Here is a 225597-nt window from a genome sequence, read left to right as displayed (position 1 = left end):
CGACATGCCCCGCGACCGGTTCCTGACCGGGGCGAGCGCCTGGCGGCTGTGCCGCGATGGCCGCGCGGACCCGGAACGCTTCGTCGTGGCGCCCGGCGCCGAGCGTCCGTCACTGAGGTCGTGGCCGTACCTGGTGCACAATGTCGTGTTCGACCTCACCGCCATGAACAAGCAGGAGATGATCAGCTGGGACCTGTGGGGCATGCTCGACTCCCCGCAGCCCCCGGGTGAGGCGACGTTCCCCCTCGCCGACGAGCTGGCGGCCCTGCTGGAGGATCCGGCGCTGACGACGGAACGGCTGCGGGCCGCCTACGACGATCCCGCGCTGCGCGTCCCCCCGGTGATCGCCACGTACTCACCGCCCGACCACCACCGCGAGCAGGTCACGCTACGCGTCGGCACGCAGGCCAGCCGGCTGCTGGACCGCCTGACCGGATGATGCCGGTCGCGTCAGGCCGGCGTTCACATGGACCAGGACCGCTGAAGAAGTTCTGGAATCCCTCGCTGAACATCACCGACGAAATCTCAGGGGGATGACACTAGATGCCGATGGAGGCCTCGGGCTGCATGAGGCGGCGGGCCGCCTCCGTGATCGAGCCCGACAGCGACGGGTAGACCGCGAACGTGTGCGCGAGCTGGTCCACGGTCAGCCGCTGCTGGACCGCCACCGACACGGCGAGGATCAGCTCCGACGCGCGCGGCGCCACCACCACGCCGCCCAGCACGATGCCGGTGTGGGGCCGGCAGAACAGCTTGACGAAGCCGTCGTTGAAGCCCTGCATCTTGGCCCGCGCGTTGGTCGCGAGCGGCAGCTTGACGACGTTGGCCTCGATCTCGCCGGCCTCGATGGCCCGCTGCGCCACGCCGACGGCCGCGATCTCGGGATCGGTGAAGATGTTGGAGGCCACGGTGGCCAGCCGCAGCGGCTGGACGGCCTCGCCGAGCGCGTGCCAGACGGCGATGCGGCCCTGCATGGCCGCCACCGAGGCGAGCATGAGCACGCCGGTGCAGTCGCCCGCCGCGTAGACGCCGGGCGCGGAGGTGCGCGAGACCTTGTCGACCTTGACGAAGCCGCCCCGGTCGAGCTGCACCCCGGCCTCCTCCAGGCCCATGCCGCCGGTGTTGGGCACCATGCCGACCGTCATCAGCGCGTGGGAGCCCTCGGCGGTGCGGCCGTCCTCCAGCGTCACCACGACGCCGTCGGCGGTGCGCTTGACGCAGGCGGCGCGCGAGCGGCCCATGACGTTCATGCCGCGGCGGCGGTAGACCTCTTCGAGCACCTCGGCGCCGTCGGCGTCCTCGTTGGGCATCATGCGGTCGCGGCTGGAGACGAGCGTGACCTCGGCGCCGAGCGAGCGGTAGGCACCCGCGAACTCCGCGCCGGTGACGCCGGAGCCGACCACGATGAGGTGCTCGGGCAGCTCCTCCAGGTCGTAGAGCTGGCGCCAGGTGAGGATGCGCTCGCCGTCGGGCTCGGCGCCCGGCAGGACGCGCGGGGTGGCGCCGGTGGCGACGAGCACCACGTCGGCCCGGATCGTGCGGTCGCCGGCCTTGACCACCTGCGGGTCGACGAGCCTGCCGCGCGCCTTGACGATCTCGACGCCCTCGGCGGCGACGCGCGCCGCGATGTCGGCCGACTGGGCCTGGGCCAGCTCCTTGACCCGCTTGTTGACCAGCGGCAGGTCCACGGTCGCCGCGCCGATGTCTCCGTCGTCGCCGCCGGAGAAGCCGACGCCCAGCGACGGGGCGTCGAGCAGGGCCTGCTTGCGGACGGAGGTCGCGATCAGCGTCTTGGACGGCACGCAGTCGGTCAGCACGCAGGCGCCGCCCGGGCCGTCCTGCTCGACCATCGTGACCTGCGCGCCTAGTTGCGCGGCCACCAGGGCCGACTCGTATCCGCCTGGTCCGCCGCCGATGATCACGATCTTCGTCACGTGTACCATTCTCCCGCATCGTCCGGCCCGCCGACGAACGGGGCGGTCCTCACCGCGCTACCCTTGTCTGCTGTGCCTGTCTACGCCGCCTACGGCAGCAACATGGACCCCGAGCAGATGGCCATGCGCGCCCCGCACTCTCCGATCCGGGGCGTCGGCTGGCTGCAGGGCTGGCGACTGACGTTCGGCGGTGAGGACATCGGCTGGGAAGGCGCGCTGTCCACCATCGTCGAGGACCCCGACGAGCACGTCTTCGTCGTCCTGTACGACGTGCCCGAGGTGGACGAGACCTCGCTCGACCAGTGGGAGGGCGCGGTCCGTGGCCTGTACCACAAGGTGCGGCTGCGGGTGCAGACCCTGGACGGCGAGCTGGTGCCCTGGTTCTACGTCCTCAACGGCTACGAGGGGGGCCTGCCCTCCGCCCGCTACCTCGGCATCCTGGCCGACGCGGCGGAGCGGGCGGGCGCCCCCGACGACTACGTCAAGGGGCTGCGCGGCCGCCCCTGCAAGTCCCTCGGCACCTGAGCTAGCCGAGCGGCTGGTCCTTCGTCTCCTTCAGCGCGAACACGTACACGCAGGTGGAGACCAGCGCCAGCGCCGAGACGTACCACGGGAAGAGGTACATCGCCTTGGCGTCCTGCAGCGCCGTGCCGATCAGCGGCGCCGTGCCACCGAAGATCGCGACGGTCAGCGAGTACGGGAAGCCGGCGCCGGCCGCGCGCACCCGGGTCGGGAAGAGCTCGGAGTTGACCGCCGCTGAGATCGACGTGAAGCAGCCGAGGAAGACCATCCCGGCGCACTGGATGAGCAGCAGGCTGGCGAACGAGTTCGACAGCAGGCCGAGCAGCGGCACCGGCAGGATGAGGAAGCCCAGGCCGAAGGTGATGAGCATCGGCCGGCGGCCGACCTTGTCCGACAGCATGCCGAGCAGCGGCTGCAGGATCATGAAGAACACCAGGGAGATCGTGCCGACCGTCAGCGATTCGGCCTTGTCGAACTTCACGCTGAGCTGGGCGTAGGTCGGCAGGAACGTCGTCCAGGTGTAGTAGGAGACGGTGCCCGCGACCGTGATGCCGACGATCAGCGCGGCCTTGGTCGGGTAGCGGACCAGGAACTCGAACATCTTCGGCCGCTCGGCCCTGCCCTGGCGGATGTCCTCGGCGACCGTGCTCGTCTCCTCGGCGCCCTTGCGGATCCACAGCCCCACGAGGCTGATGACGGCGCCGATCACGAACGGGATGCGCCAGCCGTAGGAGCTCATGTCGGTGTCGCTGAGCGAGGCGGCGAGCACGGCGGCCAGACCGGAGGCCAGGAGCTGGCCGATCGTGGTGCTGACGTACTGGAAGCTGGAGAACAGGCCGCGGCGGCCGGGAGGCGCCGACTCCACGAGGAACGTGGTGGCGGCGGCGAACTCGCCGCCGACCGACAGGCCCTGGATGAGCCGCGCGAGCACCAGGATGATCGGCGCGAGCAGCCCGGCCGCGGCGTACGTCGGCGTGACCGCCAGCAGCAGCGAGCCGCCGCCCATCAGGATGATCGTGAACGTCATGGCCGCCTTGCGGCCGAACCGGTCGGCGAAGGCGCCCACGACCAGCCCGCCCAGCGGGCGCATGAAGAAGCCGACGGCGAAGACGGCGAAGCTGCTGAGCAGGGGGACGAGCGAGTCGCCCGTGTCGGGGAAGATCTGCTTGGAGAAGTAGATCGCCAGGAAGCTGTAGGTGTACCAGTCGAACCACTCGACGACGTTCCCGACGCTGGCCGCCATGAGCTGACGGACGCGGCTTCGGGGGATGCCGACAGGGGACGGCGCAACGGGGGAGGTCGCCACAGGGGCTCCTTTGCTGAAAGGTGCGGTATGGCTTACTGTGCAATTGGACGACCGAAACAGTCAAATAGCAAGGCATATATTTACAAACCCGACACAGAAACGGCTCTGAGTGGACGTTCTCGACCGAAGGCTGGTCGCCGCCCTCCAGGTCAGCCCGCGCGCCACGTGGGGGGAGATCGGCAGGGCGGTCGGTGAGCACGAGCGCACGGTCGCGCGCCGGCTGCAACGCCTGATCTCCGACGGCGCGATACGCGTCACCGCCATCTACGACGACCTCCGCTCCGGCCACGGGCGCCCCGTCCACCTGCACGTCCAGGTCCGTCCCGGCACGGCCGCGTCCGTCGCCAAGTCCCTGGCCGACCGGCCCGACACCCGCTCGGTCTACTCGCTCACCGGCGTCGCCGACATCGGCTGCGAGCTCGTGTCGCCGTCGCGCGAGGCGCTGCACGACATCATCTCCGCGCAGGTGCCCGAGATCGACGGCGTCCTCCAGACGCAGACCCAGGTCGTGCTGCACACGTTCCGGACCGTGGCCGAGTGGCACGCGCCGTACCTCACCGAGCAGGAGGTGGCCGAGCTGCGCCCGGCCGCCGCGAGCGGCCCCCTGCCCGACGAGGACGGCATGTCGCCGCTGGAGCAGGAGATCGCCGCACTGCTCGTCGCCGACGGCCGCATCGCCTTCACCGCCATCGCCGAACGGCTCGACGTCTCCGTCCCCACCGCCCGGCGGCGCGTCGCCTCGCTCCTCGAACGCCGGCTCCTGCTGCTGCGCGCCGAGGCCGAGCCGGCCCTGCTCGACCTGGAGGTGGAGGCCCAGCTCTGGCTCAAGGTCCGCCCCGGCGGGCTCGACGCCGTCGGCCGCACCCTGGCCGCCCACCCCCACGTGCGTTACTGCGCCGCGACGGCGGGCACCCACTCCCTCATCGTGCAGGTGGCGGTGGCCCACGAGGCCGCCCTCTACCGTCTGCTCACGGGTGTCGTCGGCGGCCTCGACGAGGTCACCGGCACCGACGTCACCCTCATCACCCGCGCCTACAAGCGCGGCCACCTCCGCAAGTCCGGCCTTCTCACCCTGGAAAGGACACCATGACTCCCGCCGCCACTCCTGCCGCCACTCCCGCCGAGAACGAGGTCGCCGAGCTCTGCTCCGAGCTGATCCGGATCGACAGCAGCAACTACGGCGACGGCAGCGGTCCCGGGGAGCGCGCGGCCGCCGAGGCGGTCATGGCCCGGCTCGCCGAGGTCGGCATCGAGGCCGCCTACATCGAGAGCGAGCCCGGCCGCGGCAACGTGATCACCCGCGTGGAGGGCACCGACCCGTCGCTGCCCGCGCTGCTCGTGCACGGCCACCTCGACGTGGTGCCCGCCAACGCGGCCGACTGGTCCGTGGACCCCTTCGGCGGCGAGGTCCGCGACGGCTACATCTGGGGCCGCGGCGCCGTCGACATGAAGGACATGGACGCGATGATGCTCGCCGTCCTGCGCCAGCTCACCCGCGACGGCCGCCGCCCGCGCCGCGACCTCGTCTTCGCCTGGGTCGCCGACGAGGAGGCCGGCGGCGTGTACGGCGCCAAGCACCTCACCAAGCACCACCCCGAGCTGTTCGAGGGCGTCACCGAGGCCATCAGCGAGGTCGGCGGCTACTCCCTGGAGGTGGACCCGTCGCTGCGGCTCTACCTCATCGAGACGGCGCAGAAGGGCCTCGGCTGGATGCGGCTGATCGCCGACGGCACCGCCGGGCACGGCTCCATGCTCAACTCCGACAACGCCGTCACCGAGATCGCCAAGGCCGTCGCCCGGGTCGGCGCCCACGAGTGGCCCATCACGCTCACCCCGACCGTCCGCACGTTCCTCACCGAGGTCGCCGCCGCCTTCGGCATCCCCTTCGACGAGAACGACCCCGCGCCCGTCCTCGACAAGATCGGGCCACTGGTCCGCTTCGTCGGCGCCACCCTCAACCACACCGCCAACCCCACCCAGCTCGACGCCGGCTACAAGTCCAACGTGATCCCCGGCCAGGCGAGCGCCGTCATCGACGGCCGCTTCCTGCCCGGCCACGAGGACGAGTTCTTCAAGACCATCGACGAGCTGATCGGCCCGAAGGTGCGCCGGGAGTTCGTCCACCACGACATCGCGCTGGAGACGTCGTTCGACGGCGCCCTGGTCGAGTCGATGATCGCGGCCCTGAAGGCCGAGGACCCGACGGCGCGGGCGGTGCCGTACTGCATGTCGGGCGGCACCGACAACAAGACCTTCTTCGCCGACCTGGGAGTGCGCGGCTTCGGCTTCGTGCCGCTGCGGCTGCCCGGCGACATGGACTTCGCGTCGATGTTCCACGGCGTGGACGAGCGGGTGCCGGTGGACGCGCTCCAGTTCGGCGTGCGGGTGCTCGACAGGCTGCTCCTAAACTACTGAGGTGACCAACGACCCGTACAAACTGGCCGGTGAGGCCGCCGCGGCACTGAAGGCGGCGAGCGGCCTCGACAGCTTCGACGTGGCCCTCGTGATGGGCTCCGGCTGGGTCCCGGCCGCCGACGCGCTCGGGGAGGTCGTGGCGGAGGTCCCGCTCACCGACCTGCCCGGCTTCGCGGCCCCGGCCGTGGCCGGACACGGCGGCAGGATCCGCGTCGTCCGCACCGGCGCCGGCCGGCACGCGCTCGTCCTCCTCGGCCGCACCCACCTCTACGAGGGGCGGCCGGTCGACGCGGTGGTCCACGGCGTGCGCACCGCCGCCGCGGCGGGCGTCCGGACGGTCGTCCTCACCAACGCCGCCGGCGGCCTGCGCCCCGAGACGCAGCAGGTCGGCGACCCGGTGCTGATCAGCGACCACATCAACCTGACGGGCGCCAACCCGATCACCGGCACCACCTTCATCGACCTGTCCGAGGTCTACTCCAGACGGCTGCGGGCGCTCGTCCACGAGGTGGACCCGTCCATCGCGGAGGGCGTCTACGTCGCCTTCCGTGGCCCCACCTACGAGACGCCGGCCGAGATCCGCATGCTGCGCACGCTCGGGGGCGACCTCATCGGCATGTCCACGGTGCTGGAGGCCATCGCCGCCCGGGAGGCCGGGCTGGAGGTGCTCGGCGTCTCCCTGGTCACCAACCCGGCCGCGGGCCTGTCGGACCAGGTGCTCGACCACAAGGAGGTCCTGGAGGTCGGCCGCGCCACGGCCGCCCGCATGGGCGTCCTGCTCGCCAAGGTCGTCGACCGGATATGACACCGGACCCGCACATGACGCCCGACCCCCGTACGACACCGGACCCGCGCACGACGCCCGACCCCCGTACGACCCCGGACCCGCGCACGACCCCGGACCCGCGCACGACCTCGGGTCCCGCCGCCGGCCCGGTCGCCGGCCAGGACCTCGTCGCGGCCGCCCGCGCGTGGCTGCTCCAGGACCCCGACCCCGAGACCCGGGCCGAGCTGTCGGCCCTCCTCGACTCGGGCGACTCCGCGGCGCTGCTCGACCGGTTCGGGCGCAAGCTGGAGTTCGGCACGGCGGGGCTGCGGGGCGAGCTCGGCGCGGGCCCCAACCGCATGAACCGGGTCACCGTCATGCGCGCCGCCGCCGGCCTGGCCGCCGTGCTCGGCCCCGGAAGGCATGTGGTCATCGGCTACGACGCCCGGCACAACTCCGACGTGTTCGCCCGCGACACGGCGGCCGTGCTGACCGGCGCGGGCCTGCACGCCTCGATCCTGCCGTGCCCGCTGCCCACCCCGGTGCTCGCCTTCTCCGTGCTCCACCTGGAGGCCGACGCCGGCGTCATGGTCACGGCCAGCCACAACCCGCCCCGCGACAACGGCTACAAGGTCTACTGGGGCGACGGCTCGCAGATCACCCCGCCGATCGACAGCGAGATCTCGGCCGCGATCGACGCCGTGGGCCGCGTCGACGAGCTGCCGCTCGGCTCACCGGGCACGCTGACGGAGCTGGGCGAGGACATCGTCGACGACTACATCGACGCGATCACCGCCCTGCCCCTCGGCGACGCCCGTGCGCTGCGGGTGGCGTACACGCCGCTGCACGGGGTCGGCGGCGGCACGCTGACCGACGCGTTCCTGCGGGCGGGGTTCGAGAGCCCGATGGCGGTCGAGGAGCAGCGCAACCCCGACCCCGGCTTCCCCACGGTCGCCTTCCCCAACCCGGAGGAGCCCGGCGCGATGGACCTCGCGTCCGCGCTGGCGGCGCGCACGGGGGCCGACCTGGTGCTGGCCAACGACCCCGACGCCGACCGGTGCGCGGTGGGCGTCCCGCTGCCCGGCGGCTCGGTGCGCATGCTGACGGGCGACGAGGTGGGCGGGCTGCTGGCCGAGCACGTGATCACCCACACCACGGGCGACCGCATGGTGGCCACCACGATCGTCTCCTCCACCCTGCTGGGCAAGATCGCCCGCGCCCACGGCGTCCGCTACGGCGAGACCCTGACCGGCTTCAAGTGGATCATCAAGGCGGGGCCGGGACTGGTCTTCGGCTACGAGGAGGCCATCGGCTACAGCGTCGGGTCCGGGGCCGGGCTGCCGGTGCGCGACAAGGACGGCATCGGCGCCGCGCTCACGGTCGCGGCCATCGCCGCGGCCGCCCGGCGCGACGGCCGCACGCTCCTCGACCTCCTGGACGACCAGGCCCGCCGCTACGGCCTGCACGCCACGGCCCAGCTCTCGGCCCGGGTCGATGACCTGTCGCTGATCGCCGGCGCCATGGCCCGCCTCCGGGCCGACCCTCCGGCCACGCTGGGCGGGCGCACGGTCGAGCGGGCCGACGACCTGAGCCGCGGCGACGGCGGCCTGCCGCCGACCGACGGCCTGCGCTACACGCTGTCGGGCGGCGCCCGCGTCGTCGTGCGCCCCTCGGGCACGGAGCCCAAGCTCAAGTGCTACCTGGAGGTGGTGGTCCCGGTCACGGACGACGTACCGGCGGCCCGCACCGAGGCGTCCCACGCCCTCGAAGCCCTCAAGTCCGACCTCACCAAGGCACTGGACCTCGCCCGACACGCGTGAACTCCGGCTCCGCCCGCCGCCGGACCGGCAGCGGTGGGCCCAGATCTGGTCGGCCCAGAGTCGACAGGACCAGATCTGGACCCATGGGAGCCGGCCTCGTGGCGCGTCAGGCGAGGCTTCGTGGCACGTCCGGCGAGGCTTCGTGACACGTCAGGCGAGGCGGAATTCCAGGTCGATGTCCCAGTTGTTCGGGTCGGGCTCGATCCGGGGGTCGGTCGGGTAGTGCTCCAGGCGGCAGCCCCAGAGCTCGGCGCCGTCCCGCTCCGCGAGGTCCCACGTCAGGCTCTCCTCGGCCGCCCAGGCCAGCAGGTCGTCGACGACGCCGGCCAGGCGGTCGGGGTGGCCGTGGTGGGAGACGGTGGCGTAACGGCCGGCGGGGAGCACGGCGGCGAAGATCTCCCCCTCCGTCCCGTCGGCCGCCGGCGGCCGGGCCACCGGGACACCGGCCTCGACCTCCAGGCGGTCCGCGGCCATGTCGATGGCGCGGTACCTGAGGAACGGGCCCCCGGCCGGCGCGACGCCGCGACGCTCCAGCCAGGCGAACAGCCCGGGGATGCGGTCGGCCACCTCGCCGAAGGTCGTCATGGTGATGGTCCTGCGCACGCCGACGTAGGGACGGTCCGGGTGTTCCACGACACGGGGCATGGTCGCTCCTCGCTTGCTGTCAGTCGCTGTCCGCTGTTCGTCACTCTCACCCTCTGGTACGGAGCGGAGGCGCCGAACTCATCGGCAGAGCGAAAAGCGGGAACAGCCTGTCCCCGAGGTAGGTGGTCGTGCCCGTGACCAGGCCGCCCGACGTCTCGACCAGAAGGAGCGCGAACGGCCGCCCCTCCTGGTACTGGCCGAAGGCCGCCGCCCCGTTCGCCCGTCCCGCCGGGACCAGCCGGGAGCCGCCGCAGGGCGCGCCCGCGGCGAGCATGACCGTCCGGACGCTCTCCCGGCCGCGCAGCCACCACGTGAACGGCGGCATCGACATCGTGGCGTCCTCGTGCAGCAGCGCGACGAGGGTCTCGACGTCGTACCGCTCGAACGCGTCCACGTACCGGCCGAGCAGCTCCTCGTCCACCTCCCCGTACGGGCCGTCCGGCGCGGCGGGCAGGACGGCCCTGGCGCGTTGCAGCGCGCTGTTGACCGCGGCGACGCTCACGCCGAGCAGCACGGACACCTCCGCGGCGCGCCAGCGCAGCACGTCGCGCAGGATCAGCACGGCCCGCTGACGCGGCGGCAGGCGCTGCAACGCGGCCACGAACGCCAGCCGTACCGTCTCCCTGGCGACGGCCTGCTCGGCCGGGTCGGCGGGCAGCACGCGGCCGTCGGGGACGGGCAGGATCCACCGCTCCTCGGGCAGCGGCGCGCCCAGGCCCGTGCCGGGCGCGGCCGCCGGGGCGAGGTCCATGGCGCGCGCCCGGCGCTGGGGGCCGCGGAGCATGTCGAGGCAGACGTTCGTGGCGATGCCGAACAGCCAGGACCGGAGGGTGGCGCGGCCCGGGTCGTAGCGGTCGAGGCTGCGCCACGCCTTGACCAGGGTCTCCTGCACCGCGTCCTCGGCCTCGAACCCGGAGCCGAGCATGCGGTAGCAGTGGCCGGTCAGCTCGGCGCGGTGGCGTTCGAGGTCCGCGGGAGCGTGTCCGCCGCCGTCACCTCGATCTGGAGCTCCGTCACCCACGCGTCCTCCTCCTCCGGGCAGTTCAGGTACACCTCCCTGCCGAGCGACAGGGCCTGGTAGCCGTTCTCCTCGATCCAGTGCGCCAGCGCCTGGAACGTCGCACCCACCCCGTCCATGGACCCGTGGTGGATGGCCGTGGCCGCCGTCCCGACGCCCGGCAGGGTGACGACCCGCAGATCATGACCGACGGGAGTCCCGGCCGCGACGGGGAACGTGGCGTGGACCCGCACCGTGCCGTCCTCCTCCGGAAGGTAGTACGCGATGCCCGGACCGGCCTTGGGCACACCCGCCGCCTCCAGCCGCGCGCCCAGCTCGCGGTAGAGCGGCGTGATGACCGGCCCGATGTGCTCCGGCTCGTAGCTCGCGGCGATCGCGCTCAGCTCCGCGACCCTGGTCGCGGGCACCTTCTTGACCACTACGTCGACGGCTCCCATGCCGCCCTCCTTCTCGATCGCGCGGAGCCTCGCCTCGACGCCGCGCAGCCGGGCCCGGTCGGCGCTGATGCGCGCCTCCAGCTCGGCGCGGCGCAGCCGCACCATGCCGTGCAGCTCCTCCGTGCTCACCTCGTCGTCGAGGATCGCCCTGACCTGCTCCAGCGTGAAGCCGAGGTCCTTGAGCGCGACGACGCGGTTGAGGCGGGAGAGCTGGACCGCCTCGTAGGAGCGGTAGCCCGTGACCGGGTCCACGTGCGCGGGCCGCAGCAGGCCGAGGGCGTCGTAGTGGCGCAGCATGCGCACCGACACGAGCCCGAGCCTGGCGAAGTCTCCGATACCGAACATGACCTCCCCAGGTGTAGGGCCTCACACGATGTCAGAGTCAACGCCGCGGGCGGCCGTGGGGCGCTCCGTCAGCCCGCGACCACGGCGACGACCACCATGACCAGGGCGACGGCCAGGGCCGCGAACGAGTCGAACGCCCACGACACGCGCACCGGCCCCGCGTCCTGCGCGCGCCGCCTGGCGGACTCGGCGCGCTCGGCGATCTGCTCCCCCACCCAGTCGGCGTGGGTCTTGCCGGCCAGTGCCTGCGCCGCGGCCTGCTCGGCCGGGCTCAGCACCGGCTCGGTGGTGAAGCGGCCCCGCCGCGGCGGTGCCGCGCCCCGGCGCTGCGCCTTGGCCCGCTCGCGGGCGCCGCTGATCGGCGTCCACAGCCGCAGCAGCCCGCCGTCGTAGCGGACGTTGATGGAGTGGGAGACGGTGGCCTCCTCGATCGACGCCCACGGCAGGGTGGTCGTGCGCAGCGGGTTGCGGCCGACGAGCGCGGTCTCGGTGAAGAGGGTGACCGGCCTGAGCGCGGCCAGGTACACGAACGACGTCAGCACGGCGAGCACGGCCAGCGCCACCAGCGACGCCTTGCCGTTGTAGCGGACGATCAGGTCGAAGACGTTGAGCGCGGCGAAAGCCACCCACACCCACCCGAGGATGAACGCGAACCTCGACCGGTACGCCTGCCTCACGGCTGCCACTTCAGCCGCGCGAACCCGGGCTTGATGACGCCGTTGATCAGCGCCAGCCGCTCGTCGAACGGCAGGAACGCCGACTTCATGGCGTTGACCGTGAACCACTGGAGGTCGTCCCAGCCGTAGCCGAACGCCTCGGCCAGCTTGGCGAACTCCTGGGACAGGCTGGTGGAGCTCATCAGCCGGTTGTCGGTGTTGACGGTGACCCGGAAGTAGAGGCGGCGCAGCAGCCCGATGGGGTGCTCGGCGATCGAGCGGGCGGCGCCGGTCTGCAGGTTGGAGGTGGGGCACATCTCCAGCGGGATGCGCTTGTCGCGCACGTAGGCGGCGAGGCGGCCCAGCTTGGCGGTGCCGTCCTCGGCCACGGAGATGTCGTCGATGATCCGCACGCCGTGCCCCAGCCGGTCGGCGCCGCACCACTGGATGGCCTGCCAGATCGACGGCAGCCCGAAGGCCTCGCCGGCGTGGATGGTGAAGTGGGCGTTCTCCCGCTGGAGGTACTCGAAGGCGTCGAGGTGGCGGGTGGGCGGGTAGCCGGCCTCGGCGCCGGCGATGTCGAAGCCGACCACGCCGACGTCGCGGTAGCGGACGGCCAGCTCGGCGATCTCCATCGACCGGGCGGCGTGGCGCATCGCGGTCAGCAGCGTGCCGACGCGGATGCCGCGCCCCTCCGACCCCTGGCGGAAGCCCTCCAGCACCGCCTCCACCACCTGGTCGAGGCTGAGCCCGGCGGTGGTGTGCTGCTCGGGCGCGAAGCGCACCTCGGCGTAGACGACGCCGTCGGCGGCCAGGTCCTCGGCGCACTCGGCGGCCACCCGGACCAGCGCCTCGCGGGTCTGCATGACGCCCACCGTGTGGTCGAACGTCGTGAGGTAGCGCTCCAGCGAACCGGAGTCGGACGCCTCCTCGAACCACTGCCGCAGCTCGCCGGGGTCGGTCGTGGGCAGCCCGCCGTAACCGGCCTCGCGCGCCAGCTCCACGATCGTCTCGGCCCGCAGGCCGCCGTCGAGGTGGTCGTGGAGCAGCACCTTGGGCGCCCGGCGGATCTCGTCAATCGTGGGGCTCATCAGGCCATGATATGTGGCCTCTCCCCCGCCTCAGGGAGCACGTACGGCATGCCCCGCCACGCGGGCGGGACACGGCCCTCAGTCGCGGCCGGCCGTCTCGGGGCTGAAGGCCGGCAGGCAGACCGCGATGTACTCCGCGCCGTCGGGTCCGGCGCTGTAGCGGATCTTCTCGCCCGGCTCCGACACCACGCTCTGCCCGGCCGCCACCTCGATGACACCCTCGGCGTGCTCGACGAGGACGGCGCCGCGCAGCACGACGGTGTACTCGGTGAACGACGGGGTCTGCGCGGGCTCCTCCCAGCCGGGCGGGGCGACCATGTGGGCGATGGAGACCGCCTCGTCGCCGCTGTTGACCCGGCCGACGTGCTCGTCGATGAGCTTGCCGCCGGGCACCGGGATCCGCGTGGGTCCTTCGATCCTTCTCACCACGATGTCAGTGTGCCACGTCGATGACCAGTCGGTCGGGACGGGTGTACTCGCGTACCCGGAAGGGGGTCTTCGACGCGGCGACGATCCCGATGCTCACCCGGCCCTCGAAGTCGCCCGCCTTGAGGATGCCGGTGACGTTGCCGAGCGGCTGGCCGATCGGGGTGCCGGTCCAGGTGGGGGCGCCGTCCTCGGTGTGCGCCTCGGCGGGGGTGAGCAGGACGTACAGGCAGGGGCGGCCGCGCAGGTCGAGCGGCTTGCCGGAGCCGTCCTGCTGCAGCTCGTCCACCCAGCGGACGGTGTAGCCGGGCAGGCCGCCCTTGACGTCCACCACGACGCGGTCGAACCCGTCGTGGCGCCCGGTGCGGACGCCGGTCACCAGCGTGGGCTCACCCCGGTCGCGCTCGACCTCCACGGGGGCGGTGCCGGTCGGGCGGGCCGTGGCGGCGAGCTCGTCGGGGCGCGCGGAGGCGGCGGACGCGCCGGGTGTGGCGGTGGCCGGACCGCCGGTGGTGGCCGGGCCCGGGGTGGTGGTGTCCTCGCCGGGCCGTACGGGGGCGCCGGGCTCGGGCGAGACGGTGGCGGTCGCGACACCGTCGGGACCGGCCCCACAGGCGGTCAGGGACGCCACGGCGGCCAGCACCGCGAGCCCGGCGAGGACCCGCAGGAGGGGCCGCGGGGAGGACCGCGGGAGGAACCGCAGGACGGGGTGCGGGAGGAGCCGCCCGGTGACACCCGGCAGGCGGCGGACTCCCACCAGGCGCGGCCGCGCCGGGGATGACGTGCTCATACCGTGGGGATGCCCGGCCCGCACCCCCGCGAAGCCCACCCGACCGCCCCAGCCGTCGCCCGGTTTTCCGCCACGAGGCCCGCGTACGTCGAAGGGCCCCGCCGTCCGCGGGACCCTTCGACGCCGGTGCGGGCCGTGAGCGGCCGTCAGACCGTCTCGTACGCCTTGACCTCGGGCTCCTCCACCAGGGCCGGCCTGGCGGGGCGCAGTCCGAAGGCGGAGATCCCGAGCCCGATCACCGCCAGGACCAGCGACACCACGATCGCGGACCGCAGCGCCCCGATCGACAGGCCGCCGGCCGGGCCGGAGGTGAGGACCGCGGTGACCACGGCCAGCACGATCGCGCCGCCGACCTGGCCGGAGGTGTTGAGCAGGCCGGAGGCCAGGCCCTGCTCGTCGTCGTCCACGCCGTTGGTGGCCTGGATGTTCAGCGACGGGAACGACAGCGCGAACGCCACGCCCAGCAGCACCATGCCCGGGATGACCAGGCCGCCCAGGCTGGGGCGCTCGTCGATGCCGAGGAACATCGCGTAGCCGCCGGCCAGCGCCGCGGCGCCGATGACGATGAGCTTGCCGGTGCCGAACCGGTCGGCGAAGTCGCCCATCTTGGTGGAGGTCACCGCGACGAGCAGCCCGGCGGGCAGGAAGGCGAGGGCCGTGCCGAGGGCGGACCAGCCGAGCAGGTTCTGGAAGTACTGCATGGCGACGAACTGGAAGGCCACGTACGAGCCCATGAGGATGAGCAGGCCGAGGTTGGCGCGGACGAGCGAGCCGGAGCGCAGGATGCCGAGACGCACCAGCGGGTGGCGCATCCGCAGCTCGGCGAGGACGAACAGGCCGAGCAGCGCGGCGCTGGCCACGAGCGAGCCGATGGTGCGGACGGAGGCCCAGCCGGCCTCGGGCGCCTGCACGACGGTGAAGACGAGCAGCAGCATCGAGGCGGTGATCAGCACGGCGCCGACCAGGTCGTGGCCGCCCTCGGCGCGGTCCTCGGCGACGCGGGGCAGCACCTTCAACGCCGCGACGAGCGCGATGATCGCGATCGGCACGGGCATCAGCAGGGTCCAGCGCCAGCCGATCTCGGTGAGCAGGCCGGAGATCACCAGTCCGAGGGAGTAGCCGCTGGCGCCGCAGGCGGTGAAGATGCTCAACGCCTTGTTGCGCTCCGGCCCTTCGGGGAACGTCGTCGTGATGATCGACAAAGCGGCCGGAGCGGTGAAGGCGGCGGCCACGCCCTTCACGAACCGGGCCGCGATCAGCAATGTCCCGTCGTCCACGAGTCCGCCGAGCAGCGAGGCGATGGCGAAGACGCCCAAGGCGACCAGGAACACCCTGCGCCGCCCGAGCAGGTCGGCGGTCCTGCCGCCGAGCAGCAGCAGACCGCCGTAGCCGAGCACGTAGCCGCTGACCACCCACTGCAGCGAGGAGGTGGACAGGTCCAGATCGTGCTGGATGGAGGGCAACGCCACGCCGACCATCGACACGTCAAGGGCGTCAAGGAAGATCACAGCACAGAGCACGGCGAGCGCGCCCCAACGAGATGAGGAAGACGACATGGGTCAGAACATTACATGCATCCGCATCTAATGCAAGGGAATTTAATTCCGTTGCATACGATTTAGCGAGGTGGTAACCTCCGCGTCATGGACGAGGCGTTCGTCGTGGTGTGGCACGACGTCCTGGCCAAGCACGCCAGGACCATGTGCATGCTGGAGCGCGAGCTGGGCGACAAGCACGGGCTCGGCGCCAGCGAGTTCGAGGTGCTCGACCGGCTCGCCGGCCACGAGCGCAAGCTGCGGCTCCAGGAGCTGTGCGACGAGGTCCACCTCAGCCAGAGCGCGCTGTCACGCGTGGTCGCCCGGCTGGAGAAGGCCGGGCTCGTCCTGCGCGGAGCGTGCGACGTCGACCGGCGCGGCGTGTTCGTGTGCCTGACCGACGAGGGGCGCGCCCGGCACGCGGCTGCGCTGCCGACCCACCGCGCGGTCCTCGCCGAGGTCTTCGCCGACGCGGCCGTCCCCGTCTCCTGACCCGCCGGGCCGCCTTCCCGGTGGGGCCCGCCGCGAGCCGACGGACCCGGCCGGGAGCCTGTCAGCCGCTAAGCCGTGATGCGGTCGATGACCAGCGGCAGGTGCTCCCTCGCCGCCGGGCCGACCTCGTAGCCGCCCTCCAGGGCCTCCAGGGCCCGCTCGAAACGGGCGCTCTCGTCCGCGTGCAGCGTCATGAGCGGCTGCCCCTCACGGACCACGTCGCCCGGCTTGGCGTGCAGGGTGACGCCGGCTCCGGCCGACACCGGGTCCTCCTTGCGGGCCCGGCCCGCCCCGAGCCGCCAGGCGGCCAGGCCGACCGCGTAGGCGTCGAGGCCGGCCAGCACGCCTGACGCGGGGGCCGCGACGGTCATGGTCTCGGCCGCCCGGGGCAGCGGCGCGTCGGGGTCGCCGCCCTGAGCGACGATCATGCGGCGCCAGTGGTCCATCGCCGAGCCGTCCTTGAGCGCCTGCTCGGGGTCCTTGCCGGCGATCCCGGCGGCCTCCAGCATCTCCCGCGCCAGCCGTACGGTGAGCTCCACCACGTCGGCCGGCCCGCCCCCGGCGAGCACCTCCACCGACTCCTCGACCTCCAGCGCGTTGCCCACGGCCAGGCCGAGCGGCCGGTCCATGGCGGTCAGCAGCGCCACCGTGCGCACGCCCGCGTCGGTGCCGAGCGCGACCATCGTCTCGGCCAGCTCACGGGCCCGCTCCGTGGTCTTCATGAACGCCCCGGAGCCGACCTTGACGTCGAGCACCAGCGAGCCCGTGCCCTCGGCGATCTTTTTCGACATGATGGACGAGGCGATGAGCGGGATCGACTCGACGGTGCCGGTGACGTCGCGCAGCGCGTACAGCTTCTTGTCGGCGGGCGCCAGGCCGGAGCCCGCCGCGCACACCACCGCGCCGGCGGAGCGCAGGACCGCCAGCATCTCGTCGTTGGACAGCGAGGCCCGCCAGCCGGGGATCGACTCCAGCTTGTCGAGCGTGCCGCCGGTGTGGCCCAGGCCGCGGCCCGAGAGCTGCGGCACGTACGCGCCGCACGCGGCCACGAGCGGCGCCAGCGGCAGCGTGATCTTGTCGCCGACGCCGCCGGTCGAGTGCTTGTCGGCCGTCGGCCGGTCGAGCCCCGACCAGTCCATGCGCTCGCCCGAGCGGATCATGGCCTGGGTCCAGGCCGCGATCTCCCCGCGGTTCATGCCGTTGAGCAGGATCGCCATGGCCAGCGCCGACATCTGCTCGTCGGCCACCTCGCCCCGGGTGTAGGCGTCGATCACCCAGTCGATCCGGTCGGTCGTCAGCTCGCGGCCGTCGCGCTTGGCGACGATGACCTCGATGGCGTCCATCAGGCGCTCCGCGACAGGTCGTCGGGGCCGAAGGCGTACGGCAGGATCTCGGCCATCGGCTTCGGCCCGTCCACGGTCTCCACCAGCAGGTCCTCGCCGCCGAACTCGAACAGCAGCTGCCGGCAGCGCCCGCACGGCATCAGCAGCTCGCCGTGGCCGTCCACGCAGGTGAAGGCCACCAGCCGGCCGCCGCCCGTGGCGTGCAGCGCCGACACCAGGCCGCACTCGGCGCACAGGCCGAGCCCGTAGGAGGCGTTCTCCACGTTGCAGCCGGTCACGACGCGGCCGTCGTCGACCAGCGCGGCGGCCCCGACCGGGAACTTCGAGTACGGCGCGTACGCCCGGTGCATGGCCTCCGTGGCGGCGGCCCGCAGCCCGTCCCAGTCGACGCTCGTGTCGGTGCCCATCAGTGTTGCTCCCCCCGGCGGTAGCGCACGCCGTCGGCCTTGGGCATCCGCAGCCGCTGCGAGGCGACCAGGAGCACGAGCAGCGTGAGCACGTGTGGCGTGATGAAGACGAACTCGTTCGGCAGCTTGTCGACCACGATCCAGAGCCACAGGAGCACGACCGCGCCGACTGCGGCGCCGGCCAGCACCGTGTAGTCCTTGGGGGTCCGGGTGACGGCCACCTCGGCCTGGACCGGCGCGAGCATGGCCCGGATCCGCATGCCGATGTAGATCAGCAGCAGGATGGCGCCGAACAGCAGGATCGACGTGACGGCATCCGAGCTGCGCAGCTTCAGGCCCTCGGCGTAGCCGAACAGCGCGGCGCCGGCCGCGAGCCCGCCGGGCCGCCAGTTGCCGAAGATCATGGCGGCCAGGCCGATGAAGCCGCGGCCCTGGGTCTGCCCTTCGACGTACTTGGTGCTGATGAAGACCAGGAACACGCCGCCGAGCCCGGCGAAGGCGCCAGAGATGACGACCGCGACGTACTTGATGCGGTAGACGTTGACGCCCAGCGACTCGGCGGCCCACGGGTTCTCGCCCGCCGAGCGCAGGCGCAGGCCGAACGCCGTGTGCCAGAGCACGAAGAACGTCAGCGGCAGCAGCAGCACGGCCAGGATGACCAGCATGTTCACATTGTGCGTCAGCCCGCGCAGGATCCCCGCCACGTCCGACACGAGGAACCAGTGGGTGCGCTCCAGACCGCCCAGCCAGTCGGGGCCGGAGGAGAACAGCGGCAGGCTGGGGGTGGGCGCCTGCGAACTCAGCGGCGGCGAGGTGGTGATGCCGGCGCCCGCCGCGGCGGCCGGGGTGCCCTCCTTGTAGAGGACCTCCGACAGGAAGCGGGTGATGCCGGGGCCGAGCAGGTTGATGGCGACGCCGCTGATGATGTGGTCGACGCCGAAAGTCACGGTCGCGACCGCGTGGATGAGCCCGCCGAGCGCGCCCGCGAGCAGGCCGGCGACCAGCGCGGCCCACGGTCCCCACTGGTAGCCGGCCCAGCCGGCGAACCAGGTGCCGAGCACCATCATGCCTTCGAGGCCGATGTTGACCACGCCGGCCCGCTCGGCCCACAGCCCGCCGAGACCGGCCAGCCCGATCGGCACCGACAGCATCAGCGCGGCGGCGAACGTGCCGGAGGAGGTGAGGTCGTCCTGCCCGGAGATCACCCGCACGAGCGACATGAGCAGGACGAGGACGGCGACGCCGATGAGCGCCAGGTGGTACTTGCGGATCCGGGTCGAGCCCGCGACGGTCGTCATGCTGCCACCTCAACCGGAGTGTCCCTGCCGAGCTGCCGCGCGGCCCGCCGTTCCTCGCGCCGCAGCGCCATCCTGCTGGTGATCTCGTTGGCCACGACCACCAGGAGCACGATCGCGCCCTGCATGATCGCGATGACCGAGGGTGGCACGTCGGCGAACTGCAGCGGACCCTGCGCCCGGTCGAGGAAGCCGAACAGCAGCGCGGCGACCGCGATGCCCGCGGGCCGGTTGCGGCCGAGCAGGGCGACGGCGATGCCGAGGAAGCCGAGGCCGGGGGTGAAGTTCGAGCCGAAGTTGTGCTTGTCGCCGAGGATCTCCGGCAGCCCGATCAGGCCCGCGATCGCGCCGGACAGCACCATCGCGGCGATGACCATCTTCTTCGGGTTGACGCCCGAGGCCAGCGCGGCCGACGGGTTGAGGCCACTCGCCTTGACGTCGAAGCCGAACCCGGTCCGCTCCAGCAGCACCCAGACGGCCACGCCGAGCAGGACCGCCACGATCAGGAAGCCCCACAGGCCGCCGCCGCGCGGCGCGGGCAGCCCGAACAGCTCGAAGATCCCGTTGAGGTTGGGGAACCAGGCCGACTCGGGCAGCGTGGGGGTGCTCGTCGTGAGCTGCCCCTTGGCGCGCTCGCCGGTGAACGGGCCACGGACGAGGAACGCCGCCAGATTGATGGCGATGTAGTTGAGCATGATGGTCGAGATGACCTCGTTCACGCCCCGGGTGACCTTCATCACGGCCGCGATCAGCGCGTACAGGCCGCCGACGGCCGCCGCGACCACGATGATCACGAGGATCTGGATCGGGGCTGGCAGCGCGAACTGGGCGCCGACGAACGCGGCGCAGATGGCCGCGATCCGGTACTGGCCCTCGACGCCGATGTTGAAGAGGTTCATCCGGAAGCCGACCGCAACGGCCAGGCCGGCGATGAACAGCGGCACCGAGCGGTTGATCATCGTGGTGATGCCGTTCACCACCGCGCGCTCGGTCTCGCCGAAGTTGAAGAACGCCGCGAACGCCGCCTCCGGGCTGGCGCCCGCCGCGATGATCGCGACGCTGGAGATGGCCACCGCCAGCACGATCGCGGCGGCGGCGCCTGCGACGGTGAGCAGCGCCCGGTAGAGCCCCGCGGGCATCACGCCTCCTCAGCGCCGGTGAGGGTGCCGGCGTCAGTACGCGCGTCGGTGCGCGTCTCGGTGTCGTTCACGGCCCCGGCGGTCCGTGCTCCGTCGCTGATCGCGCCGGTCATGTAGCCGCCCAGCCGCTCGGGGGTGACGTCGGACGGGTCGAGCCGGGCGACGAGCCGCCCGCGGTAGATCACGTGCAGCGTGTCGGACAGGCCGATCAGCTCGTCCAGGTCGGCCGAGATCAGCAGCACGGCCAGCCCGGCGGCGCGGGCGGCGCGCAGGTGGTCCCAGATGGCGGCCTGGGCGCCCACGTCCACGCCCCGCGTGGGGTGCGCGGCGATGAGGAACACCGGCTCGCCGCTCATCTCGCGGCCCACGATGAGCTTCTGCTGGTTGCCGCCCGACAGGGCCAGGGCGAGGGTGTCGACGCCGGGGGTGCGGACGTCGTAGTCGTCGATGATGCGCCGGGTGTCGGCCTTGGCGGCGCGCCGGTCGATCCAGACGCCGCTACGGGCGGGCTTGCGCGTCTGGTGGCCCAGCACCCGGTTCTCCCACAGCGACGCCTCCAGCAGCAGACCCTGCCGGTGGCGGTCCTCGGGGATGTAGCCGATGCCGGCCTCGCGCCGCTTCAGCGTGCTCCAGGAGCTGATGTCGCGGCCGGTCAGCTCCACCGTGCCGTGCACGGGCCGCATGCCCATGACGGCCTCGATCAGCTCCGTCTGGCCGTTGCCCTCCACGCCCGCGATGCCGAGGATCTCGCCCCGGTGGATGTCGAACGACACGTCGTCGAGGAGCAGCCGGCGGCCCTCGGCGCGCAGCAGCGCGGCGTAGTCGGCGACCGAGGCGCCCTTCGGCAGGGGCCGGAACCCGTCGGCCTCCATGGTCAGCTCCGACACGCTCAGGGCGACGGTGTCGGTCACCGTGGACTCGCGCGTCTCGGGCGTGGGCAGCTCGCTGCCGACCATCAGCTCGGCCAGTTGCCGGGCGGTGACCTCGCGCGGGTCGGCGCTGGCGACCGTGGTGCCGCGCCGGATCACGGTGATCGCGTCGGCGATGCTGAGCACCTCGTCGAGCTTGTGCGAGATGAACAGGACGGTCAGGCCGCCGGCCTTGAGCTCGCGCAGGTTCTCGAAGAGCTCGTCCACCTCCTGCGGCACGAGAACCGCGGTGGGCTCGTCGAGGATGAGGATGCGGGCGCCCCGGTAGAGCACCTTGAGGATCTCCACGCGCTGCCGGTCGCCGACGCCCAGGTCCTCGACCAGGCGGTCGGGGTCCACATGGAGGCCGTGCGTGGAGGACAGCTCCTCGATGCGGGCGCGCGCCCGTGCGGTGTCGAGGGCGCCGGCCCTCTTCGGCTCGGCGCCGAGGACGACGTTCTCCAGCACGGTGAAGTTGTCGGCCAGCATGAAGTGCTGGTGCACCATGCCGATGCCCGCGTCGATCGCGTCGCTGGGCGTGCGGAACGACACCTCCGTGCCGTTGATCTTGATCGTGCCCTCGTCCGGCTTCTGCATGCCGTAGAGGATCTTCATCAGGGTCGACTTGCCCGCGCCGTTCTCCCCGACGATCGCGTGCACCGTGCCGGGTTCGACGGTGATGCGGATGTCGTGGTTGGCGACGACGCCGGGAAAGCGCTTGGTGATGCCCTCCAGCTCGACGGCGGGTTGCGCCGTGTCGAGGGCGTCGGCGTTCATTGGTCGCTCACCGTTCCTCATTCGCTCCGCTCCGGGATGGCTGGTTCGCTCCCGCGCCTCCGGGCCGGGTGGAGCGGGCGGAATAGACCGAAGGCCCGGGTACGGGTTCCGGGCCTTCGGTCGTCGTCCCTGTCATGCGTTACGGCTTGGCCGAAACCGTGATCTTGCCGTCGACGATGTCCTTCTTGGCAGCGTCCAGCTTGTCCTTGATGTCGTCGATCTCGCCGCCGGTGGTGGCCAGGCCCACGCCGTCGACCTTGAGGTCGTACACGGTGTTGCTGCCGCCCTTGGCGCCGCCCTGGAACGCCTTGATGAACTCGAACACGCCGACGTCCACGCGCTTGAGCATCGAGGTCATGATGACCGACTGCAGGTCGGTCTCCTTGATGGTCTGGCGCTGGTCGGAGTCGACGCCGATGGCCTTCTTCTTGGCCGCGGCGGCCGCCTGGAACACGCCGAGGCCGGAGTCGCCGGCGGCGTGGTAGACGATGTCGGCGCCGTCCTGGTACATCTTCTCGGCCGCGACCTTGCCCTTGTCGGGGGCCTTGAAGCCGCTGAAGTCGCCGTCGGGCGTCAGGTACTTGATGTCGATCTTGGCGTCCTTCTTGACCGACTTCACGCCGGCCACGAAGCCCGCCTCGAACTTCTTGATCAGGTCGTTCTCGACGCCGCCGACGAAGCCGACGTGGCCGCTCTCGGCCTTCAGGGCCGCGGCGACGCCCGCCAGGTAGGAGCCCTGCTCCTCGGCGAACTGCAGGCCGGTCACGTTCGGGGCGTTGGAGGCCGAGTCGACGACCGCGAACTGGATGTCGGGGTACTCCTCGGCGGTCTTCTTGATGTCCTCGCCGTAGGCGAAGCCGACGCCGATGATCGGGTTGTAGCCGGCGTCCGCGAGCTGACGGAGCAGCTCACCGCGGTTGGAGCCGTCGGAGGCCGGGCTCAGGTCCTTGATCTCCGCGCCGAGCTCGGACTTGGCCTTCTCCAGGCCCGCGTAGGCGGCGTCGTTGAAGGACTTGTCACCGCGCCCGCCGACGTCGAAGGCGAGGCCCACCTTGAGCGCGCCCGCCTTGGGCGCGTCGCTGCTGGCGCCCGCGCTGGGCTGGGCGCTCGACGTGGCGTCCCCACCGGTGTTGCCGCCGCAGGCCGCGGCTGCCATGAGCATGGCGCCGGCCATCGTGCCGATCGCCATCCTGCCGAATCGCTTGCCGAGCAAGTCGACTCCCTTCCAATTCCCCGCCGTCAGACTTCATCGCAGGCGCGAAGAAAAGTACGGCAACCCTGCACGGAAGATAGTTGCTTGACCTGGGCGGTCCAAACCGGCACACAGGGTCGCAACCGCTCCGTTATCGACATCTCTCGCGTCCGTGACCTGATCTGGGCAGACAGGGGCGCGGAGGACGCTTGGCAAGCTTTGCCGGACCTTGACCGAGGAGGTGCCCTTGCCGCCGCTCCGATCATGGCAGAGATTCGATCAAAGGTGGAATGGTCCTCTGGAGATCTCATGCGCTTTCGCAAGGTCCTCGCCGCGTCCCTGACCACGCTGCTCACCCTGCCGCTGTGCGGACCCGCCCGGGGCTCCACGCCGGCCGTGGCCGACGGCCACTCGATCGTGGTCGAGGACGGCGCCACGCAGCCGGTCTTCTCCCGCGCCGACGCCATCGCGCAGACGGTGTACGTGGAGGTGGCGGGCACCGACAGCGACGGCGACGGGGCGTCCGACCGCGTCGCCGTGGACATCCTGCGCCCCAGGGAGACCGACCACGGGCTCAAGGTCCCCGTGATCATGGAAGCGAGCCCGTACTACGCGGGCGGCAACGACGTGGCCAACCACGTCGTGGACGTCGACGCGGACGGCAACCCCCTGCCCGCCCTCCGCGCCCGCGCGGACAAGCTGACCGCCGAGCCGTTCGACGGCTACTACGACAACTACTTCCTGCCGCGCGGCTACGCGGTCGCGCTGGTGGAGAACCTCGGCAGCGGGCGCGCCACCGGCTGCCCGACCACCGGCGACCGCAACGAGACCGCCGGGCCGAAGGCCGCGATCGACTGGCTGAACGGCCGCGCCAGGGGCTTCACCCCCGAGGGCGAGCCCGTCACCGCCTCCTGGGCCACCGGCAAGGTGGGCATGATCGGCATCTCCTACAACGGCACGCTGGCCAACGCGGTCGCCTCCACCGGCGTAGAGGGGCTGGAGACGATCGTGCCGATCGCCGCGATCTCCTCCTGGTACGACTACTACCGCTCGGGCGGCGGCGTGGTCGCGCCGGGCGGCTTCCAGGGCGAGGACGCGGACGTGCTCGCCAGGTACGTGCTCACCAGGGCCGACGGGCAGCGCGTCTGCGGCCCGGTCGTCGACCACCTGACGGCCGCGCAGGACCGGATCACCGGCGACTACAGCCGCTTCTGGGACGACCGGAACTACCTCGGCGACGTGGACAAGGTGCGGGCCGGCGTCTTCCTGGTCCACGGGCTCAACGACTGGAACGTCAAGACCGGGCAGTTCGCCCAGTGGTGGCGTGCCCTGGCCAGGCGGGACGTGCCGCGCAAGATCTGGCTGCACCAGGGCACGCACATGAACCCCTTCAGCCTGCGCACCGCGGAGTGGCTGCGGCAGCTGCACGGCTGGTTCGACCAGTGGCTGTACGGCATCGACAGCGGGATCATGCGGGAGCCCCAGGCCGACGTCGAGACCGCGCCGGGCACCTGGCAGCGGCACCGGGCCTGGCCCGTGCCCGGCGCCGTGCCGGTCCGGCTGCACCTCGGCGCGGGCGCCAGGCTCGGCGTGATCCCGAGCCCGAAGGCGCCCCGCGAGAGCTTCACGGACCAGAAGTCCCGCACCGCCGAGCAGCTCGCCGAGACGGCGCCCGCGCCCGACCCGAACCGGCTGGCCTACCTCACCGCGGCCCTGCCCGCGGACGTGCGGGTCTCGGGCACGCCGTCCGTGACGGTCACGGCCTCGCTGTCGGACGGCACGTCGCCGTACCTGACGGCGTTGCTCGTGGACCACGGCACGGACGTGCGGCCCACCGGCACGCTGGTGCCGACCGGCGAGACGCTCTGCTACGGGCAGGGGGTGCCCGGCGACACGGGCTGCACGGCCCTGCGCACGCTCGGCACCGCGACGACGCCGTACACGATCGTCACCCGCGGCTGGCTGGACACCCGCAACCGGCACCGTCCGGACGTGACGGAGCCGCTGCGGCCGGGGCGGGAGTACACCTTCCGGTGGGATCTCCAGGCCACCGACCACGTCTTCAGGAAGGGGCACCGGCTGGGGCTGGTGATCCTGTCGACGGACCGTGACTTCACGCTCCGCTACCCGGAGGGGACCCGGATCACGCTCGCCCCGTCGCGCTCGGTCCTCACCCTCCCGGCATCGGTCCGCCCCCTGCTGTGACGCGCGCCGGGAGGGAGGTCAGGCCAGGGAGGTGATGGGGTCGGTGACGGTGACCGGGCGGGACTCCCACAGGGCCGTCAGCGCCGTGGCGGCCATGAGCCGGACGCCCATGCCGATCGCCGACTCGTCCACGTCGAAGGTGCCCTGGTGGATGTCGTACGTCTCGCCGCCGACGGAGCGGGTGCCGAGGCGGGCGAACGCGCCGGGGACCGACTCCAGGTACCAGGCGAAGTCCTCGCCGCCGAGCGACTGCTGGGTGGGGGCGACGGAGTGCGGGCCGAGGGCCCGCTGGGCGGCCTCGGCGAGCATCTCGACGCTCATCTCGTCGTTGACCACCGGCGGGACCCCGCGCACGTACTCCATCTGCGCCTCGATCCCGTACGCGCCGGCGACCGAGTCGAGCAGGGACTTGATGAGGTCGGGGGCGGCGTGCCAGGCGTTCTCGTCGAGGCAGCGCACGGTGCCCTCGGCGACGCCGTCGTCGGGGATGGCGTTGGCGGCCGAGCCGGCCTCGACCCGGCCCCAGACGAGGCTGAGGGAGCTGCGCGGGTCGACGCGGCGCGACAGGGCGGCGGGCAACTCGGTGAGCACCTTGGCCAGTGCGAAGACGAGGTCGGCGGTCAGGTGGGGGCGGGCCGTGTGGCCGCCGGGCCCGGAGACGCGCACGACGAGCCTGTCGCAGGCGGAGGTGATGGGGCCGGGCTTGAGCCCGACGTGGCCGACGTCGAGGCGGGGGTCGCAGTGCAGGCCGAAGATCCGGTCGACACCGGTGATGCCGCCGTGAGCCATGACCTCCAGGGCGCCGCCGGGAAGCTCCTCGGCGGGCTGGAAGATGAGGCGCACGCGGCCGGGCAGCAGCCCCGCCGCGGCCTGCTGGGCGAGGAACAGGGAGGTGCCGAGCAGGATGGTGGTGTGCACGTCGTGGCCGCACGCGTGGCAGGCGCCCGGGACGGTCGAGCGGTAGGGCACGTCCTTCTCGTCCTGGAGGCCGAGCGCGTCGATGTCGGCGCGGAGCGCGACGGTGGGGCCGTCGCCGCTGCCGACGTCGCAGATCAGGCCGGTGCCGCGCGGGAGCACGGACGGGACGAGGCCCGCAGCGCTCAGCCGGTCGGCGATGCGCTGCGTCGTGCGGTACTCGGCGAAGGCCAGCTCGGGGTGCCGGTGGAGGTCACGACGGAAGCCCACCAGGTCCTGCTCGTGCTCGGCCAGGAACGCGTCGAGTTCTCCCCGAAGCTCACGTCCCCGCATCAGTCACCGTCCCGTCCATGCCGTGGGACGTCTTCTGCCCCATGCCCACGGCGCATATCGTCAAATATCGTTACTATCCCGTCTTGGTCTCACAAAGGCAGCTGTCCGGTCAGGGCAGCGACCCGGCGGATCGAAAGCCCGACCCACCAGGCTGGTGCCAGGGGTCGTCGGCAAACGGGCGCGGCCGGAGGACTCCATATGGAGGACAACCGCGGCAGCCCGGGGAGCACGGTGGGTGACCGTGAGCCCGAGGGCGATGCTTCGACTTTATCGCTCCCGCGTGCCTTCCCGCGGACAACTACCCCAAAAATTAGCCGACGGCCTGTCCGTAACCCGGTCCTGTCACGGGTCGTGAGGGGCAAGTGACCTTGAAATAGTCACAACGGATCATTAGATGGTGACCCGTGGGCACCCCGTCCAAACGTGCTGGGCGATTCCGAATCCTGTCACCTTCCGTCATGGTCATGACACTGCCACGACGGCTGCTTTCGCGAATAATGCGTGCTTCACTCGCATTATGATCACTAAAATCCCGTTCGGGGAGAAGTATGCACGGTTGAGCATCTTCGAGCCGAGCGAGGGGACCCTGGTGGTCGTGCCCTCGCTCTCCCTACCGCAGGACGAGCTGCGCCGCATCACGGCCGCGAGGTGCTACGAGGAGCGGCTGCTCTTCCTCCTCCTCAGCCTCCGCGAGCCCGGGGTCAAGGTGGTCTACCTCTCCTCCGTGCCCATCGACCAGGAGATCGTCGACTACTACTTCGGCTTCCTGCCGGACCCGGAGGACGCGGCCAAGCGGCTCACGCTCATCAGCCTCGACGACCCCCGCACCCAGCCGCTCACCCGGAGCCTGCTCGCCCGTCCCGAGATGGTCGAGCAGGTCCGCGCGGCCATCGACGGCGAGGACGCCTGGATGGTGCCGTTCGTGCTGAGCGAGCTGGAGGAGGAGCTCGCCTCGTCACTCGGCGTGCCCCTCTACGGACCGGCCACCGCGCTGGCCTACTACGGCTCCAAGAGCGGCTCGCGCGAGGTCGGCCAGGAGGCCGGCGTGCCGATGGCGCGCGGCTTCGGCGACCTGCGCACCCAGGCGGAGATCCAGGACGCCATCGACGCGCTGCCCGGCGAGCGCGTCATCGTCAAGCTCAACGACGGCTACTCCGGGCTCGGCAACGCCATCGTGCGCAAGCCCGGCGAGGACGTGCCCGACGCCTCCCGGTTCAGCTTCTCGGCGGACGGCGAGACCTGGGACACCTTCTCGGCGAAGATCTACGACCGCGGCGCGGTGGTCGAGGAGTTCATCGAGCACCGGCCGCTGTACTACCCGAGCGCGCTGGCCCGGATCACCCCGGGCGGCCACCACGACGTCGTCGCCACCCACGACCAGGTGCTCGGCGGCGCCAACAACGACGTCTACCAGGGCTGCACGTTCCCCGCCGCCCCGGAGTACCGGGCGGAGGTCGGGGCGTCGGCGGCGAAGATCGCCGCCATCCTGGCCGAACGGGGCGTGGTCGGGCTGTTCGGCATGGACTTCTTCGCGCTCAAGGCCGACGCGGGCTACGCCGCGCTGCTGTGCGAGATCAACCTGCGCATCGGCGGCACGACGCACCCGTTCGGCGCCGCGATCCTGACGACCGGGGCCACGTACGACCCGGCGACCGGACTGCTCATGGCCGACGGCCGGCCCAAGTACTACACCGCCACCGACAACTGCTCGTCGTCCTGCCTGCGGGGACGCTCCCCCGGCGAGGTGATGCGGATGGTGGACCGGCTCGGCCTCGGCTTCGACCACGCGGCCCGCAAGGGGAACGTCTTCCACCTGCTGGGCGCGATCCCCGAGCACGGGAAGCTGGGATTCACCTCGATCGGCGACTCGCGCGAGGAGGCTGACGAGTTGCATCGGCTGACCCGGCTCGCGCTCTGCGGAGCGACGTCCAGCCGATGACGCCGACGACGACCCCGAGCACGAGGTTGACGGCGATCAGAATGCCGTGCACCACGTAGAACGCGGTCGGATGGCCGTCGGCCAGGTTAAACCCAAGATTCACCCACTCGAAGATCATGAAAATCCCGAGAAGAATGAGGAATCCGGCGATCTTTCGCGACATACCCACCCCTCTAGTATCGAGGTAGGACCTTCGGGGGAATGTGTCGCCACATGCGCAAGAACTCGAAGCTACGCTGAGATCGCCATGTGGACGAAACTGGTGCCTGCCACGGCACTCCTCGCCGCGGTCACGCTCACCGGGACCGCCCACGCCACGCCGGCCGAACCGCCGACGAGCCCTGTCGGCGGTGACCGGCTGGGTCACCGCGGTCTGGTGGCCCCCGACGGCGTCAAGGAGCCGCCCAAGACCAAGGCCACCGCGTACGTCATCGCCGACGCCGACACCGGCGAGGTGCTCGCGGCGAAGAACCCGCATGTCCGCTACCTGCCGGCCAGCACGCTCAAGATCCTGACGGCCGTGACGCTGATCCCGCTGCTCGACAAGGACAAGACGGTCAAGCCCAGCGCCAACGCCGTCAACCAGGAGGGCAGCGCCGTCGGCCTGACCACCAAGCCGATCTACAAGGTCGACGACCTGTTCAAGGCGCTGCTGATGTCGTCCGGCAACGACGCCGCCATGGCGCTGGCCGAGGCCAACGGCGGCCTGGCCAAGACGCTGCGGGACATGAACGCCGAGGCGCACCAGCTCCAGGCCAACGACACCGTGGCCAAGACCCCGAGCGGACTCGACCAGCCGGGGCAGAGCAGCTCCGCCTACGACCTCACGCTGATCGCCCGCGCCGGCCTCGCCAACCCCGCGTTCAGGCGGTACGTGAGCACCAAGGTCGCCAAGTTCCCGGCGCCGAAGAACTACTACGAGATCAGCAACCACAACAAGCTGCTGTGGCGCTACCAGGGCATGATCGGCGTCAAGAACGGCTGGACGTCCAAGGCGCTCGGAAGCTTCGTCGGCGCCGCCACGCGGAACGGCCACACGATCATCGTCGCGATCATGCGCCACGACGGCTACTTCTGGGAAGAGGTGGCGGGGCTGCTCGACTGGGGCTTCGCCGAGCGGGGCAAGGTGACGCCGGTCGGGCGGCTGGTGGACCCGCTGCCGGCGGCGGTGCCGGTGCGCGAGCAGCAGGCCGCGCCCGCCCCGGCCGCCTCCGCGAGCGCCCGGCCGACCTCGGTGCTCGGCTCGGCCGCCGCCGCGCAGACCGACTCCAGCCGCCGCACCGGCCTGCTCGTGGTCGGCGGCGCGCTGCTGTTCGGGCTGGCCTGGCTCGGCTTCGGCCTGTACCGCCGGCGGTCACGCCTCTGAGGGCAGCCCCGCGGGTGAGCCGCTCGACGGCACCGGCGAAGGCGTGGGCGGCGGGCTGAGCCCGGCCGTGGCCGTCCACGCGGCGACGTACAGGACGAGCCGGGCCGAGAAGTTGATCCACAGCAGCAGTCCCACGATGACCGCGAACGCCCCGTACAGCGGGTTGTTGAGCGTGTGGCTCAGCAGCAGCCCGGCGAGCTGCTTGAGCAGCCCGAAGCCGATCGCCCCGAGCAACGCCCCCTTGGCGATCATCCGGAACGGCTGGGCGGGCGGGGACACCCAGCCGAGCACGACGACGAACAGCACCCAGTCGGCGACCAGCCCGGCGAACAGGCCCGCCACGAACAGCCCGGCCTTGTTCACCGGCGTGTCGTCCAGGCCGAACAGGTGCACCACCCAGGTCGTCGCCTGGGTGGCGAACCCGCTGCCGGCGACGGAGGCGAGCATCGTCACCCCCAGCAGGACGAGCGAGGCGAGGTCGCGCAGCTTGCCGCGGAAGTAGTCCAGCGGTGGAGCCGTGGTCATCGACATCTCCCGCAGCGCCCCGCGCAGCGCGTCCATCGCGCCGAGCCCCGCGTAGAGCAGGCCCAGCAGGCCGATGATCCCGGCGGTCCCCTTGGCCGCGGCGATGCTGGAGACGTCGAGCCGGTCGGAGATGCCCGGAAGCTGCTCCTCGGCGGCCTTGCGCATCGCCTCCATGGCGGCCTGGTCGTTGGCCAGGGCGTAGCCGAGCACGGCGAAGCCGAGCGCCAGCAGCGGGAAGAACGACAGGAACGCGAAGTAGGTGACCGCGCCGGCCAGCCGGTCGCCCGACTGGAGCTGGTAGCGCTGCACGGTCCGGATCAGGTGGTCGACGGACGGCCTGCGGACCCGCCAGTGCTCTCTCAGGCGGCGTCCGCGCGCCTTCACCGCCTCGATCCGCTCGGACAGGCCCATCGTCCTCGTGCCACCTTTCGCCCCGGCCAGTGGCTCCTGCCCGGCACCGGCCGGTCAAGTCTGCCATCGGGCGGCTGTTTTCGCCGTTCAAGGCGGTTCAAGGCGGTGTCGTGCGAGACGAGGGGCGCGGCGCGGGTCTCAGGCGAGCACGGCGGTGACGTGGCGCGCCGAGGCGGCCAGCGCGTCGAGCGCCGCGGGGACGTCGTGGCCCACGAGCCGCCCGTCGCGCTTGACCACGCGCCCGCCGACCATGACGGTGTCCACGGCGCTGGTGTCGGCGTTGAGGACGATCGCGCCGATCGGGTCGTACGAGGCGGCCATGCCGAGCGTGGCCGTGCTGAGCAGGACGAGGTCGGCCTGCTTGCCCGGCCGCAGCGACCCGGTCACGTCGCCGAGCCCGGCCACCCGGGCGCCGTCGATCGTGGCCATGCGCAGCACGTCCCTGGTGGTGAAGCCGAGCCCGGCGCCGCCCGGCCGGCCGCGCTCCAGCGTGTACGCGGTCCGCATGAGGCTGAACATGTCGCCCGGCGCGCACGTCACGGTGTCGGCGCTGAACGAGACGGGCGCGCCGGCGGCCTGTGCCCGCCCGGTCACCGGGTAGCCGATGCCGAGCGTCATCTCGTCGATCGGGGAGACCGACACGCCGCCCCCGGCGCCGGCGATGACCTTGAGCTGCTCGTCGTCGTAGTGGTTGGCGTGGACGAACGTCGTGCCGGGCGTGAGGAACCCGTGGGACTCCAGGAAGGCGAGCCCCTTGGCGGCGCTCTCCGGCCCGTTGCCGCCGAGGTGGGCGGTGACGGGCAGGCCCAGCTCGCGGGCCGTCTCCAGCTCCTCCAGCGCGTGGTCCTCGGGCAGGATCTCCGGCCCGAGCGCGGCCATGACCATGCTGACCAGGCCGGGGGCGGCGAAGTGGACGTCGCGCACGCGGCGGGTCTCCGCGGCCAGCTCGGAGCGCGGCCCGCCGTGGCAGTAGCCGAGGACGGCGCGGACGCCCGAGGCCCGCAGCGCCTCCACGGCGGCGTCGGTGTGCTCGGGCGTGAACTGGATGTGCGACCAGTCGAGCAGCGTGGTGACGCCCGCGTCGAGGCACTCCAGGGCGCCCGCGAGGTTGCCGGCGTGGACGTCCTCCGGCCGGAAGGCCGGGGACAGCTCGCCGAGGACACGCCCGAGGTAGTCGCCGAACGTGGCGTCGGGCATCGTCGCCCGGATGGCTGCCTGCCAGGTGTGCCGGTGGGTGTCGACGAAGCCGGGCAGCACGATCCGCCCCGTCGCGTCGATGATGTCGGCCCCGTCGGCGGCGGCGAGCCCGCGGCCGACCTCCGCGATCCTGCCGTCCCGGATGCGGACGTCGGCCGGCCCGATGACGACCGGCTCCGGCTCGGTGTCGACGACGATCCCGTTCCTGATCACTGTTTCCATGTTGAAAAGCTTAGTGAATAGCTTTTAGAAAAGCAATCTGCCCGCAAGTATCCTCGTCTCATGAAGCATGACGAGGTGGACGGGCTCGTCCCGCGCTGGCGCGACGCCGGCATGCCGTCGGCCCTGATCGCCGCGCTGGAGCTCGGCAAGCGGGCGTCCCGCCTCGACATGCTCTTCCAGGAGGCCATCAGGGCGGAGCTGAGCGACCTCGGGCTCACCTACGCCGAGTTCGACATCCTGGCCGCGCTGACCCGCACACCGCCACCGCACCGCATGAAGCCGAGCGAGCTGGCCAAGGCCCTCTTCCTGACCTCCGGCGGCACGAGCAACGTGCTCCAGCGCCTGACGGCCGCCGGCTACGTCGAGCGCGCCGCGGACCCCGGCGACGCGCGCAGCCGGTGGGTGCGGCTGACGCCCGAGGGACGCCGCGTGGCCGACGCGGCGCTGGCGGCCTCGGGCAAGGCGTACACCGAGGTGATGGCGGGCGTTCCCGAGGAGACCGTGCGGCAGGCCGCGGACGCCCTGCGCGAGGTCCTGCTCGCGGTGGGCCGGCGCAGGGTCCGCTGAGGACGCGAAGAGCGCCCGGCCCCTCGGGGACCGGACGCTCGATCCGGGCGGTGCCCGGCCGGGCCGGCGACCGGTCCGTCAGGCCCCGGGCAGGAAGCCGATCCTGTCGCGGACCTGCTCCATCGTCTCCTCGGCCACCTCGCCGGCGCGCCGGGCGCCGATCGCCAGCAGGCGATCGAGCTCCGCCTCGTCGGCGAGCAGCTTCTCGGTACGCTCGCGGATCGGCGTGAACGTGTCGACCACGGCCTCCGCCACGTCCTTCTTGAACGTGCCATAGCCCTGGCCCTCGTAGCGGGCGACCAGCTCGGGGATGGGCGTGCCGGTCAGCGCCGACTGGATGCGCAGCAGGTTGGACACGCCCGGCTTGTTCTCCTCGTCCAACAGCACCTCCGAGCCCGTGTCGGTGACCGCGCGCATGACCTTCTTGCGCAGCGGGCCGGGCTGGTCGAGCACGTCGAGGATGCCCGCGGGGCTGGAGGACGACTTGGACATCTTGGCCGACGGCTCCTGGAGGTCGGTGATCTTCTCGACCTCCTTGAGGATGTGCGGCTCGGGCAGGGTGAACGTGTCGCCGAAGCGGTGGTTGAAGCGCTGCGCCAGGTCGCGGGTGAGCTCCAGGTGCTGCTTCTGGTCCGCGCCGACCGGGACCCGCTCGGCGTGGTAGAGCAGGATGTCGGCGGCCTGCAGGATCGGGTAGGTGAACAGCCCGACGCTCGCGGCGCTCTCGCCGAACTTGGCGGCCTTGTCCTTGAACTGCGTCATCCGGGCCGCCTCGCCCATGCCGGTCAGGCAGTTGAGCACCCAGGCCAGCTCGCTGTGCTGGCGTACGTGCGACTGCACGAAGACGGTCGAGCGCTCCGGGTCTAGCCCGGCCGCGAAGAGCTGGGCGGCGGCCACGCGGGTGCGGCGGCGCAGGTCGGCCGGGTCGGTCGGCACGGTGATCGCGTGCAGATCGACCACGCAGTAGAAGGCGTCGTGGGTCTCCTGCATCGGGACCCACTGACGGACCGCACCCAGGTAGTTGCCCAGGTGGAAGGAGTCCGCGGTGGGCTGGATGCCGGAAAGAACACGAGGTTGGGCCATGGCACCCAATTGTGTCAGGAATCCTGGTCGGGAGGCGACTCAACCGCCAGGCCGCGTTTCACCCTCACCCTGGCGATACGGCGTCCGTCCAGCTCCGTGACGGTCAGCTCGAAGCCGGGGATCTCCACGGTCTCGCCCACCTCGGGGACGTGGCCGAGCATCGCCATGACGAAGCCGCCGAGCGTCTCGTACGGCCCGCTGGGCAGCTTGATGCCGGTCTCGGTGGCGAAGTCGTTGAGATTGGTCAGTCCGTCGATCTCGATCTCGCCGGCCGGGAGGATCACGGTGTCGTCCTCGATGTCGTACTCATCCCTGATGTCGCCGATGAGCTCTTCGACCAGGTCCTCCAGGGTGACGATGCCGGCGGTGCCGCCGTACTCGTCGACCACGATGGCCAGGTGGTGGCCCTCGCCGCGCATCTCGGACAGCGTGGTGAGGATGCGCTTGGAGGCGGGCACGTACTTGACCGGCCTGATCGGCACGAGCTCGCTGATCGGCTCGATGCGGCCGGTCAGCACGGGGTCGAGCAGGTCGCGGACATGGACGAAGCCGATGACCTCGTCGTACGACTCCCGGTAGACGGGGAAGCGCGAGTGGGGCATCCCGGCGGCGAGCACGGCGGCCTCGGCCAGGGGCGTGTCGGCCTCCATGAACTCCACCTCGGTCCGGGGCAGCATCACCTCGCGCACCTGGCGCTTGCCCGCGGCGAACACCTCGGCGATGAGGTTGCGCTCGTCGGTGGTCAGGTCGGTGTGGCCGACCACCATGTCGCGCAGCTCCTCGGTGGTCACCTCCTCCCTGTCGGCCTGCGGGTTGCCGCCGAGCAGCTTGACCACGCCGTCGGTGGACTTCGACAGGGCCCAGATCACGGGCCGCGACAGGGCGGCGATCCGGTCGAGGAACGGCGCCACGAACAGCGACAGCCCCTCGGCCCGCTGCCGGGCCAGCCGCTTGGGGGCCAGCTCGCCCAGCACCAGCGACACGTACGAGATGGCCAGGGTGACCAGCACCAGCGCGAGCACGGGCGCGACGGCGACCGGCACGCCCCAGCCCTCCAGCACGGGGACGAGCTGGAGGCCGAGCCGGTCGGCGCCGAACGCGGCCGAGAGCATGGTGGCGACGGTCACGCCGATCTGCACGGCCGACAGGAAGCGGTTGGGGTCGAGGGCCAGCTTGGCCACCCGCTCGCCGCGGCGGCCCCGCTCGGCGAGCTTGCGCACCTGGCTCTCGCGCAGGCTGACCATCGCCATCTCCGCGGCCGCGAAGAAGCCGCCCACGAGGATGAAGACCAGGACGAGGGCGATGTTGGCCACGACAGCGTCAAACATGGTGGTTGGCAGCGTACTCAACGCCTTTCGGGCGTATGCTGAACGGCAAGTCGTACATAATCAAACATATTCGCACAGGAGTAGACATCATGAGGCTTCTGGTCACAGGCGGCGCCGGGTACGTGGGAAGCGTCGTGGCCGCCCAGCTCGTCGAGGCGGGGCACGAGGTGACGGTGCTGGACGACCTGTCGACCGGCCACGCGGACGCGGTGCCGGACGGCGCGCGGTTCGTCGAGGGCTCGATCACCGAGGCGCACGACGCGCTCGCCGGCGCGGAGGCGGTGCTGCACTTCGCGGCCAAGTCGCTGGTGGGCGAGTCGGTGGAGAAGCCGGGCCTGTACTGGTCGCACAACCTCGGCGGCACGCTGGCGCTGCTGGAGGCCATGCACGAGCAGGGCGTGCGCCGCATCGTGTTCTCCTCGACCGCCGCCACGTACGGCGAGCCGGAGCGCTCCCCCATCCAGGAGAGCGACCCCACGCGACCGACCAACCCCTACGGCGCCTCGAAGCTGGCCGTCGACACCGCGCTCACCGCCTACGCCGGCCTGCGCGGCCTCGGCGCGGTGAGCCTGCGCTACTTCAACGTGGCCGGCGCCTACGGCCGCTTCCGCGAGCGGCACGCGATCGAGACCCACCTCATCCCGAACGTGCTCAAGGTCGCCACCGGCGAGCGCGAGTCGGTCAGCGTGTTCGGCACCGACTACCCGACGCCCGACGGCACCTGCGTGCGCGACTACGTCCACGTGAGCGACCTGGCCCGCGCCCACCTGCTGGCGCTCGACGCGGTCCGCGAGGGGCGGCACCAGATCTACAACCTGGGCAGCGGCACCGGCTTCTCCGTGCAGGAGGTCGTCTCGGTCTGCCGCGAGGTCACCGGCCACGACATCCCCGCCGTCGTCGGGCCCCGCCGCGCCGGCGACCCGGCCGTGCTGGTGGCCTCCTCGGAGAAGATCCAGCGCGAGCTGGGCTGGAAGGCCGAGCGGGCGTCGATCCGGGACATCGTCTCCGACGCCTGGACGGCGCTTTCCGGCAAATGAGGCATGCGGCGGCGCGATATGTGCTGTGATACCGAAATGTGAGGACCTTTTCACCTAGGGTCACGTCTTCGCCCAGGGTCATGAAGCTGCTCTTCGGCTTCGCCGTCGTGCTGGGCAGCCTCTCGGCCGCCGCCGGAGTCGTGTTCGCCACGGCCTCATCAGCTCCTCATGCCCCCTCGGGGATCTCCTGCCCCGGCACGGGCGAGCGGAACACGCCGTCACCCTCCGCCTCCGCCGCCCTGCCCTGAGCGTCCCGCCCCCTGGCCCGGCCCACCGGACCTGTGAAAAGCGAAGCGCGCGCCCCGCGAACAGGACGCGCGCCGACACGGACGGCCCGATGGGATCAGGGGCCGCCGGAGAGGGTCAGATGAGGCCGAGGGACCTGACCGCGTCGCGCTCCTCGACGAGCTCCTGCACGCTGGCGTCGATGCGCTCGCGCGAGAACGCGTCGATCTCCAGACCCTGGATGATCTCGTACCGGCCGCCGGCCGAGCGGACCGGGAAGGACGAGATGAGCCCCTCCGGCACCCCGTAGGAGCCGTCGGAGACGACCGCCGCCGAGGTCCACTCGGCGCCGTTGACCCAGTCGAAGACGTGGTCGATCGCGGCGTTGGCGGCCGACGCGGCGCTCGACGCGCCCCGCGCCTCGATGATCGCCGCGCCGCGCTTGGCCACGGTCGGGATGAACGTCTCGCGCAGCCACTCGGCGTCGACCTGCTCGGCCGCGACCTTGCCGCCCACCTCGGTGTGGAACAGGTCGGGGTACTGGGTGGCCGAGTGGTTGCCCCAGATCGTCATGTTCCTGATGTCGGTGACCGGCACCTGGAGCTTGGCGGCGAGCTGGGACAGCGCGCGGTTGTGGTCGAGGCGGGTCATCGCGGTGAACCGCTCGGCCGGCACGTCCGGGGCGTGCTGCTGGGCGATGAGCGCGTTGGTGTTGGCCGGGTTGCCGACGACGAGGACCCGGATGTCGTCGGCGGCGTGGTCGTTGATCGCCTTGCCCTGCGGCCCGAAGATGCCGCCGTTGGCGCCGAGCAGGTCGCCCCGCTCCATGCCGGCCTTGCGCGGCATGGCGCCGACCAGCAGGGCCACGTTGGCGCCGTCGAACGCCACATTGGGGTCGTCGGTGATCTCGATGCCGGACAGCAGCGGGAACGCGCAGTCGTCGAGCTCCATCGCGGTGCCCTCGGCCGCCTTCACGGCCTGCGGGACCTCCAGCAGGCTCAGCTTGACCGGCACGTCCGCGCCCAGCAGCTGGCCCGACGCGATGCGGAACAGCAGCGCGTAGCCGATCTGACCGGCGGCTCCGGTGACGGTGACCTTGACGGGCGTGGCCATGGCCTTCCCCTAACTCACAGGACGAATCATTGACTTTGGGATGCTACCCGTTCGTCATCCGCAGGGTTCCATCGCGGGCGGCTTCAGCTCCAAGGTGAAGTCCACCTTTGCGAAATACCGGGTCAGCAGTTCCTTCATGACGCCCGTCCGGTAGAAGTCGGCGATCACGCTCCTGACCGTCTTGCAGGCCCGCACGTCGCCGCCCCGGATGCCGACCGCGTAACGCTCGTTGCTCAGCTTCGCGCCGAGAATCTTGAAGCGGAGGCTCTCGCGGCCGGCGAACCCGGCCAGGATCAGGTCGTCACCGGGCACGGCGTCGACGCGGCCGCTGCGCAGCAGGTCCATGCACTCGGCGTAGTTGCCGGCCACGACGGGCTCCACGTCCACCAGGGCCTGCACCTTGCCGACCGAGGGGCTGTTGACCGCGCACACCTTGCGGCCCTTCAGGTCCTCGACCTTCTCGATGCCGGCGCCGTCGTGCACCAGCACGTCCTGGTGGGCCAGGTAGTACGGGCCGGCGAACCCGACGCCGCTGTCGTCGATGGAGTACGTGGCGAGCACCAGGTCGACGGAGCCGTCGGCCAGCATGTCGTCGCGGTTGCCGACGGACACCCGGACGAACGTCGGGTTCGCCGCGCCCAGCTCGGCGGCGATCCGCCTGCCCAGCTCCACGTCGAACCCCTCGAACTCGCCGTCGCGCGCCAGGCCGATGCCCGGCAGGTCGCCCTTGACACCGATCACGAGCCGGCCGGTGGCGGCGACCTTGTCGATGACGCTGGCGAAGGTCCGCGGCGTGGGCGTCTCGTCGCCGGACGGCCCCAGGCCGAAGGCGCGCTGCGGCCACCCGTTGGCCAGGGCGACGACGCTTCCGGCCACGACGAGGGCGAGCACGGTGGCCAGGGCCATCCACCACGCCCTGCGGCGGCGGGTCCTCGCCAGTCCGCCGAGCTGGGTGGGCGGCGCGGGCGGCACCCCGGTGCGGCCGACGAGCGCCTGCAGACCCGCGTGCTGATCGCCGGAATGCTGGTCGCCGACGTGCTGGACGATGGATCGGTGACCGCCGGAGTGCTGGTCGCCGGGATGCTGGTCGCCGGAGTGCTGGTCGCCGGGGTGCGCCTGCTCGCCGGCGGTCGTGGCCGGAGCCGCGACCGGCAGGGCGGAGGCGTGGATGAACGAGGTCGCGGCGTCGGCGTCGGCGTCCGCGCCGGGGTCCGCCCCGCCGCCCGTGTGCCCGGACGTCCCTCCCGTTCGCACCTCGGAGGTCCCTCCGGTGTGCGCGGGGGACGCGGCGGGCGGGCCGGCCGTACCGGCGTCACCCGAGGAGCCGCCCGTAGCCGTGCGGGGGTGCCCCGGAGGCGCCACGGTGGTCGAGACGCGCAGGAACGGCGTGGTGTCGTCGGTGGCCACCTGCACGCCACGGGTGAGGACCGCCGTGGACGCCCCGGACGTCTCCGGCTGGCCGAGCAGCCGGAGCAGGATCTGGTCGGCCGAGGGCCGCTCCTCGGGCGACTTGGACAGCGCCGAGCGCACCACGCTCCGCAGCGGCTCCGGCATCATGCTCACGTCGACCTCGTGGTTGAGGATGCGGTTGAGCACGACCGCGATCGAGTTGCCCTCGAAGGCGGCCTGGCCGGAGGCCGCGAAGGCGATCGTCGCGCCCCACGCGAACACGTCGGTGTAGGGGCCCACGTCGTCACCGGCGATCTGCTCCGGCGCCATGTAGGCGGGGGTGCCGATGGCCCGGCTGGTGATGGTCCCGGTCGAGTCGATGATGCGGGCGATCCCGAAGTCGACCACCCGCGGCCCGTCGGCGGCGATGAGCACGTTGTCGGGCTTGAAGTCGCGGTGGATGATCGAGGCGTGGTGGATGGCGGTCAGCGCGGTCGCGGTGCCGATCGCCAGCCGGTCGAGCACCGTGCCCCGCAGCGGCCCGTCCGTGTCGACGATGTCCCGCAGGGCGCGCCCGTCGATGTACTCGCTGGCGATGTACGGCGCGTCGCCTTCGAGGTCGGCCTCGATGACCCGGGCGGTGCAGAACGACGCCACCCGCTTGGCGGCCTTGAGCTCCCTGGCGAAGCGCGAGCGCGCGATCGTGTCACCGCTGAACTTGACGTGCAGCAGCTTGATCGCCGCCCGCTCGCCCTGCTCGTCGACGCCCAGGTAGACGATGCCCTGGCCGCCCTCCCCGATCCGTCCGGTCAGCCGGAACGACCCCAGCTCGCCGGGGTCGCCGGTCACCAGCGGCGAGATCTGCGGCATTCGTCTTCCCCACACTGTGCTTACGGCCCGACGAGGCAAACTTTACGACGTGCAGGAAGTTCTCAGGGAGGCGTTAACCGTTCGTGATCCACGCTGGGTCTTCCTGTCCGCAACGGTGACACGCGGCCGCGGCGGCGTCACGCCCAGGGGCCGCACACGTCGTCCAGCACGGACGGGCTGTCCGGGTCCTGCTCGACGGTCCCGGTGGAAGTCCCCCACCAGCGGCTGACCTCGAAGACCAGCTCGACCGGTCCCGTCCGCACGGCCCCGCAGTCCTGGACCTCCCACGTGAGGTCCAGCCGCACCTCCTCACCGGCCGCGAGGACATGCGGGAAGCGGCCGCCGCCGGTCATCGCCGCCGAGCGCAGGAGGAGCCCCTCGGCGCGGACGCCCACCCCGGTCAGCGTGACCGGCGTCCACCCTTCGTTGACGAACCGCCGCGTCTCGTGAGTGGTGGCACTCTCCTCGTACGAGTCCACACGGAACGTGAGGCCGCCCCCGCCCCCTCCGTCCGCGAGGCGCGGCACCACGGCGCCGCTCGCCCACAGCAGCGCCAGGAGGGCAGGCACCAGCGCCACCGCGACGGGCGCCCCCGCCCTGAGCCCCCGCGCCCTGGCTCTGCGCGCCGTGGCGGCTTCGGCCACGAGCCGATCCGTTATTTCATCAGAAAGCACCAAAAACATCCCCCAGGCGTGAGATTCCGGATTCTGCTACTTTCTGCGCCGTGACGAAAGCCGATTCTTGTTAGCGGCGGCGTTCCTTGTCGTGCTGGCGGTGACGATTCGGGTCGCCGTTCCCCTCGCCGGCGAGCCGGTGCTCGTCGCCGAATCGGTGAGGTTCGCCCGGCGGCAGCGCCTGACGCTCACCCCGTTCAACGCGGCCGGCGTCGCCCGCAGGCTGCGCGCGGATCAGCGATTCCGCTATGCCGGAGCGGGCGCGGGAGCCGCGCTCGGCCTGGCCGGGATGGTCCAGGAATACTTCCCGGCTTCGCCTTACTATCCCGTTATTGGATGGTTTGCCGGCGTAATAGCAGCCGAAATAGCGGGCAGCCGTTCCGTGCCGCGCCGCGTCCGGCCCGCGGGCATGCGGCCGGCCCCGCGCGCACTCGTCGGCATCTGGCGCGCCGCCGCCGTCCTCTCCTGCGGGATCGCCCTGAGCACCGTCGCCCGCTCGTTCCGCATGGAGGTCGGTGTCGCCGAGCGCCTCGGCGCGACGCTGGCGCTCGCCTCGGTGCTCGCCGTCCACCTGCTGGTCAGGGACCTGCGCCGGCGCGTCCTGCCCGCCGGACCGGTGGACCTGGTCGCCGCCGAGCTGGCGCTGCGGGCGCGCTCGGCGCGCGTCGTGAGCCGTGCCGAGCTGCCCGGCGTCCTGGCCACGACGGCCGTCCCCTCACCCGCCGGGGACACGCTGGCGACGGTCGCCACCGAGTCCTCTCCCGGCGGACCCGTGCCGCGCGGCGTCGTCCTGACCGACGCGCGCGGGGAAGGGCCGACCCGCACGGTCGTGCCGCGGCTGCCCGCCGGGTGGCGTGCTCGCGCGATCCTGCGCTGGGAGAGCGGGAACACGCTCGTCACCGAGACCCGCGGCCCCCATGGCGAGGTCGGCCGCCACCTGCTGAACCCGGCCGACGGGACCACGACCCCGCTCCGGCTGGACGACCCGTCGCCGATCGTGGTGGGCACGCTGCAACAGCAGCGGAGCTAGTACGGCAGGGCGCGGGTCTTGTACGTGGTGCGCAGGAACGGGTCCTTGAACTTGGGGAACGCCACCGTCGTCACGTCGCCGTCCGAGGTGTAACGCATGTCCGGGTTGTTCTTCAGCCATTCGAGCCACGCCGTCGAGCAGAACTGCGCGCAGTCGCCCTTCTTGTCCATGGCCCTGATGCGCGGGATGCCGAGCGGGTCGAAGGAGCGGCTGAACGGCGACGGCGCCGGGGTGTAGCCGGCCAGGAAGACGCCGCTGTGCTCGTACGACACGTCACCCAGCTTGCCCCGGGCCGCCCATTCCTTGCGGCTCGGCTGGTTGCCGTACGGCAGGGCCAGCGTGACGGGCTTGACGTTGGTGAGGGCGCCGATCTGCTGGGCGATCGAGCCGATCTGCTCCTCGACCTCCTTCTTCGACTTGCCGCGCAGGTTGACGTGGTCGCGCGTGTGGTTGCCGATGTCGAAGCCGTTCTGCTTGAGCCAGAGCAGCGTCTCCGCCTGCTCCTCGCGCACGGTCTTGCCGAACATGTCGCGCGTCACGTAGAACGTCGCCACCGGCCGGAACCCGGGATGTCCGGCCGCCACCTCCCGCAGGATCGCGACCGCGGTGTCCGGCTTGGGATTGCCGACCTCGTCCAGGGAGAGCTGCGACGGCGAGGAGTCGTCGAAGGTCAGCACGGCCGGGTGCGTCCCGGCGGGGATGTCCATCTTGCCGGTGACGAACTCGGCCGCGGTGACCGGCACGTAGCCGTCGGCGGCGAGCCGTTCGAGGTCGGAGCGGAACTGCTCCGGAGTCCTGTCGTCCGTCGTCGTCGGGTTGCTGATGACCCGGTGGAACATCAGCACCGGCACCTGGCCGAGCTCGTTCGCCTTGACCTTGGCCGCGGCGGCGACCTTGGCCGCCCGGGTCTGTTTGCTCTGGGCCGCCGTGTCGGCCTTGCCGCTGCTGGACGTGGGAGCGGGCTCACTGCCGCAGCCGCCCGCGATCACGACCACCGCCGCCAGGCCCACACCGCTCAAGACACGCAGTCGCATCCGAACCCCCCGAGACGCGTACGACTCCTTGGGGAGGCTCCTACCCTGGTGATCAACTACGCCACGCCCGCCGGAACCCCAAGAGATGGCCCTGAACAGCGAAAAGGGCCGCCCGGAGGCGGCCCTTCCCCAACGGGACGATCAAGCCATCTTCTTCTTGAGGTTCTCGTCCAGCGCGGCCAGGAAGTCCTGGGTGGTGAGCCACTCGGCGTCGCCGCCGACCAGCAGCGCCAGGTCCTTGGTCATCTGACCGCCTTCGACGGTCTCGATGCAGACGCGCTCCAGCGTGTCGGCGAACTCGGTCACCGCGGGGGTGTTGTCGAGCTTGCCCCGGTGGGCGAGGCCGCGGGTCCACGCGAAGATCGACGCGATCGGGTTCGTGGAGGTCGGCTTGCCCTGCTGGTGCTGGCGGTAGTGCCGGGTCACCGTGCCGTGGGCGGCCTCGGCCTCGACGGTGCGCCCGTCGGGCGTCATCAGGACCGAGGTCATCAGGCCGAGCGAGCCGAAGCCCTGCGCGACCGTGTCGGACTGGACGTCGCCGTCGTAGTTCTTGCACGCCCAGACGTAGCCGCCCTCCCACTTCAGGGCAGCGGCGACCATGTCGTCGATCAGGCGGTGCTCGTACGTCAGGCCGGCCTTCTCGAAGTCGGCCTTGAACTCGCTCTCGTACACCTCGGCGAAGATGTCCTTGAAGCGGCCGTCGTACGCCTTGAGGATGGTGTTCTTCGTCGACAGGTAGACCGGGAAGTTGCGGGACAGGCCGTACCGCATGGACGCCCGCGCGAAGTCACGGATCGACTCGTCCAGGTTGTACATCGCCAGCGCGACGCCCGGGCCGGGGAAGTCGTAGACGTCCAGCTCGATCGGCTCGGAGCCGTCCTTCGGGGTGAACGTCAGGGTCAGCGTGCCCTCGCCGGGGACCTTGAGGTCGGTGGCGCGGTACTGGTCGCCGAACGCGTGACGGCCGACGACGATCGGCTTGGTCCAGCCGGGCACCAGCCGCGGCACGTTCGACATGATGATCGGCTCGCGGAAGATGACGCCGCCGAGGATGTTGCGGATGGTGCCGTTCGGCGACCGCCACATCTTCTTCAGGCCGAACTCCTCCACCCGCGCCTCGTCCGGAGTGATCGTGGCGCACTTCACACCCACGCCGTACTGCTTGATGGCGTTGGCGGCGTCGATCGTGACCTGGTCGTCCGTGGCGTCACGGTGCTCGACGCCGAGGTCGTAGTACTTCAGGTCGACGTCGAGGTAGGGCAGGACCAGCTGTTCCTTGATGAACTGCCAGATGATCCTGGTCATCTCGTCGCCGTCAAGCTCGACGACCGGACCCTCCACCTTGATCTTGGGCATGCGAATGGTTCCCCTTCAATGAATTGATGCGTCGAGGCTATCGGACGGCCAAGTCAGCGCGCGAAAAGGGACATGATGAGGGCCTTGAGCTCGTTGTTCCCCAGCAACAGGGAGGTCAGCACGAGCACGAAACCGAACACGCCCAGCGTGACGGCGTCCGTCCTTCTGCTGCGCACGGCCAGCACGCCGCCGTACCCCGCGAAGCGCAGGGCGGCGGCCACCATCACCGCGCCGCCCAGCGCGAACCCGCCCCACCGCGGGTCCACGAGCAGGGTCACGGCGACGGCCACGACCGCACCCGCCAGGATCAGCGGGTACGGCCCCCAGCTCTCGTCCGACGGAGTCACCTCTCCTCGATCGGCTTCCACTTCTGGTCCCGCTCTCCGATGTACTCGCTGTCGGGACGGATCAGGCGGTTGTCGGCGTGCTGCTCGATCACGTGGGCCGTCCAGCCCGCCATGCGGCTGATCGAGAAGACCGGCGTGAACAGGTCGGTCGGGATGCCGAGGTAGTGGTAGACCGTCGCGGCGTAGAAGTCGACGTTCGGGTAGAGGCCCTTCGTGTCGAAGACGACCTCCTCCATCTCCTTCGACATCCGGTAGTACGTGTCGTCGCCGGACGCCTCCGCCAGCTCCTGCGACATCCGGCGCAGATGCGTGGCCCGCGGGTCCTCCGTCTTGTAGACGCGGTGGCCGAAGCCCATGATCTTCTCGCCCGCGGCCAGCTTCTCGCGGACCGAGCTCGCCACGTCGCCGGGCGAGATCGACTCCAGGGTCTTCATGACCTGCTCATTCGCGCCGCCGTGCAGCGGGCCCTTGAGCGTGCCGATGGCGGCGACGATCGCGGAGTGCATGTCGGACAGCGTGGCGGCGCAGACCCGGGCGGCGAACGTCGAGGCGTTCATCGTGTGGTCGGCGTGCAGCACCAGGCAGGCGTCGAAGATCTCCACCTCCCGGGCGCCGGGCTCGCGGCCGGTGACCTGGAGAAGGAAGTTCGCCGCGATGCTGAGCCCCGGGTCCGGGTCCGGCGCGCTGCCGCCGGTGCGGGCCGCGTGGTAGCGGGCCACGAGCAGCGGCTGCTGGGCGGTCAGACGGGCGGCCTTGCGCAGGTTCGCGTCGGGGGCGATCGAGTCGCGGTCAGGATCGTCCGCGGCGGTCAGCGAGACGAGGCTGCGCAGCGCCTCCATGGGTTTCTGCTTCTCGGCGATCTCGGCGATGTTCGCCGCGGCGAGCGCGCCGAGCTCACGGCCTCGCGCCAGCTCGGCCCCGAAGGCGTCGAGGTCCCGCCGGGTGGGCAGCTTGCCCCGCTGGAGCAGATGGGCGGTCTCTTCGAACGTCGCTCTGCCTGCCAGGTCGTGGATGTCGTATCCCCGGTAGAACAGGCGACCGGCCTTACCGTCGATGTCGCTCAACGCTGTGGACGCGGCTACGACGTCGGCCAGGCCTTTCGTGGGCTTGTCCGCCATGAGTCTTTCCTCCGGTTATCTTCGGTGGAAGTCTACCCGTGAGCAGGCAAAACCGTCTGCGAAGGTCCAGACCAATTTCACGCGTCATTCTCCTTATGGCAAAGGCGATTCCCCATCCCCTCGTTTGGGTAAGCCGGAGCTGTAGTAACAGTTACGGCGGGCTACCTGGGGAGGAACTGCCGTGGAGGGGCCGTTCATACGCGTCGAGGACACCGGTGAGGTCGTCCCGTTGCGCCCCGAGATCACGACGGTGGGGAGGGGCCGCGGTGTCGACATCCGGCTGACCGATCCCAGCGTGTCTCGACTCCATGCCGAGTTCGTCAGGCGAGGACCCTACCTGTACGTCGTTGACCTGGGCCTGTCCCGCAACGGCACGCGGGTGAATGGCAGGCCGATCGCCCGGAGGGTCCTGGACGACGGCGACGTCGTCTCCTTCGGAGCGGCGCGCGGTCGCATCGGCGGGGTACCCCGCGAGGACTTCGCCCCCGAGGTCGAGCTCCGCAGGGCGGCGGCCCCCGAGCTGACCAGACGCGAGGTCGACGTGCTGACCTCGCTCTGCCGGCCGGCGCTGTCCGACGAGGCGTTCGTGGCACCGGCGACCGCGCGGGAGATCGCCGACGACCTGGTCGTGACGGAGGCCGCGGTCAAGCAGCACCTGCTGCGGCTGTACCAGAAGTTCCGCATCCCGGAGGGCACCAACCGGCGCACCCGGCTGGCCAACGAGGTCGTCGCGCTGGGCCTGGTCCGGCCGACCCCCGTGGTGCCGCCGCAGCGCACGGGCACCCCGGCCGACCAGCCGTCCGCGGCGGGCCGCCGGGCCTCGTAAGGTTCTCTAGGCGAAGCGGATCGCGATCGGCGCCTCGGTGAGGGGCGCCGGCAGCGTCAGCGGATCGGAGCCGGGCGTCAGCGTGCCCAGCACCCGTCCCCCGGTGGCGCCCGTGCAGCTCGGCACCGTGGCGGGCAGGCCGTGCGCGGTCAGCCAGCCGAACAGCGAGAAGGCGATCGCCTCCTTGGCCCCGGCGGGCACGCCGAGCTCGTCGCTGGTCACCAGCCGGGCGTCCGGCACGCGGGCGCGCAGCATGCTCATGAGCGTGGGGTTGCGGACGCCGCCGCCCGACACGACCACCGTGTCGAGCCGGTGCCGGCGGATCTCCGCCGCCACGGTCTCGGCGGTCAGCGCCGTCAGCGTGGCCACCAGATCCGGGAGGGGCAGGTCCGCCTTGACGTAGCCCGGTGCGAACAACTCTTTACCGGTCGATTTCGGCGGCTCCTTGGCGTAGTACGGCTCGGCCAGCAGCTCCGCGAGCAGGCGCTCGTCCACGGTCCCGGCCGCGCCGAGCGCGCCGTCCTCGTCGTACGGCGGGGCGGCCGCGTCGATGAGCGCGCACGCGGGGCCGGTGTCGTAGGCGATGGCGGGCTCGCGCACGGTCAGGTTGGCGATGCCGCCCAGGTTGAGCGCGCCGGAGCGGCCCGGCAGCCCGGCCATGAGCAGCAGGTCGAGGTACGAGACGAGCGGCGCGCCCTGCCCGCCGGCCGCGACGTCGCGCGCCCGCACGTCCGACACCACCGGCAGGCCGGTGCGCTCGGCGATCCAGGCGGGCTGGCCGAGCTGGAGCGTGCCCCTGACCCGGCCGTCCTCGACCCAGTGGAAGAGAGTCTGGCCGTGTGAGCAGATCAGGTCGGCTCGCGGCGCGTGCCCGGCGGCCTCCGCGAACGCCTGGCCGATGAGGGTGTCGAGCGCGCACACCTCGCCCATGTCCACCCGGTTCGGCGGCAGGGCGGCCACGATGCGGGCCCTCAGGCCGGGCTCGTACGGCTCCTCGCCGGTGTGCTCGACCACACCGGTGAGGGTTCCGCCGGACAGCGACCAGTCGACGACGGCGCTGTCGATGCCGTCGTGCGACGTGCCGGAGATGAGGCCGAGAACCCGCATCGCGCTCCTTCAGAATCGGTCAGAGCACCACGAAGCCGTTGCTGGGCTTGCTGGTCCGGTTGACCCGGTCCACGGCGACCACGTGGTAGTGGTCTCCCCGCTTGCCCTCCGGGTCGAGCCAGCGCACCTGCCGGTCGCCGGGGACGACGGCGACGAGGTTGCGCGCGTCGTCGAACGCGCCCGCGCCGGGCCGCCGGGAGAAGCGGAAGATGGCGAACTGGAACGGCTCGTCCCGGCCGGTCGCGACCGCGCGCACCTCGACCCCGCCGGGGCGGCGCAGCGCGTAGGCGAGCACGGGGCGGCGCGGCGGCTCGCCATCGGCCAGGCGCGGCAGCACGGGGGCCAGGGCGGGACGCGTGTAGTGGTTGGTGACCGCCGTGCTGATCGAGCCGATGCGGTCCGCGCGCACGTCGTTGGCGTTGTACCAGATGTCGCCGGACACCTGCGGGTGGGCGCGGTTGAGCGTGAGGTGGTCGGACAGCTCCGCCGGGTCCTGCCAGTCGACGGCCTGCGCCGGGTCGCCGGCCTTGTAGGCGGCCTGGCCGATCCACAGCAGCGTGTTCGTGCCGTCGGCCACGCTCGCCCACCAAGGGACGAGCTTGGAGTAGTCGGCGGGCGGCTGGCCCATGTACCAGTAGAGCTGGGGCGCGATGTAGTCGAGCCAGCCCTTCTTCACCCAGCCACGGGTGTCGGCGTGCAGGCCGTCGTAGGACTGGCCGCCGCTCGTGTCGGAGCCGAGCGGGTCGCTGGCCTTGTTGCGCCAGATGCCGGACGGGCTGATGCCCCAGGCGACCTCCGGCTTGACCTCGCGTACGCGCTGCTGCATCTCCGAGACCATGAGGTCGACGTTGTGCCGCCGCCAGGTGGCCAGGTCGGGGAAGCCGGCGCCGTACTGGGCGAAGGCGGCGCTGTCGTCGAAGGCCGTGGTGTTGGTCGGGTAGAAGTAGTCGTCGAAGTGCAGGCCGTCGATGTCGTAGCGGGTGAGCGCGTCGAGCATGGCGTCCTGGCAGAACTTGCGGACCTCCGGCAGGCCGGGGTTGTAGTACAGCTTGCCGCCGAACGGCAGGATCCACTCGGGGTGCTTGCGGCCCGGGTGGTCGGGGTGCAGCTTGGCGGGGTCGGTCTGCATCGACACGCGGTACGGGTTGAACCAGGCGTGGAAGCCCAGGCCGCGCTTGTGCGTCTCGGCCACGGCGAAGCCGAGCGGGTCGTAGCCGGGGTCCTGCCCCTGGACGCCGGTGAGCCAGTGCGACCACGGCTCGAACGACGACGGCCAGAACGCGTCGGCGGTCGGCCGGATCTGCACGAACACCGAGTTGAGCCGGCGCTGCACGGCCAGGTCGAGCCAGGCGATGAGCTCCGCCTTCTGCTCGTCGGCGGACAGTCCCTGCTTCGAGGGCCAGTTGATGTTGGCCACCGACGCGATCCACATGCCGCGCATCTGGTGCAGCGGCGGGACGTACGCGGCCTCCGAGGCGGTCGTGGTGGCGGTGGGGGTCGTGGCGGGATCGGCGTAGGCGGGCAGCGGCACCGCGGACGCGGCGGCGGCGAGGGCGAGACCCTTGAGAAGTGTCCTTCTGCTCGGCATGGGGGGTGGCCTCTCGGAAGCGGTTGTGTCGAGGGCGACGATGACAGAAAATTACCTTCAGTTCAATAATCGTGAAGGAAAATGCCGCGCACGCCGCCCCCGGCGTCACGGGAGATCATCGTCAGCCACAGCCGCCTGGTCCCGGGACCGGCGTAGGAGGCCCCATGACCACTGACCTGTACGGGCTCGCGTCCGCCGTGCTGCAACCCGGCTACGACGGCGTCGATGTCCCCGACTGGATGCGCCGGGCACTCGGGGAGGGTCTCGGCGGGGTCGTGCTGTTCGCCCGCAACCGCCCGGACGCCGAGGTGGTGCGCCGCCTGCGCGCCGAGAGCCCTGATGTGGTGGTGGCCGTCGACGAGGAGGGCGGCGCGGTGACCCGGCTGGAGGTCGAGCACGGCAGCTCGTTCCCCGGCAACCGCGCCCTCGGCGTCGTGGACGACGTGGGCCTGACCGAGCGGGTCGCCCGCCAGATCGGCCGGATGCTCGCCGAGGCCGACATCACGCTCGACTACGCGCCGTCGGCCGACGTCAACGCCAACCCCGACAACCCCGTCATCGGCGTCCGCTCGTTCGGCCCCGACCCGGACCTCGTGGCCCGTCACACGGCCGCCTACGTGCGGGGCGTGCAGGGCGCCGGGGTCGCGGCCTGCGCCAAGCACTTTCCCGGCCACGGCGACACCACCACCGACTCGCACCTGGCGCTGCCCACCGTGCACGTCTCGCGGGAGGTGCTCGCGGAGCGCGACCTGCCGCCGTTCCGCGCCGCCGTCGAGGCCGGCGTCCAGTCGATCATGTGCGGTCACCTGCTCGTCCCCGCCCTCGACCCCGAGACGCCCGCGACGCTCAGCCGTACCGTCCTGACCGAGCTCCTCAGGGGCGAGCTCGGCTACGACGGGATGCTCGTCACGGACGCCATCGAGATGCGGGCGGTCGCCGCGATGCACTCCCCCGGCGAGATCGCGGTGCGCGCGCTCGCGGCCGGCGCCGACGCCGTCTGCGCCGGCCTGGTCACCGAGCGGGGCCTCGCGGAGCTGCGCGACGCCATCGTGGCCGCCGTCCGCGAGGGCGTCCTGCCGGAGGAGCGCCTGGCGGAGGCGGCGGCCCGGGTGCGCGCGGTCTCCCGCTGGTACGGCGCTCAGGCGGCGGCCCGCGAGAAGGCCGTCGCCGACGCCGACCCCGGCGCGGGGCCGGAGGCGGCCCGGGCGGCGCTCACCACGACCGGCACGGCCCGGCTCACCCGGCCGCCGCTCGTCGTGGAGGTCAACACCCGGCTCAGCCAGGCCGTGGACCCGGCCATGCCGACGGGGCTCACGGCGGCGCTGGCCGAGCTGCTGCCCGGGACCGAGCGGGTGCGGATGACGGACGAGGGCACGCTGCCGCCGCTCGGTGATCGTCCTGTCGTGCTGGCCGTCCATGACGCGGCGCGGCACGCCTGGGTGCGGGAGCGGGTGGAGCAGGCCGTACGGGTGCGGCCGGACACGATCGTGGTGGACACCGGTATCCCGGGCCCGCCCCTGGGGGCGGCACACGTCGCCACGCACGGCATCTCACGTGTGTCGGCGCGCGCGGTGGCAGAATGGCTGACCCGATGACCGACCGCCCCACCACCCCCGGCGCCGCCGCGACGCCCCCTGAGACCCGTTCCTCCACCGGCCCACCGGCCGGCACGGCCACCACCACACCCACGACGTCGCCGGCGGGCACCGCCACCGCGCGCAAGGCCGCGGGCGCCTCACCTCCGGAGCCCGCCAACCCGGCCGCCGCTGTCCGGGCCGTGCTGCCGTCGCTCACCCCGGCGGCCCGGGCCATCGCGCGCATCATCCTCGACGACCCCGAGCTGGTGGTACGGAGCACGATCACCGAGTTCAGCGTGGTGTCCGGCACCAGCGAGGCGACGATCGTCCGCACCGCCCGGGTGCTCGGCTACACCGGCTACTCCCAGCTCAGGTTCGCGCTCGCGGCGGCCGTGGCGGTCGCCAAGGAGCCCGAGCGCCTCGTACCCGGCGACCTCGGCCCGGAGGACCCGCTCACCGACGTGATCGCCAAGGTGGCGCGGGCCGAGTCGGAGGCCCTGGCGGACACGGCCGCGCAGCTCGACCCCGGCCAGCTCGGCGAGGTGGTGACCGCCATCGCCGCCGCCCGCCGCGTGGACGTCTACGGAGTCGGCGCGTCGGGCCTGGTGGCCGCGGACATGTCGCAGAAGCTGCTGCGGATCGGCCTGTCGAGCCACCCGTTCGCGGACGCCCACCTGGCACTGACCAGCGCCGCCCTGCTCAGGGAGGGTGACGTGGCGGTGGCCATCAGCTGCAGCGGCGAGACGCCGGACGTGCTCGTACCGGCCCGCACGGCCGCCGAGGCCGGGGCCCTGGTCGTCGGCATCACCAACAACCCGCGCTCGACGCTGGCGGGACTGGCCCACCACACCATGGTGTCGGCGGGCCGCGAGACCGCCTTCCGCCCGGGGGCGCTGGCCAGCCGCATCAGCCAGCTCCTCATCGTGGACTGCGTCTTCGTCGGCCTGGCCCAGCGCACCTACGACACGGCTGACGCCGCCATCCGCGCCACCCGCGAAGCCACAGACCGCTACCGCCTGCGCTGACCCCAAGCCCGAGGCCCCAGAAGCCCCCTAACCCCCGAACCCCGAAACCCAAAGGCATGGCCCTCGCTCCGCTCGGACGCCCCGAGCGGGGCTCCGCCCCGCACCCCCAGCCGGGGCCCCGCCCCCGGACCCCCGAGCCCAGGCCCGAGGCGTTCTCATGTTGTAAGACCCGAGCAGCTGAAGACCGTCAGCGAGCCCACTCGCCATGCCGATGACCCGCCAGGACCGGGGACGAAAGCTGACGGCTAGCCGGGCAGGACGCTGACGTCACCGGAACCGGCGCGGGCCACCACCTTGTGCGGCGAGTTCAGGTCGGTCTTCACCGAGACCGTCGCATCGCCCGACCTCGCCTTGGCGTCCACGTTGTACGGCCCACCGGGAAGCTCGATCTTCGTGTTCCCCGAACCGACCACCAGATCGACGCTGTCGGGAGTGGTGGCGTACTTCAGCGTGGTGTCGCCCGAACCGGCCTCGACCTTGATCTCAGTGCCCGTCAGCCCGGTGCCCTCCAGGTCGCCGGAGCCCACCTTGGCCTTCACAGGGCCACCCAGCGCTTGCAGCCGGATGTCCCCCGAACCGGTCGCCACGTCCACCGCCATGCCCTTGGGCACCTCGATCGTGTAGTCGACCGAGCAGTTGTCCATGGCCTTGGGGCAGTCGTACCTCATCGCCAGGGCGTCGCCCTCCACCTTGTGCTCGGTGGTGGGCTTGGCCGAGGTCCAGCGGAGAGTCTCGGCCACCTTGACGACGCCGCCGTCCGCCGCGCTGATCACGACCTCACCCGCGCCGCCGACCAGGACGAGCCTGGCCACCTTCTCCTTCACCTCGTAGCTGAGGATCGCCTGGTCGGTCGCCTTGGTGATGTTCTGCAGTCCGCATCCCGTCAACACCATCGCGGTGGTCACCAGGCCGCCCGCCAGCACAATCGCCTTCATAAGAGAGGATCATGCAGCATCTCGGCGGCGCGCCGCATTGAGGTATACCCCCCACTGTTCGCTGCGGAATCCCTGACCCCCGCCCGCCCGGGACAGCAAAGACGACTCGCAGAAGCGTGGCGCAAAACCAGACAGCGCCCGACGCACGTCTCCCCCAGGTGGGGCCCGTCGGACGGGACCCACCTCGGTCCATGATCGCAACACCGCCAGGGGTTACGTGGGGCGGCCGCTGTTCACGGGCGCAGCGGCAGGGCGAACTCGCTGTCCGGCCCGGTCCCCCCGCTCGCGGGGTTGGGGACGAGGAGGAGCCGGATGCCTCCGGACGTCCGGCGCTGCCGCTGGGAGGCCCAGGCGACCAGGGTTTCGATGGCGAGCTCGGCCTGGGCTCCGCTGACCTGCCGCGCGGGCGTCTCCGGGCGAACGCATGCCTCCTGGTGCGCGGGTTCCGTACGCAGGGTGAGGTCCGGGAACCTGGCCGCGATCGCGTCCGCCTGGTCGTCGGGGACGGGCCAGCACCATTCGACCGGGCCGTCGCTGTCGTCGCTCACCTCTCCGTGGTAGATCATGAACGGTGCTCCGGCGATCCCCGCGATCCGGGGGACGCCGCCGCGCCGCAGGCGGTGGATGAACAGTTCTCGGCCGATAGACACCACTTCGTCCTGGTGCGCCCGGTGGATGACGCTGAGCAGGCTACGCGCGGGCATGTCGCGGACGGTGACCTCGTGCATGGCGGAGTACATCGCGGGATTCCTTCCGTGAAGGCGGTCAACGAGACGGCCGGCCAGTTCGCGCTGGACTGCGTGCTCGGCCTCGGCTTCGGTCCAGTAGGCGCGGATCTCCTCGGCGGCCGACGCCGTGTCCAGGGCGAGGATGTCCCGGATGCGGGCCAACGGGACGCGGATTCGGCGCAGTCCCGCCACCAGGCGGGCCTGATCGAGTTGCGTGGCCGCGTACCAGCGGTAACCGGTGTCCGGGTCGACGCGGGCCGGCACCAGCAGCCTGAGCTCGTCGTACAGGCGTAGCGCCTTGGGCGACAGACGCGACATACGCGCGAACTCACCGATGCTGACCAGGCCCATGGACGGCTCCCTCGTTCCGGGCGGTCGCCCGGTCACGACCACTGTGCGGCTTCCCCGAAGGTGAAGGTCAAGGATCGTCGCGGACCGGCCCGCCGTACGGGACCAACTCCGGACGCGTTCGCTGGTTCGGCGCGGTGAGCCGCGTGGGCATGTCTACGGGCGGATCCAGCGAGCGAGGGGGCCCGATGAGGGAGCAGGGAGCGGGTGGGGCGGCGACCGTCCGGGAGGCGACGTTCGACGTGCTGCGACGGAACGGGCTGACCACGGTGTTCGCCAACCCGGGGTCCACCGAGGTCACGCTCCTGGGCGGGCTGCCCGACGACCTGAGGTTCGTGCTCGCGCTGCACGAGGGCTCCGTGGTCGGCATGGCCACCGGGTGGGCGATGGGGCACGACGCGCCGGCGCTCGCCGTGCTGCACACCACGGCCGGCCTCGGCAACGCGGTGGGAGCCATCGCGACCGCCCGGGTCAACCGGGTCCCGCTGGTCGTCCTCGTCGGCCAGCAGGACCGGCGGCACCTGGCGCTGGAGCCGTTCCTCGCGGGGCGGCTGGCGGGGCTGGCGGGCGACTACCCGGTGCGCGTGGACCAGCCGGTCCGGGCGCAGGACGTGCCGGGGGCCGTGGCCAGGGCGGTCCACGAGGCGGTCACGTTCCGGGGACCGGCGCTGGTGGTGGTGCCGATGGACGACTGGGACGAGCCGTACGAGGGCGAGGTCCTCGCCGCGCCGGGCCGCCTGCTGCGCGCCCCCGCGCACGCGACCTCGGGTGCGGCGCTGGCGCCGCTGGCCGAGCTGCTGGGCGGGGCGCGGGCCCCCGTGATCGTGGCGGGGGCGGGCGCGTGCCGGGCGTGGGAGCCGCTGGTCGCGCTCGCCGAGCGGCTCGGGTGCCCGGTGTGGCAGGAGCCGTTCGGCGCGCGGCCCGGCTTCCCGCAGGACCATCCGCTGTTCGCGGGTGTGCTGCCCGCCGACCGGCCCCGGCTGCGGGCCGCGCTGTCGGGGCACGACGTGGTGCTCGCCGTGGGCGCGCCGGTGTTCCGGCAGTACCCGTACACGCCGGGGCCGCTGGTCGAGCCCGGCACGGTGGTGGCGCTGGTCACCGACGACCCGTCGGAGGCCCACCGGAGCCCTGCCGAGCTGGCCTGCCTCGCGGACCCGGCCGAGACCTGCGCCCACCTGGCGGCCCTCCTTCCCGCGCGTCCGGCTGGGGACGTCGCCTCTCCGGCGGCCGTGGCGCCGCCGGTGCCCGCGGAGGGGCGGCCGTTGCGGGCCGCGCGCGTGCTCCGGGAGCTCGCCGAACGGCTTCCGGCCGACGCCGTGCTCGTCGAGGAGACCCCGTCGTCCCGGCCGGACCTGCACCGGCTCGTGCCGGCCCGCAACCCTCTCGGGTTCGTCTCGGCCGCGATGGGCGGGCTGGGGTTCGCACTGCCCGCGGCCGTGGGGCTGCGCATGGCCCTGCCCGGCCGGCCCGTGGTGGCGGTCACCGGCGACGGCTCCGCCCTGTACGGCCTGCACGCGCTGTGGAGCGCCGCGCACTACCGGGCCGGCGCGCTGTTCCTGGTGCTGTCCAACGCCCGGTACGCCGTGCTCGACCGGCTCGCGGACCGGTACGGCGCCAAGGCACCCTGGCCGGCCTTCGACGAGGTGGACGTGGGCGGCCTGGCCAGGTCGCTCGGCTGCCCGGCCCGGCGGGTGGAGACGTACGCGGAGCTGACCGCGGCACTGGACGAGGTCATGCCCACGCTGGCGGCCCGCGAGGAGCCCGTGCTGCTGGACGTGGCCGTGGCCGTGGACCTCGACTTCCAGCCATGAGCGTTCCCGGACAGGGCCCATGACGCCCTCTCCGGGACCCGTCGTACCCTTGCCAGATGTCGTCGGCGAGATCCGTACTGCTGGTCAGCGGCTTCGTACTGGCCGCGCTCAACCTCCGGCCGGCGCTCGCCGGCGTCTCCCCGCTCCTCGACGAGATCATGACGGACGTCGGCCTCGCCCCCGCGGGAGGCGGCGCCATCACCACGGTCATGGTGCTGTGCCTGGGGCTGTTCGGCTGGGTGACCCCGTTCCTGGCCCGGCGGATGGGCCTCGACCGGACGCTGCTCGCGGGGCTGCTGCTGCTGGCCTGCGGCGTGCTGATCCGCGCGTCGGGCGGCGCGCCCGCCCTCTACCTGGGCGCCGCCCTGGCCGGGACGGCCATCGCCGTCATGAACGTCGCCATGCCCGGCGTGGTCAAGCAGCACTTCCCCGGCCAGGTCGGGCCGTACACGTCCGTCTACGTCTCCGGCCTCGTCGTCGGCGCCGCCGCCGCGTCGGCGCTCATGGTGCCGCTGGAGCATCTCACCGGGTACGGCTGGCAGGGCGTTTCGGCGCTGGCGGCGGTGCCGGCGCTGGCCGCCGCGCTGCTCTGGCTCCCCCAGGCCCTCCCCGGGCGCCGGACCGCGGACGTCCCCGGTCCCGGCTCCCCCGCCGACGCCGGCGCGGGGACGGGGTCATGGACCGGGACGGGGACGGCGGTGCGGGCCAGGCCGTTCGCGGCGGTGCTGAGGAGCAGCGTGACGTGGTGGGTGACGGCCTTCATGGGGTTCCAGTCGCTGACCTTCTACATCGTGCTGGCGTGGCTGCCGACGATCTTCCAGGAGTCCGGCGTGCCCGCCGACCGCGCCGGATACCTGCTCGGCCTGACCAACCTGGCCCAGGTCGCCGCCACCCTCGCGGTGCCCGTGCACGCGGGGCGCCGCGCGTCGCAGGTGCCGCACATGGCGGTGGCGTCGGCGCTCACGATCGCCGGGTACGTCGCCCTGCTGGTCGCGCCGACCACCGTGCCGTGGCTGTGGATGATCGTGCTGGGGCTCGGCCAGGGCGCGTCGATCGCGCTCGCGCTGCTCATCATCGCCCTGCGCGCCCCCGACCCCGCGTCGGTGACGGCGTTGTCGGCGGTGGCGCAGTCGTGCGGCTACGTGCTGGCCGCCCTGGGGCCGCTGCTGATCGGGCTGCTGCGGCAGGAGTCGGGCGGCTGGACGGTGCCGCTGCTCGCCGGCCTGGCGGCCTGCCTGGTCCAGACCGTGGCCGGCGTGTACGCGGCCCGTCCCCGCCTCGCCCGTCCCTGAGCGCGATTCCGGCCGATCGGCAACCCCGCAGGTCAGTGGGGGTGTCGTCGTTTGATACACAGGAAGGGAAGGCCTCCGGCGACAGGAGTGGCCATGCGCGCGACCGTTCTGCACGCGCCCCGTGACGTCCGGATCGAGGACGTCCCCGACCCCGTCATCCAGCGGCCCGGTGACGCCGTGGTGCGCGTCGTGCTGACCTGCATCTGCGGCAGCGACCTGTGGCCGTACCGCGGTGAGGCCGAGCGGCAGCCCGGCGGGCGCATCGGGCACGAGTTCCTGGGGGTGGTGGAGGACATCGGCTCCGACGTGTCCGGCATCCGTCCCGGTGACCTGGTCGTGGCGCCGTTCAACTGGTGCGACGGCGTCTGCGACTTCTGCGCCGAGGGGCTGACGAGCTCCTGCGTGAACGGCGGCTTCTGGAGCGTGCCCGGGTCGGACGGCGGCCAGGGCGAGGCCGTTCGGGTGCCGTTCGCCGACGCGACCCTGGTCAGGCTGCCCGCCGAGGCGGCCTCCGACCAGCGGCTGCTGACCGCGCTGCTCACGCTGGCCGACGTGCTGTCCACCGGCCACCACGCGACGCTCGCGGCGAGGGTCCGGCCGGGCGTCACCGCCGCCGTGGTCGGCGACGGCGCCGTGGGGTTGTGCGCCGTGCTGGCCGCCAAGCGGCTGGGCGCCGACCGGATCGTCATCCTCGGCCGCCACACCTCCCGTACCGACCTGGCCCGCGTGTTCGGCGCGACGGACGTCGTCGCCGGACGCGGCGACGAGGCGGTGGAGGCCGTCATGGAGCTGACCGGGGGCGAGGGCGCGCACGCGGTGATCGAGGCGGTCGGCACCGAGCAGTCCATGCGCACCGCCGTCCACATCGCCCGTCCCGGCGGCGCCGTCGGTTACGTCGGCGTCCCGCACGGCAGCGGCAACGGCCTGGACATGGAGGTCATGTTCACCCGCAACCTCACCGTGGGCGGCGGCGTGTGCCCCGTCCGGCCGTACATCTCCGAGCTGCTGCCCGACGTGCTGTACGGCGACGTGGACCCGTCGCCCGTGTTCGACCTGACCGTCGACCTCGACCACGTGCCCGACGGCTACCGGGCGATGGACCAGCGGACCGCGACCAAGACGCTGGTCACGCTCTGACCGCGTCCCGCCCCGGCGTGGCCGGCTCGGGGAGCGTCCGGAACAGCAGCCAGCTCAGGAGGGGCAGCACGACCAGCGGGGCCAGGGCGGTGCGCAGGGAGGTGGCGTCGGCGACGGCCCCGATGACCGGGCCGGCCAGGCCGCCGACGCTGACGGTCAGCCCGAGGGTGATGCCGCTGGCGGTGCCGACGCGCGTGGGCAGGTAGTCCTGGCCGAGGGTGACCTGGAGCGAGAACGGGACGTACAGTCCGGCGGAGGTCAGCGCCACGAACGCGTAGATCGCCGGGCCGGGGACGAACACGGTGCCCGCCACCGCCACGACGGTCACCAGGTACGCGCCGCGCACGACCGTCACCCGGTCCCAGCGCTCGGCCAGCCTTCCGCCCAGCACGGTGCCCACCGCGCCGCCGAGGTAGAGGACGAACAGCGCCGCCGTGCCCGCCGCCGTACCGCCACCGGTGCGCTGCCGGGCGTAGAACGAGATGAACGTGCTGAGTCCGACGAACACGACGGACCGGCACACCACGGCCAGCGCCAGCTTCACGAACGACGCCCTGTCGTCGGCCCCCACCGGGACCGCGGCGCCGGATCGGGCGCGTGACGTCCGGTCGAGGGCGCGCAGGACGGGCAGGCACAGCACGCTGCCGGCGAGCGCGGGCAGCACGAGCAGCGGTGTGAGCCGCAGGCCGCCGGTGGCGACGACCGCGGCGACCATGACGGGCGCGACGGCGAACCCGATGTTGCCGCCGAGCGAGAACCAGCCCATCGCGCTGTGGCTGCCGTCGCTGGCGAGCCGGGCGACGCGGGCCGACTCGGGATGGTACGCGGCGACCCCGATCCCCGACACGGCCACGAACGCCAGCGTCAGCGCGTACGAACCGCTGAGCCCGCTCAGGCCGATCCCCAGGCCGCCGAGCACCGTGCTCACAGGCAGCAGCCAGGGCATCGCCCACCGGTCGGTGAACGCCCCGAACAGCGGCTGCGCCACCGAGGACAGCAGCGACGCGGCGAGCACGACGCCCGAGGCGGCGGCGTAGGTGTAGGCGCGCTCGGCGACGAAGAACGGTACGAGCGCCGCCACGGCGCCCTGGTAGACGTCCACGCAGGCATGCCCGACCGACAGCAGGATGATCGCTCTGTTCCTTGGCACCTTCCCATGCTCTCGGCGGGCCTCCCTGTCGTGCTTCCGATAACCTGCCAATCGATGACGAGAATCCGCCACCAGCCGGCGGCGCCGACCCGCGCGCAGTGGCTGGCGTCCGGAGCGGCCATCGACGCCCACCGCCACGACGACCACCAGATCGTCTACGCCGCCCGCGGGGTGCTGGCCATCACCACCGGCGCGGGCTCGTGGATCGCCCCGGCCACCCGCGCCATCTGGGTGCCGGCCGGGACCGTCCACGCCCACCAGGCCCACGGCGAGCTCGAACTCCACTTCGTCGGCCTGCCCGCCACCGACAACCCGCTCGGCCTTGACGAGCCGACGGTGCTGTCCGTCGGCCCCCTGCTGCGCGAGCTGATCATGGCCTACACCCGCGCCCCGCACGACGACGGCCCCGAACGTGGGCGGCTGCGCGCCGTCCTGCTCGACCAGCTCCGGGCCTCGCCCCAGCAACCCGTGCACCTGCCGGCCCCCACCGCCCCACGGCTGCGGGCCCTGTGCGACCTCCTGCGCGCCGATCCGGCCGACAACCGGACCCTCGCCGCCCTGGGCCGGCAGGTGGGCGCGAGCGACCGTACGCTGTCGCGGCTCTTCAAGGCCGACCTGGGGATGACCTTCCCCCAGTGGCGTACGCAGCTCCGCCTCCACCACGCCCTGGTCCTGCTGGCCGAGAACACGCCGGTGACGGCGGTGGCGCACCAGTGCGGCTGGTCGTCGGCGAGCGCGTTCATCGACGTCTTCCGCCGCGCCTTCGGCCACACCCCGGGCGCCCACCGGCCCTGACCTTGCGCGAATATGTAGACCGGTCTAGTTTGAACGCATGGGACAGAAGGGCGCCGAGACGCGGGATCGGCTGCTGGACGCGACGCAGGAGCTGGTCGAGACCGGAGGATACTTCGCCGCGGGACTCAACCAGGTGATCGCGGCCAGCGGCGCGCCCCGGGGCTCGCTTTACTTTCACTTCCCCGACGGCAAGGACCAGCTCGTCGGCGAGTCCGTACGGCGGGCCGGGCAGTCGATCGGCACCGCCCTGGAGGAGCTGGCCGGCTCCAGCCCGTCACCGGCCGAGTTCGTCCACGACGTGCTGCGGCATCTGGGCGACCGGCTGGAGGAGTCGGGCTGGCGCAAGGGGTGCCCGGTGGCCACCGTGGCACTGGAGATGGCGGCCGCCAGCGACCCTCTCCAGGAGACCTGCTCGGAGGTCTACGCCTCGTGGGAGGCGGCCCTGCGCTCCCGGCTGGCCGGCCACCCGGACGCCGACGACCTCGCCGTCACGATCCTGGCCATGATCGAGGGGGCGCTGCTGCTGGCCAGGACCCACCGCAGCAGGGAGCCGCTGAGCCGGGTCGCCCGCCAGGTCACCGCCCTGCTCCGCTGACCCGGCCCGCCGCACCGGCGGGCCCTTTTCGGCCCAAAAAATATGTAGACCGATCTGTTTTAGGAGTCCCATGGACGCGATCGTCTTCGGCGCCACCGGGTTCGTCGGGCGTCACCTCGTCGCCGAGTTGCTCGGCCGGGGGCAGCGGGTGGCGGCGGCCGTGCGCGCCGACACCCTCACCCCCTGGCTGGCCTCCCAGGGCGTCGGCACCGGCCGCCTGACCGTCGTCACCGCCGACGTCACGCGACCGCTCGACGGCCTGCCCGAGGCGCGCGACGTCTACAACACCGCCGCGCGGTACGCCTTCGGCCTCGGCGTGGAGGAGGCGCGGGCGACCAACGTGACCGGAGCGGTCAACGTGCTGGACTGGGCCGCCGGGCTGCCCGCGCTGCGCAGGGTCGTGCACGTCAGCGGGTACCGGGTGAGCGGGCCCGGCGGCCGGCCGGACTACGCCGGGCTGGGCGCCTACGAGGCGTCGAAGGTCGAGGGCGATCTCGCGGTGCGCGCCCGCGCCCGCGAGCTGGACGTCCCGCTGACCATCGCCAACCCCAGCACCGTCATCGGGCCGGACCAGTACATCGGGCTCGCCGCCCTGGTCAAGGACCTGTGGAACGGCAGGCTGCCCGCGCTCCCCGGCGGGCGTGACGTCTTCGTGCCGATCGTCACGATCGACTACTTCACGCGGTTCCTGGCGGAGATCCCCGCATTCCCCGCCGGTGAGCACCACTGGGTGCTCGACGACGCCACTCCTCTCCTGCCGGAGCTGGTCAGCATGATCGCCGGCCACGTGGGCGTGCCCGCGCCGCGCCGTACCGTCCCGGTCGGGCTGCTGCGGCGCCTGCCGCCCAAGCTCACCGGCGCCGACCCCGAGACGCTGTCGTTCCTGTCGGCCGACCGCTACCCGACCGCCTCCGCCCGCGCCCTGGCGGCGTCCGCCGGCCTGGAGATGCCTCCGGCCGCCGACGCCCTGCGCGCGTGGGCCGACGACCTGGTCGCCTCCCGCTTCGGCGCCGCGTCGCCCTGGCTGCGCCCGTACGGCTACCGCGACGTGGCGGGCAGCCGCACCTGGGTGGCCGGAGAGCCCCACCACCCCGCCCACGTCCTGCTCCACGGGCTGCCGATGAACGCCGACCTCTGGGCGCCGCTCGGCGCCCACCTCGACGGCCCCGTCCTGGCCCCCGACCTGCCCGGCATGGGCCGCTCGGCCGCCGCCGACCGGCCGCTGGACGCCTGGCTGGCCGACCTGCTGCGCCCGGTGCGCACCCGTCCCACGCTGGTCGCCCACTCGATGGCGTGCGGGCCCGCGCTCCGCTTCGCGGGCGAGCACCCGGACCGCGTCGGCAGGCTCGTCCTCGTCTCCCCGGCGTTCCTGCAGGCGCCCGGCCCCCGTCTCACCCGCTCGATCCTGGCCGTGCCGACGATGCGCCGGATCTCCGCCGAGCACCTGGCCCGCGCGCTGGGCGCCCCGGAGGGGCCCGCGGTGACGAGCGCGGCGGCGGACCTGCACCGTCCCGGGGTGGCGCGCCGGGTGGTCGCGGCCCTGCGCGAGGACTTCGCCGGCCGCGAGCGGTCACGGGCCCTGCTGGCCCGGGCGCGGGTCCCCGTCGAGATCATCGTGGGCTCGGCCGACCCGCCGGCCGCGCGGGCCGGCTTCCCGGTGCACGAGATCAGCGGCGCCGGGCACTACCCGCAGCTCACCCATGCGGCCCAGGTCGCCCGCCACCTCGGCGCGGTCTCCGGCCCGATCGGCCGATGACACCGGCGGCTGCCCGGCGGGGGGAAGCAGCGGGGACCCCTGGGAGCTTCCGTTCCCAGAGGTCCCGTCGAGCGAGCCGCCGTGTCAGCCGGTGATGAGCTTGACCGAGAAGTCGAGCGTGGTGCCGTGGACCTCGTAGGTCGCGGTCTGGCCGTTCTGGGCGTACTGGACGAGCGTGTCGCCGGACTCCGTGTCGCCCCCGTCAGCGTGGACCCGCGGCCTCAACGATGCGCCCACCGGGACCTGGGTCGTGTCGAGCTTGATCGTGCGGGTCTGGTCGATGGGGTAGCTGCCGGAGTCGGGCGGGCTCTCGGCGAACTGACCGGTGTTCGGGTCGAGGTACTCGACGTTGAAGTGCATGTCGAAACCCGCGTTGTTGGTACAGGCGATGTTCTCTACCTGAAGCACTGTGCCCCCTGATCTGTGCGAACGTGATCGTGTTCCTCTCGGTGATTCCCCCTGGGGAGTGACTCCGTGTGTGGATCTCGTCCGGTTTTCGGCGACCGAATCACCAAGATTTGTGCATCAAGATCCGGTGATGGCCGCACGCGGTGAGCCGGCCGGCGAGGGGGCCGTGTACTGCTCCTGGGCGTCAAGGAGCTCGTCCCAGTGCTCAGCCGCCCACGCGCACGCGGAGTACAGCGGCGCCAACATGCTGCGGCCCAGCGGCGTCAGCGCGTACTCCACCGCCGGTCTCGGGTCGGCGCGCACCGTGCGTGAGACGAGCCCGCCTCGCTCCAGGCCGCGTAGCGACTGTGTGAGCACCTTCGGGGTGACGCGGCGCAGCGGCACCCGCAGCTCGGAGAATCGGCGGGGGCCGTCTTCCAGGCAGCGAATGACCAGAGCCGCCCACTTGTCGCCGAATCGGAACGGCAGCAGCGAGGACGGACACAGTTCGTCGAACATGTCCGGAGGCAGCGGCTCGCGGTGCGTCATGCTCTCTCCTGCCTGTCGGCTGGGTCCGGCGGCTGGTCTCGGTACCCAGGAGGTAACCGCCCTTGCGGCTACCTTTCGGGAGCATCGAGTCAACAGGAGGTATTCCGACGATGAGCAGGTTCGTGATTTTCGGAGCCGGTGGCCGGGCCGGCCGGCAGGCCGTCGCCGAAGCGCGCCGGCGTGGACACCAGGTCACCGCGGTGGTCCGCGACCCGTCCCGCTACGGCGGCTTGGCGGACGAGGGCGTACGGGTCGCCGCCGGGGACGTCACCGACGCGGCGGACGTCGCCGCCCTCGCGGCCGGGCACGACGTCGCGATCAACGCGGCGGCGGAAGTCGGGCCGGAGGCGTTCTTCACCAGCGCCGCGCACGCCCTCATCAAGGGCCTGGGACAGGCCGGGGTGGACAGGCTCGTCGCGGTCGGGCTCGCATCGCTCCTGCCCGGCCCCGATGGGACCGGCCTGCTGGACATGCCCGGTTTCCCCGCCGAGTTCCGGCCCTTCTGCCTGGCGCACGCCGACGGTCTCGCGGTGCTTCACGCCGAAGGGGGCGCGCTGGACTGGGTGTACGTCAGCCCGGCCGGCGACTTCGACCATGAGGGGGAGCGCACCGGCCATTACGAGATCCGCGAGCACGGTGACCCCGCGGCGCGCATCTCCTATGCCGACTTCGCCCTCGTCCTGCTCGACGAGGCCGAGACCCCACGGCACCACCGCAGCCACCTGGCCGTGTCATGACGGCATGACGTAGCAGGCGCGTACCTTCGCCGGCAGGCGGGTCATGTCGCCTGCCCGCGAGTCTCCTTCTTTTCGCGGAGGAGCGCGTGGAGGTCGGCGACGGGGCCCAGGTGCCCGAGCTTGTCCGGGTTGATCACCGAGCGGATGATCTGGATGCGTCCGTCGAGGATGTCGAGCGCCCAGATGTTGATCACCCTGCCGTCGCGGTCGCGGAGGATCGCGCCCGGCTGACCGTTCACCTCGTACGTCTCCAGCGCGGCGCCCATCCGGATGAACGGCGGCACGGTGACGGCCAGGGCGCGAGCGATCTTGTCGACGCCGTGAACGGGGATCTTCCCCCCGACCTTGCCGCCGCCGTCATTGACCAGCTGAGCGTCGGCGGCGAGGAGCGCGCGCAGCCCGGCGACGTCCCCTTCCCTGAAGGCGTCGAAGAACCGGCCGGCGAGTTCCGCGCGCTTCCTCCGGTCGGCCTCGAACCGGGGCCGGCCGTCCTGCATGTGGCGGCGTGCCCGTGACACGAGCTGGCGGCATGCCGCCTCCGAGCGATCCACCGCCGAGGCGACCTCCGCGAACTCGAACCCGAACACCTCCCGGAGCACGAACACCGCGCGTTCGAGCGGGCTCAGGCGCTCCAGCAGCAGGAGCGCCGCCATCGACACCGAGTCGGCAAGCTCCACGGAGCGTTCCGGGTCCTGATAGGGGTCGGCGAGCAGCGGTTCGGGCAGCCACGGCCCGACGTACTGCTCCCGGCGAACCCGGGCCGAGCCCAGCACGTCGATCGAGATCCTGGTGACTGTCGTCGAGAGGAACGCCTTGAGGGAACGCGGTCGCGTCGAGGTCTTCGCGTAGCGCAGCCAGGTCTCCTGGACGGCGTCCTCGGCCTCGGTCACGCTGCCCAGGATCCGGTAGGAGATCGAGAACAACAGCGGTCGAAGTTCCTCGAATTCCTGCTCTCGCGTCATCCCAGCCCGTCCTCGAAGCCCCGACGCCAGGAAGGCTAGCGCAGCCCCCCGCCGAGCCGGCCACCAGCCCGCGCCCACCCCATGTCACAACCGGGCGGGCTACGTCGTCTCAGAGGGCATGACGAACACGCGACACACCTCGGTACTGATCACCGGCGGCAACAAGGGACTCGGCTTCGAGTCGGCCCGGCGGCTCGGGGAAGAAGGCTGGACGATCTTTCTCGGCTCGCGCGACGAAGGCCGCGGCCGGTCGGCCGCCGACAAGCTGACCGCCGGCGGCGCGAACGTGGTCCTGGTCCCGCTGGACGTGACCTCGGACGAGTCCGTGGCCGACGCCGTACGGCTCGTCCGGGAGCACACCGACCGGCTGGACGTGCTGATCAACAACGCCGGCGCGCCGGGGAACATCGTCGCGCCCGCGGACGCGACGGCCGAAGAGATCCATTCCGTCTACGACACCAACGTGTACGGCCCGATCAGGGTCACGCACGCGTTCCTCCCCCTGCTGCGGGCGGCGGACAATCCGCGGGTGGTGATGGTGTCCAGCGGTGGCGGCTCCTTCGCGGTCGTGACCGATCCGGAGCAGCCCGTCTCGAAGATGCACGAGCTCGCCTACAGCTCGTCGAAGGCGGCGCTGAACATGATCACGGTCCGGTACGCCCAGGCGCTCCCGGACATCAAGTTCAACGTCGCCACCCCAGGAGAGGTCGCCAACCGCAAGTTCGCCGCCACGGACATGAACCACCACACCGGCGAGCTGACGGTCACCGAGGGCACCGACTCGATCGTGAAACTCGCGATGATCGCCCCCGACGGCCCGACCGGCACCTTCATCGACCGCCTCGGCCCCGTCGCCTGGTGACCGCCGCGCGACCGACCCAGGCGTCGTCGTCGCGGCCGGTCACCCCCGGGGAAGGGCCTTCTCGGCCGCCTCGACCACGTTGGACAGGAGCAGGGCGCGGGTCATGGGGCCGACTCCGCCCGGGTTGGGGGTGAGGAAGCCCGCCACCTCCTCCACGTCCGCCGCCACGTCTCCCGCGATCTTGCCCTCCACGCGGGAGACGCCCACGTCGAGGACCGCCGCGCCCGGCTTGACCATGTCGGCGGTGATGAGGTCGGGGACGCCCGCCGCCGCGACCACGATGTCGGCCCTGCGGACGTGGCCGGCCAGGTCCTGGGTGCCGGTGTGGCAGAGGGTCACCGTGGCGTTCTCGCTGCGGCGGGTGAGCAGGAGGCCGAGCGAGCGGCCCACGGTGATGCCGCGCCCGACCACGGCCACCTCGGCGCCCTTGATCGGCACGCCGTACTCCTGGAGGAGCAGCACGATGCCGTGGGGCGTGCAGGGCAGCGGGGCCTCGACCATGTGGACGAGGCGGCCGAGGTTGACCGGGTGGAGGCCGTCGGCGTCCTTGGCCGGGTCCATGCGCTCCAGCAGCGCCATCGTGTCCAGGTGCTTGGGCAGCGGGAGCTGGACGATGTAGCCGGTGCAGGCGGGCGAGGCGTTGAGCTCGTCGATGGCGGCCTCGACGTCGGCCTGCGTGGCGGTGTCGGGCAGGTCGACGCGGATGGAGGCGATGCCCACCTCGGCGCAGTCGCGGTGCTTGCCCGCCACGTAGATCTGGCTGCCCGGGTCGTCGCCGACGAGGACGGTGCCGAGGCCCGGTGTGACACCTCGCTCCTTGAGCGCGGCCACCCGCGTCGTGAGGTCGGCCTTGATGCGGGCGGCGGTGGCCTTGCCGTCGAGTTTCACTGCGCTCATGTCACCCCATCCTTCCACGTCCGGCCGGGGCCCGAGCACCCCACCCTCAGCCCCGTTGACATCGTTGTCATCGCCGGGCGGACGGCATAGTGTGACGTCGCCAGCCACGCGCTCACCGAGGGAGTCACGTTGCCCGCCCGCCTGCTGTCCGTGGAGCCGACCGACCTGTTCGTGGGCTCACCGGGGCTGCCGTACCAGGTGCTTCGGGTCACGGCGGAGCGCGGCGGGCAGGACGCGGAGCTGGACGTCCGGGGGCCGGGGATCGCGTGCGCGGAGCCGGTGAGCGTGCCCGCGGGGGTGGGCGCGCTCACGCTGGAGGTGCCGCTGGCCGTGTCGGCGGAGCCCGGCACGGTGGTCCCCTGCCGCGTCACCCTGGGCCGTGACGGTGACGGGCGTGACGTGCTGGTCACGGCCGAGGAGCCGGGCTGGACCGTCCACATGGTGTCGCACTTCCACTACGACCCGGTCTGGTGGAACACGCAGGCCGCCTACACCAGCCCGTGGGAGCTGCTGTCGGGCGACTCGACAACCAGGCCGCTGTGGGAGCGCAACGCGTTCGCCCTGGTCGAGGCGCACATGGAGCTGGCCCTGCGCGATCCCGACTACCGGTTCGTGCTGGCCGAGGTCGACTATCTCAAGCCGTTCTTCGACACCCACCCCGAACGGCGGGCCGAGCTGCGCGCCCTGGTCCGCGAGGGCCGGGCCGAGCTGGTCGGCGGCACGTACAACGAGCCCAACACGAACCTGACCGGCGCGGAGACCACGATCCGCAACATCGTGTACGGCGTCGGCTACCAGCGTGACATCCTGGGCGGCGATCCCCGTACGGCCTGGCAGCTCGACGTGTTCGGGCACGACCCGCAGTTCCCCGGCTACCTGGCGGCGGCGGGGCTGACGGGCAGCGCATGGGCGCGCGGGCCGTTCCACCAGTGGGGGCCGATCCACAAGAACTTCGGCGTGCCCCAGGACGACGCGACGGTGATGCAGTTCCCCAGCGAGTTCGAGTGGATCTCGCCGTCGGGGCTGGGCGTGCTGACGCACTACATGCCCGCGCACTACTCGGCCGGCTGGGCGATGGACTCCGCGCCGTCGCTGGAGGAGGCCGAGCGGGCGGTGTACGACCTGTACCGGCAGCTCAGGCCCGTCGCCGCCGGCCGGCACGTCCTGCTGCCCGTCGGCACCGACTACACCCCGCCGAACAAGTGGGTGACCGACATCCACCGCTCGTGGGCGTCGCGGTACGTCTGGCCACGGTTCGTGTGCAGCACGCCGCGCGCCTTCCTGGACGCGGTCCGGGCCGACGTGCCCGCGTTCAGCCCGCAGACGCGCGACATGAACCCGGTCTACACCGGCAAGGACGTCTCCTACATCGACACCAAGCAGGCGCAGCGCGCCGCGGAGGTGGCCGCGCTCGACGCGGAGCGGCTGTCGGTGTTCGCGGCGCTGCTGGGCCTCGGCGGCTACCCGTACACCGCGCTGGACAAGGTGTGGCGGCAGCTCGCCTACGGCGCGCACCACGACGCGATCACCGGCTCCGAGTCCGACCAGGTGTACGTGGACCTGCTGACCGGCTGGCGCGAGGCGTACGACCTGGCCTCCGGCGCCCGTGACCGGGCGCTCGACAGGCTGACCGGCCGGATCGCGTCGGACGGGCCGGGCGTGGTGGTGACGAACACGCTGCCGTTCACCCGCGACGGTCTGGTCCGGGTACGGCTCGGACCGGGGCGGCGGGTGGCCGGCGTGCCCGCGGCGCACGAGGACGGGACGGCGACGTTCCTGGCCCGCGACGTGCCGTCGATGGGGTGGAGCACCTACCCCGTCGAGGAGGGCGACGGGGAGGGCTGGCGCCCCGTGGCCGGCGTGTCGATCGCGAACGGGCGCTGGCGCGTCACCGCGGACCCGGAGCGCGGCGGCGGCCTGTCGTCGGTCGTGGACCTGGCCACGGGCCGCGAGCTGCTCACCGGCCTGGGCAACGAGCTGCGCCTCCACGACGAGTACCCGCAGCACCCCGACATGGGCGAGGGCCCCTGGCACCTCATGCCCACGGGTCACGCCGTCGGCTCCGGCGACGCCCCGGCGCTGTCCGTGCGCGCCGAGGAGAGCGCGGTGGGCCGGCGGCTCACCGTCACGGGCCGCGTGGGCGAGGTCGCGTACGAGCAGGTCGTCACCCTCCTCGACGGGTGCGACCGGATCGGCTTCACCACCCGCGTGCTCGACTACACCGGCGCCGACCGCCTGCTTCGGGTGCGCTTCCCCGCCCGCGTGGCCGGCGCGCTGCCGGTGTCGGACGTCGCCGGGGCCGTCGTGGGGCGGGGCTTCGCGCTCCCGGACTCCGACTCGGCCGAGCACCCGTGGACGCTCGACAACCCGGCGAACACCTGGTTCGGCCTGTCGTCCACCGCCCGGGTGGACCTCGGCGAGGCCGGGACGCGGGCGATCGGGGTGGCCGAGGTCGTGGTGCCGGCCCAGGAGGACGCGCCGGCCGCCCGCGACCTGGTGGTGGCGCTGGCCCGCGTGGGCGTGACCGCCACCACGTCGGCCGCCCCCGGGTCGCGGTACGGCTGGCTGGACGTCGACTCCAACCTGCCGGACGTGCGGATCGTCCTGGGCGGCCCGGACGTCAACCCGCTGGCGGCCGAGCTGCTGCGCCGGAGCGACCCCGCGTACCTGGACGCGCTGAAGTCGGGCGCGGCGGCCGTGTGGGTGCCCGCCGAGCGGCCCCTGACGGAGGTCTGGCGGCCGGGCGCGGACCTGCGGGACGTACGGGCCCTGCCGGCGCTGGTCGTCGCCGGTCCGCTGACGGAGTCCGTGCCCGCTCTCGCGGCCGACCTGGCCGACGCCACGATCCGGGCCGTGTGCCCGCTCGGCTCCGAGGAGCTCGACGACCGGACCGTCGCCCTGCTCACGTACGGGCTGCCGGGCTTCGCGGTGGACCCGTCGGGCGCGCTGCATCTGTCGCTCATGCGGTCGTGCACCGGCTGGCCGTCGGGCATCTGGCTCGACCCGCCGCGCCGCACCAGCCCGGACGGGTCGGCGTTCCAGCTCCAGCACTGGACGCACGAGTTCTCGTACGCGCTGGCGGCGGGCGAGGGCGACTGGCGCGCCCTGCGGCTGCCCGCGGCCGGCCAGGAGTTCGTCACCCCGCTCCTGCCCCGCGTCGTGGACGCCCAGGACGGCCCGCTGCCCGCGTCGTACTCGCTGCTGACCGTCGAGCCGGCCCGCGACGTGCTGCTCGGCACGGTCAAGGCCACCGGCGATCCGCACGCCCGCGGCCTGTCCCGGCCGGCCGGCGAGGGGGTGACGATCCGGCTGGTCGAGTCGACCGGGCTGGGCTCCCGGGTGGAGCTCGGCTCGCCGGTGCTGCCGCTGGACGGGCTGGTCCGTGCCGACCTGCTCGAACGTCCCAAGGAGCCGGCGGGTGAGCCGGCGCTGGCCGGCTCGGAGGTCGCCACGTTCGTCGCCCCGGCCGCGCGGCTTCCCCTCGCGCCGGAGCTGGGCGCCACGGCGGAGGCGGCCCAGCCCGTCCACAGCCGCTACTGGCTGCACAACAAGGGTCCCGCCCCGCTCGGCTACCTGCCGGTGTCGATCGCCGTCACGCCGGGGCTGGTGACGCCGCGGGCCGGGGAGCCGTTCGAGATCGAGGTCGTGGCCGCCTCCCAGCTCACCGACGCCGCGCACGAGGGCGTCGTGGACGTGCTGGTGCCCGACGGCTGGACGGCCACGCCCTCGCGGCGCGTCTTCCGCCTGGAGGCGGGCGGTCATCTGCGCTTCCCCGTCACGGTCACGCCCGCGCCCGGCCGGGGACTGCACTTCGTCGCCGCCCGGACGACCGCCGGCGGCCAGCTCGTCGAGGACGTCGTCACGGTCGCGCTCGGCGACGCCCCCGAGCTGCCCGTGCCGGGCACGCTCCCGGAGCCGGGCCCGGCCACGCGCGGCACCAGCGCGACCGAGGGCCGCGCCACGGGCCTGTCCGTGTCGGTCCTGCCCGAGTCGCTGTCCGTCCGTCCCGGCGAGCGCTCGGCGATCGTCGTACGGCTGGCGAACACGACCGCCGGCGAGATCAGGGGCGAGGCCCAGCTCGCCGCCCCGTGGGGGACGTGGGAGCTGCTGCCCTCGGTCGTCAGGGGGTTCGCGGTGGGGCCGGGCGCGTCCGTGGACGTGGAGTTCCCCGTGGAGGCCCCGGCGGACGCGCCGGCCGGGCACGCGTGGGCGCTGGCCAAGGTGATGTGGTTCGGCCGCTGCCAGTACGCCCCGGCGGTGCGGCTGGAGGTGACCCGGTGACACGCCGTGCGGTGATCGGCTGGGTGGACGGGCTGCCCGTGGGGCCTGAGCGGCTGGAGCGGCGGCTGCGGGAGCTGCGCGAGGGGCCGCTGGCCGCCGCGCTGCCCGCGCCCGGGGGCTCCGAGGACCGCCAGCTCGCCAGGTGGGTGACGCAGTTCGTCCTGACCGAGGTGCTCTGCGAGCGGGAGGCCGCGGATCGGGGCCTGGCCCCGGTGGACGGCCGGCCGCTCGACCGGCGGGCCGCCGTGGAGCTGGGGTCCGTCAACGCCTCGGCCTGCGACGGCAACCCGTGGGTGCGGGCCGTGTTCGAGGCGACGCCCGCCGAGGTGCCGGCGGCCTGGCGGACACCGGACCGGCCGGCGGAGCCGCCGCTGCACCGGGTCCGCCACCGGCTGTTCGCCGACGAGGACGGCGCCCGGTCCGCCACGGCCGGCGACCTCGAACCGCTGGGCGCCGTCGCGCTCGGCTCCCTCCCGGCCGCGGTGAGCGCCGCGCTGCGGAGCCTGCCGTACGGGACGCTCGCCGGGCCGGTGCGTGACGCGCTCGGCTGGCACGTCGCCCAGGCGTGGCCCGAGCCTCCTCAGCGACTCCCCCAGCAATCAGACCCCCGCGCCGCCGAGGCGGCGCGGCGCCGGGCGTTCGCCCGGTGGCTCGACCAGCAGCGCGCCGAAAGGATCCGACTCGTGCCCGGTCTCGAACACCCTGGCGACCCCCGCCAGCCCGACAACCACCACAAGCACTGATGGGCCACGTCCTCGCGATCGACATCGGCGGCACCAAGCTCGCCGCCGCCCTCGTGGACCGGGACGGCTCCGCCACCCGCTCCGCGACCCGCCCGACGCCGCGTACGGACGTCATGGCCGCCCTGACCGCGCTCATCGGCGAGGTCGTCGGCGACGGACCGGCGCCGCTCTCGGTCGGCATCGGCTGCGCCGGCCCGCTCGACCTGGCGGCCGGCACCGTCAGTCCGGTGAACATGCCGAGCTGGCGCGGTTTCCCGCTGCGCGAGGAGGTGCGACGGCTCACCGGGGCGCCCACCGTGCTGGCGGGCGACGCCCAGTGCTTCGCTCTGGGCGAACACTGGCTCGGCTCCGGACGCGGCAGCTCCGCGCTGCTGGGCATCGTGGTGTCCACCGGCATCGGCGGCGGCCTGGTGATCGACGGCGTGCCGCTGCTCGGCCCCACCGGCAACGCCGGGCACGTCGGTCACATGACGATCGACCCGTACGGCGAGCTGTGCGAGTGCGGCGGGCGCGGCTGCGTCGAGCGGTACGCCAGCGGCCCGAACCTGGCCCGCTGGGCGCTGGCCAACGGCTGGAAGGTCCCGGAGGGCGAGCCGGCCGACGCGCGGACGCTCGCCGGCGACGCCGCGAAGGGCGAACCGGTCGCGGTGGCCGCGTTCGAGCGGGGCGCGCGGGCGCTGGCCGGCATGATCGCCTCCACGGCCGCCGCCACCGAGGTGACCAGGGTGGTCATCGGCGGCGGCGTGTCGGGAGCCGGCCCGGTGCTGTTCGAGCCGCTGGCGCGGGCTCTCGACGAGGTGGCCGGGCTGGCGTTCGTCAGGGCCGTGGAGGTACGGCCGACCACGCTGGGCGTGCGGGCCGCGCTCGCGGGCGCGGCCAGGCTCGCGTGGGACCACTCCGCCGAAGCCGGCTGACCGCGGCGGAGTCGTCGGGGAGAGGCCGGGTGGCTACTCGGCCTCGTTCGCCGCGGCGTTGCGCCGCTCGATGATCCTGCGGGTGAACGGGATGATCTCCACGACGCGGGCGCCGAGGTAGGCGCCCACGAACGCGAGGGCGATGAGCACGAAGGGGCTCGTCGACATGCCGTTCAGCGTCACGAAGGCGTACAGGATCGAGTCGAGCAGGGCCATAGGGGCACTCCCAGGCGAGGTTTGAGGCGGCGACCACAGGGTAGCCGCACTCGTTTGATGCTTGGAGCCCTTCTGGCGCGGTTCAGTGGAAGAAGTGGCGCGTTCCGGTGAAGTAGAGCGTGATGCCCGCCTTCTCCGCCGCGTCGATGACCTCCTGGTCGCGGATGGATCCGCCGGGCTCCACGACGGCCTTGACGCCGGCCTCGATCAGCACCTCCAGCCCGTCGGCGAACGGGAAATAGGCGTCGGAGGCCCCGACCGCGCCGGCGGCCCGCTCGCCCGCGCGGCCCACGGCGAGGCGGCAGGAGTCGACCCGGTTGACCTGCCCCATGCCGACGCCCACGGTCGCCCCGCCGGAGGCCAGCAGGATGGCGTTGGACTTGACCGAGCGGCAGGCCCGCCAGGCGAAGGCCAGGTCGGCCAGCACCTCGGGCGAGGCGGGCGTACCCGTCTTCAGCTCCCAGCTCTCCGGCGCGTCGCCCGGCGCGTCCACCTTGTCCACGAGCTGGACCAGCAGGCCGCCGTCGATCTGCCGCGACTCGGCCGGCCGCGACGGCCCCTGCGGGCACAGCAGCAGGCGGATGTTCTTCTTGCGCGTCAGCACCGCGATCGCCTCCTCGGCGAACGCGGGCGCGACGACGACCTCGGTGAACACCTCCGCGATCTGGCCCGCCAGCTCGGCGGTGACCTCGCCGTTGACCGCGATCACGCCGCCGTACGCCGACACCGGGTCGCAGGCGTGGGCCTTGCGGTGCGCCTCGGCCACGTCGGCCCCGACCGCGATGCCGCACGGGTTCTGGTGCTTGATGATCGCGACCGCGGGCTCGGCGAAGTCCCACGCCGCCCGCCAGGCCGCGTCGGCGTCGAGGTAGTTGTTGTAGGACATCTCCTTGCCGTGCAACTGCTCGGCGTTGGCCAGGCCGCCGCCGCCCTCGGTGTAGAGGGCCGCGCGCTGGTGCGGGTTCTCGCCGTAGCGCAGCGGGTGCTTCAGCGTCCACGTCTCACCGGCGAACTCGGGCCAGGCCTCGTCGCGCTCGGCGGCGCCGGCGGAGAACCAGTTGGCCACGGCCACGTCGTAGGAGGCGGTGTGGGCGTAGGCGATGCCCGCCATCCGCCTGCGCTCCTCCAGCGTGAAGCCGCCCTGGGCGAGCGCGTCGACCACGCCGCCGTAGGAGGACGGGTCGACCACGACCGCGCACGTGCTGTGGTTCTTGGCGGCGCCGCGGATCATCGCCGGGCCGCCGATGTCGATCTGCTCCACGCACTCGGCGTCGCTCGCCCCCGAGGCGACCGTCTGCTCGAACGGGTAGAGGTTGACCACCACGAGCTGGAACGGGTCGATCTCCAGCTCTTCCAGCTGGGCCACGTGGTGCTGCTTGGTGAGGTCGGCCAGCAGCCCGGCGTGAACGCGCGGGTGGAGCGTCTTGACCCGGCCGTCGAGGCACTCGGGGAACCCGGTGAGCTGCTCGACCTTCGTCACGGGCACGCCGTACGACGCGATCGCGGCGGCGGTGCCGCCCGTCGACACGATCTCCACACCCGCGCCGTCGAGCGCCCTGGCCAGCTCCTCCAGGCCCGACTTGTCGTACACCGCGATCAGCGCGCGCCGGATGGCGATGCGAGTCACTTGGATTCCTCTCCTGTTGCGTTCCCGATGCGGACCGTGCGTCCGCTGACCGTCCAGCCCTCACGGGCCATCCGGCCGACGATCTCCACGAGCAGGCGGCGCTCGACGACCTTGATGCGCTCGTGCAGCACCGCCTCGTCGTCGTCGGGCAGCACCGGCACCGCCTCCTGCGCGATGATCGGCCCCGAGTCGACACCCGCGTCGGCCAGCATCACCGTGCACCCCGTCACCTTCACCCCGTGGGCCAGCGCGTCGCGCACACCGTGGGCTCCGGGGAACGACGGCAGCAGCGCGGGATGGGTGTTGAGCACCGGATGGGCGCCGAGCGTCGGCGCGCCGAGGATCTTCATGAAGCCGGCCGACACGACAAGGTCCGGCTCGTAGGAGGAGATCCGGGCCGCGACCGCCTCGTCCCACGCCTCCCGTGTCGGGTGGTCGCCCAGTCTCTCCACGAAGGTCGGCACGCCGGCTCTGGCCGCGCGGGCGAGGCCCTCGATGCCGTCACGGTCGGCGCCGACGGCGACTATCTCGGCGCCGTACGCCGGGTCGGCAGAAGCGTCCAGAAGGGCCTGTAGGTTGGTTCCAGAGCCGGAGACGAGGACGACGAGCCGCCCAGCCTTTGACACGCGCACTCCAAGAGAGAAAAACGGGGTGGGGCTGCCAGCGTATCCGCTCCTCGCCCGGGCACGCAGAGGAGGTCAGGTGTCGACACCGGTGCAGGCGCCGGCGGGTCAGCAGCCCGCGGATTCCGCGGGTCGCCGCGCGATCTGGTTGTCCATCGCAGCGCTCGCCATGACGTTCATGCTGCCGCTCGCCGGGCTGGTGATGGCGGCGTTCGCGCTCATGGCCGGCATCCGGGCCCTGCCCCGTCTCAAGGAGGCGGGCCGGCCCACGGGCACCGCGGTGGGCGGCATCATCGTGTCCGCGGTCGCGCTGGCGCTGTCGGCCATGGCGACGGCGTTGCAGCTCTACCTGATGGACGAGTACTCCGCGTACCAGGAGTGCATGAAGGGGGCGGGCACCGTCTCGTCCCAGGGTGAGTGCTTCACCCAGTTCAGGGACGCGGCGCAGCGCAAGCTGCCGGCCGACGTGCTGGACATGCTGGGCGCCGTCCAGCCCTGACGCCCCGCCGTCGTCCCGGCGCCGTCGCGCTGACCCGGTCGTGCTGACCCGGTCGCGCTGACCCGGTCGCGCTGACCCGGTCGTGCTGACGCGGGCGCCGAGGCGCGCTACTCGCGGTCGTCGCGGTCGTCGCGGTCCCAGGCGTAGGGGTCGACGTAGATGACGTGACCGCCGCGGTCATCCGACACGTCCACGATGTCCGTACGCCGCAGGCGCCCGTGCCCCGTCCCCGTGTGGGGGCGCGCCTGGGCCCTGGTCTCCGCCTCGGCCGAGGCGTGCTCGTCCGTCCAGTCGTCGCGGATGACCGGGATGGGCTGGGTGTCGGCCTCGGTGGCGTCGAGCCAGTGGCCGGGCAGCGGCTTGGCGTCGGACTCGGCCAGCCCCACCCTGCTCGCCGCGCGGGCGATCGCGGCCCCGGCCTTGCGCACGGGCTCCGCCGCCTTGTCCAGCGGCGCGCGGGCCCGCCGGTTGAGCAGCAGGATGTTGGTGATCCCGGCCGAGATGCCCGCGGCCACGCCCACCTCCAGCGCGACCGACAGGGCCACCTCCCACGGCGACGGTCCGATGGCCGCCAGCCGGCCGCCGCCGATCGGGCCGCCGGACAGCGCCGCGAGCAGCGCCGCCACCAGGCCGGTCGTGACGCCGGTCAGGAAGCCCCACAGCGGGGCGGCCTCGTACGACGGCGAGGGCGAGATGCGCGCGACCACCACGCCCGCCAGCGCCCCGGCCGCGAACGGCAGCGCGACGACGGCCATCATCCAGGGCGGCACGGTGCCGCTGTCAGGCAGGGCGCCCAGCAGCGGCAGGCTCGGCACCGTGCCGAGCTGCACGCCCGTGGGCGCGACCAGCGTGCCGGTGCCGATGGCGAAGCCCGGCCCGGCGATGTACGACAGCGCCCAGATGACGACGTTCAGCAGGTAGAGGATCTGGACCAGCAGCAGCAGCAGCCCGCCCACGAACCCGGGCGAGAGCACGTTCGTCAGCTCGCGCACCTGGCCGAAGTTGAGCACCACCGCCACGAGCACCAGCGCGAACCCCGCCACCAGCAGCACCGCCGTGGCCACCGCCGTGCCGACGGTCAGCGCCCGTACCCGCCCCGGCAGCAGCCTCAGCATCGCCCGCCACGGCCCGATGGTGCGCGCCGTCGCCACCGAGCCGGCCAGGAACGCCAGCGTGAAGTGGCTCAGCAGCGCCTCGCCGATGAAGGGCTGGGTGACCTCGTTGCGGGCGACGAGCGCGATCAGGCCCGCCAGCAGCGCGTACGGCGCCGCGAGCGAGACCCCGGCCTGGGCCACCAGCACGAGCTGCGCCCGCCGCCGGGCGTTGGCCTTCTCGCGCGGGCTGTTCTTCGGCAGCCGGGCCGGGAGCCGAAGCCGCAGGTCGGCGTCGCGGGCCATCCAGCGGGCGGCGCGGTAGAGCAGGATCGCGGGCAGCACCACCAGGCCGAGGGGCAGCAGCCCGACCCGGCCGCCGGGCATCGCGAAGCCGGCGTGGTGGGCGGCCAGCCAGATCTGGGCGGCCGTGCGGAACACCCCCGGCAGGCCGGAGCCGAGCGCGCCGCTGGGCGCGGCGATCCAGCCGACCAGGGTGAGCGTGGTGAGCGCCGCCAGGCCGACACCGAGCGTGGCGGCCGCGGCGAGCATTCCGGAGACGGGCAGCGGACGCCGGGACTCGTCGTCGTCCGAGACCCCGGGAATCTTGCCGAGGACCGAACGGGGGGCCGTCCGCAGCTGGTCGAGAAGCGCCGTCACAGTAGGCGATTTTCTCAAGCTTTCGCGACCGGCGCTTGGTTGACGCGCCGCAGGCGGCCAGCTTTATCCGGCTCTGCCGGGCTTTCCAGCCGTACCCGGGGCATCCGGGTGAACGCATCCAGGTGAACGCATCCGGGTGAACGCGGAAGGCCCCGCACGGCCGGAGCCGGTGCGGGGCCTTCCGCGGAACGTGCGCCGGGTCAGCGCGCCTGCATGATCTCGCGCATGAGGCGGGCCGTCTCGGAGGGGGTCTTGCCGACGCGGACGCCGACCTTCTCCAGGGCCTCCTTCTTGGCCTGCGCGGTGCCGGCCGAGCCGGACACGATCGCGCCGGCGTGGCCCATGGTCTTGCCCTCGGGGGCGGTGAAGCCCGCGACGTAGGCGACGACCGGCTTGGTGACGTGCTGCTCGATGTAGGCGGCGGCCCGCTCCTCGGCGTCGCCGCCGATCTCGCCGATCATCACGATCGCGTCGGTGGCGGGGTCGTCCTGGAACGCCTGGAGGGCGTCGATGTGGGTGGTGCCGATGACGGGGTCGCCGCCGATGCCCACCGCGGTCGAGAAGCCGAAGTCACGCAGCTCGTACATGAGCTGGTAGGTCAGCGTGCCCGACTTGGAGACCAGGCCGATGCGGCCCGCCGTCGTGATGTCGGCGGGGATGATGCCGGCGTTGGAGGCGCCGGGCGAGGCGATGCCGGGGCAGTTGGGGCCGATGATGCGGGTCTTGTTGCCCTTGGCCACCGCGTACGCCCAGAACTCCGTGGAGTCGTGGACCGGCACGCCCTCGGTGATCACCACGCAGAGCGGGATCTCCGCGTCGATGGCCTCCTTGACGGCGTCCTTGGTGAACGCCGGGGGCACGAAGACGACCGACACGTCGGCGCCGGTCTTGTCCATGGCCTCCTTCACCGTGCCGAACACGGGCAGGCCCTCGTGCGTGATGCCGGCCTTGCGGGCGTTGACACCACCGACCACGCGGGCGCCGGAGGCGAGCATGCGGCGGGTGTGCTTGGTGCCCTCGCCACCCGTCATGCCCTGAACGATGATCTTGCTGTTCTCGGTCAGCCAGATAGCCATGTCTCACGCACCTACCGCAGCGAGCTCGGCGGCGCGCTTGGCCGCGTCGTCCATCGTGTCAACCAGCTCGACGCGCGGGAGCGCGGCGTCGGCCAGGATCTGCCGCCCGAGCTGGGCGTTGTTGCCGTCGAGGCGGACCACCAGCGGGTGGGTCACCGCCTCGCCACGGCTCTCAAGGAGCTTGAAGGCCGCCACGATGCCGTTGGCGACGGCGTCGCAGGAGGTGATGCCGCCGAAGACGTTCACGAAGATCGACTTCACCGACGGGTCGGAGAGGATGATCTCCAGGCCGGCGGCCATGACCTCGGCCGAGGCGCCGCCGCCGATGTCGAGGAAGTTGGCCGGGGACGGCTTGCCGGGGAACGCCTCGCCGGCGTAGGCGACCACGTCCAGGGTGGACATGACCAGGCCCGCGCCGTTGCCGATGATGCCGACGTCGCCGTCGAGCTTGACGTAGTTGAGGTCCTTCTCCTTGGCCCGGGCCTCCAGCGGGTCCTCGGCGGCCTTGTCGGCGTAGCCCTCGTGCTCCGTCTGGCGGAAGGAGGCGTTGTCGTCAAGCGTGACCTTGCCGTCGAGCGCCTTCACCTGGCCGTCAGCCGACAGGATCATCGGGTTGACCTCGACCAGGGTCGCGTCCTCGTCGACGAAGCAGCACCAGAGCTTCTCGATGAGCTCGGCCGCGCCGTCGAGCGACTGCTCCGGCAGACCGCCGGCGACCGCGATCTCGCGGGCCTTGGCCCGGTCGATGCCGTCGAGGGCGTTGACGGGCACCTTGGCGACCTTCTCGGGCGAGGTGTGGGCGACCTCTTCGATGTCCATGCCGCCGGCGGCGGAGCAGATCGCGAGGAAGGTACGGTTCGCGCGGTCGAGCAGGAAGGAGAAGTAGTACTCCTCCGCGATCGCGCTGGCCTCCTCCACCAGAACCTTGTGGACCGTGTGGCCCTTGATGTCCATGCCGAGGATGGCCGTGGCCTTCCCGACGGCGTCGGCGGCGTCGTCGGCCACCTTCACGCCACCGGCCTTGCCGCGTCCGCCGGTCTTGACCTGGGCCTTGACCACGACCCTGCCGGTGAGTTGCTCGGCAGCCGCGCGCACCTCCTCCACGGTGTGGGCGACGATGCCCTTGGGCACCGGGATGCCGTAGTCCGCGAAGAGCTCCTTCGCCTGATGTTCGAACAGGTCCACGAGGGTCCGTCCTTGCTTATCCGACTGATGTTCGACGGCCCGGGCCACCCCGTGCGTGCCGGGCGTTTCCGCCAGTGAAGCCTAGCCCCAAGCTTGACGTCCCCTGGTCACCGGGTCTCGGATACGCCGTGATGTGACGGTGATCTCACTTCGGCCGCATGTCGCCACGCATCCGAAGAGGGATGAACTGCGCCCCCGAAGCACCCGTACGCCGCTATTTGCCGACAAACCCCGCCAAAAGCCGGGAGGGCGGAGCACCGACGGGTCGGTTGGAGCGCGGAGCCGGAGGAGGACCACCCCACTCGGATCACGTCTTCTCCGTGCGGCCGAAAACAAATGGGATAGAACGCCGGTGGGCCGTCCTCGCCCCCGCCACCGTGCCGCCGGAAGACGACAGCGGCCACGTACGGAAGGGAACCCGCTCTTCAGCGGTGACGCACCGCTCACGGGCCGTCGTTTTCTGGCGCGAATCCAGACCTGCACGAGAAATACACATATTTCCCTCTGCGACGCCCCTCTCCTGAGATATCCTCGTGATCTTTCTTTGCCATGATCCTCCAGCCTCCAAATGAGAAACGACAAGGATAGAGAATGAAGCGAATCCTCACCGGCGTCGCCCTGGCGTCCGCCGCCACGCTCATCGCGGCCGCCCCGGCCCAGGCCGCGCCGGTGAACCCGGTCGCCGCCGTCCAGAAGCAGTTCGTCGCCGGCAAGGGCGTCAAGTTCGTCGAGCAGGTCAAGATCGCCAGCGGGGGGAAGCGGCAGATCACCCTCCGGCGTGCCGGCTCACTCCAGTTCGGCGCCTCCGGCGTCGTCGCCTCCGACCTCACCGGCCAGTTCAACATCAAGAGGGAGGAAGCCGAGAAGTTCGCCGAGCTGCTGGAGGCGGACGAGCTGGGCCTCGACCTCGTGACGGCGCTGACGATGCCCGAGCGGATCGTCACGAAGGGCCGGTACACCTATCTCACGGGCGGCCTGTGGAGCGCGGTGTTCAACGCCGGCAAGTCCTGGATCAGGGTCCCCGGCACCCAGCCCATCGGCATGACCGCCACGTACGGCCAGCCGCTGAACATCCTCGCCGAGCCGGGCACGCTCAAGACCCTCCTCAAGGGCGCCAAGGCGACGAAGGACGGCTACACCGGCAAGGTCGCGGCCAAGGACCTGCGCAAGACGTCTCCCGGGTTCGCCGCGACCCTGGGGATTGCCGCGGCCAAGTCCGTGAAGGGCTCCATCGGCTGGAAGCTCACTGTTGACGCCAAGGGCCTGCCGACCCGGCTGGTGTCGGTCATCCCGGCGGAGGCGCTGGGCGCCTTCGACGCCAAGGGCGCGACCGTGAGCGTCGAGACCACCTTCAGCGACTGGGGCACGCCCGTCACCGTGACGGCCCCGCCGGAGCTGGAGGTCGCCAAGACCCTGGACGAGGCGATCCAGATCCCGGGCCCCAAGACCATCCCGCTGAGCGCCATCGCTCACTGACGACCGATCGCGCCCGTCTCCCCCGCATCGGGTGGAGGCGGGCGCGACGCCTGTCCGGGGTCTGCCCGGGACAGGCCGACGTCCTTCCTAGGACAGCCTGGAGTCGCGAACCGCCGCCCAGGCGAGGGAGTGCCTGATGCCCTCCTCCAGCGAGTAGCCCGCGCGCCAGCCCAGCAGCCGCTCGGCGAGGTCGCTGCGCGTGTAGGCGCCGACCACGTCGCCCGGCCGGCGCGCCGTCTCCACGACCTGCACCGGCCGGTCCACTACGCGGTTGAACGCGTCGGCCAGCTCCCGCACCGTCGTGCCCGACCCGGTGCCGAGGTTGATGATCGAGCCCTCCGGGAACAGCCCGTCGAAGCGCCGCAGCGCCTCCACGTGGGCCCGCGCCAGGTCCCAGACGTGGATGTAGTCACGGATGCCGGAGCCATCACGGGTCGGGTAGTCGGTGCCGGTGATCTGGAACGGCGTCCCCTCCTCGTACGCCTCGATGAGCTTGCCGAGGGCGTGGCTGGGCCGGCGGAGCTGGAGCCCGGTGCGCATGCTCGGATCGGCGCCGATGGGGTTGAAGTAGCGCAGCGACAGCACCTTGACGGGCTGGGTGACGGCGATGTCGGCGAACATGGCCTCGCACACCGCCTTGGTGCGCGCGTACGGGCTCTGCGGATCGAGCGGCGAGCGCTCGTCGACGGTGTGGTCGTCCCCGGCGCGGTAGATCGACGCCGACGAGCTGAAGATCATCCGCTCGCACCCGTTGCGCAGCAGGTGGTCGACGAAGTCGAGGCTCTTGGCGACGTTGGCCCGGTAGTAGCCGACAGGGTCGGCCACCGAGTCCGGCACGACGATGAGCGCCGCGCAGTGGATGACGGCCTCGATGTCGGGCCGCTCCGCGAACACCTTGTCGACCAGCGCGCCGTCGCTGATGTCGCCCTCGTAGAAGGGCCGCCCCTCGGTGAACTCGCGCCGCCCGGTCACGAGGTTGTCCAGGATCACCGGCTCGATCCCGGCGTCCAGGCACGCCGAGGCCACCGTGCTCCCGATGAACCCGGCGCCGCCGGAAATCAACACGCTCATGCCAGCCCCCTGCTCCTCACCATCCACCGCCCACCGGCCTGCCCGGATGAGCGCCCCACCACGTCCGACGGCGCCTGCCGGCGGCCGTCGCGGCCCGGCGGGCCGCCCGGCCCCGAACGCCGTGCCCGACCATCCTCGGTCACCGCGCGGGGCGCTCGTGACCATCGGCGACACCCCGGTCGTGTCGCTCCACCGGCGGCCCATCGACGTTATGTGATCGTTACAACTTATGGCCCTCGGAACGCCGGTTTCGTTTGTCTACCTATGAGACGCATGCGAAGCACATAAGTTCTGGAGTGACCCGTGAATCCCCTCACCCGGATGCCGGCCCTGATCGCCATGGCGGCTCTGGTCTCGATGACGGCCTGCGCCACCGAGAGCGCGCCCGCCACGCGGGCACAGCCGGCCCCGGCCGCCGGCGCGCCCACCAAGAGCGCCACGGCGGCACGCAAGCCGCTGGCCGCCGGCGCCGCCAAGCAGGCCGCGCCGAAGAAGCCCAAGCTGGATATCGCCGACATCACGCCCATGGGCGAGACGACGGAGAAGGTCGGCGTCGGCTTCCCGATCATCGTGACGTTCGACCGTGACGTACGGGACAAGGCGGCGGCCGAGTCGGCGCTGGAGGTACAGGCGGACAAGCCGGTCGACGGCGCGTGGCGCTGGGTCTCCAAGCGCAAGGTCATCTACCGGACGAAGACGTACTGGAAGCCGCACCAGAAGGTGCTGTTCACCGCGCACCTCAGCCAGATCCCGGGCAACGAGGCCGCCAAGGACGTCTCCCGCCGCTTCGCCGTGGGCACCGCCAACATCTCGGTGGTCGACACCCGCCGGCACGTGATGAAGACGTACCGCGACGGCAAGCTCGCCAAGAAGATCCCGATCAGCGCCGGCCGGGGCGGCCTGATGCGCAACGGCGTGGACGTGTACCTGACGACCAGCGGCGTCCACCTGACCATGGGCAAGAAGCGCGTCGAGACCATGACCTCCTCCTGGATGGGCGTCACCGACCCCAAGGACCCGCAGTACTACAAGGAGGAGATCCCCTGGGCCGTGCGGATCTCCGACAGCGGCGAGTACGTCCACCAGAGTGCCGGCTACTACCAGTACCTCGGCCGCTCCAACCAGAGCCACGGCTGCGTCCGCGCCACCCCGGCCGGCGCCCGGTGGTTCTACACGATCGCCCAGCGCGGCGACGTGGTGAAGATCAGCGGCACCAAGCGCAAGCTCGACTGGCGCAACGGCTGGAGCTACTGGCAGCTCAACTGGACCGAGTGGAAGAAGGGCAGCGCCCTGACCGCTGCCAAGAGCTGACCCTCCGGCGGCCTGGACCCGGCCGGTGAGCGGGCGCGTCTCACCGGCCGCCGTCCGGCGCGCGGTCTCAGGGGTGGGGCTGGTGTGGCACACGACAAAGATGGGATCATGGGATGCCTCGTCCCGCGGTGGAGAAAGGGTCCGCTCCGTGAGTCCGTCCCCCAAGTTCCTCCCGCAGGCGGGATTCCTGTTCTCCGCCGTCGGTGTCGCCGGTGTGGTCCTGCAGATGCTGAAGGTCGTCTACCCGGACGGCGACCCGGCCAAGGCGCGCGAGGTCGCGAAGCTGCTGCGGCAGTTGGCCACGCGGACGGACGTCAGCCTGGAGGACATGGAAGAGATCGCGGGCAGGCTGTGGCGGCCGCCGAACACCGGCGCGGGCCTCGATGCCTTCAGGATCTACTTCAACAAGGAGATCGCGCCCTATCCGCCGATGGTCTCCGCGTACATCCGGGGATTCGCCGACGCGATCGACGACTACGCCGACATGCTGGAGCAGACCCAGCACACGCTCCGCACGATGGCCATGATCCAGTGGATCGAGCTGCTGATGTTCTTCTGCTGGCCGGCGGTCGACAAGAAGGTCCAGGTACTGATCAACTGGGCGATGCGCAAGCGGCAGGCGGGACTGCTGCTCCGGATGTTCGAGCATGCCGTGGGCAAGCGGTTCATCTACGGCGTCGGGGGCGGCCTCGCCTACACGGCCCTCGACCAGGTGATCGTCGACGGGTTCAAGCTGGCGAGGGGCGAGGACATGGGCTCGTGGGACGACCGCGGCAAGTACATGTTGAACAACTTCGCGGCGGCACTGGTCTTCTACCATGTGGATCCGGCCAATCTCCAGTGGATCCGGAACGTGAAGATGCTGCCGCAGAGCATCAGGGAGGCGAAGGTGCTGCCCTCGAACGAGGCGGCGCGGAACGCCGTCCTGTTCCTGACCGGGTCCAGCGTCTTCACCACCACCGCGAACGTGCTCAACAGGCCCGGCGACGTGGTCCACGATCCGGTCAGCCTGCTGCCCACCTGGGAACAGATGATCGCCAAGCTGGGTGTCGCCGCGGGCCAGGACCAGTTCAGGCGCTGGCGCGGCTATTACCCGGCGGCGGCCAGGTAGTCAGTCCTGGTTGAAGCGCCTGACCTCGTCGGCGAACGGGTTCAGGCCGTCCGTCAGCAACCCAGCCATCTGCGTGGTCAGGTCCGCGGTGGCGTCGCCCGCGGCGGCGAGCACCGCCTCCGCCAGCGCGTCGGCGCCGAGCCGCATCGCCCGCGGGTCGATCCGCAGGCTGCCGAGCGCGCCACTCGGCAACACCTCGGCCCGCACCAGGCCATCGGCCGCCTCGCCACGGCCGCGAATGGCATTGAGGCTCTCCTGCAATTCTTCCAGCGGCGCGGTGTCGGCCTGGAATTGGGCGAGAAAGCGGCTCATCTCCTCGTCGAGGAAGGGGGCGCCGTCGTCCGGTGTGGTCATCAGGTCTCCAAGAAACGTCAGGGCTTGAGCTTCCCGTCCGACTCCGAGAACTTCGGCGGGTCGGACACTTTCGGCAGGGATTCGATGACGGCCCAGTTCGCGACGTCGAAGCTCGTCTTCATACCGGCCAGCCTTTCGGCGATCTCCGGATAGACGTCCTTCAGCGCATTGACGTACGTCGATACTTTCCTCAACGCGGTGGAATAGCCCTGCCTGAACGTCTTCGCCGTGTCGTCCGTGCCGGCGAAGTCGCCCAGCGCGGCGATGGCGTCGAGAATCCGGCGGGTGTCCTCCGCCAGGTCGTCGTGCTCGGCGACGAACGCGCCGGCCGCCTTCGTGAAGTCGCTTCCGCGGAAGTCGGTCGGCGGCATGGCCGGGGTTCCATGGCTCGGCAAGGTCGGCGACGGATGGTACGGAGGGGACGGAGGGGACGGATTGTACGGGGGGAAGGTGATGCCGGGGGTGACCGACGGGGAGGCAGAGGGAGCGGGCCACGCCGGAGGCGCTTCGGTCGGCGTCGGTGTGGGGCTCGGAGCTGTGGGGCTCGGCGCGGGCGTGCCGGACGGACTCGGCGTCGTCGGACTCGGTGTGGGGGTGGGGCTCGGGTCCGTCGGGCTCGGCGTGGGCGTGGGGCTCGGGGCCGTCGGACTTGGCGTGGGGGTGGGTGTGCCGGACGGGCTGGGCGTCGTCGGGCTTGGGGTCGGCGTCGGCGACGTCGTGGCCGTGGGTGACGGCGTGGGTGCCGGAGTGGTGTTATCCCCTGAAGACATGACATCCTCCTCGCGGTGCGCCTTGTCGCGTCGGCGCAGCACACTGACCGCCTTCACGGATTGCCGACATTACCTGAAGGGAAAGTGTACTTTGCGGGCGCAGGCGTGCGCTGCCGAAGCCGGCACGAACGCAGCGGCGGCGCGACGGCGGTCACCATGGAGGTCCTGACCGCTACCGTCGTCGCGCCGCCCGCCGGAGCAAAAGCCCGTTTCCGGGAAAATCCCTACAGATGCCGCACAGGCCTCAACTGCTCACCCTGCTCCCGACATTCCCCTCAGAGCTTCTCCAGCGGCGCGTACGCGAGCAGGAGGGTCTTCTCGCCCCCGCTCCCGAAGTCGATCTTGACCTTGGTCTTCTCCGCCTGCCCGTCCACCGACACCACGGTCCCGAGCCCGAACGCGTCGTGCGACACCCGGTCGCCGGGGGTCAGCGACGGGACGGCCCGGCCGCCCTTCTTCGGCGTGGCGGGCGCGGCCGGCTCACGGCGCGTCGCCGCGCTCCAGGCCGTCTTCTCCGGCGGCGTCCGCCAGTCGATGAGCTGTCCCGGCACCTCGCTGACGAACCGCGACGCCGGGTTGAACGACGGCGCGCCCCACGAGCTGCGCACCGCCGCCCGGGTGAGGTAGAGGCGCTTCTGGGCCCGCGTGATGCCGACGTAGGCCAGCCGGCGCTCCTCCTCCAGCTCCTTCGGCTCGCCCAGCGACCGCACGTGCGGGAAGACGCCGTCCTCCATCGCCGTCAGGAACACGACCGGGAACTCCAGCCCCTTGGCGGTGTGCAGGGTCATCAGCGTCACCACCCCCTGGCCGCCGTCGCCGTCGGGGATCTGGTCGGCGTCGGCCACCAGCGACACCTGCTCCAGGAACTCGACCAGCGTGCCCTCGGGGTTGGCCTCCTCGAACTCGGAGGCGACCGAGATCAGCTCGTTGAGGTTCTCCAGGCGGGACTCGTCCTGCGGGTCCTCCGACGCCTCCAGCTCGGCACGGTAGCCGGTGGCGACCAGCACCTCCTCCGCCAGCGCGGACGGCGGCACGCCCTCGGCCTTGGCGATCAGCTCCTCCAGCATGGCGACGAAGTCGCGCACCGCGTTGAGCGAGCGGGTGGCCATGCCCGGCGCCTCGTCGGCCCGGCGCAGCCCTTCCCAGAACGTGACACGCTCCCGCGCGGCGAACGCCTCGATCATCGCCTCGGCCCGGTCGCCGATGCCGCGCTTGGGCACGTTGAGGATGCGCCGCAGCGACACCACGTCGGCCGGGTTGGCCAGCACCCGCAGGTAGGCCAGCAGGTCCTTGACCTCCTTGCGCTCGTAGAAGCGCACCCCGCCGACCACCTTGTACGGCAGGCCGGTGCGGATGAAGATCTCCTCGAACACCCGGGAGGCCGCGTTGGTGCGGTAGAAGACGGCGACGTCGCCCGCCCTGACGCCCTCCTCGTCGGTGAGCCGGTCGACCTCCTGGGCGACGAACATGGCCTCGTCGTGCTCGTTGTCGGCGACGTAGCCGACGATCTTGGGGCCGTCGCCCTGGTCGGACCAGAGGTTCTTCGGCTTGCGCGACTCGTTGCGGGAGATGACCGCGTTGGCGGCGGCCAGGATGTTCTGGGTGGAGCGGTAGTTCTGCTCCAGCAGGATCGTGCGGGCGTCGGGGTAGTCGCGCTCGAACTCCAGGATGTTGCGGATCGTCGCGCCACGGAAGGCGTAGATCGACTGGTCGGCGTCGCCGACCACGCACAGCTCCGACTGGTCGGCGCCCGACCTGACCAGCTCGCCGTCGGTGGTGCGCAGCTCGGGCCGGCCCACCAGCTCCCTGATCAGGATGTACTGGGCGTGGTTGGTGTCCTGGTACTCGTCCACCAGCACGTGCCTGAACCGCATCCGGTAGTGCTCGGCCACCTCGGGGAAGAGCTGGAAGAGCGTCACCGTGTTCATGATGATGTCGTCGAAGTCCATCGCGCCGGCCTCGGTGAGCTTGAGCTGGTAGCTCTTGTACGCCTGGGCGAGGACCTTCTCGAGGTGGGAGCCCGCCTTGTCGGACGCGGTCTCGTAGTCGATCAGCTCGTTCTTGAAGTTGCTCACCTGCGCCGAGAACGACCGCGGCGGGTAGCGCTTGGGGTCGAGGTCCATCTCGCGGCAGACCATCGCCATGAGCCGCTGCGAGTCGGCCTGGTCGTAGATCGAGAAGCTGGAGGGGAAGCCGAGGCGCTTGGCCTCGCGGCGCAGGATCCGCATGCAGGCGCTGTGGAAGGTCATCACCCACATCGCCTTGGAACGCGGGCCGACCAGCTTGTCGATGCGCTCCTTCATCTCGCGGGCGGCCTTGTTGGTGAAGGTGATCGCGAGGATCTCGCCCGGGTGGACGTCGCGCTCGGCGAGCAGGTAGGCGATGCGGTGGGTGAGCACCCGCGTCTTGCCCGACCCCGCCCCCGCCACGATCAGCAGCGGGCTGCCGTGATGGATCACGGCCTCGCGCTGCTGCGGGTTGAGGCCGTCGAGCAAGGGGTGGTCAACAGAGACGTGGGTCGGCACCCACCTAGGTTATGACTCCCCGCCGACAAACGGCGCCCGGAATGACGGCCCCGGACCGCCGGTTGTCACGGGAGGGGAGATCCTGGGACCGTCGGTCGTACGGCAGGATCGGCCCCGCGGTGGTCACGCGGGTGATCCGCCGTGCGGGAGAGATCGGAACGGGAGAGGACGACCATGCTGGCCGAGAGCGAGATCAACCGGGTGCTCACCGTCACGGCGCACCCCGACGACGTCGACTTCGGCGCGGCGGGCACCGTGGCGCTGTTCGGCGACAGGGGCGTCGAGGTGACCTACCTGGTCGTGACGGACGGCGACGCCGGAGGCAACGAGCGGGAGCTGGACAACTCCGGCATGGCGGAGCTGCGCCGGGCCGAGCAGACGGCGGCGGCCAAGGCCGTGGGCGTCACGGACGTGCGCTTCCTCGGCTACTCCGACGGCACCGTGGTCCCGTCGCTGGAGCTCAGGCGCGACATCGCGCGCGTCATCCGCCAGGTACGCCCCGACCTGGTGATCACCCACCACCCCGACCGCAACTACCAGTTCATCGCGCCCAGCCACCCCGACCATCGCGCGGTCGGCGGCTCGGCCCTCGACGCGGTCTACCCGGACGCCCGCAACCCGTACGCGTTCCCCGAGCTGCTGACGGAGGAGGGGCTGGAGGCATGGACCGTGCGCGAGGTGTGGCTGACGGGCGGCTCGACGCCGGACCACTGGGTGGACGTGACGGACGCCATCGACCGCAAGCTGACGGCGCTCCAGTCGCACGTCAGCCAGGTGGCGCACGTGGAGGGCTTCACCGACTTCGTCAAGGAACGCTTCGCCTCGTGGGGGAAGCGGGCCGGCTTCGGCGAGGGCCGCTACGCGGAGGGCTTCCAGGTCGTACAGACGGCCTGACGCTCACGGCCCCGCCCCGGGCGGGAGCCATGGGCACGCTGGATCTTCACGGCGCGGACCGGCACCGTGAGCCGGCTACGACACGGACCCGGGCGGCACGACCCAGAGCGACGGCTGCCCGGTGACCTCCGCGATGATGTCGAAGTCCCGGTCGTAATGCAGGATCGTGGCGTTGTGCACTTCGGCACAGGCCGCGATCAGCAGGTCGTTCGGACTGACGCCGCGGTGCTGCCCTTTCGTCACGAGATCTTTCTGCACGGCACGCGCACGCTTCTGCACCTGCTCGTCGACCGGCAGCATGATGCACTGCCGCTGGGCACGGACGATGCGCTGGTAGTGGGCATTGTTCCGGGCGCTGTAGAAGACCTCGAGATCGATGATGGTGCACGTGGCGATGACTCGTGCGACGAAGAGCGGGTGCAGCGCCTTGGCGATCACCTCACTGGTGCGAATGCGCGCCAAGGCGCTCTTGTCCAGGAGGTACATCACTCCGGTCGCCGAGACGCACCCTTCATGATCTCCGGATCCAGCAGGTCCGGACTCCCCTCCGTGCGCCAGAACTCGAACGCTTCGATGGCGCTGGCTCTTTCCTCGTCCTGTTCGAGCACCGACCGCAGGGCCGTGTGGACGGTCTCTTTCATGGTCGTCGCGCCCAGCCGTCGCTGGGCGGCTTCCAGGAGTTCCTTGTCGATATCGATCACCGTACGCAAGGGACCTCACCTCCGCTACCTCCAGGGTATATCACAGATCGTGATCTTGATATACGCACTTACCGTGAGAGCGCAGGCACGGAAAGGCATCACGGAGACGCTAGGGCATTGCGGCCGGGCGTTTCAGCACCCCTGTGACACCGGTGGAGGATTCTCACCCCTCGGGTGAAATCGCTGATCGGCGCCGCCCTGCGAGGCGGGCGAACAGGTAACCCAGGGAGTTGGTCGCCGTGTGCAGCATGGACGGCGCCAGCAGACCGGCCCGGCGGCGCAGCTCGCAGAACAGCACTCCGGCGACGCCCGTCGACACCACGCTGCCCGCCACCACCCGCGCCGTGTCGAGCCGCCCCGGCCGCTCCCCCGCCGTGAGGGCGCCGAGGGCCGGGTTGGCGCGGGCCATGTCGATCGCGGGCAGCACGTGCCAGAGCCCGAACAGCGCCGACGAGACCGCCGTGGCCACCGCCGTGCCGTGGTCGCGGCGGAGCATGCCGTACAGGGCGCCCCTGAACCCGGCCTCCTCCAGCAGCACCGTGCCGACCGGCACCTGGAGCAGGGCCTCCTCCAGGGCGCGGGCCGGCGTGAGCGACAGGGCCCGCTCGTCCTGGAACAGCGGCCTGGTGCGGGGGACGGCGACGCCGGCCGTGTAGACGACCGCCACGCCCGCGGCCAGGACGGCCCCGGTCAGGGCGCCCCGGCGCGGATGCTCGAACCCCAGCTCGGCCCAGGACGCCCCGGACCGGCGCGCCATCGCGACCAGCGCGGCGGTGGCGACGGCGGAGGTCAGGGGCGCCAGGCGGGGGGCGACCCGGTTGTTCAGCACGTTGGCCGCGGCCAGCACGGCGATCGACGCGATCAGCACCCCTGCAGGCTACGTCCCGCCCGCGGTGTCAGGCGGTGGCGCGGTGTCAGGCAGCGCGGTGTCAGGCAGTGGCGCGGGTGCGCCAGCCGGCGGGGAAGCGGGAGCGGCGGCGCTCCTGGGGGGTGAGACCGCCCCAGATGCCCTCCGTCTCCCCCGCCCGTATGGCGTAGGCCCGGCACTCGGACATGACCTCGCAGCGGGCGCACACGTCCTTGGCGCGTCGCTCCTGGGCGGCTGAGGGCGCCGGCGGGAAGAAGAGCTCAGGATCGCTGGATCTGCAGGCGCCCCCGCGCAGCCAGCCGGTCTCCTCCAATGGCATGGCGCCCACGGTATGCCGCGTACATGATCGACCGCATCATCCTGTGGGTTGACCTTCGCCTACATCCTCAGCAGGCGTCGACGCCCCGGTTGTACCCCGTCGCGAAGGAGCGCTGGCGTTGCGCGGCCGTGCCGTGGGCGGCCGGGTCGAGCCAGTCGTCGGTCGGGTCACCCGCCGCCTCCAGGTTGAGCAGCAGCTCGTCCTCGTCGCCGGGCTCGGCGCGCAGCGCGCCCGAGGAGACCAGGCCCGACAGGGTGCCGCCCGCGTAGCAGTCGGCCTGGAGCTCCGCCTGGATGTTGAGCCGGAAGCTGGACTGGAGCTGGGCCTGCACCGCGTGCCCGAACTCGTGCGGGATGATCAGGTACACCGACCCGTCGCCCATGTCGTTCCAGAGTCCCCTCAGCCAGTCCTGGTCGTAGGCGATGAAGTGGCCGTCCGGGCAGTAGAACGCGTTCTGCGGTACGGCGGGCTCCCCGGCGCAGCTCGGCCCGGACCGCCCCGAGTACGGGATGAAGCGGGTGATGGGCTGGTAGGTGCGGCCGGCGGCGGCGAACCGCTGCTGCCAGAACGACTCCGTCAAGGACCGGGCCGCCCGCACGTCGCTCTCGAAGCTGTCGTCGCCCTGGACGTTCCGCGACGGCGCGCCCGCCGACCCGCACGCGCAGACCAGTCCGCAGGACAGCAGGAGCGCGAGGGCGAGCGCGAATGGGCGTGTCACGCGGTCCCACTTCCCACGCGGGCACGGGTTCATCCGCGGTGCCGCATCCCGCTCGCTCGCGGTCAGACTTCCCACGTGTGCACGGGCTCGTTCGCGTGCATGTGCTCGGTGTACTCCAGCGTCATCCGCCGCAGCGCCTCGTGCCTGTCACCGCCCAGCGCGCGGACCTTGTCCACCTGCCAGCTCGCCCCGGTGCGCCCGGTCAGGCAGCGCGCCTCGATGATCCCGAGCATCCGGTCGGCGACGGCCGTGTCCACGCCCCGCGCGGCGAGCCCCTCGTACGCCATCGGGAGCAGGCGGCGCAGGATCAGCTCGCTCGCGGGCACCTCGCCCAGTCCAGGCCAGTACAGGCGGGCTTCCAGGCCGTTCCGGGCGGCGGCGTTGAGGTTCTCCTCGGCGGCGTCGAAGGACATCCGGCTCCAGACGGGCCGCTCGATGTACGGCAGGACGCGCATGAGGCCGTAGTAGAACGCGGCGTTGGCGGCGATGTCGGCCACGGACGGGCCGGCGGGCAGCACGCGGTTCTCGACACGCAGGTGCGGACGGCCGTCGACCACCGCGTACACCGGCCGGTTCCAGCGGTAGACGGTGCCGTTGTGCAGGGTCAGCTCGGACAGCTCGGGGATGCGGCCCTGCGCCAGCACCTCCTTGGGGTCCTCCGGCTCGCACAGCGGCAGCAGCGCCGGGAAGTAACGGACGTTCTCCTCGAACAGGTCGAAGACGCTGGTGATCCACCGCTCGCCGAACCACACGCGCGGGCGTACGCCCTGTGTCTTCAGCTCGGCCGGCCGGGTGTCCGTCGCCTGCTCGAACAGGGTGATCCTGGTCTCGCGGTGCAGCTCCTTGCCGAACAGGTACGGCGAGTTGGCGGCGACCGCGACCTGTGCCCCGGCGATGGCCTGGGCGGCGTTCCAGTGGGCGGCGAACGCCTCGGGGCTGACCTGGAGGTGGAGCTGCACGCTGGTGCAGGCGGCCTCGGGCGTGATGCTGTCGGCGTGCGTGTCCAGGGTCTCGGCGCCCTGGATGAACAGGTGCAGGTCCTCGCCCCGGGCGGCGAAGATCTGCTCGTTGAGCAGCCGGTAGCGGGGGTTGGCCGACAGCGTGCCCTCGCCGACGTCCCGCTCACGCAGCGTGGGCAGGATGCCGATCAGGACGAGGTGGCCGCCTTGCGAGCGGGCGCGCTCCTCGGCGTGGTTGAGGCGGGCGCGGACGTCGTCCTCCAACGTGGCCGCGCCGTCGCCGGCCAGGTCCTGGGGCTCGATGTTGATCTCGATGTTGAACTGGCCCAGCTCAGTGGCCCAGTCGGGCCGCTGGATGGCTTCGAGCACGGCGGCGTTGCACATGGCGGGCTCGCCGTCCGCGTCGACGAGATTGAGCTCGATCTCCAGGCCGGCCAGCGGCCGATCGTCCTCGAAACGGGAGTCGCCGAGCATCTGGGCCAAGACGTCAAGGCATCGTCGTACCTTTTCGCGATATTGCCGCCTGTCGTTTCGACTGAAAACGACGACTGGCACATCCCTCCCCATATACCGAAATTTCCCCAACGCTGCCCTTTTAGGCCAGAAATCCTGGACTTAAGAGAGGAATCAAACGAGGCGGCGAGCGGTGGCCCAGCGGGACAGCTCGTGCCGGTTGGACAGCTGCAGCTTGCGCAGCACCGACGACACGTGCGTCTCCACCGTCTTCACCGAGATGAACAGCTCCTTCGCGATCTCCTTGTACGCGTAGCCGCGCGCGATCAGCCGCAGCACCTCGCGCTCCCGCTGCGTCAGCGAGTCGAGCTCCGGGTCGATCGACGGCGCCTCCGACGAGGCGAACGCGTCCAGCACGAACCCCGCGAGCCGCGGCGAGAACACCGCGTCGCCGTCGGCCACCCGGCGGATCGCGTCGGTCAGCTCCCGGCCGCTGATGTTCTTGGTGACGTAGCCGCGCGCGCCGCCCCGGATCACGCCGATCACGTCCTCGGCCGCGTCCGACACCGACAGCGCGAGGAAGCGCACCTGCGAGCCCGAGCCGAGCACCCGGCGCAGCACCTCCTGGCCGCCGCCGCCCGGCATGTGCACGTCGAGCAGGACCACGTCGGGCTGGAGCTCGGCGATGGCCTTCACCGCCGTCTCGACGTCCTCGGCCTCGCCGACCACCTGGATCGAGTCGCCCAGCTCGGCCCGCACCCCCGACCGGAACAGCCGGTGGTCGTCCACGATCAGTACGCGCGTCATCCGTCCACCCTCAGTCAATCCTCCGCGAGCCAAACTGCTTCAGTCCTTCGCGAGCCGACCCGCTTCAGTCCTTCGCGAGCCGACCCGCTTCAGTCCTTCGCGAGCCGACCCGCTTCAGTCCTTCGCGACCTTCATCGTCAGCATCACTTCCGTCCCCTCACCGGGCTCGGTGCGCACCCTGGCGGAACCGCCATGGCGCTCCATCCTCCCGATGATGGACTCCCTGATGCCCATCCTGTCGAGGGGGATCGCGTCCAGATCGAACCCCTTGCCGCGATCCTTCACGAAAATCGTGGCCTCGTCACCCTCGACTTCTGCGTACACCGAGATGGTAGGGCTTCCGGAGTACTTGGCCGCGTTGACCATCGCCTGCCGCGACGCCTTCAGCATGGCGGCGAGCCTGCCGCCCGCGTCGAGTTCCATGTCGCCGACGCAGACGACCTCGATGGCCACGCCGTGGGCGTCCTCCTCCTCGGCGGCGATCCGGCGGACGGCCGCGGCCAGCGTGGCGTCCGCGTCCTGCGCCGGCTGGTAGAGCCAGTTGCGCAGGTCGCGCTCCTGCGACCGGGCCAGGCGCACCACCTCGCGCTGGTCGTGCGCGACCCGCTGGATCAGCGTCAGCGTGTGCAGCACCGAGTCGTGGACCATCGCGGCCACCTCGGCCCGCTCCTCCTGGCGGATGCGCTCACGCCGTTCGAGCTGGAGCTCCTTCCACAGGCCCGCGAGCCACGGCGCGGCGATCACGGCGAGCCCGCCGACCACGACGCCGGTGAACAGCAGCCCCGGCCGCGCCTCGGCCAGCCTGCCCTCGACGGCCAGGAAACCCACCGCGCCGCCGACCACGAGCGCCACACCGAGCAGCGTCCGCACCCGGTTGCCGCGGATGCTCTTCGTGGCCCCGCTCACCCAGCCCTTGCGCCGCTCCGGGTCCGCCTGCTGCCACAGGATGAGCGCGCCGATGCCGCCCACCGCGAACGGCAGCATGCCGATGCCGCCCTTGGACGCGCCGCTCAGCCAGCCGAACGCGAGCAGCGCCACACCGATCGCGCTGAACGCGGCGAGCTGGCTCCAGTCGCGGGCCGGGGGCGGCCCCTCGTACGGCTCGCGCGGCGCGATCATCCAGAGCACCGCGTAGGCCACTCCGCCGACCCCGCCCACCACGGTCAGCAGCACGAACGTCAGCCGGATCACGACCGGGTCCAGCTTCAGCTGCGCGGCGAGCCCCTGCGCCACACCTCCGAGGAGGCGGCCCTCCATGGGCCGCGTCATCCGGCGGTAGGGCGCATCGCCACCGGGCTCGGCAAGAGTCTTCTGGTCAGCCATAACACCGTCATCGTCACACGGAGCGGGCGAAAGAGGCATCAGGGAACGACCCCCGGGTCCCGTCAGGGGTGTCCCGGATGCGGCGCGCCACGCCCCGGGCCACGATGGTGTCATGACAGAGGCACCGCCGAAGGCACCCGCCGCGCCTCCCCGCGAGCTGCGCCGCAGCTCCGAGGGACGCTTCCTGCTGGGCATCTGCGCCGGACTGGGGCGGCAGACGGGGATCGACCCCGTGGTGTTCCGCGTGGCGTTCGTGGTGCTGCTGTTCGGCTCGGGCATCGGCATGTTCCTCTACATCGCGGCGTTCCTGCTCATGAAGGAGCCGAACGGCCGGCCGGGCTACATCGAGCAGTGGACCCGCCGAGACTTCGACGCCGACACCGTGATGGCGCTGCTGACGGCGGTGCTCGGGTTCGGCCTGGCGATCAACCTGACGACGGTCTGGCTCGACACCGGCACGCTCGTGGTGGGGCTGCTGCTCGCGATCTCGCTCCTCGCGGCGCACTCCAGGGGCGTGGACCTGCTCGGGCTGCTCCGCTCGATGCCGGAGCGCCTCAAGCGCCGCCCGAAGCCGAACGCCTATCCGCCGCCGCCGGTCTACCCGCCCGCCCCGCCCGCCGCCCACCCGTTCCCCTCGGGGACGCCCACGCAGGGCGTTCCCCGTACGTACGCCCAGGGAGCGGCGAGCGCGTACACCCGGGAGACGCCCGCGCCGCAACCGGAGCCGGCGGAGGCCGCGGCCGCGGCCCATCACGAGACGGCGCCCCCCGAGACGGCGCCCCCTGAGACGGCGCCCCCCGAGACGGCGGCGGCCCACGCCGGCCAGGGTCCCGCGGGCGGCACGGGTCCTTCCCCGTCGGGTGAGCCGTTCGCGCCCCGCGGCCCGTACCAGCCGCCGAGCGGCCCCTTCGCCCCGCGCGGCCCGCACCAGGCGACAGGCCCGCGCCGGCCCGAGGGCGCCTACGAGCCACGCCCGCCCGGCGGGACCTACCAGCCACTGGACCCGCGCCGGCGCGCCGGCTACTCCCCCTACGACCCCGTCCTGTACGGCCGGCCCGTGCCGCGGCCGCCCAGGCCGCGGCGGCCCCCGTCGTTCATCGGCCCCATCACCATGCTGCTGGCCTTCGTCATTGGAGGGATCACCGTGGCCGTTCAAGCCCGCTCGGGCACGGCAGTGAGCCCCGCCCTCGTCGGCGGCGCCGTGCTCGTCACGATCGGCGCCGGCCTGCTGGTCGCCGCCTGGTGGGGTCGCGGCGCCGGGCTGGTCGCGGTGGGCACGGGCGTGGCCGTCCTGCTGGCGTTCGGCCTGATGATGGGCGGCGTGCCGCGCAACGTCGGCGACTTCGCGTGGAGGCCTCTCACGGTCGCCGAGACCAGCCGCGGGTACGAGGTGGGGCTGGGCGACGGCAGGCTGGACCTGTCGGAGCTGACGTTGACGCCGGGCACGAGCGTGACCCTGAACGCGAGGGTCTCCATCGGCGAGCTCACCGTGATCGTGCCGCCGGAGGCACGGGTCGAGGTGCACGCGAGCAACAAGGTGGGCGACATCCAGATCGACCAGTCGATCAGAGGCGGCATGGACATCCGCTTCGACAAGGTGCTGGAGCCGGAGACGGCCCCCAAGGGCGCGGTGTCCACCATCGTGCTGAACCTGCGGGGCGGCGTCGGGGACATGGAGGTGCGCCGTGCCGCGTGAGCGTGAGCCGGGCCAGGAGATGGAGCCGGCGCGTCGGACCCACCGTACGGACTGGATGGCGCTGCTCAGCGGCATGCTGTTCGTGGCGCTCGGCGCGCTGGTGCTGACGGGCTCGCTGAAGGACCCGCTGGCGCTGGTGGGGCTGGTCGTGGTGGGGCTGGGCTTCTCGGGCCTGGTCGCCGTGGTCGCCCGAGTGGTGCGGGGCCGCTGAGCGTCCGGGGGACGTGACGGGTGATGCGGGGTAGAGAAACCCTTGACCGGTAAAAACCCCGGCGTAATTTGGCATTTATCCGTTTATTCCCCCTTGCTGCGAGGGAGGACGTATGCCCCGCGTCACCATCACCGTCGATGGGGTCAGGTACGAGGAGGACGTCGAGCCGCGGCTCCTCCTCGTTCATCTCCTGCGAGAGCGGCTGGGCAGGACCGGCACCCCCATCGGCTGCGACACCGGCAACTGCGGCGCCTGCACCGTGATGCTGGACGGCAGGACCGCGAAGAGCTGCTCCGTGCTGGCCGTCCAGGCCGACGGCTGCGACGTCGTCACGATCGAGGGACTCGGCTCCGCCGGGTCCATGCACCCGATGCAGCGGGCCTTCCACGAGGAGCACGCGCTGCAGTGCGGCTACTGCACGCCGGGCATGGTCATGGCCGCGATCGACCTCCTCAAGGACGATCCCGACCCCTCGGAGGAGACCATCAGGCACGGCCTGGAGGGCAACCTGTGCCGGTGCACCGGCTACTGCACCATCGTGCGCGCGGTGCGGCGGGGCGCCCAGGAGATGGGGCAGGCGGCGAGGACGTCATGACGGAGCTGGACGCCGGCCTCGTCGGGGAGCGGATCGCGGAGAGCGGGCAGATCTCGGACGGCCGGGCGGAGGGATCGGACGGCGGCCGGGAGTTTGGGCGGGCGCGGCGGCGCAAGGAGGACGCCCGGCTGCTCACCGGGCACACCCGGTGGACCGACAATCTCCGGCAGCCGGGCATGGTCCAGGTGATGTTCCTGCGCAGCCCGATGGCGCATGCCAGGATCACCCGGGTGGACGTGTCGGGCGCGCGTGCCCTGCCGGGGGTGCTGGCGGCCTTCAGCGGCCAGGACTTCGCGGCCGAGCAGGGCAGCCTGCCGTGCGCGTGGCCGGTGAGCGAGGACACCGTGATCCCGGACCACCCGCCGATGGCGGTGTCGGAGGTGCGGTACGCCGGTGAGGCCGTCGCCTGCGTGGTGGCCGTCGACCGTTACCGGGCGGCGGACGCGCTGGAGGCGATCGAGGTGGACTACGAGCCGCTGCCCGCCGTCATGGACATGCACGACGCGCTCCTCTCGGACAGCCCGAAGGTGCACGAGAGCGGCAACAAGGCGTTCAGCGCCAGGATCACCTCAGGCGACGTGGAGGCCGCGTTCCGCGACGCTCCGGTGGTCATCGACCGGACCTACATCCAGCAGCGGCTGATCCCGAGCGCGATGGAGCCCCGCGCGGTGCTCGCGAGCACCGACGGCGACACGTTCACGCTCTGGTCGTCCACGCAGATCCCGCACGTGCTGCGGGTCATGCTGGCGGTCACGACCGGCATCCCGGAGCACCGGCTGCGGGTGATCGCGCCGGACGTGGGCGGCGGGTTCGGCTCGAAGCTCCAGGTCACCGCCGAGGAGGTGCTGTGCCTGCTGCTGACCCGCCGGCTCGGCCGCCCGGTCAAGTGGAGCGAGTCGCGCTCCGAGGGCAACCTGACCGTCCACCACGGCCGTGACCAGATCCAGCACATCCGGCTGGCCGCCGAGGCCGACGGCCGGGTCCGCGGCATCCGGGTGGAGCTGCTGGCCGACATGGGCGCCTACCTCATGCTGGTCACCCCCGGGGTGCCGATGCTGGGCTCGTCGATGTTCAACGGGATCTACAAGATGGACGCCTACGAGTTCGCCTGCACGGGCGTCTTCACCACGAAGATGCCGACCGACGCCTACCGGGGCGCGGGCCGGCCGGAGGCCACGTACGCCATCGAGCGCGTCATGGACGAGCTGGCCGCCGAGCTGGGCATCGACCCGCTGGAGGCGCGGCGGCGCAACTGGATCAGGCACGACGAGTTCCCGTACACCACGGTCTCCGGGCTGACCTACGACTCGGGAAACTACGAGGCGGCCACGGAGCGGGCGACGGCGCTGTTCGGCTACGACAAGCTGCGGGCCGAGCAGGCGGACCGGCGCGACCGGGGCGACCCGGTGCAGCTCGGCATCGGCGTCAGCACCTACACCGAGATGTGCGGCCTGGCGCCGTCGCGCCTGCTCGGCATGGCCAACTACGGCGCCGGCGGCTGGGAGCACGCCTCGGTGCGCATGCTGCCCACCGGCAAGGTCGAGGTCGTCACGGGCACCTCGCCGCACGGGCAGGGGCACGTGACGTCGTGGAGCCAGATCGTGGCCGACGCGCTCGGCGTGCCGTTCGAGGACATCATGGTGCTGCACGGCGACACGGCCGTCTCCCACAAGGGCATGGACACCTACGGCTCGCGGTCCCTGGTCGTCGGCGGCGTGGCGGTGCTCCAGGCGTGCGAGAAGGTCAAGGACAAGGCCCGCAGGCTGGCCGCGCACCTGCTGGAGTGCTCGCCCGACGACCTGGAGTTCGGGGCCGGGGTGTTCAGAGTGCGGGGCACCGGGGCGAGCAGGACCATCCAGGAGCTGGCGTTCGCCGCGTTCACGGCGCACGACCTGCCCGAGGGCGTGGAGGCGCGGCTCGACTCCGACGCGACGTTCGACCCGGACAACTACTCCTTCCCGCACGGCACCCACCTGTGCGCGGTCGAGGTGGACACCGAGACCGGCATGGTGCGGATCCGGTCGTACGTGGCGGTGGACGACGTCGGCAAGGTCGTCAACCCGCTGATCGTCGAGGGCCAGGTCCACGGCGGCATCGCGCAGGGCGTCGCCCAGGCGCTGTTCGAGGAGGCCGTGTACGACGCGGAGGGCAACCTGCTGACCGCGACCATGGCCGACTACCTGCTGCCGTCGGCCGCCGACCTGCCGTCCTTCACGACGGACCGCACCGAGACGCCCGCCACGGGCAACCCGCTGGGCGTCAAGGGCGTGGGCGAGGCCGGCACCATCGCCTCCACGCCGGCGGTGGTCAACGCGGTCGTGGACGCGCTGCGCCCGCGCGGGGTCGACGACGTACAGATGCCCTGCACGCCGGAGCGCGTCTGGCGGGCGACGCGGAGGTCCCGGGGAGGAGCACGGTCATGATCCCTGCGCGGTTCGACTACGTGCGCGCCGGCTCGCTGGAGGAGGCGTGCCGGGCGCTCGCCACCGACGAGGACGCCAAGGTGCTGGCCGGCGGGCAGTCGCTGCTGCCGCTGCTGCGGTTGCGGCTGTCGTACCCGACGACACTGGTCGACGTCGGCCGGCTGCCCGAGCTGTCGGGCGTCGAAGACCGGGGCGACCACGTCCACATCGGCGCGATGACCACGCACGACGAGGTGATGCGCTCGCCCGTGGTCAACACGGCCTGCCCGCTGGTGGCGATGGCCACCGCAACGGTGGCCGACCCCGCCGTGCGGCACCGCGGCACCTTCGGCGGCTCGCTGGCGCACTGCGACCCGGCGGGCGACCTGCCGGCTGTGGTGCTGGCGCTGGACGGGGTGTTCGTGGCCCGGTCGGAGCGGGGCGAGCGGGACATCCCGGCCGCGGAGTTCTTCGTGGACTACCTGGAGTCGTCGCTGCGGCCGGGCGAGATCCTGGCCGGGGTGCGCATCCCGAAGCTCGGCGAGGGCTGGGGCTACCACTACGAGAAGTTCCACCGGACCGCGCAGGCGTGGGCGATCGTCGGCGTGGCCGCGGCCGTCAAGCGCTCGGACGGGGCGATCCAGGAGGCCCGGATCGGCCTGACGAACATGGGCTCGACGCCGGTCCGGGCGCACGCGGTCGAGGCGGCGCTGCGGGGCGTGGAGCTCGGCGACCGGGTACGGCCGGCGTGCGAGGCGGCGGCGGAGGGCACCTCGCCCCCGGCCGACCTGCACGCGCAGCCGGACTACCGCAGGCACCTGGCCAAGGTGCTGACCCACCGCGCGGTCGGCAAGGCCGCCGGGGCGCCCTGACGCGGGCGGGCGTCCCTCCTGGGGCGCCCCTCGCGGACGTAGAGTCGATGGTGAGGAGCGATCCGATGGCGATGCGGTTCGAGCACGAGTTCACCGTCCCGGTCCCGGTCGAGCAGGCGTGGGCGGTGCTGCTCGACGTCGAGCGCGTGGCGCCGTGCCTTCCCGGGGCGTCGCTCGACGTGGTCGAGGGTGACGAGTTCACCGGCAGGATGAAGGTCAAGGTGGGGCCCATCACCGTGACCTACCGCGGCTCGGCCCGGTTCGAGGACGTGGACAAGGACTCCCACACCCTCACGATGCAGGCGTCGGGCAAGGAAGCGCGCGGGCCCGGCACGGCCTCGGCCACGGTGAAGGCCCGGCTGACCCCGGCCGCGGCCGGCACGACGGCCGTGGCGGTGGAGACGTCGTTCCACGTGACCGGGCGGCCCGCGCAGTTCGGGCGCGGGGTCATGACGGAGGTGGGCGGGCGGCTGATCGACCGGTTCGCGGGCAACCTGGCTGGCCTGCTGGCCGAGCCCTCCCACGAACCGCCCGCCGCACCGGCCGCCCAGGTGCCGGCCGAGGACACGGTGGCCGAGGACACGGTGGCCGAGGACACGGTGGCCGAGGAGACGCCGGCTGGGGAGACAGCGGCTGGGGAGACAGCGGCTGGGGAGACAGCGGCCGAGGAGAGGCACCTCGCCGCCGTCCCGGACCCCGAGCAGGAGCAGAAGCCGGAGCCCGAACAGGAGCGGCAGCCCGGAGGCACGCCACGCACTGCGCGCAGCGCCGACGAGGAGGCCCTGGACCTGCTGGAGCTCGCGGGCATGCCGCTGCTGAAGCGGCTCGCGCCCGTCGCGGGCGTCCTGCTGGCGCTGGCGTTCGCGGCCTGGCTGATCAGGCGGCTAATGCGATAAATACCGCAAAAACACCTTAAACCGGGACAAGGTGCACTGAAGTCCGGGAATCCCCTCCCCACGTGACGCACTCGCGGGGGGAGCCGGCATGCCGGACTGCACGGTCGTCGTCATCACCTACAACGACGCGGCCCGCCTGCCCAGGGCCGTGCGATCGGTTCTCGGCCAGACGCTGCGCGACCTCGAAGTGATCATCGTGGACGACGCGAGCACGGACAGCACCCCCGACGTGGCCGCGGACCTCGTACGGGCCGACCCCCGCGTGCGCCACCTGCGCCGGGGGTTCAACAGCGGCGGCTGCGGCGCGCCCCGCAACGACGGGCTCGACGCCGCGGCCTCGCCGTACGTCATGTTCCTCGACAGCGACGACGAGCTGCCCCGGCACGCCTGCAAGAGCCTGCTCACCGAGATCGAGCGCACCGGCGCGGACTTCGTCTCCGGCCAGATCTCCCGCCTGTACGAGTGGAACGGCCGGTCGGAGCCCTACTACCCCGAGCTGTTCACCCGGCGGAGGGTGGTGGAGGACATCCGCGAGGAGCCCCGGCTCTTCCTGGACTCGTTCACCACCAACAAGCTCTACCGGATGTCGTTCCTGGGCGAGCACCGGCTGCGCTTCCCCGAGGACATCCACTACGAGGACCACGTCTTCGCCACCGAGGCGTACGCCGTCTCCCGCCGCTTCGCCGTCGTCCCGTGGCCCGTCTACCTCTGGCACCGGGTGCGCGACGGGTCCTCCATCTCGCTCAGCATCGAGGCGATGGAGAACGTGCGCCACCGGCTCGTCGCCGCCTGGCGCAGCGACGACGTGCTGCGCCGGCACGGCCTGGACGACCTGGTGCCGGACCGGCAGGAGCGGTTCCTGCGCCAGGACCTGCGCGTCTACCTCAACCCGCTGCCCCGGCGCGACCGGGTGTGGGCCAAGGAGTTCGCCGCGCTCGTCCGGCCGTACCTGGAGCGGATCCCGGCCCAGGTGGTCGACCGGCTCGACCCCATGACCCGGGTGTGCTGCCACCTGATCCTGACGGACCGGATCGACGACCTGCTGGTGGCCGCCACCTCACTGACCGGCGGCCACGCCCCGCCGCGCGCCGCGGTCCGGGCAGGCGGGCGGACGTACTGGGGCACCACTGTCTCCCCCGGCATGGACATCACCTCCCTGCGGCTGGCCGAGCTGCCCTTCAGCGCCGGCCGGCTGCGGCACGAGGTGACGGAGCTGTCCGCCGACAGCGAGCGGGTGCGCATGACCGTGCGGACGTACGACCCGTTCGGCGCGCTGCCGACGGAGTGGCGGGCGCGTTTGCGGCTCGGCGGCGAGAGCGTCCCCATCCGGCCGCTGCCGTCCGGCGAGGGCGGCTACACCACCGAGGTGACCTTCACCGCGCGGCGGAGCTGCGAGCCGACCATCGCCTTCACCAGCGTCGCGACCGGCCACACCACCGCGGACCGGCTCATGCTCCACCCCGGCGCGGAGCCGGTCGAGCTCCCCCGGGTACGCCTCGAACCGTCCGGCCACGCGGCGTACCTGCGGGTCCGCGAGCGTCCGACCCTTCGTTCGGTGCCGCGCCGGCTCGTCCGCAGGCTGGTCAGGATCGCCGGCCGGCCGCGCCACAAGCTGCTCGCGTACCGTGTGCTGATCAGCGTCCTGCGTCCGCGCCGGGACCTCGCGCTGTTCGAGTCGGACGTCGGCAAGGGCTGCACCGGCAGCCCGCGCGCCGTCCACGACGAGGTGCTGCGGCGCGGCCTGCCCGTCGAGACCGTGTGGTCGGTGGCCCGGGGCCGCGGCGACGTGCCCGCCGGGGCCCGCTCGGTGCGCCGAGGGAGCTGGCGCTACGTCTGGACGCTGGCCCGCGCCGGGATCTGGGTGGACAGCCACGGCTTCCCCCTCGACTACCCGAAGCCGCGCGGCACCCGTTACCTGCAGACCTGGCACGGCCAGGGCATCAAGTCGATCGGCTTCGACGCGCCCGACCTGCGCTCCGACTTCGACCGGCCGCGCGAGGTGTGGCGCGCCGCCGTCGCCCGCTGGGACGCGCTCGTCTCGCCCAGCGAGGAGTTCTCGCGGCTGTTCGCGGCCGCGAACGGCTACACCGGCCCCATCCTCCAGTACGGCACGCCGCGCTGCGACGCGCTGGTCCACGGGGTGTCCAGGACCGACGTCCGCGCCCGGCTGGAGATCCCACCGGACCGCAAGATCCTGCTGTACGCGCCCACCTATCGCGACAGCGCCAAGGGCGGAGGCGCGTCGGTCAGGGCGGACCTGGAGCTGATGGCCGAGGAGCTGGCCGGCGAGTGGGTGGTGGTGCTGCGGACCCACCCGGTCGAGCGGTACACGGTCCCCGGGCACCTGCGGCACTTCGTCCGGCCGGCCGGGACGTACCCCGAGGTCAACGACCTGATGCTGGCCTCCGACGCGCTGCTGACGGACTACTCGTCGGTGATGTGCGACTACGCGATCACCGGCAGGCCGATGCTGTTCCTCATCGACGACTGGGACGACTACCGGCTGCGTGAGCGCGGCGTCTACCACGACCTGCCTTCCATCGCCCCCGGCCCGTGCGTGCGGACGACCGGGGAGCTCATCGACCGGCTGCGCGACCTGCCCGCCGTCCACGCCTCCTACGCGCGCCGGTACGCGGACTTCCGCGCCCTCTGGTGCGCCGAGGAGCGCGGCGACGCCGCGGCGCGGGTCGTGACGGCCTTCTTCGGCGTCCCCGGCTCCACGGCGGAGCCCGGCGCCGAGACGCGCCGAGCCACCACGGGCACACCGACCACGGGCACATCAACCGCGGGCACACCAACCACGGGCACACCAACCACGGGCAGGGCCGCGTGAACATCGTCTTCGCGTGCCTGGACGCCGACACGCTGGGCGGTATCCAGCGGGTCACGCACACCCTCGCGCAGGGCCTGGCCGAGCGCGGCCACGCCGTCCGGGTGGTCGGGCTGCACCGCTCCGCCGCGCCGTTCCGGTACGTGGCCGAGCCGCGCTACCGGCGGCACGTGGTCGGCCGCGCCCCGGCCGGCCGGGCGGGCCGGACGGCGCGGGCGCGGGCCGACCGCCGCCTGGCCCGGCTGCTGCGGGCCGCCTCACCCGGGTTCGCGGTGCTGACCTCGCCGAGCGTGGTGGCCCGGCTGGCGCCGCTGCTGCCCGCGTCGCTCAGCTCCATCGGCCAGTACCACGGCTCGTACGAGCACGCCGGCGGCTGCTGGCACCTGGGCTCCATCCGCAGGCACTACCCGGAGCTGGATCAGGCGGTCTTCCTCAGCGAGGACGACGCCTGGCGCTTCTCCGAGGACGCGCTGCTGCCCAACACGTGGTCGCTGCCGAACCCGCTGCCCGCCTGGCCCGAGGAGGTCTCCCCGCTGGAGGCGCCCCGGGTGCTGGGCGTGGGACGGCTGGAAGGGGTCAAGAGGTTCGACCGGCTGATCAGCGCGTTCGCCGCCTCCGGCGCGCCGCGGCCGTGGGAGCTGCACCTTGTGGGCGACGGCTCCGAGCTCGACCGGCTGCGCGCGCACGCGGCCCGCGAGGGCGTGGCGGACCGGGTGGTGTTCAGGGGGCGGGTGCCCGCCGAGCTGATGCCGGAGGAGTACCTGGCGGCCTCGCTGGTGGCGGTGACCAGCGAGCACGAAGGGCTGCCGCTGGCGCTGCTGGAGGCCGCGGCCCACGGGGTGCCCGCGGTGGCGTTCGACGTGTCGGGCGGGGTCCGGGCGGCGGGCCCGGTGCTCGTCCCGCCCGGCGACACCGGCGCGTTCGCGCTGGAGCTGGGCCGGCTCACCGGCTCGTCCCGTGAGCGGCGGCGGCTGGGCGCCGCCGCCCGTGCCCGGGCCGAGGCGTTCCGCCTCGACCGCGTGCTGGACGCGTGGGAGACCCTGTTCGCCCACGTCACCCGGTGACGTCGGCGCGGGCCTTCTCCGGCGATCCGGTGGCCTGCTGCGGCGGCAGGCCGGCCAGCTCCCGCTGGCGCGAGGTGAGCAGGGCCGCGACCGGTCCCGGCTCACGCAGCCGCTGGAAGCGGTCGCGCAGGCGCTTGCGCGTACGGGAGGCGCGGCGCTTCTGCATGGTGCGCTGGAGGGTCGCCAGATGCTCCTTCGAGGGCGCGGGCGCGCCGCTGAGCTCGTACCCGTTGGCCACCAGCCGGTCCCCGAGGACCTGCTCGGCGAGCGAGATCTCCCAGTCCTCCAGCCGGTTGGCCCAGCTGCCCACGCGCGAGCGGGTCACGTCGCCGTGGGTGTTGCTGTGCCAGACCTTGTGGACGGGTACGGCCACGCTGGCCGCCTCGCGCGGCGAGACCATCGCCGGGTCGAACTCCTCCTCCAGGAAGAGGCAGAGCTTCTTCAGCTCGGTCGAGGGGTCGTCGGTCAGGTCCTCGTACCGCAGCTCGTAGTAGGTGTCGGCGGGCAGCGTGCGCCGCAGCTTGACGCCCGCGTCGATGGCCTCGGCCCAGGTGGTGATGGCGTGGAAGGAGTTGAGGGTGTACCAGGGCATCTCCTTCAGCGAGGAGACGCAGTCGCGGCCGTCCCTGATGAGGTGGATGAACTGGGCGTCGGGGAAGAGCCTGCGCAGTATCTCGACCTGCTTGACGTAGCTCGGCCGCTTGTCGCCCCAGCGCGGCTTGCCGAACCGCTCGGCGTACATGCGGAACGTCGTGCCGATGACCGAGCCGAGCGAGCCGGGACCCTCGATCGCCTGACGGATGAACTCATCCTTGTCGATCTTGAGTTCCTTGAACTTCGTGGTGCGGTCGGTCGCGATCCACTCCGCGAGGGCGGCGCGGCGCTGGGCGAGGCGCATGTCGCCGAACGAGCGACGGCGAACGTAGGCGGGCACCAGGTACCGCGTCTCGGGCGGCACGGCCATGCGTGGGTGGGAGTGCAGCATGAGCTGCAGCATCGTGGTGCCGGAGCGTGGGCAGCCGACGACGAAGACGGGCCGATCGGACATTTCGTTCTAACCCCCGAAAACTTAGACGAGAACGCGCTCTCGGCTCTCCTGCCGGGAGGACACGGTGTGCCTGCGCGTGAAGAGCCACATCCGGTAGACAAGGAAGATCTCGTTGGCGAGCAGCAGCACCCCGGCGACGGCGGACACCGGCACCAGCGCGGCCACTCCGACGAGGGGCGCGACCACGAACACCGCGGCGTGGAACTCGATGCCGCTGATCAGGTGGGAGCGGACGCGGCGGCGGGCGAGATACCTGTTGAGCCGCCTGGAGAAGGTGCGGTTGCGGCCACGCCTGCGGCTCACGGTGACGACGTGCTCCACGGCGTCGTCGTCGTCGACGGCCTCGCCGTCGTCCGCCTCCCCCAGGCTCGGGAGGGGCACCATGAGGACCGGCTCGCGGACGACCGCGGCCTGCTCCCGGTGCCAGACGCGGGCCGCCTCGGCCAGCTCCGCCGCCTCGGCCCTCGCCTCCCTGATGATCTCGCGTACCCGCTTCATCTGCGGCGCGTTGACGTACCGGAAAAGGTCGAGCACGGCGACCCCCGCGCCGAGCACGATGAACCGCACGTCACCGGTGAGGGCGTACTGCCCGTACGCCAGACCGGTGGCGCAGAGGACCACCCGCACCCGGTCGCCCACGTAGTCCAGCCAGAGCCCGAAGGGCGTCCCCGTGCCCTTGAGCCGGGCGATCTTCCCGTCCACGCAGTCGACCATGAAGCTGAGATAGAACGCCGCCGCGCCCGCGACCAGCAGGTCCAGGGCGAAGCAGAGGGCCGAGACCAGGCCGATGACCAGCGACAGCACGGTGAGCTCGTTGGGCGTGATCCGCGACCGGTTGGCCACCAGCAGAGCCGTCCGGCAGGCCAGCGGGTCCACGAGGTACACGGTCCACCAGGAGTCTCTCCGCTTGCGTGTCGCATGGACGTCATCGAGCGAATAGGTCCTCATGGATTCCAGCATGACCACCCACCGTGAGTGAGTGACTACACTCTGGAACTACTGGGTGATGTCCATGCCCGTTCTTGACCATCCCGGCACGGACAGCCGCCACGTCCGATTGCCGTCCCCGTCGCGGAAGCAGCCTTCGAGCACCAGCCCACGCGTCTCCACCTGGGCGTACAGGCGCCACGTCGGCCCCCCGCGCCGCAGCCGCCGCGGGTCGATCTCGGCGAGCAGCCGCCCGGCCCCCAGCCGGCGCGACGGCAGCGGCACCTTGCGGCTGCCGTCGCTCAGCCACACCTCGATCTTGCGCGGCCGGCGCTCCACCCGGTGCAGGGCCACCTCCCCGACCACCGCGAAGCCCTGGCCGTTCCACCGGCACTCCTCGACCCTGGCCAGCACCTTGATCTCCTCCCGGGCGTCGTACACCTCGTCGGGGATCCGCAGCGAGCGGTCGCGGAAGTACGGGTAGTCGCCGTACCAGTTGGCCCGGCGCAGCCCGCGCGGCACGATGCGGGCGGCCTCCGCGGACGACCTCCTGAACTCCCGGACCCCGCGCAGCTCCTTGACCAGCCCGCGCTCCACCAGGTGCAGCTCCAGCCGCCGCAGGGACGGCGCGGTGGCCAGCACGCCCGGATTCAGGACTGCCAGCCACTGGCGGGCGAGGTCCAGCAACGGCTCCAGCTCGTGGTCGGCCGCGCACTCCAGCGCCTGGAACAGGAAGACGATGTCCTTCTCCAGCACCAGGCCGTCGAAGGAGCGGGTCAGCTCCGGCGCCTCCTCCTGCAGGAACGAGCGGACGGCCCGGATGGCCTCCAGGCGGTCGGCGAGATTCGGCAGCTCGGCCCGCCGCTGCGTGATCGAGGTCTCCCCCGACTCCCGCTTGCGCCAGTGGTAGACGACGTCCGGCAGCAGGTCCACGCTGGCGGCCAGCACGTGGGCGCGCATGCTGAGCGGCACGTCCTCGTAGATGCCCTGACGGAACCTCAGCCGGTGCTCGTACCAGAAGTCCTTGCGGTAGAGCTTGTTCCACACCGTCCGGTCCCTGACCAGCACCCGCCGGTCCATGATGTGGGTGCGCCGCACCGCCCGCCGGAAGATCTTGTCGTGCAGCGACGACGACGACAGCTCGCCGTCCGCCATGCGCCGCACCCCGCCGCACGCGAGGTCGGAGCCGGTCCGCTCCAGCGAGGAGACCAGCAGCTCGTACGCGCCGGGCGGCACGACGTCGTCGCTGTCGGCGAACGCCAGGTACGAGCCGCGGGCCCAGCGCACGCCCTCGTTGCGGGCCGGCCCGGGTCCCCGGTTGGGCTGGCGCACGACGACGAAGCGCGGGTCACGGGAGGCGAACCCCTCGGCGATCCGCCTGCTCCCGTCCACCGACCCGTCGTCCACCAGGATGACCTCGATGTCGGCCAGCGTCTGGGCCGCCAGCGACTCCAGGCACTCGGCGATGTACTGCTCCACGTTGTAGAACGGGACGACGACGCTGACCAGGGGCGCCATACCGGGCTCCTTGAGTGGGGGACGGGTCCGAGGGCAGCATGCCGCCGCCATGGCCTCTCGGCTGCGACCGATGCCCCACCCTGATCAGCTCTTTACCAGGCGCATAGTCCGCTACGGTGTGGACGTAACCAGACACGGAGCGTGAGGGGGTCCGATGCTCAGACACGTCGACGACGGCGATCTGCCCGTCATGCGCCGCTGGCGCAACCATCCGAAGGTCCGCGCGGCCAGCTTCACCACCCACGAGATCGGCGAGGACGAGCACGCCCGGTGGTGGGCCGGGGTGCGGGCCGACCCGGCCAGGCAGGTGCTGGTCTACGAGCACGGCGGGGTCGCCTCCGGGGTGGTGACGTTCTCCGGGCTCGCGCCGGGCGCGCCGATCGCCCACTGGGGCTTCTACCTCGACCTCGACCGCCTGGAGCGCTCGGGCGAGCTGCTCGCCGCCTGGTTCGGGCTCGAACGCGCCGCGATCCGCCACGCGTTCGGCCCGCTCGGGCTGACGACGCTGCGGGGTGAGGTGCTGGCCGCCAACAAGCCCGTACGCCTGCTGCACAGCCGCTTCGGCTTCACCGAGATCGGCGGCTACCGGCGGCTGCTCGACGGCGAGACCGTGGACGTGGTGCTGATCGAGTTCACCCGCGCCGCCCGGAGGGACGAGTCATGACCTCGCTGTCGATCGCCGGTCGCCGCGTCGGACCCGAACGGCCGCCGTTCGTCGTCGCCGAGATGTCCGGCAACCACGACGGGAGCCTGGAGCGCGCCCTCGCCATCGTCGAGGCGGTGGCCGCGAGCGGCGCCCACGCGCTGAAGCTCCAGACCTACCGGCCCGACACGATCACCGTCGACGCCGACGGCCCGGCCTTCCGCCTCGGCGGCGGCCACGAGCTGTGGGGCGGCGAGCGGCTCTACGACCTGTACCTGCGGGCCCACACGCCATGGGAGTGGCACGAGCCGATCTTCGCCAGGGCCCGGGAGCTGGGGCTCGTGGCGTTCTCCTCGCCGTTCGACCCCACGGCGATCGAGCTGCTGGAGAAGCTCGGCGCCCCCGCGTACAAGATCGCCTCCTCCGAGCTGGTGGACCTGCCGCTGATCCGGCTGGCCGCCGCCACCGGCAAGCCGCTCATCCTGTCCACGGGCATGGCCACGGCCGGGGAGATCGACGCCGCCGTGCGGGCGGCGCGCGAGGCGGGCTGCGCCGAGCTGGCAGTCCTGTCCTGCACCGCCTCCTACCCCGCCTCGCCCGCCGAGAGCGACCTGCGCGGGCTGCCGCTGCTGGCCGGGCTCACCGGCGCGGTCGTCGGCGTCTCCGACCACACGCCGGGCATCGGCGCGTCGCTCGCCGCGGTGGCCCTCGGCGCCTGCCTGATCGAGCGGCACGTCACGCTGGACCGGGCGGGGGGCGGCGTGGACGCGGCGTTCTCGCTGGAGCCGGCCGAGCTGGCGGCGCTGGTCGTGGAGAGCGAGCGGGCCTGGCAGGCGCTCGGCCAGGCCCGCATCGGCCCCAGCCCGTCGGAGCGGGAGGGGCTGCGCTTCCGCCGGTCGCTGCACGTGGTGACCGACGTGCGGGCGGGCGAGGAGGTGACCGGGCGCAACGTGCGCTCGATCCGGCCGGCCGGCGGGTTGCCGCCCGCGGCGATGGCCGACGTGGCGGGCCGCCGCTTCACCCGGGACGCCGCGGCGGGCACACCGCTCACCTGGGACCTGGTCTGAGCCTTCACCGCATGGAGAGCAGCACGTCGGCGACGCGTTCGCGGCCCTTGCCGTCGACGAGGCCGCTGCCCCGCCTGCCGTACTCCTCGCGCAGCCCCGCGTCGCCGAGCAGGCGGGCCAGCACCTCGACGGCGGCCTCGTCGGGGGCGGGGCCGAGTGCGGCGGCGATGCCGCCACCGGCCAGCGCCTCGTAGCCGATGAGCTGGTTGGCGGCCACCCAGGTCAGCGCCGCCGGCACGCCGAGGTAGAGCAGCTCCCAGATGGTGGAGCCGGCGGCGGTGAGCACGAGGTCGGCCTCGGCCATGAGCTGCGGCAGCCGGTCGGTGGGCGGGATGACGGTGATCGGCCCCTCCACCGCGAACAGCCGGGGGCTCACCACCGTCGCGCGGAACGGCACCCCCGTGGCGCTCAGCGCGCCCGCCCAGGCCGAGGTCACGCCGGCGCTGTCGGTGCCGCCGAAGAAGCACAGCACGCGGGGCACGTCGCCACGTGGGCCGGGCGCCCGGCGCAGCCGGCGGACGCTGTCACGCAGCAGCGCGTAGCGGACCCCGGCCAGCCGCTCGGCGAGCAGCGGGAAGGGCCGCAGCTCCGCGCCGAGGTTCTGGTCGAGGTAGACGTCGGCCTCCTGGCCGAGCGGGTCGCCGTCCACGATCGCCAGCACGGCCGCGCCCGTCGCCCTGATCCCGGCGCCCGTACCCGGAGCCAGGTCGTACGAGTCGAGCACCACCACGTCGAGGCGCAGGTCGCGCACCAGCTCCGCCAGCCGTTCAGGGTCGGCCGGGGCGGGGACGAGCGGCAGGCCGCGCGCCAGGAGCTGCGCCCGCGCCCACGCCGAGCCGGCCAGGTCGCCCAGGAAGCTGACCTCGACGCCGCGCCCGCGCAGCTCCTCGGCGAGCGCCACGCAGCGCACCAGATGGCCGACGCCCCTGCCGGCGCCGGCGTCGCAGCGGACGCCGACCCGGCCGGTCATGCCTCCTGCAGCGCTTTCTGCTGGACGTGCGCGTTGAGCCTGAGCACCTCCGGCCGGGCCCGCAACCAGCCCACGAGCGTCGCGTACGGCAGGCACCGGTCGCCGAAGGCGGCCACCACCCGCGAGATCAGCCGCCAGTCGTCCTCGGTGTCGAGGGTGACCCGCAGGTCGGCCGCCGCCGGGGCGTAGGCGAGGCCCAGCAGCCGCGACGCGCCCGGATGCGTGTAGACGTAGGAGGTGACGTGGACGCGATGGTGGGCGGTGGCCTCCCGCCCGGCCCGCGCCAGCGCCTCCCGGCTCGCGATCTCGACGTCGAGGCCGCGGGGCAGGGTCCGGGTCAGGCTCGTGCTCAGGTAGTCGAGGCCCGGCACGGCCCGGTAGACCAGCGCCGCCTCGCGAACGATCGCGGGGTCGAGCAGCGGGCAGTCGGCGGTGAACCGCATCACCGCGTCGGCCGGGTGCAGCTCCAGCGTCTGCTGGAACCGGGTGAGCACGTCGTCGACCGGCCCCCGGTGCCACGCGACGCCCAGCCGCAGGCACTCGGCCACCACGGCGTCGTCGGCGGGCTCGGTCGTGGTGGCCACCACCAGCTCGTCCACCGCGTCCGCCTGGCGGACGGCCCGCACCACCCAGCCCAGCACGGACCTGCCGCCCAGATCGCGCAGGACCTTGCCCGGCAGCCGCGTGGACCCCGTCCGCGCCTGAATGACTCCGACAATCCGCACTGAAGCCCCATTTCCCCGTGTGACCGTGCGTTGCTGAACGATCGCGCTATGCTACCGGCTCAGCTCCGGCGACTACAGGGCGTGAACACGATTCAGGGGGTCACGTGAGCATTCTGAGCGGCTCATCCGTTCTGATCACCGGAGGCACGGGGTCCTTCGGCAAGGCATTCATCCGCCACGCGCTGGGCGTCCTCGACGTGCGCCGCCTGGTGGTCTTCTCCCGCGACGAGCTCAAGCAGTGGGAGGCGCGCCAGGTCTTCGGCGACGACAAGCGGCTGCGCTGGTTCATCGGCGACGTGCGCGACCGCGACCGGCTGACCCGCGCCATGCACGGCGTCGACTTCGTGGTCCACGCCGCCGCGCTCAAGCAGGTCGACACCGCCGAGTACAACCCGTTCGAGTACGTCCGCACCAACGTCACAGGCTCGCAGAACGTCGTCGAGGCCGCCATCGACAGCGGCGTGCGCAAGGTCGTCGCCCTGTCCACCGACAAGGCGTCCGGCCCGGTCAACCTCTACGGCGCGACGAAGCTGGTCGCCGACAAGCTGTTCGTGTCGGCCAACCACTACGCCGCCGGCCACGCCACCCGCTTCGCCGTGGTCCGCTACGGCAACGTGGTCGGCAGCAGGGGCTCGGTCGTGCCGTTCTTCCAGCGGCTCGCCGCCGAGGGCGCCAGCCTGCCGATCACCGACAAGCGCATGACCCGGTTCTGGATCACCCTCGACCATGCCGTGCGGTTCGTCGTCGACTCCTTCGACCTCATGCGCGGCGGCGAGCTGTACGTGCCGCGCATCCCCAGCATGCGCATCACCGACCTGGCCGAGGCCGTCGCGCCGTGCGCCACCGTCCATGAGGTCGGCGTCCGGCCCGGCGAGAAGCTGCACGAGGAGATGATCGGGTCCGACGACGGCCGCCGCGCGCTGCGGCTCGGCGACCGCTACGTCGTGCTCCCGGCCATCGCCACATGGGGCTACGAGCCGCCGCCCGCGGGCGAGCCGCTGCCCGACGGCTTCGCCTACCGCTCCGACACCAACGACCTGTGGCTGTCGGCCGAAGACCTGCGCCGCATGATCGCGGACGGTCGCTGGTGATCCCGTACGGCCGGCACTCGGTCGACGAGGACGACGTCCGGGCCGTCGCCGAGGTGCTGCGCGGCGACTGGCTCACCACCGGGCCGGAGGTGACCCGGTTCGAGGCGGAGCTGGCCCGGTGGACCGGCGGCGTGCCGTGCCTGGCGGTCACCTCCGGCACCGCCGCGCTGCACGTGGCCTACGCCGCCGCCGGCATCGGGCGGGACGACGAGGTCGTCACCTCGCCGCTGACGTTCGTGGCCACGGCCGCCGCGGCCGCGCTGCGGGGCGCCCGGGTCGTCTTCGCCGACGTGCAGGACGACACCGGCAACCTCGACCCCGACGCGGCCGCCGCCCTGCTCACCGCCCGCACGCGGGCCGTGACCGCCGTCGACTACGCCGGCCACCCCGCCGACTACGACGAGCTGCGCGGCGTCGCCGACCGGGCCGGCGCCACCCTCGTCGGCGACGCGGCCCACTCCCTCGGCGCCTCCTACAAGGGGCGGCCCGTGGGGCTGCTGGCCGACATCACCACGTTCTCGTTCTTCGCCACCAAGACCGTCACCACCGCCGAGGGCGGCGCGGTGGCCCTGCCCCACGGCGAGCGCCACACCCGCGCCGCGCGCTTCCGCAACCACGGCCTGGTACGCGACCCGGCCGAGCAGCGCGACCCCGGCCACGGCGGCTGGCACCAGGAGGTCCACGACTTCGGCCTCAACTACCGGCTGCCCGACGTGCTGTGCGCGCTCGGGCTGAGCCAGCTCCGGCGGCTGCCGGCCTTCCTGGCGCGCCGGGCCGAGCTGGTGGCGCGCTACGACACGCTGCTGGCCGGGGTGCCCGGACTACGGCTGCCGGGGCGGCGCCCGTACACCGAGCCGGCCTGGCACCTCTACCCCGTGCGGGTGCTCGACGGGCGCAGGCGGGAGGTCTACGACCGGATGCGGGCGGCGGGGATCGGGGTGCAGGTCAACTACATCCCGGCGTACTGGCATCCGGTGTTCGAGGACCTCGGCTACCGGCGCGGCATGTGCCCGCGGGCCGAGGCGTACTACGGGGAGGAGCTGTCGCTGCCGCTCTATCCCGCTCTGACCGACTCCCAGCAGGACCAGGTCGTGGAGTCCCTGCTCACCGTCCTCCGCTGACGGCTCTCACGCCGTTCCGCGCTGACGGCCCGGCCGCGCGGGGCCGCTCAGCCGGGCGGGCACTGCTCCACCAGCATCAGGCAGCCGTCGTCGCCGCGGTCGGCCACGAACCTGCGGCCCGCCACGGTCGCGGCCGGACGGGCCCGCGTCCGCACCAGCGGGCGGATCTTCCTGCCCTGGTCCAGGACGACGTCCCAGCGCGGCTGCCGGCCCACCGGCTCGTCGATGTCGCCGAGCCGGATCCGGCCGCTGAAGACGTGACCGTCCAGGGTGACCGGGAAGTACACCTCCTCGCCGTCGCTGCGGCGGATCAGCCTGAGCACCGGGTCCCCGTCGCCGGGGTCGGCCAGCTCCCCCGCCACCAGCAGGTCGCCGCCCTCGATCCGGCACTCGCCGATCAGGGCCTCAGCGCGGCGCACCCGTAGCCCCCACACCCCTCTCGCGCCGCGTACGGGCACCACCCAGGAGCCCGCCCTGCGCACCGGCACCGGCACGGCCGGGGGCAGCCACCGGGGTCCCGCCACCTTCGCCTCCAGCCGCAGCCCCGTCGCGCGCAGCTCGACGCGCAACTCCCAGTGACCGCGCCGGGCCAGCCGGGCCGGCGTCAGCGTGGCCGGGTCGAAGGCGAAGCCGAAGGGGAAGCCGTGCTCCGCCGCCACGCCGCCGTTCTCCTGGTCGAGGCCGAGACAGGCGGGCACGACCTTGTCCTCCGAGAGCGGCACGGTGTCGGAGGTGCCGCGCTCCTGGAGCCACACGCGTACGCGGACCCGCCCCAGCCCCCGCACGTCGAACCGGCCGACCGACACCCAGCCCTCGCCGAAAAGCACGCCGTCCCGCCAGCCGGCGGACAGCAGGCGCGGCAGCAGCGCCAGCTCCTCGGTGACCTCCGACAGGTTGTGCGGCAGGGCGGGATGTCGGCCGTACCAGCGCCTGCGTCCCAGGCCGAGCCCACTTCCGAGCCCGCTTCCGAGTCCACTTGCGAGCCCGCTTACGAGCCCCGTTCCGATCCCCGTTCCGATCCCCGGGGAGACGAGGGGCGGCCACAGCCGGCCCTCCTCCCGCTCCGCGAACACCGCAGCCAGCTCGTCCGGCCGCCTCCGGTGCAGCAGGTGCGTCAGCACCCTGCGCGGGAACGGCAGGCTCAGCCAGTCCTCCGGGGCGACCCCGTCGAGATAGCGGGCGGCGAGGTCCACGATCTCCGGGTCCGCCGCCGGGCCCATGACCGCCACCGCCTCCACGGCCACGCCCATGTCGATGTCGAGGGTGTCGCGGTCGAAGCGCGGCTTGACGGCCGGAGCCCGGCGGGCCAGCAGGGTGGCCGTCTCCAGCACCGACAGCAGGCGGTCGCGCACGTTGGCCGGCTCCATGCGGCGATCCGTGACGGACTCCTCGCGCCTGCGCCAGTGGTAGACCACCGCCTTCAGCACGTCCACCGAGGCCGCGCCCACGTGCGCCGCCATGGCCACGGGCTGGTCCTCGTACAGCCGCTCCGGGAACGTCAGGGCCAGCGCGTCCCAGAAGGAGCGCCGGTAGACCTTGTTCCACAGCATGCGGTCGCGGACCAGCAGCGGATGGCGGGTGATGTGGGTGCGCTCCAGCCGCCTCGCGAACGCCTGCCGGTGCGCCCACGACGGCACGAGCTGGTTGCGGTGGATTCGCATGACGTTGCCGCAGGCCAGGTCCGAGCCGGTGGACTCCAGCGACCCCACCAGCCGGCGGAACGCGTCACGCGGCACCAGGTCGTCGCCGTCCACGAAGGCCAGGTAGCGGCCGGTCGCGTGCCGCACACCGGTGTTGCGCGCCCGCCCGACGCCGCCGTCTCCGCCCGTCAGCCTGACCAGGCGCACGCGCGGGTCGGCCGCCTGCCGCGCCTCCACCACGGCCCGCCCGCCGTCACGGCTGCGGTCGTCGACGCAGATCACCTCCAGGTCGCGCAACGCCTGCGCGAGCACGGAGTCCAGGCAGGGGCCGAGGTACTCCTCGACGTCGTGGAACGGGACGATCACCGACAGGATCGGCACGAAACCACCCTCTCTTCCTCAGCTTCGTCGTCTTCGCCCGGCCTTTCGGCGGGCCCGGCGGCCTCGCGGGGCTCAGCGGGACAGGAGGCGCAGGACCTTGCGGGCGGCCCGGCGGGGGCGCGACAGCCGGCGGGCCAGGCGGAACCCGAGCGACCTGCGCAGGGATGCCGCCTTCCGCTGGCTCCTGCGCAGCTTGGCGCGGGTGCGTACCAGCTCGCGCTCGCGATAGGTCAGCTTGGTCTCCAGGCGCGCGATCCGGGCCAGCGACGCGGTCAGCTGATCGGTCAGCCGGTCGCGGGCGCTCAGCAGGTCCCGGTACGTGGGCGCGGCCCCCGCCAGCTCGGCCGCCCCCGGCACCTGCCCGAGCTCGGCCTCCAGCTTGCGGGCCCGATCGAGACCGGCCTGGTCGCACGGCTGGCCCGCCATGCCGCACAGCGTCAGCGCGAGCTGCCCGGCGTCCAGCGGCCACGGCCACGGGTGGTGGTGCCCGGCCGCCAGCAGCCGTACGGCGAAACGCCACAGGATCCGGCAGAGCACCACCTGCGCGGGCACCGGACCGCCCAGGGCGGGCACCGGGATGATGGCGGTGAACCGCTCGCCGTCCCAGACGAGGTTGTCGGCGGCGGCGTCGCCCCCTTCCGCGACCCACGCGGCCAGCCCGGCCAGCAGGTCGCGCACGGACCGCACGTCCTCGCGGGCACACGCCTCGACCAGGACCTCCTCGACGATGCGCCCACGCGGGATGGGCCGCACGGCTCCTCCGGGCAGCCTTCTGGTGGAGGTGGCGGTGACCTCATGCACGGCCCGCCCGACCTCGACCAGCCCCTCCGGCAACGGCTCGCCGCCCGCGCGGTGGTCACCGGCACGGACACCCTCGATCCCGGCATCCGCGGCCTGGTGGTCGCCCTCGGCCACGTCTCGCGGCTCGTGAGCGGCCGCTGACACCTCGTCCGGCTCATGGCCGCCCCGGGCGGGGTCGTCGGGCGCGTCCCCGGCCGGGGCGTCCCACGCCCGTCCGCCGGCGACCGGCTCCCGGTCGTCCCAGGCCGGATCGTTCCTGAGGGCCGGGCGGGTGGCGACCGTGAGCCACAGGGGCGCCAGGTGCTCTCCCAGCCCGTGACGGAACGCCAGCCGGGTCAGCCGGAGCGGGTCGGCCACCAGCATGGTGTCGCCGCCGGGCGCCGTCAGCGGCACGGTGAGCGCGTCGGGCAGGTCCTCACGCAGCAGCTCCCGTCCGAACAGGGCACGCGGGGCGCTCCTGGCCGGGTAGGCGGCGTAGCACCGCTCGACCGTGAGCCCGGCCGCCTCCAGCGCCGCGTCCAGGGCCTCCGGACCGCCGGGCTGGCTCGGGTCGAAGCCGTGCGGCTCCCAGTGCCCGTCCGCGCCTTCCCGGTCCGGCGGCCGGGCGTCCACGAACCGGTCGATCCCGAGGTCGTTCGGCACCGCCAGGACGAGCCGGCCGCCCGGCGCCACGAGCGCGGCGAGGGCGTCCAGCGAGGCGCGCCACGGCGGGGCCGGCTCCTCGGCGGAGTGCGTGCGTTCGAGCCCGTCGAGCGCCAGCACCAGGTCGTACGGCTCCGCCCCGGTCAGCGCACGGAGCCGCCCGCAGTGGACCTCCAGCGCCGGGTGACGCTCGCCGAGGGCGCAGGCGTCGGGGTACGACCGCACGAGCACGGCCACCGACGACGCGCCACCGGACGTCTCGTCGCCGGAGCCCGCACCACGAGAGACCTGACCGCTGGAGCCTTCGCCGCCGGCGAGCGCGGCGATGAGGCTCTTCGGGTGCGGGCCGGCCAGCAGCACGCGACCGGTCGGTGGGACCAGCCGCCGGACCAGCTCCAGCCCCGCGCCCCGCCAGTCGGTGGCCGCGTCGGCGTCGGACCACAGCAGCATCTCGCCGCCGATCAACCGGACGTTGCCTGGCGCCTCCGTCATGCGCATCGCACCCGCTTCCAGCCGAACATCCGCCGTAGCTCCTCAGGTGTCGCCTGACAGTCGAAGCCCAGCTCCCGCCGGGCGGCCTCGGCGGCCAGGCCGCGGTCCACATGCTCGCCGTGCAGCTCGGGCCAGAGCCGCATGCGGCGGGCCGTGCCCCCGTATTCGGGACGTTCGCCCTCGAACTGCATCGGATCGCCGTACACGGCGATGTCGCACCCCACCGAGGCCCCGTAGAAGAGCGCGCTGCCGAGCCGGTTGGACGCCACCCTGCGGTGGCGGCGCAGCTCGGTGAGCTGGCGCCGGAGGAAGTCGCGTCCGGCGTCGTCCCAACGGGAGCCGCGCTCGCCGTGGCAGATGACCCGGAATCCGGCCGACTCGTACGCCCGCCTAATAGCGATATTTGCGAATTCGAGCCAGTAAAGGCATACAGTCACCGGGCCGGTCTCCACCTCGCGGATCCGCGCGGCGAGTCGGCCGTGGTCGCCGGTGACCGCGTTCTTCTCCCAGCCGTGGAAGGGGTACCAGATCGTGCCCTCCCGCTCCTCCTCCGGCACCCGGCCGAGATCGGGCTCCAGGTCAAGGAGGTAGATCCACGGCGCGCCGATGAGGTAGTGGCCCCGGCGCCCCATCGACCAGCCGCGCCGCCGGAGCACGTCGGCCCAGATGAAACGGGGATATCCCGGTGTGCACCAATGGTCGTTCGGTGGATATCCGTGCAGATAGTTCCAGCCATGCTGGAGAAATCCCTGTATTCGCCGGGGAACGTCGTCCGGGAGCCCACAGTATCCGGCGAGTATGCGGGAGTGCCCGTACCAGTGATTGGATTCGTCCATCATTCCCCCTGTAGCGGTTGGCGCGCCCCAAGGGACATTCGCAGCATCGCCCGTACATCACCCGGCTTTATACGGTTCCATTACCCGCGACTGGGGCTCGGTTTGAGCCCTGGACGATCGCCGATACACTACGTTCTGGTTCGACCACGGAGAGTGAGTGAGCATGACCCACCTCGACCGCCTGCGCGGGGTCTTCCGCGCCGCGCTGAGCCTTCCGGACGACGCCGACGTCGACGAGCTCCAATACCGGGCGATCCCCCAGTGGGACTCCCTGGCCCACATGGCGCTGGTCGCCGCCATCGAGGACGAGTTCGACATCATGATCGACACGGACGAGATCATCGACATGAGCTCGTTCGCCGAGGCCGCGCGGCTGCTGGAGAAGCACGGTGCCGGCGCCGCGTTCTGACCCACGCCCGTCCCCGGCCGGCGCCCCCGGTGACGCGGCCCTGGACCGCGACGCCGGTGAGACGGCGCTGGGCCGCGCCGTCGGCGCCGCGGCCCCTGGGGCCGCCGGTGGCACGAGCGCGGACCTCGATCCGGCCCCGCGCACACGGGTGGCGCTGGTCACCGGCTCGACCTCGGGCATCGGGCGGGCCGTCGCCGTGGCGCTCGCCGCGGCCGGTGACGAGGTGATCCTTCACGGGCGCGACGCCGAGCGGGCCGCGAAGGCCGCGGCCGAGGTGGCCGCCGAGACCGGCGGCCGCACCTGGTCCGTCCACGGCGACGTGGCCGACCCCGGCGCGGTCTCCGCCATGATGCGCCACGTCCGGGAGCGCCACGGCCGTCTCGAAGCGCTCGTGGTCAACGCCGGCACCCACGACGCCGCCCTGCTCGGCCTGCTGCCGGGCATGGCGGTGTCCCGGCTTTTCGACGTCAACGCGGTGGGCGCCGTCCACACGCTGCAGTCGGCGGTCAGGCTGCTGCGCCGGGGCACGAGCCCCGCCGTGGTGATGGTCTCGTCGATCATGGGGCGCCGCGGGTCGGCGGGCCAGGCCGTCTACTCCGCCACCAAGGCCGCGCTGCTCGGCCTGACCGTGTCCGCCGCCAAGGAGCTCGGCCCCGCCGGCATCCGGGTCAACGCGGTGGCGCCCGGCTTCGTCGAGACGGCCATGCTCGCCACGCTCGACGACCGGGCCCGCGCCGCGACGGTCGCCGCGACCCCACTCGGCCGCGTGGGCCTGCCCGGCGAGGTGGCCGCCGCCGTGGCGTTCCTGCTCTCCGGCCACGCCTCGTTCGTCACCGGCCAGGTGCTCGGTGTCGACGGCGGGCTGGTGCTGTGAGGTTCCGACACGATGGATGGACGTCCCATGGATCGTTTCCCGCACCCTGACGCGCGGCTCGTCGTCGCCGGAGAGCCGGGCGGGCTCACGGGCGACCTGCTGGCCGCCCGGGTCGAACGCGCCGCGCAGGTGCTCGCCGGCCTGCCGCCGGGGCCCGTGTTCTGCGGCATGCGCAACGACCTGGCGTCCGTTGTGCGTTACCTCGCCGCGTGGCGGACCCGCAGGCCGGTGGCGCTGCTCGACCCCGACCTCGCGGCGGGGGCGCTGACCGGCCTGATCAGGAGGTTCCGGCCGGTGGGGATGTTCGGGTTCGCGCATGCCGTGGAGGCCGCGCCGCGCGGGCGCCGCGACGCCGGCGACCCCCATCCCGACCTGGCCGTGCTGCTGGCCACCTCCGGATCGACGGGCAACCCCAGGCTCGTGCGCCTGTCGCGCCGGGCCGTGCTGTCCAACGCCACGGCCATCGCCACCGTCCTGGCCATCGGCCCCGGCGATGTCGCGCCGACCAGCCTGCCGCTCTACTACAGCTTCGGCCTGTCGGTGCTCAACAGCCACCTGGCGGCCGGCGCCACCGTGGTGCTCACCGACGCGGGCCTGCTGGAGCGGTCGTTCTGGACCCACCTCGACGGCCACGGCTGCACCTCGCTGGCGGCCGTCCCGTACCAGTACGAGATGCTGCGCAGGCTCGGCTTCGAGCACGCCGAGCACCCCACGCTGACCACGCTCACCCAGGCCGGCGGGCGGCTGCGGCCCGAGCTGGTGACGCACTTCGCGGCCAGGACGGAGCGGTTCTTCGTCATGTACGGCCAGACGGAGGCCACCGCGCGCATCGCGGTCCTGCCGCCGGACCGGCTGGCCGACAAGCCGGGCTCGGCCGGGACTGCCGTCCCGGGCGGCCGGCTCAGCGTGGACGGCGGCGAGGTGATCTACGAGGGGCCCAACGTGATGATGGGCTACGCGGAGACGGCCGCCGACCTGGCCAGAGGCGACGACCTGGGCGGCGTGCTGCGCACCGGCGACCTCGGCCACCTCGACGACGAGGGTTTCGTCTTCCTCACCGGCCGCATGAAGCGCATCGCCAAGATCTTCGGGGTACGGGTCAGCCTGGACGACGTCGAGGGCCTGCTGCGCGACTGCGGGCCGGTGGCGGCGACGAGCGGGGACGACCGGGTCACGGTATGGGCCGAGGGGCTCGACCGCGACGCCTGCGCCCGTCTGGCCCGCCGTCTCGGCACGGAGCTACGGCTGCACTGGAGCGGCTTCGACGTCCGCGCCGTGGACCGCCTGCCGCTGCTGACCACGGGCAAGGTCGACTACCGCGCCCTCGAGGCCCGGACATGAGACGACCGGACGGTCCTTCGGCCACGACGAACCCGGGAGACCGGGTGAGTGTCTTCACGTTGGGCCAGGCCGAGCGGGAGCGGGTGCTGCTGCCGCGGCTGGCCGAGCTGACGGAGCGGCACCGGCGCGCCTGCCCGCCGTACGCGCGGATCCTGGCGGCGATCGGGTCGCTCGGGCCGTACTCGTGCGTGGCGGAGCTGCCGTGGCTGCCGGTGCGGATGTTCAAGACGCACGAGCTGCGCAGCGTGCCCGAGGAGGAGGTGTTCCGGGTGCTCACCTCCAGCGGCACGACCGGGCAGCGGCCCAGCCGCGTCCACCTCGACCGCGCGGCCGCGGCGGCGCAGCCGCGCATGCTGGCGGCGACGCTCCGGGCGGTGCTGGGCGAGCGGCGGCTGCCCATGCTGATCGCCGACACCCGCTCGGTCGTACGGGCCACGACGCTGAGCGCGCGCGGCGCCGGGGTGCTCGGCATGATGAACCTCGGCCGTGACCACACCTTCGTGCTGGACGAGGGCGGCGAGGTGGACGGGGCGGCGGTGCGGGGGTTCCTGGCGCGGCACGGCGGGGAGCCGTTCCTGATCTTCGGGTTCACGTACATGGTGTGGCTGCACCTGCGCGGGCTGGGGCTCGACCTGTCGCAAGGGGTGCTGATCCACTCCGGGGGGTGGAAGAGGCTGGCCGACCAGGCGGTGGACGCGGCCGAGTTCCGCCGGCGGCTGGCGCGCGAGTGCGGGCTGACCCGGATCCATGACTTCTACGGCATGGTGGAGCAGATCGGCACGATCTTCCTGGAGGGGCCGGAGGGCGGCGGGCTCTACTGCCCGGACTTCGCCGACGTGGTGATCCGCGATCCGGAGACGTGGGAGGAGGCTCCCCCGGGCGTGCCGGGGCTCATCGAGGTGGTCAGCACGCTGCCGACGTCGTACCCGGGGCACGTACTGCTGACCGAGGACCTGGGGGTCGTCCACGGGGTGGACGACGGCACCTGGCCGGGCAAGCGCTTCTCGGTGCTGGGGCGACTGGCCCGCGCGGAGGCACGCGGATGCAGCGACACGCTGGGCGGGGTGGGGGCGGCCGCGTGACCGGCCCCTCGGAAAGCGGCGGCCACGTGACCGGCCCCTCGGGCAGTGACGGCCGGGTGACCGGTCCTTCGGAAAGTGGCGGCCACGTGAGGGGCCCTACCGGCGATGCCGGGCGCGTCGGGTGCCCGGACGTGATCTCCTCGCGCGCGGCCTGGGGCCAGGCGGGCGGGACCATTGACGCACGGGCGGTCCGGGTGCGGTTTCCGTTCGAGGGGGCCGTGGATGTGGGGGATCTGGTCCGGGACGTGGCCGGGGGGCCGGGGCTGAGCGTCGGGGACGAGCGCGTGCGGGAGTTCCTCGTGGCCGTCGGTCGCGGGTTGCTCAGGCCCGCCGTGGCGCGGCGGCATCCCGAGCTGGCCTCCCTCGGGTTCTTCCTGCGGCCCCGCGAGTTGGAGCGGGCCGTCGGTTCGGCGTCCGGGGAGCACGTGCGGGTGCCGCGTGGGCTGGTGTTCCACGTTCCCCCGGCGAACGTCGACACGGTCTTCGTCTACTCCTGGGCCCTGTCGGCCCTCATGGGCAACCGCAACGTCGTCCGGCTGTCGGCCCGTGCGGGCGTCGTGGCCGAGGTGATCCTCGGCGTGCTGCACGAGGCGCTCGACGGCGCCGATCCGGTGGTGGCCCGCACGCAGCGCATCGTCTCCTACGACCGTCCCCGGCGGGAGGGCGCGGGCGCCCGTCCATGGCGGGAGAGCGCGGGTCAAGCCCCCGACCCCACCGCCGAGCTGTCGGCGGCGTGCGATCTGCGGGTGATCTGGGGCGGCGACCGTACCGTGGACGAGATCCGCCGGCATCCGCTCGCCCCCCACGCCCGCGATCTCGCCTTCCCCGACCGGTCGTCGTTCGCGGTGGTCCGGGCCGCGGCGTGGCTGGCCGCCGAGCCGGCGACGCGGGAGGCGGTGGCCGACGGGTTCGCCACCGACGCGTACTGGTTCGACCAGGCCGCGTGCTCCTCCCCGGGCACCGTCTTCTGGGTGGGCTCCCCGGGCGAGTGCGAGGCGGCCCGCGACCTGTTCACCGCCTGCCTGGCGGCGGCCGTGGCGCGACGCGGGTGGACGGTGGACACGGCGATGGCGGTCGAGAAGCGGGTGGCCGCGTACGGGCTGGCGGCCGACGGCGTGGCCGGCTCGGTCGAGTTCCACGGCAACGCCCTGGCCCAGGTGGTCCTGGCGGCGCCGGACCTGGCTCCGCGGCGGTGGCTCGGCACAGGCACGTTCGCGCACGCCCGGCTCGGCACTCTCGGCGAGCTGGCGGGCGTCGTGCGGCGGAAGGACCAGACGATGACGCACTTCGGCTTCGGCCGCGAGGAGCTGGCCGCGCTGGCCGGGACCTTGGGCGGGCGCGGGGTGGACCGGATGGTGCCGATCGGGGCCGCGCTGGGGTTCCACCGGGTATGGGACGGCGTGGACCTCCCGACCGAGTTCACCCGGCTGGTGACCGTCACCACCTCATCCCGGTAACGGACCTGCCCGCCGGACCCGGTAACGGACCTGCCCGTCGGGCCCACCCGAGCGGGCCGGCCGTTCCTGCTCGCCGGTCTGCGCCCGAGGATCGAGCGTGAGCTTGGCCTGGACGTCGCATGCGCGGTCTTCACCGCGAACCCGGCCCGCGCTTTCGCGGCGCGATGGCGCCGGCCATGACCTGACACCCTCCGAACGCGCGCCGGCTCGGTGGCACGCTCCAGGGGGCTGTTGCGGCCCGCACGCGGGTGGGGATGTTTGGCTTTAAGGTGGCACCTGTGGTGATTCAGGGCTTGCTGACGGCCGCACTGGTGATGAGCGGCGCCCCGGCTGCGGGCACGGGGACGAGCACGGGAACGGGCACACGGACGGGCACGGAGGCGCGGGTCGACTGCGCGAAGGTCAGGTGCCTGGCGCTGACGTTCGACGACGGCCCCGGCAAGTACACCGGCACCCTCCTCGACGTGCTCCGACGCGAGCACGTGAAGGCCACGTTCTTCCTCATGGGCAAGCACGTGGAGCAGATCCCGTCGGTCGTCAGGAGGACGGTGGCCGAGGGGCACGCGATCGGCAACCACACCTACTCGCACCCGTCGTTACCGACCCTGCTCGACCAGGAGATCATCGACGAGATCCGCCTCACCCAGGACGTCGTCCAGAACGTGACCGGCCGCCGGCTGCGGATGTTCCGGCCCCCGTACGGGCACACCGACGCGAGGGTGCTGGGGCTCGCCGGCTCGCAGGACCTCTCCCAGGTGCTGTGGACCGGCACGACCCTCGACTGGAAGCTGCGCGACCCGGCGAAGATCAAGGCCGCGGTGCTGCGGCTGGCCAAGCGCGACGGTGTGATCCTCATGCACGACACGGTCCCGCAGACGGTCCGGGCCATGCCGGCGATCCTCAAGGAGCTGAAGAAGCAGGGATATCACCTGGTGACCGTTCCGACCCTGCTCGGCGGCAGGACCCCGGACGCCGGTGTGAGTTTTCCCTAGTTCGCGGTAGGAAGCACGTCGGGGCGACCGCCCCGGTAGCCGGGACGGGGAGCGCATGCTGACGGAGACCGCGAAGCCATCGCGCTGGGCGACGCTCGCGACCTTCCTCGCCATCCAGGCCGTGCTCGCGTGCTGGTGGGCCGCGTATTACCCGGGCCTGTTCAGCCGCGACTCGGTTCTGTACCTGAGCCACACCATGGTCGGGCCGTGGGTGAGCGACCACTCGGTGGCCTACGACGCGCTGCTGTGGCTGAGCGTGCGCCTGACGGGCGACATCGGCGCGGTCACGCTGCTGCAGACGACCGCCATGGCGGCCACGCTCACGTACCTGGCCGCCGCGCTGAAGGCGCTGGGGGCGCCGCGCAGGACGACGACGGCCGTGGCCGTCCTGCTGCCGTTCCTGCCGCCGGTGGGCGCGTTCGCGGTGGCGCTGTGGAAGGACGTGCCGTTCACGCTGTGCGCGGTCGCGATCGCGGCGTCGTGCGCGGGGCTGGCGGCGGCACGCCACCTCACCGCTTGGCGGCTCGCGGGGCTCGGGACGCTCATGCTGGCGCTCGGGCTGTTCCGGGCGAACGGCTTCCTCGTGGTCGGCGTCGCCGTGGCCGTGCTGCTGGTCGTGGTGCGGGGCGCGAGGGTACGGCTGACGCTGGTGGGGCTCGTCGCGGCGGCCGTGCCCCTGGTGCTCAGCAACGCCGTCCTGCCGCGCGTGGGCATCGCGGCCCCGTCCAGCACGTACGTCTACCACACGGCCTTCGGCGACATCGCGGTCCTGTACCGGGAGCATCCGGAGCTGTTCGACGACCGCGACAGGACGCTCATGACCGCCGTGGCCCCCCTGTCCCGGTGGAACGAGGGCGGCACCTGCTACACCATCAACCCGCTGATCTGGCGGCGCGACTTCAGCTGGCAGCAGGCCGACGCGCACGCGGGCGAGCTGCTGGAGCTGTGGCGGCGGCTGCTCACCGAGCGGCCCGTGGACGTCGTGGACGCCCGCCTGTGCCGGGGCTCGATCGCGTGGAACCCGGTGCAGGACGAGTGGGCCGTGGGCGGGCAGACGTACCGCTTCTCGCGCCGGCCGAGCGCCGAGACGTACGTGGGCCCGAACAAGGTGCCCGACTACCCGCAGCGGTGGATGTTCTCGCTGCGGCCGAAGTCGGCGGAGCTGTACCGGGTGGCCGACTCGTGGCTGCTGACCTCGGCGGAGCCGGGCTACGACTGGCTGCTCTGGCGGGGCGCGACCTGGGCGTACCTGTCGTACCTGACGGCGGGGCTGGCGGCGTGGGCGCTGCGCAACAGGTACGTGCCGGCGGTCGTGGCGGTGGTGGCGGGGCAGCAGCTCGCCGTGCTGGCCAACATCTCGGCGCAGGACTACCGGTACATGGCCACGCCGCTCTTCGTGGGGATGATGATGGCGCCGCTGCTGTTCGGCAGCCTGGTACGGGTGCTGCGCGGGGCTCGGCGGCCGGCCACCGAGCCGGTCCCGGGTCCCGAAGCCGGCTAAAATTTGCGGACCACGCATCTTTGCGGAGCCAGCAAATTTATGTATCGTGGTGGTCGTGGGAAGTGACGACCGTGAGCGTTCGGGGCTGCGCGAGCGCAAGAAGCGAGAGACGCGCATCGCGCTGAGCTGGGCCGCCATCCGGCTCACCGTGGAGCGCGGGTGGGACAACGTACGGGTGGAGGACATCGCCGCCGAGGCGGGCGTCTCCCCCCGCACCTTCAACAACTACTTCTCCAGCAAGGGCGAGGCCATCGCGGCCCGGCACGTCGAGCGGGCCCACGCGATCGCGGAGGACCTGCGTGCCCAGCCGGCGGACAAGCCGCTGTGGGAGGCGATCACCGACGCGGCGGTCTCGCAGTTCGCGCTCGGTCTGGACACGCGGCCGGAGGCGTCGGACGAGCGGACCGCCGGGCTCCGCCTGATGGTGGAGGAGCCGGCGTTGCAGGGCGAGTTCGTCAAGGCGAACTCGGCCGCCCAGGCCGAGTTCGCCGCGGCGATCGCCGAGCGCACGGGCACCGACGTCACCCGCGACCTCTACCCGAACCTCGTCGCCGGCGCCGTCGGCGCCGCCATCGCGGCGGTCATGCAGCAGTCGCTGCGCACCGGACCGACGGCCTCGGTGGAGGTGCTGCTGCGCGAGGCGTTCGGCCGGCTCTCCCAGGGGCTCACCACCCCGTAGCCCCACACCCACAACCCCACGGTACGAAGCCCGGCGCCGCCGGGCCGATGCGTCATGCCCTTCTCCGATGACCAGGAGGATCACCGTGCACACCGACATCTCCGCCGAGACCACCCCCGGCAGACCCGTCGACGTCGTCATCGCGGGCGGCGGCCCGAACGGGCTCATGCTCGCCTGCGAGCTCGCCCTCGCCGGGGTGCGGCCCGTGGTGCTGGAGCGGCTGGCCGCCCGCACCGAGGAGCACCGCGCCAACGGCCTGGTCGGCCAGGTCCTCCGGGTGCTCGACCGCCGGGGCCTGTACGAGCGCCTGACCGGCAGCCCCGAGCCGCCCCGGCCCGTCCCCGGCTACGTGTTCGGCGCCCTGCCGCTGAACCTGACCGGCGTGGAGGACAATCCGCTCTCCATCGCCCAGGTGCCGCAGCGCCGCCTCGAGGAGGTGCTGGAGGAGCGGGCGACCGAGCTCGGCGTCGAGATCCGGCGGGGACACGAGCTGACGGGTCTGTCCCAGGACGCGGAGGGCGTCACCGCCGAGATCGCGGGGCCCGGCGGCCCGTACGGGCTGCGCGCCCGCTACCTGGTCGGCGCGGACGGCGGCCGCAGCGTCACGCGCAGGCTGTGCGGCATCGGCTTCCCCGGGGTCACCAGGGACGACACGGTCTCCCGCAGCGCGAACGTGGCCGTGCCGGCCTCGCTGGTCGACCCCGCCACCGGCGGGCTGAACGTGCCCGGTTACGGCCTCGTGCCGCCGTTCATCCACCATCGCACGGATCACGGGCTGATCGCGTTCGCCCCGTTCTCCGGCCGGTCGCCCGTGCTGACCACCATGGAGTGGGACACCGGGGAGGCCGCCGAGCTGCCGCCCATGTCCCTGGACGAGTTGCGGGAGAGCGTGCGCCGGGTGCTCGGCGCGGAGGTGGGCTTCGGGCCGCCGGAGGGCGACGGGCCGCACCTGCTGCGCCGGCTGACCGGCGGCAACACCCGGCTGGCCGACCGGTTCCGCGACGGCCGGGTGCTGCTGGCCGGCGACGCCGCCCATGTGCACAGCGCCATCGGCGGCCCCGGCCTGAACCTGGGCCTCCAGGACACGGTCAACCTCGGCTGGAAGCTGGCCGCCGTGGTCCGGGGCCTGGCCCCCGAGGCGCTGCTGGACACGTACGAGAGCGAGCGGCGACCGGCGGCCGAGCGGGTCGTCATGCACACGCAGGCGCAGTCGGCGCTGCTCGCGCCGGGCGGCGAGGTGACGGCGCTGCGCGAGCTGTTCGCCGAGCTGCTCCGCGATCCGGCCAACGCCCGCCACATCGCCGCCACGATGGCCGGGTCCGACGTCCGCTACGACATGGGCGGCGAGGACGCGCACCCGCTGACCGGCCGCCTCGCCCCCGACCTGACGCTGGACACGGGCGGCGGCACCGGTGGCGGCCCGCTCCGGCTCGCCGAGCTGACCCGCACGGCCCGGCCCCTGCTGCTGGACCTGACCGGCAGCGCGTCACCGGCCAAGGAGGCGGCGGGCTGGCACGACCGGGTCGACACGGTCACCGCGCGCTCCTCCGGGTCGCCGAGCGAGGTGAGCGCGCTCCTGGTGCGGCCGGACGGCTACGTGGCCTGGGCGTCGTCCTCGCCGGACCCGGACGAGGGCGAGCTGCGGGCCCTGCACGCGGCGCTCACCCGCTGGTTCGGCGAGGCCGCCTGACCCTCGCCCGACCGGCCTTCCGGGGAAACCCGTCAGGAGGCCGTGGCGGCGGCCTGCCGGGCGTCGTAGCGCTCGCGCGAGGCCGCCACGTGGGCGCTGTGCCGCCGTGACCAGGCGGTCAGCGTGAGCATCGCCTCGTGCAGCTCCAGCGCCATCGGCGTGGCCTGGTACTCCACCACCGGCGGGACGGTCGGGTGCACCGTGCGCTCCAGCAACCCGTCGCGCTCCAGGTCGCGCAGCGTCAGCGTCAGCACGCGCCGGCTGATGCCCTCGACCGTCCGCTCCAGCTCGGTGAAGCGGACGGGGCCGGTCGAGGCGGCGACGATGATCTGGATCGGCCACTTGCCGGAGACGACGTCCAGGAGGTCGCGCGGCGGGATCGGGCAGGAGCCCTGCGCGTCGTCCGGCGTCGGGGGGAGATCCTCCGGCACGGGGCCGTCACTCCCACTCGATGGTGCCCGGCGGCTTGCTCGTCACGTCGAGCACGACCCGGTTGACCTCGCGGACCTCGTTGGTGATGCGGGTGGAGATGCGCGAGAGCACGTCGTACGGCACCCGCGACCAGTCGGCCGTCATCGCGTCCTCGGAGGTGACGGGGCGCAGCACCACCGGGTGGCCGTAGGTGCGGCCGTCGCCCTGGACGCCGACCGAGCGGACGTCGGCCAGCAGCACCACCGGGCACTGCCAGATGTCGCGGTCGAGGCCGGCCCGCGACAGCTCCTCGCGGGCGATGGCGTCGGCCTCGCGCAGCAGGTCGAGCCGCTCGCGGGTGACCTCGCCGACGATGCGGATGCCGAGGCCGGGGCCGGGGAACGGCTGGCGCCACACCATGGCGGGCGGCAGGCCCAGCTCCTCGCCGGCCCGGCGCACCTCGTCCTTGAACAGCGTGCGCAGCGGCTCGACCAGGGTGAACTGGAGGTCCTCGGGCAGGCCGCCGACATTGTGGTGGGACTTGATGTTGGCGGTGCCGGTGCCGCCGCCCGACTCGACCACGTCGGGGTAGAGGGTGCCCTGCACCAGGAAGTCGACCGGGCCGTCGGCCATGATGGCGCGCTGCTCGTCCTCGAAGACGCGGATGAACTCACGCCCGATGATCTTGCGCTTCTCCTCCGGGTCGCTGACGCCCTCCAGCGCCTTGAGGAAGCGGTCGGCGGCGTCGACGACGCGCAGCTTGACGCCCGTGGCGGCGACGAAGTCGCGCTCGACCTGCTCGGCCTCGCCCTTGCGCAGCAGGCCGTGGTCGACGAAGACACAGGTCAGCCGGTCGCCGATGGCGCGCTGGACCAGGGCGCCGGCCACGGCGGAGTCGACGCCGCCGGACAGGGCGCAGATCGCCCGCCCGTCGCCGACCTGCCTGCGGACCGCCTCGACGGAGTCCTCGACGATGTTGAGCATGGTCCACGTCGGGCGGCAGCCGGCCGCGTCGAGGAAGTGCTTGAGCACCGCCTGGCCGTGCTCGGAGTGGAGCACCTCGGGGTGGAACTGCACGCCGTACAGGCCGCGCTCGGGGTGCTCGAAGGCGGCGACCGGCGTCTCGCGCGTGGAGGCGGTCACCGCGAAGCCGGCGGGGGCGGCCTTGACGCTGTCGCCGTGGGACATCCACACCTTCTGCGTCGCGGGCAGGCCGGCGAAGATGACGCCCTCGGTGACGACGTCGAGCTGGGTGCCGCCGTACTCGGCGACACCGGTGCGGGCGACCTCGCCGCCGAGCGCGCGCGCCATCGCCTGGAAGCCGTAGCAGATGCCGAACGTGGGCACGCCCGTCTCGAACAGGCCGTGCGGGACGGCCGGCGCGTTGTCGGCGTAGACCGACGAGGGCCCGCCGGACAGGATGATCGCCTTGGGCCGCTTGGCCAGCATCTCCTCGACGGGCATCGTCGAGGGGACGATCTCGGAGTAGACGTGGCATTCGCGCACCCGCCTCGCGATCAGCTGCGCGTACTGCGCGCCGAAGTCGACCACGAGAACTGTGTCGAACTCAGACACCGAAGAAACCCCCCAGAGGCGAATGCGGTGTCCCCAGTCTATCGGCAGCCCGCATTCGGCCTGGACCGGCCGCCCGTCCGGCTCACGCCTCCCTGGGCTCCGCCCGCCGCAGCGGGGGCAGGCCACCGGCCAGCAGGGTCTCGGTCTGCCGCCGCATGCTCCCGCCGAACTCCGGGTGGGTCAGCAGCAGGAAGCGCTCCTCGCGTACGGCGTCCACGACCATGTCCGCGACCCGCGCCGGGTCGATGCCGCCGGCGACGCCTGCGTCGACCCGCTCCTGAGACTCCAGCTCGTCGGAGGTGCGGGCGACGGACAGGTCGAACGGGCGCACACGCTCGGAGCGGTTGATGCGCGTCCGGACCGCTCCAGGGCACAGCGCGGTGACGCGGAGCCTGGAGCCGGAGGCGATCAGGTCCTGGGCGAGCGCCTGCGAGGCGGCGAACGCGGCGTACTTGCTGACGGCGTAGCCGCCCGCGTGCGGCCCGGCGGACAGGCCGGCCACCGACACCGTGTTGACGATGTGCCCCTCGGTGTCCTGCTCGATCATGCGGGGCACGAACGCGTTGATGCCGTGGAGCACGCCCCACAGGTTGACGCCCAGCACCCAGGCGAAGTCCTCGCGGGTCCGGGTCCACAGGTGGCCGCCCTGGTAGACGCCCGCGTTGTTGCACAGCAGATGGACGGCCCCCAGCTCGCCGAAGGCCCGCTCCGCGAGATGGTGCACGGCGGCCTCGTCGGACACGTCGGTGATCTGCGTGAGGACCTTGGTGTCGCCCGCCAGCGTCGCGGTCTCCGCGAGCCCGCCGGGATCGACGTCGGCGAGCATCAGGGACATGCCCTCGCTCGCGAACCTGACGGCGAGTGCCCGGCCGATGCCGCTCGCCGCACCCGTGACCACCGCGACCTTGCCGGAGAGTTCCCGCACCGAAGCCTCCTAGCGCTCGTCTCGACGCTACAGGAACTCGCCGGTCAGTCCAGGGCGTTCCGGAAAAGTCATGCCTATGACGGAAAAGCGAAGGAATTCGCAGGGAAAGACCGCGCCACGTGGGCGAGCGCCACGCCCGGCGGCGGTTCCCGTGCACCCATTCTCACCATCAAAAGGAACAATCAGCGAGCGACAGAAAAGAAAACTCCTCCTGAGAAGATAAATTTCCTGGCAATTGGTGATACGGCCGGGCGGCATTCTCCGCGCCGCCATCCGGCCGTGGAGGTGACGCCGGCCCCGGTGGTCGATGAGGCGGCGAACGGCTACCCTCGCCGAACAGGAGGATGACGATGAGGCATGACGCCGCACTGGATGCGATCGATCTCGCGATCCTGGCCGAGTTGCAGAACGACGCGCGGCTGCCCAACAAGGAGCTCGCCGACCGCCTCGGCGTCGCCCCCTCGACCTCGCTGGAGCGCGTGCGCTCGCTGCGCCGCCGGGGCGTCATCACGGCCTTCCGCGCCTCGGTCGACACCGCGCGCCTCGGCCGGCCGCTCCAGGCGCTGCTCGCCCTGCGCGTACGGCCCCACACCAGCCAGCTCGTGGACCCGATGCGGGCGTTCGTGCTGACCCTGCCGGAGACGATCACGCTGTTCCACGTGGCCGGGCCGCAGGACTTCCTCGTCCACGTCGCCGTGGCCGACGCCGACCACCTGCACCGGCTGGTGCTGGAGAAGTTCCTGGCCCGGCAGGAGATCGTCCATCTGGAGACGACCCTGATCTTCAAAACCGAGCATCAGCCCGTGCAACGGCCGTCCGAGATGTGACAATGGTCCGCATGTCGCTGCGGATCACCACTCTCGCCGAGCGCCCCGAGTTCGCCACGGGACTGTGGGACATGGCCCACTCGTGGGCGGGGTTCATGATGAACGACCCGGTCGCCGACATGTTCTATCCGGCCGCGACGGCCACCTTCGCCGACTTCGTGCTGGTGGCCGACGACGACGCCGAGCCCGGCCGGCTGGTGGCGCGCGGGTGCATGATCCCGTACCCGGCCAAGGACGACCCGCTGCCCGACGGCGGCTGGGACACGGTGATCCGCCGGGGCAGGCTCGCCCGTGAGTCGGGCGCCACGGCCGACAGCATCAGCGCGCTGGAGATCACGGTGCGCAGCGACCGGCTCGGGTCCGGGGTCTCGCCGCGCATGGTGGCCGCGATGCGCGACCACGCCGCCCGGCTCGGCTTCCGGGAGCTGGTCGCGCCGGTCCGGCCCAACCAGAAGCACCTGGAGCCGCACACCCCCATGACCGAGTACGCCTTCCGCACCCGCTCCGACGGCCTGCCCCACGACGCCTGGCTGCGCGTCCACGTGCGGGCCGGCGGGCGGATCGTCCGGGTGGCGTCCCGCTCGATGGTGATCGCCGGGTCGCTGGCCGAGTGGCGCGAGTGGACCGGGCTGCCGTTCGACCGCACAGGGCCGGTGGAGGTGCCCGGCGGCCTCACGCCCGTCCACTGCGACGTGACCCACGACCACGCCGTCTACGTGGAGCCCAACGTGTGGGTCAGCCACCCGCTCGGCTGAGGCCCCAACCCCGGCGCGGACGTTAGCCTTCGCCGGTTGGGGGCAAGCGCTCCGCATGGCCGAAGAATCGAACAGCACCCCACCGGAGCAGACACAGGAATACCCGGGCCACAGCGGTGAGATGGCGCCCGAGCCGCGCGACGAGATGCGTGACTACGCGGGTCGCGACCTGCTGGCCGGCAAGCGCGCGCTGATCACCGGCGGCGACTCCGGGATCGGCCGGGCCGTCGCCGTCGCCTTCGCCAAGGAGGGCGCGGACGTCGCGATCGCGTACCTGGCCGAGCACGAGGACGCCAACCACACCAGGAAGCTCGTCGAGGAGGCCGGGCGGCGCTGCGTGCTCATCCCGGGCGACCTGAGCGACCGCGACCACTGCGCGTCGGTCGTCGAGCAGACGGTCCAGGAGCTCGGCGGCCTGGACGTCCTGGTCAACAACGTGGCCTACCAGTCACCGGTCGAGGGGCTGGAGGAGCTGAGCGACGAGCAGTGGGAGCACACGTTCGCCGTCAACATCCACAGCTACTACCGCGTCACCAAGGCCGCCCTGCCGCACCTGCGCGAGGGCAGCGCGATCATCAACACCTCGTCCATCAACGGGCTGCGCGGCAACAAGACGCTGCTCGACTACGCCGCCACCAAGGGGGCGATCAACGCCTTCACCTACTCCATGGCGCAGAACCTGGTGGACCGGGGCATCCGGGTCAACGCGGTGGCGCCAGGTCCGGTGTGGACGCCGCTGATCCCGGCCACGTTCCCGGAGGAGAAGGTCGGCTCGTTCGGCAAGCAGGTGCCGATGGGGCGCGCGGCGCACCCGGACGAGATCGCGCCGTCGTATGTGTTCTTCGCGGCGGACCGGCTGTCGTCGTACTACACGGGCGAGATCCTCGCCCCGATCGGCGGCGAGACGCTCCCGGGCTGAGGCGCCACCGGCTCAGCCGATTGCGGGCTCAGCCGGTGCGGCGGAGCAGCTCCTCGTCGTGCGCCCGCCAGTCCAGCCCCTTGGCCGAGGCCCACTCGTCGTCGTGGACGGTCGCCAGGTGCCTCGGGTGCGCGTCGCCGATGATCGACACCACCGTGCCGTTCTCCCCCCGCCCGGCCATCCGTCCGGCGAGCTCCAGCGCGCCCCAGAGCGCGGTGCCGGTCGAGCCGCCCACCGGCAGCCCCGTGACCGCGCGCACCCGCCGGGCCGCCGCCACGGAGGCGGCGTCGGGCACGGGGATCACCAGGTCCACCAGGTCGGGCCGGAAGCCGGGCTCCATCCTGGGCCGCCCGATACCCTCGATCCGCGACGGCATGCCGGTGGCGTAGTCGGAGGCGTCGAGCGTCCAGCCGGGGAAGTACGCCGAGTTCTCGGGGTCGGCCACCGCCACCCGGGTCGGCCGCCCCTCGGCCGCACGGGCCGCGCGGCCGAGGGTCGCGGAGGTGGCTCCGGTGCCGGCTCCGGCCACGACCCAGTCGGGGCATTCCTCCGCGAACAGCTCCCCGGCGAGGTCGTGCTCGGCCGCGCGGCCGAACTGGTCGAGGAAGTGGCCGCCGCTCTCGCGGGCCGCCTCGCGCGCCGCGTCGTAGATCGCGAGCGGTGGCGTCATGAACCGGCAGGCGCCGCCCAGCTCCTCCACCGGCCGCGCCCGCGCCTCGCTCCGCTCTCCCGGCATGACCACCAGGTACGGCAGGCCGAGCCGCCGCGCGAACCACGCCTGCGCCACGGCCGCGTTGCCACCGGTGGCCTCCACCACGGGCGTGCCCTCGGCGACCAGCCCGTCCAGCACCGCCCGGCGGAACAGCGCGCGGGCGTGCCGGTGGCGCAGGCTCCCGGTGGGGTGCTTCGACTCGTCCTTCAGCAGCAGCCGCACCCCCGGCGCGGCGACCGGGAGCTCGATGAGCGGCGTCGGCTCGCCCGGCTCCAGCAGGGCGAGCGCGTGTTCCGTCCAGGTCACCGGATCATGGTCCCACGCTTGGGAGGGTGACCCGCTCGCCCGGGGCGAGCAGGTGCGCCCGCTCCCCCAGCGGTGCCAGCGCCGCCGCGAGCGTGTCACGGCCCTGCGAGAAGTGCGCCCAGTGCTCGAAGTGCAGCGGCACCACGTGCCCGGCGCCCAGCAGGTCGGCGGCCTTGACCACGTCGTCGCTGGTCAGCGTCAGGTACGCGCCGTCCGCCAGCGCCGTGCGGGCCGCGCCCGCGAAGATCACGGCCACGTCCACCGGGCCCACCCGGCCGGCGATGGCGCGCACCACGTCCAGCGACGCGTTGTCGCCGCTCACGTACACGGTCGGGAGACCGTCGCCGCTCAGCACGAACCCGGTCACCTCTCCCACGAGGTGCTCGCTCCCGTCGGGGCCGTGCTGCGCCGGCACGCCGGTGATCCGCAGCACGCCGCCGCCGGGCCGGGGCAGCTCGACGTGGCTCCAGTTCGGCAGGGCGCGCACGGGCGGGCCGACGCGCTCGGCCGCCGATCCCGTCGAGAGCGCGAGGGGCGCGCCGGCCAGGTAGGCGCGGCCCGCGCGGTCGAGGTTGTCGGGATGCTGGTCGTGCGAGAGGAGCACCGCGTCCACCGGCCCCACCTCGTCCGGGCCGAACGCCGGGCCGCCGGTCTTGGTGAGCGCGCGCTGCCCGATCGGGTAGTCGCCGGGCGCGTCGAAGGTGGGGTCGATCAGCAGGCGCACGCCGCCGATCTCCAGAACGGCGGTGGGACCGCCCGCGTACCGAATCTCCATGTTCGGCTACGACACGGCCGGCGGGCCGAGTATTCCGCCCGTTCTCACTTGAGCCGCAGCCTGCGCATGGTCTTGAGCGTGGTCGCCAGCACGCCCGCCCACTTCTCGTACGGCATGCCGCCCGGCGGCTCGAACCCCAGCCACGGCGCCTGCGCGGCCACGGTCTGCGCCTCGGTGTAGCGCAGCAGGCCCTCGGCGCCGTGCCTGCGGCCGAGACCGGACGCCTTCATGCCGCCCATCGGGGCGTCGTAGGAGGCGTACGCGGCGCCGTACCCCTCGTTGAGGTTGACCGTCCCGGCCCGGAGACGGGCGGCGATCGCGCGGCCGCGCGCCGGGGCCGAGGTCCAGACGGAGGCGTTGAGCCCGTAGACGGTGTCGTTGGCGAGCGCGACGGCCTCGTCGTCGGAGGTGAACGGGTGGAGGGCGACGACCGGGCCGAACGTCTCGTCGCGGCACAGCGCCATGTCCTCGGTGACGCCCGAGAGGACGGTCGGCTCGTAGAACAGCGGCCCGAGGTCGGGTCTGGCCCTGCCGCCGGCGAGCAGCGTGGCGCCCTTGGCCAGCGCGTCCTCCACGTGCGCCGTGACCGTGTCGAGCTGCCGCCTGGACGTGAGCGAGCCCATCTCGGCGGACCAGTCGTGCCCGGCGGCCAGCCGGAGGCCGCGCGCCTGGGCGGCGAACCGCTCGGCGAAGGCGTCGAACACGCTCGCGTGGACGTACAGCCGCTCGACCGACAGGCAGAGCTGGCCGGCGTTGGTGAAGCAGGCGCGGACGGCGCCCTGGACGGCGAGGTCGAGGTCGGCGTCGTCGAGCACCAGCATCGGGTTCTTGCCGCCGAGCTCCAGCGAGCAGCCGATGAGCCGCTTGGCCGCCTCCTCGGCGATCTTCCGGCCGCCGCGGGTGGAGCCGGTGAAGGCGACGTAGTCGGCGCCGTCGAGCAGCGCCTCGCCGATCTCGGCGGGCTCGCCGAGCACCACCTGCCAGATCTCGCGGGGCATGCCCAGCTCGGCCAGCAGCTCGATGGTCCACAGCGTGGACAGCGCGGTCTGCGTGTCGGGCTTGTGGACGATCGCGTTGCCCGCCAGCAGGGCCGGCACGGCGTCGGTGACGCCGAGCGAGAGCGGGTAGTTCCACGGCGACACGAGCGCCACCACGCCCTTGGGGGAGCGCAGCTCGCTCACCCGGGTGGCCACGGGGAAGACGCCCTGCCGGCGGCGCGGCGCGAGCAGGCGCGGGGCGCGGCGGGCGTAGTAGAGCGCGCAGCCCGCGACGTCCAGCACCTCCTCGAAGGCGTGCTTGCGGGCCTTGCCCGTCTCGTCCTGGACGATGTCGAGGATGTCGGAGCGCCGGTCGAGGATCGCGTCGTGCAGCCGCAGGAACGGGCGCACGCGCTCGGCGACGGGCCGGGCGGCCCACTCGGCCTGGGCCGCGCGAGCCCGGGCGTGGGCGCGGCTGACGTCGCCGGCGCTGGAGAGGGGCAGCCGGGCCAGCGGCTCGCCGGTGAACGGGGTGCTGATCTCCCGCGTCTCCCCGCTGGAGGTCACATGGGCCGTGGTCACGCGCTCGGGCGTCGTCACGTGCATGGTCAGAAGGATATTCCGGAACTGCTACCGACCGGTAGTTTTTGTGGATGCGCGGCGACGGGCCACAATCCCCTCATGCCATCCATCGCTCCGCTCAGGCCCGGCGATCCGCGACGGCTGGCGGGCCTGGAGCTCGCCGGCAGGCTCGGCGAGGGCGGCCAGGGCGTCGTCTACCTGGCCAGGGACGCCTCCGGCACGCCGCTGGCCGTCAAGTGGCTGCGCCACGACCTGGCGGCCGACCGGGTGAGCGTCGAGCGGTTCCTGCGCGAGGCGCAGGTGGCGCAGCAGATCGCGCCCTTCTGCACCGCGGCCGTGCTCGGCTCGGGCGTCGAGCAGGAGCGGCCGTACATCGTCAGCGAGTTCATCGAAGGGCCGTCGCTCCAGCGGATCGTCCAGGAGGAGGGGCCGCGCGCCGGGGCGTCCCTGCACCGGCTGGCGATCGGCACGGCCACCGCGCTGGCGGCCATCCACCAGGCGGGCATCGTCCACCGCGACGTCAAGCCGGCCAACGTCATCCTCGGCGCCGACGGGCCGCGCGTCATCGACTTCGGCATCGCCCGCGCCCTCAACGCCACCTCCACGATCAGCGGCATGCCGGTGGGCACGCCGTCGTACATGCCGCCCGAGCAGATCCTCGGTCACCCGGCCGGGGCGTCCGCGGACATGTTCTCGTGGGCGAGCACGATGGTGTACGCGGCGTCCGGACGGGCGCCGTTCGGCAGCGACACGATGCCGGCCGTGATCAACCGGGTGCTCAACAACCCGCCCGACCTCGGCGTCCTGGACGGCCCGCTGCGTGAGCTGGTGGCCGCCTGCCTGGACAAGGACCCGGCGCGGCGGCCGACGGCCGAGCAGGTGCTCATGCGGCTCATCCAGCAGCCGGGCCAGTCCGCGGCCCCCTTCCAGCAGCCGGGCCGGCCCTCGGCGCCCTTCCAGCAGCCGGGCCCGCCCGCGGCTCAGTCCCCCTTCCAGCAGCCTCCGCCGCCGTGGGCGCCGCGCCCGCAGGGCCCGCCGTCGGGACCCGTACCGGGGCCCATGCCGATGTCCACCGCCCTGCCCCCGCGGCGCAGGAGCCGCGCTCCGATGATCGTCGGCGTGACCGCGGCCGTCACGCTGCTCCTGCTGACCTGCGTCGCGCTGATCGTGACGCAGCGCAAGACGACGACGGCCGCGTCCCGTGCCACGCCGACCCCCACCGCCACGGGCCGGACGCCCACCACCGGACCCACGCGGACCCCCGTCAGGAAGCGGGTGCCGGGCGGCGCCATCGACCTGTACGAGCTGCCGACCGACCCGGTCACGCTCACCTCGTACGAGGTCTACGACAAGCGCTCGGACGACTGGGTGGACTACGCCCGGCAGTCGCTGCGCGGCGGGTTCAAGAAGTACGCGGGCAACTGGGAGACGCTGGTCTCCCCCGACGGCCGCCGCATCGCCACGCGCGGCCGCAAGTACACCGGCGACGGCTACGACTCGGTCATCGTCACCGACCGCGGCACAGGCGTGACGTCCACGGTCAAGACCGTCCGCAAGCCGCTGATCAGCAGCATCCGGTCGTGGTCCCGCGACGGCTCCAGGCTGCTGCTCAACATCGAGAAGGAGACCAAGGACACCCGCGGCAAGGAGGACTGGGTGTACCCGGGGTTCGTCCTGGTGGACGTGGCCGAGGCCAAGGCAGGCGTGGTGAAGCTGTCCGGCGGCGCCGCCCCGCCCGACACCGGCTTCGGCTGGGACCCCGACCAGCGGGGCGTGGTCAACCTCTACGACTCCGGCAAGGGACTGCGGTTCTACGACGCCGCCGGCAAGACCGTCCGCGACGTGCCGGGTGTGGGCTCGCTCGCGTCCGGCACGCAGGACCTCTTCTCCCCGTCGGGCAGGACGTTCGTGACGAACTGCCCCGGCGGCGGCGACGGCGACCACTGCGTGTGGGACTCCGCCACCGGCCGGCGCGCGCGGCAGTTCGCCTCCGACTGCGACAAGGTGCTCGGCTGGTACGACGAGACGCACCTGTACTGCTGGGAGCAGGACAACGCCTCCACCGACCAGATCCAGGTGGTCGGGTTCGACGGCCGGCTGGTACGCAAGCTGCTGGAAGTCCCCGACAATCTGGATTTCAGCCCGGTCTTCACCGTCAACCCCGCCAAGGGCGACTGAACCATCGGGTTCGGCCATCCGTGATGGTGGTCATGAAGACCCTGTCCCGTACGGCGACGGCCGCCCTCGCCCTCGTCACGGCCACCGCCGCCTGCACCGCCACGGAGCCCGGCGGCACGGCCCCCGCCAGTCAGCGGCTCGGGGCCGTGCGCCTGGTGGCGTACAACGGCTGTGACGACATGCTGGCCGGCCTGCGTGAGCACGCCGCTCGCAACGTCGGGCCGTGGGGCTTCGGCGGCCCCATGCTGATGGCGCGGCGCGACACCGCGATGGCCGTTCCCGAGGCCAAGTCGACGATCACGCTGGAGCACTCCACCACCAACACCCACGAGGCGGGTGTGGACGAGCCCGACCTGGTCAAGACCGACGGCGCCAGGGTCGTCACGGTCACCGGGGGCGTCCTGCGGGTCATCGACGCCGCGACGCGGAAGGTCACGGCCAAGCTGAAGCTGACCGGCGGCGACGAGCCCGGCTTCGTGCCCGCCGACCTGCTCATGTCCGGCGACCGGGCGCTGGTGCTGCTGCGCGGCGGCGACGTCATGTTCAAGTCGATCCGGCCCATGACCAGCGACGCCAGGTACGTCCTCGTCGACCTGGCCGGCGAGCCGAAGGTGCTGTCCACGATCAGGCCGCGCGGGCGGTACGTGGACGCGCGGATGGTCGGCTCGGTCGTCCGGCTCGTCACCCGCAGCGAGCCGGACATCGCGCTGCCCCAGTCCAAGGACGACGCCACGGACGCGGAGCGGCGCAAGCTCAACCAGGCCGCGGTCCGGCGGGCGCCGATCGACGCGTGGCTGCCCAAGGTGGAGATCGCCGACGCCTCCGGGGCCAAGCGCGAGCTGAGCGTGCCGTGCGAGCGGGTCAGCCACCCCGCCGACTACACCGGCGCCTCGCTGCTGGCCGTCCACACCATCGACCTGGCCCAGGGCGTGACCGACGCGGGCACCGACCCGATCGCCCTGGCGGCGGACGGCGACATCGTGTACGGCACCGGCCAGAGCCTGTACGTGGCGAGCAACCCGCGCTGGTGGCCCGTCGACCCGGCGGTCATGGAGGACGTGGCGCCGGTGCCGGACCCGCCGAGCGGCACCGCCCAGGCCCCCGCCGACGAGCCCACCCCCACCGAGCCCACCCCCGCCGACCCCACCGTGACCGGAACCCCGGCTCCCGCCCGCACTCCGGTGGTGCCCCCGGAGGAGACCGAGGTGCACCGCTTCGACATCGGGCGTCCCGGCGCTCCGGTCTACGCGTCGTCGGGCAAGGTGCCGGGCCGGCTGCTGAACCAGTACAGCCTGTCCGAGTACGACGGCCACCTCCGTGTGGCCACCACCGTGACCTCCGGCGACGGCGAGCGCAGCGTCAGCGGCGTCCACGTGCTCAGGACGTCCGACATGGCCGAGACGGGCCAGGTCGGCGGCCTCGGCAAGGGCGAGCGGATCTACTCGGTCCGCTTCATCGGCCCGGTCGGCTACTGCGTGACGTTCAAGCAGGTGGACCCGTTGTACACGCTCGACCTGCGCGACCCGGCGACGCCGAAGGTGACCGGCGAGCTGAAGATCACCGGCTACTCGGCGTACCTGCACCCGGCCGGCGACGGCCGGCTCATCGGCATCGGGCAGGAGGCCAGCGAGAAGGGCCGGACGCTGGGCACGCAGGTGTCGCTGTTCGACGTCGGCGACCCGGCCGCCCCGCGCCGCCTGTCGCAGCTCTTCCAGAAGGACTCCGGCTCGGAGGCCGAGTGGGACCCGCACGCGTTCCTGTACTGGCCCAAGACCGGCATGGCGGTCCTCCCGCTCAACACGTACGGCGAGAACGCCGAGCGGAACGGCGCGGTGGTCCTGAAGATCACCGACTCCGCGATCACCCGGGTGGGCATGATCGAGCACCCGAGGAAGCGGCAGTCGGACGTCGTCTACCAGCCGGGGATCCAGCGCTCGATGGTCATCGGCGACGCCGTCTGGACGGTCTCCGACACCGGTGTCCAGGTCAACGACGCCGCCTCGCTGGCGCGGCGGTCCTGGATCCCGTTCGGCTGACGGAGCCGTCACCCCGCCCGCAGGGCCTCGGCGAGCTCGTGCGCCACGTCCAGGAACTCCTCCCGCGAGGACGCCGTCGGCTGCACGTCCACGAACGTCTCATGGGCGCCCAGCTCGGCCAGGCCCAGCACGTAGTCGCCGAGCTGGCGGACGGTCCCGGCGCGCGGCACCCGCTCGGCGGGTGCCGGCGCCCGGGTGATCTCCGGGTTGACGCGCACCACCATGCGCAGGGCGGACGGGTCGCGCCCCGCCCGCTCGGCCGCCCGCAGCGCCACCTCCCACAGGGAGGTCAGGTAGGCGGGCGGCATCGCCGCGCCGAGCCAGCCGTCGGCCCGCCTGCCGACCCGCTCCAGGGCCGCCGGGGTGAAGCCGGCGAGCAGGATCGGCGGACGCGGATGCTGGAACGGCTTCAGGTCGACATGGGACGGCGGCACCCGCCACAGCGGGCCCTCGTGCTCCACCACCTTCTCCGACCAGGCGGCCTCCATCAGGTCGAGCGTCTCCTCCAGCCGCTCCCCCCTGCCCCGCCACGGCACCCCGGCGGCTGTGTACTCGTCACGCAGCCAGCCGAGGCCGATCCCCACGTCCAGCCGTCCGTGGCTGAGCAGGTCGAGCGAGGCCAGGGCGCGGGCGAGCACGACCGGCGGCTGCCACAGGGCGTTGAGTGCGCTGGTTCCCAGCCGCACCTTCCGCGTGCCGACGGCCGCCAGGGTCAGCGCCGCGAGCGGGTCGAAGAACGTCCTGAACGCCGAGGGGATCTCACCGTCGCCTCCCGGGTACCGGTCGCTGGGCTCCAGGGGCACCAGGACGCGGTCGCCGGCCCAGAGGCTGTCGTAGCCCATGCTCTCCAGGTTCACGGCGGCCTGCCGGATGAAGTCCGGATCGGCGAAGACGCCGTACTGGGGGACCGCGAATCCGATCTGCATGAGACTTTCCTTCGGAGCTGGGCGGCCGCGACGCCGGCGTGCGTCCGTTCGCCCATGATCATGCCGTGGGAGCCCCTGACGCGCATGCGCGCAGGGCGCCCCCCGAGCCGTTGCCCGGCGGACGCCCTGTGCCCCCGAAGGGCCCGCTCATGTGTGAGGCGGGGTCAGCGCACGGTCGTCAGCACACGATGAAGATGCTCTGCCAGCCGACGGAGGTGTGCTGCTCAGCGTTGCGGTTGGAGGCGAGCTCGAAGTGCATCGGGCCGCGCGCGTTGGGCTGGTTGTACATGCGGCCGCTCTGGCCGTCGCCGAACCACTTGTAGGACCCGTGATAGACGATGTTGGACACCCCGCAGGCGTCGATGAACTGCGTCCGGCCGGTGAAGCCGGGGCCTTCGTAGGCGATGTACTGCGAGGCGTAGGCGGCGCTGCCCATGATCGCGACCATGGCGGCCGCGAGGACGGGAACGAGGGCGATTCTCTTCACAGTGATCCTCCCGATGCGACTCTCTCTTCACTGAGAGTATTCACACGGTAACTGTATGCACAGTGAGGAGGCAAGGGACTTCTACGGTGACGCCAAGAAGGTAACGCCCAGGTCAGAGCCCCCTCGCCACCCGCCCCCGAGGCGAACAGGAGGGCGCGTCAGGGGTGTTCCGGCGCGACGACCGGGACGATCTCCGGTGCGCCCAGCCTGATGGCGTCGGCCTCCTGGTCGGTGTCCTGCTCCTGGGAGAGCCGCTCGGCCTCCACCCGCTTGGTGTAGTACTCGACCTCCGCCTTGACCTGCTCCGCGTCCCAGCCGAGCGGCCCGGCCATCAGCTCCGCCGCCTCCCGGGCGACGGCCTTGCCCCGGTGGAACGTCTCGATCGAGATGCGGGTGCGGCGGGTCAGCGCGTCGTTCAGGTGCCGGGCGCCCTCGTGGGTGGCGGCGTAGACGATCTCCGCGCGCAGGTAGTCGTCGGCGCCGTTGAGCGGCCTGGCCAGCGACCGGTCCTCCTGGATCAGCTCCAGCACCTCGTCGATCATCGAGCCGTACCTCTGGAGGAGGTGCTCGATGCGGGCCACGTGCAGGCCGGAGTCGTGGGCGATGCGGTGCCGGGAGTTCCACAGGGCCTGGTAGCCCTCGGCGCCGGCCAGCGGGATGCGGTCGGTGCACGACCGCGGGACGCGCTGGTCGAGGCCGTGCGCGACGGCGTCCACGGCGTCCTCGGCCATGACCCGGTACGTCGTGTACTTGCCCCCGGCGACCATCACCAGGCCGGGCACCGGGTGGGCGACGACGTGCTCGCGCGACAGCTTCGAGGTCTCGTCGGACTCGCCCGACAGCAGGGGGCGCAGCCCCGCGTACACACCCTCGACGTCGTCGCGGGTCAGCGGCACCGCCAGGACCTCGTTGACGTGGTCGAGCAGGTAGTCGATGTCGGCGCGGGAGGCGGCGGGGTGGCTCTTGTCCAGGGTCCACTCGGTGTCGGTGGTCCCGACGATCCAGTGCCGGCCCCACGGGATGACGAACAGCACCGACTTCTCGGTACGCAGGATGATCCCGGTGTAGGAGTGGATGCGGTCGCGCGGCACCACCAGGTGGATGCCCTTGGAGGCGCGGACGTGGATCTGCCCCCGGCCGCCGACCAGCTCCTGGATGTCGTCGGTCCACACGCCGGTGGCGTTGACGACCTGCTGGGCGCGGATCTCGAACTCGTCGCCGCTCTCCAGGTCGCACACCCGCACCCCGGTGACCCGCTCCCCCTCGCGCAGGAACCCGACGACCTGGGCCCGCGGCGCGACGTGCGCGCCGTAGCCGGCGGCCGTGCGCAGCAGGGTCATCACGTAGCGGGCGTCGTCGACCTGGGCGTCCCAGTACTGCACGGCGCCGGTGAACGCGGTGCGCTTCAGCGCGGGCGCGAGCCGCAGCGCCCTGGACCGGGACAGGTGCCGGTGGCCCGGCACGCCGCGGGTGAGCCCGGAGGCGAAGCCGAGCATGTCGTACAGCGCGACCCCGGCCCCCACGTACGGCCGCTCCCACCCGAGGTGCGTCATCGGGAAGAGGAACGGCACCGGCCGCACCAGGTGCGGCGCGATGCGCTGGAGCAGCAGGGAGCGCTCCTGCAACGCCTCGCGGACGAGCTCGAAGTTGAGCTGCTCCAGGTAGCGGAGGCCGCCGTGGATCAGCTTGGAGGAGCGGGAGGACGTACCGGAGGCGAAGTCGCGCGCCTCCACCACTCCCACGTCGAGGCCGCGGGTCGCGGCGTCGAGCGCGATCCCCGCTCCGACCACACCACCCCCCACCACCACGACGTCCAGCTCCTCGGCGCTCATCCGGGCGAGCGCCGCCGTCCGCTCGGCGGGCCCGAGCCGGGCCACGCCCCTTCCCGCCGTCATAGCTCTCCCTGGTGTACGGCCTGCATCCGTTGCGCTCCCATACCTACCCGCAGGGGGAAGGGCATGTAACGCCGGGGAAAGTCGCCCTCGCCACACCGGCCGCCCGCTCGGAACGCTAGGCGCGGACGACCTTGACGCCTGCGTCGGTGAGCCGGGCGGCCTGGTCGTCGGGGAGCCCGTCGTCGGTGACGAGCGTGTCGATCTCGCCGATGGCGCAGATCCGGGAGAACGCCCGGCCGCCGACCTTCGAGGAGTCGGCCACGGCCACCACCTGCCGGGCCCGGCTGATGAGCAGGTGGTTGACGCTCGCCTCGCCCTCGTGGTGGGCCGAGGCCCCGAGCTCGACGTCGATCGCGTCGACGCCGAGGAAGGCCACGTCCAGCGTCACCTGCTCCAGGACGCCCGTGGCGAGCGGCCCGATCAGCTCGTACGACTGCTGCCGCGCCACCCCGCCCGTGACCACGATCTTGACGTGCCGGCGGACGGTGAGCTCGGCGGCGATGTTGAGCGCGTTGGTGACGACCGTGAAGCCGGACTCCAGAGCGGTGCTGGTGGCCAGCGCGCGGGCCAGCTCGGAGGTGGTGGTGCCGCCGTTCATGCCGACCACGGCGCCGGCGGAGACGAGCGAGGCGGCGGCGGCCGCGATGCGGTGCTTGGCGTCGGCGTGCCGGGCGGTCTTGTAGCGCAGCGGCAGGTCGTAGCTGACGCTCTGCGCCACCGCGCCGCCCCGCGTGCGCATGAGCATCTGCTGCTCGGAGAGCTGGTCGAAGTCGCGCCGGATGGTCGCCGCGGAGACGTCGAGCGCCTGGGCGGCCTCCTCGACGGACAGGCGGCCCTCCTGAGCGAGCAGCTCAAGAATGGCGTTCCACCGGTCGTATCGGGACACGCGCGCCTCCTCGGGGCTCCGTCAGCAGCAAGGGTGGCACACCGGAGCCTACGCAGCACACACCTGCACAATTATGCTCTTTTCTGCTATAAAAAGCACAGGAACACGCAAACCCCGCACCCGGGAGGTAACTGGTGACCACCCACACCGAAGCCGAGATCGCCTCCCAGCCGGAGTGCTGGCGTCGCGCCGTCGCCGACGTGCCCGCGGGCGCGCTGCCCGTCCCCGGCGAACGCGTCGCCGTCGTCGGGTGCGGCACCTCCTGGTTCATCGCCATGGCGTACGCGGCCCTGCGCGAGCGGGCCGGGCAGGGCGAGACCGACGCGTTCGCCGCCTCCGAGGCCCCCACCGGCCGCCGCTACGACCGCGTCGTCGCGCTGAGCCGCTCCGGCACCACGACCGAGGTCCTGGAGTTCCTGAACAGGACCGGCTCGCCCACCACGGCCATCACCGCCGACCCCGACACTCCCATCATGACCGCCGCCGGCCAGGTGATCGTGCTCGACTACGCCGACGAGCGGTCCGTCGTGCAGACCCGGTTCGCCACCACCCAGCTCGCGATGCTGCGCGCCAGCCTCGGCGAGGACCTCGGCCCGGCCATCGCCGACGCCGAGCACGTGCTGGCCTCGCCCCTCGACCCCGCGCTCGTGGAGGCGGAGCAGTTCAGCTTCCTCGGCGCCGGCTGGTCGGTCGGCCTGGCGCAGGAGGCCGCGCTGAAGATGCGCGAGGCGTCGCGCTCCTGGACCGAGGCGTACCCGGCGATGGAGTACCGTCACGGCCCGATCAGCATCGCCGGGCCCGGCCGCGTCACCTGGATGCTCGGCAAGGCACCCGACGGGCTGCGCGAGCAGGTGGAGGCCACCGGCGGCGCGTTCCACGAGAGCGGGCTCGACCCGATGGCCGAGCTGGTCCGCGCCCAGCGCGTCGCGGTCGCCCGCGCCACGGCCCGCGGCCTCGACCCGGACGAGCCCCTGCACCTCACCCGATCTGTGATCCTTTCTTCATGAGCCTCACTCTCGCCGACGCCCGCGTCGTCACCCCCGAAGGCATCCACGACGGCTGGCTGGCCATCGAGGACGGCCGCATCACGCACGTCGGCCACGGCCGCGCGCCGCGCGCCGGCCACAGCCTGGGCGGCCGGTACGTCGTCCCCGGATTCGTCGACATCCACAACCACGGCGGCGCGGGCGGCTCCTTCCCCACCGGTGACCAGGACGGCGCGCGGGCCGCCGTGGAGCTGCACCGGCGCCACGGCACCACGACCCTGGTGGCCAGCCTGGTCACGGCCGCCGTGGCCGACCTGGAGGCCGCCGCGTCGTCGCTGGCCGACCTGTGCGACGACGGCCTGCTCGCCGGCCTGCACTTCGAGGGCCCGTACATCTCCACGGCCCGCTGCGGCGCGCACGACCCGGCGCTGCTGCGCGAGCCGTCGCCGCGTGAGTTCGAGCGGCTGGTGAAGGCGGGCCGCGGCCACGTCCGCATGCTGACGATCGCGCCGGAGCTGCCCGGGGCGCTCGACACCGTGCGCGCGGCCCGCGACCACGGCGTGCTCGCCGCCCTCGGCCACAGCGACGCCACCTACGAGCAGACCCTCGACGGCATCGACGCCGGGGCGAGCGTGGCCACCCACCTCTACAACGCGCTGCCGCCGCTCGGCCACCGCTCCCCCGGCCCGGTCGCCGCGCTCCTTCAGGACGAGCGGGTGACGGTCGAGCTGGTCAACGACGGCGTGCACGTGCACCCGGCCATGCTGCGGCTGGCCTGCTCGGTGGCCGGGCCGGGCCGGACGGCGCTGGTCACCGACGCGATGTCGGCGGCCGGGATGGGCGACGGCGACTACGTGCTCGGCGCGCTGCGCGTGACCGTGTCCGGCGGCGTCGCCCGGCTGGCCGAGGGCGGCACGATCGCGGGCAGCACGCTCACCATGGACGTCGCCTTCCGGCGCTCCGTCACCGAGGTGGGCCTGACGCTGTCCGAGGCGTCCGTGGCCGCCTCCCTCACCCCGGCACGCGTGCTGGGGCTCGACGGTGAGCTCGGCTCCATCGCCGCCGGCAAGACCGCCGACCTGGTCGTCCTGACCGACGAGCTGGAGGTGGCCGGCGTCATGAGGCGCGGCGCCTGGCTGACGGAGCCCCGATGATCCTCACCGTGACGCTCAACGCCGCCCTCGACGTCACCTACCAGGTGCCCGAGGTCGACTGGGCCGGGGTCAACCGGGTGCGAGCCGTCCACCGGCGGGCCGGCGGCAAGGGCGTCAACGTGGCCCGCGTCCTGCACGGCCTCGGCCAGGAGGTGCTGGTCACCGGCCTGGTGGGCGGTCCTGTCGGGCAGGCCGTCGAGGCCGACCTGGAGGCTGCCGGGCTGCCCCGGGCGCTGGTCCCCATCGCCGCCGAGTCCCGTACGACACTGGCCGTCACGGGCGGCCCCGGCGGGGCGGCGCTGTTCAACGAGCCCGGCCCTGAGGTGTCGGTGGCGGAGCTGCGGGAATTCGGCCGGGTGTACGCGTCGCTGCTGGAGCGGGCGGACGCCGTGGTCCTGTCGGGCAGCCTGCCCCGCGGCGTCCCGGCCGGCACGTACGCGACGCTGGCCGCCCTGGCCGCCGAGCACGGGGTGCCCGCCATCGTCGACGCCGACGGGGAGGCGCTCCGCCACGCCCCGGCCGGCCGGCCCGCGATCGTCAAGCCCAACGTCCACGAGCTGGCCCGGGCCGTGCCGCCGCACGACCACCCCGTCGAGGGGGCCGAGCACCTGCGGGCCCGCGGGGCCGAGTCCGTCGTCGTCTCGCTCGGCGAGGAGGGCGTGTACGCGGTCACGCCCGAGGGCACGTTCCGGGCCCGCATGCCGTACCGGGTGGAGGGCAACCCGACGGGAGCCGGTGACTCACTGGTGGCGGGGCTCGTGCTCGGGCTGGTCGAGGGCGCCGCGTGGCCCGAACGGCTCCGCACGGCCGCGGCGCTGGGCGCGGCCGCCGTGGCCGCCCCGGTGGCCGGCGACTTCGACCGCGACGTCTACGCCAGGACGCGCCCTCTCATCGAGATCACCTGATCGCCTGAACCGCCAGATCGCCTGAACCGTCGAGATCACCTGAGCCTGATCCAGGAGGAGCCCGCCATGCCTCTCGCCACCACCGGCGACATCGTCCGCGCGTCCCCCGCGGGGGTGGGTGCCTTCAACGTCATCCAGCTCGAACACGCCACCGCGATCGCCGCCGGAGCCGAGGCGCTCGGCCTGCCCGTGGTGCTCCAGATCAGCGAGAACTGCGTCCGCTACCACGGCGCCCTGGAGCCCATCGCCCTGGCCTCGCTCGCGGTCGCCCGTCACGCCGCCGTGCCGGTGGCCGTCCACCTCGACCACGCCACCGACCGGGCACTGGTCGAGGAGGCGGTGGAGCTGGGCATCGGGTCGGTGATGTTCGACGCCTCGGCACTGCCCGACGAGGAGAACGTGGCCGCCACCGCCGCCGTCGCCGCCTGGTGCCACGAGCGCGGCGTGTGGGTGGAGGCCGAGCTGGGCGAGGTCGGGGGCAAGGACGGCGTGCACGCCCCGGGCGCCCGCACCAAGCCGCACGAGGCCGTGGACTACGTGGCGCGCACCGGCGTGGACGCCCTGGCCGTGGCCGTGGGCACCTCCCACGCCATGACCACCAAGGACGCCGTGCTCGACCTGGACCTCATCGCCGAGCTGCGCGACGCGGTGCCGGTGCCGCTGGTCCTGCACGGCTCGTCGGGGGTGCCCGACGACACCCTCCAGGCCGCCGTACGACAGGGCATGAAGAAGATCAACATCGCGACGCACCTGAACAAGGCGTTCACCGGCGCCATCCGCGACCACCTGACGCACGACGCGAAGGTCGTGGACCCCCGCAAGTACGTGCGGGCGGGCCGCGACGCGGTCACCCGCGAGGTCATCCACCTGCTGGGCGTCCTCGGCGAGTGACCTCGCGGCTCAGCCGCCCAAGCAGTGCAGCACCCGCCCGGCCTGCCGCCGGAACGTGCCGGGCGGGTTGCGCGGCCCCTCGGGGGACAGCAGGAACAGCCACATCAGCGCGTGCAACCGCCGGCACCCGGCCAGGCGCCGCTCCTCGGCCGGGGACAGCTCGACGTGGGCCAGGACGTCCACCTCCCCGTCCACCCACATCGACACGTGCTGGGAGATCTCGGACAGCTCGAAGGCGCGGTCGCTCCGCCCCGACTCCTCGAAGTCGACGATCCGCACCCGGACACCGTCCCAGAGGAAGTTCGCCAGGTTGCCGTCGCCCGCGCCGAACACCGGCGTCACGCCCTCCTCGCCGGGCCGCCACCCCTCCAGCCAGCGAGCCCCCTCGCGGACGGCCTGGTCGGCGAGCGGCTCGCGGGGAGTCCAGCGGGCGCACCACTCCCGCACCTGGGCGGCCAGCGGGGCGAGGTGCCAGGGACGTTCGGGCAGGCGGGCGAGCACGTCGCGCGGCACCGCCGCGTGCAGCTCGCCCGCGGCCCGCGCCAGGTGCCCCGCGTACGCCCCGGCGTCCGGCACCGACCGCAGCGAGACCCCGGCGAGGCGGGACATCGTCACCGACCCGTCGAACGCGATCGGCGCCGGTGCCAGCCCCGGCGCGTGCTCGGCCAGCAGCGTCAGCGCCCGCCACTCCCGCTCGGCCGCCTCCGGGTCGTCGCCGGTGTACCGCTTGACGACCCGGTCGTCCAGCAGCTCCAGGTTGTGCGTCCACTGAAGATCCACACCCGGGATGGTAGGCGACGGAGCCGCTCGCGGCGGGCCGTCCGGAGCTGTGGAGACCGGCCCGGGGAGACTGGAGGAGGGGGCCGAGCGAGGAGGGCGCCATGACGACGTACGACCGGCTTGCCGGGGACGCCGGGCGCGCCGTGGACGAGATCGCCGCCGCGGTCGGGAGCGTGCCCGAGGCCGAGCTCGACGCGATCGCCGGGGAGCTGCTCGCGGCGCGCCGGATCGTCTGCTACGCGCCCGGCCGGGAGGGCCTGGCGCTGCGCGGGCTGGTGATGCGGCTGTTCCACGCCGGGCTGGACGCCCACTACGCCGGCGAGATGACCTGCCCGGCCGTGGGGAAGGGCGACCTCGTCGTCCTGTCCTGTGGCCCCGGCCGGCTGTCCACGGTGGAGGCGCTGGCCGGCGTGGCCGTGCGGGTGGGCGCCGGCCTGCTGTACCTGACGGCCCAGCCGCGGCACCCGCCCGCCGGCCGGGCGGATCGGGTCGTCCGGATCAGGGCGCAGACCATGGCCGACGACCGGGACTCGGCGGCCGTGCTGCCCATGGGGAGCGCCTACGAGATCGCCCTCTTCGTCCTGGCCGACCTGATCACCAACCGGGTCCGGGCGCACCGGTCCGAATCGGCGGAGATGTCGCGGTCACGCCACACGAACCTCGAATGAGCCTCAGGCGCAGGTCTTCGTCTCCGGGGCGCAGAACTTGACCTCGGGGTAGCGCGCCGACGCCTTGTCCAGCAGGGGCTCCCGCTCGCCGCGCAGGTGACGGTCGAAGAAGGCACCGACATAGGCGCGGGTGACCTTGGTCGAGCGGGCCCCGGACAGTTCGGCGCCGATCTCGACGCCGAACTGGTCGGCCAGCAGCCCGACGTCGGTGAAGGACGCGTGCACCGTACCCGTCACCAGGAGCCAGCGCTTCCACCCGGTGAGCAGCTTCCAGTCGTTCTCCCAGCTGGCGGCGCCGCCGGATCCCGGCGTGTACGTGGCCGGCTTGCCCAGGAACATGAAGGGCCGCGACAGGCCGCCCTCCGGGATCGGGCCTTCCGTGGTGCCGTCGATGTCGATCCCCGCGCGCAGCCGGGAGTCCCGCACCATCGCGTCGAGGGTGCTCGCGCCTCCGGCGGAGTGCCCGGCCATCGCGATCCTGGACGGGTCGATGAGTGCGGCGAGCTTGCCGCCCTTCCTGGTCAGCTCGTCGAGCACGAAGGAGACGTCGGCCGCCCGCCCCTTGCCCAGCTTCTTCCAGAACGCCGGGTCGTGGTCGCCCTCGCAGGCGACGCAGTCGGTGACCCGCCCGTCGGGGAAGGTCGTGGCGACGTTCTCGTACGTGTGGTCGATCGCGGCGACCGCGTAGCCCCTGCTGGCCAGGTCCTCGGCCAGGCCGGTGAGCGTGGCGCGGGGCTTGCTGAAGCCGGGAGAGAGGACGACGAGCGGCTGGCCGTGCCCGCGCCCCGCGGGCCGCGCGTCGGTGAAGGCGTTGGTCCGCGTCCTGCTCAGCACGTCAAGAGGAACGCCGGTGATACCGCCGTCCTTCAGCAGGGCTTCGGACTCCTTCGCCGTCATGTACGGGGCCCGTCGCTTACCCGGCGACGCGGCCGGATACCACAGGGACACCATGAGCTCCCTGGCCTTCGCCGTGGGGACCCAGGGGTCGGGGCGCGAGGTGTCCTTCAGGTACAGGGACGTGGTGCCGACCGCGTGCGGCCCGGTCGGCTTGACCAGAGCGGGCGTGACCGCCCGGACGCCGGTCGCCGGCGTGGCCGCGGTCGTGGACGGTGCCGCGTTCGCGGGGGACGTCAGGCAGGCGGACGTCACCAGGACCAGAACCCCAGCCGCCATGCCGGACATGCGAGACATGTTCATAACCACAGTGTATATACGCGGTGTATATACGCAGCACGTAACCAGGATGGAGACGGTGACTTCGCGGTAACCGAGTGAGTTGAAAGTGCCGTCTTCCCTGCATGGCGCCGGTGACGAAAGATGCTGCTAGTTACTGAAAAGAACCAAAATTGCGGAAGGCCCTCATGTCCTCATCCACCGAACGCATGGACGCGCGCTCCTGGGGCGTCCTGCTCGTCCTCGCCGGCGCCGTCTTCCTCGAAGGCATCGACGTGGCCATGCTCAACGTGGCGTTGCCGGCGATCCGGGCCGACCTCGGCCTGTCCACGGAGGTGCTCAGCGGCGTCGTCTCGGCGTACGTGCTGGGCTACGGCGGGTTCATGCTGCTCGGCGGGCGGGCCGCCGACCTGCTGGGCCGGCGCCGGATGTTCCTGACCTGGCTCACGGTCTTCCTGGCGTTCTCGGGGCTCGGCGGCCTGGCCACCGAGGGATGGACGCTGCTGGTCGCCCGGTTCGTCACGGGCGTGGCGGCGGCGTTCATGGCGCCTGCCGGGCTGGCGCTGCTCACCGGCAACTTCCCCGAGGGTCCCCGGCGCACCAAGGCGCTCGGCGTGTACGCGGGCATCGCCGCGGGCGGCTTCTCCCTCGGCCTGGTCGCCGGCGGGTTGCTGGCCGCGCTCGGCTGGCGATGGGTGTTCTTCGCCCCGGTCGTGCTGTCCGCGCTGATCCTGGCGGCGGCCATCCCGCTGGTCAAGGACTCGCGCGAGCGGCAGCGGGGCGGCTTCGACCTGGCCGGTGCCTTCGCCATCACCGGCTCGATGCTGCTGCTGGTCTACGGGGTGATCCGGCTGGAGCATCCCGGCCAGGGCATGGGGGGCACCGTCGCGACGTTCGCGGCGGGACTGGCGCTGCTGGCGGCGTTCGTCGTGATCGAGCGGCGCTCGGCCGACCCCCTCGTCCGGCTCGGCATCCTGCGATCGGCGCCGCTCGTCCGCGCCAACCTCGGCGCGCTGCTCTTCCTGGCCTCGTTCGCCGGGTTCCAGTTCCTGGCCACCCTCTACCTCCAGGAGCTGCGCGGCTGGAGCACCATCCAGACCGGCCTCGCCATGCTGGTGATCGGCATCGACACCGTCCTGGCCCCGACCGTGACACCGTGGCTGGTCAACAGGCTCGGCAACGCGCGGGTGCTGTTCGGCGGGCTGGCGCTGGCCGCCATCGCGTACGCGCTGTTCCTGCCGGTCGGGAACGACTGGACGTACGCCGCCATGTTCCCGACCATGCTGCTGCTCGGGCTGTCGTTCTCCCTGGCGTACGGGCCGCTGACCATGGCCGCCACGGAAGGCGTGGACGAGCACGAGCACGGTCTGGCCGGCGGCCTGCTCTACACCGCCTTCCAGTTCGGCACCGCCCTCGGGCTGGCGGCCGTCACCGCCGTGAGCGTCGCCGCGCTCGGCGACGCCACCGGCCCCGAGGCCAGGCTCGACGCGATCCGGGCGGCCCTCGCCGTCCCCGTGGCCGCCGCGGTGCTGGCCGTCCTGGTCACCGCCTTCGGCCTGCGCGGCGCCCGCCGGCCCGCGTCCGAGACCGCCGAGCCCGCCCCCGCGCGGGCATCGGCCTGAGGAGGATGGCGATGGCCTCCAGGACGCGATCTTTCGCGGCGATCGAGCCCCAGTTCAACGCCTACATCGGCGACATCGTCTACGCCACGATGACCACCGTGGACGCCAAGGGACGGCCCCGGGCCCGGGTGCTCATTCCCATCTGGGAGGTGGTGGACGGCCGCCCGCTCGGCTGGCTGGCCACGTACCGGACGCCCGTCAAGGCCGCCCACCTGGCGGGCAACCCGCACACCACGTTCTCGTACTGGAGTCCGCGCCAGAACGCGGTGAGCGTCGACGCCGTCGCCGAGTGGGTCACCGACCGGGAGATCGGCCGCCACGTCTGGGACCTGTACGCCAACGGCAGCCCGCCGGGCGCCGGCTACGACCTGGGCGCCTTCTGGAAGGGCGTCGACGACCCGAAGCTCCACGTGCTGCGGCTGACGCCGTGGCGGGTCCAGGTCATCCGGGGCACCGACCTGCACAGCGTGATCTGGCGGGACGACCTCCCGGGGTGACCTGAACGTTCCAGCCATCCGCCTGCCGCCCCCGCCGGCACGTGAACCGGCGGGGAAGGCGGACGGGTCAGGGCTGGATCGGGGCGACGACCACCTCGACGCGCTGGAACTCCTTGATGTCGGAGTAGCCCGTCGACGCCATCGTCCGCTTGAGCGCGCCCATGAGGTTCATCGACCCGTCGGCGACACTCGACGGCCCGTGCAGGATCTGCTCCAGCGTGCCCACCGTGTCGAACTTGACGCGGCGCCCGCGCGGCAGATCGGGGTGGTGCGCCTCCGAGCCCCAGTGGTAGCCGTGGCCGGGCGCCTCGGTGGCGCGGGCCAGCGGCGAGCCCACCATGACGGCGTCGGCGCCGCAGGCGATGGCCTTGGCGATGTCGCCCGAGGTGCCCATGCCGCCGTCGGCGATCACGTGCACGTAGCGGCCGCCCGACTCGTCGAGGTAGTCGCGGCGGGCCGCGGCGACGTCGGAGACGGCGGTGGCCATCGGCACGGCCACGCCCAGCACGTTGCGCGTGGTGTGCGAGGCGCCGCCGCCGAACCCGACGAGCACGCCCGCCGCGCCCGTGCGCATGAGGTGCAGCGCGGCCGTGTACGTGGCGCAACCACCCACGATGACCGGCACGTCCAGCTCGTAGATGAACTGCTTGAGGTTGAGCGGCTCGGCCCGGCCCGACACGTGCTCGGCGGAGACCGTGGTGCCGCGGATGACGAAGATGTCGACGCCCGCGTCGATCACGGCCTTGTGGTACTGGACGGTGCGCTGCGGCGAGAGCCGCACGGCCGTCGTCACGCCGGAGGCGCGGATCTCCTCGATGCGCCGGCCGATCAGCTCTTCCTTGATCGGCGCCGTGTAGATCTCCTGCAGCCTCTTGGTCGCCGCCTCGGCGTCCAGCCCGGAGCACTCCTCCAGCAGCGGCGCCGGGTCCTCGTAGCGCGTCCACAGCCCTTCGAGGTCGAGCGGGGCCAGGCCGCCGAGCCGGCCGATCTCGATCGCGGTGGCGGGCGACACCACGCTGTCCATGGGGGCGACCACGACCGGCAGCTCGAACCGGTAGGCGTCGATCTGCCAGGCGATCGAGACCTCCTCCGGGTCACGCGTGCGCCGCGAGGGGACGAGGCCGATCTCGTCGAGCGCGTACGCCCGCCGTCCCGTCTTCCCCCGGCCGATCTCCACCTGCTGAGTCATGGATTACCTTCTGTGATAGTTCGGAGCTTCGACGGTCATCTGGATGTCGTGCGGGTGGCTCTCCTTGAGGCCCGCCGCGGTGATCGGCATCAGCTGGCAGTCGGTGTGCATCTGCCCGATCGTGCGGCACCCCGCGTACCACATGCCCTGCCGCAGGCCGCCGATGAGCTGGTGCGCCACCGCGGCGACCGGGCCGCGGAACGGGACCTGGCCCTCGATGCCCTCGGGGATGTACTTGTCCTCGCCGCCGACCTCCGCCTGGGCGTAGCGGTCCTTGCTGAAGGAGGTGCCGCCGCGCTCGCGGTTGCGGACCGCGCCGAGCGAGCCCATGCCCCGGTACGACTTGAACTGCTTGCCGTTGATGAAGATCAGCTCACCCGGCGACTCCTCGCACCCGGCGAGCAGCGAGCCGAGCATGACCGTGTCGGCGCCCGCGGCGATCGCCTTGACGATGTCGCCGGAGTACTGCAGGCCACCGTCGCCGATGACCGGCACCCCGGCGGGCCCGCAGGCCAGCGACGCCTCGTGGATCGCGGTCACCTGCGGCGCGCCGACCCCGGCGACGACCCGCGTGGTGCAGATGGAGCCCGGCCCGACGCCCACCTTGACGGCGTCGGCGCCCGCGTCGACCAGCATCTGGGCGCCGGCCCTCGTCGCGACGTTGCCGGCGATGACGTCGACCCTGCTGTTGGCCTTGACCTTGGCGACCATGTCGGCCAGGCCCTTGGAGTGGCCGTGGGCGACGTCGACGACGATCACGTCGACGCCCGCCTCGATGAGGGCCTTGGCGCGCAGCTCGGCGTCGCCGCCGACGCCCACCGCCGCGCCGACCACGAGCCTGCCGTCGGCGTCCTTGGTGGCCAGGGGGTACTGCTCGCTCTTGGTGAAGTCCTTGACCGTGATGAGGCCGCGCAGCCGGCCGTCGGGGTCGACGAGGGGCAGCTTCTCGATCTTGTTCTGCCGGAGGAGGGTGAACGCGTCGTCGCGGGAGACGCCGACCGGGGCGGTGACCAGCGGCATCGAGGTCATCACCTCGCGCACCGGGCGCGTCTGGTCGGTCTCGAACCGCATGTCGCGGTTGGTCACGATGCCGACGAGGATGCCGTCGCGGTCGGTGACGGGCACGCCGGAGATCCGGTACGTGGCGCACAGCCGCTCGACGTCGGCCAGCGTGTCGTCGGGGGTGCAGGTCACCGGATTGGTCACCATGCCGGCCTCGGACCGCTTGACCAGGTCGGCCTGCTGGGCCTGCTCCTCGGCCGCCAGGTTGCGATGCAGGACGCCGATGCCGCCCTGGCGGGCCATGGCGACCGCCATGCGGGCCTCGGTGACCGTGTCCATGGCCGCGGAGACCAGCGGGATGGACAGCGTGATGTTGCGTGACAACCGCGAACTGGTGTCGGCCTCACCCGGCTGAAGATCCGAATAACCCGGCACGAGCAGCACGTCGTCGAAGGTAAGACCCACCTCGGTGAACTTGGACATGCTGCGGCCCCCTCCTGCCGTTGCGCGTGATGGGGACAAGTCTAGGGCCTGCGTCCAAACAGGAAGGATGCCGGGAGGACGATGACCCCCACGGCCCGTCGTACTCCCGGCATCGAAAAAGGGCCAGGGGACGGGACGGTCGGTGATCCGTCCCGTCCCCCGGCCACCGGCGGCCGGGCCGGAGCGCGCGTCGCGCCACCGGACCCCCCTCCGTGTCCTGATGGCCTGCGCTCCGCGGCCCGCTGGTCCGCCGACTCTCGGTTAAGCCTGCGTCACGCAGCGGCACGCCGCAATGTGCAAACGTGCAATTGCACGAAGTTGCACCGATGCCGCGTCATCCCGCGCAAGGAGGCGGACATGGCGACGATGCCGCGTTATCCTCGCGGCACCCCCGGTCCCCCGTACGGAGCCATCCGCCATGCGCAACGAGTCACCCGCCGTGCCCGACCCCCTCGCGGCGCTGGGCCTCGACCCGGCTCAGTCGGCCCTCTACACGGCGGTGCTGCGCCTGCACCGCGCCACGCTCACGGAGCTGGCGGAGGCGATGGACGGGCCGTGCGACAAGGTCGGCCGGCAGCTCGACGACCTCGTACGGCTGGGCGTGGTCGACGAGCACTCGGGCGAGTACCTGGCCCGTCACCCGGCGGGCGCGCTCGGGCGGCTGATCGCGCAGCGGCTCGACCGGCTCGCCGAGGAGAGCAGGCGCATCGACTCGGCCCTCGGGTCGATCCGCGGCCTCATCCGCGACTACGACGCGGGACGCGACTACCAGAGCGGGCCGTTCCCGGTGGAGCTGGTCAGCGGGGCGGACGTCCTGTACGAGAGCGTGGTCGGCATGGCCGTGCAGTCGCCGCCGATGACGGTGCTCACCGCCATCCCGGACGAGCGCACCATGAGCGACTTCGCACGCAAGTTCGCTGATCCCTGGATCGACGCGCAGCAGCGCGGCCTGCTCACCGTGCGCGCCGTCGTCCCCGTCGAGACCCTGGCCATGCCCGGCGTACGCGACCGGCTCGGCCGCCTGCTGCAGACCGGCGGCGAGGTCCGCACGCTCGACCGGGTGCCGAGCTGGTTCATGACCGCAGGCGACCAGGCCGCCGGCCTGCCCGCGCTGTGGGGCGGCAACCTGCCCGACCACGCCTACAACTTCTACCTGTTACGCACGCCGATCGTCGTGGGCGTGCTCACGTCCCTGTTCGAGGAGTGGTGGGGCCGGTCCGTGCCCATGCCGTGGGGCCACCGCTCCGACGGCACCGTCCAGGTGATCCGGCTGGCCGCCCAGGGCATGTGCGACGAGTCGATCGCCCGGCACCTCGGCGTCTCCGTCCGCACCGTACGCGCCAGGTTCGCCGACGCCATGACCCGGCTGGGCGCGCAGTCCCGCTTCCACGCGGGTGTGGAGGCGGCCCGGCGCGGATGGCTTGGCCAGGCCACTGACGACCGGTGACCACCACTGGGGCCGCATCGGTCATATGGTGGGAAGGTGCTGGAAGACGTCCCCCGCGACCCGTTCGCGGACGATCCGAACGACCCCTCCGCCGCGATGGGTGAGCTCGACGACGCCGAGCCGCTCACGGCCGCCGAGCGCGACGAGGCCATCACGGACCTCGCCGACGTGGAGGTGTTCCGCTCCCTGCTGGAGCCCCAGGGGGTGCTCGGCCTGGTACTCGACTGCCCCGAATGCGGCGAGCAGCACTTCTTCGACTGGGACCTGCTGCGCGGCAACCTACGCCAGATGATCGAGAAGGGCCGGCCACAGGTGCACGAGCCCGCCTTCCACCCCGACCCGGCCGACTACGTCACATGGGAGTACGCCAGGGGCTACGTGGACGGCGTCATCGACACCGAGGAACGCCGCTGACCCACCGGCCGGCCCGCTGACGACGGCCCGGCCTCCTCCAGCGCGGCGCCGTGCCCCGCGCTCTCCTCCTGGCCGCCCGCTTCCCCAGCACCCGCCTGCCCGATGCCCGCCTGCCCGTCGTGCGCGCTCGCCTCCACGGCGACGTCCGCCATCAGGGCGGCCAGCAGCCGTGCGGCGGGATCGTCATGAGGGGGCGGCTCCCCACAGGCGAGGGCGTCGAGCAGCGCGTCGCTCTCGTCGCTCCCGTCGCCTTCGTCCTCCGGAGCCGGACCGCCTCCGGTCCGCCGCTGCGTCAAGCCGACTCCAGCTCGGCCATCTGCCGCAACCTCGCGAGCGCCCGGTGCTGGGCGACCCGGACCGCACCTGGTGACATGCCCAGTACATTACCGGTCTCCTCAGCCGACAGACCCGACACCACCCGCAACAGCAGCAACTCACGCTGGTTGTCGGGCAGCCTGGCGAGCAGCCTGCGGGCGTGCTCGACCTCGATGTAGCGGACCACGGTCTCCTCGGGCCCGGGTCCGTCGTCGGGTCCGTCGGGCAGATCCTGCGTCGGCACGGCCGAACGCACGGAGCTGCGCAGCGCGTCGGCCACCTTGTGCGAGGCGATGCCGAAGACGAACGAGGCGAACGGACGGCCCATGTCGCGATAGCGCGGCAGCGCGGACAGCACCGCGATGCACACCTCCTGGGCCACGTCATCGGCAATGTGATATTGCCCTGAAACCCTGCCCAACCTGGCGCGACAATAGCGCACCACCATCGGGCGCAACTCGCCGAGCAGGGATTCGATCGCACCGCGATCTCCCTGTACGGCGAGACTGGTCAGTTCCCTAAGGTCGGAGTCATCCGTCCGTGCCGGAAGTCTCGACGCGAGCCTTACCCCAATTTTGGCGTCGGCGACGCTTCCCTCGCTCACGTTAGGCATGATGCCCGCCCTGATCGGGCCTGTCGTCATCGCGAACGGCTACGGATTGGTCACATTGAAGAGACGACGACGGCCCGTAATCGAATGACGACAGTAAGGCTTTACTACTGGAGGAATATTTCACCCCATAAGGCGAAATGCACGGAATTCGTCAGCTGTCCAGTCCAGACAACACGATCAGACAACACGGCTCAGACAACGCACCGAGGCGAGAACATGTCAGGCACCCGACGCTTTGCTAGCACTTCTGGTTTACCGCGATAAGTCACTATTTGCGAGTACGAGGCGGTGTGCGGCGTTGTATCTGGTACTACATCACATTTCATGAGCCGCCTTATCCGGACGAGTCACCTGAGCTCCTCACCCGTCCGGTCGTCGGCCACCTCCCACAGGAGAGCACAGCACTCCCTCTCCCCAGAAGCAGGGCACCCACAGGCCCCACCCCCGCCAGCGGCCGAGCACCCGTGCACCCCATCACACCAGAGACCGGACACACACGAACGGCCCACTCCCGCCAGAAGCCGAGCACCCGCACCCCCTTAGAGGCCGAGCACCCGCAACCCCACCGACACCAGAGGTCAGACACACGCGAACGACCCACTCCCGCCAGAGGCCGGGCACGCGAACGGCCCGCCCCCGGAGTGGGGGCGGGCCGTTCGTGAGCCGTGACGTCACTGGCCGCGCGGGCCGAAGCCCGTCAGCCGGTGACCCTCAGGTTGTCAGTGGCCGTGACCGTGGCCGTGGCCCTGGCCGGCGGCCGGGGCCTCCTCCTCGGGCTTGTCCACGACGAGCACCTCGGTCGTGAGCAGCATGCCCGCGATCGAAGCGGCGTTCTGGACGGCCGAGCGGGTGACCTTGACCGGGTCGATGACACCCTGCGCGATCAGGTCGCCGTACTCGCCGGTCGCGGCGTTGAGGCCGTGGCCGGCCTGCAGCTCGGCGACCTTGTGGGTGACCACGTAGCCCTCGAGACCGGCGTTCTCGGCGATCCAGCGGGCCGGCTCGACCAGCGCGCGGCGCACGACGCCGACACCGGTGGCCTCGTCGCCCGTCAGGCCGAGGTCGTCCAGGTCCTTGGAGACGTGGATCAGGGCCGAGCCACCGCCGGAGACGATGCCCTCCTCGATCGCGGCGCGCGTCGCGGAGATGGCGTCCTCGAGACGGTGCTTCTTCTCCTTGAGCTCGACCTCGGTGGCCGCGCCGACGCGCAGCACGCAGACGCCGCCAGCCAGCTTGGCCAGTCGCTCCTGCAGCTTCTCGCGGTCCCAGTCGGAGTCGGACTGCTCGATGGCGAGCTTGATCTCCTTGACGCGGTCCTCGATGGCCTGCTGGTCACCGGCGCCGTCGACGACGGTCGTGGCGTCCTTGGTGACGACGATGCGACGCGCCTGGCCGAGCACCTCAAGGCCGACGTTCTCCAGCTTGAGGCCGACCTCTTCGCTGACGACCTGGCCGCCGGTGAGGATGGCCATGTCCTGCAGCATCGCCTTGCGGCGGTCGCCGAAGCCCGGCGCCTTGACGGCGACGGAGGTGAACGTGCCACGGATCTTGTTGGTGACCAGGACGGCCAGGGCCTCGCCCTCGACGTCCTCGGCGACCACGAGCAGCGGCTTCTTGGTCTGGGCGACCTTCTCCAGCAGCGGCAGGAAGTCGGCGATCGAGGCGATCTTGCCCTGGGTCAGCAGGACGTAGGCGTCCTCGAGGACGGACTCCATGCGCTCGGGGTCGGTGACCATGTAGGCCGACAGGTAGCCCTTGTCGAACTGGAGGCCCTCGGTGAACTCGAGCTCCATGCCCATGGCGTTGGACTCTTCGACCGTGAGGACGCCGTCCTTGCCGACCTTGTCGAACGCCTCGGCGATCAGCTCGCCGATCTTGGCGTCCTGGGCCGAGATCGTCGCGACGTTGGCGATCTCCTTCTTGTCCTCGACCGGGCGCGCGCTGGCGAGCAGCTTGTCGCTGATCACCTTGGCCGCCTTGTCGATGCCGCGCTTGAGCGACAGCGGCGAGGCGCCGGCCGCCACGTTGCGCAGGCCTTCGCGGACCATGGCCTGGGCCAGGACCGTCGCGGTGGTGGTGCCGTCACCCGCGATGTCGTTGGTCTTGGTGGCCACTTCCTTGGCGAGCTGGGCGCCGAGGTTCTCGTAGCGCTCCTCCAGCTCGATCTCACGAGCGATGGTCACACCGTCGTTCGTGATGGTCGGAGCACCGAACTTCTTGTCGATGACGACGTTGCGGCCACGAGGGCCGAGGGTAACCTTCACGGCATCCGCGAGGGCGTTGACGCCGCGCTCAAGAGCGCGACGGGCGTCCTCGTCGAACTCCAGGATCTTCGCCATTTGCTGAAAGTCCTCTCCTAGTGTCGAAGGCCCCGGCCGCTCACGCGCCCGGGGCCCGACACCACCGGCTTACTTCTCGATGATTGCGAGAACGTCGCGGGCGGAGAGCACGAGGTACTCCTCGCCGCCGTACTTGACCTCGGTGCCGCCGTACTTGCTGTAGAGGACGATGTCGCCCTCACTGACGTCGAGCGGAATCCGCTTGTCGCCGTCCTCATCCCAGTTGCCCGGGCCCACCGCGAGGACCTTGCCCTCCTGCGGCTTCTCCTTGGCGGTGTCCGGAATGACCAGGCCGGAAGCGGTGGTCTGCTCAGCCTCAAGCGGCTGCACCACAATGCGGTCGCCGAGCGGCTTAACGGGAACCTTGGTGGCGGTCGTCACGATCGGACCTCCCCTTCAGATTTGAATGATCTAGAAGAGGCGACCAGCGGGGCCTGCCGTCGCGGGTGCCAGACCTGCCTCGTCGCACGTTGGCACTCTCAAGGGGAGAGTGCCAACAGGAAACATATGCAAGAGGGGCTTGACAGTCAACACGAACACGTCTGCTGAGAGCGATAACCCATACTCGCAGGTCGTGACGGGGTCCCGGATCCGGGCCCGCGGGGGAGGCGCTAACGTCGTACGGCGTGGACCTGGACGCCTTCACCGAGCTGCTCACCCCGCGCGGGCAGCGCGCGCTCGCGGAGGCGAGCGAGCTCCAAGGGGGCGACCCCGTGGCGGCCGCGACGAGCCTGCGCCGGACCTACGACGCCGCGCTCGCCTCGGCCGCGCTCACCCAGGCGCGGCTCCGGGACCGGGCGCGCGCCAAGTTCGGCGCGGACGCCGAGCTGATGTACTTCACGCCGCACGGCCTGGAGCAGGCCACCCGGGCCGAGGTCGCCGCCCACCGCGCCGCCCGGCTCACCGCGCTGTGGCAGGACTCACAGGGTTCACAGGTCTCGCGGCCGCGCCCGGGAGCGACGGCTCGGGAGGACGCCGGCCCAGGAACGCGGCCCCCGGCCCCGTACGACTCGGGCCCACCCGGCCCAGGAACGCGGCCCCCGGCCCCGTACGGCTCCGGCCCGCCCGGCTCGGATGCGCAGAGGGCGGGGCCGAGGGTCGTGGACGTGTGCTGCGGCGTCGGCGGGGATCTCCTGGCGCTGGCCCGGGCCGGCTGTGTCGTGGACGCCGTCGACACCGACCCGCTGACCGTGGCCGTGGCCAGGGCCAGCGTCGAGTCGCTCGGGCTGACCGGACGGGTCTCGGTCCGGGTGGCCGACGCCGCCTCCGTGTCACCCGAGGACTACGACGTGCTGTTCGCCGACCCGGCCCGGCGCACCTCCAGGGGCCGCACGTTCGACCCCTTGGCCTACTCCCCGCCGTGGCCCGTCGTGCTCGACCTGGTCGCCCGGGCCCGGTGGGCCTGTCTCAAGGTCGCCCCGGGCATCCCGTACGAGTTCATCCCGGAGACGGCCGAGGCCGAGTGGGTCTCGTACAAGGGCGAGGTGAAGGAGGCGTCCCTGTGGACGCACCCCGATGCCGGCACGACGGGCGGGCAGGACATGACGACGGGCGGCGGGCCGGTCCGGCTGGCCACGTTGCTGCCCGGCGGCCACGTCCTGCGTGACACGAGCGCCGTCGCCCCCGTCGGCCCGCTGGGCCGCTACGTGTACGAGCCCGACGGCGCGGCGATCCGCGCGCACCTCGTCGCGGAGGTCGCCGAGCTGGTGGACGGCCGCCTGCCCGACCCGATGATCGCCTACATCACCGGGGACGACCCGGTCGACACCCCCTGGGCGTCCCGGTACGAGGTGGAGGAGGCGCTGCCGTTCTCGCTGAAGCGCCTACGCGCCGCCCTCCGCGACCGGAAAATAGGAAATGTCACTATTAAAAAGCGCGCCTCCGCCGTGGACATCGAACGCCTTCGCGGAGATCTGCGACTTTCGGGCAGCGAATCCGCCGTGGTCATTCTGACCCGGATCATGGATAAGCCCGCCGCCCTGATCTGCCGCCCGTGCCCACCTGCGTGAATGGCAAATCAGGGCGCTTCTGCGGCAACCACGATATTTTCCCGCACCACTGACGTGGCTTGATCGAGAGGCTAAGGTGGGCGGGCGGGAGTTCTCCCCCTGTAGCGGTTTACCGCGTTCTCCTTCGTCCATCTGCAAACCGGACCTATCCCACCGCTGCGCGATGAACCGTCGGCGAGTGAAGGAGCTTTCGGTGGATCATTCCAACCACACCACCCTCCTGCAGACAGGGGGGCACAGCAAGGTCCCGGAGAGGATGCGGGAGCTGCTGGCGCGCGCCGCGCAGGATCATGTGTACGAGCAGCGCACGCAGGGGGCCGTCCTCGACGAGATCCGCCAGCGGCTCGAAGGCATGGAGTGGCTGCTGCGCGAGGTGCGCGAGCGCGAGCTCGGTGGGTTGAGCGGCACGCTGGAGACGGTGAGCGGGCGCCTTGACGACATGGCCGCCAAGCCGCCCATGTGGGCCGAGGGCCTCGCCCAGCACGTCGAGGCGGTCCGCGACCACGTGGACGCCGTCGGCTCGCAGGTGGGCTCCGTGGACGCCCGGGTGGAGTCGGTCCACGAGCGCGTCGCCCCTGTGGTGGAGCTTCCGAACATCTGGGACGATCTGACGACCATCGGCGGCGGCGTCGAGGAGACGTTGAAGCGGCTGCAGTCGGTGCTGGACGGCGGCGAGGGCATCGCCAAGCGGATGGGCGAGTTCGCGGCCGTCATGGCCCAGCTCGGCTCCAGCATGGAGGCCGCCGCCAGCCGCTTCACCCGGCTCGACAGGTCGCTCGCCGAGCTGACGGCGCGCACCGACCGGGTCGAGAACGTGGTGGCCGAGCTGTCCAGCGGGATCGCCTCGGGGCTGTCCAGCGGGCTGGACGGCCGGCTGGCCGCCGCGGCCGAGCAGGCCGGGACCAGGGCCGCCGCCGTCGGCGAGCAGGTCAACGCGCACGTGGACGCCGTGGCCGAGAGGCTGACCGCGCACGTGGACGTGCTGGCGGGCCAGGTGAGCGCCGTGACCGACCGGCTGACGACCGCCGAGCAGCGGCTCGCGGCGCGGGTGGAGGAGTCGCGGCAGGAGCTGGCCACCTGCCTGGAGGAGACGCAGCAGCAGGTCGCGGTGCGGCTCGACGAGCTCGACGTGCGCTTGGAGGGCGTGGATGGCCGCCTGGCCGGGATGGACTCCCGGCTGGGGTCCGTCGACAAGCGGATCGTCTCGCTCGACGGGCAGCTCGGCGCCCTGGACGGCCGGATGGACGGCCGCTTCACCGCCCTCGACGGCCGCCTGACCACGCTGGACGAGCGCGCGGTCGCCGCCGGCGAGCGGCTGGGCGCCGTGGACGAGCGCGTGGGCGAGGTCGAGCAGCGGATGGCGGCCGTGGACCAGCGGATGGCGTCGGTGGACCAGCGGGTGGCCGGCGTCGACCAGCACCTCGGCGAGAACGCGACCCGCAACGAGGCCCGCTTCAACCACCTGGACAACGACCTGGAGTCGCTGGACGAGCGGCTGAGCGAGGTCGAGGAGCATCTGACGACCCGGTTCGACGCCGTCGACAGCACGGTGACGGGCCGTTTCACGACCGTCGACACGAAGCTGGCGGCCGGGTTCGACGGGGTCACGAGCCGCCTCGACCGCAGCGACAGCGCCATGGCCGCCCATTTCGCCACGGCCGACGCCAACCTGACCGCCCGTCTCGACACGGTGGACGGGCTCGCCACCCGCCTCGACGCGGTCGACACGGGCCTGACGACGCGGTTCGACCAGGTGGGAACGGCCATCCAGACGGCCATCCAGACGAGTATGCAGGCCCGCTTCGACGGCGTGGACCGGCATCTTACGGACCTCGCCACCCGCGCCGAGCAGGCGGGTGAGCAGCTGGAGACGGTGGACGACCACCTGGAGGCGGTCAACCAGCGGGTGAGCCAGCTCCCGGTCACGCTCGGCATCGGCGAGCGGATCGAGGAGGCGATCGCCGCCCGCGCCGCCGACGAGGCCGACCGTCTCACGGCGGCGGCGGGCGCTCTCACGGAGCTGCTCCAGGCGCGGCCCGACCGCGAGGAGCTGACGCGCACGGTGACGGGCATCGTCACGCCGGCCACGGCGGACCTCACCAAGCGCCTGGGCTCGCTGGAGGAGACCATGCTGGCCCTCGCCGAGGCCCTCCTCCGCCCTACCCGCCCGAAGGACTGACCCGCCGTCCGGACCGGCCCCACCCTGTACGGCAGGGCCGGCGTCACCCGCACGCGCCGACGTCGGCCGCGTCCGTCATGGCCGGTCGGCTCCTGAGCTGCTGCGGTTTTCCTCAGCTGGAGTCGGTGGAGCACCGCATTCCGCCGCGCAGCCGATCTCCATAGCGTTGAGCACATGATGCAGATGCTGATGAACGTGCTGGTCGCGACGGCTGTCACCGCGGGTGGCCATGGTGTGGACGTACGCTCCGACCTGGAGAAGATCGTGGCGGGCGGCGGGGCGACGGCCGCCCTGGCGCGGGTCTCCGACGGCGGACGCACCTGGTCGGGCGCCGTGGGTGTGCGCGACATCGAGCGCGAGGGACCGCCGTCGCCCAACGGGTACTTCCGGATCGGCAGCGTCACCAAGACGTTCGTCGCGACTGTCGTGCTCCAGCTCGTGGACGAGGGCGAGATCCAGCTCGACGACCCCATCGACCGGTACCTGCCCGGCCTGGTGCCGGGCGGCGAGCAGATCACCGTGCGCCGGCTCCTCAACCACACCAGCCACCTGTACGACTACATGAGCGAGCCCGGATACTCGACCAACCGCTGGCGCGGCGACGCCCGGTTCCGCTCCTACCAGCCGCGCGAGCTGCTCAAGGTGGCCTTCGCCAAGAAGCTCCCCGACGACGGGAAGTGGCACTACTCCAACACCAACTACGTGGTGCTCGGGCTGCTGGTGGAGAAGCTGACGGGCCATCCGTACGGCACCGAGGTCACGCGCCGCATCCTGCGCCCGCTGGGGCTGCGCCACACAGTGGTGCCGGGCGACCGGGCGGGACTGCCGTCACCGCACGCCAAGGGATACGAGCCGCTGCCCGACCTGGTGGACGCCACACGGATGAACCCCTCGCTGGACTGGGCCGCAGGCGAGATGATCTCGACCGCGGCCGACCTGGAGCGGTTCATGTCGGCGCTGCTCGACGGCAAGCTGATCAGCAGGACGTCATTGCAGGCGATGCGCACGACGGTCGAGACCGGAGTCGGGTTCGGCTATGGGCTCGGGCTGCAGGCCTACCGGCTGCCGTGCGGCACGGTGTGGGGACACAGCGGCGAGCTGATCGGATACCTGACGTTCGTGTTCCGCACGGACTCCGGCAAGTCGATGACCCTGTCGATCAACCCCTCGACCCGCAACCCGTCCACCGAGGAGGTCATGAGCATCGCCGTCAAGGCGTTGTGCGGGTCGGCGGGCCAGGGGCGCGATTGACCGTCCCATCCAGGACCGCCGTGACCGGCCCGCACCCGTCACACATGAACCGTCGTGATCGGCATCGACGAGTCGGCCGGGATCTCCAGGGCGGACGGGGTGATCCCGGCGGCCACCAGGTCGGAGCCCAGGGCGGCCACCATGGCGCCGTTGTCGGTGCACAGGCCCGGCCGGGGCACGCGCAGCCGCACGCCCGCCGCGTCACACCGCTCCTGGGCCAGGGCGCGCAGCCGCGAGTTGGCCGCCACGCCACCGCCGATGAGCAGGTCGTGCACGTCGTACTTGCGGCACGCCTGGAGCGCCTTGCGGGTCAGCACGTCGACCACGGCCTCCTGGAACGACGCCGCCACGTCCGGCACGTGGATGGACTCGCCGCCCGCCTCGCGCGCCTCGACCCAGCGGGCCACGGCGGTCTTGAGCCCGGAGAAGGAGAAGTCGAGCGTGCCGTCGTCGATCTTGCCGCGCGGGAACGTGATGGCCGTGCCGGAGCCTGAGGTGGCCGCCCGGTCGATGTGCGGGCCGCCGGGGAACGGCAGCCCGAGCACCCGCGCCACCTTGTCGAACGCCTCCCCCGCCGCGTCGTCCACCGTCGAGCCGAGCGAGATGACGTCCTGGGCCACGTCGGGCACCAGCAGCAGCGACGAGTGGCCGCCCGAGACGAGCATGGCGATGCACGGCTTGGGGAGCGGACCGTGCTCGAGCTGGTCCACGGCGACGTGGGCGGCCAGGTGGTTGACGCCGTAGAGCGGGACGCCGAGGCCGAGCGCGTAGGCCTTGGCCGCGGCGACGCCCACCAGCAGCGCCCCGGCCAGGCCCGGCCCGGCGGTCACGGCGATCGCGTCGATGTCGGAGAACCTCAGGCCGGCCTGCGCCAGCGCGGCCTCGACGGTCGGCGTCATCGCCTCCAGGTGGGCCCGGGAGGCCACCTCGGGCACCACGCCGCCGAAGCGGGCGTGCTCCTCCATGCTGGACGCGATGGTGTTGGCCAGCAGCGTGTGGCCCCTGACGATGCCGATGCCGGTCTCGTCGCAGGAGGTCTCGATGCCGAGGACCAGTGGTGCGTCAGCCATCCAGCTTCTTCCTCATCATGATCGCGTCGGTGCCGTCGTCGTAGTAGCGGCGGCGGATGCCGATCTCCTCGAACCCGAAGTGCTCGTACACGCCGCGGGCGCGCGGGTTGTCGTCGCGCACCTCCAGGAACATCTCGCGGGCGCCGCGCCCGCGTGCCTCCCGCAGCAGCTCGGCCAGCATCGCTCCGCCCACGCCGGTGCCCTGGTGGGCCTGGAGCACCGCGATGGTCTGCACGTCGGCCTGGTCGGCCGCGGCGGCCATGCCCGCGTAGCCGATGATGACGTCGTCGACCAGCGCCACCACGTAGTGGCGGGTGCGGGGCTGGTCGGCCAGCTCGCCGCGCATCATGCCCTCGCTCCACGCGTCGAGCGGGAACGTGGCGCGCTCGATCGCCATGACCGCCGGCAGGTCGTCCTCGGTCATCCGGCGCAGTCTCACGCCGTCACCCTCTTGGGCGCGCCGGGCACCACCGCGTCGGGACGGCGCAGGTAGATCGGGCGCGGCGGGTCGAGCGGGACGCCGGCGGCCAGGCGCTCGACGGCGAGGGCGGCCAGCGCGCCCGCGTAGGGGTAGGGCGGGTCGCCCGGCTCGCCGAGCACGTCCGGATAGAGGGCGGCGCCGGCCCCGACGACCGGCAGGCCGTCGGTGGGCACGTCGGCGGGCCGGTCGACGGCCGGGCCGCTCACCCTGGTGCGCAGGTCGGCGTACCGGGCCCAGAACACCTCCTTGCGCCGGGCGTCGGTGGCGGCGATGAACGGCTCGTCGCGGCCGCTGCCGTAGGCGACGGCGTCGAGCGTGCAGATGCCGTACGCGGGGACGCCCAGCGTCGTGGCGAGCGCCTGGGCGGTCATCAGCCCGACGCGCAGCCCCGTGTAGGGGCCGGGACCGCTGCCGGCGACGACAGCCGTGACGTCGCGCAGCGCGGCGCCCGCCTCGCCGAGCACGATCTGGATGGTGGGCGCGAGCAGCTCACCGTGGCGCCGGGCGTCGATCGTCGTCGACTCGGCGAGAACCCGCTCGCCGTCGTGGAGCGCGGCGGTGACCGCTGGGGTCGCGGTGTCAAAGGCCAGGACCAGCACGACTGACTAGCCTACCCGCCACCCGGCTCAGCCCCCGCCGTCCGGGCGAAGCACGCCCTCCGAGGCCGATGTGTCGGAGCGGGTCGTCAGGACCAGCCGGTGCGCCGCCTGAGCCAGTCGAGCGCCACCGCGCCCTGGGCGAGCTGGAACGCCCGGAGCGTGGGCAGACCCGGCGGCGCCGGCCGGCGGCCCTGCCGTACGAAGTAGCCGGCGAACGCGGCGATCACCGCCGTGATCTCCGGGTCGGGGTCGGTGACCAGCTCGTGCGGCAGCGGGCCGCCCTGCATGCCGACGGACGGCAGCAGGGCCACCCGGTCGAACCAGGGCGCGCCGACGCACGCCCACGGCCAGTCCACGACGTAGACCCGGTCATCGGCGAACAGGATGTTGTCGGCCCGCAGGTCGGCGTGGAGGAGCGTGTCGCCGGCGGCGGCCTCCGCCCAGCCGGACTCCAGCTCCGCCAGGCCGTCGAGGTGGCGCAGCGCCCACGGGTCGAGGCCGGTGGTGTCCTCGGCGAGGAGCCTGCGCCAGCCGCGGAAGGAGTCGCCGAACCGCTCGCCCACGGACGGGACGGCGATGGGGGCGGGAGTGAGCGCGGCGGACATCCGGTCGACGGCCGCGAGCACCCGGTCGAGCTCGTCGCGCCGCCACGGCATCGCCGGGTGGCGGCCCTCGATGTCCTCGAAGACCAGCACCACCCAGTCCTCGGCCTCGAACGTCGTCAGCAGCGGGGGCGCGGGCACGGACGCGGGCAGGGCGGCGGCGATCGCGGCCTCGGCGCGGTAGATGCCCACGGCCTCGGCGTTCGGCTCGGGGCCGACGGCCTTGACGAACGCGCGGCGCCCGTGCGCGGTGCGCAGCCGCACGGCGGCGGCGGGCGAGAAGCCGTTGTCCTGCGTGACCGCCTCGGTCACGGGACCGCCCAGGAACTCCTCGACGCCGGCGCGGGCCGCCGGGTGCACCCGCTCCCACGGGACGCGGCTGCCGGTGGCCGGCGGATTGGTCTCCACACTCATGTCCCCATCATCCGGATCGCGGCAACCGGATTTCCCGTCCCGGGGAGGGACGGCTCAGGCGCGGGAGGCGTAGACGATGATGTTGTCCACGTACTCGCCCTTGGCGTAGTCGAAGGTGCCGCCGCAGGTCACCAGCTTGAGCCCGTCGTCGACGTACACCTTCCTGGCCGGGAACCGGTCCTTGTGGACCTGCTCGACGGCCTCCACCTTGTACGTCGCGACCTTGCCGTCGCTGCGCTCCACCTTGACCAGCTCACCCTTGCGGACCTTCCTCAGCTTGTAGAACACCGCGGGCGCCGTCTTGGTGTCGACGTGGCCCACGATCACCGAGGCCCCCTTCTCGCCGGGCACCGCGCTGCCGGTGTACCAGCCGGCCACCTTGGGCTTCTCGTACGGCGGCAGCTCCACCTCGCCGCTCTTGGTCAGCCCGAGCTTCATCAGGGGCGCCTCGACGTCGATGGACGGGATGTCGATGCTCTCGGGCACCACCTTGGCGGCCTGCTGGGTGCCGATCTGGGTCTTGCCGAACATGACCAGCAGGAGTCCCGTGGCGGCCCCGGCGAGCACCACGCGTCCCGGGCGTGCCATGGCGTCGTCCTCGTCAGGCCCGGCTGCGGCGCTTGAGCGCGATCCCGATGCCGGCGGCCAGGGCGAGGCCGAGCAGCACCCCCGCCGGGGCGAGCGGCAGGCCGGAGCCCTCGTCCACGTCCTTGCCGAACGTGCCGCCGCCGCCCGCGCGGGGGGCCCGGGTGGGCACGTCGCTGGGCAGCGGGTCGGCTCGGACGACGCGCAGGGTGGCGCGGCCCGTGTCGTTGGTGCCGTCGCACTTGACGTCAACCCGGTAGGTGCCGCGCGCGATGGTGCCGGACACCTGGGCCTCGCCCCGCACCCAGGGGCCCGGGCTGGGCGTGGTGGTGGCGTTGGCGGCGGGGGTCGGGGTCGCGGGGTTGAGCGGGACGCCGCTGACGAACGCCCGTGAGGTGGCGGTGCCGGTGTGGGCGGGGCCGCCGGTCGGCACGGGGCAGTTGGCGAGGATCCACACCCGCGACGTCTCTCCGGCGGTCACCCGGTCGGGGTTGAGCTCGACCTTGATGGAGGCACGGACGGGCGGAGCCGTGGCGGTCGTGGTCGCGGTGCTGGTGGCGGTCGTGGTCGCCGTGGCGGTCGCGGTCGGTGTGGTCGTGGGGCTGGTCTGCGCCTGGGCCGAGCAGCCCAGTGCGCCGATCATCAGGATGGCTCCCGCGGCCGCGAATCGCCTGACACCGAGCACCAGCGCACCCCACTTCGCCGTCTTCCACCAAGCATCCACCAAAAAGGCGGACGCTGCCCCTCCTGATACCCAGAAATTCTGGGGGAATCCATCGCCAACGATCATGTTTTCCGTGAAGTGGCGAGTTTTACCAAGGGTGACAGGATTGCCGGGCGTTGACCCGCGTTTTACTCTTCGGCCCGCTCGAACGGCGTGTCGCGACGGGTGAGCGAGCGACCCCTCAGCCGGACCACCGCGCGCCGACGCCCCGCAGCGTCACGAGGCGGGCGTCGTCGCCGGTCTCACGGTCGATGTGGATCTCCAGGCGGTCCTCGGACAGCCCCTCGACCAGCCCCTCACCCCATTCGACGACGGTGACCGAGTCCTCCAGCGACGCGTCCAGGTCGAGGTCGTCCACCTCAAGGTCGCCGCCGAGGCGGTAGGCGTCGGCGTGGACCAGCGGCGGGCCCTGGCCCAGCGACGGGTGGACCCTGGCGATGACGAACGTGGGCGAGGTGATCGGCCCGCGTACCTTCAGGCCCTCGGCGATGCCCTGCACCAGCGTCGTCTTGCCGGCGCCCAGCGGGCCCGACAGGACCACCAGGTCGCCGGGGCGCAGCCGGGCCGCGAGCCGGGCTCCGTAGGCGCGCATGTCGTCGGCGGTCGGCAACCGCTCCGCGTTCACCGCGTACTCCCCACTCTCTACAGCTCCACTCTCTTGATCAGGTCGCGCAGCACGTCGTTGACCGCGCCCGGCCGTTCGAGCTGGACCAGGTGGGAGGTGTCGGGCACCTCGGTCAGCTGGGCCCTGGGCAGCGCCGCGGCGATGGCGCGGCTGTGGTCGGGCGGGGTCAGCCAGTCCTTGTCGCCGACGATGATCGCGGTGGGCACGGGGTCGAGGACGTCGAGCGCGGACAGCTTGTCGTGGTTCATCAGCGCGGGGTAGAAGTCGGCGATCACCTCGGTCGGCGTCGCCCTGATCATGGATTCGGCGAAGTCGACCAGGGTGGGGCTGACGTTCTTGGAGTCGCCGAAGCCGGCGTAGCGGGTGATGAGGAAGGCGATGTCGCTGCCCGCGTGGCGGGTGCGGTCGACCAGCGCGCCACGGCGCCCGAGCATGGACACCGCGCCGGGCGCCACCTTGTGGACGACCTTGGACACCAGCGCGGGCAGGCCGAGCGTGATCTCGGCCAGCTTGCCCGCCGAGGTGCCGATGAGCGCCACGCCCTTGATCCGGTCGCCGAACAGCTCGGGGCGGCGGTCGGCCAGCGCCATGATCGTCATGCCGCCCATGGAGTGGCCGACCAGCACGCACGGGCCGGGCACGAACGTGTCGAGCAGCTCGGCCAGGTCGTCGCCGAGCCGGTCGATCGTGGCGTCGCCGGTCTCGGCGCGCTGGGAGCGGCCGTGCGAGCGCTGGTCCCACAGCACGACGCGGTAGCTCTCGCGCAGGTCGCGGCGCTGGTAGTGCCAGGACTCCAGGCTGAGACAGTAACCGTGGCAGAAGACGACCGTCAGCGGCGCCTCACTCCCCGATTCTTCTGGCCCGTCGATCTCGACGTGCAGATTGACGCCGTCGGAGGTGGTCAGCGTGCGCTCCCGGCCCCGGAGCTCGCCGAACGGCTCGGCCAGCTCGGCGTCGGGACGCACCCTGATCCGGCCCACCACGTAGCGCTTGGCCAGTGTCGCCGCAGCGACCCCCGCCGACGCGGCACCGACGATGGCTCCGGCGATGCCGACCCTGCGGCGTGTCGTCGTGGTCATGGCCCCGTGCCCCCTCTCACTCCTGGCTGTCGCGCACGTGGACTCGCGGCACCCGCGCGCCGATCCTCGTCACGATCTCATGCGTGATGGTGCCGAGGTTATCCGCCCACTCCTGAGCGGTGGGCTCGCCCCTACCCCCAGATCCGAAGAGAACGACCTCCTCGCCCTCGGCCAGGGCGTCGTTCCCGAGATCGATCATGAACTGGTCCATGCACACGCGCCCGGTCACGGGCCTGCGCCGCCCTCCGGCCAGCACCTCGGCGCGGCCGGTCGCGTGCCGGAGCACGCCGTCGGCGTAGCCGAGCGGGACCAGGCCGAGCCGGGTCTCACGCTCGGTGACGTGCAGGTGCCCGTACGAGACGCCGGAGCCGGCGGGGACCTGCTTGACCAGCGACAGCCGGGCGAGGAGCGTCATCGCCGGCCGCAGGCCGAAGTCGCCCAGCTCGGGGACGGGACTCAGCCCGTACATCGCGATGCCGGAGCGGACCATGTCGAAGCGGGCGCGGGGCAGTGTCATGACGGCGGCGGAGTTGGACAGGTGCCGGATGACGTGGGAGCCGCCCACGCCGGCCTGCTCGGCCAGCTTGAGCGCCTCCTCGAACGCGTAGAGCTGCGCGTCGATCGACGGATGGCCGGGGATGTCGGCGCAGGCGAAGTGGGACCAGAGGCCGACGATCTCGACGGCGCCCTCGGCCTGGAGGCGGGCCGCCCTGGCCAGCAGCCCGGGCCAGGCGGCGAGCGGCGCGCCGCCCCGGCTCATGCCGGTGTCGGCCTCCAGGTGCATGCGGGCGGTGCGGCCGGTGCGCCGCGCGGCGGCGGCGATCTCGTCCAGGATGGTCTCGGCGGACGCCGACAGCTCGACGCCGGCCTCCAGGGCCTCCGCGACGGGCTCGCCGGGGCCGATGATCCACGACAGCACCGGCGCGGTGACACCGGCCGCGCGAAGCTCCAGCGCCTCCCTGATGTACGCGGTGCCGAGCCGGCTCGCCCCGCCCGCCAGGACCGCCTCGGAGGACGGCACGAGGCCGTGCCCGTAGGCGTCCGCCTTGACGGCCCCCATCAGCTCGGCGCCGCCGGCACGCTCCTTGAGCAGGGCCACGTTGTGCTCGATCGCGGCCAGGTCCACCCGCGCCTGCGCGGGCGTCGCCATCGGGAATCCCATCCCCCCAGTTTGGCAGCTCACCCAGGTGACTGGGCGCGGTTCACCGGTGAACCCGCGCTCGCCGGGGCGGCCCGGGCGCGGTTCAGCGGTGAACGCTCACCGAGCGGGTGACCTCGCGGATCGCCTCCGGCACCGCCGCCGCCACGCCCGCCGCGTGCAGCGGCGCGCCCGAGGCGGCGATCCTCCCGGCCAGCCCGTGCAGGTACGCCCCGCACGACCCCGCGTCGTAGGTTCCGAGCCCCTGCGCGAGCAGCGCACCGGCCACGCCGGACAGCACGTCGCCGGTGCCGCCCGTGGCCAGCCACGGGGTGCCTGTGCCGTTGACCCGCACCGGTCTGCCCTGCTCGGCGACGACCGTGGTGGAGCCCTTGAGCAGCACGGTCGCGCCCAGCTCGGCCGCCGCGCCCCGGGCGTGCGCCAGCCGGTCGGCCTCGATCTCGTCGCGCCCGGCTCCCGTGAGCCGCGACAGCTCGCCGGCGTGCGGGGTGACCAGCACGGGCGCCGTACGGCCGAGCAGCGCGCGCTCGCGGGCGACCACCGTGAGCCCGTCGGCGTCGACCAGCACGGGCACGTCGCTCGCCAGCACCTGCGCGAGCAGCTCCCGCGCCCAGTCGCCCGTGCCGAGGCCGGGCCCGATCACCCACGCCTGCACCCGGCCGACACCGTCGAGCGAGGGCCGGTCCAGCTCGGTGATCACCGCCTCGGGCCAGTGGGCCCGCACCTGCGCGACCGGCTCGCCGGGTCCGGCGTAGCGGACCATGCCCGCGCCGGCCAGCAGCGCGCCGCCCACGGCCAGCACGGCCGCCCCGGTGTACTGGTCGCTGCCGGCGACGACGCCGACCACTCCCCTGCGGTACTTGTCGCTCTCGGCGGCCGGGCGCGGCAGCAGGTCCGCCACGTCGGCGCGGGACAGCCCCGCCACGTCGGGGTCGGGCAGATAGGGGCCGAGCCCGATGTCGACCAGCTCCACCTCGCCCGCGAGCGCGGCCCCCGGGTCCACCAGCAGGCCGGTCTTGCGCGCCCCCATGGTCACGGTCAGCCTGGCCTCGACGGCGGCGCCCTCCACCCGGCCGCTGCTCGCGTCCACCCCGCTGGGCACGTCCACGGCGACCGTCGGCGCAGCCGCCGCGTTGGCCGCCCGGACGAGCTCCCGGTATGGCTCCCGCAGCGCCCCGGACGCCCCGATGCCGAGGAGCCCGTCCACGACGAGCTCGGCCCGCTCGACCGCCTCGGCGCCGGCCACCCGGCCACCGGCCAGCAGGAGCGCCTCCAGCCCCGCCTCGTGCGTCCTGCCGCCCGCGAGCACGGCCTCGACCCTGGCGCCGCGCCGGGCCAGCCGCGCGCCGGCGTACAGGGCGTCGCCGCCGTTGTCGCCGCTGCCGACGAGCAGGGCCACGCGGCTGCCGTACACCTTGCCGAGCAGGCCCGCGCACGCGGCGGCGAGCCCGGACGCGGCGCGCTGCATGAGCGTGCCGTCGGGCAGGCGGGCCATCAGCTCCCGCTCGGCGGCTCTGATCTGGTCGGCGGTGAAGGCGGTGCGCATGATCCGAAGCTATCCCTCCGCGATCACGTAGGCCACGGCGACGCCCGCGTCGTGGCTGAGTGACAGGTGCCAGCGCTTGACGCCGAGCTCGTAGGCGACCTCGGCGGCGCGGCCGGTGACGTGCAGCTCGGGCCTGCCGTTGTCGCCGCGGCGCACCTCGGCCTCCAGGTGGCCGAGCCCCGACGGCGCGCCGAGCGCCTTGGCCACGGCCTCCTTGGCGGCGAAGCGGGCGGCCAGCGACCGCGCCGGCAGGTCACGCTCGGCCTCGGTGAACAGCCGCGCCCGCAGCCCGGGGGTGCGCTCCAGCGTGGCCTCGAACCGGGCGATGTCGACCACGTCCACCCCGATGCCCAGGATCATCCCCCCAGGCTAACGGGGCCTCCACGCCGCGGGCTCAGAACGCGCCGCGCTGCCACGGCCCCCAGATGGCGAACGACATGCCGTGCGCGGACTGGATGTTGACGTACAGCGTGTGGCCGCCGGGGCCGAACGTGGACCCGGCGAACTCCGCGCCCGGGTCGCCCGCGACGGGCTCCATCCGGCAGAAGTCGAACAGCTCACCGTGCCGGGTCAGGCCGCGCAGGTAGTTGTCGCCGTCGCCGTCCTCGCACAGCACGAGCGTGCCGCGAGGGCTGGCCGTGACGTTGTCGGGCAGGTCCAGCACCGTGGAGCGCGGCGACTCGTACACGAGCTTCAGCTTGCCGCTCCACGTCTCGTACGCCCACACCTGCCCGCGGCCCTTGCCGAACCCGGAGGGGGCCGTGTCGCCCGTGGCGGTGGCGCCGCCCTGGGTGGAGACGAAGTAGATCGTGCCCTGGTGGTGGATCGCCCCTTCGAGGCGGGAGAAGATCGCGGCGCCCTTGGCCCGGCCCTGCCTGCCGACGGCCTGCACGGCCTCGTCGTTCGGCGGCCTGCCGGTGAAGTCGGGGTCGGGCTCGTCGATGTCGACCCAGGCGGTGGTGTACGTGGCTCCGGCGCGCTGGCCCGCGGACAGGTCCTCGCGGGGCGAGCCCTTGACGGCGAGCATCTGGAGCCGCCCGCCGTCGAGGAGGCGCCCGGCCTTGAGCGGGTGCTTGGGCGGCAGGTAGCGGTAGAGGCCCGAGGCGAAGCTGAAACAGTCCTCGGTCAGGTAGAGCGCGCCCGACTCGGGGTCGAAGGCGGCCGACTCGTGCGCGAACCGCCCCGCCGATCTGATCGGCCGGGCCGTCGCGGCGCCGGTCACGGGCACCTCGAAGATGTAGCCGTGCTTGCGGGTGAGCTTGGAGTTGTCGCCGCCGGAGAAGTCGTTGCCCACGTCGGGCCCGTTGACGGTCTCCTCGCAGCTCACCCACGCCTTCCACGGCATGGGGCCGCCGGAGCAGTTGAGCATGGTGCCGTTGAGCGACGGGCTCGCCTTGAGCACCTCGCCGTGGGCGGTGACCTGGAGGGTGACGGTGCCGCCGCCCGCCATCCGGTCGTAGGCCTTGTCCTTGTCGCCGAACGCGCCGACGGGGCCGCCGACCTCGTGGTTGCGCACGAGGTACGCGGTGCCGCGCGGTCCGGCGAACGCCGCCATCCCGTCGTGGCGGCCGGGGACGGTGGAGCCGTCGGGAAACTTTCCGCCCGCCTCGTTGAAGGAGCGGTAGCTGAAGCCTTCGGGCAGGTGGAGGCGTACCTGGCCGTCGCGTTTGTCGCGGACGGCGCGCAGCGGGCCGTAGCCCCGCACCCGGGTGACCCCGCCGCGCTCCGACGCGCAGGCGACGCCCGCGAACGGTCCGGCGATGCCGGCGGCGGCCGCCACGGCGGCCCTGGCCAGGAAGCGACGACGGTCCATGAACCCTCCCGGGGACACTGGCTTCCCCGAACAGTAGCCGTCCCGAATCCGCGGCACTCCCGGTTTCGGGGAGATGACAACAGGTGGACGGTGAAGGGGACGGCGCCTTTCCCCGAACTGAATGTCGAGAACTCCACAGGTTCATCCACAGGCTGTGGACAACCTGCCGACCCGGCCGGGACTCGCCCCCGGCCGCGTCGCTACGCTGCCTAGGTGAACAACGGCTACGTGGAACTGAGCAGGGAGCAGTGGAGCGATCTCCGCAAGAACACGCCCTTGACTCTCACCGCAGAAGAGCTGGAAGAGCTGCGCGGCCTCGACGACCCCATCGACCTGGTCGAGGTCACCGACATCTACCTCCCTCTGACCCGGCTGCTGAACCTGCACTACACGGGGTCCAAGCAGCGCAGCAGCGTGCTGAACGCCTTCCTCGGCCATCCGGAGCGGCGGGTGCCGTACATCCTGGGCATCGCGGGCAGCGTCGCGGTCGGCAAGTCGACGACGGCGCGGCTGCTGCACACGCTGCTGGCCCGCTGGCCGGAGCACCCGCATGTGGAGCTGATCACCACCGACAGCTTCCTCTACCCGAACGCGGTGCTGGAGTCCAAGGGCATCATGCACCGCAAGGGCTTCCCGGAGAGCTACGACCGCAGGGCGCTGGTCCGGTTCGTGGCCGAGGTGAAGGCGGGGACGGCCGAGGTGAAGGCGCCGATCTACAGCCACCTGGAGTACGACATCGTCCCCAGCGCCACCCAGAGCGTGAAAAGTCCGGACATCCTGATCATTGAGGGGCTGAACGTGCTCCAGCCGGCCCCACTCACCTCGCTCGCGGTCAACGACTACTTCGACTTCTCCATCTACGTCGACGCCAAGGTCGAGGACATCCGCACCTGGTACGTCGAACGCTTCCACAAGCTGCGCCGCACCGCCTTCGAGGACCCCAAGTCGTACTTCCGGCACATCGCCGAGCTGTCGCACGACGAGGCCACGAAGTTCGCCGTCAACGTCTGGCGCGACATCAACGAGCGCAACCTCGTCGAGAACATCGCCCCCACCCGGGGCCGCGCCGACCTCGTCCTCCACAAGGACGCCGACCACTCCGTCCGGCGGGTGCGCCTGCGCCGCACCTGACTCGCCGGCCCTGACTTGCCGGCCCTGACTTCCCGGCTCTGACTTCCCGGCCCTGCGTTCCGCGAGAATGGCCCGATGCTCCACCTGAGACTGATCAGCCCCTCCTCCCGCACCGCCGAGGTGACGGCGGTGCTGGAGAGGTGCACCGGCGCGACGAACATCATCGTCCTGCCCGACGCCGCCCGGGCGCCCAAGGGCGACGTCGTGCTCGCCGACGTGGCGCGCGAGTCCGCCAACGAGGTGATCAGTGACCTCGGCTGGCTGCGCGAGGAGGGGTCGATCGCCGCGGAGCACATCGAGCTCACGATCTCCCGGGCCGCCGACGAGGCGGTGGAGGAGGCGCCGGGCGATCCCGACGACGCGGTGATCTGGGAGGAGCTGGCGCACCGGGTCCAGGCCGACTCGCGCATCACCTGGGCGTACCTGGTGTTCCTGGCGATCGCCACGCAGATCGCCGCCATCGGCGTGCTGCAGAAGTCGATCATCCTGATCGTCGGCGCGATGGTCCTCGGTCCCGAGTTCGGGGCGATCGCGGCCATCTGCTTCGGGCTGCTGCGCGGGCGCTGGCGCCTGATCGCCGGCGCCTTCAGGACCCTCGTGGTGGGCTTCGCCATCGCCATCGCCGTGACGGTCGCCTGCGCGCTCGTCTCACGCGGGCTCGGCTGGATCGACCCGTCGCACCTGCGCGGCAACAGCGAGGTGCAGTTCATCGTCAAGCCGGACCGGTGGTCGTTCATCGTGGCGCTGCTCGCGGGCGTGGCAGGCGTGCTGTCCGTCACGGCGGGCAAGTCGTCGGCGCTCATCGGCGTCTTCATCTCGGTGACCACCGTGCCCGCCGCGGGCTACGCGGCCGTGGCGATCGCGCTCGGCGACTGGGGTGAGGTCGCGGGCTCGGTCACGCAGCTCTCGGTGAACGTCGCCGGCATGGTGATCGCGGGCACCGCCACCCTCGTGGTGCAGCACAGATTCTGGCCTCAAGTAGGACGCGCGTCCTCCGTACGGCCGATGCGGCGCAAGCAGGGCGGCGGGTAGTGTCCCGATCATGCACATCCTCGACACCGAGGGGCTGACCAAACGCTTCCCGACCGTCACGGCGCTCGACGGGCTGACCGTCACCGCCGGACCCGGCGTCACCGGCCTGGTCGGGGCCAACGGGGCGGGCAAGTCGACGCTGATCAAGATCCTGCTGGGGCTGCTCCCGCCCACGGCCGGCGGCGCCCACGTGCTCGGCCTCGACGTCGCGACGCAGGGGGCCGACATCCGCCGGCTCGTCGGCTACATGCCCGAGCACGAATGCCTGCCGCCCGACGTCTCCGCCACCGAGCTGGTCGTCCACCTCGCCCGGATGTCCGGGCTCCCCCGCACGGCCGCCCGCGAGCGGGCCGCCGACGTGCTGCGCCACGTCGGGCTGGCCGAGGAGCGCTACCGCTCCGTCGGCGGCTACTCCACCGGCATGAAGCAGCGCGTCAAGCTCGCCCAGGCGCTTGTCCACGACCCCAAGCTCATCCTCCTGGACGAGCCGACCAACGGCCTCGACCCGCGCGGACGCGACGAGATGCTCGCCCTGATCCGGCGCATCGGCACCGAGTTCGGCATCAGCGTGCTGGTCACCTCCCACCTGCTGGGGGAGCTGGAGCGGGTGTGCGACCACGTGATCGTCATCGACGCCGGGCGGTTGCTGCGCTCGTCCGCGATCGGCGAGTTCACCCAGGCGACGCGCAGCGTCACGGTCGAGGTCGACGAGGGCACCCAGGCCCTGGCCGACCGGTTGACCGAGCTGGGCCACGGCGTCGCGCCCCACGGCCGGATGCTGCTGGTGGAGGTGTCCGGCCCCGAGACGCTCGACGCGATCCGCGACGCGACCGCCGACCTCGGCCTGTGCCTCATCCGGCTCGAACGCGGCCGGCACCGCATCGAGGACGTCTTCAAGGAGGCCGCCGGTGTCTGAGATCTACGACATCGGATACCGCCACTACGACGGCCCCCGGCTCGGCCGCGGCCACACCACGCGGGCGCTCACCGTCCACAGCCTGCGCGGCGTCTTCGGCCTCGGCCGCCCGGCGCGCGGCAAGATCGTGCCGTTCGCGCTGGTGGCCGTCATGATGCTGCCTGCCGTCGTGTCGATCGCGATGATGGCGCTCCTGCGGCAGCGCGGCATGAGCTACAGCGGCTTCGCGGTCATCATGCAGGCCGTGCTGGCCATCTTCCTGGCCGCGCAGGCGCCCACGGTCGTGGCCCCCGACCTGCGCTTCCGGGTCCTGCCGCTCTACCTGTCGCGCCCGGTCACGATCACCGAGTACGTGGGCGCCAAGGTCGTCGCGATGACCCTCGCCCTCTACGCGCTGCTCGCGGTGCCGATGACGGTCATGTTCCTGGGCGAGCTGCTCGTGGACCTGCCAGGGGCGCCGCGCACCAAGGAGTACGCGGGCGCCATGGTCACCGGGCTGCTGCTCGCGCTGCTGCTGGCGGCCTTCGGCCTGGCGATCGCCTCGCTGACGCCGCGGCGCGGGCTCGGCGTCGCCTCGGTCATCGCCGTCTACCTGCTCGCCTCGGCATCCGTCCCGATCATGTACGGCACGCTGTTGTCGGCCGGCAACGACGCCGCCGCCCGGTGGGCCTGGCTGCTCAATCCGTTCTGGCTGGTGGACGCCGTCCAGGTGTGGCTGTTCGGCACGACGCCGAACTCGGAGGGCGGCTATCCCGGCGGGCCTGTGTCCCTCGTCATCGTGGTCCTGCTCATCGCCGCCGCGGCGGCGGCCCTCGCGCTCCGCTACCGGAAGGCGGCCTCGCGGTGAACATCGAGCTGGCGCAGGTCTCGCGCTGGTACGGCAACGTCGTCGCGGTCAACGACGTGACCATGACCATCCGGCCCGGGGTCACCGGGCTGCTCGGTCCCAACGGGGCGGGCAAGTCGACGCTGCTGCACATGATGGCGGGGTTCCTCGCCCCGTCGAGCGGCACGGTCACCCTGGACGGCACCCGCGTCTGGAAGAACCACCAGATCTACCGAAATATCGGTCTCGTCCCGGAGCGGGAGGGCGTGTACGGCTTCCTGACCGGGTGGCAGTTCGTGCTGTCGGCCGCCCGCCTCCACGGCCTGCCCGATCCCGTCGAAGCCGCCCGCAAAGCGCTGGCCACGGTCGAGATGGAAGAGCCCAAGGACCGGCGCGTCGAGACGTACTCCAAGGGCATGCGCCAGCGCGTCAAGGTGGCCGCCGCCCTCGTCCACGACCCGCCCGTGCTGCTGCTCGACGAGCCGTTCAACGGCATGGACCCGCGCCAGCGGCTGCACCTCATGGACCTGATCCGCGCGATGGGCGCGGCGGGCAAGACCATCCTGTTCAGCTCCCACATCCTGGAGGAGGTCGAGCGGGTCGCCCAGCACATCGAGGTGCTCGTCGCCGGCCGGCACGCCGCCTCGGGCGACTTCCGCGAGATCCGGCGGCTGATGACGGACCGGCCGCACCTGTTCCGCATCCGCAGCAGCGACGACCGGCGGCTGGCCGCGGCCCTGATGCGCGACGACTCGGCCGGCGGGGTCTCCCTCGGTCCCGACGGACTGGAGGTCCGAGCCGTGGAGTTCCGCGGCTTCGCCCGCCTTCTGCCCAACGTCGCCCGCACCGAGGGCATCCGCCTGCACGAGGTCTCCCCCGCCGACGAGGACCTCGAAAGCGTCTTCTCCTACCTGATCAACCGGAGCACCTGAATGAACAGTGTGGTTGCAGGTATTACCTATCGGGCGCTGCTCGGGCGGCGGCGGATCGTGCTGCTTCTGCTGCTGCCCCTGGCCCTCCTGGCCCTGGCCGTGCTGCTGCGCCTGACCGGCAGCGACGACCAGCGCTCGACCATGCTGCTGATGCAGAACTTCGCCATCGGCACCATGCTGCCCCTGCTCGGCCTCATCGCCGGCACCGGAGTGATCGCCCCCGAGATCGACGACGGCACGATCATCCACCTGATGTCCAAGCCGATCTCCCGCCCGGTCATCGCCCAGACCAAGTTCCTCGTCGCGGCGTCCCTGCTGGCGCTGTTCGCCGCGGTGCCGACCTACGTCGCGGCCTGGCTGCTCGTGGGCAACGAGGACGCGATCGCGTCCGGGTTCGCCGTGGGCACGCTCGTGGCGGGCATCGCGTACGCGGCGGTCTTCCTGCTGCTCGGCGTGGTGACGCGCCACGCGGTGACCATCGGGGTCGTCTACGCCCTGGTCTGGGAGGGGCTGGTGGGCGGCTTCGTCCCCGGTGCCCGCAAGTTCTCGGTCCAGCAGTGGGGCCAGTCGATCGCCGACCAGATCTCCACCTCGCCGTTCCTCAAGGCCGACGTGACGCTCGGCTTCGCCGTACCGGCACTGGTGATCGTCACGGTGCTGGCGGTCCTGTGGGCAGGGCAGCGGCTGCGTGTCTTCTCCCTCACCGGCGACGAGTGAGCGGCCTCGACCACGACAAAGGGGTACGGCGCATGCCGTACCCCTTTGTTCTGCCTTGCTGTCCGGATCAGGCGCAGGCCGCCCGGACCACGTCGGCGAGACGCTCGGCCACCTTGGTGGCCTGATCCTCCGAGGAGGCCTCGACCATCACGCGGATCATCGGCTCGGTGCCGCTCGGCCGGATCAGGACCCGGCCGGTGTCACCCAGCTCGGACTCCGCGTCGGCGACCGCCGACACGAGCTCGGACGCCTTGGCCTTGGCCTTGTCGACGCCCTTGACGTTGATGAGCACCTGCGGCATCGGCGTCATGATCGAGGCCAGCTCGCGCAGTGGCTTGCCCGAGGACGCCACCACCGCCAGCAGATGCAACGACGTCAGCAGCCCGTCACCCGTGGTGGCGTGGTCCAGCATGATCACATGGCCGGACTGCTCGCCGCCGAAGTTGTAGCCGTCGGCCTTCATGCGTTCCAGCACGTAACGGTCGCCCACCGCGGTCTCCACCACGGTGATGCCCGCCTCGCGCATGGCCAGCTTGAACCCCAGGTTGGACATCACGGTCGCGACCACGGTGTCCTTGGCCAGCGTCCCCTCGGCACGCATGGCGGCCGCGAGGATCGCCATGATCTGGTCGCCGTCGACGACCGCGCCGGTGTGGTCCACCGCGAGGCAGCGGTCGGCGTCACCGTCGTAGGCGATGCCGACGTCGGCGCCGCGCGAGATCACCACCTGCTGGAGCTTGTCCAGGTGAGTGGAGCCGTGGCCGTCGTTGATGTTGAGGCCGTCGGGGCGCGCCCCGATCGCCTCCACCTGGGCACCGGCCCGCAGCAGCGCCTCCGGCGCCACCATGTGCGCGGCCCCGTGGGCGCAGTCCACGACGACGCGCAGGCCGTCGAGCCCGCCCCGCATCGTGGCCAGCACATGGGTGATGTACCGGTCGGCCTCACCGTAGGCGTCACGCACCCGGCCGACGGCCGAGCCGACGGGGAAGCTCCAGTCCTCGCCGAGCCGCCGCTCGATCTCGTCCTCGACCGCGTCGGACAGCTTGAAGCCGCCCCGGGCCAGGAACTTGATGCCGTTGTCCGGCGCCGGGTTGTGCGAGGCCGACAGCATGACGCCGAGATCGGCGCCGAGTGCCGCGGTGAGGTGGGCGACGGCCGGGGTGGGCAGCACGCCGAGGCGCAGCACATCCACTCCGGACGACGCCAGGCCGGCGACCACAGCGGCCTCGAGGAACTCCCCCGAGGCACGCGGGTCCCGGCCCACGACCGCTATCGGGCGACGCCCGGTAGCGGCGAACGCGCCCGCATCGCCGAGGACATGAGCCGCCGCGACCGAAAGGTCCATGGCGAGCTCCGCCGTGAGGTCGCGCCCCGCGACCCCACGGACCCCGTCGGTGCCGAAAAGGCGCGCCAACTCAGCGCTTGCTGTACTGCGGAGCCTTGCGGGCCTTCTTGAGGCCGTACTTCTTCCGCTCCGTGGCGCGGGCGTCACGGGTGAGGAAGCCGGCCTTCTTCAGCGGGGGCCGGTTGACCTCGACGTCAAGGATCGACAGCGCGCGGGACAGACCCATGCGCAGCGCGCCGGCCTGGCCGGTCACACCACCGCCGTCGATGCGCGCGATGACGTCGAACGCGTCCTCGGCGCCGAGCACCACGAAGGGCTCGTTGACGATCTGCTGGTGGACCTTGTTGGGGAAGTAGACGTCCAGCGAACGCCCGTTGATCGTCCACTTGCCGGTACCGGGGACGATGCGCACGCGGGCGATCGCCTCCTTGCGGCGGCCGGTGCCGTACGAGTTGCCCGTGGTGACGGGCTTGCGCACGGGGGCGTCAGCGTTGGCAGCGGATTCGGTGGTGTACTCGGAAGGGAACTCCTCGCCGGAGAAGTCTTCCACCTCGGCCTCGACGGCCGTCTCGACACCGGTGGGCTCAGCCACGGTTCTCCTCTAACTCTTTTGAAGTACTACTGGGCGATCTGGGTGATCTCGAACGGCACCGGCTGCTGGGCCTGGTGCGGGTGCTCGGAACCCGCGTAGACCTTCAGCTTCTTGGCCATCTTCCGGCCGAGGGAGTTCTTCGGCAGCATGCCCTTGACGGCCTTCTCGACCGCCTTGTCCGGCCGCTTGTCCATGAGCTCGCCATAGCTGACGGAACGCAGACCGCCCGGGTAGCCCGAGTGGCGGTACGCCTTCTTCTGCTCACGCTTGTTGCCGCTGAGCGCGATCTTGTCGGCGTTGATGACGATGACGAAGTCACCCGTGTCGACGTGGTTGGCGAAGATCGGCTTGTGCTTGCCGCGGAGCAGGATCGCGACGTGGCTGGCCAGCCGGCCCAGCACGACATCGGTCGCGTCGATGACGTACCACTGACGCTGGACGTCGGCGGGCTTCGGTGAGTACGTGCGCACGGTCGTAGCCTTCTTTATGCTCGCGTCTTCGGCGCGCTGCCGGATGCGACAGCGCTGGGTTCGGTCGGTGCGGGCACACGACGGCCCGGACCTTCCGTCTCCGCATAGCTGGGAGATGACGCCGGACGCGCCGCGCATCGGTCGCGCTGGACCTATGCACACAACGAACGATTAGGCTACCCGCCCTAGGGGGCGCAGGTCAAAAGACCGGTAACCTCGCACGATTCTACCCGACCACAGAACGGTTCTATTTCGGTTCCCGGCAATCCCTTCTTTACCAAGAGCCGACATCTCTATCGTTGGTGGCCGTATGTGGCAGAGCTCTCACACCCGGCACACCCAGCGGAGCGCACGGCGCCGGAGTCACCTGGGCGTGCTGGTCTGCCTCATGGCCGCGCTGTTCTTCTCGGGAGTGCTGCTGGGCCGGATGAGCGACGGCGCCGAGCCGACCGGCCACATCTACCTCAGCGAGACCGCCCCGCCCGTCACCCCCAGGGCGACGCCGACGCCCGAGCCGGCGCGCCCCCGCGCCGACCGCATCGCCCGGGCGACCACGACGGCCACCGCGCTCCCCCGCGGGCGCAGCCGGGTCCAGCCCACCAGGACGCCGACCGGCGACCTCATCCCCGGCTACACCGCCGGTGACCCGGCGCGCGTCCTCGGCGAGGAGGTCCTGCAGATCTCGCCGGCCATGGCGGCCAGGGTCGTCAAACTCACGAACTCCGCCCGCCTCAAGCGCGGCTGCGGCCCGCTGCGCGTCGACGCCAGGCTGACCCGCTCGGCCCGCGCCCACTCGATGGAGATGGCGAGGTACGGCCGCCTCGTCCACGAGTCGCCCGACGGCGGGTCCCCGTGGGACCGCATGGAGCGGGCCGGATACCGGGCCGGCGCCGCCGAGAACATCGGCCGCGGCTACGCCTCCCCGGAGGAGGCCGTGCAGGGCTGGCTCGACAGCCGTGACCACCGCCAGAACATCCTCAACTGCCGCATCCGCGCCATCGGCGTCGGCGTGGTGTCCGGCGCCGGCGGCCCGTGGTGGACCCAGGACTTCGGATATTCCTGACAGCCGCGCGGTAATCTCGCCCGCATGGGTTTCCCCGACGACAGCGAGAGCAGCACCCAGCGCATCGCCAGCCGCTTCCGCAGGAAGCGTGACGACGCCCCCGAGACCGCGGCCTCCCCCGCCCCCGAGCCCAGCGCCTTCGCCCGTCCGCCGTACCAGGATCGCCCGCAGAAGGCGCCGGTCGCCGAGGAGGCCCGCCCCGAGCGGCGCGAGACATGGAGCCCGTACGCCGAGGGCAAGAAGTCGCGCGGCCCGCTGTGGTTCACGCTCGGCGGCGTCGCGGTGCTCGCCGCGCTCGTGGTCGGGCTGACCATGATGTGGAAGGCCGGGAGCTCCGAGTCCGCCGCCACCGCCCCGCGCCGCACCTCCGCCCCGCTGCCGTCCGTGCCTCCCGGCAAGTACGGGTACGCGGCCCAGCGGGCCACAGACCCGGACCCGCTCACGGTCAAGGAGCTGTTCCCGAGCAAGAAGTTCGCCGTGTCCGGACGCTCGTACGAGATGACCATCACCAGCAAGCTCAAGAAGTGCGGTGACGGCGCGCTCGGCAGCAAGCTGCAGAAGGCGCTGACGGCCGGCAAGTGCACCCAGCTCATCCGCGCCAGCTTCCGCGACAAGGCCGGCAAGGTCATCGGCACGGTCGGCGTGGCCAACCTCAAGACCGGCAAGAACGCCACCAAGGTCGCCACCGCCGGCAGCCAGACCAACTACGTCAAGCCACTGCCGGGCAAGGACGCGGTCACCAAGCTCGTCGGCTCCGGCAGCGGCGGCGCCCAGGTGTGGACGCACGGCCACTACGCGGTCATGATCTGGTTCCAGAACAAGGACGGCAGCAAGCCCGACAAGAAGAGCCAGAAGGCGATCATGCGGACGGCCGACGAGATCGCCAAGGCGACCGTCTTCAAGGCACTCGACACGCGCTCGCTGACCGGCCACCCTGCCTAAAACGCTCCTTTCACCCGACAAGGTCACAAAGCACTCACCTGATGCCGCCGGGAACGCCCATACCGCCATGACGATCTTCCGAGTCTCGCTAGGCTCGCCCTTATGCGTGGCCAGGAACCTGGGTCTGAGCACGATCGTGGAGACGCCGACGGCTCGGCGGCACCGGCGACGCCACCGCCGAGCTTCGGCCGGCCCGCTGAGCGACACACTCCGTCGCCGCCGTCCCCTCCGCCCTCCGCCGAGCCGTCCGACGTGACGGGGCGCGAGCGTCCCCCGTACACCTGGGGCCCACCACCCGTGCCCCCGTCCACGCCCGCGCCACCGCCCGAGCCGGACATGCCGCCGTACGGCACGTCGCCGCAGGACATGCCGCCGTACGGCACGTCGTCGTACGGGACGTCACCGCACGGGACGTCGTACGGCATGTCGTCGTACGGCAGCGGCGAGCACGCGGCCACACCGGGGCAGGGCGGCAGCGGCCTCCCGGCGGACGCGCAGCCGTGGGAGGTGCCGGGGCGAGACGCCGCACCGTACGACTGGTACGCGGACGCCCCGTACACCCACGCGACCACCCCCGACCTCCCGCAGGGACACACCGGGTCCCCGCAGGAGCACACCGGGTTCCCGCAAGGGCACACCGGGTCCGCGCAGGGACAGGCCCCGCAAGGGCACACCGGGTCCCCGCAAGGGCACACCGGGTCCCCGCAAGGGCACACCGGGTCCCCGCAAGGGCACACCGGGTCCCCGCAAGGGCACACCGGGTCCTCGCAGGGGCACGCCGGGTCCTCGCAGGGGCCTGCGCCGGCCGACGCCGCCACGCCGTGGGCCTCGCCGGAGCCGGACTCGTGGGCGACCGACCCGTCCGCCCCATGGCCCCCTCCCGAGCCGGGCCCCTGGCACGTGCCCGCCGCCCAAGCCGCCGACGAGCCCCCGGGACGGGCTTTCCCGCCTGCGCCGACCGGCTCGCCCGAGCAGCCCCCGCCGTGGGCCGCCGGACCGGTGGTGCCCGGCGCGCCGCCCTGGGAGCCGCCGCCCGCCTTCACGGCCGCGGCCGCGGGCATGCAGGTGTGGCCCGCACCCGTCGCCGACCCGCCCGCCATGCCACCGTGGCCCGCCGCCACGGGCGAGCCCGTACCCGGCCTCGACAGCGACGCGGCCCTCACCACGGACCGCCTGACCCCGGACGCCAGGACGGGCGCCGACCCCAACACCACGGCGCCTCACGCGTTCCCGTCCCCTTCGGCGACCCCGTACGGGTCCGGCCACCACGCCTCAGGTCCTCACCAGGCACCAGGATCCGAGACCGCGCAGACCCAGCCTCCGCGCGCCTTCGACCCCAACGCCACACTGCCTGACGTGCTCGACGCCGACACGACCGCCTCTCATCCCATCGAGACGGGCCGCCCACCCCGCGCCGCCGCACAGCCGTCCGCCTCGGGCGCCACCGGTGCGGACCGGCCCGCACCTGAAGCGAACGACACCCTCCCTGCCGTGGCACAGTGGTCCGGCCCCGGAGACACCGTTCCGCACCTGCCCCGCCCGGCCACGGCCCCCGGCACGTCACCGCACGCCCAGCAGCACACCTCGACCGGCGCACACCCTGCCGACCACCCGAGCGCCCCCACGTCCGCCGGAGCCACGTCCGCCGGAGCCGCGTCCCCCGGGGCTACGTCCGCCGGAGCGGCCTCCGCTGACCCCTCCCCGACGGGGACCCACCCTGGGGCCGCCGGGGCCTCCCGCTCTCCCCTCTCCGGTGTCGCTCCGACCGGCCCTCAGCCCGTCGCACCCGGCGGCTCCCCGGAGCACCCGCACGGCGCACGCGCCCCCGAGCCCGGCGACGTCCCGGTCTGGCCGCCCGTCGAGCACCACTCCCACGGCCAAGGGCCCACCGCCCCACAGCCGACCACCCCGGCCCACCCCGGCACGCCGCACCAGGGCGCTCCTCAAGCGGGCACATCCCAGGAAGGTGCGCCCCAGGCGGGCGTGTCTCAGCAAGGCACCGCCCACGTGCGCCCCCCGCAGACGGACGCCTCTCAGGCGGACGCGCCTCAGGCGGGCTCCTCTCAGGCGGGCGCGCCGCAGGGGAACATGCCTCAGGGAGGCGCCCCCTACGTGGGCGCGCCGCAGACGGGCGCACCGCAGGCGGGCACGTCCCAGGGAGGCAGCACGTCCCACGCGGACCCGGCCACCGCGACACCAGGCGTCCCTCACCCGGCCGCCACCTCACCAAGCGCACCCCAGCAGGACGCGACCGCACCCCACCAGACCGCCGCTTCCGCCACCCCGGGGCAGCCCAGCACCGCTCACCCCCCGAACGGCCGGCCCACGACCGGCCCCTCGAACGCAGGCCAACCGACGGCCCCCCACCCTGCACCCGGCCAGCCCATGGCCGGTCCGCCGAGCCCGGGCCGGCCAACGGCCCCCCAGCCAGCCCCCGGCCACAGCACCCCGGGCCAGGCCACGTCTGGTCACCCCGTGCCCGGCCAGACCACTCCGACCCACGCCGCCCCGGGACAGAACCCTTCTGGACAGAACAGCCCCGGACAAAGCGGGCCTGGGCAGACCGGGCCCGGACAGAACGGCCCAGGCCCGGTCGGTGTCAACGGTCCCCAGGCCGGGCGGCAGTCCGGTGCCTGGCCGCCCCCTCCCCAAACCGAGGAGCAGCGTCAGGAGGAGCAACTTCCCGAGCTGCCCTTCAGCCGTGAGATCTGGGGCAAACCGAGCACCCCGCCGCCCCGCTCCCCTCTCTCGCCCGCCGCGTTCGACCTGCCCACCCCGCCCCCGGGCGGCGTCGGCGGTCACCCGCTGGGCGCGTTCAAGCAGCCACCGGCCGCCCCCACCCCGCCGGCCGCCCAGCCGAACAAGGCCAGGCGGGCCGTCCTGGCCGTCCTCGGCGTTGTCGTCCTGGGAGGCGTGGCCACCGGCGGCTTCTTCGCCTACAAGTCGCTGAGCGCGCCCCCGCCCACGGCGGCCACCCGGCAGCCGACGGCGCCCACCACCGCCCCCGCACCGTCCGCGGCTGTGCCCTCGTCCGGGCCCTCGGCCGTGTCCCCCACGGCCAGCGCGTCGCCGAGCGCCCCGGCGGCGGCCGTGCTCGACTCCGAGGTGACGGACAAGCGCAAGCTGTCGCTGGCCGAGGCGTTCCCGGAGAAGAAGGTGGACGCGGCCGGCGCCGCGTTCTCGCGGGTCGTGACCGACATGGAGGGCGACTGCCGCAAGGCCGCCGCGGGGCCGTTCGCCGAGGCGCTGAACGACCAGAAGTGCAGCAGGGTGCTGCGGGCGACGTACGTGGACAGCAAGCGCCGCTACGCGGTGACCAGCGGCATCGCGGTGCTCCCCACCAAGGACGCCGCCATGAAGGCCGACCAGGCCAAGAACCTCGCCCGCAATCTCTGGTTCCGCGCCCTGCCCGGCCCCGCCGGCTCGGGCGGGGAGCGCGTCGACATCGCGGGCGGGTACGCGGCCGGCCTGGTCTGGGGGCGGTACATCGTGTTCAGTTACGCCACCTACGCCGACGGCCACACCCCTGCGGCGAAGGACCGGACGCTGGGCAAGGTCAGCGACGCCTTCCGCGACGAGATGTCGCTCGTCCTGGAGCGCCGCATCTCCAACGACTGACCCGACGGGCGCACCCCGGCATCACCCACGCCAAGGACGTGACAGAGGTCAGAGGGAGCGGACGCGTCGCGTCGCGGCGGCGCGCACCGCCAGCTCTTCCGCCGGCGGGTAGCTGACCTCCTCCAGGCACAGGCCGTGGGCGGGCGCGACGTGCACCCCGCTGTCCCGTACGGCCCCCGCCAGCACCTGGCCCGGCCACGGGATCGGCCGCCGGCCGTCGCCCACGGCCAGCAGCGCCCCCACCAGCGCCCGCACCATCGAGTGGCAGAACGCGTCGGCCACCACGGTCGCCACCAGCAGCCCGTCGTCCTGGCGTACCCACCGGAGCCGTTGCAGCTCGCGGATCGTGGTGGCGCCCTCGCGCTTCTTGCAGAACGCCGCGAAGTCGTGCTCGCCCAGGAGCCGCTCGGCGGCGGTGTTCATGCCGTCGAGGTCGAGCGGGCGGTTGTGCCACACGACCTCCCGGCGCCGCAACGGGTCGCCCCCTCCGGGCGCGTCGCTCACCCGGTACGCGTATCGCCGGGACAGTGCGGAGAACCGGGCGTCAAAGCCCTCAGGAGCCACCGAGACGCGATGAACCCGTACATCCTGCGCCAGTACCCCCGCCAGTCGTCGCACGAGCGTGGCGAGCCGCTCGTCCACGTCCAGCGGCAAGTCACCCGGAGCGGTGCCGGAGGCGGAGGAGAGCAGCTCCTCCGGTGAGGCGGGCGCGCGGCGGTTGCGGTCCAGCTCGGACAGCGATCCCACGGCGATGTCCACATGCGCCACCTGGTGCCGGGCGTGGACGCCCGCGTCCGTCCGCCCCGCCACCGTGAGCGCGGGCGGCTCCTCCAACCGCAGGATCCGGCCGAGCGCCTGCTCGATCTCGCCCTGCACGGTACGCCGGCCCGGCTGGCGGGCCCAGCCGGAGAAGTCGGTGCCGTCGTACCCGAGGTCGAGGCGGAGCCGTACCACGAGCTACCTCCCAGAGCCGTGCGCCGGCACGGCGGATGCCGGCACAGCGAGAACCACCACAGAACGCGAAACGGGCCCGGCACCCCGTGAGGGGGCCGGGCCCGCGACGCCTGGGGCCTGAAGGATCAGGCCTCGTCCTTCTTCGCCTCGGCCGAAGCGTCAGCCTCGTCGGCCTGGGCGGCGGGCGCCTCGTCGGCGGCCGCGGCCTCAGCGGCGGGAGCCTCGGTCTCCTCAACCGGAGCCTCGGTCTCCTCAGCCTGGGCCGGAGCCGCGGCGGCGGCCGGAGCGGCGGCGCGGGAGACGCGAACCGGGTTCAGCGGCTCGGTCACCAGCTCGATGACGGCCATCGGCGCGTTGTCACCCTTGCGCGGCCCCACCTTGGTGATGCGGGTGTAGCCGCCCGGACGCTCGGCGAACGTGGTCGCGAGGTCCGTGAACAGGTGGTGGACGACGCCCTTGTCCTTGACGACCGCGAGGACCTGGCGACGGTTGTGGATGTCGCCCTTCTTCGCCTTGGTGATCAGGCGCTCCGCCACGGGGCGAAGGCGCTTGGCCTTGGCGACCGTGGTGCGGATCTTGCCGTGGCGGAACAGGTCCGTGGCCAGGTTGGCCAGGATCAGCCGCTCGTGCGCCGGGCTGCCGCCAAGACGTGCACCCTTGGTGGGCTTGGGCATTGCGATCTCCTTGTGAGTTAACCCGCCCCGGCCGTGCCAGGTACCGGAGTCGGGCCGGTCGCAGTCGGTCGATGCGATCCGTTATCGTCGCCCGCGCCGGGCGGCTGGGCCGCCCGGCACGAGGCTTCGCGAGGGAGACCCCTCGCGATGGTTCAGTACTGCTCGGTCTCGACGTACGCGCTGTCGTCGTCGTCGTAACCGGCGCCGGCCACCGCGCTCGGGTCGAACCCGGGCGGGGAGTCCTTGAGCGCCAGCGACATCTCGTGCAGCTTCTGCTTGACCTCTTCGATCGACTTGGCGCCGAAATTCCTTATGTCCAGCAGGTCCTGCTCGCTGCGCGCGACCAGCTCACCCACGGTGTGGATGCCCTCGCGCTTGAGGCAGTTGTACGACCGGACGGTCAGGTTGAGCTCCTCGATCGGCAACGCCAGGTCGGCCGCCAGAGCGGCGTCGGTGGGCGACGGGCCGATGTCGATGCCCTCGGCCTCGACGTTGAGCTCACGGGCCAGGCCGAACAGCTCGACGAGGGTCTTACCGGCGGAGGCCACCGCGTCGCGGGGCTTCATGGCCGGCTTGGTCTCGACGTCGAGGATCAGGCGGTCGAAGTCGGTGCGCTGCTCGACTCGGGTCGCCTCGACCTTGTAGGTGACCTTGAGCACCGGCGAGTAGATGGAGTCGATCGGGATACGGCCGATCTCCTGGCCGGGCTGCTTGTTCTGCGCGGCGGAGACGTAGCCGCGACCGCGCTCGACGGTCAGCTCCATCTCCAGCTTCGCCTTGCCGTTCAGCGTGGCGATGCGCAGCTCGGGGTTGTGCACCTCGACACCGGCCGGAGGCGCGATGTCGGCGGCGGTGACCTCACCCGGACCCTGCTTGCGCAGGTACATCACGACCGGCTCGTCGTGCTCGGAGGAGACGACCAGCTCCTTGAGGTTGAGGATGATGTCGGTGACGTCTTCCTTGACCCCGGGAACGGTCGAGAACTCGTGCAGCACGCCCTCGATCCGGATGCTCGTCACGGCCGCGCCCGGAATGGACGACAGCAGCGTGCGGCGGAGCGAGTTGCCGATGGTGTAGCCGAAGCCCGGCTCCAGCGGCTCGATGATGAACCGGGACCGGGTCTCGTCGATCGACTCTTCGAGAAGAGTCGGGCGCTGAGCGATCAGCATGCGGGTTCTCCCCTTGTCGTGTGGCGACCGCTATATGACGCCACTCCGATGTACAGCCTAAATGGCGTACGGGCGGGCCGTACGCCATCAGGCAGACGAGTTGCTACTTGGAGTAGTACTCGACGATCAGCTGCTCCTGGACCTGGGTGTCGATCTGCTGCCGGACGGGCAGCTGGTGAACCAGGACGCGGAGCTTCTCCGGCACGACGCCCAGCCAGGCCGGGACGGTGCGGTCGCCGGCGGTGGCGCGAGCCACCTCGTACGGCAGGAGGTTGCGCTTGGTCTCGCGCACCTCGATGATGTCGTGCTCGCGCACGCGGTACGACGGGATGTCGACCTTCTTGCCGTTGACCAGGATGTGGCCGTGGCGCACCTGCTGGCGGGCGGCGTCACGCGACTGGGCGAACCCGGCGCGGTACACCACGTTGTCGAGGCGGCTCTCCAGGATCTGGAGGAGAACCTCACCCGACTTGCCGCTCTTGCCAGCGGCTTCCTCGTAGTAGTTGCGGAACTGCTTCTCGAGCACGCCGTAGATCCGGCGGGTCTTCTGCTTCTCACGAAGCTGAAGCTGGTACTCGGACTCCTTGGGACGTCCGCGACCGTGCTCACCCGGCGGGTAAGGGCGAATCTCGATGGGGCACTTGGCGGACTCGCACTTGCTGCCCTTGAGGAAGAGCTTGGTCTTCTCGCGACGGCAGAGCTTGCAGTCCGCGCCCGTGTAACGAGCCATTTCTCAATATCTCCTGGGGATCAGACGCGGCGGCGCTTCGGCGGACGGCAGCCGTTGTGCGGCACCGGGGTGACGTCCTGGATCGAACCCACCTCGAGGCCGGTGGCCTGGAGGGAGCGGATCGCGGTCTCGCGACCGGAGCCGGGGCCCTTCACGAAGACGTCGACCTTGCGCATGCCGTGCTCCATGGCGCGGCGAGCGGCGTTCTCGGCAGCCATCTGGGCGGCGAACGGGGTGGACTTACGGGAGCCCTTGAAACCCACGTGGCCGGCGCTGGCCCAGGAGATCACGTTCCCGTTGGGGTCCGTGATCGAAACGATCGTGTTGTTGAACGTGCTCTTGATGTGGGCGTGCCCGTGAGCGACGTTCTTCTTTTCCTTGCGGCGCACCTTCTTGGGCGCACCCTGACGGCTCTTAGGAGGCATCCTTTGCCTTCACTCCTGAGGTGTTCGGTCCCGCGGCTGCGAGGACTACTTCTTACCGGGCTTCTTCTTGCCGGCCACGGTCTTCTTCTTGCCCTTGCGGGTGCGCGCGTTGGTCTGGGTGCGCTGGCCGTGGACGGGCAGGCCCTTGCGGTGCCGGATGCCCTGGTAGCAACCGATTTCGATCTTGCGACGGATGTCGGCCTGGACCTCGCGACGCAGGTCACCCTCGATCTTGAAGTTCGCCTCGATGTAGTCACGCATCGGGACGAGCTCGTTGTCGCTGAGCTGGTGGACCCGGAGGTCGCCGCTGACACCGGTCGCCTCGAGGATCTCCTGGGCGCGGGTGCGGCCGATTCCGTAGATGTAGGTGAGAGCGATCTCCAGCCGCTTTTCGCGGGGGAGGTCGACGCCAACCAGGCGGGCCATGGTCGGGCATTCTCCTTCGTGATGGCGGAGGTCTTACGCCTCATCTCCCCTCCCCATGCCCGGGGTGAGGGCCCCGGCCTCCGACCGGGGGTCTCCTGAGTGGTACGGCCTTCCGTGCTCGTCCCGGGCCGAAGCCTCGGTGCGGCACGCCGCCTGCTCAGGTGTGAAGCGTTACTACAGTCTCAGGCTTCTCATGCGTCGAGCCCGCTCCCTGAAATCGGGGCGGACTCGGAGAAGCCTTTGCGGCGACTAGCCCTGACGCTGCTTGTGGCGCAGGTTGTCGCAGATCACCATGACGCGACCGTGCCGGCGGATCACCTTGCACTTGTCGCAGATCTTCTTGACGCTCGGCTTTACCTTCATTGTCCTTCGTGTTCCTCAGACGTCTTCACTTGTATCGGTAGACGATCCGCCCACGACTGAGGTCGTAGGGGCTCAGTTCCACGACCACCCGGTCGTCGGGGAGAATTCGGATGTAGTGCATCCGCATCCGTCCGCTGATGTGGGCCAGGACCTTATGGCCGTTGTCGAGCTGCACCCGGAACATGGCGTTCGGGAGCGACTCAACCACAGTGCCCTCGATCTCGATGGCGCCGTCTTTCTTGGCCAAAATCCCTCGCGTTTCACTGATCGATCGTCTGAGGCTCCGGTTCACTAAGCAGCCGCGACTTCACGCTTCGAAGAGAGCGACGGCCGGCAAGGACCGCCGACGCGTGATAGTCATAGTGAGCCGACTAAGGAGTGTACGACACCTGAGCCTAAAACGCGAAACGCGTGCCAGGTGTCCTGACACAACCACGAGCCAGTTTACCCCACACCTAAGCGCGCCTGACCACTCCGGCGGGCGCGCCCCCTCCCGATAGCACGTCCTTGGCATGGGCGAGGCCCGCCGGCGAGATGCCGGCGGGCCTCGGAGCCTGAGCCGCGGGGGCTCGGACGACGTGCGAGGCGGCGCCAGTGGTGGCGGTTCCAGTGGTGGCGGCGCCCGTGGAATGCGGCGGTGCATCAGTAGATGCGGTAGACCTTGCCGCAGTCGTTGAACTTGCCGCCCCAGCAGGTGTACGTGTAGACCCGCGCAAGCCCCTTCTTCGACCAGGTCTCACTGTGCGAGCCGTCCCACTGGCGGACGAACTTGCCACCGCCGCCGCCCTTGAACTCGTACCGGAACCAGATCCAGCCGGACTTGGGCGTGGACTCCTTGCCGTACCACTTGGTGTAGACCCGGCCACCGGACTTCCAGGTGTAGCCGTAGCTGTAGGCCCTGTGGCTCTTGGAGTAGAACTTGCCCCACTTGTGGACCGGGGCGGTCTGGGCCGCGCCGGCCGTGGCGGTGGTGACCGTGGTCGCCTGGGCGGCGGGGGCGGTCAGGGCGAGCCCGGTGGCGAGGGAGCCGGCGAGGGCGGCCGCCGTGATGATCTTCCGCATGTCTTCCTCCGGTGAGTCAGTGCTTCTCGATGCGACTCACGTTAGGAAGATTCGGCTGTCCGATCTGTGGAGGAATACGCAGAGTGTACTTGTGCACACTTCAGCGCTTCTTCGATGATCCCCCGGACCCGAAGATCGTGCTCATCAGCAGCACCACACCCCACGGGCCCATGACCCACAACGGCCACGGGTAGATGAGGTGATCGGCCGTCACGCTGACGATCAGCCAGATGACCCAGTTCACGGAGCTGGCCATCGCCCATGAGGCCCACGCGGCCCGCATGCCGGCGTGCGCCTTGGCCTGCTTGGCGGTGGCCTTGTCCGACTGCTTGGCGAGCTGGCGGTGGCGCAGGTCCACGTCGGGCAGGTCCGAGGTCAGCCGCTGGAGCTCGCCGTAGGTCTTGCTCTGGTAGAGGTGCTCCAGGCGCTCGTTGAACTCCTCCATGGTGATCCGGCCCTGGGCGGTGTGCTCGCGAAGCACCGCGGCCACCCGGTCGCGATCGGCATCGGAAGCACGCATTTCGGGGCTCTGTGCCATACCACCACTCCCGGTCAGTTGTGCGGCTGCGCCAGGCGCGATTCGCCCCCGTCTAGAGCGGTAAGCACCCAAGGTCCATTATGTGTCACCGCGACGCTGTGTTCGAAGTGCGCGGACTGCTTGCCGTCGATGGTGACGACGGTCCAGTCGTCGGCCAGCACGCGGGTCCGGGGCGTGCCGAGGTTGACCATCGGCTCGATGGCCAGGCACATGCCCTCCTCCAGCAGCGGGCCCTTGCCCGGCCGGCCGTGGTTGGCGATCCACGGATCCATGTGCATCTCGGTGCCGATGCCGTGGCCGCCGTACTCCGGCGGGATGCCGAAGCGGCCCTGCGACCGGACGTAGCGCTCGATCTCGTAGCCGATGTCGGACAGGTGGCGGCCGGGAGTGAGCGCGGCGATGCCGCGCCACATGGCCTCCTCGGTGATCCGCATCAGCTCCGTGAGCTCCGGGGCCACCTCCCCCACGGGAACCGTCACGGCCGAGTCGCCGTGCCAGCCGTCGAGGATGGCGCCGCAGTCGATCGAGATGATGTCGCCCTCGCGTAGCTTGCGGGCCTTGGTCGGGATGCCGTGCACGACCTCGTCGTTGACCGACGCGCAGATCGTCGCCGGAAAGCCCTGGTAGCCCTTGAACGACGGGACCGCGCCCTCTTCCCTGATCGCCTTCTCGGCGATGACGTCCAGGTCGAGCGGCGTCATTCCCGGCTCGACCGACCGCTTCAGCAGGTCCAGCGTGCGCCCGACGACGAGACCGGCCGAGCGCATCTTCTCCAGCTGCTCCGCCGACTTGATCTGAATTCCATGTCTGTTCTTCTTGAACACGTTTCGGCACCCCTAGGGTTGGCAACGAGCGGACGCGGGAGCCCAATTCCCCCCACAATAGCCGCGAGGTGGCACGAAGAAATCTCGTGCCACCTCGTCAGTCCGTCAGCGGAGCTAACCCGTGAAAGGGCGGATCGCCTCCATGGCACGCTCGGTGACCTCCTCGACCGGGCCGGTCGCGTCGACACCGACCAGGATGCCCTCGTCGGCGTAGTAGGCGATGAGCGGTGACGTCTGCTCCTGGTAGACCTCCAGGCGGTGCCTGATGGTCTCCTCCTTGTCGTCGTCACGCTGGAACAGCGCGCCGCCGCAGACGTCGCACCGGTCGTCCTTCTTGTCGTCGAACTCCACGTGCCAGATGCGGCCGCACTGGCTGCACGTGCGACGCCCGGCGAGGCGGCGGACCACCTCGTCGTCGTCGACCACGAGCTCCAGCACCAGATCGAGCGCCAGCCCCCAGTCCTTGAGCATGTCGCGCAGGATCTCGGCCTGCGGGACGTTGCGGGGGAAGCCGTCGAGCAGGAAGCCGTCCTGCGCGTCGTCCTCGGAGAGACGGTCACGGACCATGGCGATGGTCACCTCGTCGGGCACCAGGTCGCCGCGGTCCATGAACGTCTTGGCCAGCTTGCCGAGCTCCGTGCCGCCCGAGACGTTGGCACGGAAGATGTCACCTGTCGAGATCTTCGGGATGGACAGGTTGGATGCGATGTACTGGGCCTGCGTCCCCTTTCCCGCTCCGGGGGGCCCTACCAGAACGAGACGCACTACCGCAGGAAGCCTTCGTAGTTACGCTGCTGCAGCTGGCTCTCGATCTGCTTCACCGTGTCCAGGCCGACACCAACCATGATCAGAATGCTCGTCCCTCCGAACGGGAAGTTCTGGCTCGCACCGGCCACCGCCAGCGCGACGATCGGGACCATGGAGATCAGACCCAGATAGAGCGCGCCGGGCGCGGTCAGACGGGTGAGCACGAAGTTCAGGTATTCAGCCGTCGGCCGGCCCGGGCGGATGCCCGGAATGAACCCACCGTACTTCTTCATGTTGTCGGCCACTTCAGGGGGGTTGAAAGTGATGGACACGTAGAAGTACGTGAAGAACACGATCAGCACGAAGAACGTGATCATGTAGGTGGGAGTGGTGCCGCCGGCCAGGTTCTGCGCGATCCACTGGACCACCGCGTTCGGGTTGGCCGTGTTGGCGAAGAGCGACGTGATGAGCTGCGGAAGGTAGAGCAGCGACGAGGCGAAGATGACCGGGATGATGCCGGCCTGGTTGACCTTCAGCGGGATGTAGGTCGAGGTGCCGCCGTACATCCGCCGGCCGACCATCCGCTTGGCGTACTGCACCGGGATGCGGCGCTGAGCCTGCTCGACGAAGACCACCGCGGCGATCATGAAAATACCGACGATCATGACGACCGCGAAGGTGAACTTGTTGGCCTGGAAGATGCTGGCCAGCTCCGACGGGAACACCGACACGACGGAGGTGAAGATCAGGATCGACATGCCGTTGCCGACGCCGCGGTCCGTGATGAGCTCGCCCAGCCACATGATCACGGAGGTGCCGGCCGTCATGATGACGACCATCGTGATGATCTGGAAGATGTCGTTCGGGTTGAGCAGCACGTCCTGCTGGCAGTTCGGGAACAGCTGACCGGAGCGCGCGAGCGCGATGAAGGCCGTGGACTGGAGGACGCCGAGGCCGATCGTCAGATAACGCGTATACTGCGTGATCTTGGTCTGGCCTGCCTGCCCCTCCTTCTTGAGTGCCTCAAGACGAGGAATCACGACAACGAGCAGCTGCAGGATGATGCTCGCCGTGATGTACGGCATGATGCCGAGGGCGAACACCGACAGCTTCAGGAGCGCGCCGCCACTGAACAGCTGGACCATTCCATAGATGTTGCCGGAGGCTCCGTTACGCGCCTCCTGGAAGCAGTTCGCCAGATTCTCGACGTGAACGCCCGGAGTCGGAAGAACCGAGCCAAGACGGAACAGCGCGATGATGCCCAGAGTGAAGAGCAACTTCTTGCGCAGGTCCGGCGTCCGGAACGCCCGGGTAAACGCGGTCAGCACGGTCCCTCCTGCGCGCCTATAAGGCGATGTGAGTATGCGATGGTGCGGGGATCTGCCATCTGAAGTCTCAAGTCAAACGAGCCGGACAGAAGCCTGCCGTCTCGCGAACTCTAACGCACTACGGGCGTGGGAGCCCATTGTCAGGGCCCCCACGCCTCGTCATAGCGTATTTACAGCTCGGTAACGGAGCCACCGGCCGCGGCGATCTTCTCCTTGGCGGCGGCCGAGAAGGCGTGAGCCTGCACGTTCACCGCGACGGAGATCTCGCCGGTGCCGAGCACCTTGACGAGCTGGTTCTTACGGACAGCACCCTTGGCGACCAGCGTCTCCACGGTGACCTCGCCACCGTCGGGGAACAGCTCGCCGATCCTGTCCAGGTTGACGACCTGGTAGGACGTCTTGAACAGCGCGTTGGAGAAGCCCTTGAGCTTCGGCAGACGCCTCTGCAGCGGCACCTGGCCACCCTCGAAGCCGAGGGGCACCCCGGTACGGGCCCGCGAGCCCTTGGTGCCGCGACCGGCCGTCTTGCCCTTGGAGCCCTCGCCACGACCCTTACGGATCTTGGACTTGTTGGCGCCAGGAGCAGGACGCAGGTCGTGAATCTTCAGCGGAGCCTTGTCAGTCATGACTAGTCGACCTCTTCCACCTCGACGAGGTGCGTCACCACGGAGACCATGCCGCGAATCTCGGGCCGGTCCTCCTTGACGACGACGTCGCCGATTCGCTTCAGGCCAAGCGAACGCAGCGAGTCACGCTGGTTCTGCTTGCCACCGATCTTCGAGCGAACCTGAGTGATCTTCAGGCGTGCCATGACTAGCTCACCGCCTTCGCCGCGGCGGCCTCCGCGATGCCCTCGCGCTGAGCCTTGAGCATCCGGGCCGGAGCGACATCCTCGATCGGCAGGCCACGGCGGGCGGCGATCTCCTCGGGCCGGGACAGGCCCTTCAGAGCAGCCACGGTGGCGTGCACGATGTTGATCGGGTTGTCGGAGCCGAGCGACTTGGAGAGCACGTCGTGGATGCCCGCGCACTCCAGGACCGCGCGCACCGGGCCACCGGCGATGACGCCGGTACCGGCCGAGGCGGGACGCAGGAAGACGACGCCGGCCGCCTCCTCGCCCTGCACGGTGTGCGGAATCGTGCCCTGGATGCGAGGCACCTTGAAGAAGTGCTTCTTCGCCTCTTCGACGCCCTTGGCGATGGCCGCGGGCACTTCCTTGGCCTTGCCGTAACCGACGCCGACCAGGCCGTTGCCGTCACCGACGACGACGAGGGCGGTGAAGCTGAAGCGACGACCACCCTTCACGACCTTGGCCACTCGGTTGATCTTCACTACGCGCTCGATGTACGAGACGCCCTTGTCGGCGGCGCCACCGCGGCGATCGTCACGACGGTCCCGCCGCTCGCCACCGGTGCCGCCACCGCGACGCGGAGCTGCAGCCATCAGTGGTTCCTCATCTCAGTAGCCATATCAGAACTCGAGCCCGCCTTCGCGGGCGCTGTCCGCCAGGGCGGCGATGCGCCCGGCGTAGCGGTTGCCACCACGGTCGAAGACGACAGCGGTGATCCCGGCTTCCTTGGCCCGCTGAGCGAGGAGCTCGCCGACCTTCTTCGCCTTCTCGGTCTTGTCCGCCTCAAGCGTGCGCAGCGAGGCGTCCATGGTGGACGCGCTCACCAGCGTGTGGCCGGCGGTGTCGTCCACGATCTGGACGAACATGTGACGGGTCGAGCGGTTGACGACCAGGCGGGGACGCGCAGTCGTGCCGACGACGTTCTTGCGGACGCGGCGGTGACGGCGGGCCCGCGAGACGGTGCGGGCAGCCGTGTGCTTGCTGAACGCAGTCTTCGGAGCCATGCCTACTTACCAGCCTTTCCGACCTTGCGGCGGATCTGTTCGCCCTGGTAACGCACGCCCTTGCCCTTGTACGGGTCAGGCTTGCGCAACTTGCGGATGTTGGCGGCGACCTCGCCGACCTTCTGCTTGTCGATCCCGTCCACGTGGAACAGGGTCGGCTTCTCGACGCGGAAGGTGACGCCCTCGGGGGCGTCGACGATGACCGGGTGACTGAAGCCCAGTGCGAACTCCAGCTGCGTCGGGCCCTTGGCCTGGACGCGGTAACCGACGCCCACGATCTCCAGGGTCTTGGAGTAACCCTGCGTGACGCCCTGCACCATGTTGGCGATCAGGGTGCGAGACAGGCCGTGCAGCGCGCGGACCTTGTTCTCGTCGTTGGGGCGGGTGACGGCGACAGCGCCGTCTTCGTCCCGAGCCACCGAAATGGGCTCGGCGACCGAGTGCGTGAGCGTGCCCTTCGGTCCCTTGACCTGGACATCCTGGCCGGTGATCGTGATGTCTACGCCACTGGGCACAGGGATGGGCAGCCGTCCGATTCGCGACATGCTGTGTTACTCCCTTCTACCAGACGTAGGCGAGGACTTCCCCGCCCACACCACGCTTGCCGGCCTGCTTGTCGGTCATGAGGCCGGCGGACGTCGAGATGATCGCGACGCCGAGCCCGCCCAGGACTCGAGGCAGGTTGTCCTTCTTCGCATAGACCCGCAGACCGGGCTTGGAGACCCGGCGCAGGCCCGCGAGCGACCGCTCACGGGTCGGCCCGAACTTGAGCTCCACCACGAGGTTCTTGCCAACCTTGGCGTCCTCGACGGTCCAAGACTGGATGTAGCCCTCCTGCTGGAGGATCTCGGCGATGTGCGCCTTGATCTTCGAATACGGCATAGTCACACTCTCGTGGTACGCCGAGTTCGCGTTGCGCAGACGCGTCAACATGTCTGCGATGGGGTCGGTCATCGTCATGGCCAGTGGCCTTCCTCGCCGCGGTTTCCAGTCGGCGAAGCATCGAGTGCTTCTGCACCGCTCTGCCGGTGGACCTTCGGCGTGGTCATGGGTGCTCTCGGTGAGAGCGCCCTGGGTTTGTCAGCGTTTCGCTTGCTATGTACGGCCGGCAGCCCGCGGGGGCGACGTCACGCCGCCCCCACAGGGTAACTACCAGCTGGACTTGGTGATGCCAGGCAGCTCGCCCCGGTGCGCCATCTCACGGAAGCAGACGCGGCACAGGCCGAACTTCCTGTAGACGGCGCGGGGACGACCGCAGCGCGTGCACCGGGTGTAGGCCCGGACCTCGAACTTCGGCTTGCGATTAGCCTTGGCGATCAGCGACTTCTTCGCCATGATCAGGCCTCCTTGAAGGGGAAGCCGAGGAGCTTCAGCAGCGCCCGGCCCTGGTCGTCGGTCTTCGCGGTGGTCACGATCGTGATGTCCATGCCCCGCGGCCGGTCGACCTTGTCCTGGTCGACCTCATGGAACATGACCTGCTCGGTCAGACCGAACGTGTAGTTGCCGTTGCCGTCGAACTGCTTCGGCGACAGGCCGCGGAAGTCACGGATGCGGGGCAGCGCCAGCGACAGCAGCCTGTCGAGGAACTCCCACATGCGGTCGCCGCGAAGCGTGACGTGCGCGCCGATCGGCATGCCTTCGCGCAGCTTGAACTGGGCGATGGACTTGCGGGCCCGGACGACGGCCGGCTTCTGGCCGGTGATCACGGTGAGGTCGCGAACGGCGCCCTCGATGAGCTTCGAGTCGCGAGCCGCCTCGCCGACACCCATGTTGACCTTGATCTTCACCAGGCCGGGGATCTGCATGACGTTCTCGATGCCGAAGTCCTCGCGAAGCTTGGCCGCGATCTCCTCGCGGTACTTCGTCTTGAGGCGCGGCGTCGGGCGCTCGGTCTCAGTGGTCGTGGCAGTCATCAGCTGTCCTCACCCGTCTCGTCGGCCTTCTTCTCGTCGGCCTTCTTGTCGGCGGGCTTGTCATCCTTGAGCTTCTTCACGTTGCTCACGTGGATGGCGCCCTCCATGGTCTGCACGCCGCCGGTCTTGGCGCCGCGCGGACCCTGGTGGGTCTCCTTCGTGTGCTTCTTGATCATGTTGACGCCCTCGACCACCACGCGGTCCCTGTCGGGGAGGGTGGCGATGACGTGGCCCTTGGCGCCCTTGTCCTTGCCGGCGATGACCTGGACGAGGTCGCCCTTCTTCACGTGCAGCTGCTTGGGCATTACAGCACCTCCGGCGCGAGCGAGATGATGCGCATGAACTTCTTGTCGCGCAGCTCACGGCCGACCGGGCCGAAGATACGAGTGCCGCGAGGGTCACCGCTGTCCTTGATGATGACGGCGGCGTTCTCGTCGAAGCGGATGTAGGAGCCGTCGGGCCGGCGGCGCTCCTTGACCGTGCGGACGATGACGGCCTTGACCACGTCGCCCTTCTTGACGCCCGTGCTGCCCGGCAGCGCGTCCTTGACAGTGGCGACGATGACGTCGCCGATACCGGCGTAGCGTCGGCCCGAACCGCCGAGAACGCGGATGCAGAGAATCTCCTTGGCACCCGTGTTGTCGGCGACCTTGAGCCGCGACTCCTGCTGGATCACGATTACTCCTGTTAGTCGCGCCGGTTCTCATCGCTGAGCCTGGCGGAACCCGTCTGTTTCTTGGTCCTCCGGCCACAACTCCGTAGAGCCGCACCGCAGGCGACGAGGGAAGCTCCCACGTCCTTGGACACCGTCATGGGGGGTGTCTCCACCCCCCACGAGGCGCGGTATATCCGAGAAGGGTTACTTGGCCTTCTCGAGGATCTCGACGACCCGCCACCGCTTGGTGGCGGAGAGCGGACGAGTCTCCATCAGAAGCACACGGTCGCCCACGCCACAGGCGTTGGACTCGTCGTGCGCCTTGTACTTGGTCGTACGGCGGATGACCTTGCCGTACAGACGGTGCTTGACGCGGTCCTCGACGGCGACGACGACGGTCTTGTCCATCTTGTCGCTGACGACCAGGCCCTCACGGACCTTGCGGAAGTTCCGCGAGTCGTCGTTCGTCTCGGTGGTCTCGGTGGTCTCGGTCTCAGCCATCGCTCGTCTCCTTCTCGACCGTGACGATGTTGAGCTCACGCTCGCGCATCACGGTGTAGATACGGGCGATCTCGCGGCGGACAGCACGCAGCCGCCCGTGGCTCTCCAACTGACCGGTCGCCGCCTGGAAGCGGAGGTTGAACAGCTCCTCCTTGGCTTCCTTGAGCTTCTGGACCAGGGTGTCCTGGTCCTCCACCCGCAGCTCGCCGGCGGTCAGGCCCTTAGCCATCACGCCTCACCCACTTCACGCTTAACGATCTTGCACTTCATCGGGAGCTTGTGGATCGCGCGCTGAAGCGCCTCGCGCGCGACCGGCTCCGCCACGCCGGACAGCTCGAACATCACGCGTCCGGGCTTGACGTTGGCGATCCACCACTCGGGGGAGCCCTTACCGGAACCCATGCGGGTCTCGGCCGGCTTCTTGGTGAGCGGACGGTCGGGGTAGATGTTGATCCACACCTTGCCGCCACGACGGATGTGGCGGGTCATGGCGATACGAGCCGACTCGATCTGGCGGTTGGTCACGTAGGAGTGCTCAAGCGCCTGAATGCCGAACTCGCCGAACACGACCCTGGTGCCGCCCTTGGCGGCTCCGCTGCGGTCAGGCCGGTGCTGCTTGCGGTGCTTGACCCTGCGCGGGATCAGCATGGTCAGCTCCCTTCAGCACCCGGCTGCGCAGCCGGGCCGGTCTCGGGGGCAGCCTGCGCGGCCGCCTCAGTCCTGGGGGCGCGGTCACCACGGCCGCCACCACGGCGGGCGCCACCGGCGCCACCACCGCGACGGGGACGGTCGCCGCCGCCACCCCTACGGTCGTCACGCTCGCGACGCTGGCCGGCACGGGCACCGGCAGCGGCCGCCTCGCGCTCGGCGCGGCTCGTCGGAGCCTCACCCTTGTAGATCCACACCTTCACGCCGATGCGGCCGAAGGTGGTACGGGCCTCGTAGAAACCGAAGTCGATGTCCGCGCGGAGCGTGTGCAGCGGCACACGACCCTCGCGGTAGAACTCCGACCTCGACATCTCAGCGCCGCCCAGACGGCCGGAGCACTGGACACGGATGCCCTTGGCGCCCGACTTCATGGCCGACTGCATCGCCTTGCGCATGGCACGGCGGAACGAGACACGGCTGGACAGCTGCTCGGCCACGCCCTGCGCGACGAGCTGCGCGTCGATCTCCGGGTTCTTGACCTCGAGGATGTTGAGCTGGACCTGCTTCTTGGTCAGCTTCTCCAGGTCACCACGGATACGGTCCGCCTCGGCGCCGCGCCGGCCGATCACGATGCCGGGACGCGCGGTGTGGATGTCCACCTGCACGCGGTCCGTCGTGCGCTCGATCTCGACCTTGGAGATGCCGGCCCGCTCCATGCCCTTCTGCAGCATGCGGCGGATCGCCACGTCCTCGGCGACGTACGACTTGTACAGCTTGTCGGCGTACCACCGGCTCTTGAAGTCGGTCGTGATGCCGAGGCGGAACCCGTGCGGGTTAACCTTCTGGCCCACTATCGGGTCCTTCCCTTCGGCTCGCGGGACTCCACGATCACAGTGATGTGGCTCGTCCGCTTGTTGATCCGATAGGCGCGACCCTGTGCACGCGGACGGAACCGCTTCAGCGTCGGGCCCTCGTCGACCCACGCCCGGCTGACGACGAGCGTCTGCGGGTCGAGGTCGAAGTTGTGCTCAGCGTTCGCCACGGCGCTGCTGAGCACCTTGTAGATAGGCTCGCTCGCCGACTGGGGAGCGAACTGCAGCACGGCCTGCGCCTCCGAAGCGGGCAGCCCGCGAATAAGGTCCACCACACGGCGGGCCTTCTGGGGCGTGACGCGGACGAACCGCGCCTGAGCCCTGGCTTCCATCGCTTACTCCTCTTACTTCTGAAGGCTCTATCGCCGGCTGCGGCGGTCTTCCTTGACGTGGCTGCGGAAGGTGCGCGTCGGGGCGAACTCTCCCAGCTTGTGGCCGATCATCGCCTCGGTGACGAACACCGGCACGTGCTTGCGGCCATCGTGAACGGCGATCGTGTGCCCGAGCATGTCAGGCACGATCATGGAGCGCCGCGACCACGTCTTGATGACGTTCTTGGTGCCCTTCTCGTTCTGGACGTCGACCTTCTTCTGAAGGTGCTCGTCCACGAAGGGACCCTTCTTAAGGCTACGTGGCATTTCGGCTGCTCCTACCGCTTCTTCCTCTTGCTCCGACGACGGATGATCAGCCGGTCGCTGGACTTGTTGGCCTGGCGGGTGCGGCCCTCGGGCTTGCCCTTGGGGTTCACCGGGTGGCGACCACCAGAGGTCTTGCCTTCACCACCACCGTGCGGGTGGTCGACGGGGTTCATCGCGACACCGCGGACGGTCGGGCGCTTGCCCTTCCACCGCATACGGCCGGCCTTGCCCCAGTTGATGTTGGCCTGCTCGGCGTTGCCGACCTGGCCGACCGACGCCCGGCAACGCACGTCGACCATGCGCATTTCACCGGACGGCATACGCAGGGTGGCGTACTGGCCTTCCTTGGCGAGCAGCTGGATCTGGGCGCCCGCGGAGCGGCCGAGCTTGGCGCCGCCGCCCGGACGGAGCTCCACCGCGTGGATGAAGGTACCCGTGGGGATGTTGCGCAGCGGCAGGCAGTTGCCCGGCTTGATGTCGGCAGCGGGGCCGTTCTCGATGCGGTCGCCCTGCTTCAGGCCGGTCGGCGCGATGATGTAGCGCTTCTCGCCGTCGGCGTAGTGCAGCAGAGCGATGTTGGCGGTGCGGTTGGGGTCGTACTCGATGTGAGCGACCTTCGCCGGAATGCCGTCCTTGTCATGCCTACGGAAGTCGATGATCCGGTAGGCGCGCTTGTGACCGCCGCCCTGGTGGCGCGCGGTGACCCGGCCGTGTACGTTGCGGCCGCCCTTGTTGTGAAGGGGCGCAAGCAGCGACTTCTCGGGCGTGCTGCGCGTGATCTCGGAGAAGTCCGAGACACTCGAGCCGCGGCGACCCGGAGTCGTCGGCTTGTACTTACGGATGCCCATCTTTTTCGTTCATCCTTCGTCGGTTACATGGGTGAGCCCGCCGCACCGAAGTGCGACGGTCTCAAGCCCTTCACGGACCTCGCGGCCCGCTCTCTTTCTGTGGCTGCTAGCCGATCTGACCGAAGATGTCGATCCGATCGCCCTCGACCAGGCTCACGATCGCGCGCTTGGTGTCGGGACGCTTGCCGTAACCGGTGCGGGTGCGCTTGCGCTTGCCCTGCCGGTTGATCGTGTTCACGTTGGTGACCTTGACCCCGAAGATCTGCTCAACGGCGATCTTGACCTGGGTCTTGTTCGCGGTCTTCCTCACCAGGAACGTGTACTTGTTGTTCTCATCGATCAGGCCGTAGCTCTTCTCGGAGACGACCGGCTTGATGATGACGTCGCGCGGGTCGGCGATCTTCTCCATCAGGCGTCTTCCTTCTCACTCTGAGCTGCCGCCTGAGCCGACAGCCGCGCCACGACCTGGTCGTAGGCCTCACGGGTGAAGACCACGTCGTCGTTGCAGAGCACGTCGTAGGTGTTGAGCTGCCCGGCGTCCAGCAGGTGGACCTCCGGGGCGTTGCGCAGGCTCATCCAGGTGCGCTCGTCAGCCTCGTCGACGACGAGGAGGACGGACCTGGCCTGCGTGATGTTACGCAGGGCCTGCAGCGCCGCCTTGGTCTTCGGGGTCTCCCCCTCGACCAGGCCGCTCACCACGTGCACGCGACCGCCGCCGGCCCGGTCCGACAGGGCACCGCGCAGGGCGGCGGCCTTCATCTTCTTGGGCGTGCGCTGCGAGTAGTCGCGCGGCACCGGGCCGTGGACGACGCCACCACCGGTGAACTGCGGGGCGCGGGTCGAGCCCTGACGGGCGCGGCCGGTGCCCTTCTGGCGGTACGGCTTCTTGCCGCCGCCGCTGACCTCACCACGGGTCTTGGCCTTGTGGGTGCCCTGCCGGCGAGCGGCGAGCTGGGCCACGACCACCTGGTGGATCAGAGGAATGTTGACCTTGGTGCCGAAGATGTCTTCGGGGAGGTCGACGGTGCCCGCCTTGGCGCCGCTGGCGTCGAGGACGTCAATGCTGGTCACTTGGCAGCCCCCTTCTTTGCAGCGGTGCGGACGAGGACCAGGCTGCCGTTGGCGCCGGGGATCGCACCCTTGATGAGGATGAGTCCCTTCTCGGCGTCGACGGCGTGAACCTTGAGGCTCTGCACAGTGGTGCGGACGTTACCCATCCGACCAGCCATGCGCAGACCCTTGAACACGCGGCCCGGGGTGGCGCAGCCACCGATGGAACCCGGCGAGCGGTGCTTGCGCTGCGTACCGTGCGACGCGCCCAGACCACCGAAGCCGTGCCGCTTCATGACACCGGCGAAGCCCTTGCCCTTGCTCTTGCCCGTCACGTCGACGAACTGGCCGGCCTCGAAGGTGTCGGCCAGCAGCTCCTGGCCCAGGGTGTAGTCGCTCGCGTCGTCGGTGCGGATCTCCGCGAAGTAACGGCGCGGGGTGATGTCGTGCTTGCGCAGGTAGTCGCCGAGCGGCTTGTTGACCTTCCGGGGGTCGACCTGCCCGAAGCCGAGCTGGACGGCGGAGTAGCCGTCCTTCTCCGCGGTGCGGACACGAGTCACCACACACGGACCGGCCTCGACCACGGTGACCGGTACGAGCCGGTTGTCCGCGTCGAAGACCTGGGTCATGCCGAGCTTCTTGCCCAGGACGCCCTTGATCGTCTTAGCCATGTCAGTGTGATCCCTCAGAGCTTGATCGAAATGTCGACGCCCGCGGGGAGGTCGAGCCGCATGAGCGAGTCGACGGTCTTGGGCGTCGGGTCGATGATGTCAATCAGCCGCTTGTGCGTGCGCATCTCGAAGTGCTCGCGGCTGTCCTTGTACTTGTGCGGCGAGCGGATGACGCAGTACACGTTCTTCTCGGTCGGCAGCGGCACCGGGCCCGCGACCTTCGCACCAGTCCGCGTCACCGTCTCGACGATCTTCTTGGCCGAAACGTCGATGACCTCGTGGTCATAGGCCTTGAGCCGAATGCGGATCTTCTGTCCCGCCATAGTGGCCTCGGTGTCCTTCGCTGTCGTCTGAAAAAGTATCGTGCGGCCTGTTGCCGCTGATCGGTCGCGGGCGTGAACCCGCATGGCCCCACGTGACAGACGCAGATGATCTGCCGATTCTTCCGTGATCCGGCAGTTACTTCGGTCACTGCCGAAGCCACTGCGAGATCACGGCTTTGCGTGGGGCCTGGTCGGAGCCTCACGGCTCCGGCCCTGTCGTGGTGCGGCGGCCGTCCCTGGATAGGAGGGCCGGCCGCCGCTCCGCGATCGCGCTACTTGATGATCTTCGTGACCCGACCGGCGCCGACGGTGCGGCCACCCTCACGGATCGCGAACTTGAGGCCTTCCTCCATGGCGATGGGCTGGATCAGCTCAACGCGCATTTCGGTGTTGTCGCCCGGCATGACCATCTCGGTGCCCTCGGGGAGGTGCACGACACCGGTCACGTCAGTCGTACGGAAGTAGAACTGCGGGCGGTAGTTGTTGAAGAACGGCGTGTGGCGGCCGCCCTCGTCCTTGGACAGGATGTAGACCTGGCCCTCGAACTCGGTGTGCGGGGTGGTCGTGCCCGGCTTGATGATGCACTGGCCGCGCTCGACGTCGTCGCGCTTGATGCCGCGGAGCAGCAGCGCGGCGTTGTCGCCCGCGTGACCCTCGTCGAGCATCTTGTTGAACATCTCGATGCTGGTGACGGTGGTGGTCGTCTTCTCCGGCTTGATGCCGATGATGTCGACCTGCTCGTTGACCTTGACGATGCCGCGCTCGATACGGCCGGTGACGACCGTGCCACGACCGGTGATCGAGAACACGTCCTCGACCGGCATGAGGAACGGCTTCTCCGTCTCACGGGGCGGCTCGGGCACGTTCTCGTCGACGGCGTTCATCAGCTCGATGATGCTGTCGGCCCACTTCTCGTCGCCCTCAAGAGCCTTGAGCGCGGAGACGCGGACGACCGGCAGGTCGTCGCCGGGGAACTCCTGAGCGGACAGGAGCTCACGAACCTCGAGCTCGACGAGCTCCAGGATCTCCTCGTCGTCCACCATGTCGGACTTGTTGAGGGCCACGACGATGTAGGGGACGCCGACCTGGCGGGCCAGGAGGACGTGCTCCTTCGTCTGCGGCATCGGGCCGTCGGTGGCGGCGACCACGAGGATCGCGCCGTCCATCTGAGCGGCACCGGTGATCATGTTCTTCACGTAGTCGGCGTGACCGGGGCAGTCCACGTGGGCGTAGTGGCGCTTCTCGGTCTGGTACTCGACGTGCGCGATGGAGATCGTAATGCCGCGGGCCTTCTCCTCGGGCGCCTTGTCGATCTTGTCGAACGGCGTAGCCTGGTTCAGCTCGGGGTAACGGTCGTGGAGCACCTTGGTGATCGCCGCGGTCAGCGTGGTCTTACCGTGGTCGATATGCCCAATGGTGCCGATGTTCATGTGCGGCTTGTTCCGCTCGAACTTGGCCTTGCCCACTGGTTCTCTCCTTGAGAATCTGACTGACTTTCGTCTGCACACTCGGGCCCGGGTCTTCCCGAACCCCTAGGCGGCGGGGCGGCTCGCACCACCCCGCCAGAGGCCGAGGCCTCTTCAACGGCCAGGCGCCGGCGAACCGGCGCCCCGGCCTGGTGGGGTCCCGGGACTATTCGCCCCGGGCCTTCGCGACGATCTCCTTGGCGATGCCCGGAGGCACCTCCGAGTAGGAGTCGAACTGCATGCTGTAGCTCGCGCGCCCCTGCGTCTTGCTACGCAGGTCACCAACGTAGCCGAACATCTCAGACAGCGGCACGAGCGCCGTGACGACGCGGGCGCCGGCCCGCTCGTCCATGGACTGGATCTGCCCGCGGCGACCGTTGAGGTCACCGATGACGTCACCCATGTAGTCCTCGGGCGTGGTGACCTCGACGGCCATCATCGGCTCGAGAAGCACGGCGTCCGCCTTGCGCGCGGCCTCCTTGAAGGCCATCGAGCCAGCGATCTTGAACGCCATTTCCGAGGAGTCGACGTCGTGCGCGGCACCGTCGGTCAGCGTCACCTTCACGCCCACCATCGGGTAGCCGGCCAGCACGCCGAACTCGGCGGCCTCCTGAGCGCCCGCGTCGACCGAGGGGATGTACTCCCTCGGGATGCGGCCACCCGTGACCTTGTTCTCGAACTCGTAGCCGTCGTTGCCTTCGCCCAGCGGTTCGAGGTTGATGATCACCCGCGCGAACTGACCGGAACCACCGGTCTGCTTCTTGTGGGTGTAGTCGAGCTTCTCCACCTTGCGGCGGATGGTCTCGCGGTAGGCGACCTGAGGACGGCCGACGTTGGCCTCGACCTTGAACTCGCGGCGCATCCGGTCGACCAGGATCTCCAGGTGGAGCTCGCCCATGCCCCAGATGACCGTCTGACCGGTCTCCTCGTCACGACGGACCTGGAAGGACGGGTCCTCCTCGGCCAGCCGCTGGATGGCGGTCGAGAGCTTCTCCTGGTCGCCCTTGGTCTTGGGCTCGATGGCGACGTTGATGACCGGAGCCGGGAACGTCATCGACTCGAGCACGACCTGGTTGGTCGGGTCGGACAAGGTGTCGCCCGTGGTGGTGTCCTTCAGACCCATCACGGCGACGATCTGACCGGCGATCGCCGTCGGGCGCTCTTCGCGCTTGTTGGCGTGCATCTGGTAGATCTTGCCGATCCGCTCCTTCTTCCCCTTCACAGAGTTGACAACCTGTGAACCGGTCTCGAGCGTGCCCGAGTAGATGCGGATGTAGGTGAGCTTGCCCAGGTGCGGGTCGCTGGCGATCTTGAAGGCCAGAGCGGAGAACGGCTCGGTCGGGTCCGCGTGACGCTCGATCACCTCTTCCTCCTTGCCGACCGCGTGGCCCTTGAAGGCCGGGATGTCGGTCGGGGCGGGGAGGTAGGCCACGATCGCGTCGAGCAGGGGCTGCACGCCCTTGTTCTTGAACGCGGTGCCGCAGAGAACCGGGTTGATGGCGCTGGCCAGCGTGGCGCGGCGGATGGCCGCGATCAGCTGCTCCTCGGTGGGCTCGGTGCCCTCGAGGAAGAGCTCCATCAGCTCGTCGTCGTTCTCGGCGACGGTCTCGATGAGCCGGTCGCGCCACTCACGGGCGGCCTCGGCGTGGTCGGCCGGGATGTCGACGGTGTCGTACATCTCGCCCTTCGCCGCCTCGGCGCTCCAGATGAGGGCCTTCATCTTGATGAGGTCGATGACGCCCTTGAAGTCGGCCTCAACGCCCCACGGAAGCTGGATGACCGCCGGGGTCGCGCCCAGACGGCCGACCATCATGTCGACGCAGCGGTGGAACTCCGCGCCGACACGGTCCATCTTGTTCACGAAGCAGATGCGGGGAACTTCGTAGCGGTCAGCCTGGCGCCACACCGTCTCCGACTGCGGCTCGACACCAGCGACACCGTCGAACACGGCGACCGCACCGTCGAGGACGCGGAGCGAACGCTCCACCTCGATCGTGAAGTCGACGTGACCCGGGGTGTCGATGATGTTGATGGTGTGACCGAGCCACTCGCAGGTCGTCGCGGCGGACGTGATCGTGATGCCGCGCTCCTGCTCCTGCTCCATCCAGTCCATCGTGGCAGCGCCCTCGTGGACTTCACCGATCTTGTAGTTGATGCCGGTGTAGAACAGGATGCGCTCGGTCGTGGTGGTCTTGCCCGCGTCGATATGGGCCATGATCCCGATGTTGCGGACCTTGGCCAGGTCAAGAGCGGTCGTGGTGGCCACTTCTCTCGCGTCCTCGTCGTCTCGTCGAACCCGCCGGGGTTACCAGCGGTAGTGGGCGAAGGCCTTGTTGGACTCGGCCATCTTGTGGGTGTCCTCGCGCTTCTTGACGCTCGCCCCGAGGCCGTTGCTGGCGTCGAGGAGCTCGTTCATGAGGCGCTCGGTCATGGTCTTCTCGCGGCGGGCGCGGGAGTACTGCACCAGCCAGCGCAGGGCCAGGGTGGTGCTGCGCGCGGCGCGCACCTCGACCGGCACCTGGTAGGTCGCGCCACCGACGCGGCGGCTGCGGACCTCGAGGGTCGGCTTGACGTTGTCGAGCGCGCGCTTGAGGGTGACGACCGGGTCGTTGCCGGTCTTGTCCCTGCAGCCCTCGAGGGCGCCGTAGACGATCGACTGCGCGATGGAGCGCTTGCCGTCCAGGAGCACCTTGTTGATCAGGGCGGTGACCAGCGGCGAACTGTAAACCGGGTCAGCCATGAGCTGACGACGGCCAGGAGAACCCTTGCGAGGCATTGTTAGCTCTTCTCCTTCTTCGCGCCGTAGCGGCTACGGGCCTGCTTGCGGTTGCGGACACCCTGGGTGTCAAGCGAGCCGCGGATGATCTTGTAGCGAACACCCGGCAGGTCCTTCACACGACCGCCACGCACGAGCACGATGGAGTGCTCCTGCAGGTTGTGACCCACACCGGGGATGTAGGCCGTGACCTCGATGCCGTTGGTGAGCCGAACACGGGCCACCTTGCGCAGTGCCGAGTTGGGCTTCTTCGGGGTCGTGGTGTAGACGCGCTGGCAGACGCCGCGGCGCTGCGGACTCCCCTTGAGGGCAGGAGTCTTGGTCTTTGAGACCTTGTCCTGCCGGCCCTTGCGGACCAACTGCTGAATAGTGGGCACTGCCACTCCGTTTCGTGCCTTGGCCGGTGTACGTCAAGTTGTGCGATTCGCAGGTACTGCCGGTGTCATGACCTGCTGTTCTTGCTTGCTCCCGGCGCCCCCGCGGTCGGGCGTGTCGCGCTGTTCGCACAGACACATCCCCGCGGATTACGAGCCAGGAAGCCGTCCCGCGCTCCCAAAACGAGCGCACGGTCGAAAGCCCGCATAGTAACGGGCACGATGCTCAAGACTACCTAGGTCACTGCGACACGTCAAAACGGCGCGGCAAAGCGGATAAGCCTTACCACTCCGGATCGCAGCGGCCATCTCATCAAGGCCCGGGACTACTGCTCCGCAGCCATGATATCCGGCCCGCGCCGTGCTTCGTCGCGCTTCTCGTCACACCGGCAGCCGGGATTCCGTTGACTTTGTATCGAAACTCGATACCATCGACTTTCGATAATATCGATCAACGATACGGAGGGGCTACATGCCTTCCCGCGAAGCAGCCCATCTGCGGTGGACGGCGATCACCGTGCGCGTCCTCCTCGCGCTCCTCGCCGGCGTGACGGCGTACGAGATCGGCCGCGCGGCCGTGACCGGCGGCGAGAACGCCTTCGGCAGCCGGGGCAACCAGAGCCTGGTGTGCGCGGCGTCACCGGGCGTGAGCAGTGTGAAGGGCAACGTCCTCGAGGACCCGAAGCTGCTGGAGGCCGTGAAGGCGGCCGAGAAGGCGGACCCGCCCCGCAGCGAACCATCCCTCTTCCCGCTGGCCAGCGGCGTCGAGGTCGTCGAGCCCATGCCGAAGCTCTGCAGGGACGACTCCTCCTTCGGCACCCAGCTCCTGTATCAGAGCTCCCGGTTCGCCACCACACTCGTGCTGCTGGCGGCGCTTCTCATGCTCGAACGGCTGATCCGAGTGGCCCGGCGGGAGGGCGGATTCGACGAGGTGGTCGTCCGGCGCCTGCGGTTCCTCGGCGTCTTCCTGGCCGCCGGTACGCTCGTCTCGTCGCTCTACACGACGCTCACCGAGACCGGCCTGGCCGAGTCGATGGTGGCCACCACCCTCAGGCGGCCCTGGGAGCATGCCCTGTTCAACTGGAGCGTCCCCTGGGCGTTCCTGGTCGCCGGGATCGGCCTCGTCGTCATGGCGAAGGTCGTCCGTGTAGGCGCGTCCATGCGTGAGGAACTCGAAGGAACCGTCTGATGCCACCCGCCGACAACTCCGAGGACGCCATCGAGGTCCACCTGGACCGGCTGCTCGAGGAGCGCGGCATGACGCTGGTGGAGCTGGCCGACCGGGTCGGCATCACCAACGTGAACCTGTCGATCCTCAAGAACAACCGGGCCAAGGCGATCCGTTTCTCGACCCTGGCCAAGATCTGCGAGGTGCTCGGCTGCCAGCCGGGCGACCTGCTGTCCTTCACCCCCCGTCGGTAGCCCGCCGGCGCGATGCTCGCTGTCCTTCTCCGCGGGGGCGTGAGCGGCAGCGAGGGCTACGACTTCCCGGACAACGGGACGCGCCCGGGGCCTCCAGAGGAGGCACCCGGGCGCGTCACGTGCGGGACGGGTCCCGAACTACCGGTTGTACTGGCCGAAGTCGTACTCCTCCAGCGGAACGGCCTCGCCGCTGCCGGTGCCGAAGGTGTAGTCGGCCGCGGAGCCGTCGTAGCCACCCACGGTGTACATGGCGGCCTTGGCCTCCTCGGTCGGCTCGACCCGGATGTTGCGGTACTGGGGCATGCCCGTACCGGCGGGGATGAGCTTACCGATGATGACGTTCTCCTTCAGGCCCAGGAGCGAGTCGGACTTGGCGTGGATCGCCGCGTCCGTCAGGACCCTGGTCGTCTCCTGGAAGGAGGCCGCCGACAGCCACGACTCGGTGGCGAGCGACGCCTTCGTGATGCCCATGAGCACCGGACGGCCGGCGGCCGGCGAGCCGCCCTCCGCCACCGTCTCGCGGTTCATCAGCTCGAAGCGCGGACGCTCCACGAGCTCGCCGGGCAGCAGGTCGGTGTCACCGGACTCCAGCACGTTCACGCGCTTGAGCATCTGCCGCACGATGATCTCGATGTGCTTGTCGTGGATCGACACACCCTGCGACCGGTAGACCTGCTGGACCTCCGCCACCAGGTGCAGCTGCACGGCCCGCGGGCCGAGGATGCGCAGCACCTCGTTGGGGTTGACGGCACCGGCGACCAGCTGCTGGCCGACGCTGACGCGCTGGCCGTCGGAGATGAGCAGGCGCGAGCGCATCGAGACCGGGTAGGCGATCTCCTCCGAACCGTCGTCCGGCGTGATGATGAGCTTCCTGGCCTTGTCGGTCTCGTCGATGCGGACCCGGCCCTCCGCCTCGGAGATCGGGGCGACACCCTTGGGGATGCGCGCCTCGAACAGCTCCTGGACTCGGGGCAGACCGTGCGTGATGTCGGCACCGGCCACACCACCGGTGTGGAAGGTACGCATCGTCAGCTGCGTGCCCGGCTCACCGATCGACTGGGCGGCGATGATGCCGACCGCCTCGCCGACGTCCACCAGCTTGCCGGTGGCCAGCGACCGGCCGTAGCAGGTCGCGCAGACACCGATCTTCGCCTCGCAGACGAGCGCGCTGCGGGTGCGGACGGTCTCGATGCCGGCCGCGACCAGCGCGGTCACGTGGTTGTCGTTGATGTCGACACCCTCGGCCGCGATGACCTTGCCGTCGACCACGACGTCCTCGGCCAGGATGCGGCCGTGCACGTTGGACTCGGCGTTCTCGGCCTTGACCAGGTTGCCCGACGCGTCGCGCTCGCCGACGTGCAGCGGGACCGCGCGGTCGGTGCCGCAGTCGATCTCGCGCACGATGACGTCCTGCGCCACGTCCACCAGACGACGGGTCAGGTAACCCGAGTCGGCGGTCCGCAGGGCGGTGTCGGCGAGACCCTTCCGCTGACCGTGGGTGGAGATGAAGTACTCCAGCACCGACAGGCCCTCGCGGAACGAGGCCTTGATCGGACGCGGGATCGTCTCACCCTTGGTGTTGGACACCAGGCCACGGATGCCGGCGATCTGACGCACCTGCATCTTGTTGCCTCGGGCGCCGGAGTTGACCATCATCCAGACCGGGTTGGTCGCCGGGAAGGCGTTGACCATGTCGGTCTCGACGTCGGCCGTCGCGTGCGTCCAGATCTCGATGAGCTCCTGACGGCGCTCCTCGTCGGTGATCAGACCGCGCTCGTACTCACGCTGCACCTTGTCGGCGCGGCGCTCGTAGTTCTCCATGATGTCGGACTTGTTCGGCGGCGCGACGACGTCGTCGATGGCGATCGTGACGCCGGAACGGGTCGCCCAGCGGAAGCCCGCGTCCTTGAGCGCGTCGAGCGAGTTGGCGACCTCGACCTTGGGGTAGGTCTCGGCCAGCTCGTTCACGATCGTGGACAGCTGCTTCTTGCCGACCTGGAAGTTGACGAACGGGTAGCTCGCGGGCAGCGTCTGGTTGAACAGGCACCGGCCGAACGTCGTCTCCAGACGGATCGGGTCGCCCTGCTCCCAGCCCTCCGGCGCGACCCACTCACGCGGCGGAAGGACGTCCTTCAGCCGGATCTGGATCTTCGCCTGGATCTCCAGCTCGCGACGGTCGAAGGCCATCTGCGCCTCGGCGATCGAGCCGAAGACCCGGCCCTCGCCGACCGCGCCGTCCTTCTGCGTCGTCAGCCAGTACAGGCCGATGACCATGTCCTGGGTGGGCATCGTCACGGGCTTGCCGTCGGCCGGCTTGAGGATGTTGTTGGTCGAGAGCATCAGGATGCGTGCCTCGGCCTGGGCCTCGGCCGACAGCGGCAGGTGCACGGCCATCTGGTCGCCGTCGAAGTCCGCGTTGAACGCGGTGCAGACGAGCGGGTGGATCTGGATGGCCTTGCCCTCGACCAGCTGCGGCTCGAACGCCTGGATGCCGAGACGGTGCAGCGTCGGTGCGCGGTTGAGCAGCACCGGGTGCTCCGTGATGACCTCTTCCAGCACGTCCCACACCACGGGGCGGGCGCGCTCGACCATCCGCTTGGCCGACTTGATGTTCTGCGCGTGGTTGAGGTCCACGAGCCTCTTCATCACGAACGGCTTGAACAGCTCCAGCGCCATCTGCTTGGGCAGACCGCACTGGTGCAGCTTGAGCTGCGGGCCGACGACGATGACCGAACGGCCGGAGTAGTCGACTCGCTTGCCCAGCAGGTTCTGGCGGAAGCGGCCCTGCTTGCCCTTCAGCATGTCGCTGAGGGACTTCAGCGGACGGTTGCCGGGACCGGTGACCGGGCGACCGCGACGGCCGTTGTCGAACAGCGCGTCCACGGCCTCCTGGAGCATCCGCTTCTCGTTGTTCACGATGATCTCGGGCGCGCCGAGGTCGAGCAGACGCTTGAGGCGGTTGTTCCGGTTGATGACCCGGCGGTACAGGTCGTTCAGGTCGGAGGTCGCGAACCGGCCACCGTCGAGCTGCACCATCGGGCGCAGGTCCGGCGGGATGACCGGGATGCAGTCGAGCACCATGCCGCGCGGCGAGTTGGTGGTGTTGAGGAACGCCGACACGACCTTGAGCCGCTTGAGGGCGCGGGCCTTCTTCTGGCCCTTGCCGCTGCGGATCGTCTCGCGCAGGTTCTCGGCCTCGGCGTCGAGGTCGAAGCTGATCAGACGGTCCTGGATCGCCTGCGCGCCCATGCCGCCCTTGAAGTAGCGGCCGAAGCGGTCGCGCATCTCGCGGTAGAGCAGCTCGTCGCCCTCGAGGTCCTGGACCTTGAGGTTCTTGAAGCGGCTCCAGACCTCGTCCAGCCGGTCCAGCTCGCGCTGGGCCCGGTCGCGGAGCTGACGCATCTCGCGCTCGGCGCCCTCGCGGACCTTGCGGCGCTGGTCGCCCTTGGCGCCGGCGGCCTCCAGCTCGCCCAGGTCGGACTCGAGCTTCTTCTGCCGGGCCTCGACGTCGGCGTCGCGGCGCTGCTCGATGTGCTGCCGCTCGACGGAGATCTTCGCCTCCAGCGAGGGCAGGTCACGCTCACGCATCTCGGTGTCGACATGCGTGATCATGTACGCCGCGAAGTAGATGACCTTCTCCAGGTCCTTCGGGGCGAGGTCGAGCAGGTAGCCGAGGCGCGACGGGACGCCCTTGAAGTACCAGATGTGCGTGACCGGGGCGGCCAGCTCGATGTGGCCCATCCGCTCACGGCGCACCTTGGCCCGGGTCACCTCGACGCCGCAGCGCTCACAGATGATGCCCTTGAACCGGACGCGCTTGTACTTACCGCAGTAGCACTCCCAGTCACGGGTCGGGCCGAAGATCTTCTCGCAGAAGAGCCCGTCCTTCTCCGGCTTGAGGGTGCGGTAGTTGATGGTCTCCGGCTTCTTGACCTCGCCGTGCGACCACTGGCGGATGTCGTCGGCCGTGGCGAGGCCGATCCTGAGCTCGTCGAAGAAGTTGACGTCTAGCATTGTGTGCGATCTCCCCCTCAGACTTCTTCCACGCTGCTCGGCTCACGCCGGGACAGATCGATACCGAGCTCCTCCGCGGCGCGGAAGACGTCCTCGTCGGTGTCGCGCATCTCGATCGACATGCCGTCGCTGGACAGCACCTCGACGTTGAGACAGAGCGACTGCATCTCCTTGATGAGCACCTTGAAGGACTCGGGGATGCCGGGCTCGGGAATGTTCTCGCCCTTGACGATGGCCTCGTAGACCTTCACGCGGCCGAGGACGTCGTCGGACTTGATGGTCAGGAGCTCCTGCAGGGCGTAGGCGGCGCCGTACGCCTCCAGCGCCCACACCTCCATCTCACCGAAGCGCTGGCCGCCGAACTGGGCCTTACCGCCGAGCGGCTGCTGGGTGATCATGGAGTACGGGCCGGTCGAGCGGGCGTGGATCTTGTCGTCGACCAGGTGGAGCAGCTTCAGGATGTAGATGTAGCCGACCGAGATCGGGTACGGGAACGGCTCGCCGGAGCGGCCGTCGAACAGGCGCGCCTTGCCGCTCGCCTGGACCATCCGGTCGCCGTCGCGGTTGGGCACGGTGGCGCCGAGCAGGCCGACGATCTCCTCCTCGTGGGCGCCGTCGAAGACCGGGGTGGCCATGTTGGTGCGCGGCTCGATCTTCTCGAAGCCCTTGTCGCGCAGCCGCTCGGCCCAGGCCTCCTGGATGCCGGAGATGTCCCAGCCCCTGGCGGCGATCCACCCGAGGTGGGTCTCCAGCACCTGGCCGACGTTCATCCGGCCGGGCACGCCCAGCGGGTTGAGGATGATGTCGACCGGGGTGCCGTCCTCCAGGAACGGCATGTCCTCGACCGGCAGGATCTTGGAGATGACGCCCTTGTTGCCGTGCCGGCCGGCCAGCTTGTCACCGTCGGTGATCTTCCGCTTCTGGGCCACGTACACGCGGACCAGCTCGTTGACACCGGGGGGCAGCTCGTCGCCCTCCTCGCGGGAGAAGACGCGGACGCCGATGACCTTGCCCTGCTCGCCGTGCGGCACCTTCAGGGAGGTGTCACGGACCTCGCGGGCCTTCTCACCGAAGATCGCGCGCAGCAGCCGCTCCTCGGGCGTCAGCTCGGTCTCGCCCTTCGGCGTGACCTTCCCGACGAGGATGTCGCCGGGGACCACCTCGGCGCCGATGCGGATGATGCCGCGCTCGTCGAGGTCGGCCAGGACCTCCTCGGAGACGTTGGGGATGTCCCGGGTGATCTCCTCCGGGCCCAGCTTGGTGTCACGGGCGTCGACCTCGTGCTCCTCGATGTGGATCGAGGACAGCACGTCGTCCTGCACCAGCCGCTGGGACAGGATGATCGCGTCTTCGTAGTTGTGGCCCTCCCATGGCATGAACGCCACGAGCAGGTTCTTGCCCAGGGCCATCTCGCCGTTGTCGGTGCAGGGACCGTCGGCGATGACCTGGTTGACCTCGACCCGGTCGCCCTCGGCGACGATGGGCTTCTGGTTGAAGGAGGTGCCCTGGTTGGAGCGCTTGAACTTGGCGACCCGGTAGGTGGTGCGCGTGCCGTCGTCGTTCATGACGGTGACGTAGTCGGCGGAGACCTCCTCGACCACACCGGCCTTCTCGGCGCTGATGACGTCACCGGCGTCGGTCGCGGCACGGTATTCCATGCCGGTGCCGACCAGCGGCGCCTCGCTCTTGAGCAGCGGCACCGACTGGCGCTGCATGTTGGAGCCCATGAGCGCGCGGTTGGCGTCGTCGTGCTCGAGGAAGGGGATCATCGCGGTGGCGACCGACACCATCTGGCGCGGCGACACGTCGATGTAGTCGACCTCCTCGGCACGGGCCAGCTCGGTCTCACCGCCCTTGGTGCGCACGAGGACGCGGGACTCGGCGAACGACCCGTCCGGGTTGAGCACCGTGTTGGCCTGCGCCTTGACGAAGCGGTCCTCCTCGTCGGCGGTGAGGTAGTCGATCTGGTCGGTCACCTTGCCGTCGACGACCTTGCGGTACGGCGTCTCGACGAAGCCGAACGCGTTGATGCGGCCGTAGGAGGCCAGCGAGCCGATCAGGCCGATGTTCGGGCCCTCAGGGGTCTCGATCGGGCACATCCGGCCGTAGTGGGACGGGTGCACGTCACGGACCTCGAAGCCGGCCCGCTCACGCGACAGACCGCCGGGGCCCAGCGCGGACAGACGCCGCTTGTGCGTCAGGCCGGCCAGCGGGTTGGTCTGGTCCATGAACTGCGACAGCTGCGAGGTGCCGAAGAACTCCTTGATCGACGCCACGACCGGGCGGATGTTGATCAGGGTCTGCGGCGTGATGGCCTCGACGTCCTGCGTGGTCATGCGCTCGCGGACGACCCGCTCCATGCGGGCCAGGCCCAGGCGGACCTGGTTCTGGATCAGCTCGCCGACGCTGCGCAGACGGCGGTTGCCGAAGTGGTCGATGTCGTCGATCTCCACGATCACGGTGTCGATCGGCGCACCCTCGGCCGCCGGCATCGACTCCTCGCCGGCGTGCAGCCGGACGATGTACTCGATGGTGGCGACGATGTCCTCTTCGGTGAGCGTGCCCTGGGTGATCTCGCTGGCGACCCCGAGCTTCTTGTTGATCTTGTAACGACCCACCTTGGCGAGGTCGTACCGCTTGGGGTTGAAGTACAGGTTCTCCAGCAGGGTCTGCGCCGACTCCTTGGTCGGCGGCTCGCCCGGACGGAGCTTGCGGTAGATGTCGAGCAGCGCGTCGTCCTGGCCGGCCGTGTGGTCCTTCTCCAGGGTGGCGCGCATCGACTCGTACTGGCCGAAGCGCTCGAGGATCTGGTCGTTGGTCCATCCCAGTGCCTTGAGAAGCACGGTGACGGCCTGCTTGCGCTTGCGGTCGATGCGCACACCGACGCTGTCGCGCTTGTCGATCTCGAACTCGAGCCAGGCGCCCCGCGAGGGGATCACCTTGCAGCCGTAGAGGTCCTTGTCGGACGTCTTGTCGACGTTGCGCTCGAAGTAGACACCGGGCGATCGGACGAGCTGGGAGACCACGACACGCTCGGTGCCGTTGATGATGAAGGTGCCCTTCGGGGTCATGAGCGGGAAATCGCCCATGAACACCGTCTGGCTCTTGATCTCACCGGTGGTGTTATTGATGAACTCCGCCGTCACGAACATCGGGGCGGAGAAGGTCATGTCCTTGTCTTTGCACTCATCTACTGAGTACTTGGGCGGTTCGAACCGGTGGTCGCGGAACGACAAGGACATGGTCCCCGAGAAGTCCTCGATGGGACTGATCTCTTCGAAGATCTC

The 225597-nt window shown here is 71.6% G+C and carries 219 protein-coding genes (1 of these 219 only partly in view); 82 read left to right on the top strand and 137 right to left on the bottom strand.

Translation table 11 applies throughout. The features are described from left to right. Window positions 1-439: the 3' portion of a transglutaminase domain-containing protein gene (locus AB0H64_RS17345; RefSeq protein ID WP_357625020.1), read on the top strand. It extends 500 nt beyond the left edge of the window; 439 of the gene's 939 nt are visible here — the last part of the coding sequence; its start codon lies off the left edge, out of view; it ends in the stop codon at window positions 437-439. 100 nt (window positions 440-539) lie between these two features. Here AB0H64_RS17345 and AB0H64_RS17340 read toward each other — a convergent pair whose 3' ends face one another. Then, complete coding sequence (locus tag AB0H64_RS17340) at window positions 540-1934, bottom strand: NAD(P)H-quinone dehydrogenase (RefSeq protein ID WP_357625018.1); 1395 nt, start codon at window positions 1932-1934, stop codon at window positions 540-542. Between the two features lie 72 nt (window positions 1935-2006). Here AB0H64_RS17340 and AB0H64_RS17335 point away from each other — a divergent pair, with 72 nt between their 5' ends. Beyond that, window positions 2007-2459 (top strand): gamma-glutamylcyclotransferase, encoded by a 453-nt coding sequence (locus AB0H64_RS17335; RefSeq protein WP_357625015.1) that lies wholly within the window; start codon window positions 2007-2009, stop codon window positions 2457-2459. 1 nt (window position 2460) lies between these two features. Here the strand turns inward: AB0H64_RS17335 and AB0H64_RS17330 are convergent, their stop codons facing one another. Further along, window positions 2461-3762, bottom strand: a complete 1302-nt coding sequence (locus AB0H64_RS17330) for an MFS transporter (protein ID WP_357625012.1) — start codon at window positions 3760-3762, stop codon at window positions 2461-2463. 109 nt (window positions 3763-3871) lie between these two features. Here AB0H64_RS17330 and AB0H64_RS17325 point away from each other — a divergent pair, with 109 nt between their 5' ends. Genes AB0H64_RS17325 through AB0H64_RS17310 form a run of 4 tightly spaced genes read left to right on the top strand, consistent with a single transcriptional unit; the run spans window position 3872 to window position 8763 of the window. Further along, a complete protein-coding gene (locus AB0H64_RS17325; RefSeq protein ID WP_357625010.1) occupies window positions 3872-4852 on the top strand; it encodes an Lrp/AsnC family transcriptional regulator in 981 nt (326 codons plus the stop codon). Continuing rightward, window positions 4849-6177, top strand: coding sequence for a M20/M25/M40 family metallo-hydrolase (locus tag AB0H64_RS17320; RefSeq protein ID WP_357625008.1), 1329 nt, complete (start codon window positions 4849-4851; stop codon window positions 6175-6177). Before AB0H64_RS17325 ends, AB0H64_RS17320 begins: the two co-directional genes overlap by 4 nt. A 1-nt stretch (window position 6178) precedes the next feature. Next, on the top strand, window positions 6179-6982 hold the full coding sequence (locus AB0H64_RS17315) for a purine-nucleoside phosphorylase (protein WP_357625005.1): 804 nt from the start codon (window positions 6179-6181) through the stop codon (window positions 6980-6982). After that, window positions 6979-8763, top strand: a complete 1785-nt coding sequence (locus AB0H64_RS17310) for a phospho-sugar mutase (RefSeq protein ID WP_357625003.1) — start codon at window positions 6979-6981, stop codon at window positions 8761-8763. The genes AB0H64_RS17315 and AB0H64_RS17310 overlap by 4 nt, the downstream gene beginning before the upstream one ends. 150 nt (window positions 8764-8913) lie before the next feature. On the opposite strand, the gene AB0H64_RS17305 is transcribed toward AB0H64_RS17310, so the two are convergent. The 8 genes from AB0H64_RS17305 to AB0H64_RS17270 all read right to left on the bottom strand — a co-directional run bounded on the left by AB0H64_RS17305 (window position 8914) and on the right by AB0H64_RS17270 (window position 15727). Next, the gene (locus AB0H64_RS17305; protein WP_357625000.1) at window positions 8914-9408 is read right to left on the bottom strand and encodes a GyrI-like domain-containing protein; all 495 of its coding nucleotides are present in this window, start codon (window positions 9406-9408) and stop codon (window positions 8914-8916) included. A 46-nt stretch (window positions 9409-9454) separates the two neighbouring features. After that, window positions 9455-10429: a sigma-70 family RNA polymerase sigma factor gene (locus AB0H64_RS17300; RefSeq protein WP_357624997.1), complete on the bottom strand. Its 975-nt coding sequence runs from the start codon at window positions 10427-10429 to the stop codon at window positions 9455-9457. After that, window positions 10351-11208, bottom strand: coding sequence for a MerR family transcriptional regulator (locus tag AB0H64_RS17295; RefSeq protein WP_357624994.1), 858 nt, complete (start codon window positions 11206-11208; stop codon window positions 10351-10353). Before AB0H64_RS17295 ends, AB0H64_RS17300 begins: the two co-directional genes overlap by 79 nt. Before the next feature lie 68 nt (window positions 11209-11276). Then, window positions 11277-11885 carry a hypothetical protein gene (locus tag AB0H64_RS17290; RefSeq protein WP_357624991.1) on the bottom strand — a complete coding sequence of 203 codons (609 nt, stop codon included), beginning with the start codon at window positions 11883-11885 and terminating at the stop codon, window positions 11277-11279. Continuing rightward, the gene (locus AB0H64_RS17285; RefSeq protein WP_357624988.1) at window positions 11882-12955 is read right to left on the bottom strand and encodes an adenosine deaminase; all 1074 of its coding nucleotides are present in this window, start codon (window positions 12953-12955) and stop codon (window positions 11882-11884) included. The genes AB0H64_RS17290 and AB0H64_RS17285 overlap by 4 nt, the downstream gene beginning before the upstream one ends. A gap of 78 nt (window positions 12956-13033) precedes the next feature. Then, entirely contained in the window at window positions 13034-13384 is a 351-nt protein-coding gene (locus tag AB0H64_RS17280) for a cupin (RefSeq protein WP_357624986.1), read from the bottom strand. A 4-nt stretch (window positions 13385-13388) separates the two neighbouring features. Continuing rightward, window positions 13389-14171: a hypothetical protein gene (locus tag AB0H64_RS17275; protein ID WP_357624983.1), complete on the bottom strand. Its 783-nt coding sequence runs from the start codon at window positions 14169-14171 to the stop codon at window positions 13389-13391. 146 nt (window positions 14172-14317) lie between these two features. Then, the gene (locus AB0H64_RS17270; protein ID WP_357624980.1) at window positions 14318-15727 is read right to left on the bottom strand and encodes an MFS transporter; all 1410 of its coding nucleotides are present in this window, start codon (window positions 15725-15727) and stop codon (window positions 14318-14320) included. Between the two features lie 87 nt (window positions 15728-15814). Between AB0H64_RS17270 and AB0H64_RS17265 the strand changes: the two genes are divergently transcribed. After that, complete coding sequence (locus AB0H64_RS17265; RefSeq protein WP_357624977.1) at window positions 15815-16198, top strand: MarR family transcriptional regulator; 384 nt, start codon at window positions 15815-15817, stop codon at window positions 16196-16198. 68 nt (window positions 16199-16266) lie between these two features. Here the strand turns inward: AB0H64_RS17265 and AB0H64_RS17260 are convergent, their stop codons facing one another. The 6 genes from AB0H64_RS17260 to AB0H64_RS17235 form a co-directional block, all read right to left on the bottom strand. After that, window positions 16267-17541 (bottom strand): thymidine phosphorylase, encoded by a 1275-nt coding sequence (locus tag AB0H64_RS17260; protein WP_357624975.1) that lies wholly within the window; start codon window positions 17539-17541, stop codon window positions 16267-16269. Next, on the bottom strand, window positions 17541-17948 hold the full coding sequence (locus tag AB0H64_RS17255) for a cytidine deaminase (protein WP_357624972.1): 408 nt from the start codon (window positions 17946-17948) through the stop codon (window positions 17541-17543). Before AB0H64_RS17255 ends, AB0H64_RS17260 begins: the two co-directional genes overlap by 1 nt. Continuing rightward, window positions 17948-19246 (bottom strand): ABC transporter permease, encoded by a 1299-nt coding sequence (locus AB0H64_RS17250; protein WP_357624969.1) that lies wholly within the window; start codon window positions 19244-19246, stop codon window positions 17948-17950. Before AB0H64_RS17250 ends, AB0H64_RS17255 begins: the two co-directional genes overlap by 1 nt. Beyond that, the gene (locus AB0H64_RS17245) at window positions 19243-20382 is read right to left on the bottom strand and encodes an ABC transporter permease (RefSeq protein WP_357624966.1); all 1140 of its coding nucleotides are present in this window, start codon (window positions 20380-20382) and stop codon (window positions 19243-19245) included. Before AB0H64_RS17245 ends, AB0H64_RS17250 begins: the two co-directional genes overlap by 4 nt. Further along, window positions 20382-22067: an ABC transporter ATP-binding protein gene (locus AB0H64_RS17240; RefSeq protein ID WP_357624964.1), complete on the bottom strand. Its 1686-nt coding sequence runs from the start codon at window positions 22065-22067 to the stop codon at window positions 20382-20384. Before AB0H64_RS17240 ends, AB0H64_RS17245 begins: the two co-directional genes overlap by 1 nt. Window positions 22068-22206: 139 nt before the next feature. After that, window positions 22207-23280 carry a BMP family ABC transporter substrate-binding protein gene (locus AB0H64_RS17235; protein WP_357624962.1) on the bottom strand — a complete coding sequence of 358 codons (1074 nt, stop codon included), beginning with the start codon at window positions 23278-23280 and terminating at the stop codon, window positions 22207-22209. Between the two features lie 288 nt (window positions 23281-23568). Here AB0H64_RS17235 and AB0H64_RS17230 point away from each other — a divergent pair, with 288 nt between their 5' ends. Beyond that, entirely contained in the window at window positions 23569-25464 is a 1896-nt protein-coding gene (locus AB0H64_RS17230) for a Xaa-Pro dipeptidyl-peptidase (RefSeq protein ID WP_357624959.1), read from the top strand. An 18-nt stretch (window positions 25465-25482) separates the two neighbouring features. On the opposite strand, the gene AB0H64_RS17225 is transcribed toward AB0H64_RS17230, so the two are convergent. Further along, window positions 25483-26712 carry a M20 family metallopeptidase gene (locus AB0H64_RS17225; RefSeq protein WP_357624957.1) on the bottom strand — a complete coding sequence of 410 codons (1230 nt, stop codon included), beginning with the start codon at window positions 26710-26712 and terminating at the stop codon, window positions 25483-25485. Window positions 26713-27268: 556 nt separating this feature from the next. On the opposite strand from AB0H64_RS17225, the gene AB0H64_RS17220 reads away from it, so the two are divergent. Both AB0H64_RS17220 and AB0H64_RS17215 read left to right on the top strand, forming a co-directional pair. Beyond that, window positions 27269-28651, top strand: coding sequence for a peptide ligase PGM1-related protein (locus AB0H64_RS17220; RefSeq protein ID WP_357624954.1), 1383 nt, complete (start codon window positions 27269-27271; stop codon window positions 28649-28651). A gap of 247 nt (window positions 28652-28898) precedes the next feature. Continuing rightward, entirely contained in the window at window positions 28899-30017 is a 1119-nt protein-coding gene (locus tag AB0H64_RS17215) for a D-alanyl-D-alanine carboxypeptidase (RefSeq protein WP_357624951.1), read from the top strand. Here the strand turns inward: AB0H64_RS17215 and AB0H64_RS17210 are convergent. Both AB0H64_RS17210 and AB0H64_RS17205 read right to left on the bottom strand, forming a co-directional pair. Next, window positions 30006-30953, bottom strand: coding sequence for a YihY/virulence factor BrkB family protein (locus AB0H64_RS17210; RefSeq protein ID WP_357624949.1), 948 nt, complete (start codon window positions 30951-30953; stop codon window positions 30006-30008). The genes AB0H64_RS17215 and AB0H64_RS17210 overlap by 12 nt on opposite strands. 138 nt (window positions 30954-31091) lie before the next feature. Continuing rightward, entirely contained in the window at window positions 31092-32372 is a 1281-nt protein-coding gene (locus AB0H64_RS17205) for an amidohydrolase family protein (RefSeq protein ID WP_357624947.1), read from the bottom strand. Window positions 32373-32432: 60 nt separating this feature from the next. Here AB0H64_RS17205 and AB0H64_RS17200 point away from each other — a divergent pair, with 60 nt between their 5' ends. Continuing rightward, window positions 32433-32939, top strand: coding sequence for a MarR family transcriptional regulator (locus AB0H64_RS17200; protein ID WP_357624945.1), 507 nt, complete (start codon window positions 32433-32435; stop codon window positions 32937-32939). Between the two features lie 78 nt (window positions 32940-33017). Here the strand turns inward: AB0H64_RS17200 and trpS are convergent, their stop codons facing one another. Together trpS and AB0H64_RS17190 are read right to left on the bottom strand one after the other, a co-directional pair. Next, window positions 33018-34022 carry a tryptophan--tRNA ligase gene (trpS, locus tag AB0H64_RS17195; RefSeq protein ID WP_357624943.1) on the bottom strand — a complete coding sequence of 335 codons (1005 nt, stop codon included), beginning with the start codon at window positions 34020-34022 and terminating at the stop codon, window positions 33018-33020. 14 nt (window positions 34023-34036) lie between these two features. Beyond that, window positions 34037-35350, bottom strand: a complete 1314-nt coding sequence (locus AB0H64_RS17190) for a hemolysin family protein (RefSeq protein WP_357624941.1) — start codon at window positions 35348-35350, stop codon at window positions 34037-34039. Between the two features lie 89 nt (window positions 35351-35439). Here AB0H64_RS17190 and galE (AB0H64_RS17185) point away from each other — a divergent pair, with 89 nt between their 5' ends. Then, the gene (galE, locus tag AB0H64_RS17185; RefSeq protein ID WP_357624938.1) at window positions 35440-36387 is read left to right on the top strand and encodes a UDP-glucose 4-epimerase GalE; all 948 of its coding nucleotides are present in this window, start codon (window positions 35440-35442) and stop codon (window positions 36385-36387) included. A gap of 80 nt (window positions 36388-36467) precedes the next feature. Further along, window positions 36468-36635, top strand: a complete 168-nt coding sequence (locus AB0H64_RS17180; protein WP_357624935.1) for a hypothetical protein — start codon at window positions 36468-36470, stop codon at window positions 36633-36635. Between the two features lie 115 nt (window positions 36636-36750). Here AB0H64_RS17180 and AB0H64_RS17175 read toward each other — a convergent pair whose 3' ends face one another. The 3 genes from AB0H64_RS17175 to AB0H64_RS17165 all read right to left on the bottom strand — a co-directional run bounded on the left by AB0H64_RS17175 (window position 36751) and on the right by AB0H64_RS17165 (window position 40628). Continuing rightward, entirely contained in the window at window positions 36751-37725 is a 975-nt protein-coding gene (locus AB0H64_RS17175; protein ID WP_357624932.1) for a malate dehydrogenase, read from the bottom strand. Between the two features lie 54 nt (window positions 37726-37779). Then, on the bottom strand, window positions 37780-39984 hold the full coding sequence (locus AB0H64_RS17170; protein WP_357624929.1) for a serine/threonine-protein kinase: 2205 nt from the start codon (window positions 39982-39984) through the stop codon (window positions 37780-37782). A 137-nt stretch (window positions 39985-40121) separates the two neighbouring features. Continuing rightward, complete coding sequence (locus AB0H64_RS17165; protein ID WP_357624926.1) at window positions 40122-40628, bottom strand: hypothetical protein; 507 nt, start codon at window positions 40626-40628, stop codon at window positions 40122-40124. 130 nt (window positions 40629-40758) lie between these two features. Here AB0H64_RS17165 and AB0H64_RS17160 point away from each other — a divergent pair, with 130 nt between their 5' ends. Then, window positions 40759-41688: a hypothetical protein gene (locus AB0H64_RS17160; RefSeq protein WP_357624923.1), complete on the top strand. Its 930-nt coding sequence runs from the start codon at window positions 40759-40761 to the stop codon at window positions 41686-41688. Here the strand turns inward: AB0H64_RS17160 and AB0H64_RS17155 are convergent. The 4 genes from AB0H64_RS17155 to AB0H64_RS17140 form a co-directional block, all read right to left on the bottom strand. Further along, window positions 41685-42722: a polysaccharide deacetylase family protein gene (locus AB0H64_RS17155; protein WP_357624920.1), complete on the bottom strand. Its 1038-nt coding sequence runs from the start codon at window positions 42720-42722 to the stop codon at window positions 41685-41687. The genes AB0H64_RS17160 and AB0H64_RS17155 overlap by 4 nt on opposite strands. Before the next feature lie 141 nt (window positions 42723-42863). After that, window positions 42864-44078, bottom strand: coding sequence for an NADP-dependent isocitrate dehydrogenase (locus tag AB0H64_RS17150; RefSeq protein WP_357624919.1), 1215 nt, complete (start codon window positions 44076-44078; stop codon window positions 42864-42866). Between the two features lie 53 nt (window positions 44079-44131). Beyond that, entirely contained in the window at window positions 44132-44425 is a 294-nt protein-coding gene (locus tag AB0H64_RS17145; protein ID WP_357624916.1) for a DUF3017 domain-containing protein, read from the bottom strand. After that, on the bottom strand, window positions 44422-45543 hold the full coding sequence (locus tag AB0H64_RS17140; protein ID WP_357624913.1) for a citrate/2-methylcitrate synthase: 1122 nt from the start codon (window positions 45541-45543) through the stop codon (window positions 44422-44424). Before AB0H64_RS17140 ends, AB0H64_RS17145 begins: the two co-directional genes overlap by 4 nt. 181 nt (window positions 45544-45724) lie before the next feature. Between AB0H64_RS17140 and AB0H64_RS17135 the strand changes: the two genes are divergently transcribed. Then, the gene (locus AB0H64_RS17135; RefSeq protein ID WP_310708360.1) at window positions 45725-46369 is read left to right on the top strand and encodes an FHA domain-containing protein; all 645 of its coding nucleotides are present in this window, start codon (window positions 45725-45727) and stop codon (window positions 46367-46369) included. Window positions 46370-46375: 6 nt separating this feature from the next. Here the strand turns inward: AB0H64_RS17135 and AB0H64_RS17130 are convergent, their stop codons facing one another. Both AB0H64_RS17130 and AB0H64_RS17125 read right to left on the bottom strand, forming a co-directional pair. Then, on the bottom strand, window positions 46376-47476 hold the full coding sequence (locus tag AB0H64_RS17130; protein WP_357624911.1) for an anhydro-N-acetylmuramic acid kinase: 1101 nt from the start codon (window positions 47474-47476) through the stop codon (window positions 46376-46378). Between the two features lie 19 nt (window positions 47477-47495). Further along, window positions 47496-49064: a family 10 glycosylhydrolase gene (locus AB0H64_RS17125; protein WP_357624908.1), complete on the bottom strand. Its 1569-nt coding sequence runs from the start codon at window positions 49062-49064 to the stop codon at window positions 47496-47498. 164 nt (window positions 49065-49228) lie between these two features. Between AB0H64_RS17125 and AB0H64_RS17120 the strand changes: the two genes are divergently transcribed. Both AB0H64_RS17120 and AB0H64_RS17115 read left to right on the top strand, forming a co-directional pair. Next, window positions 49229-50659 (top strand): glycoside hydrolase family 3 protein, encoded by a 1431-nt coding sequence (locus tag AB0H64_RS17120; protein WP_357624905.1) that lies wholly within the window; start codon window positions 49229-49231, stop codon window positions 50657-50659. Continuing rightward, complete coding sequence (locus AB0H64_RS17115) at window positions 50656-51666, top strand: MurR/RpiR family transcriptional regulator (protein ID WP_357624903.1); 1011 nt, start codon at window positions 50656-50658, stop codon at window positions 51664-51666. The genes AB0H64_RS17120 and AB0H64_RS17115 overlap by 4 nt, the downstream gene beginning before the upstream one ends. A gap of 245 nt (window positions 51667-51911) precedes the next feature. Here AB0H64_RS17115 and AB0H64_RS17110 read toward each other — a convergent pair whose 3' ends face one another. Next, the gene (locus AB0H64_RS17110) at window positions 51912-52601 is read right to left on the bottom strand and encodes a DUF4097 family beta strand repeat-containing protein (RefSeq protein ID WP_357624901.1); all 690 of its coding nucleotides are present in this window, start codon (window positions 52599-52601) and stop codon (window positions 51912-51914) included. 233 nt (window positions 52602-52834) lie between these two features. Next, complete coding sequence (locus tag AB0H64_RS17105) at window positions 52835-53680, bottom strand: helix-turn-helix domain-containing protein (protein ID WP_357624898.1); 846 nt, start codon at window positions 53678-53680, stop codon at window positions 52835-52837. A gap of 185 nt (window positions 53681-53865) precedes the next feature. Between AB0H64_RS17105 and AB0H64_RS17100 the strand changes: the two genes are divergently transcribed. From AB0H64_RS17100 to AB0H64_RS17090, 3 genes are all read left to right on the top strand, one after another. Then, complete coding sequence (locus tag AB0H64_RS17100; RefSeq protein WP_357624895.1) at window positions 53866-55488, top strand: thiamine pyrophosphate-dependent enzyme; 1623 nt, start codon at window positions 53866-53868, stop codon at window positions 55486-55488. Between the two features lie 56 nt (window positions 55489-55544). Beyond that, window positions 55545-56780, top strand: a complete 1236-nt coding sequence (locus tag AB0H64_RS17095; RefSeq protein ID WP_357624894.1) for an MFS transporter — start codon at window positions 55545-55547, stop codon at window positions 56778-56780. 93 nt (window positions 56781-56873) lie between these two features. Further along, window positions 56874-57917 (top strand): zinc-dependent alcohol dehydrogenase family protein, encoded by a 1044-nt coding sequence (locus AB0H64_RS17090; RefSeq protein WP_357624891.1) that lies wholly within the window; start codon window positions 56874-56876, stop codon window positions 57915-57917. On the opposite strand, the gene AB0H64_RS17085 is transcribed toward AB0H64_RS17090, so the two are convergent. Further along, window positions 57907-59067: an MFS transporter gene (locus AB0H64_RS17085; RefSeq protein WP_357624889.1), complete on the bottom strand. Its 1161-nt coding sequence runs from the start codon at window positions 59065-59067 to the stop codon at window positions 57907-57909. The genes AB0H64_RS17090 and AB0H64_RS17085 overlap by 11 nt on opposite strands. A 54-nt stretch (window positions 59068-59121) precedes the next feature. On the opposite strand from AB0H64_RS17085, the gene AB0H64_RS17080 reads away from it, so the two are divergent. From AB0H64_RS17080 to AB0H64_RS17070, 3 genes are all read left to right on the top strand, one after another. Then, window positions 59122-59862, top strand: a complete 741-nt coding sequence (locus AB0H64_RS17080) for a helix-turn-helix transcriptional regulator (protein ID WP_357624887.1) — start codon at window positions 59122-59124, stop codon at window positions 59860-59862. Between the two features lie 37 nt (window positions 59863-59899). Next, window positions 59900-60457, top strand: a complete 558-nt coding sequence (locus AB0H64_RS17075; RefSeq protein ID WP_357624884.1) for a TetR/AcrR family transcriptional regulator — start codon at window positions 59900-59902, stop codon at window positions 60455-60457. Between the two features lie 70 nt (window positions 60458-60527). After that, window positions 60528-62213: an alpha/beta fold hydrolase gene (locus AB0H64_RS17070; RefSeq protein WP_357624882.1), complete on the top strand. Its 1686-nt coding sequence runs from the start codon at window positions 60528-60530 to the stop codon at window positions 62211-62213. Window positions 62214-62297: 84 nt separating this feature from the next. Here AB0H64_RS17070 and AB0H64_RS17065 read toward each other — a convergent pair whose 3' ends face one another. Both AB0H64_RS17065 and AB0H64_RS17060 read right to left on the bottom strand, forming a co-directional pair. Continuing rightward, entirely contained in the window at window positions 62298-62621 is a 324-nt protein-coding gene (locus AB0H64_RS17065; RefSeq protein ID WP_357624879.1) for a hypothetical protein, read from the bottom strand. 117 nt (window positions 62622-62738) lie between these two features. Next, entirely contained in the window at window positions 62739-63149 is a 411-nt protein-coding gene (locus AB0H64_RS17060; RefSeq protein WP_357624877.1) for a helix-turn-helix domain-containing protein, read from the bottom strand. 110 nt (window positions 63150-63259) lie between these two features. Between AB0H64_RS17060 and AB0H64_RS17055 the strand changes: the two genes are divergently transcribed. Beyond that, window positions 63260-63886 carry an NAD(P)H-binding protein gene (locus AB0H64_RS17055; protein ID WP_357624875.1) on the top strand — a complete coding sequence of 209 codons (627 nt, stop codon included), beginning with the start codon at window positions 63260-63262 and terminating at the stop codon, window positions 63884-63886. A gap of 41 nt (window positions 63887-63927) precedes the next feature. On the opposite strand, the gene AB0H64_RS17050 is transcribed toward AB0H64_RS17055, so the two are convergent. Continuing rightward, window positions 63928-64848, bottom strand: coding sequence for an RNA polymerase sigma-70 factor (locus AB0H64_RS17050; RefSeq protein ID WP_357624873.1), 921 nt, complete (start codon window positions 64846-64848; stop codon window positions 63928-63930). Window positions 64849-64966: 118 nt separating this feature from the next. On the opposite strand from AB0H64_RS17050, the gene AB0H64_RS17045 reads away from it, so the two are divergent. After that, window positions 64967-65710 (top strand): SDR family NAD(P)-dependent oxidoreductase, encoded by a 744-nt coding sequence (locus tag AB0H64_RS17045; protein ID WP_357624871.1) that lies wholly within the window; start codon window positions 64967-64969, stop codon window positions 65708-65710. A 39-nt stretch (window positions 65711-65749) separates the two neighbouring features. Here AB0H64_RS17045 and AB0H64_RS17040 read toward each other — a convergent pair whose 3' ends face one another. Next, window positions 65750-66607, bottom strand: coding sequence for a bifunctional methylenetetrahydrofolate dehydrogenase/methenyltetrahydrofolate cyclohydrolase (locus AB0H64_RS17040; protein ID WP_357624869.1), 858 nt, complete (start codon window positions 66605-66607; stop codon window positions 65750-65752). A 129-nt stretch (window positions 66608-66736) separates the two neighbouring features. On the opposite strand from AB0H64_RS17040, the gene AB0H64_RS17035 reads away from it, so the two are divergent. The 3 genes from AB0H64_RS17035 to AB0H64_RS17025 are packed head-to-tail and all read left to right on the top strand — an operon-like array spanning window position 66737 to window position 72545. Continuing rightward, the gene (locus tag AB0H64_RS17035) at window positions 66737-70888 is read left to right on the top strand and encodes an NEW3 domain-containing protein (RefSeq protein ID WP_357624866.1); all 4152 of its coding nucleotides are present in this window, start codon (window positions 66737-66739) and stop codon (window positions 70886-70888) included. After that, window positions 70885-71631 (top strand): hypothetical protein, encoded by a 747-nt coding sequence (locus tag AB0H64_RS17030; RefSeq protein WP_357624864.1) that lies wholly within the window; start codon window positions 70885-70887, stop codon window positions 71629-71631. The genes AB0H64_RS17035 and AB0H64_RS17030 overlap by 4 nt, the downstream gene beginning before the upstream one ends. Continuing rightward, window positions 71631-72545: an ROK family protein gene (locus AB0H64_RS17025; protein ID WP_357624861.1), complete on the top strand. Its 915-nt coding sequence runs from the start codon at window positions 71631-71633 to the stop codon at window positions 72543-72545. The genes AB0H64_RS17030 and AB0H64_RS17025 overlap by 1 nt, the downstream gene beginning before the upstream one ends. Window positions 72546-72578: 33 nt before the next feature. Here AB0H64_RS17025 and AB0H64_RS17020 read toward each other — a convergent pair whose 3' ends face one another. The 3 genes from AB0H64_RS17020 to purN all read right to left on the bottom strand — a co-directional run bounded on the left by AB0H64_RS17020 (window position 72579) and on the right by purN (window position 75014). Beyond that, entirely contained in the window at window positions 72579-72761 is a 183-nt protein-coding gene (locus AB0H64_RS17020) for a hypothetical protein (protein ID WP_357624859.1), read from the bottom strand. A gap of 82 nt (window positions 72762-72843) precedes the next feature. Continuing rightward, window positions 72844-74388: a bifunctional phosphoribosylaminoimidazolecarboxamide formyltransferase/IMP cyclohydrolase gene (purH, locus tag AB0H64_RS17015; RefSeq protein WP_357624856.1), complete on the bottom strand. Its 1545-nt coding sequence runs from the start codon at window positions 74386-74388 to the stop codon at window positions 72844-72846. Further along, window positions 74385-75014 carry a phosphoribosylglycinamide formyltransferase gene (purN, locus tag AB0H64_RS17010; RefSeq protein WP_357624853.1) on the bottom strand — a complete coding sequence of 210 codons (630 nt, stop codon included), beginning with the start codon at window positions 75012-75014 and terminating at the stop codon, window positions 74385-74387. The genes purH and purN overlap by 4 nt, the downstream gene beginning before the upstream one ends. Window positions 75015-75090: 76 nt before the next feature. On the opposite strand from purN, the gene AB0H64_RS17005 reads away from it, so the two are divergent. Further along, entirely contained in the window at window positions 75091-75510 is a 420-nt protein-coding gene (locus AB0H64_RS17005; RefSeq protein ID WP_357624851.1) for a hypothetical protein, read from the top strand. Between the two features lie 107 nt (window positions 75511-75617). On the opposite strand, the gene AB0H64_RS17000 is transcribed toward AB0H64_RS17005, so the two are convergent. From AB0H64_RS17000 to sucC, 3 genes are all read right to left on the bottom strand, one after another. After that, window positions 75618-77261, bottom strand: a complete 1644-nt coding sequence (locus tag AB0H64_RS17000) for a DUF6350 family protein (RefSeq protein ID WP_357624849.1) — start codon at window positions 77259-77261, stop codon at window positions 75618-75620. A gap of 200 nt (window positions 77262-77461) precedes the next feature. After that, window positions 77462-78337, bottom strand: coding sequence for a succinate--CoA ligase subunit alpha (gene sucD, locus AB0H64_RS16995; RefSeq protein WP_357624846.1), 876 nt, complete (start codon window positions 78335-78337; stop codon window positions 77462-77464). A gap of 3 nt (window positions 78338-78340) precedes the next feature. Next, window positions 78341-79522, bottom strand: coding sequence for an ADP-forming succinate--CoA ligase subunit beta (gene sucC, locus AB0H64_RS16990; protein WP_357624845.1), 1182 nt, complete (start codon window positions 79520-79522; stop codon window positions 78341-78343). Between the two features lie 591 nt (window positions 79523-80113). Here sucC and AB0H64_RS16985 point away from each other — a divergent pair. Next, on the top strand, window positions 80114-80998 hold the full coding sequence (locus tag AB0H64_RS16985) for a hypothetical protein (RefSeq protein WP_357624843.1): 885 nt from the start codon (window positions 80114-80116) through the stop codon (window positions 80996-80998). Window positions 80999-81085: 87 nt separating this feature from the next. On the opposite strand, the gene galE (AB0H64_RS16980) is transcribed toward AB0H64_RS16985, so the two are convergent. Next, entirely contained in the window at window positions 81086-82069 is a 984-nt protein-coding gene (gene galE, locus AB0H64_RS16980; protein ID WP_357624840.1) for a UDP-glucose 4-epimerase GalE, read from the bottom strand. Between the two features lie 303 nt (window positions 82070-82372). On the opposite strand from galE (AB0H64_RS16980), the gene AB0H64_RS16975 reads away from it, so the two are divergent. Together AB0H64_RS16975 and AB0H64_RS16970 are read left to right on the top strand one after the other, a co-directional pair. Next, window positions 82373-83380, top strand: coding sequence for a L,D-transpeptidase (locus tag AB0H64_RS16975; protein WP_357624838.1), 1008 nt, complete (start codon window positions 82373-82375; stop codon window positions 83378-83380). Window positions 83381-83528: 148 nt separating this feature from the next. Beyond that, the gene (locus tag AB0H64_RS16970) at window positions 83529-84491 is read left to right on the top strand and encodes a hypothetical protein (RefSeq protein ID WP_357624837.1); all 963 of its coding nucleotides are present in this window, start codon (window positions 83529-83531) and stop codon (window positions 84489-84491) included. Here the strand turns inward: AB0H64_RS16970 and AB0H64_RS16965 are convergent, their stop codons facing one another. From AB0H64_RS16965 to pcrA, 3 genes are all read right to left on the bottom strand, one after another. Then, window positions 84492-84845: a YbaB/EbfC family nucleoid-associated protein gene (locus AB0H64_RS16965; RefSeq protein WP_357624834.1), complete on the bottom strand. Its 354-nt coding sequence runs from the start codon at window positions 84843-84845 to the stop codon at window positions 84492-84494. 17 nt (window positions 84846-84862) lie between these two features. Further along, window positions 84863-85216: a hypothetical protein gene (locus tag AB0H64_RS16960; RefSeq protein ID WP_357624831.1), complete on the bottom strand. Its 354-nt coding sequence runs from the start codon at window positions 85214-85216 to the stop codon at window positions 84863-84865. Between the two features lie 674 nt (window positions 85217-85890). Next, a complete protein-coding gene (gene pcrA / locus AB0H64_RS16955) occupies window positions 85891-88110 on the bottom strand; it encodes a DNA helicase PcrA (protein ID WP_357625108.1) in 2220 nt (739 codons plus the stop codon). Window positions 88111-88314: 204 nt separating this feature from the next. Between pcrA and AB0H64_RS16950 the strand changes: the two genes are divergently transcribed. Further along, window positions 88315-89034 carry a PIG-L deacetylase family protein gene (locus AB0H64_RS16950; RefSeq protein WP_357625105.1) on the top strand — a complete coding sequence of 240 codons (720 nt, stop codon included), beginning with the start codon at window positions 88315-88317 and terminating at the stop codon, window positions 89032-89034. A gap of 75 nt (window positions 89035-89109) precedes the next feature. On the opposite strand, the gene AB0H64_RS16945 is transcribed toward AB0H64_RS16950, so the two are convergent. From AB0H64_RS16945 to AB0H64_RS16910, 8 genes are all read right to left on the bottom strand, one after another. Then, window positions 89110-89520, bottom strand: a complete 411-nt coding sequence (locus AB0H64_RS16945; RefSeq protein WP_357624829.1) for a PIN domain nuclease — start codon at window positions 89518-89520, stop codon at window positions 89110-89112. Then, a complete protein-coding gene (locus AB0H64_RS16940) occupies window positions 89520-89735 on the bottom strand; it encodes a type II toxin-antitoxin system VapB family antitoxin (RefSeq protein WP_357625103.1) in 216 nt (71 codons plus the stop codon). Before AB0H64_RS16940 ends, AB0H64_RS16945 begins: the two co-directional genes overlap by 1 nt. A 163-nt stretch (window positions 89736-89898) precedes the next feature. Beyond that, window positions 89899-90603, bottom strand: a complete 705-nt coding sequence (locus tag AB0H64_RS16935; RefSeq protein WP_357624826.1) for a CPBP family intramembrane glutamic endopeptidase — start codon at window positions 90601-90603, stop codon at window positions 89899-89901. Between the two features lie 61 nt (window positions 90604-90664). Beyond that, complete coding sequence (locus AB0H64_RS16930) at window positions 90665-90922, bottom strand: WhiB family transcriptional regulator (protein ID WP_357624823.1); 258 nt, start codon at window positions 90920-90922, stop codon at window positions 90665-90667. Between the two features lie 67 nt (window positions 90923-90989). Beyond that, window positions 90990-91640: a neutral zinc metallopeptidase gene (locus AB0H64_RS16925; RefSeq protein ID WP_357624821.1), complete on the bottom strand. Its 651-nt coding sequence runs from the start codon at window positions 91638-91640 to the stop codon at window positions 90990-90992. 62 nt (window positions 91641-91702) lie between these two features. After that, entirely contained in the window at window positions 91703-93073 is a 1371-nt protein-coding gene (locus AB0H64_RS16920; RefSeq protein ID WP_357625100.1) for a glutamate--cysteine ligase, read from the bottom strand. Between the two features lie 153 nt (window positions 93074-93226). Further along, entirely contained in the window at window positions 93227-93859 is a 633-nt protein-coding gene (locus AB0H64_RS16915) for a response regulator transcription factor (protein ID WP_253768218.1), read from the bottom strand. Window positions 93860-93973: 114 nt separating this feature from the next. Beyond that, entirely contained in the window at window positions 93974-95182 is a 1209-nt protein-coding gene (locus tag AB0H64_RS16910; protein ID WP_357624818.1) for a PspC domain-containing protein, read from the bottom strand. 112 nt (window positions 95183-95294) lie between these two features. On the opposite strand from AB0H64_RS16910, the gene AB0H64_RS16905 reads away from it, so the two are divergent. The 8 genes from AB0H64_RS16905 (at window position 95295) to AB0H64_RS16870 (ending at window position 105748) form a co-directional block, all read left to right on the top strand. Further along, window positions 95295-96878, top strand: coding sequence for a PspC domain-containing protein (locus AB0H64_RS16905; RefSeq protein ID WP_357624815.1), 1584 nt, complete (start codon window positions 95295-95297; stop codon window positions 96876-96878). Continuing rightward, a complete protein-coding gene (locus AB0H64_RS16900; protein ID WP_357624813.1) occupies window positions 96868-97089 on the top strand; it encodes a hypothetical protein in 222 nt (73 codons plus the stop codon). Before AB0H64_RS16905 ends, AB0H64_RS16900 begins: the two co-directional genes overlap by 11 nt. A 112-nt stretch (window positions 97090-97201) precedes the next feature. Beyond that, a complete protein-coding gene (locus tag AB0H64_RS16895; RefSeq protein ID WP_357624810.1) occupies window positions 97202-97684 on the top strand; it encodes a (2Fe-2S)-binding protein in 483 nt (160 codons plus the stop codon). Next, window positions 97681-100107, top strand: a complete 2427-nt coding sequence (locus tag AB0H64_RS16890; RefSeq protein WP_357624808.1) for a xanthine dehydrogenase family protein molybdopterin-binding subunit — start codon at window positions 97681-97683, stop codon at window positions 100105-100107. Before AB0H64_RS16895 ends, AB0H64_RS16890 begins: the two co-directional genes overlap by 4 nt. Continuing rightward, window positions 100104-100958, top strand: a complete 855-nt coding sequence (locus AB0H64_RS16885; RefSeq protein WP_357624806.1) for a xanthine dehydrogenase family protein subunit M — start codon at window positions 100104-100106, stop codon at window positions 100956-100958. Before AB0H64_RS16890 ends, AB0H64_RS16885 begins: the two co-directional genes overlap by 4 nt. A 65-nt stretch (window positions 100959-101023) precedes the next feature. After that, window positions 101024-101854, top strand: a complete 831-nt coding sequence (locus AB0H64_RS16880) for an SRPBCC family protein (protein ID WP_357624803.1) — start codon at window positions 101024-101026, stop codon at window positions 101852-101854. A gap of 88 nt (window positions 101855-101942) precedes the next feature. Further along, a complete protein-coding gene (locus AB0H64_RS16875; RefSeq protein WP_357624800.1) occupies window positions 101943-104687 on the top strand; it encodes a CDP-glycerol glycerophosphotransferase family protein in 2745 nt (914 codons plus the stop codon). Continuing rightward, window positions 104684-105748: a glycosyltransferase gene (locus AB0H64_RS16870; protein ID WP_357624797.1), complete on the top strand. Its 1065-nt coding sequence runs from the start codon at window positions 104684-104686 to the stop codon at window positions 105746-105748. The genes AB0H64_RS16875 and AB0H64_RS16870 overlap by 4 nt, the downstream gene beginning before the upstream one ends. Here AB0H64_RS16870 and AB0H64_RS16865 read toward each other — a convergent pair. From AB0H64_RS16865 to AB0H64_RS16855, 3 genes are read right to left on the bottom strand one after another with little or no spacing between them, the layout of a single operon-like run. Continuing rightward, a complete protein-coding gene (locus AB0H64_RS16865) occupies window positions 105738-106796 on the bottom strand; it encodes a sulfotransferase (protein WP_357624794.1) in 1059 nt (352 codons plus the stop codon). The two genes, AB0H64_RS16870 and AB0H64_RS16865, sit on opposite strands and share 11 nt — an antisense overlap. 21 nt (window positions 106797-106817) lie before the next feature. Continuing rightward, entirely contained in the window at window positions 106818-107744 is a 927-nt protein-coding gene (locus AB0H64_RS16860) for a CDP-alcohol phosphatidyltransferase family protein (protein ID WP_357624791.1), read from the bottom strand. A gap of 48 nt (window positions 107745-107792) precedes the next feature. Continuing rightward, entirely contained in the window at window positions 107793-109241 is a 1449-nt protein-coding gene (locus tag AB0H64_RS16855; protein ID WP_357624788.1) for a glycosyltransferase family 2 protein, read from the bottom strand. Between the two features lie 154 nt (window positions 109242-109395). Between AB0H64_RS16855 and AB0H64_RS16850 the strand changes: the two genes are divergently transcribed. Together AB0H64_RS16850 and pseI are read left to right on the top strand one after the other, a co-directional pair. Beyond that, window positions 109396-109905, top strand: coding sequence for a GNAT family N-acetyltransferase (locus AB0H64_RS16850; RefSeq protein WP_357624785.1), 510 nt, complete (start codon window positions 109396-109398; stop codon window positions 109903-109905). After that, window positions 109902-110951: a pseudaminic acid synthase gene (gene pseI / locus AB0H64_RS16845; RefSeq protein ID WP_357624782.1), complete on the top strand. Its 1050-nt coding sequence runs from the start codon at window positions 109902-109904 to the stop codon at window positions 110949-110951. The genes AB0H64_RS16850 and pseI overlap by 4 nt, the downstream gene beginning before the upstream one ends. 4 nt (window positions 110952-110955) lie before the next feature. Here the strand turns inward: pseI and AB0H64_RS16840 are convergent, their stop codons facing one another. Both AB0H64_RS16840 and AB0H64_RS16835 read right to left on the bottom strand, forming a co-directional pair. After that, window positions 110956-111921: a hypothetical protein gene (locus tag AB0H64_RS16840; protein WP_357624780.1), complete on the bottom strand. Its 966-nt coding sequence runs from the start codon at window positions 111919-111921 to the stop codon at window positions 110956-110958. Then, the gene (locus AB0H64_RS16835) at window positions 111918-112646 is read right to left on the bottom strand and encodes a glycosyltransferase family protein (protein WP_357624777.1); all 729 of its coding nucleotides are present in this window, start codon (window positions 112644-112646) and stop codon (window positions 111918-111920) included. The genes AB0H64_RS16840 and AB0H64_RS16835 overlap by 4 nt, the downstream gene beginning before the upstream one ends. Window positions 112647-112750: 104 nt before the next feature. Here AB0H64_RS16835 and pseB point away from each other — a divergent pair, with 104 nt between their 5' ends. Both pseB and AB0H64_RS16825 read left to right on the top strand, forming a co-directional pair. Beyond that, a complete protein-coding gene (pseB, locus tag AB0H64_RS16830; protein WP_357624775.1) occupies window positions 112751-113737 on the top strand; it encodes a UDP-N-acetylglucosamine 4,6-dehydratase (inverting) in 987 nt (328 codons plus the stop codon). Next, complete coding sequence (locus AB0H64_RS16825; RefSeq protein ID WP_357624772.1) at window positions 113734-114858, top strand: aminotransferase class I/II-fold pyridoxal phosphate-dependent enzyme; 1125 nt, start codon at window positions 113734-113736, stop codon at window positions 114856-114858. The genes pseB and AB0H64_RS16825 overlap by 4 nt, the downstream gene beginning before the upstream one ends. Window positions 114859-114905: 47 nt before the next feature. Here the strand turns inward: AB0H64_RS16825 and AB0H64_RS16820 are convergent, their stop codons facing one another. From AB0H64_RS16820 to AB0H64_RS16810, 3 genes are all read right to left on the bottom strand, one after another. Beyond that, window positions 114906-116879, bottom strand: a complete 1974-nt coding sequence (locus AB0H64_RS16820; protein WP_357624770.1) for a glycosyltransferase family 2 protein — start codon at window positions 116877-116879, stop codon at window positions 114906-114908. Between the two features lie 72 nt (window positions 116880-116951). Beyond that, on the bottom strand, window positions 116952-118814 hold the full coding sequence (locus AB0H64_RS16815) for a hypothetical protein (protein WP_357624767.1): 1863 nt from the start codon (window positions 118812-118814) through the stop codon (window positions 116952-116954). Beyond that, window positions 118811-119470 (bottom strand): hypothetical protein, encoded by a 660-nt coding sequence (locus AB0H64_RS16810; protein ID WP_357624765.1) that lies wholly within the window; start codon window positions 119468-119470, stop codon window positions 118811-118813. The genes AB0H64_RS16815 and AB0H64_RS16810 overlap by 4 nt, the downstream gene beginning before the upstream one ends. A 343-nt stretch (window positions 119471-119813) precedes the next feature. On the opposite strand from AB0H64_RS16810, the gene AB0H64_RS16805 reads away from it, so the two are divergent. From AB0H64_RS16805 to AB0H64_RS16765, 9 genes are all read left to right on the top strand, one after another. Further along, window positions 119814-120059, top strand: coding sequence for an acyl carrier protein (locus AB0H64_RS16805; protein WP_310708423.1), 246 nt, complete (start codon window positions 119814-119816; stop codon window positions 120057-120059). Continuing rightward, entirely contained in the window at window positions 120040-120933 is an 894-nt protein-coding gene (locus tag AB0H64_RS16800; protein WP_357624762.1) for an SDR family oxidoreductase, read from the top strand. Before AB0H64_RS16805 ends, AB0H64_RS16800 begins: the two co-directional genes overlap by 20 nt. Window positions 120934-120960: 27 nt before the next feature. Next, window positions 120961-122274, top strand: coding sequence for an AMP-binding protein (locus tag AB0H64_RS16795; protein ID WP_357624759.1), 1314 nt, complete (start codon window positions 120961-120963; stop codon window positions 122272-122274). A gap of 44 nt (window positions 122275-122318) precedes the next feature. Next, a complete protein-coding gene (locus tag AB0H64_RS16790) occupies window positions 122319-123356 on the top strand; it encodes an acyl-protein synthetase (RefSeq protein ID WP_357624756.1) in 1038 nt (345 codons plus the stop codon). Window positions 123357-123574: 218 nt separating this feature from the next. Continuing rightward, a complete protein-coding gene (locus tag AB0H64_RS16785) occupies window positions 123575-124813 on the top strand; it encodes an acyl-CoA reductase (RefSeq protein WP_357624754.1) in 1239 nt (412 codons plus the stop codon). Window positions 124814-125091: 278 nt separating this feature from the next. Then, window positions 125092-125805 carry a polysaccharide deacetylase family protein gene (locus AB0H64_RS16780; RefSeq protein ID WP_357624751.1) on the top strand — a complete coding sequence of 238 codons (714 nt, stop codon included), beginning with the start codon at window positions 125092-125094 and terminating at the stop codon, window positions 125803-125805. Window positions 125806-125860: 55 nt separating this feature from the next. Further along, window positions 125861-127306, top strand: coding sequence for a hypothetical protein (locus AB0H64_RS16775; RefSeq protein ID WP_357624749.1), 1446 nt, complete (start codon window positions 125861-125863; stop codon window positions 127304-127306). Between the two features lie 55 nt (window positions 127307-127361). Further along, a complete protein-coding gene (locus AB0H64_RS16770; RefSeq protein WP_357624746.1) occupies window positions 127362-127985 on the top strand; it encodes a helix-turn-helix domain-containing protein in 624 nt (207 codons plus the stop codon). Between the two features lie 67 nt (window positions 127986-128052). Further along, window positions 128053-129675 (top strand): FAD-dependent monooxygenase, encoded by a 1623-nt coding sequence (locus tag AB0H64_RS16765; protein ID WP_357624743.1) that lies wholly within the window; start codon window positions 128053-128055, stop codon window positions 129673-129675. Between the two features lie 32 nt (window positions 129676-129707). Here AB0H64_RS16765 and AB0H64_RS16760 read toward each other — a convergent pair whose 3' ends face one another. The 3 genes from AB0H64_RS16760 to AB0H64_RS16750 all read right to left on the bottom strand — a co-directional run bounded on the left by AB0H64_RS16760 (window position 129708) and on the right by AB0H64_RS16750 (window position 132586). Further along, window positions 129708-130106 (bottom strand): helix-turn-helix domain-containing protein, encoded by a 399-nt coding sequence (locus AB0H64_RS16760; protein WP_357624740.1) that lies wholly within the window; start codon window positions 130104-130106, stop codon window positions 129708-129710. 7 nt (window positions 130107-130113) lie between these two features. After that, complete coding sequence (gene guaA / locus AB0H64_RS16755) at window positions 130114-131661, bottom strand: glutamine-hydrolyzing GMP synthase (protein WP_357624737.1); 1548 nt, start codon at window positions 131659-131661, stop codon at window positions 130114-130116. Between the two features lie 82 nt (window positions 131662-131743). Next, a complete protein-coding gene (locus tag AB0H64_RS16750) occupies window positions 131744-132586 on the bottom strand; it encodes an SDR family NAD(P)-dependent oxidoreductase (RefSeq protein ID WP_357624734.1) in 843 nt (280 codons plus the stop codon). 350 nt (window positions 132587-132936) lie between these two features. Between AB0H64_RS16750 and AB0H64_RS16745 the strand changes: the two genes are divergently transcribed. The 3 genes from AB0H64_RS16745 to AB0H64_RS16735 are packed head-to-tail and all read left to right on the top strand — an operon-like array spanning window position 132937 to window position 135087. Beyond that, a complete protein-coding gene (locus AB0H64_RS16745; protein WP_357624732.1) occupies window positions 132937-133413 on the top strand; it encodes an Lrp/AsnC family transcriptional regulator in 477 nt (158 codons plus the stop codon). Window positions 133414-133424: 11 nt separating this feature from the next. Further along, window positions 133425-134168, top strand: coding sequence for an N-acetyltransferase (locus AB0H64_RS16740; RefSeq protein WP_357624730.1), 744 nt, complete (start codon window positions 133425-133427; stop codon window positions 134166-134168). 55 nt (window positions 134169-134223) lie between these two features. After that, entirely contained in the window at window positions 134224-135087 is an 864-nt protein-coding gene (locus AB0H64_RS16735; protein ID WP_357624729.1) for an SDR family oxidoreductase, read from the top strand. Between the two features lie 28 nt (window positions 135088-135115). Here AB0H64_RS16735 and AB0H64_RS16730 read toward each other — a convergent pair whose 3' ends face one another. The 3 genes from AB0H64_RS16730 to AB0H64_RS16720 are packed head-to-tail and all read right to left on the bottom strand — an operon-like array spanning window position 135116 to window position 138463. Beyond that, window positions 135116-136105, bottom strand: coding sequence for a pyridoxal-phosphate dependent enzyme (locus AB0H64_RS16730; RefSeq protein WP_357624727.1), 990 nt, complete (start codon window positions 136103-136105; stop codon window positions 135116-135118). 4 nt (window positions 136106-136109) lie between these two features. Then, on the bottom strand, window positions 136110-136880 hold the full coding sequence (locus AB0H64_RS16725) for an MBL fold metallo-hydrolase (protein ID WP_357624725.1): 771 nt from the start codon (window positions 136878-136880) through the stop codon (window positions 136110-136112). A 44-nt stretch (window positions 136881-136924) separates the two neighbouring features. Next, a complete protein-coding gene (locus AB0H64_RS16720; protein WP_357624723.1) occupies window positions 136925-138463 on the bottom strand; it encodes a succinic semialdehyde dehydrogenase in 1539 nt (512 codons plus the stop codon). Window positions 138464-138538: 75 nt separating this feature from the next. Between AB0H64_RS16720 and AB0H64_RS16715 the strand changes: the two genes are divergently transcribed. Together AB0H64_RS16715 and AB0H64_RS16710 are read left to right on the top strand one after the other, a co-directional pair. Continuing rightward, window positions 138539-140617, top strand: coding sequence for a serine/threonine-protein kinase (locus tag AB0H64_RS16715; protein WP_357624721.1), 2079 nt, complete (start codon window positions 138539-138541; stop codon window positions 140615-140617). A gap of 32 nt (window positions 140618-140649) precedes the next feature. After that, window positions 140650-142653, top strand: coding sequence for a beta-propeller domain-containing protein (locus tag AB0H64_RS16710; protein ID WP_357624719.1), 2004 nt, complete (start codon window positions 140650-140652; stop codon window positions 142651-142653). An 8-nt stretch (window positions 142654-142661) separates the two neighbouring features. Here AB0H64_RS16710 and AB0H64_RS16705 read toward each other — a convergent pair whose 3' ends face one another. The 4 genes from AB0H64_RS16705 to AB0H64_RS16690 form a co-directional block, all read right to left on the bottom strand. Next, window positions 142662-143579, bottom strand: coding sequence for a TIGR03619 family F420-dependent LLM class oxidoreductase (locus AB0H64_RS16705; RefSeq protein ID WP_357624716.1), 918 nt, complete (start codon window positions 143577-143579; stop codon window positions 142662-142664). Window positions 143580-143757: 178 nt separating this feature from the next. Continuing rightward, complete coding sequence (locus AB0H64_RS16700) at window positions 143758-144066, bottom strand: MiAMP1 family antimicrobial peptide (RefSeq protein ID WP_310708449.1); 309 nt, start codon at window positions 144064-144066, stop codon at window positions 143758-143760. Between the two features lie 158 nt (window positions 144067-144224). Next, window positions 144225-145961, bottom strand: a complete 1737-nt coding sequence (locus AB0H64_RS16695) for a glycerol-3-phosphate dehydrogenase/oxidase (RefSeq protein ID WP_357624713.1) — start codon at window positions 145959-145961, stop codon at window positions 144225-144227. Between the two features lie 115 nt (window positions 145962-146076). Further along, window positions 146077-146847: a DeoR/GlpR family DNA-binding transcription regulator gene (locus AB0H64_RS16690; RefSeq protein ID WP_357624711.1), complete on the bottom strand. Its 771-nt coding sequence runs from the start codon at window positions 146845-146847 to the stop codon at window positions 146077-146079. Window positions 146848-146981: 134 nt separating this feature from the next. Here AB0H64_RS16690 and AB0H64_RS16685 point away from each other — a divergent pair, with 134 nt between their 5' ends. The 4 genes from AB0H64_RS16685 (at window position 146982) to AB0H64_RS16670 (ending at window position 150783) form a co-directional block, all read left to right on the top strand. Then, window positions 146982-147854, top strand: a complete 873-nt coding sequence (locus AB0H64_RS16685; RefSeq protein WP_357624708.1) for an SIS domain-containing protein — start codon at window positions 146982-146984, stop codon at window positions 147852-147854. Continuing rightward, window positions 147851-148987, top strand: a complete 1137-nt coding sequence (nagA, locus tag AB0H64_RS16680; protein ID WP_357624706.1) for an N-acetylglucosamine-6-phosphate deacetylase — start codon at window positions 147851-147853, stop codon at window positions 148985-148987. The genes AB0H64_RS16685 and nagA overlap by 4 nt, the downstream gene beginning before the upstream one ends. Beyond that, the gene (locus tag AB0H64_RS16675) at window positions 148984-149892 is read left to right on the top strand and encodes a 1-phosphofructokinase family hexose kinase (RefSeq protein ID WP_357624703.1); all 909 of its coding nucleotides are present in this window, start codon (window positions 148984-148986) and stop codon (window positions 149890-149892) included. The genes nagA and AB0H64_RS16675 overlap by 4 nt, the downstream gene beginning before the upstream one ends. Before the next feature lie 66 nt (window positions 149893-149958). Continuing rightward, a complete protein-coding gene (locus tag AB0H64_RS16670) occupies window positions 149959-150783 on the top strand; it encodes a class II fructose-bisphosphate aldolase (protein WP_357624700.1) in 825 nt (274 codons plus the stop codon). Window positions 150784-150792: 9 nt separating this feature from the next. Here the strand turns inward: AB0H64_RS16670 and AB0H64_RS16665 are convergent, their stop codons facing one another. Further along, window positions 150793-151563 carry an aminoglycoside phosphotransferase family protein gene (locus AB0H64_RS16665; protein WP_357624699.1) on the bottom strand — a complete coding sequence of 257 codons (771 nt, stop codon included), beginning with the start codon at window positions 151561-151563 and terminating at the stop codon, window positions 150793-150795. A gap of 101 nt (window positions 151564-151664) precedes the next feature. Between AB0H64_RS16665 and AB0H64_RS16660 the strand changes: the two genes are divergently transcribed. Beyond that, window positions 151665-152231 carry a hypothetical protein gene (locus AB0H64_RS16660; RefSeq protein ID WP_357624696.1) on the top strand — a complete coding sequence of 189 codons (567 nt, stop codon included), beginning with the start codon at window positions 151665-151667 and terminating at the stop codon, window positions 152229-152231. A gap of 3 nt (window positions 152232-152234) precedes the next feature. Here the strand turns inward: AB0H64_RS16660 and AB0H64_RS16655 are convergent, their stop codons facing one another. Continuing rightward, on the bottom strand, window positions 152235-153428 hold the full coding sequence (locus tag AB0H64_RS16655) for an alpha/beta hydrolase (protein WP_357624694.1): 1194 nt from the start codon (window positions 153426-153428) through the stop codon (window positions 152235-152237). Window positions 153429-153592: 164 nt separating this feature from the next. Here AB0H64_RS16655 and AB0H64_RS16650 point away from each other — a divergent pair, with 164 nt between their 5' ends. Both AB0H64_RS16650 and AB0H64_RS16645 read left to right on the top strand, forming a co-directional pair. Beyond that, window positions 153593-155026, top strand: a complete 1434-nt coding sequence (locus AB0H64_RS16650) for an MFS transporter (protein WP_357624691.1) — start codon at window positions 153593-153595, stop codon at window positions 155024-155026. A gap of 11 nt (window positions 155027-155037) precedes the next feature. Next, window positions 155038-155523, top strand: coding sequence for a pyridoxamine 5'-phosphate oxidase family protein (locus tag AB0H64_RS16645; protein ID WP_357624688.1), 486 nt, complete (start codon window positions 155038-155040; stop codon window positions 155521-155523). 67 nt (window positions 155524-155590) lie between these two features. On the opposite strand, the gene AB0H64_RS16640 is transcribed toward AB0H64_RS16645, so the two are convergent. Both AB0H64_RS16640 and guaB read right to left on the bottom strand, forming a co-directional pair. Continuing rightward, the gene (locus tag AB0H64_RS16640) at window positions 155591-156712 is read right to left on the bottom strand and encodes a GuaB3 family IMP dehydrogenase-related protein (RefSeq protein ID WP_357624686.1); all 1122 of its coding nucleotides are present in this window, start codon (window positions 156710-156712) and stop codon (window positions 155591-155593) included. A gap of 3 nt (window positions 156713-156715) precedes the next feature. Further along, window positions 156716-158197, bottom strand: coding sequence for an IMP dehydrogenase (gene guaB, locus AB0H64_RS16635; RefSeq protein WP_357624683.1), 1482 nt, complete (start codon window positions 158195-158197; stop codon window positions 156716-156718). 418 nt (window positions 158198-158615) lie between these two features. Here guaB and AB0H64_RS16630 point away from each other — a divergent pair, with 418 nt between their 5' ends. Both AB0H64_RS16630 and AB0H64_RS16625 read left to right on the top strand, forming a co-directional pair. Continuing rightward, the gene (locus tag AB0H64_RS16630) at window positions 158616-159644 is read left to right on the top strand and encodes a LuxR C-terminal-related transcriptional regulator (protein WP_357624682.1); all 1029 of its coding nucleotides are present in this window, start codon (window positions 158616-158618) and stop codon (window positions 159642-159644) included. Between the two features lie 36 nt (window positions 159645-159680). Beyond that, window positions 159681-160058 (top strand): DUF5319 domain-containing protein, encoded by a 378-nt coding sequence (locus AB0H64_RS16625; RefSeq protein WP_175587859.1) that lies wholly within the window; start codon window positions 159681-159683, stop codon window positions 160056-160058. Here the strand turns inward: AB0H64_RS16625 and AB0H64_RS16620 are convergent. The 4 genes from AB0H64_RS16620 to groES form a co-directional block, all read right to left on the bottom strand. Next, window positions 160019-160354, bottom strand: coding sequence for a hypothetical protein (locus tag AB0H64_RS16620; RefSeq protein ID WP_357624677.1), 336 nt, complete (start codon window positions 160352-160354; stop codon window positions 160019-160021). The genes AB0H64_RS16625 and AB0H64_RS16620 overlap by 40 nt on opposite strands. Next, window positions 160351-160986, bottom strand: a complete 636-nt coding sequence (locus AB0H64_RS16615; RefSeq protein WP_357625097.1) for a sigma-70 family RNA polymerase sigma factor — start codon at window positions 160984-160986, stop codon at window positions 160351-160353. Before AB0H64_RS16615 ends, AB0H64_RS16620 begins: the two co-directional genes overlap by 4 nt. 719 nt (window positions 160987-161705) lie before the next feature. Continuing rightward, window positions 161706-163325 carry a chaperonin GroEL gene (gene groL, locus AB0H64_RS16610; protein ID WP_357624674.1) on the bottom strand — a complete coding sequence of 540 codons (1620 nt, stop codon included), beginning with the start codon at window positions 163323-163325 and terminating at the stop codon, window positions 161706-161708. Between the two features lie 69 nt (window positions 163326-163394). Further along, on the bottom strand, window positions 163395-163709 hold the full coding sequence (groES, locus tag AB0H64_RS16605) for a co-chaperone GroES (protein WP_197093639.1): 315 nt from the start codon (window positions 163707-163709) through the stop codon (window positions 163395-163397). Window positions 163710-163951: 242 nt separating this feature from the next. On the opposite strand from groES, the gene AB0H64_RS16600 reads away from it, so the two are divergent. From AB0H64_RS16600 to AB0H64_RS16590, 3 genes are all read left to right on the top strand, one after another. After that, window positions 163952-165334 (top strand): methyltransferase domain-containing protein, encoded by a 1383-nt coding sequence (locus tag AB0H64_RS16600; RefSeq protein ID WP_357624672.1) that lies wholly within the window; start codon window positions 163952-163954, stop codon window positions 165332-165334. Window positions 165335-165527: 193 nt separating this feature from the next. Continuing rightward, a complete protein-coding gene (locus AB0H64_RS16595) occupies window positions 165528-167513 on the top strand; it encodes a hypothetical protein (protein ID WP_357624669.1) in 1986 nt (661 codons plus the stop codon). A gap of 174 nt (window positions 167514-167687) precedes the next feature. Further along, window positions 167688-168764: a serine hydrolase domain-containing protein gene (locus AB0H64_RS16590; protein ID WP_357624667.1), complete on the top strand. Its 1077-nt coding sequence runs from the start codon at window positions 167688-167690 to the stop codon at window positions 168762-168764. A 38-nt stretch (window positions 168765-168802) separates the two neighbouring features. On the opposite strand, the gene tsaD is transcribed toward AB0H64_RS16590, so the two are convergent. From tsaD to AB0H64_RS16530, 12 genes are all read right to left on the bottom strand, one after another. Then, window positions 168803-169834, bottom strand: coding sequence for a tRNA (adenosine(37)-N6)-threonylcarbamoyltransferase complex transferase subunit TsaD (gene tsaD, locus AB0H64_RS16585; protein WP_357624664.1), 1032 nt, complete (start codon window positions 169832-169834; stop codon window positions 168803-168805). Next, window positions 169827-170258, bottom strand: coding sequence for a ribosomal protein S18-alanine N-acetyltransferase (gene rimI / locus AB0H64_RS16580; protein ID WP_310708554.1), 432 nt, complete (start codon window positions 170256-170258; stop codon window positions 169827-169829). Before rimI ends, tsaD begins: the two co-directional genes overlap by 8 nt. A gap of 11 nt (window positions 170259-170269) precedes the next feature. After that, entirely contained in the window at window positions 170270-170914 is a 645-nt protein-coding gene (gene tsaB / locus AB0H64_RS16575) for a tRNA (adenosine(37)-N6)-threonylcarbamoyltransferase complex dimerization subunit type 1 TsaB (protein WP_357624662.1), read from the bottom strand. A gap of 86 nt (window positions 170915-171000) precedes the next feature. Then, window positions 171001-171930: a phosphotransferase gene (locus tag AB0H64_RS16570; protein ID WP_357624659.1), complete on the bottom strand. Its 930-nt coding sequence runs from the start codon at window positions 171928-171930 to the stop codon at window positions 171001-171003. 54 nt (window positions 171931-171984) lie between these two features. Further along, a complete protein-coding gene (locus AB0H64_RS16565; protein WP_357624657.1) occupies window positions 171985-172518 on the bottom strand; it encodes a class F sortase in 534 nt (177 codons plus the stop codon). Window positions 172519-172531: 13 nt separating this feature from the next. Beyond that, window positions 172532-173158 carry a hypothetical protein gene (locus AB0H64_RS16560; protein ID WP_357624655.1) on the bottom strand — a complete coding sequence of 209 codons (627 nt, stop codon included), beginning with the start codon at window positions 173156-173158 and terminating at the stop codon, window positions 172532-172534. A 262-nt stretch (window positions 173159-173420) separates the two neighbouring features. After that, the gene (gene tsaE, locus AB0H64_RS16555) at window positions 173421-173831 is read right to left on the bottom strand and encodes a tRNA (adenosine(37)-N6)-threonylcarbamoyltransferase complex ATPase subunit type 1 TsaE (RefSeq protein WP_355453094.1); all 411 of its coding nucleotides are present in this window, start codon (window positions 173829-173831) and stop codon (window positions 173421-173423) included. A gap of 50 nt (window positions 173832-173881) precedes the next feature. Beyond that, window positions 173882-174943, bottom strand: a complete 1062-nt coding sequence (locus tag AB0H64_RS16550) for an alpha/beta hydrolase (RefSeq protein WP_357624652.1) — start codon at window positions 174941-174943, stop codon at window positions 173882-173884. 16 nt (window positions 174944-174959) lie between these two features. Continuing rightward, window positions 174960-176093 carry an alanine racemase gene (alr, locus tag AB0H64_RS16545; protein ID WP_357625093.1) on the bottom strand — a complete coding sequence of 378 codons (1134 nt, stop codon included), beginning with the start codon at window positions 176091-176093 and terminating at the stop codon, window positions 174960-174962. A gap of 94 nt (window positions 176094-176187) precedes the next feature. After that, window positions 176188-177648, bottom strand: a complete 1461-nt coding sequence (locus AB0H64_RS16540; RefSeq protein ID WP_357624650.1) for an NAD(P)H-hydrate dehydratase — start codon at window positions 177646-177648, stop codon at window positions 176188-176190. 9 nt (window positions 177649-177657) lie between these two features. Continuing rightward, a complete protein-coding gene (locus AB0H64_RS16535; protein ID WP_310708484.1) occupies window positions 177658-178008 on the bottom strand; it encodes a holo-ACP synthase in 351 nt (116 codons plus the stop codon). Between the two features lie 34 nt (window positions 178009-178042). Further along, window positions 178043-179461: an alkaline phosphatase PhoX gene (locus tag AB0H64_RS16530; RefSeq protein WP_357624647.1), complete on the bottom strand. Its 1419-nt coding sequence runs from the start codon at window positions 179459-179461 to the stop codon at window positions 178043-178045. A gap of 228 nt (window positions 179462-179689) precedes the next feature. Between AB0H64_RS16530 and coaA the strand changes: the two genes are divergently transcribed. From coaA to AB0H64_RS16500, 6 genes are all read left to right on the top strand, one after another. After that, entirely contained in the window at window positions 179690-180592 is a 903-nt protein-coding gene (gene coaA, locus AB0H64_RS16525; RefSeq protein ID WP_357625090.1) for a type I pantothenate kinase, read from the top strand. Between the two features lie 75 nt (window positions 180593-180667). Then, window positions 180668-181624: a DUF389 domain-containing protein gene (locus tag AB0H64_RS16520; RefSeq protein WP_357624645.1), complete on the top strand. Its 957-nt coding sequence runs from the start codon at window positions 180668-180670 to the stop codon at window positions 181622-181624. A gap of 10 nt (window positions 181625-181634) precedes the next feature. Further along, entirely contained in the window at window positions 181635-182540 is a 906-nt protein-coding gene (locus tag AB0H64_RS16515; RefSeq protein WP_357624642.1) for an ABC transporter ATP-binding protein, read from the top strand. Next, window positions 182533-183387: an ABC transporter permease gene (locus AB0H64_RS16510; protein WP_357624640.1), complete on the top strand. Its 855-nt coding sequence runs from the start codon at window positions 182533-182535 to the stop codon at window positions 183385-183387. Before AB0H64_RS16515 ends, AB0H64_RS16510 begins: the two co-directional genes overlap by 8 nt. Next, window positions 183384-184298, top strand: a complete 915-nt coding sequence (locus tag AB0H64_RS16505; RefSeq protein ID WP_357624637.1) for an ABC transporter ATP-binding protein — start codon at window positions 183384-183386, stop codon at window positions 184296-184298. Before AB0H64_RS16510 ends, AB0H64_RS16505 begins: the two co-directional genes overlap by 4 nt. Next, window positions 184299-185015: an ABC transporter permease subunit gene (locus AB0H64_RS16500; protein ID WP_357624634.1), complete on the top strand. Its 717-nt coding sequence runs from the start codon at window positions 184299-184301 to the stop codon at window positions 185013-185015. Between the two features lie 67 nt (window positions 185016-185082). Here the strand turns inward: AB0H64_RS16500 and glmM are convergent, their stop codons facing one another. From glmM to rplM, 3 genes are read right to left on the bottom strand one after another with little or no spacing between them, the layout of a single operon-like run. Further along, window positions 185083-186429, bottom strand: a complete 1347-nt coding sequence (gene glmM / locus AB0H64_RS16495) for a phosphoglucosamine mutase (RefSeq protein WP_357624631.1) — start codon at window positions 186427-186429, stop codon at window positions 185083-185085. A gap of 1 nt (window position 186430) precedes the next feature. Beyond that, window positions 186431-186952, bottom strand: a complete 522-nt coding sequence (gene rpsI, locus AB0H64_RS16490; RefSeq protein WP_357624629.1) for a 30S ribosomal protein S9 — start codon at window positions 186950-186952, stop codon at window positions 186431-186433. Between the two features lie 26 nt (window positions 186953-186978). Further along, window positions 186979-187422 (bottom strand): 50S ribosomal protein L13, encoded by a 444-nt coding sequence (gene rplM, locus AB0H64_RS16485; protein WP_049562428.1) that lies wholly within the window; start codon window positions 187420-187422, stop codon window positions 186979-186981. A gap of 310 nt (window positions 187423-187732) precedes the next feature. Between rplM and AB0H64_RS16480 the strand changes: the two genes are divergently transcribed. Beyond that, window positions 187733-188485 carry a CAP domain-containing protein gene (locus tag AB0H64_RS16480; protein WP_357624626.1) on the top strand — a complete coding sequence of 251 codons (753 nt, stop codon included), beginning with the start codon at window positions 187733-187735 and terminating at the stop codon, window positions 188483-188485. 24 nt (window positions 188486-188509) lie between these two features. Continuing rightward, entirely contained in the window at window positions 188510-189427 is a 918-nt protein-coding gene (locus AB0H64_RS16475) for a hypothetical protein (RefSeq protein ID WP_357624623.1), read from the top strand. A 1560-nt stretch (window positions 189428-190987) separates the two neighbouring features. Here the strand turns inward: AB0H64_RS16475 and AB0H64_RS16470 are convergent. Continuing rightward, complete coding sequence (locus tag AB0H64_RS16470; RefSeq protein ID WP_357624621.1) at window positions 190988-191602, bottom strand: pentapeptide repeat-containing protein; 615 nt, start codon at window positions 191600-191602, stop codon at window positions 190988-190990. A 300-nt stretch (window positions 191603-191902) separates the two neighbouring features. Here AB0H64_RS16470 and AB0H64_RS16465 point away from each other — a divergent pair, with 300 nt between their 5' ends. Further along, a complete protein-coding gene (locus tag AB0H64_RS16465; RefSeq protein WP_357624618.1) occupies window positions 191903-193045 on the top strand; it encodes a hypothetical protein in 1143 nt (380 codons plus the stop codon). 48 nt (window positions 193046-193093) lie between these two features. Here AB0H64_RS16465 and truA read toward each other — a convergent pair whose 3' ends face one another. The 38 genes from truA to rpsL all read right to left on the bottom strand — a co-directional run bounded on the left by truA (window position 193094) and on the right by rpsL (window position 216877). Continuing rightward, the gene (gene truA / locus AB0H64_RS16460) at window positions 193094-193999 is read right to left on the bottom strand and encodes a tRNA pseudouridine(38-40) synthase TruA (RefSeq protein ID WP_357624617.1); all 906 of its coding nucleotides are present in this window, start codon (window positions 193997-193999) and stop codon (window positions 193094-193096) included. Window positions 194000-194124: 125 nt separating this feature from the next. Continuing rightward, the gene (rplQ, locus tag AB0H64_RS16455; RefSeq protein WP_357624614.1) at window positions 194125-194673 is read right to left on the bottom strand and encodes a 50S ribosomal protein L17; all 549 of its coding nucleotides are present in this window, start codon (window positions 194671-194673) and stop codon (window positions 194125-194127) included. A gap of 152 nt (window positions 194674-194825) precedes the next feature. After that, complete coding sequence (locus AB0H64_RS16450) at window positions 194826-195842, bottom strand: DNA-directed RNA polymerase subunit alpha (protein WP_310708499.1); 1017 nt, start codon at window positions 195840-195842, stop codon at window positions 194826-194828. A 103-nt stretch (window positions 195843-195945) separates the two neighbouring features. Then, window positions 195946-196572, bottom strand: a complete 627-nt coding sequence (gene rpsD, locus AB0H64_RS16445) for a 30S ribosomal protein S4 (RefSeq protein ID WP_310708500.1) — start codon at window positions 196570-196572, stop codon at window positions 195946-195948. 20 nt (window positions 196573-196592) lie between these two features. Next, window positions 196593-196997 (bottom strand): 30S ribosomal protein S11, encoded by a 405-nt coding sequence (gene rpsK, locus AB0H64_RS16440; protein ID WP_020542285.1) that lies wholly within the window; start codon window positions 196995-196997, stop codon window positions 196593-196595. A gap of 45 nt (window positions 196998-197042) precedes the next feature. After that, window positions 197043-197423, bottom strand: coding sequence for a 30S ribosomal protein S13 (gene rpsM, locus AB0H64_RS16435; RefSeq protein WP_310708501.1), 381 nt, complete (start codon window positions 197421-197423; stop codon window positions 197043-197045). A gap of 249 nt (window positions 197424-197672) precedes the next feature. After that, on the bottom strand, window positions 197673-197786 hold the full coding sequence (gene rpmJ / locus AB0H64_RS16430) for a 50S ribosomal protein L36 (protein ID WP_003956441.1): 114 nt from the start codon (window positions 197784-197786) through the stop codon (window positions 197673-197675). Window positions 197787-197811: 25 nt separating this feature from the next. Further along, a complete protein-coding gene (gene infA, locus AB0H64_RS16425) occupies window positions 197812-198033 on the bottom strand; it encodes a translation initiation factor IF-1 (RefSeq protein WP_012887858.1) in 222 nt (73 codons plus the stop codon). Window positions 198034-198428: 395 nt separating this feature from the next. Next, on the bottom strand, window positions 198429-198848 hold the full coding sequence (locus tag AB0H64_RS16420) for a hypothetical protein (protein ID WP_357624610.1): 420 nt from the start codon (window positions 198846-198848) through the stop codon (window positions 198429-198431). Between the two features lie 100 nt (window positions 198849-198948). Next, entirely contained in the window at window positions 198949-199368 is a 420-nt protein-coding gene (locus AB0H64_RS16415) for a DUF1707 domain-containing protein (RefSeq protein WP_357624608.1), read from the bottom strand. A 32-nt stretch (window positions 199369-199400) separates the two neighbouring features. Next, the gene (gene map, locus AB0H64_RS16410) at window positions 199401-200210 is read right to left on the bottom strand and encodes a type I methionyl aminopeptidase (protein WP_357624606.1); all 810 of its coding nucleotides are present in this window, start codon (window positions 200208-200210) and stop codon (window positions 199401-199403) included. Window positions 200211-200324: 114 nt separating this feature from the next. Continuing rightward, on the bottom strand, window positions 200325-200975 hold the full coding sequence (locus tag AB0H64_RS16405) for an adenylate kinase (RefSeq protein ID WP_357624604.1): 651 nt from the start codon (window positions 200973-200975) through the stop codon (window positions 200325-200327). Further along, window positions 200975-202285 carry a preprotein translocase subunit SecY gene (secY, locus tag AB0H64_RS16400; protein ID WP_357624602.1) on the bottom strand — a complete coding sequence of 437 codons (1311 nt, stop codon included), beginning with the start codon at window positions 202283-202285 and terminating at the stop codon, window positions 200975-200977. The genes AB0H64_RS16405 and secY overlap by 1 nt, the downstream gene beginning before the upstream one ends. Window positions 202286-202455: 170 nt before the next feature. Further along, on the bottom strand, window positions 202456-202911 hold the full coding sequence (gene rplO, locus AB0H64_RS16395; RefSeq protein ID WP_355451718.1) for a 50S ribosomal protein L15: 456 nt from the start codon (window positions 202909-202911) through the stop codon (window positions 202456-202458). A 2-nt stretch (window positions 202912-202913) separates the two neighbouring features. Then, on the bottom strand, window positions 202914-203096 hold the full coding sequence (gene rpmD / locus AB0H64_RS16390) for a 50S ribosomal protein L30 (protein ID WP_080043226.1): 183 nt from the start codon (window positions 203094-203096) through the stop codon (window positions 202914-202916). 2 nt (window positions 203097-203098) lie between these two features. Further along, on the bottom strand, window positions 203099-203728 hold the full coding sequence (rpsE, locus tag AB0H64_RS16385; RefSeq protein WP_049572667.1) for a 30S ribosomal protein S5: 630 nt from the start codon (window positions 203726-203728) through the stop codon (window positions 203099-203101). A 27-nt stretch (window positions 203729-203755) separates the two neighbouring features. Beyond that, window positions 203756-204139 carry a 50S ribosomal protein L18 gene (gene rplR, locus AB0H64_RS16380; protein WP_355451715.1) on the bottom strand — a complete coding sequence of 128 codons (384 nt, stop codon included), beginning with the start codon at window positions 204137-204139 and terminating at the stop codon, window positions 203756-203758. 2 nt (window positions 204140-204141) lie between these two features. Continuing rightward, window positions 204142-204684, bottom strand: coding sequence for a 50S ribosomal protein L6 (gene rplF / locus AB0H64_RS16375; RefSeq protein ID WP_357624598.1), 543 nt, complete (start codon window positions 204682-204684; stop codon window positions 204142-204144). 16 nt (window positions 204685-204700) lie between these two features. Beyond that, a complete protein-coding gene (gene rpsH, locus AB0H64_RS16370) occupies window positions 204701-205099 on the bottom strand; it encodes a 30S ribosomal protein S8 (protein ID WP_357624595.1) in 399 nt (132 codons plus the stop codon). A 189-nt stretch (window positions 205100-205288) separates the two neighbouring features. Next, window positions 205289-205474: a type Z 30S ribosomal protein S14 gene (locus AB0H64_RS16365; RefSeq protein ID WP_357624593.1), complete on the bottom strand. Its 186-nt coding sequence runs from the start codon at window positions 205472-205474 to the stop codon at window positions 205289-205291. Between the two features lie 2 nt (window positions 205475-205476). Then, window positions 205477-206052 carry a 50S ribosomal protein L5 gene (gene rplE / locus AB0H64_RS16360; RefSeq protein WP_310708517.1) on the bottom strand — a complete coding sequence of 192 codons (576 nt, stop codon included), beginning with the start codon at window positions 206050-206052 and terminating at the stop codon, window positions 205477-205479. Continuing rightward, complete coding sequence (gene rplX / locus AB0H64_RS16355) at window positions 206052-206345, bottom strand: 50S ribosomal protein L24 (RefSeq protein WP_357625087.1); 294 nt, start codon at window positions 206343-206345, stop codon at window positions 206052-206054. The genes rplE and rplX overlap by 1 nt, the downstream gene beginning before the upstream one ends. A gap of 11 nt (window positions 206346-206356) precedes the next feature. Next, a complete protein-coding gene (gene rplN, locus AB0H64_RS16350; RefSeq protein ID WP_026214151.1) occupies window positions 206357-206728 on the bottom strand; it encodes a 50S ribosomal protein L14 in 372 nt (123 codons plus the stop codon). A gap of 183 nt (window positions 206729-206911) precedes the next feature. Beyond that, on the bottom strand, window positions 206912-207208 hold the full coding sequence (rpsQ, locus tag AB0H64_RS16345; protein WP_357624591.1) for a 30S ribosomal protein S17: 297 nt from the start codon (window positions 207206-207208) through the stop codon (window positions 206912-206914). Further along, window positions 207201-207437: a 50S ribosomal protein L29 gene (gene rpmC, locus AB0H64_RS16340; RefSeq protein ID WP_357624589.1), complete on the bottom strand. Its 237-nt coding sequence runs from the start codon at window positions 207435-207437 to the stop codon at window positions 207201-207203. The genes rpsQ and rpmC overlap by 8 nt, the downstream gene beginning before the upstream one ends. Next, window positions 207437-207856: a 50S ribosomal protein L16 gene (gene rplP / locus AB0H64_RS16335; RefSeq protein WP_253768403.1), complete on the bottom strand. Its 420-nt coding sequence runs from the start codon at window positions 207854-207856 to the stop codon at window positions 207437-207439. Before rplP ends, rpmC begins: the two co-directional genes overlap by 1 nt. Before the next feature lie 2 nt (window positions 207857-207858). Further along, the gene (rpsC, locus tag AB0H64_RS16330) at window positions 207859-208707 is read right to left on the bottom strand and encodes a 30S ribosomal protein S3 (protein WP_357624586.1); all 849 of its coding nucleotides are present in this window, start codon (window positions 208705-208707) and stop codon (window positions 207859-207861) included. After that, on the bottom strand, window positions 208707-209060 hold the full coding sequence (gene rplV, locus AB0H64_RS16325; RefSeq protein WP_148036781.1) for a 50S ribosomal protein L22: 354 nt from the start codon (window positions 209058-209060) through the stop codon (window positions 208707-208709). The genes rpsC and rplV overlap by 1 nt, the downstream gene beginning before the upstream one ends. Window positions 209061-209087: 27 nt before the next feature. After that, window positions 209088-209366 (bottom strand): 30S ribosomal protein S19, encoded by a 279-nt coding sequence (gene rpsS, locus AB0H64_RS16320; protein WP_310708523.1) that lies wholly within the window; start codon window positions 209364-209366, stop codon window positions 209088-209090. A gap of 11 nt (window positions 209367-209377) precedes the next feature. Continuing rightward, window positions 209378-210214, bottom strand: a complete 837-nt coding sequence (gene rplB, locus AB0H64_RS16315; protein WP_310708524.1) for a 50S ribosomal protein L2 — start codon at window positions 210212-210214, stop codon at window positions 209378-209380. 106 nt (window positions 210215-210320) lie between these two features. Then, window positions 210321-210623 (bottom strand): 50S ribosomal protein L23, encoded by a 303-nt coding sequence (gene rplW, locus AB0H64_RS16310; protein WP_357624582.1) that lies wholly within the window; start codon window positions 210621-210623, stop codon window positions 210321-210323. Beyond that, entirely contained in the window at window positions 210623-211285 is a 663-nt protein-coding gene (gene rplD, locus AB0H64_RS16305) for a 50S ribosomal protein L4 (RefSeq protein WP_357624579.1), read from the bottom strand. The genes rplW and rplD overlap by 1 nt, the downstream gene beginning before the upstream one ends. Further along, on the bottom strand, window positions 211282-211935 hold the full coding sequence (gene rplC, locus AB0H64_RS16300; RefSeq protein ID WP_148439698.1) for a 50S ribosomal protein L3: 654 nt from the start codon (window positions 211933-211935) through the stop codon (window positions 211282-211284). Before rplC ends, rplD begins: the two co-directional genes overlap by 4 nt. A 14-nt stretch (window positions 211936-211949) precedes the next feature. Further along, window positions 211950-212258: a 30S ribosomal protein S10 gene (rpsJ, locus tag AB0H64_RS16295; RefSeq protein WP_030912931.1), complete on the bottom strand. Its 309-nt coding sequence runs from the start codon at window positions 212256-212258 to the stop codon at window positions 211950-211952. Between the two features lie 272 nt (window positions 212259-212530). Further along, window positions 212531-213724, bottom strand: coding sequence for an elongation factor Tu (gene tuf, locus AB0H64_RS16290; protein ID WP_175587904.1), 1194 nt, complete (start codon window positions 213722-213724; stop codon window positions 212531-212533). Between the two features lie 166 nt (window positions 213725-213890). After that, window positions 213891-215990, bottom strand: a complete 2100-nt coding sequence (gene fusA, locus AB0H64_RS16285; RefSeq protein ID WP_357624576.1) for an elongation factor G — start codon at window positions 215988-215990, stop codon at window positions 213891-213893. A 39-nt stretch (window positions 215991-216029) separates the two neighbouring features. Beyond that, a complete protein-coding gene (gene rpsG / locus AB0H64_RS16280) occupies window positions 216030-216500 on the bottom strand; it encodes a 30S ribosomal protein S7 (protein ID WP_055505082.1) in 471 nt (156 codons plus the stop codon). Between the two features lie 2 nt (window positions 216501-216502). Then, window positions 216503-216877, bottom strand: a complete 375-nt coding sequence (gene rpsL, locus AB0H64_RS16275; RefSeq protein ID WP_020542315.1) for a 30S ribosomal protein S12 — start codon at window positions 216875-216877, stop codon at window positions 216503-216505. 469 nt (window positions 216878-217346) lie between these two features. Here rpsL and AB0H64_RS16270 point away from each other — a divergent pair, with 469 nt between their 5' ends. Together AB0H64_RS16270 and AB0H64_RS16265 are read left to right on the top strand one after the other, a co-directional pair. Then, the gene (locus tag AB0H64_RS16270) at window positions 217347-218063 is read left to right on the top strand and encodes a DUF2975 domain-containing protein (protein ID WP_357624572.1); all 717 of its coding nucleotides are present in this window, start codon (window positions 217347-217349) and stop codon (window positions 218061-218063) included. Beyond that, window positions 218063-218296 carry a helix-turn-helix transcriptional regulator gene (locus AB0H64_RS16265; RefSeq protein ID WP_357624569.1) on the top strand — a complete coding sequence of 78 codons (234 nt, stop codon included), beginning with the start codon at window positions 218063-218065 and terminating at the stop codon, window positions 218294-218296. Before AB0H64_RS16270 ends, AB0H64_RS16265 begins: the two co-directional genes overlap by 1 nt. 138 nt (window positions 218297-218434) lie before the next feature. On the opposite strand, the gene AB0H64_RS16260 is transcribed toward AB0H64_RS16265, so the two are convergent. After that, a complete protein-coding gene (locus AB0H64_RS16260; protein ID WP_357624567.1) occupies window positions 218435-222310 on the bottom strand; it encodes a DNA-directed RNA polymerase subunit beta' in 3876 nt (1291 codons plus the stop codon). 17 nt (window positions 222311-222327) lie between these two features. Next, window positions 222328-225597, bottom strand: a 3270-nt coding sequence (rpoB, locus tag AB0H64_RS16255) for a DNA-directed RNA polymerase subunit beta (RefSeq protein WP_357624565.1), incomplete at its 5' end; no start/stop codon positions are given.

Source organism: Nonomuraea sp. NPDC050733 (assembly GCF_040654215.1).
Classification (GTDB): domain Bacteria; phylum Actinomycetota; class Actinomycetes; order Streptosporangiales; family Streptosporangiaceae; genus Nonomuraea.
Note: the sequence above shows the minus strand (reverse complement) of the source record. Positions and strands in the feature narration are given on the sequence as shown.

Excerpts from the sequence above, each read along its gene's own strand:
- AB0H64_RS16365 (WP_357624593.1), bottom strand. The coding sequence starts at position 205,474 with ATGGCGAAGAAGTCGCTGATCGCCAAGGCTAATCGCAAGCCGAAGTTC.
- AB0H64_RS16885 (WP_357624806.1), top strand. The coding sequence starts at position 100,104 with ATGATCCCTGCGCGGTTCGACTACGTGCGCGCCGGCTCGCTGGAGGAG.
- AB0H64_RS17230 (WP_357624959.1), top strand. The coding sequence starts at position 23,569 with ATGCGCTTTCGCAAGGTCCTCGCCGCGTCCCTGACCACGCTGCTCACC.
- rplB (WP_310708524.1), bottom strand. The coding sequence starts at position 210,214 with ATGGGCATCCGTAAGTACAAGCCGACGACTCCGGGTCGCCGCGGCTCG.
- AB0H64_RS17245 (WP_357624966.1), bottom strand. The coding sequence starts at position 20,382 with ATGCCCGCGGGGCTCTACCGGGCGCTGCTCACCGTCGCAGGCGCCGCC.
- pseI (WP_357624782.1), top strand. The coding sequence starts at position 109,902 with ATGACCTCGCTGTCGATCGCCGGTCGCCGCGTCGGACCCGAACGGCCG.
- AB0H64_RS16640 (WP_357624686.1), bottom strand. The coding sequence starts at position 156,712 with ATGACTCAGCAGGTGGAGATCGGCCGGGGGAAGACGGGACGGCGGGCG.
- AB0H64_RS17070 (WP_357624882.1), top strand. The coding sequence starts at position 60,528 with ATGGACGCGATCGTCTTCGGCGCCACCGGGTTCGTCGGGCGTCACCTC.
- AB0H64_RS17240 (WP_357624964.1), bottom strand. The coding sequence starts at position 22,067 with ATGAACGCCGACGCCCTCGACACGGCGCAACCCGCCGTCGAGCTGGAG.
- AB0H64_RS17130 (WP_357624911.1), bottom strand. The coding sequence starts at position 47,476 with ATGCGGGTTCTCGGCCTCATCTCCGGCACGTCGCACGACGGCATCGAC.
- AB0H64_RS16895 (WP_357624810.1), top strand. The coding sequence starts at position 97,202 with ATGCCCCGCGTCACCATCACCGTCGATGGGGTCAGGTACGAGGAGGAC.
- tsaD (WP_357624664.1), bottom strand. The coding sequence starts at position 169,834 with ATGGCTGACGCACCACTGGTCCTCGGCATCGAGACCTCCTGCGACGAG.
- AB0H64_RS17075 (WP_357624884.1), top strand. The coding sequence starts at position 59,900 with ATGGGACAGAAGGGCGCCGAGACGCGGGATCGGCTGCTGGACGCGACG.
- AB0H64_RS17150 (WP_357624919.1), bottom strand. The coding sequence starts at position 44,078 with ATGCCCAAGATCAAGGTGGAGGGTCCGGTCGTCGAGCTTGACGGCGAC.
- AB0H64_RS17200 (WP_357624945.1), top strand. The coding sequence starts at position 32,433 with ATGAAGCATGACGAGGTGGACGGGCTCGTCCCGCGCTGGCGCGACGCC.
- AB0H64_RS17110 (WP_357624901.1), bottom strand. The coding sequence starts at position 52,601 with ATGAAGGCGATTGTGCTGGCGGGCGGCCTGGTGACCACCGCGATGGTG.
- AB0H64_RS16985 (WP_357624843.1), top strand. The coding sequence starts at position 80,114 with ATGAAGCGAATCCTCACCGGCGTCGCCCTGGCGTCCGCCGCCACGCTC.
- sucD (WP_357624846.1), bottom strand. The coding sequence starts at position 78,337 with ATGGCTATCTGGCTGACCGAGAACAGCAAGATCATCGTTCAGGGCATG.
- trpS (WP_357624943.1), bottom strand. The coding sequence starts at position 34,022 with ATGGCCCAACCTCGTGTTCTTTCCGGCATCCAGCCCACCGCGGACTCC.
- AB0H64_RS16735 (WP_357624729.1), top strand. The coding sequence starts at position 134,224 with ATGGCCGAAGAATCGAACAGCACCCCACCGGAGCAGACACAGGAATAC.
- AB0H64_RS16850 (WP_357624785.1), top strand. The coding sequence starts at position 109,396 with ATGCTCAGACACGTCGACGACGGCGATCTGCCCGTCATGCGCCGCTGG.
- AB0H64_RS17180 (WP_357624935.1), top strand. The coding sequence starts at position 36,468 with ATGAAGCTGCTCTTCGGCTTCGCCGTCGTGCTGGGCAGCCTCTCGGCC.
- AB0H64_RS17265 (WP_357624977.1), top strand. The coding sequence starts at position 15,815 with ATGGACGAGGCGTTCGTCGTGGTGTGGCACGACGTCCTGGCCAAGCAC.
- AB0H64_RS17215 (WP_357624951.1), top strand. The coding sequence starts at position 28,899 with ATGTGGACGAAACTGGTGCCTGCCACGGCACTCCTCGCCGCGGTCACG.
- AB0H64_RS16500 (WP_357624634.1), top strand. The coding sequence starts at position 184,299 with ATGAACAGTGTGGTTGCAGGTATTACCTATCGGGCGCTGCTCGGGCGG.
- rplF (WP_357624598.1), bottom strand. The coding sequence starts at position 204,684 with ATGTCGCGAATCGGACGGCTGCCCATCCCTGTGCCCAGTGGCGTAGAC.
- AB0H64_RS17285 (WP_357624988.1), bottom strand. The coding sequence starts at position 12,955 with ATGAGCCCCACGATTGACGAGATCCGCCGGGCGCCCAAGGTGCTGCTC.
- AB0H64_RS16715 (WP_357624721.1), top strand. The coding sequence starts at position 138,539 with ATGCCATCCATCGCTCCGCTCAGGCCCGGCGATCCGCGACGGCTGGCG.
- AB0H64_RS16720 (WP_357624723.1), bottom strand. The coding sequence starts at position 138,463 with ATGCACGTGACGACGCCCGAGCGCGTGACCACGGCCCATGTGACCTCC.
- AB0H64_RS16960 (WP_357624831.1), bottom strand. The coding sequence starts at position 85,216 with ATGCCGCCGACCGACTTCCGCGGAAGCGACTTCACGAAGGCGGCCGGC.
- AB0H64_RS17060 (WP_357624877.1), bottom strand. The coding sequence starts at position 63,149 with ATGACGCACCGCGAGCCGCTGCCTCCGGACATGTTCGACGAACTGTGT.
- AB0H64_RS16475 (WP_357624623.1), top strand. The coding sequence starts at position 188,510 with ATGGGTTTCCCCGACGACAGCGAGAGCAGCACCCAGCGCATCGCCAGC.
- AB0H64_RS16860 (WP_357624791.1), bottom strand. The coding sequence starts at position 107,744 with ATGAGGACCTATTCGCTCGATGACGTCCATGCGACACGCAAGCGGAGA.
- rpsG (WP_055505082.1), bottom strand. The coding sequence starts at position 216,500 with ATGCCTCGCAAGGGTTCTCCTGGCCGTCGTCAGCTCATGGCTGACCCG.
- AB0H64_RS17050 (WP_357624873.1), bottom strand. The coding sequence starts at position 64,848 with ATGACGCGAGAGCAGGAATTCGAGGAACTTCGACCGCTGTTGTTCTCG.
- rpsS (WP_310708523.1), bottom strand. The coding sequence starts at position 209,366 with ATGCCACGTAGCCTTAAGAAGGGTCCCTTCGTGGACGAGCACCTTCAG.
- AB0H64_RS16535 (WP_310708484.1), bottom strand. The coding sequence starts at position 178,008 with ATGATCCTGGGCATCGGGGTGGACGTGGTCGACATCGCCCGGTTCGAG.
- AB0H64_RS16920 (WP_357625100.1), bottom strand. The coding sequence starts at position 93,073 with ATGCTCGGCGACTCCCGTTTCGAGGACGATCGGCCGCTGGCCGGCCTG.
- AB0H64_RS16710 (WP_357624719.1), top strand. The coding sequence starts at position 140,650 with ATGAAGACCCTGTCCCGTACGGCGACGGCCGCCCTCGCCCTCGTCACG.
- AB0H64_RS16645 (WP_357624688.1), top strand. The coding sequence starts at position 155,038 with ATGGCCTCCAGGACGCGATCTTTCGCGGCGATCGAGCCCCAGTTCAAC.
- AB0H64_RS17270 (WP_357624980.1), bottom strand. The coding sequence starts at position 15,727 with ATGTCGTCTTCCTCATCTCGTTGGGGCGCGCTCGCCGTGCTCTGTGCT.
- rpmJ (WP_003956441.1), bottom strand. The coding sequence starts at position 197,786 with ATGAAGGTAAAGCCGAGCGTCAAGAAGATCTGCGACAAGTGCAAGGTG.
- AB0H64_RS17310 (WP_357625003.1), top strand. The coding sequence starts at position 6,979 with ATGACACCGGACCCGCACATGACGCCCGACCCCCGTACGACACCGGAC.
- AB0H64_RS16965 (WP_357624834.1), bottom strand. The coding sequence starts at position 84,845 with ATGACCACACCGGACGACGGCGCCCCCTTCCTCGACGAGGAGATGAGC.
- rplC (WP_148439698.1), bottom strand. The coding sequence starts at position 211,935 with ATGGCTAAGACGATCAAGGGCGTCCTGGGCAAGAAGCTCGGCATGACC.
- AB0H64_RS17320 (WP_357625008.1), top strand. The coding sequence starts at position 4,849 with ATGACTCCCGCCGCCACTCCTGCCGCCACTCCCGCCGAGAACGAGGTC.
- AB0H64_RS16630 (WP_357624682.1), top strand. The coding sequence starts at position 158,616 with ATGCGCAACGAGTCACCCGCCGTGCCCGACCCCCTCGCGGCGCTGGGC.
- AB0H64_RS17275 (WP_357624983.1), bottom strand. The coding sequence starts at position 14,171 with ATGAGCACGTCATCCCCGGCGCGGCCGCGCCTGGTGGGAGTCCGCCGC.
- AB0H64_RS17125 (WP_357624908.1), bottom strand. The coding sequence starts at position 49,064 with ATGCCGAGCAGAAGGACACTTCTCAAGGGTCTCGCCCTCGCCGCCGCC.
- rpsD (WP_310708500.1), bottom strand. The coding sequence starts at position 196,572 with ATGGCTCGTTACACGGGCGCGGACTGCAAGCTCTGCCGTCGCGAGAAG.
- AB0H64_RS16745 (WP_357624732.1), top strand. The coding sequence starts at position 132,937 with ATGAGGCATGACGCCGCACTGGATGCGATCGATCTCGCGATCCTGGCC.
- AB0H64_RS17105 (WP_357624898.1), bottom strand. The coding sequence starts at position 53,680 with ATGGGCCTGGTCAGCATCGGTGAGTTCGCGCGTATGTCGCGTCTGTCG.
- groL (WP_357624674.1), bottom strand. The coding sequence starts at position 163,325 with ATGGCGAAGATCCTGGAGTTCGACGAGGACGCCCGTCGCGCTCTTGAG.
- tsaE (WP_355453094.1), bottom strand. The coding sequence starts at position 173,831 with ATGCGCGCCTACGGAGCCCGGCTCGCGGCCCGGCTGCGCCCCGGCGAC.
- AB0H64_RS16560 (WP_357624655.1), bottom strand. The coding sequence starts at position 173,158 with ATGATCGGCGCACTGGGCTGCTCGGCCCAGGCGCAGACCAGCCCCACG.
- AB0H64_RS17025 (WP_357624861.1), top strand. The coding sequence starts at position 71,631 with ATGGGCCACGTCCTCGCGATCGACATCGGCGGCACCAAGCTCGCCGCC.
- AB0H64_RS16855 (WP_357624788.1), bottom strand. The coding sequence starts at position 109,241 with ATGGCGCCCCTGGTCAGCGTCGTCGTCCCGTTCTACAACGTGGAGCAG.
- AB0H64_RS17295 (WP_357624994.1), bottom strand. The coding sequence starts at position 11,208 with ATGTTCGGTATCGGAGACTTCGCCAGGCTCGGGCTCGTGTCGGTGCGC.
- AB0H64_RS16550 (WP_357624652.1), bottom strand. The coding sequence starts at position 174,943 with ATGACCACGACGACACGCCGCAGGGTCGGCATCGCCGGAGCCATCGTC.
- AB0H64_RS16815 (WP_357624767.1), bottom strand. The coding sequence starts at position 118,814 with ATGACGGAGGCGCCAGGCAACGTCCGGTTGATCGGCGGCGAGATGCTG.
- AB0H64_RS16590 (WP_357624667.1), top strand. The coding sequence starts at position 167,688 with ATGATGCAGATGCTGATGAACGTGCTGGTCGCGACGGCTGTCACCGCG.
- nagA (WP_357624706.1), top strand. The coding sequence starts at position 147,851 with ATGAGCCTCACTCTCGCCGACGCCCGCGTCGTCACCCCCGAAGGCATC.
- AB0H64_RS16875 (WP_357624800.1), top strand. The coding sequence starts at position 101,943 with ATGCCGGACTGCACGGTCGTCGTCATCACCTACAACGACGCGGCCCGC.
- AB0H64_RS16915 (WP_253768218.1), bottom strand. The coding sequence starts at position 93,859 with ATGACGCGCGTACTGATCGTGGACGACCACCGGCTGTTCCGGTCGGGG.
- AB0H64_RS17090 (WP_357624891.1), top strand. The coding sequence starts at position 56,874 with ATGCGCGCGACCGTTCTGCACGCGCCCCGTGACGTCCGGATCGAGGAC.
- AB0H64_RS17100 (WP_357624895.1), top strand. The coding sequence starts at position 53,866 with ATGAGGGAGCAGGGAGCGGGTGGGGCGGCGACCGTCCGGGAGGCGACG.
- AB0H64_RS17205 (WP_357624947.1), bottom strand. The coding sequence starts at position 32,372 with ATGGAAACAGTGATCAGGAACGGGATCGTCGTCGACACCGAGCCGGAG.
- AB0H64_RS16450 (WP_310708499.1), bottom strand. The coding sequence starts at position 195,842 with ATGCTGATCGCTCAGCGCCCGACTCTTCTCGAAGAGTCGATCGACGAG.
- rplR (WP_355451715.1), bottom strand. The coding sequence starts at position 204,139 with ATGGCTCCGAAGACTGCGTTCAGCAAGCACACGGCTGCCCGCACCGTC.
- rpsQ (WP_357624591.1), bottom strand. The coding sequence starts at position 207,208 with ATGGCTGAGACCGAGACCACCGAGACCACCGAGACGAACGACGACTCG.
- AB0H64_RS16740 (WP_357624730.1), top strand. The coding sequence starts at position 133,425 with ATGTCGCTGCGGATCACCACTCTCGCCGAGCGCCCCGAGTTCGCCACG.
- rplE (WP_310708517.1), bottom strand. The coding sequence starts at position 206,052 with ATGACTGCCACGACCACTGAGACCGAGCGCCCGACGCCGCGCCTCAAG.
- AB0H64_RS17155 (WP_357624920.1), bottom strand. The coding sequence starts at position 42,722 with ATGCGACTGCGTGTCTTGAGCGGTGTGGGCCTGGCGGCGGTGGTCGTG.
- AB0H64_RS16775 (WP_357624749.1), top strand. The coding sequence starts at position 125,861 with ATGCTGACGGAGACCGCGAAGCCATCGCGCTGGGCGACGCTCGCGACC.
- rplP (WP_253768403.1), bottom strand. The coding sequence starts at position 207,856 with ATGCTGATCCCGCGCAGGGTCAAGCACCGCAAGCAGCACCGGCCTGAC.
- AB0H64_RS16705 (WP_357624716.1), bottom strand. The coding sequence starts at position 143,579 with ATGCAGATCGGATTCGCGGTCCCCCAGTACGGCGTCTTCGCCGATCCG.
- rpsH (WP_357624595.1), bottom strand. The coding sequence starts at position 205,099 with ATGACGATGACCGACCCCATCGCAGACATGTTGACGCGTCTGCGCAAC.
- AB0H64_RS16570 (WP_357624659.1), bottom strand. The coding sequence starts at position 171,930 with ATGAGTGTGGAGACCAATCCGCCGGCCACCGGCAGCCGCGTCCCGTGG.
- AB0H64_RS16420 (WP_357624610.1), bottom strand. The coding sequence starts at position 198,848 with ATGCGGAAGATCATCACGGCGGCCGCCCTCGCCGGCTCCCTCGCCACC.
- AB0H64_RS16530 (WP_357624647.1), bottom strand. The coding sequence starts at position 179,461 with ATGGACCGTCGTCGCTTCCTGGCCAGGGCCGCCGTGGCGGCCGCCGCC.
- AB0H64_RS16840 (WP_357624780.1), bottom strand. The coding sequence starts at position 111,921 with ATGACCGGCCGGGTCGGCGTCCGCTGCGACGCCGGCGCCGGCAGGGGC.
- AB0H64_RS16260 (WP_357624567.1), bottom strand. The coding sequence starts at position 222,310 with ATGCTAGACGTCAACTTCTTCGACGAGCTCAGGATCGGCCTCGCCACG.
- AB0H64_RS16650 (WP_357624691.1), top strand. The coding sequence starts at position 153,593 with ATGTCCTCATCCACCGAACGCATGGACGCGCGCTCCTGGGGCGTCCTG.
- rimI (WP_310708554.1), bottom strand. The coding sequence starts at position 170,258 with ATGACCGAGGACGACCTGCCGGCGGTCATGGCGATCGAGCGCGCCACG.
- AB0H64_RS17095 (WP_357624894.1), top strand. The coding sequence starts at position 55,545 with ATGTCGTCGGCGAGATCCGTACTGCTGGTCAGCGGCTTCGTACTGGCC.
- rpsK (WP_020542285.1), bottom strand. The coding sequence starts at position 196,997 with ATGCCTCCTAAGAGCCGTCAGGGTGCGCCCAAGAAGGTGCGCCGCAAG.
- AB0H64_RS17140 (WP_357624913.1), bottom strand. The coding sequence starts at position 45,543 with ATGGCGGACAAGCCCACGAAAGGCCTGGCCGACGTCGTAGCCGCGTCC.
- AB0H64_RS16865 (WP_357624794.1), bottom strand. The coding sequence starts at position 106,796 with ATGTCCGATCGGCCCGTCTTCGTCGTCGGCTGCCCACGCTCCGGCACC.
- AB0H64_RS17045 (WP_357624871.1), top strand. The coding sequence starts at position 64,967 with ATGACGAACACGCGACACACCTCGGTACTGATCACCGGCGGCAACAAG.
- AB0H64_RS17255 (WP_357624972.1), bottom strand. The coding sequence starts at position 17,948 with ATGGGCACCGACACGAGCGTCGACTGGGACGGGCTGCGGGCCGCCGCC.
- AB0H64_RS17260 (WP_357624975.1), bottom strand. The coding sequence starts at position 17,541 with ATGGACGCCATCGAGGTCATCGTCGCCAAGCGCGACGGCCGCGAGCTG.
- AB0H64_RS17020 (WP_357624859.1), bottom strand. The coding sequence starts at position 72,761 with ATGGCCCTGCTCGACTCGATCCTGTACGCCTTCGTGACGCTGAACGGC.
- AB0H64_RS16415 (WP_357624608.1), bottom strand. The coding sequence starts at position 199,368 with ATGCGTGCTTCCGATGCCGATCGCGACCGGGTGGCCGCGGTGCTTCGC.
- AB0H64_RS16930 (WP_357624823.1), bottom strand. The coding sequence starts at position 90,922 with ATGCCATTGGAGGAGACCGGCTGGCTGCGCGGGGGCGCCTGCAGATCC.
- AB0H64_RS16615 (WP_357625097.1), bottom strand. The coding sequence starts at position 160,986 with ATGCCTAACGTGAGCGAGGGAAGCGTCGCCGACGCCAAAATTGGGGTA.
- rplO (WP_355451718.1), bottom strand. The coding sequence starts at position 202,911 with ATGACTGACAAGGCTCCGCTGAAGATTCACGACCTGCGTCCTGCTCCT.
- AB0H64_RS17210 (WP_357624949.1), bottom strand. The coding sequence starts at position 30,953 with ATGGGCCTGTCCGAGCGGATCGAGGCGGTGAAGGCGCGCGGACGCCGC.
- rpsJ (WP_030912931.1), bottom strand. The coding sequence starts at position 212,258 with ATGGCGGGACAGAAGATCCGCATTCGGCTCAAGGCCTATGACCACGAG.
- AB0H64_RS16480 (WP_357624626.1), top strand. The coding sequence starts at position 187,733 with ATGTGGCAGAGCTCTCACACCCGGCACACCCAGCGGAGCGCACGGCGC.
- rpsM (WP_310708501.1), bottom strand. The coding sequence starts at position 197,423 with ATGGCCCGCCTGGTTGGCGTCGACCTCCCCCGCGAAAAGCGGCTGGAG.
- rplW (WP_357624582.1), bottom strand. The coding sequence starts at position 210,623 with ATGGAGAAGATCGCCGACCCGCGCGACGTCATCATCAAGCCGGTCGTC.
- AB0H64_RS17040 (WP_357624869.1), bottom strand. The coding sequence starts at position 66,607 with ATGAGCGCAGTGAAACTCGACGGCAAGGCCACCGCCGCCCGCATCAAG.
- AB0H64_RS17175 (WP_357624932.1), bottom strand. The coding sequence starts at position 37,725 with ATGGCCACGCCCGTCAAGGTCACCGTCACCGGAGCCGCCGGTCAGATC.
- rplV (WP_148036781.1), bottom strand. The coding sequence starts at position 209,060 with ATGGAAGCCAGGGCTCAGGCGCGGTTCGTCCGCGTCACGCCCCAGAAG.
- AB0H64_RS16910 (WP_357624818.1), bottom strand. The coding sequence starts at position 95,182 with ATGGCTGACCAGAAGACTCTTGCCGAGCCCGGTGGCGATGCGCCCTAC.
- AB0H64_RS16950 (WP_357625105.1), top strand. The coding sequence starts at position 88,315 with ATGCTGGCCGAGAGCGAGATCAACCGGGTGCTCACCGTCACGGCGCAC.
- galE (WP_357624938.1), top strand. The coding sequence starts at position 35,440 with ATGAGGCTTCTGGTCACAGGCGGCGCCGGGTACGTGGGAAGCGTCGTG.
- AB0H64_RS16515 (WP_357624642.1), top strand. The coding sequence starts at position 181,635 with ATGCACATCCTCGACACCGAGGGGCTGACCAAACGCTTCCCGACCGTC.
- AB0H64_RS16905 (WP_357624815.1), top strand. The coding sequence starts at position 95,295 with ATGACAGAGGCACCGCCGAAGGCACCCGCCGCGCCTCCCCGCGAGCTG.
- AB0H64_RS16945 (WP_357624829.1), bottom strand. The coding sequence starts at position 89,520 with ATGTACCTCCTGGACAAGAGCGCCTTGGCGCGCATTCGCACCAGTGAG.
- AB0H64_RS16565 (WP_357624657.1), bottom strand. The coding sequence starts at position 172,518 with ATGGCACGCCCGGGACGCGTGGTGCTCGCCGGGGCCGCCACGGGACTC.
- AB0H64_RS16655 (WP_357624694.1), bottom strand. The coding sequence starts at position 153,428 with ATGAACATGTCTCGCATGTCCGGCATGGCGGCTGGGGTTCTGGTCCTG.
- AB0H64_RS16670 (WP_357624700.1), top strand. The coding sequence starts at position 149,959 with ATGCCTCTCGCCACCACCGGCGACATCGTCCGCGCGTCCCCCGCGGGG.
- AB0H64_RS16265 (WP_357624569.1), top strand. The coding sequence starts at position 218,063 with ATGCCACCCGCCGACAACTCCGAGGACGCCATCGAGGTCCACCTGGAC.
- galE (WP_357624840.1), bottom strand. The coding sequence starts at position 82,069 with ATGAGCGTGTTGATTTCCGGCGGCGCCGGGTTCATCGGGAGCACGGTG.
- AB0H64_RS17225 (WP_357624957.1), bottom strand. The coding sequence starts at position 26,712 with ATGCGGGGACGTGAGCTTCGGGGAGAACTCGACGCGTTCCTGGCCGAG.
- AB0H64_RS16540 (WP_357624650.1), bottom strand. The coding sequence starts at position 177,648 with ATGCGCACCGCCTTCACCGCCGACCAGATCAGAGCCGCCGAGCGGGAG.
- rpmD (WP_080043226.1), bottom strand. The coding sequence starts at position 203,096 with ATGGCACGCCTGAAGATCACTCAGGTTCGCTCGAAGATCGGTGGCAAG.
- rplQ (WP_357624614.1), bottom strand. The coding sequence starts at position 194,673 with ATGCCCAAGCCCACCAAGGGTGCACGTCTTGGCGGCAGCCCGGCGCAC.
- AB0H64_RS16765 (WP_357624743.1), top strand. The coding sequence starts at position 128,053 with ATGACCAGGAGGATCACCGTGCACACCGACATCTCCGCCGAGACCACC.
- AB0H64_RS16890 (WP_357624808.1), top strand. The coding sequence starts at position 97,681 with ATGACGGAGCTGGACGCCGGCCTCGTCGGGGAGCGGATCGCGGAGAGC.
- alr (WP_357625093.1), bottom strand. The coding sequence starts at position 176,093 with ATGGCGACGCCCGCGCAGGCGCGGGTGGACCTGGCCGCGATCGAGCAC.
- rpmC (WP_357624589.1), bottom strand. The coding sequence starts at position 207,437 with ATGGCTAAGGGCCTGACCGCCGGCGAGCTGCGGGTGGAGGACCAGGAC.
- AB0H64_RS17305 (WP_357625000.1), bottom strand. The coding sequence starts at position 9,408 with ATGCCCCGTGTCGTGGAACACCCGGACCGTCCCTACGTCGGCGTGCGC.
- AB0H64_RS16675 (WP_357624703.1), top strand. The coding sequence starts at position 148,984 with ATGATCCTCACCGTGACGCTCAACGCCGCCCTCGACGTCACCTACCAG.
- AB0H64_RS17170 (WP_357624929.1), bottom strand. The coding sequence starts at position 39,984 with ATGCCGCAGATCTCGCCGCTGGTGACCGGCGACCCCGGCGAGCTGGGG.
- AB0H64_RS16805 (WP_310708423.1), top strand. The coding sequence starts at position 119,814 with ATGACCCACCTCGACCGCCTGCGCGGGGTCTTCCGCGCCGCGCTGAGC.
- AB0H64_RS17250 (WP_357624969.1), bottom strand. The coding sequence starts at position 19,246 with ATGACGACCGTCGCGGGCTCGACCCGGATCCGCAAGTACCACCTGGCG.
- AB0H64_RS17080 (WP_357624887.1), top strand. The coding sequence starts at position 59,122 with ATGACGAGAATCCGCCACCAGCCGGCGGCGCCGACCCGCGCGCAGTGG.
- AB0H64_RS17190 (WP_357624941.1), bottom strand. The coding sequence starts at position 35,350 with ATGTTTGACGCTGTCGTGGCCAACATCGCCCTCGTCCTGGTCTTCATC.
- AB0H64_RS16270 (WP_357624572.1), top strand. The coding sequence starts at position 217,347 with ATGCCTTCCCGCGAAGCAGCCCATCTGCGGTGGACGGCGATCACCGTG.
- AB0H64_RS17120 (WP_357624905.1), top strand. The coding sequence starts at position 49,229 with ATGACCACTGACCTGTACGGGCTCGCGTCCGCCGTGCTGCAACCCGGC.
- AB0H64_RS17055 (WP_357624875.1), top strand. The coding sequence starts at position 63,260 with ATGAGCAGGTTCGTGATTTTCGGAGCCGGTGGCCGGGCCGGCCGGCAG.
- AB0H64_RS16660 (WP_357624696.1), top strand. The coding sequence starts at position 151,665 with ATGACGACGTACGACCGGCTTGCCGGGGACGCCGGGCGCGCCGTGGAC.
- AB0H64_RS16725 (WP_357624725.1), bottom strand. The coding sequence starts at position 136,880 with ATGGAGATTCGGTACGCGGGCGGTCCCACCGCCGTTCTGGAGATCGGC.
- AB0H64_RS16695 (WP_357624713.1), bottom strand. The coding sequence starts at position 145,961 with ATGACGGCGGGAAGGGGCGTGGCCCGGCTCGGGCCCGCCGAGCGGACG.
- rpsE (WP_049572667.1), bottom strand. The coding sequence starts at position 203,728 with ATGGCTGCAGCTCCGCGTCGCGGTGGCGGCACCGGTGGCGAGCGGCGG.
- AB0H64_RS16795 (WP_357624759.1), top strand. The coding sequence starts at position 120,961 with ATGGATCGTTTCCCGCACCCTGACGCGCGGCTCGTCGTCGCCGGAGAG.
- AB0H64_RS17115 (WP_357624903.1), top strand. The coding sequence starts at position 50,656 with ATGACCGACCGCCCCACCACCCCCGGCGCCGCCGCGACGCCCCCTGAG.
- AB0H64_RS16880 (WP_357624803.1), top strand. The coding sequence starts at position 101,024 with ATGGCGATGCGGTTCGAGCACGAGTTCACCGTCCCGGTCCCGGTCGAG.
- guaB (WP_357624683.1), bottom strand. The coding sequence starts at position 158,197 with ATGTCCAAGTTCACCGAGGTGGGTCTTACCTTCGACGACGTGCTGCTC.
- AB0H64_RS16520 (WP_357624645.1), top strand. The coding sequence starts at position 180,668 with ATGCTCCACCTGAGACTGATCAGCCCCTCCTCCCGCACCGCCGAGGTG.